Source organism: Brevundimonas lutea, assembly GCF_003704105.1.
Classification (GTDB): Bacteria; Pseudomonadota; Alphaproteobacteria; order Caulobacterales; family Caulobacteraceae; genus Brevundimonas; species Brevundimonas lutea.
Genome location: NZ_QUOQ01000003.1, coordinates 393,556 through 617,650, shown reverse-complemented (window position 1 = coordinate 617,650; position 224,095 = coordinate 393,556). Strand labels below are relative to the sequence as shown.

Sequence of the window (224,095 nt, the reverse complement as noted above, 5' to 3'; positions counted from 1 at the left end):
AAAGCCTGATGGCCACGCCCTCGGCCGTGGCGCCGGTGCTGTCGGCGCTGTTCCGTCATCTGGAGCGGGACTTCGATGGACGGCCGACGCTGCTGATTCTCGACGAGGCCTGGCTGTTCCTCGGCGAGACCGCCTTCGCCGCCAAGATCCGGGAGTGGCTCAAGACCCTGCGCAAGAAGCGGGTGGCCGTGGTCTTCGCCACCCAGAGCCTGGACGATGTGGCTTCATCGCCCATCGCGGCGAGCCTGATCGAAAGCTGCCCGACCCAGGTCTTCCTGCCCAATTCGCGCGCGCTCGAACCGGGCTCCCGTCGTCTCTACGAGGGCTTCGGCCTGAACCGGCGGCAGCTGGAGCTGATCGCCTACGCCACGCCCAAGCGATCCTACTACTGGCGCCAGCCCCGAGGTCGGCGGCTGTTCGACCTGCGTCTCACCGGCGCGGCGCTGGCCCTGTGCGGCTCGGGCGCGCCCGAGGACCAGACCCTCATCGACGACATCCTCGCGCGAACCGGGACGGACCGGTTCGCGCGCGAATTCCTCAAAGCCAAGGGAGTGCATCATGTCGACGCCGTTTTCGACGCCTTCGAGCGCCCGCTCGCCGCGGAATAGGGCCGCGCTCTGCGCCATCGTCCTCTCGGTCGGGCTCGGGGCGGCCGGACCGGTCGCCGCCCAGCTGGTGGTGGTGGACCCGACCAATCACGCCACCAGTCTGCTGCAGACGGCGAGACAGCTCGAGAGCCTCGCCAATGAGGCGCGCGGCCTTGCGGCCTCGCCCTACAGCCATCTGGCGGAGAACAGCGAAGCGCTCCGGGACATGGCGGAGCTCGCCCGCACGGCCCGCGGCATCGCGGCGTCGGCGGACGGGCTCGAGCGCCAGTTCCGGGACCTCTATCCGGAGGACCTGTCCGGGGCGGACCTGGAGCGACTTCTGGCTCAGGGAGGAGCGCGAACCCAGACCGCCCGCCGCACCGCCGAGGACGTCGCCCGGACAGCGGCGGAACTCGAGCGCCTGGGTCGCGGCCGGGAGAGACGGCTGGGGGGCGCGCTCGCGGCCAGCCAGGCCGCGGCCGGCCAGACGGCGGCGGTGCAGTCGACCAACCAGATGCTGGCGGTCCTGGCCGAGGACCTGACCGCTCTGCGCACCATCATGCTCGCCCAGTCCCGGCTCATGGCCGAGGCGACCGCGCGGGAGGCGGCCGACCGGGTGACGGCGGAAGAGGCGCGGCGTCGGCGCTGGTCGGGCTCGGGAGGCGCGCCCTCCGCTCCGATGTTCGATCCCCTTCCGCACGCGGGCGACTGAGGAGGCGGGCCATGTCGGTCGGCGTGCAAACCCCCAATGAGCTGATGGTGGTGTTCTCCAACACCATCTCGGCGGGCTTCGACGCCCTCCAGGGCTCGGTCAACGGCGTGTTCGGCCTGATGATCGCCCTGGTCGTGGCCCTGACCGGCATCCAGTGGGCCCTGTCATCCAACCGGGAGGTCCTGGCCTCGGGTTTCGGCAAGGTGCTGCTGATCGGCGTCTTCGCCTGGCTGGTGAACGACTGGCAGCGGCTGTCCGAGACCCTCTACGCAGGATTCATCGAGCTGGGGCTGACGGCGGGCGGCGGCTCGCTCGACCGCGCCGACTTCCTCAATCCGGGCGCGGTCCTCGCCCAGGGCTGGGAAATCGTGAAGGCGCTCGGCGAGACCCCGGCGCCGGTCGGCAATCCGCTCGATATCGTGGGCAACATGACCGACGCCATGATCCTCGGCCTGGCCATGGTCGGGATCATGCTGGTCTTCGCCGTGCTGGCGCTGCAGATCATCGTGGCCCTGCTGGAGTTCAAGATCGTCACCCTGGCCGGCTTCGTCCTCCTGCCCTTCGGCATCTGGTCGAAGTCCGCCTTTCTGGCCGAACGACCGCTCGGCTATGTGGTCTCCTCGGGGCTGAAGGTCCTGGCCCTGGCCATCGTCGTCTCGGGCGCCCGGACGATCTTCGACCAGCTGCAGCCTTCGGCCAATCCGGACATCTACGAGGCCCTCAGCATCCTGGTGGCCTCGATCCTGCTGGCCATGCTGGCGATCTTCATCCCCAACCTGGCCGCGGCCCTGGTGACGGGCGGTCCGGCCCTCGGCGCGGGTGCGGCGACCACGGGGGGCCTGGCCGTCGGCGGAGCGGCGGCCCTGGGCGCCGCTGCGGTGGCCGGAGCGGGGGCGGTCGGCTCCGGCGCCGCAGCGCGCCTGGCCGGGCCGGCGCGCGCGGCCGCCGGCATGGGGTCATCGAGGCCGGGACCGACAGACCCCTCACCCATGGGCCCGAGACCTGGCGGATCGCCGCCGCCTCGCCCGACCAACGACAATCGATCATTGGCCGTCGCGCGCCCATCGCCGCACGCCGGGACGCGCGGCGGGGTGGCCGAACCCAGCGCGGCGTGGGCGCCGCCCTACACGGCGCCGTCGAGCGGGGGAGACGACCCCGGTTCGGCCATGGGGGCGACCCCGCCGGCCCGGCCGGCGGCCGTCATCGACCGTGAGGCGCGGGCGGCCCGAAGCGACTTCCATCGCGCGGCCGGCGGGGCGGACGCCTCAGGCGCGCGCCAGGGCGGGCGGCCGGCCGCGCTCCAGGCCTTCTTCGTCGCCAACGCCGGACGAGGCCTCATGCCGGCCGCCGAAAGCAGCGGCGTCCTGTCCCCCACGCTCAGGACCGAGGAGCGTTGAGCATGCATCCCTTCTTCAGGCCGCGCCGCGTTAGATCCTCCGCTCCCGAGACCACGCCCTACCAGCGGGCCGGCCAGGTCTGGGACGACCGCATGGGGCTCACCCTGGCGCACGCCCGCGCCTGGCGGCGAATCGCCGTCGCCAATCTCGTCCTCGCCGGCTTCCTGGCCGCGGGGTGGTGGGTCCAGGCCGAGCGTTCCGTCGTCAAACCCTTCGTGGTCGAGGTGTCCGATCTTGGCGAGACACAGAGGATTACGGCTATCGGGGGCCGCTACGAACCCACCGAGGCGCAGGTCGGCCACGCCCTCGCCGGATGGATCCGGGATGTCCGGTCCAAGTCGATCGATCCGATCGTCATCCGTCAGAACTGGCTCCGGGCCTACGACCTTCTCACACCCGGCGCGGCGTCTTTTCTGAACGCCTGGGCGGCGGCCCACGACCCCTTCGCCGAGGTCGGACGCGAGGCGATCAATGTCGAGGTGCTGAACGTCGTCCGACGCTCGGAACGGACCTACGACCTGCAGTGGCGCGAGACCCGGTTCATCAACGGCCAGCAGGCCGGCGCCGAGCGCTGGCGCGCCCTCATCACCACCGGCCGGCAGGCGCCGCGCACGGAGGCCGAATTGATGAAGAACCCCCTTGGACTGAAGATCGAGGATATCTCATGGACCCCCGACGCTTCCTGATGCCGGCGTTGGCCGGACTGCAGCTGGCCGCCTGCGCGACCTTTCGTGGTGAGGAACCGCCCATTGCGGCGATGCCGTCAGATGTCTTCGAGACGGCCTCGGCGCCCGAACTGGCCGGCTCCGCCCCGGTCGTGCTTCCCGCCTTCACGACGGAAGACCGGAGCGTGTCCTATGCGCAGGCCGTGGCCGCGTCTCCGGTCCCGGGCTCCTGGACGCCGCTTATCGAGGTTCCGACGGCGCAGCTGCCCGGAAGCGTCCCTGAAGTTGGCGCCGGATCGGCGTCGGACAAAGATGCGGTCGTGGGCGGGGTGAGGGTTTTCGGCTGGGCGCCAGGCCGGGTCTATCCCGTGCGGACCGCGCCCTTGCGCGTGACGACCCTGACGCTCGGCGCGGGCGAGACCCTGGTTTCGAAGGCGGCCGGCGACACCGTGCGCTGGCAGATCGGCGAGACGACCTCGGGCGCGGGCGGGACGGTCCGGGCCCACGTCCTGATCAAGCCGCTGGAAAGCGGGCTGGAGACCAACCTCGTCCTCACGACCAGCGGCCGGGTCTATCTGGTCGACCTGAGCAGCGGCGGCGTCGACGACTTCGATGCAGCCGTGGCCTGGGATGTGGACGCCCTGAATCCTCGGCCTGTCCCGACGTTCCATCAGCCGATCCCCATGCCGGATCCGGTCGTACGCCCTGAGGGTCCGATCAACGCCCGCTACAGCATCGAGCCTCGGGGGCGACGGGCGCGGTGGACCCCAACGGCCGTGTTCGATGACGGCCGGCGCACCTTCGTGGCCTTCGATCCCGAGGTCCGGCTGGACGAAGCCCCTGCGCTGTTCGTCATCGCCCCGGATGGCGAGGCCCAGATGGTCAATTATCGCCAGGCCGGGGGTGTATTCATCGTCGATCGCCTGTTCGACCGCGCAGAATTGAGGTTGGGCGACCGGCATCAGCAGGTGGTTCGCCTTCGTCGTGTGCCGGGGCGCGGACGGTGACCGGGGCCCCGACGGACATTCGCGCGGAGGCGAAGGAGGCTCCGGCCAAAACGCCGCCGCCGGACCTCTCCTTGCGAGCGCCGCCGCCGCCCGCCACGCGGCTGCGCAAGTCCGTGGTGCGGGTCATTGTGATCGGGGGCGTGGTGCTCCTGTCCGGCTCCCTGGCCTGGGCCTTCGTCGTTCAGCCGGACCTTCGCGCCGCGGCCCGGCTGCGCGCCGCCGAGGCGCATGACGACCCGTCCCGCGGACCTGTCAGGCCTTCCGAGGCTGTGACCGATCAGCCGGCGACCTACGACCGGCTGCCGGAACCGCGCGGACGGCCCGAGAGCGGGACGGGCGACGGATCGGACGCGCCGTCCGCGCCCATGACCCGCGCACCGCCGCTCCATCGTGTCGCGAATCCGGCGCCGTCGTCGCGGCAGCTGGCGGCGCGCTCGGCCCTGTTCTTCGAGGATGACCGGGACGTCGCGGCGCCCGCGGCCTTGAGCGTCGCGCCCGAAAAGCGCGCCGACCTCGCCGATCTCGGCGCCATGTACAGCGGTCACGCCCTGGTGGCGCCGCTCTCGCCCTATGAGGTGAAGGCGGGCGCGATCATCCCCGCTGTCCTGCTGACCGGAGTGGATACCGAGCGGGCGGGACCGGTGGTCGCGACCGTGTCCCAGGATGTGTTCGACACCGTCAGCGGCCGGCATCTCGTTGTTCCCCAGGGGGCGCGCCTGATCGGGCGGCATGAAGGCGAGAGCGCCTATGGTGAGCGTCGTGCGTTTCTCGTCTGGGACCGTCTGATCCTGCCGAACGGCAAGAGCTTGCTGCTGGGCGAAGAGCCGGGTGTGGACGCCCAGGGCGCCGTGGGGGTTCGGGGCCGGGTCGATCGGCGGCTTTTGCCGCTTGTGATCGGGACCGCCTTCGCGGGCGCCATCACCACCCTGGGACAGGTCGCCCGGAATGAGGAGAGGGGCGGGGGCCTGTTGGGTGACGCAGGCGACGCTGCGGCCATAGAGGGGGCGCAGGTCGGCGGACGGCTGGTGGACCGGGAGCTGCAGGTCCGTCCCTCGATCCGCCTGAGGCCGGGGGCCCAGGTGAGGGTGATGATCACGCGGGACCTCATTATGGAGCCGTACCGGTGACGCGCGTCCATAAAGACCGTCGGCGCTGGACCCTGCCGGCCGTCGCGACCGTCGTCCTGACAGGCGTCGGCGCCGCTGCCCAGAGCGCGCCGGATATCGCCCTCGTCAATGAAAGCCCCAGCGTGCCGCGTGGCCTCTATCTCCGGGATCCGGCGGCCGTCGTGCGGCGCGGCGACATGGTCGCCATCCCCCAACCGGCGGACGCACGACCCTATCTCGCCAGCCTCGGACTGCCCGCCGAAATCCGGCTGCTTAAGCGGGCGGCGGGGGTCGCCGGCGACCCGGTCTGCCGGATCGGCGACACCGTCGAAATCGACGGGCGACGGGTCGTCGTCCTGGCCTCGGATCGGCGGGGCGCGGACCTGATCCAGTGGCGCGGGTGTCGGCGCCTCCAACCAGACGAGGTGTTCCTGCTCGGTGACACGCCCGGCAGTTTCGACAGCCGCTATTTCGGACCCGTCCGCGTGTCGGACCTGGACGGGGTGTTTCGGGAGACCCTGACATGGTGAGGACTTTTGCGGCCGCGACGGCGGCCATGATCTGCGTCGGCGCGACATCCGCGTGCGCGCAGACGATCGACTGGGGCGACGCCGGCGGCGATCTGTTCGGCCGTCCGGTCGAGATCGGCCTGGCGGAGGCGAAAGCGGATCCGCCGAGGCTCGCAGCCCTGTCCCAGCCCTATATGGACGCCATCGGCCGGGCCGCGGATCGACATGGGCTGGACGAGAAACTGCTGCATGCCCTGATCGTCGTGGAATCCGCCTATCGGGCCGACGCCATTTCATCGGCCGGCGCCGGCGGCCTGACGCAGCTGATGCCGGCGACGGCGGATGAGCTCGGTGTCGTCGATCGCTTCGACATCGAGCAGAACCTCATGGGCGGCGCCGATTATCTGGCGCGGCAACTGCTGCGGTTCGGCGACCTCAGGCTGGCTCTGGCGGCCTATAATGCGGGTCCCGGGCGTGTCGCCCGACTGGGGCGCATTCCGGAGATCGAGGAGACCCGGACCTACGTCGCCCGTGTCGTCGAATGCTACCTGGCCCTGGCGGCTGGACGCAGCGTTCGCGTCGCCCCGCAGTGCCTGTCGTCGGAGACGGTCCGATGATCCCCGCCGCCGAGATGGCCGGCTTGCCGGGAGACGCCGGGGATGACGATCTGCTGACAAGGAAGGAGGCCTCGGTTTTTCTGACGCAGTTCGGAATCCGTCTGAGACCGGAAACACTGGCGCGGCTGTGGTCGACGGGAGGGAACGGACCACCGTGCCGGCACATCCGGAGCAAGCCCTATTATCCGCGCGGCGTGCTGCGGGACTGGGCGCAGTCGCAGGTTGGAGAGCTTCGCGCGGCCGCGCCAGCCGCCGCCCAGGCGCGTCGTCATGGCTGAGGGGACACCGAAGCCGGGAGAGATGGACGACCGGATCCTGCCGTGGTCCCAGGTGAAGATCATCTCCGGCCTGAGCCGAACCACGGTCTGGCGTCTGCAGAAGACCGGGGACTTTCCGCCTTCGGTTCAGGTGTCCCGCAACCGCGTGGGCTGGTGGCAGAGCGAACTTCTGGAATGGAAACGTAGCCGGACGCCAAGACAGCTGCCGGAGCCGCGCTATGTCCCGCCTCCGCCGCCGACGCCAACGACCTCAATGATGAAGCGGGCGCCTGGCCGTCCGCGCAAAAAGCCAACCGTGGCGATCAAAAAGCGTGCAAGGCGCCAGCCGACCCATCCGCCAGAGCAAGGCGCTTTCGATTTCTGAAGTGGTTCAAGGCGTGACGGCGACTTGACGGTGTCGTCTTCTCGTAACCCGAGGTTCGAGGCACGAAAGCGAGGTCGAGCTTCTGGAGCGTCGGCTAAAGGGCAAAGCCCTGTCAGATATCCAAGCTCCGCTCGAGCGGCCCAGGCGCTATTCCCTTCGGCTCAGTATCCGTCGACTGAGAGACAGGTCGTCGCGCCTTCGAAAGGCGTCATGCCGTTCGGCTTTCCTGGGTCTGATTGGTGCGGCCAAGACAGGCTGAAGCGCCTGAAAGAAGCGAAAAAACGCTTTCAGCGCGTCGCACGGATTTGCACCGAGTTAGATGAGTTCTGCCCCACTACTGCCCCACAAGCCCGATTTGGACAGGCAGAAACCGGCGCGCTCGAAAAGCTGTCGGAATAAGTAGCTGATTCTTTTGAATTAAATGGTGGATGCGACAGGGATTGAACCTGTGACCCCCTCGGTGTGAACGAGGTGCTCTCCCGCTGAGCTACGCATCCATCCGCAAACGGTCGCCGGAAAGGGGCGGGCCGTTGGGAGGCGCGGACATAGCCTGAGCCGTCCGACCGCGCAAGCGGCTCAGACGGTCAGGGCCTGCAGCACCAGACGCGTGGCCTCCGGGATCGGCGTCGGCCGCCGCGTCTCGCGGTCCACATAGACATGGACGAAGTGTCCCAAGGCGGCGGGATCGACGCGGCCAACCTGGAACAGGCCGATCTCGTAGCGGACGCTGGAGGTTCCCAGCGTCGTCACCCGGAGCCCCGCCTCGACCGTCTCCGGAAATGACAGGGACGCCAGGAAGCGGCACCCCGTCTCGACCACCAGGCCGATCACCGGACTCGTCGCCATGTCCAGCACACCGGCCTCGATCAGCTGGGCGTTCACCGCCGTGTCGAACAGGCTATAATAGACGACGTTGTTGACGTGGCCGTAGACGTCGAGATCCTCCAGCCGGGTTGGAATGGGGCGGATCACGGCGAAGTCTTCGCGGTGGGGCAGGGTGTCCGTCACGTCGTCTGTCTCACAGGGCCTGGGCGTAAAGGGTTCTGGCGTCGTCCACGGTCACCTCGCGGGGATTGTTGATCAGCAGGCGTTGGACCTTCAGCGCGTCGGCGGCCATCCGGTCGAGGTCTGTTCCGGCCACCCCGACGTCCGACAGACGCTGAGCCATCGGCATGTCGGCAATGATCGCCGCCATCCTGTCGATAAAGGCCGAGGCTGTCGCGGCGCCGCCCAGCGTCGCCGACAGTTCGGCGTACTGGTCACCGCAGGCCGGAGCGTTGAACCCCATCACTGGCGTCAGCATCAGACTGGTGGTCAGGCCGTGAGGCTGATGGAACAGCCCGCCGATCGGATAGGCCAGGGCGTGGACGGCGGCCACCGGCGCGTTGGCGAAGGCCATGCCGGCCAGCATCGACCCCTGCAACATGGCGCGCCGCGCCTCAAGATCCCTGCCGTCCTGGATCACCGGCCGGATGGCGCGGTCCAGCAGCTTCAGCGCCGCGATCGCCAGGCTGTCCGAAACCGGGTTTTTCAACCTTCGCGACGTGAAGGCCTCGATGGCGTGGATCATGGCGTCGACCCCGGTCATGGCCGTGATCGCCGACGGCAGGCCCAGCGTCAGGGTCGCGTCCAGCACCGCGACATCGGGCAGCAATAGGGGCGAGGACACGCCCGCCTTCTGATGATCGGGGGTGGTCAGGATGGCCACCGGCGTCACCTCCGATCCCGTGCCGGCGGTGGTCGGGATCTGAATCAGCGGGACGCGGGGCCCTTGGGCGAGGCCGACGCCATAGATGGCGGACAGCGGCTGATCCCGCCCCAGCAACAGCGCAGCCAGCTTGGCCACGTCCAGCGACGAACCGCCCCCCAGCCCAATGACGCCGTCGGCGCCGGCCCCGCGCGCGACCTCGACGGCAGCGCGCAAATCGGCCTCGGGCGGATCGGCCCGCACGCCGTCGTGGATCACGGCTGTCAGGCCCCCGGCCACCAGGGCCTCGACCACCGGCGCCACCAGACCGGCAGCGACCAGACCTGCGTCGGTGACGATCAGCGGCCGCCGCACGCCCAGCCCGGCCAGCAAGGGCGCAAGGCGCAGGGCCGCCCCGTCCTCGCTGACGATCCGGGGCGCTGTGGCGAAATCGAAGCCGCTCATCGCGCTATAAGGCCGGGCCGGACGGCGGGGGGCAAGATCACTGTGGCGACGCGGCGATGAATGCGCCCGATAACGGCGGTCTTGCCGAATTGGCGCGGCGGCGCGACAGTCGCCGAGCGTTGGGGATCACGACATGGCGGATAAGCACCAGCGGCAGGCTTTGGCGGGCCCGGCGACCGAGCGGTTGGCGCTGATCGATACCCTGAGGGCGCTCGCGCTGTTCGGGGTCGTGGTCATGAACCTGATGGGCATGGTGATGTTGTTCAAGGCCGATCAGGTCCTCGCCGCCGCCACGCCGTTCGATATGGGTGTGGGGGCGATCGATCTTTTCTTCCTGATGGGCAAGGCGCGCTCGGCCTTCGCCTTCCTGTTCGGCGTGGGCTTCGGGATGATGCTGATGCGCGGGCGGTCGGGGCCGGAGTTCGCACGGTTTCACCTGTGGCGCATGACCCTGCTGCTGGCTATCGGCGTGCTGCACATGGCGTTTTTGTTCTGGGGCGACATCCTAATCCTTTACGCCTTGCTGGGCATGGCGCTGCTGCTGTTCCGGAACGCATCGGACGCCCTGCTGCTGCGCCTTGGTCTTACACTCGTGATCCTGCCGCCCTTGGTCGTCGGCGCGGTCGAGGCCGTGATGGGCGCGCCCGTGCCCAATCTCGCCGGCCTGACTGCCGAACAGGTTTTCGCCCAAATTGAGAGCACGGCGCCTGTCTATGCCGGGGGCGATTACGTCGCCTTCGTGCGTGCCAACGTCGCCTACTATCTCAGCCATGTCCAAATCGATACAGGCTATGTCGCCGTCTATGATCTGAGTGTTTTCGGCCTGTTTCTGATCGGCTTCTGGACAGCGCGAAGAGGCGTTCTACGTGATGTTGAGGCCCACCGGCCCCTGCTTCGGCGGATCGCTTGGGTCGCTTTGCCGGGCGGCCTTCTCCTGGGCGGCGTTTACATGTCGCGGATGATGGGCGTGCCCACCGAAGGCGCTGTCGGCGGACTGGTGACAGCAGCTTATGTCGGGCTGCCGCTCGCGGCCTTAGGCTATATCGCCGCGCTCTCGCTGTGGATCACGCGCGGTGGGCGGTGGCTGACGACTCTGTTCGCGCCGATGGGACGAATGGCCCTGACCGGCTATCTGAGCGCCAGTGCGATCGGCAGTTTCGTCTGGTACGGATGGGGCTTGGGACTAATGACGGGGTCCCCGCTGAGGACGCCGATCGGGATGAACCTGTTCGGGATCGCGGTGTTCGCGGGGCTGTGCGTGTTCAGCGCCCTGTGGCTCAAGCATTTCCGCTTCGGACCGGCTGAATGGCTGTGGCGCAGCCTCGCCTATCGCAAACTCCAGCCCCTGCGACGCTGAGGCAACCGGGGCCGGTGCGCGGCGTTAGCGCAGCAGTGTTCGGTGAGGATGCAATGCGTCGTGTTCTGGCGGGACTGATGATCCTGGCCCTGGCGGGCTGTGAGCGCGAGGCGCCTGCCCCCGCGCCGCCGCCTCCGGAGCCGACGCCCGGGCCGACGCCTACCGGCGGCGCGCCCGTGAGCTATAGCTGCGAAGGCGGGCAGACGGTGATCGCCCGCTATCCCGATGCCAACACCGCCGTGGTGACCTGGGAAGGGCGCGACGCGACCCTGACCATCGCGCCGTCCGCTTCGGGCGCGCGCTATGTCGGGGGCGGCCTTGAGTGGTGGACGGCCAGCCGCGACGGCCAGGAGACGGGCATGCTCGGCCGCAGCACCGGGCCCGAACCGTCCGACGACCCGATCGCCCGCTGCTCGCGACCGGCCGACGCGGTCGCGGCGCCCGCCCCGATCACCCTGCCGGCGGGATCGGCGCCCGCCTGCGCGGCCTCCAACCTGCGCCTGACCCGCGCCGGCGGCGACGCGGGCGCCGGCAACCGGGTGCTGGTGCTTGGTCTGCGCAACGCCGGACCCGCCGCCTGCGCGGTCATCGGCTATCCTGGCGTGCGGCTGCTCGACGCCGAGGGCGAGGTCATCACCACCGTTCGGTCCGAGAATACCCCCTCCAACTATTTCCGCGCCGAGGACCAGCCGGCGGTGGTCACGCTGGCGCCGTCCGGCGAGGGGTCGGAGGCTTTCTTCGACATCGCCTCCACCGCCATTCCCGCCGAGTATCTTGGCGAGACCGAATGCCCCGAGGCGGCGCGGATCGAGGTCCGCCTTGCGGGCGCCGACGCCGCTCTGACCCTGGCCAGCCCGCTGACGCCCTGCGGTCGACGCATCCGCGTGTCGCCGTTCCGTGCGGTGGCCGAGCCGGAGGCGTCGCCGGACCCTGCCTCGTCGGAAACGGCCGCCTAATCCCGCATTTGGTTCGCCATCTCCCAAGCCGGGCGGACCACTCAGCAAAGGCAGCGCCCGTATCGCCGCCTCCCGACAGGAATGCGTCATGATGTCGGAATGGACGATCGCAAACTCAGCCTCCCGCCGGACCCCGCGGTGATCCGGTTGGACTCCGAAAGCACGCGGAGTCCAACCCCGCCGACACCAGCTTGGCCTCCCAATGCACGGAAATCTATGACGAAAGGCCAGCACCCGCCCGGGCGAGTTGGACTCCTGGACTCATTTTTTCTTGGACCGCCGCCGCTTCACCCCTCGCTGAAAACCGCCTATTCCCCCCGCCATGACCCAAGCCTTCCACGACCGCATCCGCGCCGAACTCGCCGAGATCGACAGCCAGGGCCTGACCAAGCCGGAGCGGGTGATCGCCTCGCGCCAGGGGCCGGAGATCGAGGTCGCCGGCAAGCGGGTGCTGAACTTCTGCGCCAACAACTACTTGGGCCTGGCCGGCGACGACCGGGTGGTGCAGGCGGGACTGGCGGCGCAGGAGCGGTGGGGCGCGGGCACGGCCTCAGTGCGCTTTATCTGCGGCACCCTGGAGATCCACAAGGAACTGGAGGCGGCGACGGCCCAATACCTGGGCTTCGAGGACTGCATCCTGTTCGCCGCCGCCTTCGACGCCAACGGCGGGCTGTTCGAGCCGCTGCTGGGCGCTGAGGACGCCATCGTCTCGGACAGCCTGAATCATGCCTCGATCATCGACGGCGTGCGGCTGTGCAAGGCCAAGCGCTATCGCTTCGCCAACTCCGACATGGATGAGCTGGAAAGCCAGCTGAAGGCCGCCCGGGCCGACGGCGCGCGCACCATCGTCATCGCCACCGACGGCGTCTTCTCGATGGACGGCTATATCGCCAAGCTGAAAGACATCCGGGCGCTAGCCGACACATACGACGCCCTGATCATGGTCGACGACTGCCATGCCACGGGCTTTCTGGGGCCGCAGGGACGGGGGTCGTATGCGCACCACGGGGTCGAGATCGACTTCCTGACCGGCACCTATGGCAAGGCCCTGGGCGGGGCGATGGGCGGCTTCATCTGCGCGACCGAGGAGGTCGTGGCCCTGCTGAAGCAACGGGCGCGGCCCTATCTGTTCTCCAATGCCCTGGCGCCGGCCGTCTGCGGCTCTTCCATGGAAGCCATCCGCATCGCCGGGGGCGGGGAGGGCGACGCCCTGCGCAAACAGCTCTTCGCCAACGCCGGCCGCTATCGCGCGGCGATGACCCAGGCGGGCTTCGAACTGCTGCCCGGCGAACACCCGATCATCCCGGTCATGCTGCACGACGCCAAGCTGGCCCAGGATTTCGCCGCCCGCGCGCTGGAGCTCGGCGTCTATGTGATCGGGTTCAGCTTCCCCGTCGTCCCCCGCGGCCAGGCCCGGATCCGCACCCAGATGTCGGCGGCGCATACCTTCGACCAGATCGACCGCGTGGTGGACGCGTTCACCACGGCGGGCAAGGAACTTGGAGTGATCAGATGACCCAAACCATGAAGGCCCTGGCCAAGATGCGGCCCGAAGAGGGGCTGGACCTGATCGAGGCGCCGGTGCCGACGCCGGGTCCGGACGATGTGCTGATCAAGGTCAAGCGCGCCTCGGTCTGCGGCACCGACATCCACATCTGGAACTGGGACGAGTGGTCCCAGAAGAACGTGCCCGTGCCCATGATCACCGGCCACGAGTTCGCCGGCGACATCGTCGAGATCGGCAAGGACGTGGATCGCCGGCTGAAGGTCGGCCAGCGCGTCTCGGTCGAGGGCCATGTCATCGACCTGAACTCCGAGGCCGCCCGCGCCGGGCACTTCCACCTCGATCCGGCGACCATGGGCATCGGCGTCAACCGCCAGGGCGGGTTCGCGGAATATGTCGTGGCCCCGGCCTTCAACGTTATCGAGCTGCCCGAGGACGTGCCCTATCAGATCGGCTCGATCCTCGATCCGTTCGGCAATGCGGTGCACACGGCCCAGCAGTTCGATCTGCTGGGTGAGGATGTGCTGGTCACCGGCGCGGGCCCCATCGGCATGATGGCCGCCGCTGTGGCGCGTCAGGCCGGGGCGCGGACCGTGGTCCTGACCGACATCAACGACTATCGCCTGGAGCTGGCCCAGAAGGTCGCGCCGGGCGTGCGCACGGTGAACACCACCAAGGAAGACCTGCACGACGTCATCCACGAGTTGGGCATGAAGGTCGGTTTCGACGTGGCGCTGGAGATGTCGGGCAGCCCGATCGCCTTCAAACAATGTGTCGACACCCTGATCATGGGCGGCGGTCTGGCGCTCTTGGGCATTCCGTCCAAACCGATGGAAACCGACTGGGGCGCGATCATCCTGAAGGCCCTGACCATCAAGGGCGTCTATGGGCGCGAGATGTTCACCACCTGGAGGAAGATGTTGGGCCTGCTCAAGGCCGGCCTCGACCTCACGCCCCTGATCACCCACGAACTGCCCTACGACCAGTACCGCCAGGGCTTCGAGGCCATGAAGTCGGGTCAGTCGGGCAAGGTGGTGCTGGACTGGGATATCCAGCGGGCGGCGTAACTGACCCTCTCCTCCCTGTCGCGCAGCGATGGGGAGGGGGACCGCGTAGCGGTGGAGGGGCTGCTGACCACGAGCGCCGGCTTCGCCGTCGCGCCCCTCCGTCACGGCTGCGCCCTGCCACCTCCCCATTCCTGCGGAACGGGGAGGAGATTTACGCCAGCGCCTTGATCAGCGCCGCCTCGAACCCCTTGGTTTCGGAGCCGGGCAGGGCCTTGGCGATCTCGCCGCTCTCATAGAGCTCGAACACCCTGGGGTGGACGTAGGACGACCGGCAGACGGCGGGGGTGTTGCCCAGCAGCCCCGCCACCGCCTTCACGCAGACGGTGATCTTCTTCTTGGCGTCGGTCTTCGAGGTCGCCGCCTCCATGTCGCGCAGCGCCCGCGCCGCCGACACGGTGCCGGCCCAGGTGCGGAAGTCCTTGGCGGAATACTGCTCGCCCAGCACGGCGCGGATATAGGCGTTCACGTCGTCCGAGGTCAGCGGACACAGGTCGCCGTCGGCGGTGCGGTATTTGAAGATCTGCTGGCCCGGCAGGTCGCGCAGGCTCTTGATCACCGTGGACAGCCGCCGGTCGCGGACGCTGACCGAGTGGTCCTTGCCGCTCTTGCCCCGAAACTCGAAAGTCAGGCCCGTCCCCTCGACCTCGATGTGGCGCTTGTGGAGAGTGGTGAGGCCATAGCTGCGGTTCTGTTTGGCGTATTCGGCGTTGCCGACCCGGATCAGGGTGATCTCCAGCAGCCGCACCGCCGTGGCCGTGACCTTCTCACGCGTCACGCCGCGCTTGTTCAGATCGGTTTCGACCTGCGTGCGGAGTTTCGGCAGGGCGCGGGCGAAATCGGCCAGCCGGTCGAACTTCGATTCCGAGGCGTGGCGGCTCCAGTCGGCGTGATAGCGGTACTGCTTGCGCCCCTTCACGTCCCGGCCGGTGGCCTGGATGTGGCCGGTGGCGCGGGGGCAGATCCACACATCGGTCCAGGCCGGCGGAATGGCCAGGGCGTCGATTCGGGCGGTGATCTTCTTGTCCTTGATGACCTTGCCGTCGCGGTCGAGGTAGCGGAACCCGGCCGAGGTCATCTTGCGGCCGAAGCCGCGCTGCTCATCCGAACAGTAGGTCAGGCCCTCGGGGACTTGGGGCTTGTCGTCCGCCACGGGGCCCATGTCACGCGCCATCAGACCGGAACTCGGGAGGCGGAGCGGAGGGCGGCGACGACCTGGGCCATTGGGGGCTCGCGATGAAGGGGCGAGCGGCTAACCGTCTGAACCGAGGGAAGTTCCGTCAGCGCGCGCGACGCCAGTCTTCGGGCGCGTCAAAGCCCTGCGCCCAGGCGCCCACGCCGGCCTGTCGCGCGCGGGCCTCGTGCGGGACATAGCGCTGGCTGTAGCGGCGGTAGGCGACGGCGTGCCCGTTCTCGACCATCCAGCCACCCAGATCGCGGCCGTCGATCCGGCAGTGGGCCAGGACGCGGTCGTAACGATCCTGTCCCCGATCATCGCACTCGACCCGGCGGTTGTCGGCCAGCGCCATCAGGGCGCGGGAGGCCTCTCGGCCGCACGGTGAGCCGCCGCAGGTCTGGCGGCCCTCGAAAGCGTCCATGCCGTCCAGCCGGACCCGCACCACGCCCTGCCCGGTTGCGACCTCAAGGGTGTCACCGTCGATCACCCGCGCGATCCCGACCAGCCCCGCGACCGGAGCGGCCTGGCTGGTCTCCGCCGGCTTCATCCACAGCACGGCGATGAACACCGCGACGCCGACGATCAGGGCGATCAGCAGATCAGCCGTGGCGGACGGCTTGCGGAAGCGGAGGAGACGACCCATCGCGGCAGGCTCGCGAGAAATGGTTTCAGATCGGTCGACAGTGTCCGTTTGCCCGGCGAAGGCCTGGGCCCAGGAGGGCTTGCGTGAGATCTCAATGACCGGCCGGCGCGCGCGGCCCTGGGCCCCGGCCTTCGCCGGGGAGACGGCCGTCCGCCTTGACTGAGACCGCACGTCACGCGACGGCAGGCGCATGAATTATCGCCACAGCTTCCACGCCGGGAACTTCGCCGACCTGGTCAAACACGCCCTGCTGCTGGATTCGATGGCGCGGCTCCAGCAGGATCGGCCCCTGACGGTGATCGACACCCATGCCGGACGCGGCCTCTACGACCTGTCGGGCGACGGGGCGCGCTCGCGCGAGGCCGAAGCGGGGATCGCGCGATTGATGTCGGCGGACGCCTTGCCGCCCGAACTGGCCCGGCTCGCCGACGCGGTCCGTACCCGCAACGCCGGCGACACCGTGCGCTGGTATCCGGGTTCGCCCGTGCTCGTCGCTGAACGGCTACGCCCGGGCGACGCCTATCGCGGCTTTGAACTTCGCCCTGAGGAGGCAGAGGCCCTGACCGCCACCCTCGCGCTCTGGCCCGCAGCCGCGGCGTCAGAGGCGGATGGCTACGAGGCGCCGCCGGGCGTGCTGCCGACGGACGGCAGCGTCTTGGTCTTGATCGACCCGCCGTTCGAGCGGCCCGACGACTACCGTCGCGCGGTGGAGGCGGCGCGGGCGACCCGCTCTCGTCGCCCGGACGCCGTGATCGCCATCTGGCTGCCGATCAAGGACGCCGAGACCCTGGACGCCTTTGTGCGCGGTCTGGAGGCGGCGCGTCTCACGGGCCTTATGGCAGAATGCCGCCTGCGCCCCCTGACCAACCCCATGAAGATGAACGGCTGCGCCGTCGCCCTGATCGGCGCGCCCTATGGCGCTGAAACCTCGGCGCGGTCGATCGTGGAATGGGTGGCCACAACCCTGGGCGAACCGGGCGGACGCGGAGAGGTGTGGCGGTTCTGACGCCGCGGCCTACTCCTTCAGCCGCCAGGTCGCGCCCGTCGGGCCGTCCATGACCACGACGTTCAGCTCGGTCAGGCGATCCCGGATGCGGTCGGCCTCAGGCCAATCCTTGGCCTGGCGCGCGGTTTGACGGCGAGCCAGCAGATCCTCGACCTCCGCCTTGAGTACATCGTCCGCGCCGCCTTCGAACCAGGCGTCCGGATCGGCCTGGAGGACACCGAGAAGGTCGGCCGAGGCGATCAGCTGGCCCTTGGCGAGGGCGACCGCTGCGTTGTCTCCCGCCGTCATCGCCCGCTCGATTTCGGCCGACAGGGCGAACAGGGCCGCGACGGCGGCGGGGGTGTTCAGATCGTCCGACAGCGCGTCCATCACAGCCGCAGGCGGCTCCAGCGGCCCGGTCTCAACCGCCGACGCCCGGCGCAGCGCCTGATAAAGCCGGTCCAGATTCTTCCGGCTCTGATCCAGCAATGCCTGGTTCCAGTCCAGAGGTTGGCGATAGTGGGCGCTCAGCAGGGCCCAGCGGACCACCTCGCCCGGCATGGCCTGGACCAGATCGTGCAGCAGCAGGACGTTGCCGATCGACTTGGACATCTTCTCGGCGTCCACGGTCAGGAAGCCGTTATGCATCCAGTAGCGGGCGTACTGCTGATGCGCCTCGGCGTCGTTGGCGTGGCCGTGTGCGCAGACGCCCTGAGCGATCTCGTTCTCGTGGTGCGGAAAGACCAGGTCGATGCCGCCGCCGTGGATGTCGATGGGCAGACCCAGGGTTTCCTCGATCATGGCCGAGCATTCGATGTGCCAGCCCGGACGACCGTCGCCCCAGGGCGAAGGCCAGGACGGCTCTCCCTCTTTGGACGGCTTCCACAGTACGAAGTCGTGGGCGTTCCTTTTATAGGGCGCGACCTCGACCCGGGCGCCGGCGATCATGTCGTCCAGGCTGCGGCCCGACAGCCGGCCATAGTTCGCATACGCCGACACGTCGAACAGCACATGGCCTTCGGCCGCATAGGCGGCGCCCGCCTCCATGATCGCGCCGATCTGGCGCACGATGGCGTCCATGTGGTCGGTGACGTGGGGGGCGATGTCGGGCGCGCGCACGCTCAGCCGCGCCATGTCCTCCAGATAGGCCGCCTCGTAGCGAGCTGTCACATCGCCGATCGGCACGCCTTCCCTGGCCGCCTTCTGATTGATCTTGTCGTCCACGTCGGTGACGTTGCGAGCGAAGATCACCGCCTCGTCGCCATACTGGCGGCGCAGCAGCCGGTTCAGCACGTCGAACACCACCGGCGGTCGCGCATTGCCGATGTGGGCATAGTCATAGACCGTGGGCCCGCAGACATAGAGGGTCACCCGCTCCGGATCGCGCGGTTCGAACACGCGCTTCTCGCGCGACAGGGTGTCGTAAAGTCTGAGGGTCACGGTCGGGCGTTTCTTGCGTGAGGGAGGCGTGGTCCCATATGGGCCACAAGCTGATAGACAGTCACGCCTGACTGTTAAAGCCGCCCTTTCGCTGATCCCGGACGACCGAATGACCGCCGCCCCCGCCAAACCCGTGCTCGTTCCCGCGAATGGTCGGGCGCGCCCCAGCCGCGACCAGGCGATGGAGGCCGTGCGCACCCTGATCGCCTGGACCGGCGACAATCCGGACCGCGAGGGCCTGATCGACACGCCGCGTCGTGTGGTCGATGCCTATGGCGACTGGTTCCAGGGGTACGACGCCGACGTCGCCAAGGAGCTGAGCCGCACCTTCGAGGACGTCCAGGGCTATGACGACATGGTCATGCTGCGCGACATCGAGGTCGAGAGCCACTGCGAGCACCACATGGCCCCCTTCCTGGGCAAGGCCTATGTCGCCTATCTGCCGACCGACAAGGTCGTGGGCATCTCCAAGATCGCGCGGGTGGTGGAGATCTTTTCCAAGCGTCTGCAGACCCAGGAGACCCTGACCCAGGAGATCGCGGCGGCGCTCGAATCGCACCTGACGCCTGCCGGCGTGGCCGTGCTGATCGACGCAGAGCACCAGTGCATGACCACGCGCGGCGTGCATCATCGGCACGTTTCGACCATCACCACGCGCTTCACCGGGGCCTTCAAGGCCGATCCTGCCCTGATGGAGCGGTTTTTGAAGCTGGCCGGACGCGGCTGAGGCGATTTGCGGCGCCCACGCGCTTTACAAGCGTCGCCCGGCCCGCCAAAGACATTGCCGAATTCCTAAGCGTCGCCCGCCCACCGGCGTGGCCTGAACGGAGAGTAGTGAATGGCCGGCAAGCTCGCTGGAGGCCCCGCGCGGGGCAAGGTCAGCACGACCGAGCAGAACTCCGACATCAACGTCACGCCCTTCGTGGACGTGATGCTGGTGCTGCTGATCATCTTCATGGTGGCGGCGCCTCTGGCCACGGCCTCGATTCGACTTGACCTGCCGCCGGCGGTTCCGCCCCCGCCGGGCACGCCGGAGAAGGATCCGGTCTTCATCACCATCCAGGATACGGGTTCGCTGTTCGTGGTCGATCAGCAGAGCTCCATCGAAACCCTCATCGGCGACCTGACCGCCGCGGTCGGCGGCTCGGCTCCGTCTCAGGAGCGCGTCTTCGTCCGCGCCCAGCCCGACGTGCCGTATGAGAGCTTCATGGAGGTCATGAACACCCTCCAGGGCGCCGGCTGGTACAAGGTCGGCCTGCTGAACGAAGACATCGAATAGGCGTCATCGACCGCCCAACGATCAAAGGCCGCTCCGCTCGGGGCGGCCTTTTTCGTTGTGGCCCCAGACTGCGACGAAGGGTAGCGGCCGCGACATTCCGCCCTCGCCAGTGGGGTCTTTGCCGTCTAGAAACCGGATGTGACCCAGACGCCGCTCCTCGACACCGTCCGCCTTCCCGCCGATTTTCGGTCCTTTGACGCAGGCCAGTTGCGCCAGCTGGCCGACGAGGTCCGCGCTGAGACCATCGACGCCGTCTCGACGACCGGCGGTCATCTGGGCGCCGGACTGGGCGTGGTCGAACTGACCGTGGCGCTGCATCACGTCTATGACACGCCGGACGACATCCTGATCTGGGACGTCGGCCATCAGTGCTATCCGCACAAGATCGTCACCGGCCGTCGCGACCGCATCCGCACCCTGCGTCAGGGCGGGGGGCTCAGCGGTTTCACCAAGCGCTCGGAGAGCGAGTACGACCCCTTCGGCGCGGCCCACGCCTCGACCTCGATCTCGGCCGCGCTCGGCTTCGCCGCCGCTCGCGACCACAAGGGCCAGTCCAACAAGGTCGTGGCCGTCATCGGCGACGGCTCCATGTCCGCCGGCATGGCCTATGAAGCGATGAACAACGCGGCCGAGACGACCGGCCAGCTGACCGTCATTCTCAACGACAACGACATGTCCATCGCGCCGCCGGTCGGCGGCATGAGCGCCTATCTGGCCAAGCAGGTGTCGGGCGGGACCTATCAGAACCTTCGCCGCTTCGGAAAGAAGGTCGCCGACCACATGCCGCGCCCGTTCCGCGACGCGGCGCGCAAGGCCGAGGAATACGCCCGGGGCATGGTCACCGGCGGCACCTTCTTCGAGGAGCTGGGCTTCTACTACGTCGGCCCGATCGACGGTCACGACCTGGATAATCTGGTCAAGGTGCTGAAGAACGTTCGCGCCATCGACGACCGGCCGGTGCTGGTCCACGTGGTGACCCAAAAGGGCAAGGGTTACGCTCCGGCGGAATCCAGCGCCGACAAGCTGCATGCGGTGGTCAAGTTCGACGTGGTCTCGGGCAAGCAGTCCAAGGCCAAGTCCAATGCTCCCAGCTACACCAAGGTGTTCGGCACCGAGTTGATCAAGCGGGCCGAGCGCGATCCTTCGATCGTCGCCATCACCGCCGCCATGCCGTCCGGCACCGGCATCGACCTGTTCGGCCAGGCCTTCCCAGAGCGCACCTATGACGTCGGCATCGCCGAGCAGCACGCCGTGACCTTCGCCGCCGGCCTGGCCGCCGACGGCATGAAGCCGTTCGCGGCGATCTATTCGACCTTCCTGCAGCGCGGCTACGACCAGGTGGTCCACGACGTGGCCATCCAGAAGCTGCCGGTGCGCTTCGCCATGGACCGGGCCGGGCTGGTGGGTTCGGACGGGGCCACCCATGCCGGGTCGTTCGACATCGGCTACATGGGCGCGCTGCCGGGCATGATCCTGATGGCCGCGGCCGACGAGGCCGAGCTGGCCGCCATGGTCGCCACCGCCTGCGAGATCGACGACCGACCTTCCGCGTTCAGGTATCCGCGCGGCGACGGCGTCGGCGTGGAAATCCCGGAACTGGCCCGGCCGCTGGAGATCGGCCGAGGCCGCATCGTGCGCGAAGGCACGGCGGTGGCTTTGCTCAGCCTCGGCACCCGGCTGGAGGAGAGCCTCAAGGCCGCCGACCTGCTGGCCGCGCGCGGCATTTCGGCGACGGTGGCCGACGCCCGCTTCGCCAAGCCGCTGGACGCCGACATGATTCTGCGCCTGGCGCGCGAGCACGAGGCGCTGGTGACCGTTGAGGAGGGGGCCATGGGCGGCTTCGGCGCCTTCGTGCTTCAGCTGCTGGCCGAGAAGGGCGCGCTCGACGCGGGCCTGAAGGTCCGGACCATGCACCTGCCCGACGTCTTCCAGGACCAGGACAGCCCCGTCGCCATGTACGACACCGCCGGGCTGAACGCCGAGCATATCGCGGCGCGCGCCATGGCCGCCCTGGGCGTCGAGGCCGGTGTCTCGCGCGTCAGGGCCTGACGCCGGTGACCAATCCCGCGGAGCCGCCGCCACGCCATCCCCGTCGCGTCCTGACCCTGGGCGCCGCCGCCCTGTTCAGCGCCGCTCTGGTGGGCGCGGGAGCCCTTTACGCCGTCCATCGTTTGAGCGCCGACGACTGCGTGACCGTGACCGTCCAGACCGATCAAGGCTCGACCTCGACGCGCACCTGCTCCTGACGGCGCAGCGGCGCGCCCGGCAAGCTGACCGGCAAGTAATCGTTCCGACACAATCAAGCCGTTATTAGCGTAACGACGTCTGTGTCTCGCCGCCCACACAGATCTTGAAGCTTCCGTCCGCCTCTGGAACGGGTTGCGGCGCCTCCCATTTGCACTCCGACCGGCGGTAAGCCGGAAGACACAAGTCTACGTCTCTCACGGAGTATTACGAATTATGAAAGCTCTCTTGATCTCGACCGCCGCCGCCGCCGCTATGCTGGCCGCCCCCGCCGTCGCCCAGACCGTTTCGACGCCGGAATACTATGGCACGCTCGGCTATTCGCAGCTGGACGGGTCGGACGGTGACCTCGGCGCCGTGACCGGCCGCCTGGGCGCCAAGTTCAATCCCTACGTCGGCGTCGAGGGCGAGGCCTCGTTCGGCGTCAAGGACGACGACTTCACCTTTGGGACCGAGACCGGCTCGATCGAGCACGAATACGACCTCGCCGGCTACGTGGTCGGCACCCTGCCGATCAACCCGAACTTCGACGTCTTCGCCCGTCTGGGTTACGGCACCACCGAAGTGAAGGCCGAACTGGCCGGCTTCGAGGCGTCGACCGATGGCGAAAGCGTGAACTACGGCGCCGGCGCCAACTATTTCTTCGACGGCCAGAACGGCGTGCGCGGTGACTGGACCCGTCGCGACTTCCGCGACGACGGCGGTGAAATCGACGTCTACAGCCTGAACTACGTGCGCCGCTTCTAAGCTGCGAACCGCCCCTCGGCGGCGCGCCCGCCTTGAGAGGTCACGAAACGCCGCCGCTGGTCATGGATCGGCGGCGGTTGCTCGTTTAGGACCGGACATCGCCCGCCTCCGCCCGGATGAGAACGCCTGCCCGTGTCCCACGTAATCATCCACAGCGACGGCGCCTGCAAGGGCAACCCAGGCCCCGGGGGCTGGGGCGCGATCCTCCAGACCGGCCAGGGCCATGAGAAGGAGCTGTTCGGCGGCGAGCCTTTGACCACCAACAACCGCATGGAGTTGATGGCCGCCATCATGGCGCTGGAGGCGCTGAACCGCCCCTGCAAGGTCGAGCTCCACACCGATAGCAAATACGTCATGCAGGGCATCACCGAATGGATGCGCGGCTGGAAGTCGCGCGGCTGGCTGACCGCCGACAAGAAGCCGGTCAAGAACGCCGACCTGTGGAAACGGCTGGATGAGGCCCGGGCCCGCCACGACGTGCGCTGGCGATGGGTCAAGGGCCACGCGGGCCATGAGCTGAATGAGCGCGCCGACGCCCTGGCCAACAGGGGCGTCGATTTGGTCCGCGGCGGCTGATGGCGTTTGGCCCAGACGATCTCCTGGCCTGCTACGCCTCGGGCGTCTTTCCGATGGGAGAGGGCAGGGACGATCCCCGCGTCTATCTGGTCGAGCCGGAAATGCGGGGGATCATTCCGCTGGACGGGCTGAGGGTCTCGTCACGATTGGTCCGCACCATCCGGCAGGACCGGCTGGATATCCGCTGCGACACCGCCTTTGACGCCGTGGTCGCGGCCTGCGCCGAAGCGGGGGCGGGCGACCGCGCCGACACCTGGATCAACACCCCGATCCGCCGGCTGTACGGTGACCTGTTCCGGCTGGGCCACGCCCATTCGGTCGAGTGCTGGGACCACGAGCGCCTCGTTGGCGGCCTCTACGGCGTGAGCCTGGGCGGGGCCTTCTTCGGCGAGAGCATGTTCAGCCGCGCCCGAGACGCCTCCAAGATCACCCTGGTGCACCTCGTGGCCCGCCTGAGACGTGGCGGCTGGCGCCTGCTCGACGCCCAGTTCCAGACGGATCACCTGGCCAGCCTGGGCGCGGTGGAGATCAGCCAGGCCGACTACCTCGCGCGTCTCAAGGTCGCGCTCGAGGCGGAAGGGGATGAAACCGTGTTTCGAACCACTCTGTCCGGCGCCGAGGCGGTGGACAGCGTCCGCTAGCCGGCGGTCACCACGTGCCGATCTTCTCGGCTTCCTTGTGGGTGATCGGATCGCCGGCCCTGGCATGATCGACCTCCGCCAGGAAACGGGCGGCTTCCAGCGCGGCCATGCAGCCCATGCCCGCGGCGGTGACGGCCTGGCGATAGACGTCGTCGGTCACGTCGCCGGCGGCATAGACGCCCTCGATCGCGGTCGCCGTCGTGCCCGGCTTGACCACCAGATAGCCGCCCGTCTTGGTCTCCAGCTGGCCGGCGAACAGCTCCGACGACGGGGCGTGGCCGATGGCGATGAACACGCCGTCGGCGGCCAGTTCGCGCGTCTCGCCCGTCTTGACGTTCAGCAGGCGCACGCCGGTGACGTTGGACGATACCCCGTCGACCTGACCCAGCACCTCCTCGATCGCCGAATTCCAGATCACCTCGACCTTGGGATTGGCCATCAGCCGCTCGGACAGGATCTTCTCGGCCCGGAACTCGTCGCGCCGGTGCACCACCGTGACCTTCGAGGCGAAATTGGTCAGGAACAGCGCCTCTTCGACGGCGGTGTTGCCGCCGCCCACGACGATGACTTCCTTGCCGCGATAGAAGAAGCCGTCGCAGGTGGCGCAGGCCGAGACGCCGAAGCCCCGGTACTTCTGCTCCGACTCCAGGCCCAGCCACTTGGCCTGGGCGCCGGTCGAGATGATCACCGTCTCGGCCACGATCTCCGCGCCCGAATCGAGGGTCAGGCGGAACGGCCGGGCCGACAGATCGGCCTTGACCACAATGTCCTCGATCACCTCGGTCCCGACATGCTCGGCCTGGGACCGCATCTGATCCATCAGCCAGGGGCCCTGGATGACCTCGGCAAAGCCCGGGTAATTCTCCACGTCGGTGGTGATGGTCAGCTGGCCGCCGGGCTGGATGCCGGCGATCACGACGGGGTTTAACAGGGCGCGGGCGGCATAGATGGCGGCGGTCCAGCCGGCCGGGCCGGAACCGATGATGGCGACGCGAACTGATCGGGGGGATTGGGCGGTGGACATGGGCCGTTATCTAGGCTCGATTCCGGGCTGTTGCGAGACAGGAGGCCGGCGTGGCTGAGGATAAAAACGGCGGGGACACCGGCCAGTCGGCCATGGGCGTGTGCATCGCCTTGGGCTTGGCGCTCGGCGCGGCGTTCGGCGTGGCCATGGACAGTCTCGCCATCGGCGTCGCCCTGGGACTGGTGCTCGGCATCGCCGCCGGAACCGCGGCGGCCCAACGCGCCAAGCGTCGCTCGCGCGGCGGCGACGCCGGAGCCGCGACAACGACACATCGCGATCCCGACGACGCGGGCTCAGACGGCGGGGGCGACGGCGGCGGCGACGGCGGCGGCGGCGGGGACTGAGCCCTCAGCCCTCGGAGCCTCCCACCATTCGGCGCAGAACCTCGCGCGCCGCGCGATCCGTCTCTGCCAGGGGCCTATAGCGCCAGCTCTCGAGATCGCCATCAAAACGTCGCGCGACGCCCAACTCCCTTAGCCTTGCATGCAGGCGATCGAACTTTCGACCGCCGCCCGGCAGATCGAGGACCTGTACCGGCTTGCCGGTCGAAGCCGCCTCTGTGGCCATGTTGGCGCTGTCCTCGGTGACCAGAATGTGGTCGGCGGCATGCAGGAAGGCGAACAGCGGGTTCGGCCCCTCGCCGTCCCACACCCAACCGGGCAGGGCCGACAGACGCGCGGTCATTACCCTTCGCGCCGCCTCGGGCGTTCGTCGCGAGAAGGTGACCAGCGCCGAGCCGCCCGCCGCCGTCACCGCCTGGACGATCCGGTCGGCCAGCGTCGCTGCATGGGCTTCCGGCAGGTCGAAGGCCTTGGACTTTCCGCCGATCAGCACGGCGACGCGCGGCCGGGGAAGGGGATCGATCCGCTCCGCGAAGGCTGGCCAGGCGTGGGCCAGCCGCTCCGGCGTGATTCGGTGCGGCGATCCGACGATGGACAGCACATTAGGCCCGGCAACCCCGTCATGCTCCGGCGCCACCATCAGGTCGAAGTCGTCCAGCCCCCCACGAGGATCCTGAGTCTGCACCACGAATGTCTGGCCGCCGCTCCAGCGCCTTACCCGGCGAGAGAACGGCAGGCTGGCTCGGCCCGTGGCGATCCACAGGTCGGGCCACGGTGGCGCGATCTGGTCGGACTTCGCGGCCAACAGCGCGCGCGGCGCGATCCTGAGACCGTTGGGCAGGCGCGCGAACGCCGACCGATACTTGAGCCGCTTCACGGTAATTTCCGCCGGCGTCAGCCGCGCCACCGCCTCGGCGAGCCCCAGAGCCTGGTTCTCGATGCCGGCGCGGCCATCGGACACGGCCCAGATGGTCAGCGGTTGATTGCCCGAACGCTCGCTCACGAGCCGGTGCGCGGGCCTGTCGGCGCGCTTGTCACCGCGCTGTCCGCCTCGATCCAGCACATCGCCTCGATCTTGTTGCCGTCAGGGTCCCTCAGAAAGGCGGCGTAATAGCCGGGCGCATACTGCGGTCGTCGTCCCGGCGCGCCGTCGTCCATGCCTCCGCCGGCCAGGCCCGCCGCGTGAAAGGCGGCGACCCGCTCGGGCGAGGTGGCGCGAAAACAGACATGGGCGCCATTGCCGGGCCGCGGGTCGCGCATGTCGTGAGGCAGGGTGGCCCAGAATTCGGGAAAGTCGCGGCCCCAGGCAATGCCGGCGCGATGCTCCATCACCCGGCGCGCGCCGAGCGCAGTCATCACCGCGTCGTAGAAGACACCGGCGCGGGTCAGGTCCGCGACGCCCACGGACACATGCGAGACCAAGGCCTGGCGTGTGTCCGGGGGCTGAGTCATCGGATCAGATCCACTCGACCTTCATGATCTCATAGGCCTTCACGCCGCCGGGCGTGTTGACCTCGACCACGTCGCCGACCTCCTTGGAGATCAGCGACCGCGCGATCGGAGAGGCGATGGAGATTCGGCCGGCCTTCACGTCGGCCTCGTGCTCGCCGACGATCTGATAGCGGCTCTCTTCCTCGGTGTCCTCGTCGACCACGGTGACCGTGGCGCCGAATTTCACCTGGTCGCCGTTCAACTTGGACACGTCGATGACCTGGGCGCGGCTGATCTTGTCCTCGATCTCGGCGATCTGGCCCTCGATCCAGCCCTGACGCTCCTTGGCGGCGTGATACTCGGCGTTTTCGGACAGGTCTCCGTGCTCACGCGCCTCGGAAATGGCGGTGATCACGGCGGGACGCTCCACCGACTTCAACTGCTTCAACTGGTCGTCGAGGGCGCGATAGCCCTCGGCCGTCATCGGCACTTTATCCATGTGGGATTGGTTTCTTTTCGCCCGCAGACTGAGAGAGAGGGGGAACTCACGCAAACAAAAACCGGTCGAGGGCGGTTTCGACCGGGGCAGAGAGACTAGGCCATGTCAGCCGAAAACTCAAGCCATGCGGTCACGTGGCGGCGTTGGCGTGGACCGGCCTGTGCGTCGCTTGATCCAGGTCAGACCCAGCCACGCCACAGCCGCCACGATCAACCCCACGCCCACCACGCCCGCCACCGCTGCGCCCGCGGCGAGGAAGACGAAGCAGGCCACCAGGGCGATGGCCAGCAGGCCGATGACTTGCAGAAGGGTCATGCGCATGGCGACCTCAACGGTCTGGGACGCCTTGGGTTGCTGTGTCGGATTGAGGACGCGGGACCTGTGAGTGGTGAGTCGTGATTCGTGAGTGGCGACGCCCCCGCCGCAGCACGCCGCACCACTCACGACTCACCAATCACGGCTCACGATCACCTGCCCCCCTCTCGCCTCGCCAGAAGGGCCAGCCGTTCGAACAGCATCACATCCTGCTCGTTCTTCAGCAGGGCGCCGTGCAGGGGGGGAATCAGCTTTCCGGGTTGGGCCTCGGCCAGAACCGATGGATCAATGTCCTCGATCAGCAGCAGCTTCAGCCAGTCGAGTAGCTCGGAGGTTGAGGGCTTCTTCTTCAGGCCCGGTGTCTCGCGCACCTCGTAGAAACGCTTGAGCGCGGTGGAGACCAGCCGACCCTGGATGCCCGGGAAGTGCGCCTCGACGATGGCCTTCATCGTCTCGGGTTCGGGAAACCGGATGTAGTGGAAGAAGCACCGACGCAGGAAGGCGTCCGGCAGTTCCTTCTCATTGTTCGAGGTGATGACGACGACCGGGCGGCGCTCGGCGGCGATGGTCTCGCCGGTTTCGTGGACGAAGAACTCCATCCGGTCGAGTTCCTGCAGCAGGTCGTTGGGGAACTCGATGTCGGCCTTGTCGATCTCGTCGATCAGCAGCACGGGCCGCTCGGCCGCCGTAAACGCTTCCCACAGCTTGCCGGGCTTGAGGTAATTGCGGACGTCGTGGACCCGCGCCTCGCCCAGTTGGCTGTCACGCAACCGCGAGACGGCGTCGTATTCGTACAGGCCATGCACCGCCTTGGTGGTCGACTTGATGTGCCACGTGATCAGGGGCGCGCCCAGCGCCTTGGCCAGCTCGTAGGCCAGTACCGTCTTGCCCGTGCCCGGCTCACCCTTAATCAGCAGCGGCCGCTCCAGCGCCACTGCGGCCTCGACCGCGATCCTCAAATCATCGTCGACGATATAGGCCTCTGTGCCGGAAAAGCGGGCGCGGTCATCAGCCATGAAAAAGGGCTCCGTTTCGGATCGAAACGAAGCCCTATCGCAACCCTCCCGCGGCGTGAACCGCGCTCAGGTGATCTTCTTGGCCGCCGGCGGATCGCTGGCCGGGAAGGTCTCGTCGACCGACTCGTCGATCAGATCTTCCTGATGGTCGTCGTCGGCGCCATGGGTCTTGCCCTTGAGCTGGTCGGGCTTGCCGCCCTCGGGCTGGATCTTGCGGGCGTAGGGGGCGTCGATGTCGTCGTCTTCGCGTTGTGCGCTCATTTTTCAGTCTCCTCGTCCGGACCATATCCCAGGCCCTCGATATCGTCGTCCGACAGGCGCTTGGCCTCCCAGTGCGCGGCGGAGGCCTGGGCCCCTTTCACGTTGCGCATCAGGCCGGTGTAGACCAACTCAACCTCATCGGATCCCCGCGCGTCATCGCTCTCGCCGTCGATCTTTGCCAGGCGAGGCGAGTCCAGGCCGTTCAGGTCGTCGGCTGCGGGATCTACCCCGTCGGCCCCCAGAACATCGTCCAGGTCCATCTCCTCCTGGTCTTCGTCGTCGGCGTCGCCCTGGGCCTGGGTGACGTCCATGACGTCCACCTCCTCCAGCGTGACGTCGCCGTCGCCGTCGTCGTCCAGATGGGTCTCGTCGAAGGTTTCCGACTGTTCCTGATCGTCGTTGAATTCGATCTCGGGCACCGGGGCTCTCCTGTCGTTGCCCTCAGACAACGCCGCCCGCGTCTCGCCTGTTCCTCCGCTTAACGCCGATCTTCAGGCGGCCCGGGCGGCTCCGGCCCGCGTCGCTAGAGCCTGGGCTACGCGGCCCATTACCCCGTCCCAGTCGGCGAAGCCGTCGGTGGGGAAGGCGGTGGCCGAGGGATAGCAGGGCCAGCCGTCAGAGCCGAAGCCTGGCCAGTGATCGGGGGTGGCGATCAGCCACACCGGCGCCCCGACCGCGCCGGCCAGGTTCAGGGTGGCGTTGGCTGGGCCGATGACGAGGTCCAGCGCCTTGGTCAGGGCGGCGACCCCATCGAGGTCGTCCTTGAGGTCCAGCTCCGGCGTCCAAAGGTCGAACCCCTGCTCGGCCGCCTCTGCGAGCTCCGGCGCGCAGTCGCCGTACTGGAGGTTCACGAACCGAACGCCAGGCGTCGACAGCACCGGCCGCCACAGCTCGAACGGCGAAAAATAGCGCGCCCGGTGCCCGTCCAGTTTCAGGCTCTTCCACAGCACGCCGACCTTGGGCTCGGGGCCGAGCGCGTCGAGCGTCCGCCGCCAGTGTGCAACCTGCTCGCCGTCCGGCGCCAGGAACGGCGTCCTCGGAAAGTCCTCCAGCGAGCGCCGGAAGCGCCGGAAAAGGCTGCCGATCGGCGCGTGCAACTCGGGCCGCTCCGCCTCGGCCGGCAGCGCCGCCACCCGCGCCAGGCGCCCCGCATGCCGAACCGTCCGGTGCCGCACCACCGTCGCCTCCGGAAAGCTGCGCTGGAACAGGGGAACCAGCCGGTGTTCGACGGCCACCGTGAGCTGACCGCCCGGCCCCACCGCCCGGATCGCGTCCGGTAGCACATTGGCGAACAGCACCTCGTCGCCCAGCCCCTGCTCGCCGAACACCAGCAGACGCCGACCTTCAATGTCCGTCTCCGGCGTCCACCGCGCACTGTCGGTGGCGAAGGCCAGGGCGTCCTTCATCCGAGGATCGAACCGGACCTCATAGGTGTCGAACCCGTCCTCCAGTTCGCCCAGCAGCAACAGGACCAGCGCCCGCGCCATCCGCATGGTCGCGGTCTCGTGAGCGTCGGCGCACAGCGGAATGGCCTGGTCGATGTCGGCCAGGGCCTCGCGCGGCTCGCCCAGCGCCATGCGGGCGTTGGCCCGGTTGTAGAGCGCCTTGTGATCGCCGGGCTGCAGCCTCAGCGCCTCGTCGAAGAAGGTCAGGGACTGGGCCATCTCCCCCTGGTCGGTCAGCACCGTGCCCAGGGTGTTCCAGTACAGCGCGATCTCCGGCGACCGCTCGATACAGGCGGTCAGCAGGGCGACGGCCTCCGGATAGCGCTGCTGGTCGCGCAGCACACAGGCCAGGTTGTTGGACGCCTCGGAATTGTCAGGGCTGAGCTCCAGCGCCTTGAGCAAAAGCTTCTCGGCGATCTCCAGATAGCCGAGCCGTTGCGCCAGCCGGCCAAGGTCCCGCGCGATCGGCCCCTCGTCCACGGCCAGCTTCAACGCCGTCTCATAGGCGGTCAGGGCGGGGGCCAGGTCGCCCGCCTTCTCGCGCGCGATGGCCAGCACATGCCAGGCCAGATGCCACCGTTCGCACAGCTCTAGCGCCTTGAGCGCCTGGCGGGTGCCGAGCGCATAGTCCTGGGTGCGAATCGCCGCCACCGCCGATTTCAACGCCGTCACCGCCGGCTTCGGCGGCGTGACGGCGGCCCGGGCGGGCTTGGCCAAGGCCTGCGACAACAGATTCAGCGCCTGGGGTGAGGCCGCGTCTCCCGCCGAAGCCAGGCGGGCCTTCGGGACGGGCGAGGGCAGGGGGGCGGCGTCGGTCGCGGCGGTCATGGGCCGACCCTCGCCCGCTTTCGACAAGACATGGTTAACCCCGTCTGTTTACCGTTTCGGAAGCCGTCCATCCGCCATATCCGGATTCGGAAGCGTCGGCCGGGGAGGCTCGAGATCCATGCCGCTGAAACTGTCCCTCAAGCCGGGCGAGCGCTTCGTGCTGAACGGCGCGGTGGTGCAGAACGGCGACCGTCGCGGCGTTCTGGTGCTTCAGAACAAGGCCTCGGTCCTGCGCGAAAAGGACATCATGCAGGCCGATGAGGTCACCACGCCCGCGCGCCGCATCTATTTCCCGGTCATGATGATGTACCTGGACGAGGCCAACGCCACCAAGGTCTATGACGAGTTCGCCACCCGCCTGGGCGAGTTCATGAGCGCGACCCGCAATCCGGACATCCTGGCCGAATGCGTCGCGGCGTCGCGCCACGTCATGGCGCGCGAATACTACAAGGCCCTGATGGCGGCCCGTAAGTTGGTTGATTACGAAGAACAAAGGATGGGGAATGTCGCTCAAGGCGTACACCCAGGCGACCGCGCGGGCTGAGAATCCGCGTCAGTCGGAGTATCGCCTGTTCAGCCAGGTCACCCACGCCCTGATCGAGGCGGAGGGCCTGGACACGACCGACATCGGCGGCCGCATGCAGGCCCTCGACTGGAACCGACGTCTATGGTCGACGCTGGCGACGGACTGCGCTGATCCGGGCAATGCCCTGCCGCAACCGCTGCGGGCCCAGATCATCTCGATCAGCCTTTGGGTCAGCCGACACACCTCCCTCGTCATGCAGCGCGAGGAGGACATCGGGCCGCTGGTCGAGATCAATCGTATGGTGATGCAGGGCCTCGCCGGCGCGCCCCAGCCTCAGCCCCAGGCCGCCTGACCCAGCTGGCCTGACCACCTTTCCTTCCCCGGCGTGATCTTGGCGCCGTGCGGGGGCCGGGCTACCACCCTGACACCATCATGCGTCCCTCTGGACGCCCAGGGATCAGGAGACGACCATGGCCGACCTCGCGCAGATCACCGACCACATCCGCACCTCGATCGGTGACAACTCCGGCCTCGGCAAGACGGTCAAGATCGACATGGGCGCGGACGGCGTCATCTATATCGACGGCGCCTCGGTCCCGAACACCGTGACCAACGAGGACAAGCCCGCCGACGGCAACATCAAGGTCAGCCTTGCCGATCTGGAAGCCATCGGGAACGGCCAGCTCGACCCGGTCATGGCCTTCATGCAGGGCAAGCTGAAGGTCGACGACATGATGCTGGCCCAGAAGCTCGCCCCGCTGCTGAAGCGCTGACCGTAAATCTCCCTCCCCCTCGTGGGGGAGGGCCGTCGTCGCGAAGCGGCGACGGGGTGGGGGCGCTCCCTGGACGCCAGGCGCCGGCTCAATCTGCTGGGCGCGCCCCCCCCCCGGTCGCTGCGCGACCACCCTCCCCGGAGGGGGAGGGAGAGGGGTGTGACCATGAACTTTCAGCCCAGCGACCGCGCCGAACAGTGGCGGTCCCGCCTGCTCGACTTTCTCCAGACCCGCGTCTGGCCGGCCGAGGCCGACTACCGCGCCGAGGTCCATGCCGACCCCAGGCGGCAGCCGCCGACCATGGAGCGGCTCAAGGCGGAGGCGCGCGAGGCTGGTCTCTGGAACATGTTCCTGCCCGGCGATCACGGCGCTGGCCTGACCAACCTCGAATACGCCCCCCTGGCCGAGCTGATGGGCCGCCATCTGTGGTCGGCCGAGGTGTTCAACTGCGCCGCGCCCGACACCGGCAATATGGAGGTCCTCCATATGTATGGCGACGCGGCCCAGCAGGACCGCTGGCTGAAGCCGCTGATGGCCGGCGAGATCCGTTCGGCCTTCCTGATGACCGAGCCTGAGGTCGCCTCCTCCGACGCCACCAACATCCAGACCCGGATCGAACGCGACGGCGACCACTACGTCATCAACGGCCGCAAGTGGTGGTCGACCAACATGGCGCATCCGAACGTCGCCATGACCATCGTCATGGGCAAGACCGACCCGGACGCCGCGACCCACCAGCAGCAGAGCCAGATCATCGTCCCGGTCGACGCGCCCGGCTTCCGGATCGAGCGGATGCTGTCCGTCTTCGGCTACGACGAGGCGCCGATCGGCCACGCTGAGGTTGTGCTGGACAATGTCCGCGTCCCCGCCGCCAATCTGATCGCGGGCGAGGGCAGGGGCTTCGAGATTGCGCAAGGCAGGTTGGGCCCGGGTCGAATCCACCACTGCATGCGCACCATCGGCGCGGCGGAGCGGGCGCTGGAGCTGATGGTCGACCGGTTGCTGTCGCGCACGGCCTTTAGGAAGACCATCGCCGAGCATTCGGTGTGGGAGCAGCGGGTCGCCGAGGCCCGCACCAACATCGAGATGTGCCGCCTGCTGACCCTCAAGGCCGCCTGGATGATGGACGAGGTCGGGGCCAAGGGCGCCAAGTCCGAGATCGCCCAGATCAAGGTCGCGGCCCCGAAAATGGCGCTGAAGGTCATCGACGACGCCATCCAGGCCTTCGGCGGCGCCGGCGTTTCGGCCGACACGCCGCTGGCCGAACTCTACGCCGGCATCCGCACCCTCAGGATCGCCGACGGGCCGGACGAGGTTCACAACCGGACGATCGCTCGGCTGGAGTACGCAAAGGCGAGGCCGCGTGATTCGTGATTGGTGACTCGTGATGGGTGAGTAGGGGGCAGCCCCATCACCATTCACGATTCACGAATCACGATCGTCCCTTCCCGGATCCAGGCTGTTGTCGACCTCGGCGTCGATCCCCGACCGGTTGGAATGGAAAGCCAGGGCCATCAGCCCCCAGGCCAGGCCCGCCGTGCCGATCATGCCGATGCCGAGCGCGATCCAGCCGTGCACGGACATCTCGCCGCCGCCCATCGCGGCCCACAGCCAATTCATCAAGCCCACCGCCACGGCGGCCACCAGAACGGCGAAACCCAGCGCGAGGCCGAACCGGACCAGACGCTGGGTCATGGGTGATCTCCGCTCAGATCGGGATTAGCGCTGGACCCACTGGCCCTGGGCGTTCCTGTACCATTCGCCCGAGCTGATGCGGGGCAACAGCTGGCTCTCGAACATCCGCGCTCCGGCCACGGCGGCCGACACCCCCGCCTCGGCGCCGCGGTTGGCATAGGCCTGGCGGCGCGCACTGTTGGTCACAGTGATGGCCTCGCGCGTGTCGGCGTCGGTCGAGGTTCGCACGCCCACGAAGCCGTCGGCCTGTTCTCCGACTTCCCCGCGCGACTTGGCGGAGTCGATCAGGGCCTTCTGGGCGCCGGTCTGGGCCAAGGCGGTTCCGGCCAGGGCGACGCCCATGGCCAGGGCCACGGCGCCGGCGGCGAAGACGGCCTTCAGGCCGCCGCGTCGGCTCAGGTTCTTGATGGTGTCAGTCATGATTTCAGCCCCTCCTTGAGGGTCAGAACAGGTTCGGGTTTTCTTGCAGCAGGGCTCGGAGCTCCTCGTCCAGCCGCACCCGGACGTCAGCGTCCAATTTGGCGTAGATCTGGATCGGATCAACCTGCAGCCGCACCGTCGGGGTGCAGGCCGCGGCCCCCACGGCCATCAGCGCGGCCGACATGGCCAGCGGCGCCGCGAGCCGGCGGGCGATCGATTGGGGCGGCTGGCTCATGGCGCTCTCCTGTGGCGTTTCATATCCAACGCCGACCATACAACGCCCACGGTGCTGAACCGGTTCTGAACGGTCAAGGCTCCACCGGTTCAGCTGTCGGTTCATTCTCACCGCGACGCGCCCGCTGCAGCGCCAGAAAGTCACTCGCCAGCTGATTGGCGTTGATCGTGGTGTCCAGCGTCAGGTCGATCTCGGTGCCGCTGGGCAGGGGCAGCTCGCGATTGAGGAATTCGCGCGAGATCAGTTCGAACACCGACAGACGCAAATCCTGCCTCTGGGGCGGATCGTGCCGCCCCTTGATGGAGAACAGCACGCCCAACCGTCCCTCCGGCAGGCTGTTCACATCCGCCGACATCGTGTCGAACGCCAGATTCTCCATCGCCTGATAGGCCAGGTCCTGCACGGTGTTCTCCGACACCTCGCCGCCGCCGCCGGCCGCGACCTCGCTCAGCGCTTCGCGATTGATCGACAGCCGGCCCGGCTGGACCGCCGCGATCGCGCCGCCCCGGATGCGCACGCCGCCCTCGCGGCTGTAGGTGAAGGGCAGCCGCCCGGACACCACCGCATCCATCGCCACCTTTTCGGCGAAGTCGGACGCCGCCACCACCTCGCCCAGTTGCACCCGGTCCAGCACCAGAACGCCGGACCAGTCGCCCTGGCCATTCAGCGGGTACTCGATGGGTTCGACCCGGACCACACCCCCGGCCACCGCCAGTTCGAAGGCCCCGACATTCAGGCTGTCGGCATCCAGTTCGAAATCCAGCTCCACCTCGGTCAGCGGCGTGAACGCCCCGATGCTGCGCACCGTCAGCCGCTGGCCCGGCGCGGTGATCGGCGGCGTCAGGCTGATCAGCTCGACACGCCCCGCCAGACCCTCGACCGGCCCGGCCGGGCTGACGAAATCCAGGCCGTCCGTCGAGACCACGCCCGAACTGGTCACTCCCGCCGGGGTCCAGTCGAAGCGGCCGGAGAAGGCGGCCTGGCCATTGACCGGCTCGTCGACGAAACCGGCGACCAGCGGCGTCAGGTCGTCGGGCTGCAGTCCGCCCTCGGCGAAGGTCAGCTGGGGCAGGGCGATGGTCACGCCCCCGGCCTCAAGCCGTCCGTCATGCTGGAACTCCGCCCGGCCCAGCGCCGTGCCCAGCCGCGCCAGGTCGAAGCCGCCGGTCCAGCGCTCGTCCGACAGCCGCGCCTGTCCGCTCGCCGCCAGCGGTCGAAACCGCACCGGCTCCGCCAGGTCCAGCAGACCGGCCCGCGCCACGTCGGCGACCAAATCCAGCGTGCCCGGTCCGCCATCGACGGTCACGGCGCCTTCCGCCTCGCGCACCCCGACCTCGAAGCTCGGGATGTCGGCGCTGACTTCGGCCATCCGGCCCTGGGCCCGCCAGGCGCCGTCGCGCACGGTGACGAGCGGCGCGGTCCCGGGGCAGAAGTCGCCCGAGACATCCACCGCGTCGTTCTCGCCCAGTTCCAGCATCGCCGCCGTCACGTCCAGGCACCGCGAAGGCCGATAGGTCAGCACCCCGCCGGCCTGGGTCAGCGTCCCCGCCGTATCGACTGTCAGCCCCCGCGCCAGGCCGAAGTCCAGCGCCGCCGTTCCGGCCAGATCGGCCGTGAAGCCGTTGGCGGTCAGCGACCAGCGAGGGATGTCGAACCGCGCCTGAGGCAGGCCCGCGCCGCGCGTGGCGACCAGCCGCATCGCCCCGCCGCCTGGCGCCGTGCCCGCCTGGGCGTAGATCGGCCCTGGGGCGGTGAGCACGCTCAGCACCCCGCCATTGGTCGGCCTGACCTCGACCGGCCGGGTCAGCCGCACCCGCGCGCCTTCGGCGTCGGCGGTCAGGCGAAAGCCCGGCGCGCTCAGCCGGAAATCGCCCAGCGCCCGCTTCATCGCCGCCAGCTCGGGCACATCCTCCGGACCGACCGGGCCGAACAGCGGCCAGCCCCCGCCCGCCGCCGTCATCGACCCGCTGGCCGACAGGATCGCCGCGCCTTCATTGACCAGATCGAACCCGACCTGACCCCGCACGGTCCTCAGGTTCAGATCGCCGAACGTGAACCGGTCCGCCGCCAGCGACAGCGGCGCCGTCGCCTCCCACGCCGCGCCGCGTCCGCCGATCAGGACGGCATCACTAGCCGCCGTCAGGTCAAAGAACACCGCGTCGTTCAACGCCATCCGCCCGGCCGTCACCCGCGCCGGTCCCTGTCCGCGCCAGGTCACCCCGTCCTCGCCGCGCGATACGGTCAGGGTCAGGCCGTTCAGCGCCGCCCGGGTGTCGCGGCCCTCGGCGAACCCGGCCTCCAGCGCCTCCGCCTCCACCGTTCCGTTGGTCTCGGCGTCCAGGCGGAAGGTCTCGATCCAGCCTCGCAACCGTCCCGAAAGCTCCAGATCGGCCTCGATCCCGGCGAACGTTCCGGCCGGCGTGCGCAATCCGCCGGCGGTCAGATCGATCTCGGCGCTGACCGGCTGGGCCGCCTCCAGGATGCCGCGATCCGGATAGGGAAGGGCGGCGGTCAGGCTCAGCGCCAGATCCTCGCCCACGCTGTTCGCGGTGCTGAACTGCTCCAGCCCGGTCGTCAGCGTCAGCGCCACCACCTGTCGCGCGCGTGGGCCTTCCGAGGTCCGCACCGTCAGGCGGCTGTCGGTCAGCCGGCCTTCGATATCCCCGCTCTTCAGCGCCGCCGCCGGCACGCGCGCGTCCAGCCGCATCAGTCTTCCGTCATCCAGCCGCGCCTCGGCCAGGGCGCGCACCGGGCCGTATTCGGTTTCCAGCCTCGCCTCGCCCTGTTCGATCAGCACGATCGGACCGCGCTGTGTCGGGTCCGGCGGCCGCTGGGTGAACTCCTCGACGATCGGGTCCAGCGAGCCGAAACTCAGCCGCCCCTCGCGCCAGCTGGCCCGCACCATCGGGCGGACCAGACGGATACGGCTGGGCGTCACCCCCAGGCCCACCGACGACCACGGCGCCCCGACCACATAGTCGACCTCGACCCGCTCCACGCGCACATCGGGATTGGCGGGATCGCCGATGACGATGCGGCCGACGAAGCGGTCGAACTCCACCGTCTCGACCTGGATGTCCGCGGCGACCCCACGTTCCTCCAGCCAGCCGACCAGCAATTGCCGCGCCGCCTCGCGCCGGGCCAGCCACAGCACCGTCGTCGCCAGGATGAGGAGAAGCAGGAACGCCAGCAGACCGAGCAGCACACGCCGCATCCACCGCCTCGGCGGCTTCGGCTTGCGCCGTCGGCGATCCCAGGCCGGGGCGCCCGACCCTGCGGGCCGCGACTCGCTGGCGCTGTCGGGCGTGTCTTCAGTCACCGAAATTTCCGCGCGGCCCAGGCTGAGACGAGGTCATAGACCGAAAAGCCGCACCCGGAAAACAGCCCGGATTCCAAGGCTCTCTATAACTTACGTTAACCCTTTGTAACCGAGTGCTTCCCAAACTGGGTTAGTCCGTCTATAGCCGGAACCTTCGGCGCCCGGGGTTATGGCGCGCCGGGGGACAGTAACAGTTTCAGCTTGGCGCCGTGCAGGGCGTCGTCGATAGCCGGGGACCGATGGCCCAGTTCGATCCACGCCGCCAGCCGCGTCGTTTTTCACCGCAGCTTCTGACCCTGACCGCCGCGGTCGGCGTCGCCTTGGTGGCCGGTCGCTTCTACGAACCCGTTCACGCCACGGAAGTTCCGCCCCTGACCGCCGCCGAGACGGCGGCGCTCGAGGCCCAGGCCTTCGCCACCGCCGGCGCGCCTGCCGGCCTCGCCCAACCCGAAGCCATTCCTGTCCAGGTCCGCTCGGGCGAAACCTTTGAGGAAGCCATTCAGCGCGCCGGGGTCGGCGAGGCCGAGGCTCGCGCTGTGGCCCGCACCCTGTCCAACGCCTTCGACGTCTCCAGCGTCCGCGCCGGGCTCAAGTTCGAAACCGCCGTGGCCCGCCCGCGCACCGGTCGCGGCGACGCTCGCCTGATCGGCCTGACCGTTCGCACCAGCCCGGTGTCCCAGCTGACCGTGTCGCGCAGCTTCGACGGCGCCCTGCGCCTGCGCTCGCTGGAAGAGAAGGTGACGCGCGAGACCCACGTCTTCGCCGGACCGATCAACGGTTCGCTCGCCGCCTCGGCCCAGCGTCTGGGCGCGACCTCGCGCCTGACGTCCCAGGCCACCCGTCTGTTCGCCCACAAGATCGACTTCACCCGCGACCTCAAGGCCGGCGACCGCATGATCTTCGTGGCCGATCGCGCCGTGACCGAGAGCGGCCGGACCATCGAGACCGGCGACCTGCTCTATGCCGAGATCAAGGGCCACGTCTTCTATCGCTTCCAACCCGCCGGCGCCCGCGAGGCCCAGTATTTCGACGCCGAGGGCAAGAATATCCGCTCGGGCCTGATGCGCTCGCCGGTCGACGGCGCCCGCCGCTCCTCGAACTACGGCATGCGCCGCCACCCGATCTCCGGCTATCGCAAGATGCATCAGGGCATCGACTTCGCCGCCTCCTCGGGCACGCCGGTCTATGCCGCGTCCGACGGCGTGGTGATCGAGGCGCGTCGCTGGGGCGGTTACGGCAACTGGGTGCGCGTGCGTCACTCCAATGGCCTCGAGACCGGCTACGCCCACCTCTCGCGCTTCGCCCGGGGCCTGCGCGCCGGCCAGCGCGTCGAGCAAGGCCAGGTCATCGCCTATGTCGGCTCGACCGGCGCCTCGACCGGCCCGCACCTCCATTACGAAATCTGGAAGAACGGCCAACGGATCAATCCGGCCGGCGTCAAGATCACCTCGGGCGTGGAACTGACCGGCGCAGACCTGACCGCCTTCAAGGCGGAAAAGGCCCGGATCGACGCCATGGTTGCCCGTCAGCAGACGGTCGCCGAGCCCACCCGCACCGCCGCCGTCGGCGGCCTGCGCACCGGTCGGGTGTGAGCGGACCCAATGTCCGCCTCCCCGGCGAAGGCCGGGGCCCCAATTGTATGACGCAGCCCTGACCGACCACGCTCAGAGGCGCGCCTACCACTGAGTTTGGCGCTCTGAAATCTGGACGCCGGCCTTCGCCGGGGAGGCGGTCGATGCTTCGGGCCGAGCTTAGCCCTTCGCCGCCACGATCGCCTGTTCCAGCGCCGCCGGGTCGTTCGTCTCCGACACCCGTCCATCGACGAAGAAGGTCGGCGTGCCCTGCAGGCCGACCGTGGCGGCCGCGGCCTGCAGTTCCTGCACGTGCCGGCGGGTCGTCTCGGCCTCCATGAAGGCGCGCGCCGCGGCCATGTCCACACCGGCCTGGGCCAGCGCCTGGTCGACCGTCGCCTGATCCAGGCTGTCGGCCGCCATCAGCGCCTGGTGGACCGGCAGATAGCGACCCTGGGCGTCAGCGGCCAACGCCGCCCGCGCGGCGTAGTGCGAGATGCCGTCCTGCGGGCCGTCCAGGATGGGCCACTCCTTGAAGACGAACCGCACATTCGGGTGCCGCTCGATCAGCGCCAGATAGGGCTCGGCCAGCACCTTGCAGTAGGGGCAGCGGTAATCGAAGAACTGATGCACCACCACGCTGGCGCCCTCGGGCCCCACCGCCGGGTCGCGCGGATCGGCGGCCAGCAACTGCGGGTTCGCCGCCACGCCCTCGGTGATGCGCTGGAACAGGTTGGCATATTCGGCTTGCTGGCGCGCCTGCATGACCTCTTCCAGCACGGTCGGATTGGCCATGAGATAGGCTCTGACCCTGCTGTCGAAGCCCATCTGGCTCCAGCCCGCGACGCCCAGTGCCACCGCGGCGACACCGAGGGCGGCCATCGAGAGCAGTCGATCGGAACGCGGCTTTCCAGCAGCGGCGGGCGGGGGGGATTCGGTCATTCCGCCTTTTAGCATCGTGGCGGATCATTTGGGAAAGCCCCGCTCGGCCTCACCCGCCCTGGCGCGCGCCCTGACGTTGATCCAGTTCCTGCAAGTCTTCCGGCGTGGCGCCCGACGCCAGCACGATGTCCACCGCCCGACGCCATTCGTTGGTCCCCGGCTGCAGCATGTCGCGGGCCCTCAGGGCGAACTGCGTCGCCTGCTCCTGTCGGCCCATGGCGTAATAGAACTCGGCCGAAGCCAGCCGCGCCTCGCCTTCCAGGCCCTGGGTTCCATAGGCCTGGGCCAGAAGCCGCCACGCCAGCGGATTGTCGTTCTCATAGGCCAGCGATCGCTTCAGCTCGGTCACCGCCTCGTCCAGCCGGCCCTCGTCGTTGGTTTCGATCAGCGCGTGCGCCAAGTTGATGCGCAGCAGCGGCGCCTCCGGGGCCAGCGCGACCGAGCGTGCATGAAACGGAACCGCATCGGCCGGCCGTCCGCCCTCGAACAGGATCTGCCCCTTCAGCTCCTGAAAGTACGGATTTTCCGGCTGCTCGGCGATCAGGACGTCGACGCCCGCCAAAGCCCGCTCCATCTGCCCGTCCTTGTACCAGGCGATGGTCCGCGCATACCGTGCCGGCAGGCTCTGATCCGCCTCGGTATACGTCCGGTAGGTCTGGGTCGGGGCGTTCATGAAGCCCCTGATCTTGGCCTGCATCAGCGCCAGCTGCTCCACACGCGCCTCGGGGATCGCCGCATCGTGGTTGGCCAGGGCCGCCACTGGCCGCCTCAGGTTCTCGATCCGTTGCGAAGACAGCGGGTGGCTGCGGAAATAGGGGTAGCGCCGCGCGTCCGAGAACACTTCCTGGGCCCGGAACTTCTCGAAGAAGTCGACCAGCCCCTGAGCCGACACGCCGGCCGAATCCAGGGCTCGCGCGCCGGTCAGATCGGCCTCGCCCTCCTGGCTCTGAAGATATTGCAGCGCGCCGATGGTGCCGAAATGCCCGGATGACCCCAACAGCGCCGCGCCCGCGCTGGGGGCTCCGGCCGCCACGGCCAGCGCGCCCAGGGCCATCGACACGATCATCGGCTGCATGCCCGCCTCGCGCGCGCCGTTTCTCAGCACATGGCGATTGCGGATATGCCCGCCCTCGTGGGCGATGACGCCCAGCAGCTCATTGGGCGAATCGGCTTCCAGGATGATGCCGGTGTTCAGCCCCATGGTCTGGTTGACCGTCGCGAAGGCGTTCAGCGACGGGTCGTCGATCAGCAGCATGGTCACGTCGTCGGGCGGCAGGCCCATCGCCGTGAACACCGGATCCGACCATGACCGCAGGATGCCCTCGATCTCGGTGTCCCGGATGACCGACTGGGCCTGGGCCTGAACGGGGGCCAGCGCCACCGTCGCCGCCACGCTCAGGGCTGCGGCCGCCGCGCGCGCGCCACGCCGCCAGGACCGGGGGGAGGGGAGGATGGAAGACACGCGCATTCGCCGCTTTCCGCCTGTTCGACCCCTCCGCCGGTCAGACTAGCGCCGCCTGCTCAGCGACGCCACCATCCTCGCTTGGCCTTTTTCGGGGCCTCGGTGATCTGGTGCGGATCATCCTGGATCAGGGTCGACACATCCAGCTCGGGCTTGCGGGCCGGAGCGTGCTCGACCAGGGCGACCGCCTCGGCGGTGTCCGTCGCCGTCTCGCCCTCAGCTTCGGCCGTTACCGGAGCGGCCTGTGGCGACGTCTGCGGCGCGGGTGCGACCGCCTCCGCGTCCCGCTCAGCTTCGGCCTCGGCGGGCGTCACGTCCAGTTCGACCGCGTCGGCTGTGTCCACCGGCGCCGTTTCGGCCGCGGGCTTGCGACGCACCCGGCGGCGGCGCGGCGCTTCGGCCTCCCCGGTCTCGACGGCGATCGGCCGGTCGGCCGGCAGGGCCTCGGCCGGCATGCCCTCGGCCACGGCACGGGTCTCCACCTTGGTGTCGTGATCCAGCGGGGCCTGGTCGATGTCCTCATCGGTCTGACGATCCCGGCCGCGACCGCGTCCGCGCCGGCGACGACGCGAGCGTCCGCCGCCTTCGCCGCGATCCTCGGCCTGCACGCCGGAAATGGACTCGCCGTCCGCCGGCGCCGCCTCGACCCGGGTCGGGCTCACCGAGCCCTGAGGATCCAGCGGATCGAACCACACATAGGGGTCGTCCAGCGACGGCGTGCGCGCCCGGACCCAGCCATAGGGATCGCGCTCGCGGGCCACATCCTCGCGCACGCGACGGCCGCCGCGACGACCTCGACGGCGACGTCGGCCGCCATCCTCGTCGTCGTCGTCGCGCGCCTCGACATCGTCGGTCGACGCGGCCTCGCTGTCGTCTTCCGCGGCCTCGGAAGTCTTGGTCTCGTCTTCGCGTCCACCGCGCCGGCGCCGCCGACCCCGGCCGCGACGCCCGCCGCGATCCTGGTCCTCGTCCTCGCCTGCCGAACCTTCGCCCTCGGCCTCGACAGCCTCGTCCTCGTCCTCGTCTTCCTCGGCCTCGTCCACGACATCGTCGAAGTCGTCGGCCGGCAGGTCCTGGAAGGCTTCCGGAGCGACGAACTCCTCATCCGTCTCGGTGCGCTCGATGACATGCTCGGCCTGGGCCAGGCTGTCGTCGATCTGGACGATGACCTTCAGACCCTTCCGCGCCTGCAGCCGCTGCAGATAGTCGCGTTTGTGGTTCAGGATGAACATCGCCACCGCCGTCGACACGCGCAGCACGATGCAGCCCGCGCCGTTCTTGCCGGCCTCGATGTCCACGGCCCTCAGGGTGGTCAGGGCGGCGCTCTCGGCCGAGCGGATGCGCCCGGCGCCCTGGCAGTGCTGACAGACCTCGGTCGCGCCCTCGATCACCCCCAGGCGACGCCGCTGGCGGCTGATCTCCATCAGGCCGAACTCGGAGATGCGTCCCATCTGGATGCGGGCCCGGTCGCCGGCCAGCGCGTCCTTCAGCACCTTCTCGACTGCGCGGTTGTTCTTGCCTTCATCCATGTCGATGAAGTCGATGACGATCAGCCCGGCCAGGTCGCGCAGCCTCAGCTGGCGCGCGGCCTCGGCGGCGGCCTCCAGATTGGTCTTCAGCGCGGTCTGCTCGATGCCGCGCTCCTTGGTCGCCCGGCCCGAGTTGACGTCGATGGCGACCAGCGCCTCGGTCTGGTTGATCACCAGATATCCGCCGGACTTCAGCGGCACCACCGGCTGGTGGATCTGGTTCAGCAGCTCCTCGATCTTGTGCGAGGCGAACAGCGGCGTCGCGCCCCGGTACAGATGCACCTTCTTGGCCTGGGACGGCATCAGCACGCGCATGAAGTCGCGCGCCTCTCGCCAGCCCTGCTCGCCGTCCACCTGGATGCCGTCGAAGTCCTTGTCGAACATGTCGCGCACCGCGCGCCGGACCAGATTCTCCTCCTCATAGATCATCGAGGGGGCGTTGGACTTCAGCGTGGTCTCGCGGATCGTCTCCCACAGCCGCAGCAGATAGTCGTAGTCGCGCTTGATCTCGGCCTTGGTGCGCTTGGCGCCCGCGGTGCGGATGATCAGGCCCATGCCGCGCGGCACCTCCAGCGAGGCCGCCGCCGCCTTGAGGCGCTTGCGATCGGTCGCCTGGGTGATCTTGCGCGAGATGCCGCCGCCCTTGCCGGTGTTGGGCATCAGCACGCAGTAGCGGCCGGCCAGGGACAGCCAGGTGGTCAGGGCCGCGCCCTTGGCCCCACGCTCGTCCTTGACGACCTGCACCAGCAGAATCTGGCGGCGCTTGATGACGTCCTGGATCTTGTAGCGCCGCATCAGGCGCCGCTTCAGACGCTCCTCTTCGGCGGGGCCGCCCTCGGCCTCGTCGTCGGCGCTCTCGCGATCGAGGTGCTCGTCGCCGTCATCGTCCGCCTCGGCCATGATGGCTTCGCGGTCGGCGACCGGGATCTGATAATAGTCGGGGTGGATCTCGTTGAAGGCCAGGAAGCCGTGGCGGTTGCCGCCGTACTCCACGAAAGCGGCCTGTAGGCTGGGTTCTACCCGGGTGACCTTGGCGAGATAGATGTTGCCGCGCAGCTGGCGGCGGGCCGTGGATTCAAAGTCGAATTCTTCGATCTGACGGCCGTCCACGATGGCGACGCGCGTCTCTTCCGCGTGCGCCGCATCGATAAGCATGGTCTTGGACATGTAGGCGATCTCCAGGCGCGCCAATCCGCATCCTCTTCCGGAGGAGGGGGCGGCTCGCCGATGTTTGGGAAGGGGCCGTGTCCAGCATCCGGTCGGCCGGCGCGTGCGCGCGGGCGACGGCTCCGCGTCCGGCGCCGGGGGCGCTTTGGACGGAGGCGGAGAGGCTGGGGATGGGGCCCATCGAGTTCGGGTTCGTTCTTTCGGCGCGTCGAACTCCGTCATCGGAGCCCACGCTGCCAGGGACTGGCGAATCGCCGGAAACCCCGGCCGACCCGCGAAATCAGGCGGATGTCATGACCAAGAGGCGCGCCTTGAGCGGCCATCGGTCGCGATCAACATAGTCACGCCGGCGGGGAATGGAAAGCGCTGTGTCCCAGAAGCCCGTCAAGGGGTGACGGCGTCAGCCCTGTCCGCACGCTCCCGCACGCGCCGGTCCAGATCGTCCAGCGCTGAAGCCATCTCACCGGTCGGCCAGATGGCGATCTCGCCGCCAAAGCCCTGCTCGTCCCGGGTGGAGCCCCAGAACCGGTAGCGGGCGCCGTGGACTCGGCGAGCGATCTTGCCGTTGTCGGAGATGATTCCCGGCAGCGAGAATTGGCCGGCGTCGGCTTGGGCGGCACGCGCCAGCAAGTCGGACAGACCTTCGCACTGCTGCATCGGCAGGCGGATGACGGGCGTTTCAGTGCCTTGACGGACCTCCACAGTCCACTTGAAGGATTCCGCTGACCAGCCCGACCCGACCCGTCCATCGTTGTAAAACGCGACCGATCGCTGCCACTCCTGCTCACGGTGGACGTCGTAGCCGATCCGGGGGGCCCGAGACGGATCAGACTGCGGCGTCGTCTCAGGCTGAAGAGCGCCGATGACGAGCAGCAAGGCGCCGAGGCTAGCAGGGCTGACCATTGGGATTCACTTCCTCTTCGGCCTGGGTCGGGCGAGCATCCCCGCTCTCGTAGACGCACGAGCTAAGCAATCAGCCCTGATCGGCACACTCCCGCACGCGAATATCCAGCTCGCGGATCGCGGAAGCCATCTCCCCCGTCGGCCATATGGCGACCTTGCCGCTGAAGCCCTGCTCGTCGCGGGTGGAGCCCCAAAGGCCGTAGCTGAACCCGTCTCTCCTAGACCCGATCCGACCATGATCCGGGACAATTCCCGGCAGGTAGAACTTCCCGAAATCAGCCTGGGCCACCCGTGCCAGCCTTTCGGCAAGACCGGCGCAGTCGCGCATCTCGAACCGCTGCGGTCCTGTATCAACCCGGCGAACCTCGACAAGCCAGTCGTAGGCAGTGGGCGACCAATCGGTGCCCACCAAGCCCCGGTTTATGAAGGCGACCGACCGCTGCCACTCCCGCTCGTGATGCACGTCGTAGCCGATCGCCGGAGCGGGGGTGGCCTGAGGAGCTTCAGGCGTCTGCAACAGACTAGCGAACGCGGCTGCGACAAGAGCGCTAGCAAGGTCGACCATTAGGATTCACTTCCTGCCCGATTTCAGTTGGGGGAGGATCATCTGTATCGCCTGGCGCGTCTTCATACACGTGAATAGTCCCGATCGACCCGTCAGGATTGATTGTAATGACATACATATAGAAAGTTTCATCGGGACGACCCGGTGGGGTATTTCGCGCTCTAGCGTTACTCGCAAGAAAATTGTCCCAGTCTTCGCCACTGGGAAGTGGACTTCCGCCGGGATGGGTGTGGACATCCCCCATATAGTTCGCGTTATTCGCCCCGGTGAGGTCAACCGAAAAGTCAGTCGTCAGATCTGACCAGTCGATCTCCGGTCCTGGAATGATCGTACCAACCTCGATATCCCTGCCAGACGACTTGAGTAGGAACGCGCCCCATTCGCGATTGCGCATGTTCGGCCCCCGCGGACCCACGTCGTTCCCGCCGGCCCTGATCGCCTCGGACATGAAGTCCTGCGCTGCCTTGGCGGCCGCGGCGTCAGCGTTCCATGCCGCCGCCCCCTCCGGCGTGGCGCAGGGATCATAGCCCGGCCCATCCGGCTGAGGGTTCGGGTCGTCGTCGATCTCATATTGATCCGGGGCGCCCGTGCCGCGACCTCCGCCTCCGCCATAGGCGCCGCTGCTGCCGGCCGGTCGTCGCTGGCCGATCACCACGATCTCATCCAACTCTGTAACGTCGTCGTCCTGGGGCATCGCCACCTCCTTGAGTGGAGGAAACGGCTTGGGGGGGGGGGCTTGGGTTGCTGCGCCTGACGCCATCGTGATGCGGCAGCCGTCATCCTTAACCGCTCGCAAACCCTGTTGGGCGCATTTTGCCGCCCGCACCAAGAATCTGGCGTGAGTATTCGTCGAAGTGTTGTCCGTGTTCCAGGCCGTCCGGGGCGCCGAGCCCAGACGCCGGCGCGCCCTGGCCGGGCTCGCCGGCCTGATCGCGTTCGCCGTGGTGCTGGCCGCCGCGACCTCCGGTTTGGCCTGGAACGGCGCGGCCGATGTGCTGCGCCTGCGCTTCGGCGGCGACTCGAACCGCACCCGCATCGTCATTGATCTCGCCGGAGAGGCGCGCGGCACGGTGGTCGAGGCCGGGGCCGGCGGCCAGGTGGTCCTGACCCTGGCCGGTGTCTCGCCCGATCGCGACATGGCGGGGGAGGGTAGGGGCCTGGTCCGCCGCTGGCGCGTGACCGAATCCGGCTCGGCCTCGCGGCTCGAGCTCGACGTCGCCCGCGCTGTGGAGATCGAGCGTCGCTTCCTGCTGCCCCCCGGCGACGGCGTCGACCACTTTCGCTATGTCGTCGATGTGAAAGCCGTCGGCGCCGCTGACGCCACCGCCGCCACGCCCATCACCCCGGTTCGCTCGGTCCGCGAAAGCCGGCCAGAGCGTCGCCGCGAGCGCCCCATCATCGTCATCGACGCCGGCCACGGCGGCCGCGATCCCGGCGCCCTGGGCGCGCATGTCCAGGAAAAGGCCGTCACCCTGGAGGCGGCCAAACAGCTCAAGGCCGAGCTGGAGCGCATGGGCCGCTACCGCGTCATCCTGACCCGCGACACCGACCGCTATGTCGAGCATGGCCGCCGCGTCCAGGTGGCCAGAAACGCCGACGCCGACCTGTTCATCAGCCTGCACGCCGACGCAGGCGGCTCGCCCGAGACCCGGGGCGCCAGCGTCTACACCCTGTCCGAACAGGGCGCCGACCGCGCCGTGCGCGAGGTCACCTCGCGCGGCGACTGGACCTCCGAGATGCGCCTGCCGGGCCACGACGCCTCGGTGAACCGCATCCTGCTGGACATGACCCAGCGCGCCACCCAGAACCGCTCGGCCCAGTTCGCCCGCGTCCTGCTCAGCCATATCGAGGGCTCGGACCACCCCTTGCTGCGCCGCAGCCACCGCGACGCCGGCTTCGCCGTGCTGCTGGCCCCCGACGTCCCGGCGGTGCTGCTGGAGATGGGCTTCATCACCAACGCCGACGACGAGCGCGCCCTCACCGACGACCGCCGCCGCCGCCACCTGATGCGCGCCGTCGCCGAAGGCATCGACCGCTACTTCCGCGAACCCGAGGCGGCCGTGATGGCGGCTGCGGGCGGGGCGGCTGGGGCGCCTTAGTAGACGTCCGCGAAGGTCCAGCCGGTCAGGGCGATCATCTCCAGGCCAAAGCGGTTCACCGCGCCGTCGCGTGGCGACCATCGGTTCTGATAAGTATAGTTGCCGGCGTCGCGGCTCTCGATGATCCACGCCGCTCCATCGAGCCCCAACTCACAATTGATGGCGGACAGCCGGGTGGCATCGTCGAGGCTGGCCTTCAGGGCCGCAAGCTCGGCGGGGGCGAGGGTTCGTCGCGCGGTTCGGTTGATTTCTCCGGCATCATAACCGCCCAGACCGGTGGACTCCTTCGCGACAAGGATGGCTCCCTCAGTCGTCTCCGAAACCTTCACAACGACCGTCGGGTGAAACGAGCGAAGCCAAGTGAACCTCACCTCGAATCGTCCATCCCCGGATTGCGAGGCGCGCCACAAGGACGGCTCATCTAGTGACCGGAGATGGCTCACATACCAGTCACGCTCAAACTCATCGAGGACAGGAATCGGGAAAGGGCGATCCGATCCGGGACACTGCACGTGCGTTTGATACAGGGCCGACGGAAAGTAGCCTCGCCCTTCCGCAACGAAGGCCGCGACGATGGCCGCGAGCGAGCCGGCTACCAGAATCCAACTTGCAGTCACGTCGCGGTTCACGTGAACTAGCTCCATCAGTGAGCGGATTGTCACCGGTTTGCGTGATACGGCAAGCCCCGGTGCTTGAGTGACGCGCTGGTGCCCCACGACCGCTCCTGGCGCAGGCGCGGTGTACGCCGCCCGCATGTACCGCGCCCGCTCCGACGACACCTGGACCGCCGCCCGCTCTGCCTACGAAGCCGGCGAACCGGCCGAGAGCGTCTGCGAGCGCTTCGACCTCGGCCGCTCCAACTTCAATCGCCGCAAGGCCGCGGAGGGCTGGCGACGCGCCGATCAGTCCGATCCCGATCCCATAGACCTGGCCTTCGACGACCACGACGACGACCTGCCGGACATGGACGAGGCCGACTTCGCCGATTTCGCCTTTCGTCGCATGACCGTCGAGGCCCGGCGCGGGCGGTTGCAGGCCGCCCAAGGCTGGTCCCGACTGCGCGACGCGGCGCTCCGGCAGATGATGGCCGCCGAGCGCGAGGCCGATCGCCTGGACGCCGCCCGCTCGCGCCGCGCCCGACGGGACAGCGCCGACCGCCTCGACGACGCCACCCGCGTCTCCCGCTCGATCCAGGCCCACGCCCAGGCTGTCCTCGCCGCCGCACGGACCGACCGCGCCGCGGCTCTTGAGACCACGCCGCCTCCGGCCCCCGAACTGGACAGACTGGACTCTCCCAAACCGCGATCCCGCGCCGACCGCCGCCGCCAGGCCGCCCTCGCGAGAAAACGTGGCCCGCCATGACTCCCCCGTGTCCCCGGCGAAGGCCGGCGCCCAGGAAGGCTTGCGTGAGATGCTTCCGACCGCGGCCCTCGCGCCCCTGGGCCCCGGCCTTGGCTGCTTCGCGCCGCCCTTCGGGTCGCCGAGGAGGCGGGAAAGGCTGGGCGCTACTCACGCGTCACGCCCCCCCCAGTCCCCGCCGTCACCCCGGCAGCCGGATCGTCGCCTTCAGCCCGCCCAGGTCGCTCTGGTCGAGCTCGATGTCTCCACCGTGCCCCCGCGCGACGTCGCGGGCGATGGCCAGGCCCAGGCCCGCGCCCTTGCGGTTCTGGTTGCGGGCCTCGTCCAGGCGGGAGAAGGGCTGCAGCGCCTCGGCGCGCTGATGCTCGGGGATGCCCGGCCCGTCGTCCTCGACCGTCACCTCCAGTCCGCCCGACGCCAGTCGCCGCGCGCCCAGCCGGATGGCCGCGCCGTGATCGGCGGCGTTGCCGGCCAGGTTCATCAGCGCCCGCTTGATCCCCAGCGGCCGCAACTCGGCGCTCAGGGGGCGCTCGGCGGCGACCTCGACCTCCACGCCCAGCCGGCGGGTGTCCTCGGCGACCTCGTCCAGCAGGGCGGCCAGATCGACGCCTTGCGTCTGCTCCCCGGCCTCGCCGCGCGCAAAGGCCAGGTACTCGTCGATCATGTGCTCCATCTCGTCCAGGTCGCGGCGCATGGCCTCGGCGCGCTTGCCGGGCTCTGCCAGGGCCAGTTCGAGCTTGAGCCGGGTCAGCGGGGTGCGCAGATCGTGGCTGACCGAGGCCAGCAGGGCCGTGCGCTGGTCGATGTGGCGCTGGATGCGGCCGCGCATGTCCAGGAAGGCGCGGGCGGCCGAGCGCACCTCGCGCGCGCCGTAGGGTTTGAAACTCGGGCTGTCGATGCCGCGCCCGAAGTCCTCGGCCGCCTCGGCCAGATGCTCGATGGCCCTGACCTGGTTGCGGATGAACAGGATGGCCACCGACATCAGCAGCACCGTCGCCACGGCCAGCCACAGCACGAAGATGTGGGCCTGGGTCGCCACGGCCCTCTCGCGCGGGGCGATGATCTTGAGCACCCCCTGAGGCGTGCCGACCTGCACATCGACATAGGCCGGGTAGCGGGTGGTGTTGAACCAGAAGGGATCGTCCAGCCGGTTCGCCAGCGCCGCCTCCAGCGTCCGGTCCACCACGCCGAACAGCCCCCGGTCCAGTTCGTCGGGCAGGTCACGACCGGGCTGGAGGGCGACCGACAGCTGCATGTTGCGTTCGGCCCGGGCCGCGATCACCGCCAGATTCTGCGGCGTCGGCTCATCCTCATAGCTGGCCACCACCCAGGCGATATCGCCGGCCAGGCCGTCCGACAGCCGCGCCGTCACCGTGCGCCAGTGGGCGTCGAAGAAGATCCAGGTCACCACCACCTGCATCAGGAACACCGGCAGGATGATGATCAGCAGGGAGCGGCCCCACAGACTGGTTGGCAGCCGGCGCTTGACGAACCGCCCCAGCACGCGCGGGCCGACCCATCGCATCTCAGTCGGGCGCCAGCATGTAGCCGACGCCGCGCACGGTCTGGAGATAGCGGGGGTTCTTGGGGTCCGTCTCCAGCTTGCGGCGCAGGCGGGTCACCTGAACGTCCACGGCGCGGCCGGTGATGTCGGCCGTATTCGAGGCCAGGGCCATACGCTCGACCGGGGCGTGAGCGTTGATCGCCAGGGTCCTGAGCAACTGCCCTTCCGCCTCGGTCAGGCGCAGGGGCGCGCCGTCGCGGCTCAGCTCGATGCGCTCCAGGTCAAAGGTGGCCGCACCCAGCCGCACCTCCTTGGCTACCAGCGGCTTGCCGCCCGTACGACGCAGGATGGCTTCGATCCTCAGGGCGAGTTCGCGGGGGTCGAAGGGCTTGGACATATAGTCGTCGGCCCCGCGCGACAGCCCTTCGATCCGGTCGTCCGGATCGCCCTTGGCGGTCAGCAGCAGCACAGGCGTGCGCGAGGTCTCGGCCTTGGCCCGGACCCAGCTGGTCAGGTCAAAGCCGCTCTCACCCGGCATCATGACGTCCAGCACCACCAGGTCGAACTCCAGCAACTCCAGCAGCCGCTTGGCCGCCTCGGCGTGGGCGGCGCCGGTGGTGCGATAGCCCTCGCGGGTCAGATACTCCTTGAGCAGCTCGCGGATGCGATCGTCGTCGTCGACGATCAGCAGATGGCGCGAGGGGCCCGGCGCCGCTACCGGTCCGGACCGGCCCGATGGCCGATGGGACGAACGCATCTCGCTCATGCGCCAACCGCCCCGGCGTTGACGCGAAGGGCCCGCGTCGGTCTAAGCGTCGGGCTTGGCCGTGAGCTAGGGCTGGTGAGAGGCATCAATGGCGTTTGTTCCCTTCGACGACCGCGACGGCTGGATCTGGATGGACGGCGACTTCGTCCCGTGGCGCGAAGCCAAGACTCACGTCCTGACCCACGCCCTTCATTACGGCACTTCGGTCTTCGAAGGCGAGCGTATGTACGGCGGCGAAATCTTCAAGTTGACGGAACACTCCGAACGCCTCCAGCGCTCGGCGAATCTGCTGGATTTCGAGCTGCCCTATACGGTCGCCGAGATCGACGAGGCCTGCAAGGCGACCTGCGAGAAGATGGGACTCTCGGACTGCTACGTCCGGCCGGTCGCCTATCGCGGGCCGGAGCAGGTCAGCGTCTCGGCCGCCAATGGCAAGGTCCATGTCGCCATCGCCGTCTGGGACTGGCCCAGCTATTTCGATCCCGAAACCAAGGCCAAGGGCATCCGCCTGGAGTGGGCGCGCTGGCGCCGCCCCGATCCGATGACAGCGCCGACAGCGGCCAAGGCGGCCGGTCTCTACATGATCTGCACCATGTCCAAGATGGCCGCCGAGCGAAACGGCTTCTCCGACGCCATGATGCTGGACTGGCGCGGCTATGTCGCCGAGGCCACCGGCGCCAATGTCTTCTTCGTTCAGGACGGCGTGCTGCACACCCCCACGGTCGACTCCATCCTCGACGGCATCACCCGGCGCACGATCATCGAGATGGCCCGCGCCAAGGGGATCGAGGTCAAGGTCCGCGACATCCGCCCCGAAGAACTGGCCGGCTTCACCGAATGCTTCCTGACCGGCACGGCCGCCGAGGTCACTCCGGTCAGCGCCATCGGCGAATACGGCTTCACGCCGGCGGACCTGAGCCTGGGTCTGATGGAGGACTACGGCCGTCTGGTGCGTCGGATGAGGTGAGCGCGAAGGCGCTTGCCAATAGCGCCGGGGTCGCCTTCAAGGATCGCTGACCGGCGGATGAGCCGGGCGGGGGCCGCATGCCGAACATCCTGAACCTGCAGAGTCTGCTGGGCCTGGCCGTCATCGTGGGCGCCTGCTGGGCGGTCAGTGAGAACCGGCGCGCGTTTCCTTGGAAGCTGGCGATCGGCGCGGTGCTGGTGCAGGCGGCGCTCGTGTTGCTGGTGTTCGGCGTGCCGGGCAGCGCGGTGGTGCTGAACGCCATTACCGGGGCCGTCGACGGCCTGGCGACGGCGACGCGGCGCGGCACCCAGTTCATCTTCGGCTATCTGGCCGGCGGCGAGCAGCCCTATGTGGTTCAGAACCAGCCGGCCCTGTTCGTCTTCGCCTTTGAGGTGCTGCCGCTGATCCTGGTGATCTCGGCCCTGTCGGCGCTGCTGTGGCACTGGAAGATCCTGAAGTGGATCACGCGCGGCTTCGGCCTGCTGTTCCAGCGGACCATGGGGCTGGGCGGGGCCTCGGCCCTGGCGGTGGCGGCCAATATCTTCCTGGGCATGATCGAGAGCCCGATCGTGATCCGCGCCTATCTCGACAAGCTGACCCGGTCCGAGGTCTTCCTTATGATGGTGGTCGGGCTGGCGACCGTGGCCGGGTCGACCATGGTGGCCTATGCGACCATCCTGGGGCCGGTGCTGCCCAATGCGGCGGGCCATGTGCTGGTCGCCTCGATCGTCTCGGCCCCGGCGGGCATCCTTCTGGCCCGGATCATCATCCCCGAGACGCCCGGGGAGGGCGGGGCGCACGCCGACTACGATTCCGACCTCAAGTACGACTCGGCCATCGACGCCATCGTCAAGGGCACGGCCGACGGCCTGATGGTGGTGCTGAACATCTCGGCGGTGCTGATCGTGTTCGTGGCTCTGGTCGCCCTGGTCAACGTCATGCTGGGCGGCTTCTGGCTGTTCGATGGGCCGGTGACGGTAGAGCGGGTGCTGGGCTGGCTGTTCGCGCCGGTGGCCTGGCTGATCGGTGTCGAGTGGTCCGAGGCGGGGCGGGCCGGCTGGCTTCTGGGCGTCAAGCTGACCCTGACCGAGTTCGTGGCCTTCATCGAGCTTGGAAACATCCCGGCCGGCGAGATGAGCGAGCGCACCCGAATGCTGATGACCTATGCGGTCTGCGGCTTCGCCAATATCGGCTCGGTGGGCATCACCGTGACGGGCCTGTCGGTGCTGATGCCCGAGCGGCGTCAGATGGTGCTCGACATGGTGTGGAAGGCGCTGTTCGCCGGCTTTCTGGCGACCCTGATGAGCGCGGCGGTGGTCGGGGCCTTGCCGGGGGCGGTGTTCGGCACCTAACTGCATAGCCAAAGACAACGGAGACGGTCGATGAAGCTGTACGATTCCGTCCGCGCGCCGAACCCCCGCCGGGTTCGCTGGGTCATGGCCGAGAAGGGTGTCGATGACATCGAGATCGTGCCGATCGACATCATGGCCGGCGACCACCGCACCAAGGCCTATCGCGCCAAGGTCGGCGTGCCGCATGTGCCCGCCCTGGAGCTGGACGACGGCACGGTGATCTCCGAATCGGTGGCCATCGGCCGCTATCTCGAGGCGCTGTATCCCGAGCCGAACCTGTTCGGGATCGATCCCAAGGAGCAGGCCTGGATCGAGATGTGGACCCGCCGCTGCGAGTTCTATCTGGCCAATCCGATCATGCTGAACGTGCGCCATTCCCACCCGGCCCTGGCGGTGCTGGAGGCGCAGCAGCTGCCGGCTCTGGCGGAGTACAACAAGCTGGCGGCCGAGCGCTTCATGGGCACGCTGGACCGGCGGCTGGAGGGACGCGACTTTATCGCCTGCGACCGGATCACCATCGCCGACATCGTGGCCATCGTCGGCATCGACTTCGCCCGACTGGTGAAATACCGGCCGCCGGCCGAGCTGGAAAACCTCAATCGCTGGATGGAGGCGATGCGCGCCCGTCCGGCGGCGAAGGCGGGTCTCTGAGGCCAAGGTCCGCACGCCGGACGCCCCTAGTTTCCTGAGACGCCGACGTCCGACTTGACGGCGCCGCACAGTATGTCGCATACACTGTATGGCACACACTATGTGATGGACAGCAAGTCTTGGCCGAGTTCGATCCCGACCTGTTTGAAAGCCTGAGGCTGGAACTGCGCCGCGGCTCGCTGGTGCTGGCCGTGCTCTCGCGGCTGCGCGAGGAGCGCTACGGCTACACCCTGCGCCAGGCCCTCTCGGACGACGGGCTCGAGATCGAGGAATCGACCCTCTATCCGCTGCTGCGGCGGCTGGAGAGCCAGGGACTGCTGACCAGCGAATGGCGCGAAGAGGAGAAGCGAAGGAAGCGCTTCTACCGCCTGTCGGCGCCGGGGGAGGCGATGCTGGCCGCCCTGACAACCGAGTGGCGCGCCATCGGCGCCTCGCTCGACAAGATGCTGTGAAGGGGCTGACCAAGATGGACCTGATTGATCGTTATCTGAAGGCCGTGGCGGCCCAACTGCCCGCCGAGGAGCGCGACGACATCGTCGCCGAATTGCGCGACCTGATCCTGAGCCGGTTCGAGGCGCGAGAGGAGGCCCTGGGCCGTCCGCTGACCGAGGCCGAGCAGCTGGAAATCCTGCGCGAGGTCGGCCACCCGCTGGTGGTGGCCGCGCGTTACGCCAAGGGACCGGACGCTCTGGTGGGGCCGACGCTCTATCCGTGGTGGCTGTTCGCGGTGAAGGCCGGGCTGATGCTGCTGGCGGCCGTATCGGCCATCGGCGCGGTGGTTCAGGTGGTGCTGGGCGAGGTCAGCGTCGGACGCGCCATCGGCCACTTCTTCCATGACGTGTTCACCGGCGGGATCACGCTGATCGGCCTGGCGACCGTCGCCGGCTTCATCCTGGAGCGTCAGCCGCGCCTGCCCAGCTTCATGGACAGATGGCGGGTCGAGGATCTGGCGCTGTTCGAGGTGACGCGATTCGAGCGCGACGCCTGGGAGCGCGCCGCATCGGCGTCGGGGAAACGCGCGGAGGCCGCGGCTCGGGACTTCCCGTCGCCCGCCGGGGCGGCGATGATCGCGGCGGCCTGGACGCTGATCGTCTTCCTGTGGTGGACGGCCGCCCTGGACATCGGCGGCGTGACACCGCGAGACCTCGGCGCCGTGGTCGGCGGGATCGACTACAGGCCCATCGTCGTCTCCATGGTCGAGGCGCTGTTCTGGCCGATCTTCGCCTATCTGCTGGCGCGGATGGTGTTTCACCTTGCCCGGGTGGGGGCGCGGCCCGGTGATCCTCGCCACGTGCGCGGGGTGGCGGCGGGCGAGTTCGTGTTCGCGGCCGCGCGGCTGGCCATCTTCGCCTGGGTCTGGACCGGTTCGGCCCTGGCGCCCCTGATCCGGTTTGAGGGGATCGACGGACTCGTCATACGGCTGGAAGGCATGGCCCGCGGTGAATTCTGGAACATTCCTGGGATTCTCACGATCATCGCCATCGCGGCGACCGCCGAGGCAGCGGGATCGATGGTGGCGAACGCGGCGCGGATGCTGGTCGGTCGCCGCTGATCCCATCCAGGTCCGAAAACCGCGAGACATGATCACGGAGGCGGCGCATCCTCTGGGCCATGGACGCGTCGCTTCCCCCCTTCGAGACTTGCCTGAGGGCCGTGATCGCGCGCGACCCGCGGTGGGACGGCCGGTTCTTCACCGGGGTGACCTCGACCGGCATCTACTGTCGCCCCATCTGCCCGGCGCGGACGCCCAAGGCCGCCAACATGCGCTTCTTCGCCAGCGCGGCGGGGGCGGAGGAGGCCGGATTTCGCGCCTGTCTGCGCTGCCGGCCGGAGACGGCGCCGGAACTCGGGGCGTGGCGGGGCACGTCGAATACGGTGTCGCGGGCCCTGGCCCTGATCGAGCAGGGCGCGCTGGATGGCGGTGACGTCGGAGCCCTGGCCGGACGGCTGGGGGTCGGGGAGCGGCATCTCAGGCGACTGTTCCGCAAACACCTGGGCGCCGCGCCGGTCAGTGTGGCCCAGACCCGGCGGGTGCTGCTGGCCAAACAACTGATCCACGACAGCGACCTGCCGATGGCCGAAGTGGCGCTGGCTTCCGGTTTCGGCAGCGTGCGACGTTTCAACGAGACCTTCCAGCACTTGTATGGACGACCACCCGCTGCGCTGAGGCGGCGACGGGCCGGCGAGCGGTCGGCGGATGCGCCGATCGTGCTGAGCCTGGCCGTGCGCGAGCCCTACGACTGGCCTGCCATACTGGCGGCGCTGCAAGCGCACGGCGAGCGCGTTGCGGCGGGAGTTTGGCTTCGCTCATTCGACGAGGCGGAGGGAGCGGGGGAGGTGGCGGTGGTCCCTCGTGGTCCGGGCCACCTTGAGGCTCGGTTCCGGATCGACAGGCTGAGCGGACTGCCGGGCGTGCTGGCGCGGGTGCGGCGGGTGCTCGACCTGGCGGCCGACCCCGACGCCATCGCCGCCGATCTGGCGCGCGATCCCGCGCTGGCGCCGCTGGTGGCTGCGCGGCCGGGGCTCAGGGTGGTTGGGGACTGGGATCAGCCGGATGCGCCCGCCTCGGATCGGCTGCCCGACCCGACTGACGACGTCCTGATCGCGCGCGCAGAGAGCTGGCGGCCCTGGCGAGGCTATGCCCTGGCCCATCTTGCCGCCGCCGACATAGATCCCCTGACAATTTTCCCGGAGACCCGCCATGACCGCGCGGCATGATGACACGCCTGAAACCCTGATCCTGACCCGCCTCGACGGGCCGCTGGGGGCCATGTTGCTGGTCACCGACGAGGCCGGCGTGGTTCGCGCCCTGGACTTCGCCGATTTTGAGTCCCGCACGCGGCGGCTGATGCGGCTGCACTACGGCGCGACGCCGCTGGTCGCCGGTGCGCCGCCCGCTGAAATTGTAGTGGTGCTGGAGCGATACTTCGCCGGCGAGGCCGGGGCCTTGTCGACGGTTCACTGGGCCACGGGCGGAACGGACTTCCAGCGGTCCGTCTGGCGCGCCCTCACCGAGATCCGGGTGGGCGAGACCGACAGCTACGCCGGGTTGGCGGCCCGCATCGGCCGGCCGACGGCGGTGCGGGCGGTCGGTCTGGCCAACGGCTCGAACCCCGTAGGCATCATCGTTCCCTGTCACCGGGTCATCGGCAAGTCTGGGGCGCTCACCGGCTATGCCGGCGGAGTCGAACGCAAGCGCTGGCTGCTCGACCACGAGCGCCGATGGGCGGAGCGGCGCGTGGCGGCCTGAACCCTAGCGGCGCGCCTTGCGGGCGGCGTAGCGGGCGTCGCGCTTGGCCTTCTGTTCTTCCTTGGTGAGCTGCTTGCGCTCCTTGCGAGCGGCGCGCTTCTCGGCTTCGATGGCGTCCTGAGCAGCCTGTTGGACAGCCATTTTGGCGGCTTCGGATTCGGCCTTCTCGCGGCGCTGCTCAGCCTTAGCGAGCTCGTGCTGGCGACGGAGCTCTTCCTTTTCAGCCGCGCGCTTTTCAGCAAGTTTGTCGAATTCCGGATCCGTGACCGTTGGCTTCGGCTTGAACTTCGCGAGCAGGGCCTTCTTGGCCTCGGCTTGGGCGGACAGGCGATCAGTGAAGCCGGTTTGCTTGAGGTCTCTCATGGGTCCTTGCTGGCGCAGCGTGCGCCGATGTTTGACGGATGTGCGGAGGCCGCCCGGTGACCGAGGGTCGCCCGAGCGGCCTTGACTTAGGGCTTTCCGAGCTCGCGATCAAGATCGCGGGCTGTTGGGGGTTACTCGCCGCGGGCCTTGCCGACCACCGCGCCGGCCGCGCCGCCGACGGCCGCGCCGACCGGACCACCGACCACGGCGCCACCGAGCGCGCCGGTGGCGGCCCGTTGCTCCATGGTGCGGCCGCAGGCCGAGGCGCCCAGCGCCACGGTGAGGATGGCGACGGCGAAGACCGCGTCACGCTTGTGTTTCGAGACCATGAGACCCTCCTGAACAGTGTGGCTCAGGAACGCCGGCACAGCTTGGCGGTTCCGGCTCATCCCTCCAGCGACACGACCGGCTGGGTGATCCGGGCGATCCGCCCGCGGCGCAGCGCGCGAGACTTGAGCCAGGCCTTGATCCGGTCCTGCATCGGAGCGTCGATCAGGTGGTGATAAGCCCAGGCGAAGGCGAAGGCGGCCAGCACCCCCGCGCCCCAGATGGCCCACTGCACGCTCTCGGACAGGTTCAGCCGGTCGATGGCGATGTTGCCGAAGCCGAACCACCAGATGCGCACCACCTCATTGGTGATGAACATGGAGAAGGACACCAGCGCGGCGCGCTCGACCAGCTTGGACGGTCGCCGCACCGGCACCGCGCCGGCGGCCAGGATGATCAGGCTGATGCAGACCAGCGAAAGCAGAGCGTGCTTGTCGAAGGCCTGGAGCGCGAAGAAGCCCGCCGCCGCGGCGACGCCGACCCAGCCGGCAACACGCGGGTTTATCCAGACCTTCTGAGCGAACCATGCCAGGGTCATGCCCAGCACGAACAGCGGCAGGATGCGGATGAAGCCGTAGTGCATCGGCATCTGCCACACGGGATAGCCGAGGAAGGTCCAGCACAGCTGATTGATGGCGAGATACAACGCGATCATGCCGATCAGGGCGGTCCAGGGACCCAGCTTCGTCACGCCGCGCAGGATGAACGGGAACAGGAGATAGCAGCCGATCAACCCGGAAATCGACCAGGACGGCGCGTTCCAGCCCAATCCTCCATGCACGCCGAACGACTGGACCAGGGCGAGCTGGGCAGGCAGCTGATCCCACTGGAACCACTCGGGATTCCGAGGCGGTTGGCCGGCCAGGGTCGCCGCGCCGACCAGGACGATCAGGCTGAGCCCCATGATCAGGTGGGCCGGCCAGACCCTGAGGGCGCGCTTCAGGAAGAAGTCAAAATGGGACATCCGCCCGGCCCCGACCGAGCGGCCGTAGACCCGCATCAGGACGTAGCCGGAATCGATGATGAAGAAGTTGGTCAGCAGAAAGCCGGAGTGTTCGAACGCCGGGTGCAGACCCTCGGCCAGGGCGATCGGCCCCGCGCCCTGGAAATGATGCAGGATGATCAGCGCCGCGACGATGAAGCGCAGCGCGTCCAGCCATCCGCCGCGCGCGATCGGCGGCGGTTCATTTCGGGTCGTTAGGGCGGTGAAGGCCACGGTTGGCCGCTCCTGAGGCTTTGTTCAAGCGTTCTGAAGCAAGGGCTGGGCCGCCCGGATCGGGACAGTCGCCTCAGCCGAAGTTACAGCTGACCCCGGCCCACATGTGGGCCACGCGGCCATCGTGCAGGACGCCGTGCAGATTTCCGGACTTGAACTGCTTGCCCATGGAGCCGTGGCTGAACTCGGCGACCAGGCTCTCGTCGATCTGGGCGCGGCTGGAGCCGACGCCGATGCCGCCCATGGTGGTCGGGCCTTCGCGGTTCACCGCCCAGCCGACGAAGCGGCCCTCATGGCTCCATAACGTCAGGCCGTCGTCCCAGCTGGCGAAGTTCAGCGGCCCCGCGCCGCAGTCGCTGTTGACCCCGATCTCGGCCGGATCATCGCCCAGCGCGCGGCTGACCAGGGCGACCGTCTGGGCCTCGGGCTGGTCGAAGGCCACCAGGACCGTCGATCCGCTCTCGACATTCACGGCGCGCAGCCCTTCCTGGTCCAGAGCCAGGGCGACCCGCGTGGTCGCGGCCTCGGGAGCGGCGGTTTCGGCGGCCGGGGTCTGATCGGCCGGCCGCGGCGCTTCCGAACAGGCGGAGGCCAGCAGCAGCAGGGCGAGGGGCGCGAAACGCTTCATGCTCCGGACCCTAGAAGGCCCCTGCGTGCGCCGCAACGCGGCATGGCGGCACGGGTGTGTAGGCGAGGGCGAAGAGGCGACATGGAACCGCCAAAGGCGCCGCCGGTTGCACCGGAGCCGACGCGCATTGGGCGCGGGGCGCCAGGATAAACCCCATGACCGACACTCCCCGAGACGCCGAAACCCCCCAATTCGAGACTGATGAGATCAAAACCACCCAAGCCCGCGAACAGGGGCTGGGCTTGGGTGAGCGTGAGCTACAGGCACAGCGTGATCCCGGCGTTGAAGACTTCGATGACGAGATCGACACCGACGAGGGTGTGGAGCGCAACACCGCCGTCCAGGGTCAGCAGCCCGAGACGAACGACCCGCAGATCTGAGCTGGAACAGGCGCGCCGGACCCGGGGTCGGCGCGCCTCGTCTCATCAATCGTCGAAATGGCCCATCAGGGCGAGCGCGCCGACGGCCGTGAGGACGCCGAGCGCGAAGGCGCCGATGATCGAACCGGTGGCCACGGCCGTCGACACCGTCATCGGCCGCGCCTCGTACCACTCGACGATGTCGGCCTCGTCCAGATCGTCGTCGTCGTACAGAGCTTCTTCGGCGCCCATGGCGGTTCCTCGCGATTGCATCGCCTCCTGAAATCCCCGGCAAGCGCGGCGGTTCCGGCCCCGTGGTGACAGGCCGCCGAGGCTGCGCTAGACCCCGCGCCCACCGACACTCCTAGACGTCCGCGGGATTCCATGGCTGGCCATTCCAAGTTCAAGAACATCATGCACCGCAAGGGTCGCGCCGACGCCGCGCGCTCCAAGCTGTTCTCCAAGCTGTCGCGCGACATCACCGTGGCGGCGAAGTCGGGCATGCCCGACCCGGCGATGAACCCGCGCCTGCGCCTGGCGGTCAACAACGCCAAGGCCGAGAGCTTGCCCAAGGACGTCATCCAGCGGGCCATCAATAAGGCGACTTCGGGCGACGCCGATACGATGGAGGAAATCCGCTACGAGGGGCGTGGCCCCGGCGGCGTCGGCATCATCGTCGAGGCCCTGACCGACAACCGCAATCGCGCCGGATCCAACATCCGCGCCGCCTTCTCCAAGAACGGCGGGCAGCTGGGCGAGATGAACTCAGTCGCCTTCATGTGGGACCGTGTCGGCAAGATCATCTATCCCGCCGAAGCGGGCAGCGAGGACGCCATCATGGAGGCCGCCATCGAGGCGGGCGCCCAGGACGTCGAGAGCGATCTGGAAAAACCGGACATCTACGAAGACGCGCCGGGTCACACGATCTGGACCGCCTTCGAGGACCTGAACGAGGTGGCCGAGGCCATGTCCAAGGTTCTGGGCGATCCCAAGTCCACAGCCATCGTGTGGAAGCCGCAGTCGGACGTTCCGGTGACCGGCGACGCCGTCGGCACCCTGTTCAAGCTGCTCGACGCGCTGGACGCCGAAGACGACGTGTCGTCGGTCTACTCCAATGAGGACGTCTCGGACGAGGACGCGGCCAAGTACGCGGGCTGATCGCGCTCAGCAGTCCTCGGCGGTCCAGTCCAGGTCGGGCTCCTCGGCGCGCAACCGCGCCAGGATGGGGATCCTCCCGTCGGCGTCCACCGTCAGGCGATTGAAACCCCGGCCTTGCGGCGGCCGCGCCACGGTGATGGCGAAGGCTGTGTGGTCGCGGCGCTCCACGCGATAGACGGAGGCGGGCTCGGCGCCGCCGTGGCAGGCCACCGGGGTGACACCCGCGCCCTCGGCGCGGAGAGCCTCGACCACATCCAGATTTGCGCCGGACGAACGGACGCGAAGTCGGCCGCGCGGGCTGGCGAGAACATCGATGGACAGATCGCCCAGCATGCCGCTGCGCACCGCATCCTCGGCGCGGGGCGCGTTCCAGTCGATCTGGCTCATCCGCGCCGAGATCGTATTGGGATCGACGCCCGGCGCGTCGCCGCCGCGAAACAACGCCAGCAGGGAGCGAGCGAGAGGGCGGGCCGCCTCGACGTCTGACCATCGGGCGTCGCAAGCCGCGCGAGCGGCGTTCCGGTCGGATTGGGTCGCGGTTTCCAGGCAGCGCGCCGTGAAACCTGCCTGGGGCGTGTCCGGTGAGGCGACGGCGCCAACGGCGGGAGGCGCGGGTTCGGTCGGCGCAGGCGCTCGATCGCAGGCGGTCAGGGCGACCAGGGCGGCGATAGTCAGGCTCAGCGAGTGGATCGGACGCGCCATGCCCGCACTGTGCCTCGTCGCGCGCCGTGCGACAATCGACGCCGGGTGGCGGCCGGAACATCCGCATACGGCCAACCGTTGCCGTGGCGATGACCGGCAATGACCTGAACACCCTGACCCTGCCTGAGCTGTGGCCGATGATCGGCGCCATCATCGCCGGCGGCTTGATCGGCCTGGAGCGGGAATGGCGCGGCCGGGCGGCTGGCTTTCGCACCCACATCCTGGTTTGCCTGGCCTCGGCCCTGTTGATGCAGGCGGCGATGAGTCAGGCGGACTGGGCCTTTCGCGCCCTGCCGGACGAGAACATCGTCACTGATCCGACGCGCATGGCGCACGGTATCCTGACCGGCATCGGCTTCCTGTGCGCCGGCGTGATCTTCCGCACCGGGTTTTCGATCCACGGGCTGACCACGGCGGCGAGCGTCTGGGTGACGTCGTCGCTCGGTATTCTGTTCGGGGCCGGGATGTACGCGCTGGGCGCCTTGGGGACGGTGGTGACGGCCCTGATTCTGGTCGGCCTGCGGCTGATCAGCGTGCGGCTGCCCGCCCGACAGGTGATTGACGCGGAGGCGAGCTGGTCGCGTGAAGGCGACTCGCCCCTGGCCGAGGTTCGTGAGGCTCTATGCGAGCTGGATCCCCATCCGACCGCCACCCGCATGGCCCTGGCCGATGATGGCCGGATCGTCAGCCATACCTGGAAGCTGAAGGTCGCGGGCGACGGCGATCTGCAGCGTCTGGCCGATCGGCTGGCCGCCATCCCCTCGGTCACCGGCTACACCCTGGCGCCGCGCGACGACTGAGCCGGTCATTGTTCGCTAACCCTCTTTGGGGCAGAAGGGAACGGATGGCGAACACTCTGATTCCAAGCGGGGCGAGCCGCATCCTCGGCCTCGACCCCGGCCTGAGGCGCACCGGCTGGGGTGTGATCGCCTGCGAGGGCTCGCGTCTGCGCTGGATCGCGCACGGGGTGGTGGCGCCGGACGAGCGCGCCCCCTTCGCCCAGCGGCTGCTGCATCTGATGGAGGCGCTGGCTGAGATCTGCGTCGCCCATGCCTGCGACGAGGCGGCGGTGGAGGAAGTGTTCGTCAACATGAACCCGTCCTCGACCCTGAAACTGGGCCACGCCCGGGCGGCGGTGATGCTGGCCCCGGCGAAGTGCGGGCTCAGCGTGGCGGAATATGCGCCCAATCTGATCAAGAAGGCCGTGGTCGGGGCCGGTCACGCCGACAAGAGCCAGATCGCCTTCATGGTGCGCAGGCTGCTGCCCCAAGCCGGAGAGGTGACGGCGGACGCCGCTGACGCCCTGGCCGTGGCGATCACCCATGCGAATTTGCGGCGCTCCCGGGGCATGGCGGCATGATCGGGCGGTTGCGCGGGGTGCTGGTCGAGGTGGGGGAGGGCGACTGCCTGATCGACTGCGGCGGCGTCGGCTATGTGGTGGTGTGCGGGGCGCGCACGTTGCAGCGACTGCCGGCGCCGGGCGACGAGGCCACCCTGCATGTCGAGAGCCAGTGGAGCCAGGACAACGGCCCGCGCCTGTACGGCTTCCTGACCCGCGACGAGCGCCGCGCCTTCACCCAGCTTCTGGCCATTCAGGGCGTGGGCCCGAAGGCGGCGCTGAGCGTGCTGGACGTGCTGCCGCCCGGCGAGCTGGCCCAGGCCGTGGCGCGCGAGGACAAGGCGGCGGTCGGCCGCGCCAACGGCGTGGGGCCGAAACTGGCGCTGCGCATCGTCACCGAACTGAAGGACAAGCCCATCGGCGACGGGACGTTCTCGCCGACCGCGCCGGGCGTCCACACCGAGGTCGCGCCCCCGGCGCCCAGCATCACGGGCGAGGCGGTGTCGGCGCTGCTGGGGCTGGGCGTGCCGGAAGCCAATGCTCGCCGGGCGGTGGATCATGCGCTGATGAGGCTCGGCGACGACGCCGACCTCTCGGCCGTGATCCGCGCCGGCTTGCAGGAGCTGGGGCGGTGAGGGCGACGGCATGACCGACGACCGCATCGTCTCCGGCGAATCGGCTCCGGGCGAGACTTATGACCGCGCGTTGAGGCCCCAGACCCTGGCCGATTTCGTCGGCCAGCCGCAGGCCAAGGCCAATCTCAAGGTATTCATCGAGGCCGCGCGCGGGCGGGGCGAGGCGCTGGACCATGTGCTGCTGTTCGGACCGCCGGGACTGGGCAAGACGACCCTGGCCCAGATCGTGGCGCGTGAGCTGGGCGTCGGGTTTCGGGCCACGTCCGGGCCGATCCTGGCCAAGGCCGGCGACCTGGCGGCGATCCTGACCAATCTGGAGCCGCGCGACGTCCTGTTCATCGACGAGATTCACCGGCTGGCCCCGGCGGTGGAGGAGATCCTCTATCCGGCCATGGAGGACCATGTGCTGGACCTGATCATCGGCGAGGGGCCGTCGGCGCGGTCGGTGCGGATCGACCTGGCGCCCTTCACCCTGGTCGGGGCGACGACGCGGGCGGGCCTGTTGGCCACGCCATTGAGGGACCGGTTCGGCATTCCCCTGAGGCTGGAGTTCTATTCGGCCGAGGAGCTGGTGCGGGTCATCACCGGCACGGCGCGCAAGATGGGCGCGGCGATCAATGACGAGGGCGCGACCGAGATCGCCGGGCGCTCGCGGGGAACGCCGCGCGTGGCCGGCCGCCTGCTTCGCCGGGTGCGCGATTTCGCCGACGCGGAAGGCGCGGCCGTGATCGACCGCGTGGTCGCCGCCCGCGCGCTGAGCCGGCTGGAGATCGACGAGGCCGGTCTGGACGCCAACGACCGCCGCTTCCTCAAGGCCCTGATCGAGAACTATGGCGGCGGGCCAGTGGGCATGGACACCCTGGCGGCGGCGATCGCCGAGGCCCGCGACGCCGTCGAGGACGTGATCGAGCCCTATCTGCTGCAACAAGGCTTCATCCAGCGCACCCCGCGCGGCCGCATGGCCTGTGCCCGGGCCTACGAACACCTGGGCCTGACCGCCCCGCCTCAACCGGCGCGAGACGGCGATCTTTTCGCTGGAAAGTAGGGTTTCGCGGATCGGCGAAGCCCGGCATGCTGCCTCGGCGGACATCCGACGAGGGAGCCATGAGCGCGCGACGCATTCGGACCGAGCGGATGATCGCCGTGCTGGGCGCGGCGGTGCTGATGCTGGGCGGGCTGGTGCTTTGGCGGGTCGCCTCGGATGACGCCGTGGGGCCGATAGGCGAGGCGGGTTCGACGCGGGTGCTGCGTCAGGCGCGTGAGCAGCTGGGGCCGCGCGCCGAGGTTCGACTGCTGGAGGCCGGGGCAGGCCGAACCTTGTGCGGCTATGTCGGCGTGAGAGGACAGCGGGAGGCGCAGGGTTTCGTGTCGCGCCCGAACCGCATGCTGTTGGCCAACGACCCTTTGCCGGACGAGTTCAACGCCATGGTGCGCAGCGACTGCCCCAGTTTCCCGGCGCCGCCCAAGAACGCGGCGGGAGCGGCGTCTTGAGCGATCAGCCGACCGCTGGAGGGTTCGACGGCCAGGACCATCTGCTGCCGGTCCGGGTCTATTACGAGGACACCGACTTCACCGGCCTGGTCTATCACGGCAGCTATGTGCGGTTCTTCGAGCGCGGGCGTTCGGATTTCCTGAGGGCCGTCGGTATCGGCCACGCTGAGCTACTGGCCGGCGATCAGCCGATGGCCTTCGTGCTGGCGACGCTGAACCTGACCTATCTGAAGCCCGCCCGGATCGACGACGCCCTGATCGTGCGGACCCGTTATCGCGCCATCAAGGGACCGCGCCTGCTGATCGACCAGGTCATCGAGCGCGGCGGGGAAGCGCTGTGCCGCGCCGAGGTCACCGCCGTCTGCATCCATCTGGACGGCCGTCCGCGACGGCCGACGCGGGCTTTGGTCGCGGCGGTCAAGCCATGGCTGACGGAGACGTGACCGGGCTTGCGGCGAAGCTGGGGCGTGGTTAACCCACCGGCGGCCTCCCCGCCCTACTATCGCCACGGGCGGCCGGTCTCACAGTCCCGCTAGCCCCGCGATTCCCGTTCTCCCTGACGAGGCCCCGATGGTCGAACCCGCCGCCGCCCATTCGCTGCTGAACCCGATCACCCTGTTCATGACGGCCGATATCGTCGTGAAGCTGGTGATGATCGGCCTGGTCATCGCCTCCCTGTGGTCCTGGGCGGTGATCTTGGACAAGTCGGTGCGGTTCTTCGGCTTGAACCGGGAAGCCAACGAGTTCGAACGCGCCATCGGTTCGGGACGGTCGCTGGAGGAGATCGCGGCCCAGGCCGGGCCGGATCCGGCGCACCCCTTGCCGCGCATGCTGGTGCTGGCGCTGTCGGAGTGGAAGGAGACCCGGGCGCGAGGGCCCCTGACCGACACGCAGTCGAACCTGCTGATCTCGCGCATCGATCGCTCGCTGGACGCCCTGATCGCGCGCGAAAGCCAACGCATCGAGAACGGTCTGGGCGTTCTGTCGGTGGTCGCCACCGCCTCGCCCTTCATCGGCCTGTTCGGCACGGTGTGGGGCATCATGAACGCCTTTTCCGCCATCGCCTCGGCCGGCAACACCAATCTGACGACCGTGGCGCCGGCCATCGCCGAGGCCCTGTTCGCCACGGCCATCGGTCTGGCGGCGGCGATCCCGGCCTATATGGCCTACAACAAGTTCTCGATCGACGCGGGCAAGTTCACGGGCCGGCTCGAGAGCTTCGCCGACGACCTTCAATCCGCCGTGGCGCGGCGTCTGGGCAGCCCGAACGCGGCGCCGCCTCCGCCCCCGCCGCCATCCGACTTCCAGCTGAACCGGAGCTACTAGGCCATGGCGCTCGGAGGCGGGGCCGCGGGCGGCGGCCATGTGCGCGGCCGCAGACGTCCCAAGAAGCGGCCGCTCAGCGAGATCAATGTCACGCCGCTGGTCGATGTGATGCTGGTGCTGCTGATCATCTTCATGATCTCGGCGCCGCTGCTGACCGTCGGCGTGCCGGTCGAGCTGCCTCAGACGGACGCGTCCGCCATCGAGACGGACAATGAGCCGATCAGCGTCTCGATCGACCGGATCGGCACCATCTTCGTCGGCGAGAGCGAGACCAGCTACGACGACCTAATCGGCCGTGTTTCGGCCGACGGCGGCGACAACGCCACCGACCGGCCGGTGTTCGTGCGCGCCGACGGGGCCGCGCCCTATCAGGCGGTGGCGCGGGTGATGGCGCGGCTCTCGGCGGCGGGCTTCACCAAGATGAACCTGGTCACCGACACGGCCCCGACGGGCGAAGGCGGTCTGCGCGGAGCGACCGGCTGATCCATGGCGAAGCGGGGCCTGGCCACGGCGGGATCGATCGCGCTGCACGGCGCCCTGATCGGGCTCGCCCTGTTGTCATGGCCGTCGGAAGACGAGCGCCAGGAGCTGAAGATTTCCTCCGTGCCGGTGTCGATCGTCTCGGATGTCGAGATCGCCGCCGCGCCCGCCGACAATCCGGCTGACGAGGTGGTCGAGGCCGAAACCGTGCCCGACCCGGCCCCGACGCCGCCCGAACCCACGCCGCCGGAGCCGACCCCCGCGCCGCGCCCCACGCCCACCCCCGCGCGCAAGACCGCGCCCGCGCCGACACCCACGCCGCGACCGGCCGAGAAGGCGCGTCCGACCCCACCGCGGCCCCAGCCTCGCCCCACGCCGCCTCGCCAGGAGACGCCGCCCCGCAAGGCCGCGCCGCGCGAGGATCCCGGTCTCGACCTCGGCTCCCTCGCCGGGCCGCCCCGCAAGGCCCCGCCGCGCGAGGCGACCGGCGATCGGGGGGCCGGGCAGGCGGCGCGGGCGACGGGGGCGCAGATCACTGCGATCTTCAATCAGGTTTACCCCAACTGGAACATCGGCCCGACCTGTGATGTGCCGGGCGGGAACGAACTTCGGATCGTGATGGATGTGACCCTTTCGCCTACCGGAAGAATCACGTCGGGTCCGACGCTGGTGTCACCGCGATCCGACGGGGTTTACCGCGCTGCCGCCGACGAGGCGATCCGGGCGTTGCGCCGCACGGCGCCCTTCAATGTGCCGTCAGACTTCCCCGGCGGCGCATACCGACCAACTTTCAACACTGAGCGCGCTTGCGCCAATCGTTGACGAAGATTTGACCGCTGCGCTCCGTGCGGATCGGCACATGTGGCATGCCGCCCGGGATCCGCAGCAGTCATCGAGTTCACCCCAAAGTCGCCCCAATGACCCGCAAGGTCTAGGCTGGCCTTCGGGGAGCCGTCTGGCGATAAGACCGTTTCGACCTCGCTTTCCATCGGGAGATATTCATGCGCCTGAACCGACTGCTCGCCGGCGTCGCCGTTGCGTCGCTGACGCCGCTGATCGCTCAGGCTCAGACACCGCCGCCGCCAGCGACCTCAGGGCCGCCAGTCGAGGTCGAGATCTCCGAAGGCGTGCTGCGCCCTTACCAGATCGCCATCGCGCCGTTCTCGGGGCCGAACGGGTCGCAGATCTCCGAGGTGATCTCGGGCAACCTGCGCCGCTCCGGCTTTTTCGAGCCGATCAATCCGGCCAGCTTCATCGAGACCGGCCTGACGGTTCAGAACCAGCCGAACTTCCCCCTGTGGACCAACATCGGCGCCCAGGCAGTGCTTTACGGCTCGGCCGAGCAGGGGCCGGATGGGCGTACGCGGGTGGGGTTCCGCCTCTATGATCCCTATCGCCAGTGCCAGCTGGTCGGCTTCAGCTTCACCGCCACGGGGGAGAACTGGCGCCGGGTCGCGCACAAGATTTCCGATGTCGTCTATCAGCGCCTGACCGGCGAGCCCGGCTATTTCGACACCCGCGTGGTCTTCACCATCGAGGGCGGGGAGGGCGAGGACCGCACCAGCCGCCTGGCGATCATGGATCAGGACGGCTACAGCCCGACGCCGCTGAGCCAGGATTCCAACGAGCTGATCCTGACGCCCCGCTTCTCGTCGAATTCGAACGAGATCACCTATGTGGCGCTGGGACCGGACTATTCGCGCATCTATCTGCTGAACCTGAACACCGGCCGGCGCGAGAGCCTGGGCGAGTTCGAGGGCCAATTGCTGGCGCCGCGCTTCTCGCCCGACGGATCCAAGATCGCCTTTTCCATCATTCGCGGCGGCAACACCGACGTCTATGTGATGGACCTGCGCTCGCGTCAGCTCTCGCGCCTGACCTCGGACCCCGGCATCGACACCTCGCCGTCGTTCAGCCCGGACGGCTCCCAACTGGTCTTCACCTCGGATCGCTCCGGCACGGCGAGGCTCTATGTGATGCGCTCCGACGGCTCGGGCCAGCGGCCGATCTCGCGCGGTGGCGGCAGCTACACCGCCCCGGCCTGGAGCCCCAGCGGCAATCTGATCGCCTTCACCAAGCAGCAGGGCGGCCGTTTCCACATCGGGGTGATGGACTCCGGCGGCGGCGGCGAGCGCATCCTGTCGTCCAGCTATTTCGAGGAGGGTCCGTCGTGGGCCCCTAATGGCCGCTACATCATGTTCGCGCGTCAGGAGCGCGGTGGGGGAACCCGGCTCTGGACCGTGGATGTCACCGGACGCGTCGTAGGCCAGGCGGCGTATGCCGGCTCGGCCGGCGACCCCAGCTGGTCGCCGCTGCTGGACCCGCCCCCGGCCAATCTGGGTCTGGGCCAGAGCCCGGATTCCTGCCCCAGCTGACCTGTGTTCGATCACGGACGGAGCCGAAACGGTCAAGACTGCGTTATCGGGACTGGCGGCCCGCCGGCGGCCTGATATCGAGCATCTACAGCCAAGCTTCCTGACTGGAGAGTCACCAAGATGATCACCCGCTCCAAGATTTTCGCCCTGACCACCGTCGGCGTCGCGGTTCTGGCCATGTCCGCCTGCACCCGCTCCCGTCCCGAGGCCGACGATGGCGTGGTGACGCCGCCGCCGTCGACCCAGCCGACAGGCCCGACGGCGCCCTCCGGCCCCGTGACCGCCGACCCCATGGGTCCCGCGCAACCGGGCTCGGTTCGCGACTTCGTGGCCACCGCCGGCGACCGCATCTATTTCGAGCTGGACAGCTATCAGGTCAGCCCCGAGGCCGGCCAGCGCCTGGCGACCCAGGCCCAGTGGCTGCAGCGCTACCCCAACGTCGCGGTGCGGATAGAGGGCAACGCCGACGAACGCGGCACGCGTGAGTACAACCTCGCCCTGGGCGCCCGCCGCGCCGAGGCCGTGCGCCAGTATCTCGTCGAGCGCGGCGTCGCGCCGAACCGGATCAACACCATCTCCTATGGCAAGGAGCGTCCGATCGCGACGGGCGGCGGCGAGGACGCCTGGGCCCGCAACCGCAACGCCCACACCGCCATCGTGTCCGGCGCGCCTCAGTAAGGTCGACCGAGCCGAAATCAGGGGCCGCGTCTCGCACGCGGCCCCTTTTTCGTGCGCGCGGCCTGTGACATTCGGATTGCGGAACAGCAGCGCTCGGGGGAGTCGGCATGGAGATCGAAGGCGCGGGCGCGGCGGTGACGGCGGGGCTGGCGGCGGGAGCCCTGGAGCGACCGGCAGGCGCGGCGGGCGAGGCCGGTCACGGTCTCTGCAGCGACTGCGGTCATGCGGTCGAGGGCAACTTCTGTTCGAACTGCGGTCAGCCGACCCACGTGCACCGCTCGCTGCTGCATCTGGTCGAGGAGTTGCTGCACGGCGTGATGCATTTCGATGGGCGGGTGTGGCGCACCCTGCCGCTGCTGGTGCTCAACCCCGGACGTCTCACCCGTGAGTGGGTGCACGGAAAGCGGGCCCGCTATGTGTCGCCGTTGGCGATCTTTCTGTTCACCATCTTCCTGATGTTCTTCGGGCTGAGCTTTGCGCCGCCGGTGACCCTGAATCAGGGCGTGTCGGCCGAGGTCGCCGCCGATGTCGAGCGGGAATTCATCGCCGGGATGAAGTCGGCTGGAGAAGCGGAAGGCGCGGCGGCCGTCGCCGTCGGCCCCCGCAAGGACGGTCTGCAACCGGACAGCTGGCAGGCCCAACTGATGGACCAGATGCGCGCCTCGGACACCAGCGGCCATTTCGAGAAGACCGTCGGCTACAAGATGATGAAGAAACTGGGGAATCCGGACCTGGCGATCTACAAACTCCAGCAGACCCTGTACAAGTTCGCCTTTCTGCTGGTGCCCCTTTCGGTGCCGTTTGTGGCGCTGCTGTTCCTGTGGAGACGGGGCTGGACGCTCTACGACCACGGCGTCTTCGTGCTCTACTCCCTGACGTTCATGGCCATGCTGTCGATGGCCGTCTTCATCCTGTGGCGAATCAACGGCTGGCTGGGCGGCACGGCTATGATGGCCAGCTGGTTCATCGCGCCCGCCCACATGTTCGCGCAGTTGAAGGGGGCCTATTCGCTGTCGGTGTTCTCGGCCCTGTGGCGGACGGTGTTCCTGCTGGTCTTCTGCAGCATCGTTCTGGGCCTGTTCATCACCGCCATTCTCTTGTTGGGACTAGGGGTCTGACGCCTTGCGGCGGCCCCGATTCGATGGGAGTTCTGAGACCATGAAGATCGATCCCGCCTCGCTGCTGTCCTCCCGCCGCCGTCGCCGCGCCGCTCTCCTGGCGGCGGTCGGCGTTGCCCTGTCCGCCGGGGCCGTCGTCGCCCAGCAGATGCCGCCGCCGCCCGCCATCGAGTGGACGCCGCGTCGCCTCGATCAGCTGGATCGCAATGTCCGGCGGCTGGAACGCGCGGTGACGCAGAGAAACGCGGCCGGCGATCCCGTGCTGATCCAGACCGATCCCGAAGTGATCACCCTTCAGGCCCGCGTCGACGGCCTGGATCGCCGGCTGCGAGACATCGAGGCGACGATGCAGCGGGTCAACGCCGACAATGAGCGGCTGACCTTCGCCCTGGACGAGTCCCAGCGTGACAACGAGGCGATGCGGGGACTGTTGACGAACGCGGACGAGCGGCTGACCCGTCTCGAAGCCGCGCTCAAGGCCCAGGCCGAGCTGAACGCGCCGATCGAGCCCAACTCGGCCAGCGGCAATGCCGAGGACGACTTTGCCGCGGCCCAGCGGCTGACCGCGTCCGGCGACGCGGCGCGGGCGCTGCGCGCCTGGGAGACCTTCGTCATCACCTGGCCGGAAGAAGATCAGGCGGCTGAGGCCAATTACCGCCTTGGCGACGCCCGCTGGCAGGCCGAGGACGCCGAGGGCGCGGTCCAGGCCTACGCCACCTCGCTGAGAGGCTGGCCGCAGACACGCTGGGCGGCCGATGCGGTGATCAAGCTGGCGACCGCGCTGGAGGCGTCGGACCGGGCGCCGCAGGCCTGTCAGGCCCTGACCGAATTCGGCCGCCGTTACGCCGAGGACGCCACCACCGCCCAGCGCAGCCGCGCCGGCCAGGTGTCCGACCGGGCGGAGTGCGACTAACCGTTGATCCGCTGGCGGCCGGGGTCGCCGCGCGCCTCGACGCCCGCTTGGCGGGGAGCGATCGACCGGTGGCCCTGGCCCTGTCCGGCGGCGGCGATTCCATGGCGCTGCTCCACCTGACGGCCGGCTGGGCCAGAGCACGTGGCCGCCGGATCGTGGCGTTCACCGTCGATCACGGGCTCCATTCCCAAAGCAGCGCCTGGACCGCCTTTGCCGGCGAAGCCGCGTGCCGTCTGGGCCTCGACTGGCGCGCGCTGGAATGGCGGGGTGAAAAGCCCCGCACGGGCATTTCCGCCAAGGCGCGCCACGCCAGGCATGCGCTCCTGGCCGGGGCGGCGCGGGAGGCAGGCGCGACCGTGCTGATGATGGCCCATACCGCCGACGACATCGCCGAGGCGGACTGGATGCGCGCGCGCGGTTCGACCCTGGGCCGTCTTTCGGAATGGTCGCCGGCTCCGGTATGGCCCGAGGGGCGCGACGTGATGCTGTTGCGGCCCTTGCTGGGCATCCGGCGTGAGCGGTTGCGCGGTTGGCTGCGAGACCGCCGGCTTCGCTGGATTGATGACCCGGCCAACGTCGATCCCGCCAGCGCCCGTGCTCGGGCGCGGCTCGACCTGGCGGGACGCGGCGAGGTGGAGGCCGCGCCGGCGCCATCGGGCCCTCGGTCTCTGGCCAGCGAAACTGAAGCCTTTGCGGGAATCGTCCGTTTGCCGCGCCATGTGGGCACCGCCGATCTGGCCGCCGCCGCGGTCTCGGTCGGGGGAGGGGAGAAGACGCCGCGCGGAGATCGATTGGCGGGCATTCTGTCGCAGTTGGGCGCAGGCGGCGGTGTCGTCGCGACCTTGGCCGGAGCCCGCATCGAGGCGACGTCCGAGGGGCTGATCCTCAGCCGGGTGGCCGGTCGCGGCGGCATTGCGACCGCGACCTTGCTCGCCGGAGACCGGGTCGTCTGGGACGGCCGTTACGAGCTTCTCGCCGAGCGATCAGACCTGTCGGTCACGCCGCTCGCCGGCAAGGCGGCCCATCTCTCGGCCCAGGACCGCGCCTGGGTCCGCACGCTGCCGTCTGCCGCGCGTCCCACGTTGCCCGTCCTGATCGGGGACGGGCTCGAGCGTCCGGTTCTTGCAGGACGCCTTGCGCGCGTGCGCTGTTTGGTCCCGGGTCGCTACACAAGGGCCGTGGGCGGAACGTCGCAGGCGAGCGATCTGGAGGCTCCGGCCATTGGCGAAATGGCCCCGGACTCTCTATCTCGCTAAACTGAAACGACCGCGTCGCGCCGATCCTGGCCGCGTCGCCTGACAGAGGACCGCGATGAACCTTCGCAACCTGGCCATCTTCGGCGCCATCCTGATGGCCCTGGCCGCGCTCTACACGGTGATGCCGGGAGCCCAGTCCATGGGCAAGTCCGGGGCGGCCTCTTCCGCGCGGCCCGCCGAAATCTCCTATTCGGAGCTCATGCAGAAGGTGACGGCCGGTGAGGTCGAGTCGGTCAACATTCGCCGTGACAAGATCGAGGGCGCGCTCAGCGACGAGACGACCTTCAAGTCGATCGTGCCGGCGGGCACTACCGATCTGGCCGACCGGCTGAATCAGGCCGGGGTCGAGGTTGAAGCCCAGTCGGCCGACGCGCCGTGGTGGACCGGGCTGTTGTCCACCCTGCTCCTGTTCGCGCTGATCATCGGCTTCTGGCTGTTCATCATGAACCGCATGCAGGGCGGCGCCCGGGGCGCCATGGGCTTCGGCAAGTCCAAGGCCAAGCTGCTGACCGAGCACAAGGGCCGGAAGACCTTCGAGGATGTCGCCGGGGTGGACGAAGCCAAGGAGGAGCTGTCCGAGATCGTCGACTTCCTGAAGGACCCCGGCAAGTTCCAGCGCCTGGGCGGCAAGATTCCGAAGGGCGCGCTGCTGGTGGGCCCGCCGGGGACCGGCAAGACGCTGCTGGCCCGCGCCGTGGCGGGGGAGGCGGGCGTGCCCTTCTTCTCCATCTCGGGCTCGGACTTCGTCGAGATGTTTGTCGGCGTCGGCGCCAGCCGTGTGCGCGACATGTTCGAACAGGCCAAGAAGAACGCGCCCTGCATCATCTTCATCGATGAGATCGACGCCGTCGGCCGCCATCGCGGCGCAGGCCTCGGCGGCGGCAACGACGAACGCGAGCAGACCCTGAACCAGTTGCTGGTCGAGATGGACGGCTTCGAGGCCAATGAGGGTATCATCCTGATCGCCGCCACCAACCGTCCGGACGTGCTGGACCCGGCCCTGCTGCGTCCCGGCCGTTTCGACCGCCAGGTCGTGGTGCCGAACCCCGACGTTTCGGGCCGGGAGAAGATTCTGCGCGTCCACATGAAGGACGTGCCCCTGGCCGCCGACGTCAGTGTGCGCACCATCGCCCGCGGCACGCCCGGCTTCTCGGGCGCCGACCTGGCCAACCTGGTCAATGAGGCGGCCCTGATGGCGGCCCGCAAGGACCGCCGCATGGTCACCCATCGAGACTTCGAGGACGCCAAGGACAAGGTGCTGATGGGCTCGGAGCGGCGCTCCATGGCGATGAACGAGGAAGAAAAGCGCCTGACCGCCTATCATGAGGGCGGACACGCCATCGTCGCCCTGAACGTCAAGATGGCCGACCCGGTGCACAAGGCCACCATCGTGCCGCGCGGCCAGGCTCTGGGCATGGTCATGCAGCTGCCCGAGGGCGATCGCTACTCGATGAAGTACCAGCAGATGGTCGATCGCATCGCCATCATGGCCGGGGGCCGCGTGGCCGAGGAGCTGATCTTCGGCAAGGAGAATATTACCTCGGGCGCCTCATCGGACATCCAGCAGGCGTCCAAGCTGGCCCGCCGCATGGTGACCCAGTGGGGCTTCTCTGATGTCCTGGGCACCGTCGCCTATGGCGAGAATGAGCAGGAGGTGTTCCTGGGCCACTCGGTGGCGCGCAGCCAGAACGTTTCCGAAGAGACCGCCCGGATCATCGACAACGAGGTCAAGCGCCTGGTCACCTCCGGATGGGACGAGGCGCGCAAGATTCTGACCGACAAGGCCGAGGACCTGGAGAAGCTGGCCCAGGCTCTGCTCGAGTACGAGACGCTGTCAGGCGAGGAGATCAAGGACCTGCTGGAGAAGGGCGTGGCGCCGAACCGCGACGAGAACAACTTCCCCAACGCCGGCCCCTCGGTCGCCGTGCCGGTGACCCCGGTGTCGGACGGCGTGACGGTGGAGCAGCCGACCGTTCACTGACGCTCGGCCTCGCCCCTTGGACGCCATGCCGGCCTTCGCGGTAAGAGGTCATTAACCACGTCGCCCCGACCCTATGTGGGTCGGGGCGACTCGCGTTCCGAAAGGACTGTCCATGCAGACCCGCAATCCCTTTCTCGACGAAGTCTCCAAACTGACCACCGGCGCCATGGGTCTGGCACAGGCGGCGGGGGAGGAGGCCAAATCAGCCTGGCGGGCCCAAACCGATCGCATGGCCGCCGAACTGGACCTGATCCGCCGCGACGAGTTCGAGGCGCTGAAGGCTGAGATCGCCGCCTTGCGCGCCGAGATCGCCGAACTGAAATCGGCGAAGACCCCGGTTCGATCGCCCCGCGCGCGAGCGTCCACAATGGACGTTCCCCCTCAGGACGCAGGCGGTTGAGCCGAATCCGCGAACACGCCTACCGTCTCCTCACAGGGCGTGAGTCGCGCCCGGAGAGCGCTTACCGATGAACACCGCCCACGACGAGCTGGATCTGCCGATGGACCCGCTGGAGGTCGTCGAACACGTCCTGACGGCGGAAAACCTACCCTTCGACCGGACCGAGGACGGCGACCTGGCCTTCGCCCTGGCCGGTGACTGGAAGGACTACGAGCTGTGGTTCGCCTGGAGGCCGGAAGGTGACTGCCTGCAGCTGTGCTGCTCGCTGGACCTACAGGCGACGCAGGCATCTCGGCTCGGCGCTTGCGACCTGGCCTCGATGATCAACCAGCGCGTCTGGATGGGGCATTTCGAGGTCTGGGCCGAGGACGGCGAGATTGTCTTCCGCCACGCCCTGGCCCTGCCGCACGGCGAGCGGCCTACCCTGGCCCAGGCGGCCTCCATGATTGATGCGGCGGTGGACGCCGTCGACCGCTTCTATCCCGCCTTCGACTTCATGCTGCGCGGCGCCGCCAGCGCAAGTGACGCCATCGAGGCCTGCCTGTTTGAGACCCGCGGCAACGCCTGAATTTCGCTCGGGGGTGGTCGATCTGACGCGCCGATCGCGTTAGACCCCCGCACATGTTTCCAACAACTCTCCTGATCGGATGCGGACGCCTGGGCGGCGCCTTGGTGCGCGGCTGGCTGTCGAAAGGCATCGATCCCGCCCGCCTCATCGTCGCGGAAAGCCACCCGACGCCCGACGCGGACCGCGCGCGCAAGGCAGGCGCGGAAGTCGTCGACTCCGCCTCGGAAGCCGCAGCGGACACTGTCGTCCTGGCGGTCAAGCCCAAGGTTTGGCGCGAAGCGGTCGAGGCGCTCAGCGGCAAGCCGGCGGGGACGCTGATTTCCCTGATGGCCGGAGTCCGCGCCGCCGATATCGCCAAGGCCCTGCCGGGCTGGCGGATTGTGCGGGTGATGCCGACCACCGGGATCGGCGTGGGTCGCGGCGCCGCCGCCTGGTGGTCGCAGGCCGATGGGGTGGCGGACACGGTCGACGCCGTCCTGGGCTCCGTCTCGTCGCTGGTCCGGCTGGAGGACGAGGCCGACATCGACATCGCCACGGCGATCTCGGGCTCGGGGCAGGGTTATGTGTTCGCCTTCGCCAAGGCGCTGGCCGAAGCTGGCGAGCGCGCCGGCCTGGCCCCGGACATCGCCACCGGTCTGGCGCGCGCCACCCTGATGTCGGGATCGGCCGTCATGGAGGCCGACGACCGCGACCTCGAGACGCTGATCGGGGAGGTCGCCTCGCCGGGCGGAACGACCCAAGCTGGCCTCGACGCCATGGAGCAGGCCGGCATGCCCGGCGCCGTCAACGCCGCGGTCGCGGCGGCGCTGGCCAAGGCGCGGGAACTGGCCGGCGGCTAGAGCCGTCCGTCGGCCAGGCGGCGCGCGAACCCGTCGAAGGCGCGATCGGCGTCGTGCCAGGTCGAGGCCCCGATCACCCACTCGATGCTGGGCGAGAAATAGTCGTACTGGATAGGTTGCACGCTGCCGTCTGCGGCGATCACCTCGCCCTCGATGGCGGCGCCGCCGATCGAGCGGCTCTCGTGGAGGGATAGACCGGGCCGGTCGGTCAGCTGCTGAAACGTCGGTCGATTGGGCTTCAGGTCTGACAGCACCAGCCGGACCGTGGTCCCCTGCAGCGCACCGGTGCGTCCCAGCTGTTCGCGCACGGTCTGGACCAGTTCGACGGCCTGCTGCTCCACCTCCCGGACCCCAAGGTCCTTCTCGGCGCGCTCCGCCAGCCTGGGGGACAGAGTGACCACGACCTCGGGTGGCTGGGCCTGGGCGGCGCCGGCGGCCAGGCTGGACAGGGCGGCGGCGAGGAGGAGAGGGCGCATGGCAAGTCTCACGTCTGGATGATACGGAAAGGCTCCGCCTCCGGACATGAACCTAAGCTGACTGATCGCTTAGGACACTCTGCAAGGCGTCGCGGACCGCCTGCTCGGTGAAGGGCTTCTGCAGCACGGGGCGACCGCGCCACTCATCCGGCAGACCGCCTTCGCCATAGCCCGTCGAAAACACGAAAGGCACGCCTCGCGCGCTCAGCGCCTCGGCGACCGGGAAGACTGGCTTGCCGGCGACGTTCACGTCCAGAAGGGCGGCGTCGAGATCGGGCTCGCCGGTGGCGGCGGCCACACCTTCCTCGACTGTCGAGGCGGGCCCCACCGGAGTGGCGCCCATGTCCTCAAGGATGGTCTCCAGCAACATGGCGACCAGCGACTCATCCTCGACGACGAGAACGCGGCGGCCTTCCAGGGTGTCAGTCATCGGGCGAGCTCCAGATTCGGCGCGTCGTGGTCCTGAGGAAAGGCGATCTCGGCGACGAAGCCCTCCGGCGGATAGCGCAGCCTGGCCTCGCCCGCCAGATCGTGCCGCGCATTGCGCTGGATCAGTCGGCTGCCGAAGCCCAGGCGCTCCGGCTCCTGAACCGCGGGACCGCCAACCTCGCGCCAGGTCAGGGTGATCCGGCCATCGCGCGGATCGAACCGCCAGTCCACATCGACCCGCCCCTCACCGCTGCTGAGGGCGCCGTACTTGACCGAATTCGTCGCCAGTTCGTGCGCGATCATTCCGAGCGACAGCGCCGCGGCGGGTCGAAGTTCGACGTGAGGCCCGTTCAGCGAGACCCTTGACGGCCCATGGGCGCTGGCCTCGTGGTCAAAGACGCTGCGAATGTCGGACCCCTGCCAGTGGCTGCGCGTCAGCAGATTGTGGGTGTGGGACAGGGCGACGATCCGCGCCTGGAAGCTGCGGGCGAACTCGATGGGGTCGGGGTGGCTGCGCGCGGTCTGCACCGCGATCGATTGAACCGTGGCCAGCGTGTTCTTCACCCGGTGATTCAGCTCGTCGATCATCAGCTTCTGATGCCGGGACGCCTCAACGGTCTGAGTCGCGTCGTGGCCCTGCACGAAGATGCCCACGACCTTGCCCGCGGCATCGCGGATCGGCTGATAGACAAAGTTGAGAAACAGGCTCTCGGGCGATCCCTGCGGCGTGTGCTGAAGTTCGACCTTCATCTCGCGGCCCTCGAACGGCTCGCCAGTGACGAACACATTGTCCAGCAACTCGTAGAAGGGTTGGTTCTCCAGCTCCGGCAGGGCGTCGCGGATCGGCAGGCCGACAACGTCGCGGTCGCCGACCAGCCGGCGATAGGCCGGATTGACCATCTCGAAGACATGATCCGGTCCGCCCAGAACGGCCATGAAGCCCGGGGCCTGGGTGAACAGTGAGATCAGTCGCACGCGCTCGTCGGCCAGAGCCTCGGCCTGGGCCTGCACCTTCTTCGCGCGCTCCAGAACCCGTCCGCCCACGATGGCGTCGATGGCCGTCCCGTTGCGGGGGGGCTCGGGCGTGGTTGTGTCACCCAACCGCGCAAGATCTGTGACGTCGCTGGTGTGCTGAAGGATAAAGCGGATCCGGCCGGCGTCGTCTGTGATCGGCGCGTGGGTGGCGCTCCAGAACCGGCGCTCCTGCTCCCCGCCGGGGCCCATCTCGACCCGATACTCAATAAGCGCCAGATGGTCGCGCTCCCCGGTCTCGAGCACCCGCTCCATCGAGGCGCGAAGCTGACGCACGCTCTCGGCCCCGGCATCGCCGCCGCCGCCGTCAAACGCCTCGAACATGTCGCGACCGATCAGGTCGTCGCGATCCCTGCCCGTAACATCCAGATAGGCGCGGTTCATCCCCGCGATCCGAAGATCGGGCGTCAGCACGATATAGGCATTGGGCGAGGCGTCGAAGGCCTGGCCCACGTTCAATTCTTCGCCGAGGTGCCGCACGATTCCCCCTCTGTGACGCCGGACAACGCATATCGGCTGATTCCGCTCCCGGACATTTTTCAGCCAGGCCATTCAGTGTGGCGCCGAGGTCGCGGTGGCGCCCGAGAATGGATGAGGTCAGCGCTGTCAGGCCGTAATTCCGCCGGTTTTCGGCCCCGACCCGCTTGCGACCCGCCGAAAGAGCATGGCATGTAACCGATTACATCGACCCGGACGGACTGGCGACAAGCCGGCCGTGACCGAGCGGTGAGGGAGGTATGGGCCTTGGCGACCACAGTGTCACCACTTCGCCGTCCGGGGGGCGTCCGCTGAAACCGGCGACCATCAGAGATGTGGCGAGCCGCGCGGCCGTGTCGGTCGCCTCGGTGTCGCGCGTGCTGAACGGCGCGGGGCCGGTTGCGCTGGAGACGCGGGATCGCGTCATGGAGGCGGTGCGCGAGCTGTCCTATGTGCCGCACAGCGGGGCGCGCAGCCTGTCCATGCGCCGGACCGACACGGTCGGCGTGATCCTGCCCGACCTGCACGGCGAATTCTTCTCCGAACTGATCCGCGGCCTGGATCGCGCGGCGCGCGAGCGTGGGCTGCATCTGCTGGTGTCCAGCTCCCACGACGACGAGGCCGAGGTCGAAGCGGCGCTCGGCTCCATGCGCGGGCGGGTCGATGGAATCATCATCATGTCGCCGCACCTGGACCCGGCCTCCGTGGCCGGAGGCATGGCGCGCAGCGTCCCGGTGGTGGCGCTCAGCGGCGACGGCGGTCGTGGCGATGTCGCCGGTATCGGGATCGACAACGCCGGCGGCGCCCGCGCCATGACGGCGCATCTGGTCGAGGGGGGCGCCCGCCGGGTGGCCCATATTCGCGGACCCAGCGGTCACAGCGAGGCCGAGGCCCGCATGGCCGGCTATGCGGCGGCCGTCGCCGAGGCCGGCCAGCCGCCGATGGTCGAGACCGGAGACTTCACCCAGGCATCGGGCTATCGCGCCATGCACGCCCTGCTGGAGCGGCGCGCGCGTCCGGACGCGGTGTTCGCAGCCAACGACACCATGGCCATCGGCGCGCTCCTGGCCATCCGCGAGGCGGGTCTGCGCCTGCCAGAGGATATCGCTCTGGGCGGGTTCGACGACGTGCCGATGGCCGCATTGCTGCGCCCCGCCCTGACCACCATGCGGATCAGCATCGCCGAGCTGGGCGAACGGGCCCTGGCCCGCCTGGCCGGCGCCATCCAGTCACGACGCGCGGCGGCCCCGGCCGACCCCGAGGTCGAGATCGTGCGACCCCTGCTGGTCGTGCGGCAATCCACTTTCAATCATCGTCAGGGCGAAGGGCAGAGCCCGGCGTCGTTTTCGCAGGAGAGGCAAGATGCATAGGAACAAGAGCGACGCGAGGCGTCCGGCGTGGGTGGCGGGCGCGTCCGCCCTGGCCATCGCCGTATCCATGATGGCGGCCACCGGCGCGTCGGCGCAGGTGTCCACCTCGACCCTGCGGGGGGCGATCACCGATGGCGGAGCGGCCGAGGCCGGCGCCACCGTTGTGGCGCGCGACGTCAACAGCGGCTTCACCTATCGCGGCACGACCAATGAGACGGGCGCCTATGTGGTCTCGGGTCTCCGTCCCGGCACCTATGAGCTGACCGTCACCACGGCCGACGGGCAGTCGGCCACCGACACCGTCATCGTCGGCGTGGGCCAGGTCGGCTACGTCGATCTGGACGTCAGCACCACGACCGACGTGGCGGCCGTTCCTGGATCGGATGAAGCCACCGAACTGGACGAGATTGTCGTCGTCGGCCGTCGCCTGGCCGAGGTCCGCACCCCGGAAATCGCCACCAACGTCACCCAGCAGCAGATCAACACCCTGCCGCAGATCAACCGCAACTTCCTGAACTTCGCGGCCCTGGCGCCGGGCGTGCGAGTTTCACAGAACGAGTCCGAACAGACGATCACCGCCGGCGGCCAGCGGGCAGAATCGGTCAACGCCTTCATCGACGGCGCCAGTCAGAAGTCGAACATCATCGACGGCGGCATCGCCGGTCAGGACGACAGCCGCGGCAACCCGTTCCCCCAGGCGGCGATCGGCGAGTTCCGCATCGTCACCCAGAACTTCAAGGCCGAATACGAGCAGGCGTCGTCTGCGATCATCACCGCCGTCACCCGCTCGGGCACCAACGATTTCGAGGGCGAAATCTTCGGCGCCTATCGCGACGAGAGCTTTATCGAGCAGGACGTCTTCGCCAAACGGCGCGGCGACGAGCAGGCCCCGTTGGAAGTCAGGCAATATGGCGGCCTGTTGGCCGGGCCGATCATCCCCGACCGCCTGCATTTCCTGGTGACGTATGAGCGCAAGGACGAGGCCCGCGCGGCTACCGTCATTCCGGGCGTCACGGATCCCGACACCCTGGCGCGCTTCGATGAGTTCCTCGGGACGTTCGCCGTACCGTTCGAAGAAGACCTGTATTTCGGAAAGCTGAGCTTCCAGCCGATGGAAGGCCACCTTATGGACCTCAGCGTCACCTATCGCGATGAATTCGACACACGCGGCATTGGCGGAGTTGATACAGTTGAACGCCGCAGCCAGCTGAACCAGACCACCAAGGCGGCGAACTTTCGGTATCAAATTCAGGGTGAAGGCTGGCTCAACGAGTTGGGCGTCGATTGGCGTGAGTACAACTACAATCCCAGCGCCGTGAACTTCTCCGACTTCGGTCAGCTGATCAATGTGTTCGAACAGGACGAGGACGCCGAAGAGCCGGGATTTCAGTTCAACCCGTTCGGCGGTCGCCGTGTCCTGAACATCGGCGGCGCTGACAGTCGCCAGGACATCGTCGATGAAACGATCACGATCCGCAATGACCTGACCTTCAACGACATCGAGTTCAACGGCTATCACACGATCAAGATGGGCGTGAAATTCTCCAAGCAGGACTATCAGGTCATCAAGGAATTCGGACGAAATCCGACGTTCTATTTCGACCTTGATGGCCGGCCTGAGATTACGGGCAGCGCCGATATTCCCTATCGCGTTTCGTTGGGCGAGGCCTTCCCGACGGTCGATCTGACGAACAACGTCTATGGCTTCTACATCCAGGATGACTGGCAGGTCACCGATAAGCTGGAGCTGAACCTCGGTCTGCGGTGGGACTACGAGGACAACGCCAACAACCAGGATTACGTCACGCCGCAGGCGGTGATTGATGGCCTGGACCAATGGATCGCGTCGACCGACGGCGGTAAGGCGGCTGGGTACGTTCCCAGCTGGTTCGATCGCACGGAATACTTCGGCACAGGCGACAATCGCGATCCATTCGCCAACGCATGGCAGCCGCGGATCGGCTTCTCTTACGACGTCTTCGGCGATCGCAGCACGGTGATCTTCGGCGGCGCCGGACGCTACTACGATCGGGTCCAGTTCAACTTTTCGTTCGACGAACTGGTCAAGCCGTTCGACTTCCGCAAGGAAGCCTTTTTCACCACCAATGGGGGCGGCGCTCCCGGTGAGGCGACCGGAGCGGCCGACGATCCGTTCGCGTGGGATCCGTCCTACCTGACGGTCGACGGCCTTGATGCGCTGCTGCAGGCCGTGCCGGCTCGCGGTGAGGTGTTCCTGCTCAAGAACGAATTCGAACCGCCCCGTACCGATCAGTTCAACCTCGGTGTTCGTCAGCGTCTTGGCGAGTGGCAGACCGAGTTCACCCTTGCCTACGGCAAGACAGAGAATGAGTTCACCTGGCAGTACCTGAATCGTTGTCGCGAACCTCAGTTCGGCAACGACGGCGGCGGCTTCGGCGACAGCGGCGGCTTCTGCGGCCCGAGCGGGGCGAACCCCTATCGCTCCTATCTGGTTTCGGACCACAATAAAGAGCGCGAGTTCAAGGCGCTCTACGTCAAGCTCGATAAGCCCTACACGCAGGACTCTGGCTGGGGCGTCAATATCGCCTATACATATTCTGACTCCACGCAGAATGGCGGTAACGATAACTTCTGCTTCGACTGCTTCTCCATTGAAACGTCTCCCGAGCGTCCTTCAGCAAACGATGAGCGTCATCGGATTGTCGCCAACGGCATCGTCGATCTGCCGCTCGATTTCCAGTTGTCGGGCATCCTGACCCTTGGATCTGGCACGCCGTTTGATGTCTTCGATGGAACGGGGAGCCAGTTCTATTTCCGCCCTTATGCTGGCCGTCCGGACCAGTACACGTTCTTGATCCCCGACGCGTGGGCCTATCGTAACCTTGACCTGCGCCTCACCAAGAACTTCGAAGTCTGGGGCGGCTCGGAATTGTCGGTCTACGTGGATGCCATCAACGTGTTCAACTTCGACAACTTCACCGCCTACGACGGCGGCACCGGGTCGGCCGACAATCCGAACCCCCGCTTCGGCATGCCCAACGGCGTGTTGTTCCCGACGCGGCAGTTCCAGATCGGGGCGCGCTACCGCTTCTAGAGTCTCCTGAGCCTGGGCCGCCTCGCGCATTCGTGCGGGGCGGCCCTTTTGTTTTCTTGTTAGGTCAAAGCTCTGCCGGGGAGGGGAGAGTTTCCGGGGCGTTCGCCGCCTCGCCTGTCGTGTCTGCCGAAAGGTCCGGTTTGTTGCAGTTTCATCGTCGTCAGTTCGTTCTCGGGGCTTGGGGCCTCGCGCTTTCCTCGGGTCTCTCGGCCTGCGCCGGCGACATGACCGGCGCGACCTCTCCCAATGCCTCCGCCGCCGTCGATCCCGACGTCGCCGAGCTGCAGCGCCGCACCTTCGACTGGTTCCGCGATGTCACTCCGATCGAGACCGGCCTGACGCCCGATCGCTGGCCGACCGAGAGTTTCTGTTCCGTGGCCGCCGTGGGCTCGGCCCTGACCGTGTGGCCGATCGCGGTCGAGCGCGGCTGGATGGGCCGCGAGGAGGCCCTGACCCGCACGCTCAACACCCTGCGCTTCTTCCACGACGCGCCCCAGGGCGACGCCCAGGCCGGCATGACCGGCCACAAAGGCTTCTTCTATCACTTCCTGGACATGGAGACGGGCCACCGCTTCCGGAACACCGAACTGTCCAGCGTCGACACCAGCCTGTTCCTGGGCGGGGCCCTGTTCGCGGCGCGCTGGTTCGACCGCGAAGATCCGCGCGAGGCCGAGGTCCGCCGGCTGGCCCAGGCCATCTACGACCGGGTCGAATGGCCGTTCATGCAGGTCTATGGCGACTCCTACATCTCCATGGGCTGGCGGCCGGAGAACGGCTTCATCCCGGCCAAGTGGGAAGGCTACAACGAGGCGATGATCGTCATCCTGATGGCGCTCGGCAGCCCGACCCACCCGGTTGGCCCGGAGGCCTGGACCACCTGGACCTCGACCTATGACCGGCTTAGCTGGACCGACCGCTGGGGTCAGCCGCACCTGCATTTCGCCCCCCTTTTCGGTCATCAATACAGCCACATGTGGGTCGATTTCCGGGGCATCATGGACCCCTATATGCGGGCCCGGGGCTTCGACTATTTCGAGAACAGCCGCCGCGCCGCCTTCGCCCAGCAGAAGTACGCCGCCGACAATCCGAACGGGCTGGCCGGCTATTCCAACGAGGTCTGGGGCCTGACCGCCTGCGACGGGCCGGGCGACTTCGTCCAGACCATCGATGGGCGCGAGCGCCAGTTCTTCAGCTATTCCGCGCGCGGGCCGGGTGAGCGCGACGACGGCACCCTGGCGCCCACGGCGGCAATCGGCTCCATGCCCTTCGCGCCCGAGATCGTCATCCCGTGCCTCAAGGCCATGAAGGCCCGATATGGCGAGGCGATCTACACTCGCTACGGCTTCCTGGACTCGTTCAACCCGACCCTCACCGAGACCAGCCGCGACCTGTTGCACGGCGCCATTCAGCCGGGCGTGGGCTGGGTCGCGGACGACTACCTCGGCATCGATCAGGGGCCGATCGTCATCATGACCGAGAACCACCTTACGGGTCTGGTCTGGGAGCGCATGCGCGGCGAGCCCAACCTGCGTCGGGGCCTTGAGCGGGCCGGCTTCACCGGCGGCTGGCTGGATCAGGCCGCCTGATGGACCTGACGCCGCATCGCCGGGGGGCGCTGGGGCTGCTCGCGGGCGGTGCGGCGGCGCTTTCCGGCTGCGGTCGAGGCGAGGCGGGGGTCACCACCCTGCGCTTCTGGGCCATGGGCAACGAAGGGACCAATGTCCCCCAGCTGATCCCCGAGTTCGAGCGGCTCAATCCCGGCATCCGGGTCGAGGTCCAGCCCCTGCCGTGGACGGCGGCGCACGAGAAGCTGCTGACCGCCTACGCCGGCGATTCGCTGCCGGACGTCGGCCAGATCGGCAACACCTGGGTGTCGGAGCTGACCGCCATCGGCGCTCTGTCGCCGACCCCGGCGGCAGCTGCCGACCTGCTGACCAACCAGTTCGACGCCGTGCTGGATACTAACCGGATCGGCGACCGGATCATGGCCACGCCCTGGTATGTCGACACCCGGCTGATCTTCTATCGCACCGACCTGCTGGCCCAGGCGGGCTATGACGCCATGCCGCCGACCTGGGCCGAGTGGAAACAGGCCATGCACGCGGTCAAGCGCGTCGCGCCCGACGGCTCCTACGCCATCCTGATGCCGGTCAATGAGTTCGAGCAGCTGCTGACCTTCGGTCTTCAGACCGAGGAGCCGCTGCTGGCCGAGGACGCCACGCGCGGCAACTTTTCCAACCCCGGCTTCATCGCGGCCCTCGCCTTCTACAAGAGCCTGTTCGACGAGGGCCTGGCTCCGCTGGCGTCCTCGACCCAGATCTCGAACACCTGGACCGAGTTCGCGCGCGGCTGGTTCAGCTTCTATTTCTCGGGCCCCTGGACCATCGGCGACTTCAACACGCGCCTGCCCGAGGATGTGCAGGACGACTGGGCCACCACCGGGGTGCCGGGTCCGACGGGCCTGGGCGCTTCTGCGCCGGGCGGGTCCAGCCTGGCGGTGTTCAACAGCTCGCCGCATCAGGACGCCGCCTGGAGGCTGGTTCGCTATCTGTCCGACCCCCAGGTCCAGGTCCGGTTCCAGGAGATCACCGGCAGCCTGCCGGCGCGGGTCAGCGCCTGGGACGTGCCCGCCCTGGCCGACGACCCCTATGTCCAGCCCTTCGCCGGCCAGCTGGAGCGCGCCCGCGCCGTGCCCAAGGCGCCGGAGTGGGAGCGGATCGTCACCGAGATGCAGATCGTCGCCGAGCGCATGCTGCGGGGCGAATACACCCCCGAGACCGCCGCCGCCGAGATCGACCGCCGCGCCGACCGCCTGCTGGAGAAGCGCCGCTGGATGATGGAGCGGGGGAGGGCGGTATGACAATGTTTCGTGACCCTTCGCCCCTCGGGGGAGAAGGTGGCATGCGCAGCATGACGGTTGAGGGGGATGCGTCCGCGCGCTCCATGCATCCGTTTGTCCTGTCGCCGGCAGCCCCCTCATCCGAGGCGCTTCGCGCCCCACCTTCTCCCCCGAGGGGAGAAGGATCATGACCATGGTCGCCCAGACGCCGCCGGATCCGGTGCATTCGGAGCGCCTGCCCGCCAAGACGCCCACAAAGCGGCGCGGCGGCATCGGGCGGCGTGAGCGGGCGGCATGGGGTTTCCTGGCGCCGGCCCTGATCGCCATCGCCATCTTCTTCGTCATTCCCGTGGTCTCGGCCCTGCTGCTGAGCCTGACCGATTTCGACATCTACGCCCTGGCCGACCTCGCCAATCTGCGCTTCGTCGGTTTGCAGAACTACGAGCGGCTGCTGTCCAATCCGCTGTTCTGGACGGCGATGCGCAACACCGCCTGGTTCGCCGTGCTGGGCGTGCCGCTGACCATCGCGGCGGCGCTCGGCGCGGCGGTGATCCTAAACGCCCGCACGGTGAAATGGCGGCCGATCTGGCGGGTGATGCTGTTCGCCCCCTACGTCACCACCCTGGTCGCCACCGCCGTGGTGTGGCGATACCTGCTGCACACCCGCTATGGCGTGATCAACTGGGGCCTGGACAGCATCGGCCTGCCCGCCGTCGACTGGCTGGGCCAGCCCGAGAGCTCCATCCCCGCCATCCTGATGTTCGTGGTGTGGAAGACCTTCGGCTACAACATGCTGATCTTCCTGGCCGTGCTCCAGACCGTGCCTGACGAGCTCTATGAGGCCGCGCGGATCGACGGGGCCGGGCGCTGGAAGCAGTTCCGGCACGTCACCCTGCCAGCCATCGCCCCGACCGTGCTGCTGGTCTCGATCATCACCGTGGCGGCCTTCTTCCAGCTGTTCGCCGAGCCCTATGTGATGACCCAGGGCGGGCCGGCGCAGTCGACCGTGACCGTGCTCTACTTCATGTACGAAGAGGGCTTCAAATGGTGGAACCTCGGCTCCGCCTCGGCCGTGGCCTTCATCCTGTTCCTCTGCATCCTGGCCGTGACCCTGGTCCAGCTGTGGGTGTCGCGTCGCCTGGCGGGGAGCGAGACATGACCCGCCTCAAGCCGTCCACCGTCCTCCTGAACCTCGGCGTCGCGCTGATCAGCCTGCTGGTGCTGTTTCCGCTGGCCTGGATGGTGTCGGTCAGCCTGATGCAGACCGGCGAGGCCGCCGTGTTTCCGCCGCCGCTGCTGCCGTCGTCGCCGACGCTGGAGCACTACCGCGACCTGTTCGCCAATCAGGGCATGGGACGCTATCTGTGGAACAGCGTGCTGTTGGCCAGCCTGGCGACGATCCTGGCGCTCAGCTTTTCGGTTCCGGCCGGCTACGCCTTCGCCAAATTGCGATTTAAGGGGCGGGACCGGCTGTTCCAGGCCCTTGTCGGCATACTGGTGATCCCGGCGCAGATCGGCACCCTGCCGCTGTTCCTGCTTCTGAAACAGATGGGGCTGGTCAACACCTACGCCGGGGCGCTGGTGCCGTGGCTGGCGTCGATCTTCGGCATCTTCCTGGTGCGCCAGTACTGCCTGTCGATCCCCGACGAGATGCTGGAAGCCGCCCGCGTCGACGGCGCCACCGAGGGCCAGATCTTCCGCCGCGTTGTCCTGCCGGCGCTGCAGCCGATTATCGTCACCCTGGGCCTGTTCATCTTCCTGGGCAGCTGGAACGACTTCCTGTGGCCGCTGATCATCCTGACCGATCAGTCGAACTACACCCTGCCGGTGGCGCTGGCGGCCCTGTCGCGCGAGCACGTCCAGGACATCGAGATGATGATGGCCGGCGCCGTCATCACCGTGGCGCCGGTGCTGATCCTCTTCCTCGCCCTGCAACGCTACTACATCCGCGGCATGCTCGCGGGCAGCGTGAAGGGGTGATCCGACGTCTGCGTGAGATGCCCATGTTGCGTGCCCTCCTGATCGCCCTGTTCGCCCTGATCGCCGCGCCGGCTTTCGCCCAGACCACGGTGCTTGACGATTTCGACGCGCCGCTGGCCTGGGAGGCGGACGCCTCGACCGATGTGACCTCACGGGCCGGCCAGGTGGCGGGGCGGGAGGGCGGGCAGGCCATGCGCATGGATTACGACTTCAACGGTCGATCCGGCTACGCCTTCGTCGCGCGCGCCATCGACCTCGACGTTCCCGAGAATTTCGAGATCAGCTTCTGGGTGCGCGGCGACACCGATCCGAACACACTGGAAATCAAGTTCGCCGACGCCTCGGGCGACAATGTCCATTGGCGTCAGATCCGACGGTGGACGGCGCCGGACGGCTGGACCCAGGTGACGATCAAGCGGCGGCAGATCATCTGGGCCTGGGGACCGGACCCGGATCGCACCTTCCGTGGCGCGGCCCGGATGGAGTTCGTCATCACCGCCGGCGAGGGCGGTCGCGGCCATATCGAAGTGGACGACCTTGTCCTGCGCGAACTGCCGCCTGAGCCGGACGTGCCGCCCCTGCCGGTGATCACGGCCAGCAGCAGCGACGGGCTGAACACGGTCGATCGCCTGGTCGATGGCGACCGCGCCACGGTCTGGCGGTCCGAAGGCGCGGGCGAGCAAAGCCTGACCCTGGACCTGGGTTATGAGCGCGAGTTCGGGGGCCTGACCCTGCGGTGGGCCGAGCGGCTGGCGGCGACGCGCTATCGGATCAGCGCCTCATCGGATGGCCAGGACTGGCGTGAACTGGCGCTGGTCGAGAACGCCAATGGCGGCGTGGACTGGGTGCGATTGCCCGAGAGCTCGGCGCGCTGGCTGCGGCTGGACCTGCTGGCGCCGGAGCCGCCGCCCGCCGTGGTCGGTCAGGTGGGCGCGGGGCAACGACTTAACGCTCCGGCCGAGACCGCCTATGGCCTGACCGAACTGGAGATCGAACCCTTGTCGTTCGGCGAGACGGCCACGACCTTCGTCAGCGCGGTGGCCGAAGAGACGCGCCGTGGTCTGTATCCGCGAGGCTTCCACGGTGAGCAGCCGTACTGGACGCTGGTCGGGGTCGACGGCGGCGGCGAAAGCGGCCTGATCGGCGAGGACGGCGCGGTCGAGCTGCGGCGCGGCGGGCCGTCAATCGAGCCCTTCGTGGTGGACAACGGGACCCTGGTCACCTGGGCCGATGTCGAAATCAGCCAGGGTCTGGTCGAGGACTATCTGCCGATCCCCTGGGTCGAGTGGCGACATGAGGAATGGACTCTTCGCACCACGGCCCTGGCCGAGGGCGAGCCGGAGGCCGCGCGCCTGTGGACCCGCTATCAGCTTATCAACACCTCGCCGCGCGCGCAGACCCTGACGCTGGCGCTGGCCGCACGGCCGTATCAGGTGAACGGGCCGGTGCAGTTCCTGACCGTACCGGGCGGCGTCGGCCCGATCGAACAGATCGACTGGACCGGCGGCGAGCTGGTGCTGAGCGACACCATCCGCGTTCGGCCCCTGGTTGCGCCCGACGCCGTGGCCATGGCGACCTTCGACGAAGGCGCCGATCCCGACAGCCTGCTTATGGCCGGCCGGCGACTGGACCCGGCGACCCGGCACGTCACTTCGGACCGCACCGACCTGCCGGCGGGCGCCCTGATTCATGACGTGACCCTGGCGCCCGGCGAGACGCGCACCGTTGTTCTGGTCACGCCCCTGTCCGGCGCCGCGCCGGCCCTGCCGGTAACCGGATCGGTCGAGGCGGCGTGGGACCAGGTCGAGCAGCGCTTGACCGCCGACTGGAAGGCCAAGCTGGACCGCGTCGATCTGATCACCCCGCCAGAGGGCCAGCGCATCGACGACACGGTGCGCTCGTCCCTGGCCCACATGCTGATGTCGCGGCAGGGGCCTATCCTGCAGCCGGGCACGCGCAGCTATAACCGCGCCTGGATTCGTGACGGGGCGATGATGGCGGAAGGGCTGAACCGCCTGGGCTGGGTTAGCCTGTCCGCCGACTTTCTGGAGTGGTTCACGCCCTTCCTGTTCGACGACGGCAAGGTGCCGTGCTGCGCCGACGACCGGGGTTCGGACCCGGTGCCGGAGAACGACAGCCACGGCGAATACATCTTCCTGGCGGCCGAGACCTACCGTTTTGACGGCGACGTCGAGCGCCTGCGCTCGGTTTGGCCGGGGGTGCTGGGCGCCATCCGCTACATGGACCAGCTGCGGGCCTCGGAGCGGACGCCCGAGAACCAGACGCCGGAGCGCCGCCACCTGTACGGCCTGTTGCCGCCGACCATCAGTCACGAGGGCTATTCGGATCGTCCGGCCTATTCCTACTGGGACGATTTCTGGGGGCTGCTGGGCTACAAGGATGCGGTCTTCATCGCCGAGACCCTGGGCGAGACCCAGGCCGCGGCCGAGATCGCGGCGGCGCGGGACCAGTTCGCGGCCGACATCTTCGCCTCAATCCGGGCGACGGCCGAGCACCATGACATCGACTGGATCGCCGGTGCGGCGGATCGGGGCGACTTCGACGCCACCTCCACCACCATCGCCCTGTCGCCCGTCGGCGAACTGGAGCGGCTGCCGCCCGACCTGCTGGCCGGCACCTTTGAACGCTACTGGGACAATTTCACCGCCCGACAGGAGCGGCGGCAGGGGTGGCGCGACTATACCCCCTATGAGCTGCGCAACGTCGGCGCCTTGATCCGGCTGGGTCAGCGCGAGCGGGCCATGCGGGCGCTGGACTTCTTCTTCGCCGACCGGCGACCCGAGGCCTGGAACGGATGGGCCGAGGTGGTCGGGCGCGACCCGCGCGAGCCGCGCTTCATCGGCGACATGCCCCACGCTTGGATCAGTTCGGACTATATCCGCTCGGCGCTCGACCTGTTCGCCTATGACCGGCAGGGCGCGTTGATCCTGGCCGCCGGTCTGCCGCTGGACTGGATGACGTCGGACGAGGGCGTGGGCGTCACCGGCCTCTACACCCCCTACGGCCGACTTTCCTATCACCTGCGCCGGGAAGGGGAGGGGATGGTCCTGACCTTCGACGGCGAGGCGCGTCCGCCCAATGGCTATGTGCTGGAATGGCCCGCCGACGCGACGCCGCCCCGCGCCACGGCAGGCGGCCGCGCCTTGGGCTGGGACGGGGCCCGACTGGTGATCCCGGCCGACGTCCGGCGGGTCGTGCTGCGATGAACGTCGTCTGACCGCAGAGGTCCGGACGGCTTCAGACTCGGGTCGCTAGGGTCGTCTCCATCGACACTCGTCGAACAAAGGAGATGACCATGTCGAACCGCACTTTCCGCTCCAGGGCCGCCCTCGCCGTGGCCATGAGCGCCGCTCTCGCCGCCGTGGCCGTGCCCGCCTCGGCCCAGTCGTACCAGCCGCGTGGCGGCCTGGGGAACGGCATCATCAGCTGCGACGCCCCCGGCGGTCGCCAGCAGGTCGGCGCTATCGGCGGGGCCATCCTCGGCGGCCTTCTGGGCAGCCGCATCTCGCGTCACGAACGCGAGGCCGGCGCCATCGGCGGCGCGGCCCTGGGCGCCGCTGCCGGTTCCTATGTCGGCTGCCGCCAGCAGCGTCAGCGCGCGGCCCAGCAGGCGGCCTATTACGGCGAGCCCGCCTATGGCCAGGCCGCCTCGAACAGCTACCGCGCCACGACCACCCTGCGCGTTCGCTCTGGCCCCGGGACCAACTATGGTCAGGTCGGCAGCCTCTACGCCGGCCAGAGCGTCCAGGCGGTGAGTTCGCAAGGCGACTGGGTGCAGCTGTCGAACGGCGGCTGGGTCAACGCCAACTACCTCAGCTACTGATCGCGACCTGATCGCGACGGGGCCGCTCTCCGAACGGGGGCGGCCCTTTCGCTATTGGGACACCCACAGCACCCGCGACATCCAGTCGATGTCGCGCCGCGCCAGGACGCGCGGCGGGTGATCGGGGTTCAGCGAGTTCAGATGCGCCCGCGCCGAGCCGCCGCCCGCATACTCCTTGACCATGACCTCGCCGTCGGTCGTCTGAACGACCACGCGGTCGCCCTTGCGCACATCCGTGACGGCTCGGTCCACCACCACCCGGTCGCCCTCGCGATACAGCGGCGACATGGAGTCGCCGGTAACCCGGATCGAGATCATGGTCGGGGTGGCGACCGGCAGATCGGTCCGGTCGGTTTCGGTCCCATACCCTTGCGGATCGAAGGCGCCGCCGGCCCCGGCCCGCGCCATGCCGAGAAGGGGGATGCTGTTGTCGGGCGTCGGCGCATCTCCGGCCAGGCCGGCGAACTCGCCCAGCGACAGGCCGGTCGCCTGCAGCACCCGCATCAGGCTTTCGGTCGAGGGCCACCGAGGACGGCCTTCATTGCCGCGTTTGGAGGGATTGAAGCTGGTCGCATCCAGCCCCGCAGCCTTGGCCAGTCCCGACGCCGACAGGCCCCGCCGCTCCGCGAGGGCGTCCAGGGCAGTCCAGATCTCGGTGTGGCTCAGCGGCATGATTCGCTGAGACTAACGGCAACGGATAGGAATATCGACCTAACTATGCACTTTACATACCGGATGGGATTCGGTATCAAGATGCATGACCGCCGCTCTTTCCGATCCGATCTTCCACGACGCCGACAAGGCCCGCGCTCACTTTGAGAAGCTGCGTTGGCCCGATGGTCGGGTGTGCCCGCATTGCGGCGTGGTCGGTGACGGTGCGTCCACCCTGCTAAAGGGCAAGTCGCACCGCCCCGGTCTCTACAAGTGCAAGGCTTGTGAGAAGCCGTTCACCGCGACCATCGGCACCGTCTATGAGGACAGCAAGGTTCCCCTGAACAAGTGGCTGCTGGCCACCCATCTGATGTGTGCCAGCAAGAAGGGTATCAGCGCCCTCCAGCTCCAGCGCGAACTCGGCCTCGGCTCCTACCGCACCGCTTGGTTCATGGCGCACCGTATCCGTGAAGCCATGATCGACACCGACAACGCCCCGCTAGGCGGCGAGGGTAAGGTGGTGGAAGCTGACGAGACCTACTACGGCAAGCCCGCTGTCTCCCCGACCCTTCGCACGTCGGGTCAGCCCTTCCTCAAGGGCAATCCCAAGCGTCGCAACAGCCGCCCCGTGGTCGCCCTGGTCGAGCGCGGTGGCCGCGCCAAGGTCTTTCACGTCGCCGTGGCGGACAAGGCCACTGTCTCGCGCCTCGTCTTAGAGAACGTGGACGCCGCCTCGCGCCTCCACACCGACGAAAGCCGCCTCTATGTCGGCGCGGCCGATGTGTTCGCCGCCCATGAAACCGTCCGTCACACCGCTGGCGAATACGCCCGGGGCGACGTGAACACGAACAGCGCGGAAGGCTTCTTCGGCGTGTTCAAGAAGGGGATGCGCGGCGTCTATCAGCACTGCGCCGAGAAGCACCTGAACCGCTATGTCACCGAGTTCGGCTTCCGCCACAACACCCGCGCCAAGCTGGGCTTCTCAGACGCCATGCGCACCGGCCCTCGTCGGCACGGTCGGGAAGCGCCTGACATATCGGCGGACTAACGAAGCCTTCGTTTAAGTTCGCCGCTGCGAGGCTCGCGCGAAAGCGCAAGAAACAAGGGTTTCCGAAAGGTTGAGAATCGCCCTAGAAGGGCAAAGCCCGGCAGCGTGCAACCGCTGACCGGGCTTCTTCGCAACCGCTGTAGGGCAGCGGCCGCAGTCGTCAAAGACAACTCCCTTATGCTCGGAGTGACGGATTCGGTCAACGCCTTACGGCCTTCCATAAGGAACGCCTTATATGTCCATCTTCGTCGTTGCCTACCGGATCGACTACGATACCGACGCCCGATATGACCGCTGCTACGCAGACCTCACTGCCGCTATCGTGGCGCAGTCGAAGTCGAAATACTGGAGCGAAGCGACATCGCTCTATCTGATCGAGTCAGACAGCACGTCCTCCGATATCGCGGCCGCGATCGTATCGGCCACGCCCGACTTCGATGCCACGCAAGACCTCTTGCTGGTCGTCAACATCTCAACGAAGCGCGGTCACGCCGTGAAAGGAAAGCTGAGAGACGGCGATTTCAGCTTTTTGATGGGTCGTCGGACCACCTAGACCTCAAATCTACAGGGGTCCGGCAAATCCGATATGCGAACCACAGAGCGAGGCGCGCACGGAACCGAGCCATCACTTCACCTTCAGCGCGGGCTTCGGCTCGCGCCCTTTCTCGTCTTTCGCCTTCTTCGGCTTTGGCGAGGTGGCGAGCATCCGCTTCACCACCTCGTCGCGGCGCTCGGCTGTGGGATCATCGACCATGAGCGATCTCCGAATGCGCGGACCCATTCTGAAAATAGAACGGGCCGACCATCACATCGACAAGCTTGAAGAGGCTTTTGCAGCTTACATCCGGGCGAACCTCAAAGCCATGCGGGGTGAATTCGACCCAAAGACGGGGAAGTTCAGGCAGTCCCGCTTGGGGCTGCCTCTCCCGGAACGCACAGCGCTCATACTCGGTGATGCGGTTCACAATCTCCGCGTCTCTCTGGACCACGCCTATTGGGTGATGGTCCAGGACAACAACGGGTCGTGGTCGGATCGGATTAAGTTCCCCTTCTTCAGGGATCGGCCATCGGCGGAAGGCTCCGTCAACGGACAGCCCGAATGCAACCGACCCAACCGGAAGGTGCTCGATTATATCTTCGGTGAATTGGAGCCCTTTCCCGGCGGGAAACTCGCCCTCTACGACCTTCACCGACTTGATATTACGGATAAGCACCAGTTGCTTCTTCCGACCAGGATAAGTGTCTCGCTGACGAACGAGCGAACCATTGTTTTCAGAGACATCCGAGGGGGCGGGAATCGTGTAATCTCCGGCCCGGAACAGGGCGTTGCCCGTTTCGTCATCACGAATAAAACGACATTCCTGAGCAGCGAGCTCGGGCCACTGATATACACAGGCGATCTCAAGGATGGCCTGACGGTATTGTTCGGTGAAGGCCCCCTTGGGGACACTGGGGTATTGGAAACGCTTAAATCGCTTCGCACGAACTGCGCTTTCGCGATTCAGGAACTTTCCAAATTTCTGAGATGATTGTGCCGGCCTGTCGGCCATATTCCTATCTCCCGCACTTGGTATGTCAAGTGCATAGTTAGGAATATCGACCTATTTCATCTCGAGAGCGCGGCGTTCCTGCCACGCCCAGAACGTTCCGACCGCCAGAGAGATCAGGACGCCGTAAGCGGCGATATTGACCACGGTGATGTAAGACCAGGCCGGCAGTCGTCGATCAATCAGCGGCACAAGGTAGCTCATCAGGCCTATCAGCTGAAAACCCGCCGCCCAGATCGGCCAGGTCTTGCGGGACTTCCAGCCGAGGCCGACGAAAACGCCGAGGACAACCAGATCCAGGATAAGGAGGAGCGGCTGCCAGTCGTTAAGCTGGACATCGTCCTGGAGGACCAGACTGAGCATCCAGGCTAGCAGGTATGCCCCCGCACCCACCCGCTCGGGTTGATCGCCCTGCCATAGGGCGAAGACGCAGACGCCGACCATGAGCAGGCCGCCGATCTGCGAGTACAGGGTGTCGAACATGAAGCGCCCCCGAGTCTCGAGACCCGGGGGCGATCATGCACGATTTTGCTTCGGACCGGAATGACCGGCCCGGAACCTTACGCCGAATTAAGCCGCGACGGTCAGGAAGCCCGTCTGCTTGCCGCCGCTGCCGGCGCGTCCGTCTTCGTAATCGGGCTTGTCCAGCGGACCGGCAGCGTAGACGCCCCAGCCCATGCGGCGGTGGTCGCGGGCAAGCTCCTGGTGAGCGCCGATCATGGCTTCACGAGCCTGACCGAGCGCCGCGAGGGATTCCAGCATCTTGGCCTGCGACCGCGAACCGGCCACGGCCGAAGCGTTCAGCGGCGCGCGCGAGGCGACGAGCGCCTGAACCAGGGTGGTCGCCTGAGCGATGGCGGCGTCGATCGCGGCCTCGCTGGCATATAGCTCGGTAGCGACCCCAGCGATGATTTCAGCCTTGTCCATCAGATACCCTCCAGTAAATGGTGAACAAGGAATTAACACAAGCTAAGCAGGATTCATAGTCTGTTTATCATGCACTGTTCTTGAATGGGACAGGTGACTCGGCCGAGGCGGCGTATCGTCCTCCGGCTTGTCCAGCGGACCGGCGGCCAGAGCGTCGAGACCTCGCATCCTGGCGAGAGCCGCCAGCGAGCGATGGGTAGCCACCAGTCGCGCTCGGGCCTCGGTGAGGGCCGACACGCATCCGGCGACACCATCAAAGGCCGCCTGGCCCGTGGTGGCCGCGATATAGGCGGCAGAGCGTGCTTGAGGCAGCATCGCCGCAAGTCCAGCCGCTTCGGTCAGCGCTAAATCCAGGGCGGCTTCGGCGGCGAACAGTTTAACGGCGACGGCTTCTGCGGCGGATGTGGTCACTGAAAGTCTCCCTGATGACTCGACACAGGAAGATGAGCGCTAAAGCGCGAAAGCGTCAAACAAATACTATTTAAACGGGTAGTAAAAAATGCGCCGTCAGGGCGGCGATCGGCGCGGCGCGATCATCCTGCCAGGCCTCGACCAGGACATTGGCGACCCGACGTCCCGCGCGGCTGATCCGGGCATGAGCGTAGGTGTCGCGGTCACGCGCCGACCTCAGATAGGCGACCGTGAGATTGATCGGCTTGGGAATGTCCGCTTGCTCCAGATCCCGAGCCAGGCGCTCGACGGCCGCCAGTTCCATCATCGCCGCCGTGGCTCCGCCGTGGAGCGCGGGCAGCATCGGGTTTCCTATCAGGGACGGCTGATACGGCATGACGATCACGGCCTCGCCGTCGACCGTCTCCGCGCGGAGCCCCAGGAAGCGGGCATACGGGATGTGGTCGAGAACGCTCATGCGCCGACCTTTTCACGCTCGGGCCGGGCGGCGGTCAGGATGTAGGCGGCCTGCATGGTGGCCACGGGGTCATCGGCATCCCCGTCGTGGGCCAGACCCCGCACGAAGGCTATCGAACGGGTCAGTCGGTAGCACCGCGCCTGGCCGATCAGATCACGCGGCGGTTCGGCGGCGCGCATGTAATCGACGCGCATGTCCAGGGTAGCGATCGGCGCATAGCCCTTGAGCGCGGTCCAGACCGACAGGCCGCCGACATGATCGAGGAGGGCGGTGACATAGCCGCCGGCGAGCACGCCGGTTCGCGGATCGCCGATGAACGCCTCGCTGTAGGGTCCTTTCAGCACCACCGTGCCGTCGTCGGCCAGACGTTCGTAGACGAGGCCCAGGGCCGCCGTATGGGGTGCGGCGGTGGCCAGTTGCGGCAACAGGGTCTCGATCATGCTCGCCGCCTAGACCATCACGACTGAGCGTGAAAGATCAGGCGACCTTCGTGACCTGGGTCTCGACGCCCGGTTCGCTTGCGACGAGGGCCGTGTTCATGGCCAGCCGAAGCCGCTCGGGCTTGATGGGCTTCTCCACCACGGCCGCCATGCCGACCTCCAGGTAGCGACGCGCGTCGTCAGGGTCGGCGTTGGCGGTCAGCGCGATAATGGGGGTCTGACCGGCCGGCGCGGCGAGGGCGCGAATGGCCGCGGTGGCCTCGACACCGTCCATGCGCGGCATCTTGATGTCCATCAGAACAACGTCGAAATGGCGCGACCGCACGGCCTCGAGCGCCTGCAGCCCGTCCTCGGCCGTCTCGCAGGTGCAGCCGAACATCTCGCACAGCGCCTGGGCCACGACGCGATTGGTGGCGTTGTCGTCGACGATCAGGACGTGCGGCGACGCGGCCAGCTCGACCTCGGGCAGGCTGGCGACATTGCCGGTGGTTTCGGCATCCACGATCACCGCTCGCGGGGCCTTGAGAGCAAAGCCGAACGTCGCGCCGCGGCCGCGGTTTCTGCTGACCTTCAGGACCCCACCCAAGGCGTCCACGATCCGGCGGCAGATGGCCAGCCCGAGTCCGGCCTCGTCGGGGGCGGTCTCGAAGGCCAGGTCTGTGCGATCCGTCTCGCCGCCGTCGTCGCGGACCTGAATTTTCAGCGTCACGGTGTCCTGCCGACAGGCGGCGCTGAGACTGGCTTCGACCAGGCCATGACGAGCGTGGTCGACGGCGTTGACGATGAGGGCGCGCAGCACCTGTTTCAGCCGCTCGCCGTCGATGCGGGCCGCAAGTTCGGTGTCCCCCTCGTAGCTGAGCATCAGAGACACGTCCGCAGCGCGGGCTTTTCCAACGAGTTCAGCTTGAAGGTCATCGACCAGAGGCCGGAGAGCGCAGGGCTCGGCCGTGATGGGCAGGTCTCCGGCCTCGGCGCGCGCCAGGTCGATGGCGTCCTGAAGGATGCGCAAGGTGGCGTCGGCGGACTCGATTATCGTCTGCACATGGGCCTGGGCGCTGTCCCCGATGGGCTGACGGCTCAGCATCTCGGCCACCGCGCCGACGCCGTTCAGGGGCGTGCGCAGACCGCGACCCAGGCGCTGGAGGAAGTCGGATTTCGCCTCGGCGGCGGCGCGCCGGATTTCGCAGTCGTCGGTGACGCGCGCCAGCTCGGCCTTGGCGGCCACGACATCGACCCTCAGTCGCGCGTTGTTCGCCCGAACCAGACCGAGACCGGTCCCAACGCCCACATATCGGCCGCCGCGGGTCACGATAAAGGCCGCCTGCAGGGCGTCGGCCGAACCTTCGAGGATCGAGGCAGGCAAGCTTTCGAGGGTCAGCCCGGCGTCGAATATGGGCGCCTCAGAATCCATCAGGTCCACCGCGCGCCGCGCCCGGCAAAGGCTGTGACCAAAGGGACCCGCCAGCGTCATCAGAAAGGCGTCGCGGGTGATCAGACCCAGCGGCCGATCCTGATCCACGACGGGGATGGCCAGTAGCGAGGGGTCAGCCTTGAAGCGCGCCAGCAGTTGCGCGCCCTCGACATCCGGCGCGACCGGCTCAACCTTCTCGACGCAGCACTCAATGGTCGGCATTTCAGCCACACTCTTACCCACCCACTTATGCTCACCTAGAGGCCAGGGCTTGAGGATCGGTTAAGCCCTGATTAGGCGCCCGGGTCCGCTTGGTGTATGAGCCCGCACCTTAAGTGAACCTGTCCAGTCCTTCCGCATGCGCGCGGCCATCCGGCCGACCGCAGGGTCGTCATGAGCCACGTCGAACCGAACCCATCCGAAACCGCCGCCCTGGTCCTGTTCTCCGGGGGCCAGGACAGCGCCACCTGCCTGGCCTGGGCGCTGGAGCGGTTCGCGCGGGTCGAGACGGTCGGCTTCGACTACGGCCAGCGCCACGCGGTGGAGATGCAGGCCCGACTGGCGGTGCGGGACGGCATGGCGCGGGCCCTGCCGCACTGGGCGGACCGCCTGGGTTCGGACCATGTGGTCGATCTGACCGGCTATGGCCGCATCGCCGACAGCGCCCTGACCGCCGACCGGGCCATCGAGATGGACGCGCGGGGGCTGCCGACCACCTTCGTGCCCGGGCGCAACCTGATCTTCCTGACGGCGGCGGCGGCGCTGGGCGACCGGCGGGGGATCACCACCCTGGTCGGCGGCATGTGCGAGACCGACTACTCCGGCTATCCCGACTGCCGCGCCGAGACCATCGAGGCGATGCAGCGGGCCCTGGCCCTGGGGTTGGACCGGCCGATCGTGGTCGAGACCCCCCTGATGCGGTTGACCAAGGCCGAGACCTGGGCCCTGGCCGAGCGGATCGGCGGCGAGGCGCTGGTGCGGCTGATCGTCGACGAAAGCCACACCTGCTACCTCGGCGACCGCACGGCTCACTCGTGGGGCGCCGGATGCGGAACCTGTCCAGCCTGCGAACTGCGGGCGGCGGGTTACGAGCAATGGGCGGCCGGGCGATGAGCTATGCCGTCAAGGAAATCTTCCTGACCGTTCAGGGCGAAGGCGGCCAGGCGGGCCGGCCGGCCGTGTTCCTGCGCTTTTCCGGCTGCAACCTGTGGAGCGGCCGCGAGCAGGACCGGGCCACGGCGGTCTGCGACTTCTGCGACACGGATTTCGTCGGGTTTGGGCCGGACGGCGGTCGGTTCGCCGATGCGGACAGTCTGGCCGAACGGGTCGCCGGCCTGTGGCGGGGCGGGGAGGGGAGCCCGCGTTTGGTGGTCTGCACCGGCGGCGAGCCCCTGCTGCAACTGGACGCCGCTCTGATCACGGCCTTGAAGGCGCGCGGTTTCGAGATCGCGGTGGAGACCAACGGCACGATCGCAGCGCCCGACGGCATCGACTGGATCTGCGTCAGTCCCAAGGCCGATGCGCCCGTGGTCCAGACCCGGGGCCAGGAGCTGAAGCTGGTCTATCCGCAGACCAAGGCCATGCCCGAGCGGTTCGAACAGCTCGATTTCGAGCGCTTCTGGCTGCAGCCGATGGACGGCCCGGACATCGCCGCCAACACCGCCGCCGCGCTCGACTATTGCCTCGCTCATCCGCGCTGGCGGCTGAGCATCCAGACCCACAAGCTGATCGGCGTCCGCTGACGCCCCAAATGACCATGACCGCACCTGTGTTCGAGATCACCAAGGCCGCCACCTTCGACGCGGCGCACCACTTTCCCGACGAGCCCGACGGCAGCCCCTATCGCCGCATGCACGGCCATTCCTTCCAGGTGGAGGTGTCGGTCCGGGGCGAGCGGCTGGACGCCAACGGCTGGGTCGCGGACCTGGGCCGGCTGGACCGCGAGCTGCGGGCTGCGGCGGCCGAGCTGGACCACGGCCTGCTGAACGATCATCCGGGGCTGGAGCTGCCGACGCTGGAGAACCTGTGCCTGTGGTTCGTCGAACGGCTGAAGGGCGACTGGCCGGGCCTGTCGCGCGTCGTCGTCTCCCGCCCGACCATCCACGAGCGGTGCACCCTGACCCTCTGACCCTGCCGCCGGGCCGAAAAAAAGCCCGGCGCGACGGCCGGGCTGAGAATCAGTTGGTGATGGTGGGTGTCCTCGAAGAAGACAGCCTGTGAGTGCCCGATCATGGTTAACGAGTGGTGAAGAGAGCGGTCGTGCCCATCATTCCCGTCACCGATCCGGCCGATCCACGCATCGCCGACTATCTGGATATCCGCGAGCGTGACCTGGTCGGGCGGCGCGGGCGGGTGGTGATCGAGGGGCGGGTGGTGCTGGAGACGCTGCTGTCGCCGGCGTCCCGCGCCCGGCCGCTGTCGGCCCTGATCGCCGCGCACCGGATCGAGGCCTTGGGCGACGTGCTGGCGCGGATGCCGGACGCCGCGCCGGTGTTCGCGGCCGAGCAGGCGGTGATGGACGCCGTGGTCGGCTTCCCCATCCATCGCGGCATCCTGGCCATGGCCGACAGGCCCGCCGACCTGGCGCCCGGAGACTTGCTGGCCGGGGCGGGCGAGGACGCGGTGGTGGTGGTCGCGGCGGGGGTGTCGAACCACGACAACCTGGGCGGCATCCTGCGCAACGCCGCCGCCTTCGGAGCGCATGGCGTCCTGCTGGACAACCTCTGCTCGGACCCCTTCTATCGCAAGGCGGTCAGGGTCTCGGTCGGGGCCGCGCTCAGGCTGCCGCTGTCGACCGGCAGGCCGATCAACGAAATTCTGGACGCGCTGGAGGCCGCCCGGTTCGAGCTATTGGCGCTCAGCCCCGGCGGCGAGACGCCCATCCACGCGCTGCGGCCCGGCGGCCGCCGCGCCCTGATCCTGGGCGCCGAGGGGCCGGGCCTGTCGGCCGAGGTGCTGGCCCGCTGCCGCACCGTCGCCATCCCCATGCACGGCGGCTTCGACAGCCTCAACGTCGCCACCGCCGGCGCCGTGGCCCTCAGCCGGCTGCGGGCGGGGTAGCAGCGCCGGCTGCGCCGTCGCGCCCCTCCGTCACGGCTGCGCCGCGCCACCTCCCCATCCGCTTAGCGCACGGGGAGGAGGGTTACTGTTCCTTGGCCGCGCCCTCGACCAGGGGGACGAAGCGGACCTCGATCAGGCTCTCGCGGCGGAAGCTGCCGTCCTCTTCCGCCGTGTAGCGGTTCAGCATCTGGACCGAGGTCTTGCCGACCGGGGCGACCAGAACGCCACCGGGCTTGAGCTGGCGCAACAGGTCGGTGGGCTCGCCGGGGGCGGCGGCGGTGACCATGATGCGGTCGAAGGGCGCCTGTTCCGGCCAGCCCAGGCCGCCGTCCCCATGTCTCGTGATGACATTGTCGATCCTGAGCGTCTTCAGCTTGCCCTCGGCCTCCTTGAGCAGGCTCTTGTAGCGCTCGACCGAATAGACGTAGCGGGCCAGGCGGCTCAGCACCGCGCACTGGTAGCCCGAGCCGGTGCCGATCTCGAGCACCCGGTGGCGAGGCTTTACATCCAGGGCCTGGGTCATCAGGCCGACGATATAGGGCTGGCTGATGGTCTGGGCGCAGTCGATGGGCAGGGCCTGGTCCTCCCAGGCCTGGTCCAGGAACCGCTCGTGCACGAACACCGCCCGGTCGATCGACTCCATCGCCTTGAGCACGCGCGGATCGGTCACCCCCTGCTGGCGCAGGGAGAGGATCAGCCGGGCCTGACGATCGGCGTTGGTCACCGGCGGCTCACAGCTCCTTGGGCGGGGCGCCGCCCAGGACGCGCTTCAGGTCGTTGACGCTGGGCATGTGGGTCAGGTCGATGTGCAGCGGGGTGACCGAGATGCGGCCCTGCTCGATGGCGCGCAGGTCGGTGCCCTCGGCATGCTCCTGGGCCTTGCCGCGAAAGCTCATCCAGTAATAGGGCCGGCCGCGCAGATCGTCGCGGCGCACGGCGTGCAGCTCGCCCACGTCGCGGAAGCCCTGACGCGTCACCTCGACCTGATCCACGGCCTCCGGCGGACGGTTGGGGAAGTTGATGTTCATCACCACGCCGGGGGCCCATTTCTGCTCCAGCAGGCGCGAGATGATCGGCGGGCCGAACTGTTCGGACGTCTCCCAGTGGGCGACCACCTCGTCGTGGAACCGCTCCAGGCTCTGGCTCAGCGCGATGGAGCGGATGCCGAAGGCCATGCCCTGAAGCGCACCGGCCACCGTTCCGGAATAGCTGACGTCCTCGCCGACGTTGTGGCCGCGATTGACGCCCGACAGCACCAGATCGGGCCTGTGGTCGGCCATGATGTCGTTGACCGCCAGGATGACGCAGTCGGTCGGCGTGCCGGTGACGGCGAACCGCTTGTCGTCCAGCTGATTGATGCGCAGCGGCTCGGTCAGGGTCAGGCCCCGGCCCTTGCCCGACTGCTCGACCTGAGGCGCGCAGATCCAGACGTCGTCCGACAGGGTGCGGGCTATGCGTTCGAGCGACGCCAGACCCTCGGCCTCGACGCCGTCGTCGTTGGTGAGGAGGATGCGCATCAGGCGTCCTTCTCCCCTCGGGGGAGAAGGTGGCTGGCGAAGCCAGACGGATGAGGGGGCTGGCGGAGGCAGGGTCGGTCGAGGGCGATGTGCGCGGATAGAGCCCCCTCATCCGAGGCGCTCCGCGCCCCACCTTCTCCCCCGAGGGGAGAAGGGTTCGATGCTTCAACCCACATGCGTCAGGCCCCCCATGTACGGCTTCAGCGCCTCGGGTACGGCGATCAGCCCGCCCTCGTCCTGATAGTTTTCCATGATGGCCACCAGCGTCCGTCCGACGGCGAGGCCGGAGCCGTTCAGGGTGTGGACGTATTCGGTCTTCTTCTCGCCCGCGCGCTTGAAGCGCGCGTCCATGCGGCGGGCCTGGAAGTCGCCGCAGTTGGAGCAGGAGCTGATCTCGCGGAAGGTGCCCTGGCTGGGCAGCCAGACCTCCAGGTCGAAGGTCTTTCGCGCCGAAAAGCCCATGTCGCCCTTGCACAGGAGCATGCGGCGGAACGGCAGGTCCAGCGCCTTCAGCACCGCCTCGGCGCAGCCGGTCATGCGTTCGTGCTCGGCTTCGGAATCTTCGGGCCGGGTGATGGAGACCAGCTCGACCTTGGAGAACTGGTGCTGGCGGATCAGGCCGCGCGTATCCCGCCCCGCCGACCCGGCCTCGGCCCGAAAACAGGGGGTCAGGGCGGTGTAGCGGATCGGCTGGGCGAGGTCGTCGTCCGACAGGATGGTCTCGCGCACGAGGTTGGTCAGGGAGACCTCGGCGGTGGGGATGAGATAGCGAGAGCTCGCTTTGACAAGCGCCTCATTGTTGCGGAGCGTTTCGAATGCCTCTTCAAAGCGTCTGCGCACAAAGATCGCGGCCTGCCCCTTCGTCTGGATGGCCGTCTCATAGTCGGGATGCCAATCACCGCAGACTGCGTCGAACACGGCGTCCGAGCCGACGAGTGTGTCCCAGATCCAGCGATCGATTTCGGAGGTCTTGAACAAATCCTCCTCAAACTTCGGCAATTGCCCCGTGCCGAACATCGCCTCGTCGCGGACCAGATAGGGCGGGGCCACTTCCTGATAGCCGTGCTCGGCGGTCTGCATGTCCAGCATGAACTGGCCGATGGCGCGTTCCAGCCGGGCCAGGCCGCCCTTGAGCACGGCGAAACGGGCGCCGGACATCTTGGCCGCCGCCTCGAAGTCGAGCAGGCCCAGGGCCTCGCCCAGGTCGGCGTGATCCTTGGCCGGGCCCGTCTTGCGGGGTTCGCCCCAGGCCGAGACCTCGACATTGCCGTCTTCGTCCGCGCCGTCCGGCACGTCGTCGGCGGCCAGGTTCTTGAGACCGGCCAGCAGGTCGCGCAGCTCGCGCCCCTTGGCCTCCTCCTCGGCCGAGGCGGCGTCGATCACGGCCTTCAGCTCGGCGACCTCGGCCTTCAGCCGGTCGGCCTCGGCCATGTCCTTCCTGCTCATGGCGGCGCCGATGGCCTTGGAGGCGGCGTTGCGGGCCGCCAGCGCCTCCTGCCCCCGCGTCTGGGCGGCGCGGAGGGCCTGGTCCAGCTCCAGGATACGGTCGACGGTCGCCCGGGCGTCCTCCACCCCACGCGCGGACCAGCCGGCGACATAGGCGTCGGGATTGTCGCGGATGGCCTTGATGTCATGCATGGGAAACGAGTCGGTCGGCGGGGGAGGGAAGGGCTTGGCCTTAACCCCGTCCGGCGCGGGGGGGAAGGGCGCCCGCCGGCCGTCGCGGCGATCCCGCCGGTTTCAGGCGACCGCGGGCCGTCGCAACGCCTCGCGCACCCGATGGCGGCTGATGGCGGCCCTGGCCACCGGCTCGCGGCCGACCATCCAGGCGCGGGTCATCACCACCAGGAACAGGCTCCACGGCAGGCTCTGGTGCCGCATCACCACGCTCTCGGACAGGCTCAGGATGATGAACACCATCAGGATGGCCAGCCCATAGGCGCCCTCGGCCCGGCCGCGCCCGAACAGGCCCAGAACGGCGCTGACCGTCACAACCGCCACGATCAGCCCGACGAAGATGGTCGCCGGCCAGCCGACCTGGACCAGCAGGTCCAGCCAGCCGTTGTGGGCCGACGGCACCGGCCAGCCGGTCTGCAGCCGGATGAAGTCCGCGGGCTTGGAATCCACCTCCCAGAAGGCGCTGTAGCCGTAGCCCGTCCACGGTCGCTGGGAGACGTAGGACATCACCGCGTCCCAGATGTCGGTGCGGCCGGTCAGGCTGGGGTCCTTGCCCAGCGCGGTCAGGATCGCCGCCGGTTCCTGGGTCAGGATGATCAGCAGCAAAGCCGAGGACACCACGGCGATCCAGATCGCCGCCACCCCCACCGCCGCGCCGCCCCGCGTCATGACCCAGACGCCCCCGACCACGCCCAGGCCGGCCACCAGGCACAGCAGCGAGGTCTTGGACTGGGTCGCGACCACCAGCAGGGTGCACAGCGCCAGGGTGATCCACGCCCGGCGTCGTCGCTCGGGCCAGCTGGCCAGCACCGCCGCCGCCGCCACGGCGCCCGAGACCATGACCAGGCCCATCTGGTTCTTCTCGTACCAGATGCCGCGCCACAGCCCGTCATTGACCCCGTGGTGCACCCCCATGGTGGGATAGGCGAAGACGGCGATCAGGCTGCACACCGCCATCACCAGACTGGCGTCCATCAGAATGCCGGGCAGGCGTCGGCCCGGATAGCCGATGGCCAGATAGATGGCGAACAGCGACGACAGGGCGAAGGCGATGACCCGCCGCTGGGTCACCTCCGGATCGATCGACCACCATTTCGAGGCGAAGGCGATCAGGATCATGATCCCGATGGCCAACAGCGCGGGCCAGGCCCGGGGCAGACGCCGGATGCGCCACAGCAGCAGACCCAGCGTCATCGCATAGACCGGCAACCAGAACAGCCGCAGCATCGGCGTCTCGTCCGGCGGATCGGGCGCGAACAGCGGCCCGATCAGGGCGCCCGACAGCATGAACAGGATGAAGACGGTCGCCGCCTGCTCCCACCACGCGGGGGCATCGCCGTCTGTGATCGAGCTGTGATGCGCCAAGCCGGCCTCCTTCCCGCGGGAATGCAAGGAAGGGGCCGGTGGCGATGTCAGGCTGAGGCTCAGGCCTTGGCCGTCGCGGGGGCCGCGACAGACGCGGGCTTGTCGGCCCCGGCGGGGGTGGGCTTGTCGGCGGGTTTGTCGGCGACCGGCTGGGGCTGATAGCGCTCGACCGGTGCGGTCTTGGCCTTGGAACAGCGGCCCTGGAACCAGGCGCCCTGATCGATCTGCAGGGTTTCCTGGGTGATGTCGCCGTCGACGTGGGCGCTGGCGTACAGCTTGACCGTCTTGCCGGCGACCGAGCCTGACACACGGCCGCGCACCTCGACCGTTTCGGCGGACACAGAGCCCTCGACCGCGCCGGTCTCGCCGATAATCAGGCGGTTGACCTTCACGTCGCCCTTGAGATTGCCGTCGATCTGCAGATCGCCGCCGCCGGTTATGTTGCCTTCATAGTTCACGCCGCCCGACAGGGTGGACAGGTTGGTCGAGCGCGGCGCCTGGCGCTGGGGCTCGGGGCGCGGGTCCGGGCGGGCGTCGGCGCGGGGCTCGGGCCGATCCTCGGGGGCCGGCGGGATGCCCAGACCACCGGACGGGCCGGTCGAGGGCCGCGGGTCGCCGTAGCCGTCGGGCTTCTTGTTGAACATGGTCAGGCCTTTCGTCTGTCACGGCGTTTGCCGTTTGCCGTCTTTCGCCCCCGCCCCCAGGCAGTGCGGCGATCAGTTAGGCCCGGCGTGGCCGATCACGCAAGCGCCGGCTGCGACCGGGAGTCCGCGAGCGCGGGGTCACAGGCCTCGCGCCGCCTCCAGCACCTCGGCGGCATGCCCCTTGACCTTCACCCCGCGCCAGACGCGCCGGACCACGCCCGCGCCGTCGATCAGGAAGGTGGCGCGCGCCACGCCCATGTAGGTCCGGCCATAGAGTTTCTTCTCGATCCAGGTCCCATAGGCCTCGCACACCTGGCCGTCCTCGTCGGAGGCCAGGATGACCGTCAGGTCGTGCTTGGCCTTGAACCGGTCCAGCTTTTTGACCGCATCGCGCGACACCCCGACCAGCACCGCGCCCGCCCTGGCGAAATCGTCCGCCAGAGCGGTGAAGTCCTGGTTCTCGGTGGTGCAGCCCGGCGTGTCGGCCTTGGGATAGAAGAACAGCACCACCGCCTTGCCGGCGAGATCGGCCAGCGACACGCGCCCCCCGCCGTCGGTGGGCAGGTCGAAGGGCGGGGCAGGGTGATTTTCGGTCGGCTGGGTCATGTCGTTTCCTGTCACCCCACCTGCCCCCGGTGTCTCAGCATCGCGTCGGCCAGGACGCAGGCGGCCATGGCCTCGACCACCGGCACGGCGCGCAGGGCGACGCAGGGGTCGTGGCGGCCCTTTGTGAGGATCTCCATCTCCTCGCCGTCGCGGGTGATCGTCCGGCGAGGGGTCAGGATGGAAGAGGTGGGCTTGAAGGCGACGCGGGCGGTGACCGGTTGGCCCGTCGAAATGCCGCCCAGCACGCCGCCGGCGTGGTTCGACAGGAAGACGGGCTGGCCATCCTCGCCCAGCCGCATCTCGTCGGCGTTGGCCTCGCCCGACAGCTCGGCCGCGTCGAAGCCGGCGCCGATCTCCACCCCCTTGGCGGCGTTGATCGACATCAGGGCGGCGGCCAGCTCGGCATCCAGCTTGCCATAGACCGGCGCGCCCCAGCCGACGGGGACGCCGGTGACCTCCAGCGCCACCACGGCCCCGATGGACGATCCGGCCTTCCTGACCGCGTCCAGATAGGCCTCCCATGCGGGCACGACATCGGCCGAGGCGGCGAACAGGGCGTTGTCGTCCACGACGTCGAAATCCAAGGCGTCCGGCGCGATCCGGTGCGGCCCGATCTGGACGATCCCGGCCCGAATGCGCACCGCCTCGCCCAGCACCTTGCGCGCCACCGCGCCTGCCGCGACGCGACAGGCGGTCTCGCGCGCCGACGAGCGGCCGCCGCCGCGGTGATCCCTGACCCCGTACTTGGCTTGATAGACATAGTCGGCGTGGCCTGGCCGGTAGGCGCGCGCGATCTCGCCATAGTCCTTGGATCGCGCGTCCTCGTTCTGAATCTCCAGCGCGATGGGCGTGCCCGTCGTCACCGGTCCGGCCCCATCGTCGAACACGCCGGACAGGATGCGCACGGTGTCGCTCTCGCGCCTCTGGGTGACGAAGCGGCTGCCGCCGGGTTTCCTGCGATCGAGCCACGGCTGGATGTCAGCCTCGGTCAGGGCGATCCCCGGCGGACAGCCGTCGACCACGCAGCCGATCGCCGGCCCGTGGCTCTCGCCCCAGGTCGTCACGCGAAACAGATGGCCGAAGCTGTTGTGCGACATCGCCCCTCTAGTGGCCGACGATGGTCCGGCTGGCTAGGGGGTCACGCCGCCAGGGGCGCGGCCCAGTCGGCCTCGAACCGGTCCAGCATGGCTTCGGCGGGGGTGGGTTCGGCGGCCGAGGGGATCAGGCGGATCACCAGCCGGCCGGCCGGCCGCCCGTTCAGCGACGGCAGGCCGAGGTCGGTCAGCACGTAGCGCAGCGGGGCCGGCCTGATCCGCGCCAGCCACAGGTCGCGCGGCCCGGCGTGGGTCTCGACGGTGAAGCGACCGCCCTCGGCCAGCTTGCGCGGATGGATCGGGACGTCCTGACAGAGATCGGCCCCCTCGACCCTCAGGGCCTCGGCCGTCGCGAGGTGGACCGTGGCCAGCACGACTTCGCCGCCCTTCAGCATCAGCCTCAACCGATCTCCCTCGCGCACCCCGGCCGGAACCCGGGCCTGGCGCGCCCGACCGCCGACACTCAGCGCGGCCAGACCGCCGCGCACGGCGGTGAGGGGGTCGATCTCGATCCTGGCGCGCAAAACGCCGGTGGTCATCGGCGCCGGGCGTCGGATTGGAGCCGCCGGGGCCTTCGGAGTTTCATGCGGTATCTCACCGGCCACCGCCACCGTCTTCAGCAGGCGATAGGCCTCGACGACGGCGCGAAAGCGCTCGGCGTCGCCGCTCGGTCGGTCGGGATGCGCCGCCAGGGCGGCCCTGCGAAAGGCGCCGGTCAGTCCTTCGACATCGACGGGCGCGCCGACGGCTAGCCCCAGGCAGGCGCGGGCGGTGTCGATCGGACCGAGGCGGGGGCGGGGGGCGAACATCGTCGCCACTGTGACGCCTGACATGGTCAAGAGCCGGTTAAGCCTAACGGAGCCCGGCCGAAAAAGACCGCGCCCGCGTCGCGGTTGTTTCCGCGAGACCGGCGCCGTAAGCACCATCTTCCTCCTTCGGGGAGTAGCCGCCGTCCGGCGTTCGGGCGGGCCACGGTCAACATGCTCGCGAGGCGTCTCGACGCCGGACGTGGCCGTGGCGGACACCGCGAAGTCTCTTGCACGGGATGGGGCGGCGTCAGGCGAGACCGACGGACGATGCGCCTCGCTGATCGGCCCGGGGCGCGGAGTCCGTCCGTTCGTCACCGGCCCCGAGCAACCGCTTCCATGACCCCCATCGCCCTGCTGGCCCTCGCGGCCGGACTGTCCGTCGACGCCTTCGCCGCCGCCACCGCCAAGGGCGCGCGCCTGCGTCGCATCACCCTGACCTCGGCCATCGGCATAGGCCTGATGTTCGGGGCGATGGAGGCCCTGACCCCAGTGATCGGCTGGGCGCTGGGCCGTGTGCTTCAGGGTCTCGTTGTCGAGGTCGATCACTGGATCGCCTTCGGTCTGCTGGTCGCGGTCGGCGGTCATATGGCCATCCGCGCCATTCGCGAGCTGCGCGCCCCGCCCGCACCGGAAGCCGACACCGCCGAGCCGGTGGTGAGGCGCGGCTGGGGCGGCATGGCCCTGACGGCCCTGGCCACCAGTATTGACGCGGCGGCTGTCGGGGTCAGCCTGGCCTTCGTGGACGTCAACATCGTGCTGGCGGCGGTGATGATTGGCCTGGTCACGGCGATCATGGCGACGCTCGGGGTGCTGATCGGCAAGACGGCCGGCGAGCGCCTGGGCAGCCGGGCCGAGCTGGCCGGCGGCCTGGTGCTGATCGCCATCGGCGCGATCATCCTGCACAGCCACCTGACGGCGGGACCGCCGCTGCTTTAAGGGTTAGCCATGCGCTCCGACCTGATCCCGCCCAGTCCCACCGCCGAGGACTACGCCGCCCAGCTGGCCGCCAACGCCGATGAGAGCCTCTTTCAGGCGACCGATCCCATCGCCGTCTTCGGCGACTGGCTGGCCGAGGCCCGCGCTTCGGAGCCCAACGACTCCAACGCCATGGCGCTGGCCACGGTGGACAGGGAGGGGATGCCCGATTGCCGCATGGTGCTGCTCAAGGACGTCGGCCCGGACGGCTTCACCTTCTATTCGAACCGCGAGAGCGCCAAGGGTCGTCAGCTGGAGGCCCAGCCCCGGGCCGCCCTGCTGTTCCACTGGAAATCCCTGCGTCGCCAGGTGCGGGTGCGCGGCCGGATCGAGCCGGTCACCGCCGCCGAGGCCGACGCCTATTTCGCCAGTCGGGCCCGCGAAAGCCGCATCGGCGCCTGGGCCTCGGACCAGTCTCGGCCCATCGACAGCCGGGCGGCGCTGCAGGCGCGCGTCGCCGAGGCTGAACAGAGGTTCGACGGGCAGGAGAACCCGCCCCGCCCGGAACGCTGGACCGGCTGGCGCCTGGTCCCCGAGGCGATCGAGTTCTGGCGCGATCGTCCGTTTCGCCTGCACGACCGGCTGAGATTCACCCGCGAGGGCGAAGGCTGGCGTCGTGAGCGGCTCCAGCCCTGATCCGTCTTTCCCGATCCGGCTTCACATGCCCTCCGAAGCCCCGGATGATGGCGGAATGAGCCGATCCCTGATCATCGATTGCGATCCCGGCGTCGACGACGCCGTGGCCCTGTTCCTGGCGCTCGGCGCTCCCGAGCTTGATGTGCTGGCGGTCACCACGGTGGCCGGCAACGTCGGCCTGGACCTGACCACGAGGAACGCCCGGCTGATCGTCGAGCGGGCGGGCAGGGGCGACATCCCCGTCCACGCCGGCTGCGACCGGCCCTTGGTCCGCGCGCCCGTGGAAGCCGGCGAGTTCCACGGCGCGTCGGGCCTGGGCGACTGGGCGGTCGCCGAGCCGGCGAGGCCGCCCGCGCCCGGCCACGCGGTCCAGGCCCTGATCGATCTGGTCATGGCCCGGCCGGAAGGGTCGGTCGATCTCGCCATCCTCGGGCCCATGACCAATGTCGCCCTGGCCATGCGGCTGGAGCCGCGTCTGGCGGGGCGCCTGGGCCGGATCGCGGTCATGGGCGGGGCGCGCTCGGCAGGCGGCAACATCACCGCCTCGGCCGAGTACAACATCTTCGCCGACCCCCACGCCGCCGCCGTGGTGCTGGGGTCGGGGGCCGAGGTGATCGTCTTCGGTCTGGACGTGACTCACGCCGTCCTGGCCACGCCGGAGCGGATCGAGATGATTCGCGCCACCTCGGGCGACGCGGCCGCGGCCACGGCCGATCTGCTCGACTTCTCGGCCCGGATCGAGCGCGCCGCCGTCGGCCGGGCCGGGGCGCCGATGCACGACCCCTGTCCCATCGCCTGGCTGATTCGTCCTGAGTTGTTCGAGCTCCGGCCCGCCCGCATCGCCGTGGAGACGACGTCGCCCCTGACGCTTGGCGCCACGGCCGTCGAGTTCCGGCTGGGGCAGGGCGAGGCGCCGTCGACCCGCTGGGCCGTCGCGGCGGACGCCCAGCGCGTGTTCGACCTTCTGGCGACGTCTCTGGAGCGCCTGCCGTGACCGCGCCGCGCATCACGGTCGTCGGCTCTGTCAATCTCGATTTCGTGGCCAGCGGGCGCATCCTGCCCTCACCGGGCGAAACCGTGACCGGCGCGACCCTGGCCCGCCACCCCGGCGGCAAGGGCGCCAATCAGGCCCTGGCGGCGCGACGGTTGGGGGCGGAGGTGTCTCTGATCGGTCGGGTTGGTGGGGACAGCATGGCCGACGAGGCGCTGGCGCTGCTCCGCGGAGACGGGGTCGATCTCGCGTCATGCCGGGCCGACGGGGGGCATCCGACCGGCGTCGCCCTGATCGCTGTCTCGGCGGAGGGCGAGAACCAGATCGTCGTCTGCCCCGGCGCCAACATGGCCGTCACCCCCGCCGACCTCCCTCCGCGCATCGACGGCGCCCTGATCGCCCAGCTGGAGCTGCCGATCGACACGGTCGCCGCCGGCGCCCAGCGTACCCATGGCCTCGTCGTCCTCAATCTCGCCCCCGCCGCCGAGGTCCCGCAAAGCCTGCTGGACCGTGCCGACGTCATCGTCGTCAATGAGACTGAGGCGGCCTTCTACGGCGAGGCGCTGCGCCGGTCAGGCGGGCTGGTCGCCCTCACGCTGGGCGCGCGCGGCGCGGAGCTGTGGCGGGCCGGCGAGCGGATCGCCGTTGCGACCCCGCCTCGCGTTCAGGTCGTCGACACCACCGGCGCCGGCGACGCCTTTGTCGGCGCCCTGGCCGTGGCCCTGCTGGAGGACCAGCCGCACGATCGGGCCCTCGCCTTCGCCTGCGCCGCCGGCGCGCTGGCCGCGTCGCGCGCCGGCGCCCAGCCTTCGTTGCCCACGCGCGCAGAGCTCGAGGCCGTTCTGACGCGCTCGTGACCTGACCCGGCGAAATGTAAGCGGTTACGGCTCGCCATCCCGGCGTCGCCGCGATATCACCCCCGCTTCCCCGGAATTGGCGCGCGTGATTGGAGTAGCGGATGGGTCATGATCCCCGGATCGAGGATCTGATCGCCCGGATGACGGTCGAGGAGAAGGTCGGACAGCTGGGCGTCTTCGCCGACGCCGTGCGCCCCTTTGCGCCCGATGTGAACCCCGAGGCCGTGGCCCGCGACGCCGCAGCCACCATGGAAGAGGTGCGAGCCGGCCGGGTCGGCGCCCTGTTCAACGGCGTCGGCGCCGCCCTGGCGCGCGAGACCCAGCGGGTGGCCGTGGAGGAGAGCCGCCTCGGCATCCCGCTGCTGTTCGGCGCCGATGTGATCCACGGCATGCGGACGGTGTTCCCGATCCCGCTGGGCGAGGCCGCGAGCTTCGAGCCTGACCTGGCCGAGCGCACCGCGCGCGCCACGGCCATCGAGGCCACCGCCGCCGGGATACACTGGACCTACGCCCCCATGGTCGACATCGCCCGGGACCAGCGCTGGGGCCGGGTGGCCGAGACTTCGGGCGAGGACACTGTGCTGGCCTCCGCCTTCGCCGCCGCGCGGGTGCGGGGGTTCCAGGGCGACGCCGGTCTGACCGCGCCCGACTCGCTGTTGGCGACACCCAAGCATTTCGCGGCCTACGGCGCCGTTCTGGGCGGCATGGACTACAACAGCGTCGATATTTCCGAGGCGGCGCTGCGCGACATTCACCTGCCGCCGTTCAAGGCCGCCTTCGACGCCGGCGCGATCACGGTGATGAGCGCCTTCAACGACATCAGCGGCGTGCCGGCCTCGGCCAACCGCTGGCTGCTGACCGACCTGCTGCGCGGCGAGTGGAATTTCGACGGTCTGGTGGTGTCGGACTACACCGCTGACATGGAGCTGATGGCTCACGGCTATGCCGAGGATGAGGTCGACGCCGCGCGTCGGTCCCTGACCGCCGGCCTCGACATGAGCATGCAGTCCGACGTCTACGCCCGGGGCCTGCCCGTCGCCATCGAGGACGGCTCGGTCCCGATGGCGGTGCTGGACGAGGCGGTGCGCCGCGTGCTGTCGGTCAAGGCGCGGATCGGCCTGTTCGACGATCCCTATCGCTGCCTGGACGGCGCGCGCGACGAGGACCGCTCCTGGCTGGAGGCCCACACCGCCCTGGCCCGCGACGCCGCCCGCCGCTCGATCGTCATGCTCAGGAATGAACACGAGCTGCTGCCGCTGACCCGGTCCCAGAAGATCGCCCTCATCGGCCCCTTCGCCTCGGACCGCGACAATCTGGAAGGCTGCTGGAACCTGTTTGGCGAACGTGATCGCGCCGTGACGCTCGAGGAGGGCTTGCGCGCCGCCCTCCGCGACGCCGGGTCGCTTGCGGTGGTCGAGGGTTGCGGGTTCGAGGACGCCATCGACGGCGGTGTCGAGGCGGCCGTCGCGGCTGCCAGGACGGCCGATGTCGTTCTCCTCGCTATCGGCGAGCCCGAGCGCTTCTCCGGCGAGGCCCAGTCGCGCACCCAGATCGTCGTCCCGCCGGCCCAACAGACCCTGGCTGAGGCGGTGGCGGCGACCGGCACGCCCGTGGTGGTGCTGCTACGCAATGGTCGCGCCCTGGCCCTGCAAGGCGCGGTGGCCGAGGCCGAGGCCATCCTGGTCACCTGGTTTCTTGGGGCCGAAACCGGACACGCCGTGGCCGACGTTCTGTTCGGCGACGCCAGCCCATCGGGCCGTCTGCCGGTCAGCTTCCCCCGCGATTCTGGCCAGCAGCCCCTGTTCTACAACCATATGCGCACCGGCCGCCCCGAGCTTCCCGGCAAGCCGTGGGAGTTCAAGGCGCGCTGGCGAGAGCATCCCCAGTCGGCCCTCTATCCCTTCGGCTTCGGCCTGACCTATTCGACGCTCGATTACGCCTCGCCACAGCTGTCCGCCCTTCGTCTCGGCTGGAACGACACCCTGATCGTCACCTGCGCGGTGACCAACACCGGGGACCGCGATGTCGAGGAGGTGGTCCAGCTGTACGTCCACGACCGCGTCGCCTCCCGCGTCCGGCCGGTGCGCGAGCTGAAGCGGTTCCAGAAAATCGCCATCAAGGCCGGCGAAACGATCGAGGCGCGATTCACCCTGACCCGCGCCGATCTCGCCTTCACCACCGCAGACGGCGGCCACGCCGCCGAGCCCGGCCGTTTCGACATTTGGATCGCCCCGCATTCGATGGCGGGCGAGCCGGTGACATTCGAGCTTCTTGCCGCGTGACCTAGATCGTCGCCCGGCTCTGATACCGGCCGTCGTCCAGACGGTGGATGCGGCTGTAACGGTGCAGCGTTCCCAACACCACGCCGACCCGGCTCTCGATCTGCCGACTGCGCCTGAACCGTCGTGAGACAGCGATGGCGTCCAGCGGCGTCTCCGCCGCACGGATGACCGCCTCGATCGCCAGGGGCTGTTCGATGGGTGACGTCGGAAACGGGATCAGGACGCCAGACCGTGACGATCCGTGACCTGGGGTGAGTTCGGGCTGCGCAGAAACCGGGCGCCCGCGAGACGCCGCTGTCTGGATCGCCGGCCGCCGCCAGCGGATGAGGCCGCGCCGTTCCTCGTCCACCCGCTCGGCGTTCAGCGCCGCCAGCGCCGCGATGACCGCCGTCGCGTCCATGGCGGGGCTCCAGCCATAGGCCTCTGCCGTGGCCCGATCGATCTCGTCGTGCAGGTCCGCCAGCAGGGTGATCTGGATCGCGTCACGCAGCGCGCGCTCCTCCAGGCTGAGGGGACGCCCGGCGCGCCCGGCCTCCAGAAGATTGTAGGCGGTGGTGAGCGTGATGTCCGGCCGCTCGGCGGCGATCCGGCGTCTCCAGCTGTCCAGCGCCTCGCCCGCCGCGCGCAACCTCAGCGCCGTCGTCTCGGAGAGGGCGGGGAAGGGGAAGGTGTCGAAACACCGGCTCTTGGTGTAGCGCGGGTCGTTCCCCTTTCCCATCCGACCGCCCGAGGCCAGCGCCCACGCCGCATGATGGCGGCTGGACAGGACGGCGAAGGTGGCCGCGTCGTCGTCGGCGATCACGATGACGCTGTTGTCCGGCAAGATGTCGCCGTTCAGCAGGTGGAACAGCCGATGCCGGCTTGTCTCCGGTGTGGCGATGTAGCGGGGCAGCCCCTCGAGAGCGCGGCGCAGGCGATCCCTGGGCTTGCCGAACAGCCACCAGGCCGTCGCATAGGCCTGGGCGTCGGGTGTGGGCGAGCTGTCGGCCTGTCGCCGGCGTTCGTCCCGCACGGTCTCGGCCAGGTGCTGGTAGACCTCGGGATAGCGGTCGCGCACGTCGGCGTGGTCCAGCCCACCCATGTCCAGCGCCAGGAGCCCGCGCGACCGACCGTTCAGGTCGCGGCCGTTGCGGTAGGTTCGAATGCGTCGGTCCAGTCTATGCCGCCGTCCCACGCCCAGATCACCGATGCGTGCGCGCTCAACCAGGAATCCCTCGCCATGCAGCTTGACGCCCGGCGAGCACACCGCGCGGTTCGCGGCCAGGGTCATGCATCGGGTGAGGTCAACACCGATGGTGAGGTCGGCGTTGATCTGGCCCGTGCGCAGTCTCTTCAACACTTCCGGCTGCCGATCATCACCGGGCTCAACGGCTTGGAGGACGCCGGCGTGGCGGCCGGCCGCGACGACGGTCATGGCGATGCGCACTGCGGCGCTGTCGGTCTCTCCCGTCACCCAGGCGTGGTCCGGCACGGCGTGCAGGATGCTGACCGGAGGCGATCCGCTCAGCCAGTGGTTCACGACCCCGCGCTGGAACGGCTGCACGATCGAGTTGGTGGTGACGAAGCCGAACCGCCTCACTCGGCTTCCCGGCCGGGCCGTCAGCTCGGCCGCCCGCGCCCAGAAATACATGGCGACGTCCGCACTCCGCCCGATCTCGGGCCATGTATCCGCCAGCTGCGAAACATAGGCGGCGCCCAGCCTGCGACGCAGATCCTTGCCGCCCGTGAACGGAGGATTGCCGATGATGAATTCAGCGTCTGGCCAGTCAGGTCTTCGGCCCGGCCTGTCCGCATCGACAATGGCGTCGTTTTCCTGGATCGAGGTCAGCCTCTGAAGGATCGGCTCGCGGGGACGCCCCGACCGCGTACGAAAGTGGTTCTGATAGAAGCCGATCCACAGAACCATCTGGGCGATAACGACGGCCCGCGGATTGATTTCCAGCCCGAGGAAATTCGCGGGATGGACGCCATCCAGCAACAGATCGCCGGGTTCCCCCAGGTTCTGCAGCACGTCCAGAACCTCCGCTTCCAGTCGCTGCATCCGATCCATGGCGACATAAAGAAAATTTCCGGTGCCACAGGCGGGGTCCAGAACGCGGACGGCGGCCAGCTCGGCGCGGAACGCCTTGGCCAGTTTCACGGCGGCCGGGACGTTGTCATCCTCGCGCGCCTGCTCGATTCCCGCCATGACCTCGTTCCACCGGGCCCGCAACGGCTCCATGATCGTCAGTTCGACCAGGCGTTCGACATAGACGCGGGGCGTATAGTGAGCGCCCAGCCGCCGGCGTTCGGCGGGCTCCAGGGCATGCTCCAGCAAGGCGCCGAAGATCGCCGGATCGACCTTCCGCCAGTCGCGCGCCGAGGCTTCGATCAGTAACCGGATATCGTCGGCCGAAAGGGGAAAGGCCCGGTTCTCCGAAAAGAGCCCCCCGTTCACATAGGGCAGCGGCTCATCGAAGTGGGCGTTGAACCGATCTGCGAGCGACGGGGCGTCGAGCCGCCGCCAGAAATCTTCGATCTGCGGCACGAACTTTCGTGGATGGTCGTGGCAGTCCTGCAGCAGCGCGATCAGCCCGGCCTTGGGAAACAGACCGATATCACCACAGAAGGCGGTGAAGCAGCAGCGCATCAGGAAATGCGCGACGTCCTCGGCGGCATAGCCGCGTTGCTCCAGCCGACGGGAAATTCCCGCCAGATCGTCCATGATGTTTCGCGTGACTGCTGCGGCCTTCGCGGCGGGATTCAGCGAAGCCGGGTCGGTCCAGATCGCTCGCAATCGCGTCTGAATGTCGGGATCCGACAGGTCTTCATGGGCGATCCGATAGGTCGCGCGGTCAGGAAAGGGGTCGTAGCCGCGTCCGGTCCCCGTGAAGTCCGCCCAAACCTCGAAAACGTTCGCCACATCGCACAACAGGATGAACGGCGGTGTCCGACGATCGGGCGACAGAGCCTGGACATATCCGAGCGCCTGGGTGCGGGCGCTCTGCATCAGGTTGTCCCAACCGGCTCGGCGGCTTCGTGACGGACAGGCGAGAGCTTCCCTATCTTCGCGAGACAGCGGCCCGTCGCGGACGATGCGTGACTGCTTGGCTTCCAGCACGAAGCATCCGTCCTTGTAGAGATCGATGAAGCCTCCCGGGCCGGGCCGATCGGACAAGCGTCGCGGCACAGATCGCTCGAAACGGTAGTCGGCATCCGAGGACGGTTCGGGTGGCGGCAGGCCCAGTGCGTCCATCATCTCCCGGAGGTACATCGCCGCATTGCCGCGCTCGGACCCATTGTCGCAGCGTCGCCATCGTTCGATGAAGGCTTCGACATCCATGACGCGTTCTCCCCCACTACGTACAACCATGACAAGTGTCTTCGGGTTGTGCAAGTTCGGCGTGTGCGACGCGCTGGTCGCGTTGCGGCGCTTGCTCGCGGACCGCTAAGCGGCGATGAGTTGGAAATGCCGCGTCATCTCCTCGCCACCTCCGCCATCCTCCTCGCCCTGTCGGCGGCTCCGGCTTTGGCTCAGGAAGCCGGACCGCAGGCGCCATCTGACCAGTCGGTGCTCGGGCCGCCGGTGGATCTTCGCTCTCTGGAGCCCGTGCCGCCCCGACCGCTGATCGACGACACCGCGCCGGAGGAGGAAGCCGAGGCGTCAGCCCGGCTCGCCGAGGCCGAACCGACCGAACCCTACGACCCGCGCCCGGCTCCCCGAGATGCTCAGGGCCGCTCGGTCTACGGCTTGTTCCTGGCCGGCAAGGTGGCCAGCGCCATCGGTGATCCCGGGGTGGGTGCCGAATATCTGGCCGACGCCTACGAACTCAGTCCCGAACAGGGGCGCCTCCGCGACCGGGCCTTTATTTCGTCCCTTCTGGTCGGCGATCTCGACCTGGCGGCGCGGATTCCGCCGGAGGCCGACGGCAGTCCGGTGACGGTCGAGGCGGCGCATTTGGTCCGGGCGGTGCGGGGCGCCTTTGGCGGCGACGCCCGCCGCGCCAACGCCGCGCTCAAGGCCCGCCCGATCGCCCAGCCGCACGCCTACGCCGGTCGCATTATCGCACCCTGGGTGGCGGCGGCCGCCGGCGACTGGACCACCGCCCTGCAACCCGTGGGCACCGAAGGCGACGCCGCGTCGGTCGCCTTCGGTCGCTATTTCCGCGCCCGCCTGCTGGAACTGCGCGGGCGTCCTGACGAAGCGCTGGAGGAATTGCGCGCCGTGTCGCTGGACGGCGCCGGCGGCCGCGTGTTCCGCGTTGCGGTCGGCGAACTGCTTGAGCGTGACGGACGCCGAGACGAGGCCCTGGCCCTCTACAACGAACTGATCGCCGCCGACCCCAACAACTTCCGCGCCATTGCCGGCAAGGCGCGGATCGAGGCCGGAGAGCGCCCGCCGCCGGCGCCGACCCTGCGCGAGAATGCGGCCGAGGCTCTCGCTTCCGCCGCCGCCCTGGCCGCGCGCGAACGGCTGAACGAGTTCGCGGTGCTGTATCTGCGCCTGTCCTTGGGCGTGTCGCCATCCGACGAGACGCGCCTGGTTCTGGCCCAGGCGCTTCAGGCGGCGCGTCTGGAAGAGGCGGCCCGCGCCGAATATGCGCGCGTGTCGACGGAAAACCCCCAGATGTACGCCGAGGCGCGCCAGCGTCTGGCCGCCAGCTATCAGGAGGCCGACCGCCCCGACCAGGCGCTGGCCGAGGCGAGACGGGCGTTCGAGGTCGACCCCACCAATGCGGCGGCGGCCTATAATCTGGCGGCGGTCTTCACCGAGCAGGAGCGTTACGCCGAGGCGCTGGAGATCCTCGACGGCCCGACCCTGAACACCGCCCGCCAGCCCTGGCCGGTGCGGTTCCAGCGCGGGGCGGTCTATGAATCGATGGGCCGCAACGATCAGGCCGAGGCCGAGCTGTGGGCCGCGCTTCAGTCCGAGCCCAACGATCCGCAGATCCTCAACTACCTCGGCTATATGTGGGTCGACCACGGCACGCGCGTCGATCAGGGCGCCGAGATGATCGCCCGGGCGGTCGATGCCGAACCGACCTCGGGCCACTATCAGGACTCGCTGGGCTGGGCCCGCTATCGCCAGAGCCGATTCGAGGAGGCGGTGCCGATCCTGGAGCTGGCCGTGTCTCTGGAACCGGCCAACGCCGAGATCAACGACCATCTGGGCGACGCCTACTGGCAGGTCGGCCGCGAGCGCGAGGCTCGGTTCCAGTGGGAGCGGGTGCTGGCCCTCGACCCCGATGACGACCGCCGCGCCGAGGTCGAACGCAAGTTGTCCGAAGGCCTGGACCCCGCCGCGCCGACAACCGTGGCGGCAGCGACCCCGCCCGTCACCTGACGCTCTGATGCGCGCCGCCACCACCTTCGCCCCGGCCAAGGTCAATCTGTATCTGCACGTCGGCCCGGTCGACGCGGAGGGCTATCATCCCATCGCCAGTCTCGGCGTGTTCGCCGACGTCGGCGATCGGGTGACGGTGAGCCCGGCGGATCGCCTGGGCCTGCAAGTCACCGGACCGTTCGCGGCGGCGTTGTCAGACGCTGAGGACAATCTGGTCCTCCGGGCGCTCAGGCGGCTCGGCGCTCGCGCCGGGATCGGCGAGCCGCGCCTCGACGTGCGTCTCGACAAGCAACTGCCGGTCGCCTCAGGCTTGGGCGGCGGCTCATCAGACGCCGGCGCGGCGCTCCGGGCCGGGCGCGACGCCCTGTCGCTGGACATCAGCGACGCCGAACTTGAGGCCATCGCCTTCGAAATCGGCGCAGACGGGCCGCTGTGCCTGTGGGGCCGCGCCGCCGTGGCCGAGGGCAGGGGAGAGCGGCTGTCGCCCGCGCCGGCGCTGCCGCCGCTGCCGGCGGTGCTTCTCAACCCCGGCGTCCCGTCGCCGACCGGAGCCGTCTATCGGGCTTACGACGACGGACCGGTCGCCGAAGCCGATCGCGCCATGCCGCCCGGGCCACTCGACGACGTGCGCTCGGCCGTGGCCTGGCTGGCCGGGCAGCGCAATGATCTGGAGGCGCCCGCCGCCCGCCTGGTCGGCGCCATACCCGAAGCCTTGGCTCTTATGTCCGACGCCGGGGCGCGGTTGACCCGGCTATCGGGATCGGGCGCCACGGTCTTTGGTCTGTTCGAGACCCCCGACGCCGCCGCGATCGCGGCGGGGAGCCTGTCCGCGCAACGTCCGGACTGGTGGTCTCGCGCCACGACACTGGCCTGACGGCCGTCACCGGGGTCGCCCCGAAATGGCCCCGAAATGGTCAAGCCTGACCCCTGTCGTCGCCTCATCTGTTGCTTAGATGGAACACAAGCCGAAATTCGCGGCTTTACACGAACATTCTATTCCCGATCACGAAGTCCGGAGCCGCCTCCCCTTCGCTCCCGGACAGTACAGGAGGGCTACCCAGATGTTCCGCACCAAACTGCTGACCGCCACCGCCGTCGCCGCCATCATGGCCGCGCCGGCCGCCTTCGCCCAGGACATGACCGCCGACACGGCCCAGCCGCCGGTCGCCGACGAGACCACCCAGGACATGCCGGCGACCGCCGATCCTGCGCCGGTCACACCGCCCGCCGAGGCCACGGCGCCCGCCGTTCCGCAGGAGCCGGCCGCCCAGATGGCCGAGGCGACCCCCAGCGCCGACGGCAGCATTATCTCGGTGCTGCGCGACAACGGCGAGTTCACCACCCTGCTGGCCGTGCTTGACGCGGCCCAGTTGACCCAGGTGATCGAGCAGGATCCCGACATCACCATCTTCGCCCCGACCGACGCGGCCTTTGCCGCCCTGCCGGCCGAGGAGCTGACCCGTCTGCAGGATCCGGCCAACGCCCAGGAACTGCGTCAGCTGCTGCTCTATCACGTCATCAACGCCGACGTTCGTTCCGAGCAGATCGAGGGCGCACGCGGCGGCGTGCCGACCGCCTCGGGCGCCGAGGTGCTGCTCGACGGCTCGGAAGGCTCGATCAAGGCGGACGCCGCCACGGTCACCCAGGCCGATCTGCGCGGCTCGAACGGCGCGGTGTTCGTCATCGACCAGGTGCTGAGCCCCTCCAACTCCATGGCTTCCATGGGCGATTCCGAGGGCCTGGCCGCCGATCAGGCCGCCCAGCCCACCACGCCGCCGGCCGATGACGACGCGGATGCGACGGACGTTCCGGACACCAATACCGAGGCGACCACCACGGCGCCCGACGGCTCGACTCCGGCGGCGGTGACCACCACCTCCAGCCAGCCGGTGCCGAACCCCGCCGACACTCCGGCCGACCAGCAGCCGACGATGGACAACGCTGCGCCGGCGCCGACCACGGGTGAGGTGACCTCGCCCGACACCATGGGCACGCAACCGGTCAGCCCGACGACGGGCGCCGTGCCTCCGGGCGCGCCGGGCGCTCCCGAAAGCACGGCTCCGACCGACGCCCCGGTGGCGCCGTCGACGACCACGCCGACCACCGCCGCGCCGCCGGCTGGTGATCCGATGACCAGCGACCCGGCCGCCAGCGGTGATCCCGCCGACGTCCCGGCTGTCACCACGCCCCCGACCGACGACGACACCGATGCGTCGGACGAGGACGAGGATCCGATGGCGCCGGACACCCCGACCGTCTGATCGGGTCATCCGCTTGAGTTGAGGGACGGCGGGCCGTAAGGGTCCGCCGTCCTTTTTTTGCGCGCGCGAACGGGTTTCCGTGACCTCCGACCCTCAGAAATCGCCCCTGTCCTTCCAGGATCTGATCCTGACGCTCCAGCGCTACTGGGGCGACCAGGGGTGCGCGCTGCTGCAGCCCTATGACATTGAGGTCGGGGCTGGCACCCTGCATCCCGCCACCGTGCTGCGCGCCCTGGGTCCGCGTCCGTGGAAGGCCGCCTACGTCCAGCCCAGCCGCCGTCCCGGCGACGGCCGCTATGGCGAGAACCCCAACCGTCTCCAGCACTATTATCAGTTTCAGGTGATCCTGAAGCCGAACCCGGACGACCTCCAGGCCCTGTATCTCGGCTCGCTCGAGGCCATCGGCATCGACCCCAAGCTGCACGACATCCGCTTCGTCGAGGACGACTGGGAGAACCCCACCGTGGGCGCCTGGGGCCTGGGCTGGGAGGTCTGGTGCGACGGCATGGAGGTGACCCAGTTCACCTATTTCCAGGGCGTCGGCGGCATCGAGGTCGACGTCGTCTCGGGCGAGCTGACCTATGGCCTCGAGCGGCTGGCCATGTACGTCCAGGGCGTCGACAACGTCTATGACCTGCGTTTCAACAACGACGGCCTGACCTATGGCGAGGTCTTCCTGGAAAACGAGCGCCAGCAGTCCGAGGCCAATTTCCACGGCTATGACGTCGACGGCCTGAAGCGCCGGTTCGAGGACATGGTGGCTGAGGTGTCGCGCCTCTTGGCCATGACCGGGCCGCAGGGTCAGGCCCTGGTGCTGCCGGCCTATGACCAGGTGCTGAAAGCCTCGCACCTGTTCAACCTGATGGACGCCCGCGGCGCCATCGCCGTCGCCGAACGCCAGAGCTACATCGGCCGCATCAGGGACCTCTGCAAAGCCTGCGCCCTGGCCTACGTCGAGCAAGAGCGGAACGCCGCGTGAGCACCGACGACCACCACATCGCCCCCTTCCCCCTGGAGGGGGGAAGGGCTGGGGATGGGGGTGGAAGCCCGTCCGCGCCCTCGCCGCGTCCCCGCATCGCGCCCGGCGGCATCCAGCGCGCCCGTCGCCTGCGGCGTGAACAGAGCATTGCCGAGAAAATGCTCTGGGACGCCCTGCGCCCGCTGAAGATGAATTTCCGCCGCCAGGCCCCGATCGGTCACTACGTCGCCGACTTCGCCCATTTCGCCTCCAGTCTGATCATCGAGGTGGACGGCCCGCATCAAGACCGGCCCGACCGCCAATTGCGCGACGCCGAGCGCACGGCCTGGTTCGAGGCCAACGGCTTTCGCCTGATCCGCTTTCCGGAGAAGGTGGTGCGGGACGACCTGTACTCCGTCGTTGACCAGATCGTCGCGGCCACGGCGCCACCCCCATCCCCAGCCCTTCCCCCCTCCAGGGGGAAGGGAGTCCCTCGGTACGACATCCGCTGATGCCCCAACTCCTTCTCGAAATTCTGTCCGAGGAAATCCCCGCGCGGATGCAGGCTCAAGGCGCCCGCGATCTGGAGCGCATGGTCGGCGAGCGACTGAAGGCGGCCGGCCTGACCTGGGACGCCATGACCGCCTATGCCGGGCCCCGGCGCCTGACCCTGGTGGTCGAGGGCCTGCCCGCCGCCACGCCCGATCGCGACGAGGAGCTGAAGGGCCCCAAGACCTCGGCGCCCGACCAGGCGGTCGAGGGTTTCCTGCGCAAGACCGGCCTGACCCGCGACGCGCTGGAAGAGCGCGACGGCGTGCTGTTCGCCCGTATCAGTCAGAAGGGCCGCGAGACGCCGCAGGTCGTGGCCGAGACCGTCGACGCCGTGATCCGCGCCTTCCCCTGGCCCAAGTCGATGCGCTGGGGCTCTGGAACCCTGCGCTGGGTACGGCCGATCAAGCGCATCCTCGCCCTGTTCGACGGCCGGGTCGTGCCGTTCGCGGTGGACGGGATCGCCTCCGCCGCAAGTAGCGAAGCGGTAAGCGGACTAAAAAGCGGGGATGTCACCGAGGGCCACCGTTTCCTGGGCTCCGTCGCGCCGTTCACGGTCCGGGATTTCGCCGACTATCGCCAGAAACTCGAACGCGAGTTCGTGCTGATCGACGCCGCCGACCGGCGGCTGCGCATCCTCGAGGCGGCCAAGGCGGCCTGCGCGGCCAAGGGCTTGGCTCTGGTCGATGACGACGGCCTGTTGGACGAGGTGGCGGGGCTTGCGGAATGGCCGACGCCGATCCTGGGCGACATGGACCCCCAGTTCCTCGACCTGCCGCCCGAGGTGGTGCGTCTGTCGATGAAGGTGCACCAGAAGTATTTCGCCGTGCGCGACCCGGCCACCCATGCGCTCGCGCCCCATTTCGTGGTGGTCGCCAATGTCGAGGCCTCGGACGGCGGCAAGGCCCTGGCCGCCGGCAACTCGCGCGTCCTGTCGGCCCGGCTGAACGACGCCCGCTTCTTCTGGGACGAGGACCGCAAAGCCGGCAATTTCGACGCCTGGCTGAAGAAGCTGCAGGGCGTCACCTTCCACGCCAAACTCGGCACGATGCACGACCGCGTCGAGCGCATCGCCGCCCTGGCCCGCGAGATCGCCCCTCTGGTGGGCGCCGACCCCGACGAAGCCTACGAGGCCGCCCGCCTGGCCAAGGCCGACCTGGCGTCGGGCATGGTCGGCGAGTTCCCCGAGCTCCAGGGCGTGATGGGCGGGTATTACGCCAGGGAACCCTTCCCCCTGGAGGGGGGAAGGGCAGGGTTGGGGGTGGAAGCCTCGACCACGAGCGCGGCGCCTGATGTATCGAACACCGAACGCGGCTCCCCCGCCGCCACCCCCATCCCCGACCCTTCCCCCCTCCAGGGGGAAGGGAGAGACCGCATGGCCGACGCCATCCGCGACCACTACAAGCCCCAGGGCCCGGCCGACACCGTGCCGACCGCGCCCCTGACCGTGGCGGTGGCTCTGGCTGACAAGCTGGACACCCTGGTCGGCTTCTTCGCCATCGACGAAAAGCCCACGGGCTCGAAAGACCCCTTCGCCCTGCGGCGGGCGGCTCTGGGGGTCATCCGGCTGGTGCTGGAGAATGACGTTCGAGCCCGCTTGCGCGATTTAACTGCTACTCAAGCTGACCAGTACCCCCGCCGACTGGGCGACGGGGATGCGGCTGGTGCAGCTGAAGATATCGAGCTGCTTCTCTTCTTCGCCGACCGCCTGAAGGTTCTCCTCCGTGACCAGGGCCAGCGCCACGACCTCGTCGATGCGGTGTTCGCCCTCGGCGACGACGACCTGGTCCGCATCGTGCGGCGGGTGGAGGCTCTGGGCGCCTTCCTGGCCACCGACGACGGGGCCAATTTGCTGGCGGGCTACAAGCGCGCCTCCAACATCCTGCGCGCCGAGGCCAGGAAGGGCGACATCCCCGAGGGCATGGTCGAGACCGGCCTGCCGGGCCAGCCCGAGGCCGAGACCACCCTGGCCTTCGCCGTCGCCGCCGCCCGCACGGCGGTGGACGAGGCCCTGGCCCGCGAGGACTTCGCCGCCGCCATGACGGCCCTGGCCCGCCTCCGCGCGCCGGTCGACGCCTTCTTCGAGGAGGTGCTGGTCAACTCCGACGTCCCCGCCGAGCGCGACAACCGCCTGAAACTGCTGGGCCAGGTCCGCGCCGTGATGGGTCAGGTCGCCGACTTCGGCCAGATCGCGGGCTAGACCGAAATCGGTTCAGTTGGACGCAGTCCAACTGGGCTCAGATTTCGGTCCAGCATAATCCTGGAGCCTGATTCACGGCGTCGGCGGAATCGCGTAGCGATTCCACCTCAACCGATCAGGCTCTAGGGCAGGGGCGCTGTTCCCCCATCGGCGCGGCCCCAACCGCCGCGCGGCGGGGACTGGCTCGGCGCCAGCGACTAAATCTCCGACCCCCCGGCCGGATGCGTCATGATCCCACCATGGCCGATCCCTGCCCGCCGTTCACCGCCCCGACGCCACCGATTGGACTCTCGCTACCGCGGGAGTCCAGCCTGACCTGCATGCGCAAGTCATTGGCGAAGAACCATAATCCCGTCGCCGCGCGCCCGAACCTGGACTCCTGGACTCATTTTTGTTTCGCGAGACGCCCCTCGACCATCTGGCGGAGCCGGCAGACCCCCTCCCGTGTCCCCGGCGAAGGCCGGGGCCCAGATTGTAGGACGACAGCGGATCCGATTGGGCACGGCTTACTTCCGAGCCTCCACCCAAGCGTCAGCGCGTGGAGCTCTGGGCCCCGGCCTTCGCCGGGGAGGCGGGTAGATGCGGACCGAAGGATTGGACTCCTGAGCGGCCACACAACCGATCGGAGTCCAACGGCTCGGCGCGTCCTTGGCCGCCGCAAGTATCTGGAGAAGCTTGCAATTCTGTCGGTTTGTCATCCCAACCTGGACTCATGGACTCATTTTTCCAGCCGTCGACCGGGCTTCTCCCGCCCACCTCTGGAAGGCTAAGAAGGCCCATGACCTCTTCCGAAGCCCTGTCCTGGCGGTCGGTCGCCGATCTGGTCGGCGATCATGCCGACGCCCCCGTCGCCGTGATCGGCTGTCCGCTGAACGAGCGCTCCCTGACGCCGGGCCGCTGCGACCTCGGGCCCAGGGCCTTTCGCGCCGCCCTGCCGCGCTTTTCGACCTATGACGTCGAGACCGGCCGCGCGCTGACCACGCCCATCCACGACGCCGGTGACGTGGCCCTCAAGGCCGTCAGCCCCGCTGACGCGCTGTATCCCCTCCAGACCGCCGTCCGGGCCCAGGCGAACCGCGACCTGATCGTGCTGATCGGGGGCAACAACGCCGTCACGCGGCCGGGCGTGCACGGCCTCGGGCTCGAGGGAACGGCGCTGCTGACGCTCGACGCCCATTTCGACCTGCGCGACACCGACCAGGGCCTGACCAACGGCAATCCGGTCCAGGCCCTGCTGGACGACGGTCTGGACGGCCGCCGGATCAGCCAGATCGGCCTGGCCCCCTTCGCCAACACCCGCCGCGCCCATGACAAGGCCTTGGCCGCCGGCATCTCGGTGCGCACCGCCGCCGAGTGCCGCCGCATCGGCTTCGCCGCCGTGGTCGCCGAGGAGCTGGAGCGCCTCTCCGGCCTCGCCGACCGCATCTATGTCGATGTCGACATAGACGTGCTGGACCGCAGCCAGTGGCCCGCCTCGCCCGGCGCGCGGCCCGGCGGCTGTTCGGTCCACGACCTGTTCGAGGCGACGCGACTGATCGGCGCCCACCCCAAGGTCGCGGCCGTCGACCTGACCGAATACGACCCGTCCCTGGAGATCGGCGACCTCGGATCGCTGACGGTCGGGCGCTGGTTCTGCGAACTGCTGGCGGGGTTCGAGGCGCGATGAGAACGCACAATCATCCTTCTCCCCTCGGGGGAGAAGGTGGGCCGCGCAGCGGCTCGGATGAGGGGGCTGCCCGCGGCGCCTCGATCCGTGGCGGGGAGCGCGCGGACGCAACCCCCTCAACCGTCAGGCTTCGCCTGCCACCTTCTCCCCCCAGGGGAGAAGGATGACGCGCGCCGACCTGCTCCTCACCGACTGCCGCCTGGCGACGATGGCCGGTCCCGAGCCCTACGGCGCCATCCACGACGGCGCGATCCTGATCGCCGACGGTCGCATCGCCTGGGTCGGGCCGCGCGCCGACCTCCCGGAGCACCGGACCGCCGAAACCCATCGCCTCGACGGGCGCTGGGTCACGCCCGGCCTGATCGACTGTCACACCCACCTGGTGTTCGGCGGCGACCGTTCGGGCGAGTTCGAACAGCGGCTCGAAGGCGCGACCTATGAGGAGATCGCCCGCGCCGGCGGCGGCATCGTCTCGTCGGTGCGCGCCACCCGCGAGGCCTCGGAGGACCGGCTGTTCGCCTCGGCCATGCGTCGGCTGGAGGGGTTGAAGGCCACGGGCGTCACCACGGTCGAGATCAAGTCCGGATACGGCCTCGACCGCGACACCGAGCTGAAGATGCTGCGCGTCGCCCGCCGTATCGGCCGCGAGGGCGGGGTGCGGGTGCGCACCAGCTATCTGGGCCTGCACGCCGTGCCGCCGGAACATCGCCAGGACCGGGCCGCCTATGTCGATCTGGCCATCGACGACATCCTGCCGGCCGCCCACGCCGAGGGGCTGGTCGACGCGGTCGACGCCTATTGCGAGCCCATCGCCTTTTCCGAAGCCGAGGTGGCGCGGCTGTTCGACAAGGCGAGGGCGCTAGGCCTGCCGGTCAAGCTGCACGCCGATCAGCTGTCCGACGGCGGCGGTGCGGCCCTGGCGGCGCGCTACGGCGCTTTGTCGGCCGACCACATCGAGCATTCGACCGAGGCCGGGATCCGCGCCATGGCCGAGGCCGGGGTGGTCGCGGTGCTGTTGCCCGGCGCCTTCCTGATGCTGCGCGAGACCAAGCTCCCGCCCATCGACCTGCTGCGGAGCCATCGGGTCGCCATGGCCGTCGCCACCGACTGCAACCCCGGCACCTCGCCGGTCGCCTCCATGACGGCGGCGATCACCCTGGCCTGCGTGCAGTTCCGCCTGACGCCCGAGGAGGCGCTGCGTGGCGCCACGGTCAACGCCGCCAAGGGGTTGGGGCTGTCCGACAGGATCGGAACGCTCGAGCCCGGCAAGGCCGCCGACCTCGTCGTCTGGGACATCGAACGCCCGGCCGAGCTGGCCTACTGGCTGGGCGCGCCCCTGCTGTGGCGGCGCTATGTGGGAGGGCTGGAGGCTTAGGCTGTCAGGGCCCGGGGCAGTTTGAACGTCACGGTCTCGCGCTCGCCGGCGTCGTCGACCTGGGTCACGTCGAACCGCTCCGACAGGGCGTCGATCACGCCCTGAACCAGGGGCTCGGGGGCCGAGGCGCCGGCGGTGATCCCCACCGTCCGGACGCCCTCGAACCAGCTCCAGTCAAGGCCGGAGGCGTCGTCCAGCAGCCGGGCGTCGGCCACTCCGGCCCGCAGCGCCACCTCGACCAGCCGCACGGAGTTCGAGCTGTTCTTCGACCCCACCACCAGCACCAGGTCCGAGCCCTCGGCCAGCCGCTTGACCGCCTCCTGGCGATTGGTGGTGGCGTAGCAGATGTCTTCCTTGTGGGGGTCGGGCAGCTCGGGGAAGCGGCGCTTCAGCGCCCCCAGGATCTCGGCCGTATCGTCCAGCGACAGGGTGGTCTGGGTGGCGTAGGCGAGAGCGGCGCCCGGCGGCGGCACGAAGGTCTCGGCGTCCTCGACCGTCTCGATCAGCACCACGGCCCCGGGTGGCAGCTGGCCCATGGTGCCGACCACCTCGGGGTGGCCGGCGTGACCGATCAGCAGGATCAGCCGGCCCGCGGCATGGTGACGCTCGGCCTCGACATGCACCTTGGAGACCAGCGGGCAGGTGGCGTCGAGGAAGAACATCTGGCGCTGGCGCGCGGCGTCCGGCACGGCCTTGGGCACGCCGTGGGCCGAGAACACCACCGGCCGGTCGTCTGGGCACTCGTCCAGCTCCTTGACGAAGACCGCGCCCATGTCGCGCAGCCGCTCGACCACATGGCGGTTGTGAACGATCTCGTGGCGGACATAGACGGGCGCGCCGTACTTCTCGAGCGCCCGCTCGACGATCTGGATGGCCCGGTCGACGCCCGCGCAGAAGCCGCGCGGCGTGGCCAGGCGCACGGTCAAGGGGCGGCGGAGCGGCTGGGCGAGGTCCATGGCTGGAACCTAGGGCTTCCCGTGCCCGGACGCTACCGCCGCGGGCGCGCCCGTTCGTTGCGACGCCTCGCTTTAGCCGCTATCACCCGCGAGCGTCGCCGGATCGGCGTCGATCCGCCGTCCCGCTTCCCGTTCGATCGGAATTCCGCCCGCATGAGCCGTGTCCTTACCGCCGTCGTCGCCCTGAGCCTCGGCGCGCTCGTCCTGCCCGACCTCGCCGTGGCCCAGCAGCAGCGTCCGCAGCAGCAGCAACAGCAGCAGCAGAGCCAGGGCCGGCAACAGGACGACGGTTGGAGCATCCGTCGCCTCCGTCTGCCGGGTCAGGTCAACGCCGGCCCGTGCCCCTATGTGAAAATCCTCTACGACGCCGCCCGCTACGTCGAGCTGACCGGTCAGGCGGCCTCGGCCAACGTCGGCTACACCGGCGAGATCGAGGGCCTCGCGTCCGACTGCCGCTACCGCGAGGACGACCCGATCACGGTCGACATGAACATCCTGTTCCGTCTCGGCAAGGGTCCTCAGGCCGGCGCCGACCAGCGCACCTACCGCTACTGGATCGCGGTGACGGAGCGGAATAACGCCATCCTCGACAAGCAGTATTTCGACTTCGCCGTCGATTTCGCCGGCACGGACCGCGCCGAGCACACCGAGGAAATCCGTGGCCTGACCATTCCCCGCGCCGGTCAGGAGGTTTCGGGGTCGAACTTCGAAATCCTCATCGGCTTCGACGTCACGCCCGAGATGGCCGAGTTCAACCGCTCGGGCAGCCGTTTCCGGATCCAGGCCGGCCAATAAGCCATGACCGATCTCAGGACGACCCTCGGCGAAGCGGTCGCGACCGCCTTCGTCGAGGCGGGCGTTGAGGGCGCGCGCGCGCTTGTGTCGCCCTCCGACCGCCCCGATCTGGCCGACTTCCAGTCCAATGGCGCCCTGGCCGCCGCCAAGGCGATGAAGGCCAATCCGCGCGAGCTTGCGACCAAGGTGGCCGAGCGTCTGGCCGGCGATGCGCGGTTTCAGTCCGTTGAGGTGGCTGGGCCGGGCTTCATCAATCTCCGCCTGTCGGACACGGCGCTGGCGGAGCGCGCCCAGGCCGTGGCGGACGACGTCGAACGGGCCGGGGCTGAGCCGGTCGGCGAACCGCGCAAAGTGGTCATCGATTACGCCGGGCCAAACGTGGCCAAGCCGATGCATGTCGGCCATCTGCGCAGCTCGATCATCGGCGAGAGCCTGAAGCGACTGTTCCGCTTCCGGGGCGACATCGTCTGGGGCGACGCCCACTTCGGCGACTGGGGCTTCCAGATGGGGCTGCTGATCGTCGCCGTGGGCGATGAGGGCCGCGCCGATGCGTTCATGGCTGAAGGCGAGGGGCCGTTTCCGGCTCAGAGCCCGGTGTCGCTGGACGACCTTGAGCGGCTGTATCCGCAGGCGGCGGCGAAGGCCAAGGAAGATCCGGCCTATCGCGATCGCGCCCGCAAGGCGACGGCGGAACTACAGGCCGGACGGCCGGGCTACCGCGCACTGTGGTCGCATTTCGTGGCGGTCAGCCGCACGGCGCTGGAGCGCGAGTTCGGGGCGCTGGGCGTCACCTTCGACCTGTGGAACGGCGAATCGGACGCCGATCCGGTGATGGCCCAGATGCTGGCTGAGCTGGCGGCCAAGGGCCTGCTGGTCGAGGATGACGGCGCCCGCGTGGTCCATGTCGCCCGACCCGGCGAGACCCGCAAGAGGAAGCTGCCGGACGGCTCGACGGTCGAGGCGCCCAGCCCGCCGCCGCTGCTGGTGGTCTCGTCCGAGGGCTCGGCCATGTACGGGACGACCGACCTCGCGACCATCCTCGACCGCAAGCAGGCGATCGGGCCCGACCTGATCCTTTACGTCGTCGACGAGCGCCAGGCCGAGCATTTCGAACAGGTGTTCCGCGCCGCCTATCTGGCCGGCTATGCGCCCGCAGGCTCGCTGGAGCATCTGGGCTTCGGCACCATGAACGGGCCGGATGGCAAGCCCTTCAAGACCCGCGCGGGCGGGGTGCTGAAGCTGCACGACCTGATTTCCATGACGGTGGCCAAGGCCCGCGAGCGGCTGCGCGAGGCGCATCTGGGCGAGGGCGTGCCGGCTGAGGAATTCGAGGCCATCGCCCACACCGTGGCCGTGGCGGCGCTGAAGTTCGCCGACCTGTCGAACAGCCGCACCACCAGCTACGTCTTCGACCTGGACCGCTTCACCGGCTTCGAGGGCAAGACAGGCCCGTATCTGCTTTACCAGGCCGTTCGCATCAAATCCCTGCTGCGCAAGGCCGAGGGGCAGGGCGCTGCGCCGGGGGCGATTCGCATCGCCGAGCCGGCCGAACGCGATCTGGCCCTGACGCTGGACGCCTTCGCCGGCGCGGTGGCCGACGCCTATGACCGGCGCAGCCCGCATCTGATCGCCGAGCACGTCTATCGTCTGGCGCAGAGCTTCTCGAAATTCTACGCCGCCTGCCCGGTGCTGGCGGCCGAGGATGAGGCCGTGCGAGGCTCGCGCCTGGCTCTGGCGGCCACGGTGCTGCGCCAGCTGGAGACGGCGCTGGAGCTGCTGGGCATCGACACGCCCGCGCGGATGTAGCGGATTTCGTTTGACGGCCCCGGGAGGTGGCCCTAGAGCGCGCGCCTCCTCGATCCGAGACACCTGAATGCCCGCTCTCGCCCGCACCATTGCCGCGTCGGCCATCGAGGCCGAGACGCCGTTCGACGCCCCGGCGATCGAAGCGGTGGTGATGCGCGCCTTCGGTCCCGGCCGCTACGCCAAGACGGCAGAGCGGCTGCGCGAGGGCCGGACCCCGGCCGTGGGCTTCGTGGCGCGCGATGGCGGCGCCGTCGTTGGCTCAGTGCGGCTTTGGAACATTACGATCGGCGGGGCGCCGGCCCTGTTCCTGGGGCCGATCGCGGTGGAGCGGGCCAGCCGCTCAGACGGAGTGGGCGCGCGTCTGGTCGAGGCGGCCGTTGAAGCGGCGCGCGCGAGCGGCGCGTCGGGAGTGCTGCTGGTCGGGGACCAGGGGTTTTTCGGCCGGTTGGGGTTCGCGTGTATCGACGGTCCGGTGATGCCGGGGCCGGTCGATCCGGCGCGACTGTTCTGGATGGGGTTCGGTGGCGAGGCGCCGGCGGGGCCGGTTCTTCCCGCCTGAGCCTTTCATCCGCCCGCAAGGCTCCTTAACCTCCCGGGCATGACGTCCGAAGCACAGATCAAGAGCGGCCTCGCGGGGGTGGCCCAGGCCGCCGGGGGAGGGCGGGGGCTGCCGCCCGTCCATCTGTGGCATCCTGAGCATTGCGGCGAGATCGATATCGTCATCCGGCGCGATGGCGTGTGGCTGCACGAGGGATCCCCGATCGGCCGGCCGGAGATGGTGCGGCTATTCTCCACCGTGCTGAGGAAGGACCCGGACGGCTATCACCTGGTCACGCCGGTCGAGAAGCTGAAGATCACGGTCGAGGACGCGCCGTTTCGGGCCGTCGCGGTGGCGCGGCGCGGCGACGACCTGCTTTTCACAACCGATGTCGGGGACGAGACCGTGGCCGGCGCCGACAACCCGCTGCGGGTCGAGGTCGACGCCGCGACCGGCGAGCCGGCCCCCTATGTCCATGTGCGGCGCGGGCTGGAGGCGCGGATCGAGCGCGCGGTCTTCTACGAGCTGGTCGAGATGGCCGAGACCGAGGATGAGCAGCTGTGGGTCCGGTCCGGCGGAGAGCGGTTCAGTCTGGGCCGTCTGGACGGGAAAGCATGAGCCGGCTGAAGGCGCGGCTGGCGGCCGCTCTCGAACCGGTCGAGGCCTGGCGTGCGGATGCGGCGCCGGGCCTGGGCGATCATGACCTCAATCCGGGCTATGTCCCTGCGGATCAACCGTTGCGGCCGGCGGCGGTGCTGATCCCGGTGGTGGATCGGGCGGAGGGACCGACCCTGCTCCTGACCCGGCGCTCCGACAGTCTGGCCAGTCACACCGGCCAGATCGCCTTTCCGGGCGGTCGCCTCGAGCCGGGCGAAACGGCGGTTGAGGCGGCCCTGCGCGAGGCCTTCGAGGAGGTCGGCCTGCCGCTGGGCGATGTCGAGCCTCTGGGCCTGTCGGACAGCTACAGGACCGTGACCGGCTTCGTGGTCACACCTGTCGTCGCTTGGGTGCGGCCGGGGTTCACGCCCGTGCTCGATCCCGGTGAGGTGGCCGACGTGTTCGAGGCGCCGTTCGACTGGCTGATGGATTCGGCCAACCATCGTCGCGACGTCCAGACGTTCGACGGCCACGAGCGGACCTATTGGGCCATGCCCTGGGGCGAGCGTTACATCTGGGGCGCGACGGCGGGGATGCTGCGGGCTCTGTCGCTGCGGCTTCATCCAGAGCGCAGGGAGGACGCGGCGTGAGCGACGGCGAGACGGGGGTGAGCCTCGGCCGGCCCTGGTGGCTGGACCGGGCCGAGACACAGGCGGTGATGGCGGCGCTGGAAGCCGAGGGCGGTGCGGACTGCGCCCGCTTCGTCGGCGGCTGTGTGCGAAACGCCGTCATGGGGCTGACCCCCAGTCAGGCCGATCTGGCTTCCGACCTGGAGATCGACGGCGACGATCGCGATCCGGAGACGGTGTGGCCCGAGGGGCTCGACATCGACATCGCCACTTGGCTGACGCCCGATCGGGTGGTCGAGGCGCTGAAGGCGGCGGGTCTGAAGTCGGTCCCGACCGGCCTCAGCCACGGCACGGTCACGGCCATCGCCAACCGGCGGCCGTTCGAGGTCACCACTTTGCGCCGCGACGTGGCCACCGACGGCCGTCACGCCGAGGTCGAGTTCACAGACGACTGGGCCGAGGACGCCGCGCGTCGCGACTTCCACATGAACGCCCTGTACGCCGATGGCGAGGGCCGGGTGTTCGACCCGACCGGTCAGGGCCTGGCCGACGCCAAGGCGGGGCGCGTGGCCTTCGTCGGCGACGCCCGCCAGCGGATCCGGGAGGATTATCTGCGCATCCTGCGCTTCTTCCGCTTCTATGCCTGGTACGGGCGGGGCGAGCCGGACGCTGTGGGCCTGGCGGCCTGTTCAGCCCTGAAGGCGGGCATTGCGGGCCTGTCGGCCGAACGGGTGCAGGCCGAACTGCTGAAGTTGCTGGCCGCGCCCCAGCCGCGCCCGGCCGTCAACCGCATGGAGAAATCGGGCGTCCTGTCTCAGGTGCTGCCCGAGGCGACCGAGACCAAAACTTTCCACCGGCTGGCCGAGCTGTCGCACGACCCGGTGCAACTGCTGTCGGCGCTGCTGCCCGATGACGGCGAGGTGGTGCGCTCGGCCGCCAACCGTCTGCGGCTGTCGAACGCCATCAAGGATCGGCTGGTGCGCACCACCGCCGACAGCCCGCCGGCTCGGCCGTCGATCAGCCTGGACATGGACGAGCGCGAGGCGCGGGCGGTGATCTATCGCCTGGGCTGGCAGACCTTTCACGACCGGCTGATGCGCGCCTGGGCCGCCGAGCCGTGGCGCGAGGAGGATGCGGATCGGCTGATGGCGCTGGAAGACTGGGAGGTTCCGGCGCTGCCGGTCGGGGGCAAGCAGATCGCGGCGATGGGTGTCGAGCCGGGTCCACGCACGGGGCGGATCCTCGCGGCATTCGAGGATCAGTGGGTCGAGGCGGACTTTCCCGAAGACGGCCATGACGCGCGGCTGAAGACCGTGGTGGAGGCGGGGTCGTGAAACCCATCGCCATCCTTGAGACCGGGCAGCCGCCCGAGGCGCTCCGAGAGAGGTTCGATGACTATCCGGCGGCGTTCAGAAAGCTGCTGGGCCTGGGCGGCGAGACCCAGGTCTTCGATGTGGAGCGCGCCCTGCCGGCCGATCCGACCGCGTTTCAGGGCGTGATCGTCACCGGGTCGCCGGCCGGGGCCTATGAGGATCGGGCGTGGATCCCGCCGCTGGAAGACTGGCTGCGGGCGGCGCGGGGGCGGACGCGGCTGGTCGGCATCTGTTTTGGCCATCAGATCATGGCCCAGGCCTTCGGCGGCCGGGTCGAGAAATCCGACAAGGGCTGGGGGGTCGGCCTGCACCGCTATGACATCGTCGCGACCGAGCCGTGGATGGTCCCGAGCGCCGACCACATCGCCATCCCGGTGTCGCATCAGGATCAGGTGGTCGATCCGGGACCGGAGGCGCGGATCATCGCCCGCAGCGACTTCACGCCGTTCGGAGGACTGGCGTGGGGCGAGGACGCCATCAGCCTGCAGTGTCATCCGGAGTTCCAACCCGCCTATGCCGCCGCCCTGGTCGAGGCGCGGCGCGGGAGGATTCCGGACGCGGTGGTCGACACCGCGCTGGCGAGCCTGACCCAGCCCGACGATCGCGCCCTGGTCGGCGGCTGGCTGCGGCGCTTCCTCGGTCTGGACTGACCGGTCAGCCGCTCGGCAGCAGGCCGTTGGCGAAGGTCCGATAGCGGCCGACGCGCACGCCCGCGGTAGCGCGGGCGATGTCCGGAGCGAAATAGTGGTCCGAGGCGTAGGGGGCGGCCGCCTCCCGAACGATGCTGAACACGCGTTCGAGGTCGGCCGAGCTTTTCAGGGGGCGGTGGAACTCCAGCCCTTGCGCGGCGGCCAGGAGCTCGATCCCGACCACCGTCGCCGTGTTCTCGGCCATGTCCAGCAGGCGGCGGGCGCCGTGGGTGGCCATGGAGACGTGGTCTTCCTGATTGGCGCTGGTCGGGACGGTGTCGATCACGCAGGGGTGGGCGACCATACGGTTCTCGGCGACCAGGGCGGCGGCCGTCACCTGGGCGATCATGAAGCCGGAGTTCAGGCCGGATTCGCGAACCAGGAAGGCGGGCAGGTCGCTCATCTTGGGGTCGACCAGGATCGAGGTCCGGCGCTCGGAGATATTGCCGATCTCGCAAAGGGCCATGGCGATCTGGTCGGCGGCGTAGGCCACCGGCTCGGCATGGAAATTGCCGCCCGAGACGACCTCGCCGTCTTCCAGGAAGACCAGCGGGTTGTCGGTGACGGCGTTGGCCTCGCGCTCCAGCATGGCGGCGGCATTGCGCAGGATGTCGAGGGTCGCGCCCATGACCTGGGGCTGGCAGCGCAGGGAGTAGGGGTCCTGAACCTTGGCGCAGTCGTCGCGGTGGCTGTCGCGGATGGCGGATCCGGCCATCAGGGCGCGCAGGCGGGCGGCCACGTCGACCTGGCCCGGCTGGCCGCGCAGGGCATGAATGCGGGCGTCGAACGGCGCGTCGGAGCCCTTGAGCGCATCCACCGACAAAGCCCCGGCGGCGATGGCGGCGGCGAAGGCATTCTCGGCCGCGAACAGGCCGGCGAGCGCCAGGGCGGTCGAGCACTGGGTGCCGTTGAGGAGGGCCAGGCCTTCCTTGGGGCCAAGGGTGAGAGGCTTGAGATCGACGCGGGCGAGCGCGGCCTCGGCGTCCATGACGCGATCACCCTGACGGGCCTCGCCGACGCCGATCAGGACGCAGGACAGATGGGCCAGCGGCGCCAGATCGCCCGAGGCGCCGACCGAACCCTTGGACGGAATGGCCGGCAGGATGTCGGCGTTGACCAGGGCGATCAGGGTCTGGAGCGTCTCGCGCCGGATGCCGGACGCGCCCTTGGACAGGGACGCGATCTTGAGCACCATCAACAGGCGCGTCACCTCCGGCGACAGCAGGGGGCCGACGCCGCAGGCGTGGCTGAGCACCAGGTTTTTCTGCAGGGTTTCAAGGTCTTGGGGCGCGATTGAGGTGTTGGCCAGCAGGCCGAAGCCGGTGTTGATGCCGTAGACGGTGCGTCCCTGCGCCACGATGTCGGCGACGATGGCCGCGCCCTGGTCGACATCGGCCCAGGCGGCCTCGGTCAGGGCGACGGCGCAGGGGCCGTCGAGCACCGCGCGAAGCTGGGCGAGGGTGAGGGGCGACTGGCCGATGGTGAGGGTCATTGGGATTTCCGCGAAGAATGCGCCAAGTCAGCCGGCGCGCGTCTGGCGATCCAGAGACCGAACAGGGCCGCGATGGGGAACATCAGCACGCCGTAGATGGCGGCGGGAAGGGACATATCCGGTCGTCCCAGAACGCCCTGGGCGATGACGATGGCCAGGGTAGCGTTGTGGATGCCGACCTCGAAGGCGCTGGCGATGGCCTGGGGCTTCTCGATGCGTGCGAAGCGCGGGACGATGTAGCCGACGGTCAGACTAACGATGCAGAAGGCCGTGGTGATGCCGCCCAGCAGCAGGAAGTTGGACGCGAACAGGTCAAAGCTGCTGGCCAATGAGCCAACGATCACCAGTACCAGAATGAGCACCGAGGCGATGCGGACGGGCTTGTCCATGGCGCGGGCGAAGTCGGGTTTCCACGCGCGAACGGTCATGCCGAGGGCGACCGGGACGAGGACGATCAGGAAGACCTCCAGCGTCTTGGCGAACTGCAGGCCGACGCTGAGGTCGCCCGGCTGGAAATATGCGATGGCCAGGTTGGTGATGATCGGAAGGGTGATGACGGCGATGACCGAATTGATCGCCGTCAGCGAGATGTTCAGGGCCACGTCGCCGCGGAACAGATGGCTGTAGAGATTGGCCGTGGTGCCGCCCGGCGAGGCCGCCAGCAGCATCATCCCGACCGCCAGGATCGGCGGGAGATCGAAGAGCAGCACCAGGCCGAAGCATACGGCCGGCAGCACCAGCAGCTGGCAGGCGAGGGCGACGGCCGCCGCCTTGGGCTGCTTGCCCACGCGCACGAAGTCCGCGGGCGTCAGGTCCAGCCCGAGGCCGTACATGATGATCCCGAGTGCGAGCGGCAGGGCGACGGCGGCGAATTCCATGCGCGGTCAGGCCAGGCTGGGAAGGTTGAGGCCGTTTTCGCGCGCCGCGTCCCGCGCGATGTCGTAGCCGGCGTCGGCGTGGCGCATGACGCCGGTGGCGGGGTCGTTCCAGAGGACGCGCTTCAGCCGGTTGGCGGCCTCCGGCGTGCCGTCGGCGACGATGACGACGCCGGAGTGCTGGCTGTACCCCATGCCGACCCCGCCGCCGTGGTGCAGGGACACCCAGCTGGCGCCCGACGCGGTGTTCAACAGGGCGTTCAGCAGCGGCCAGTCCGACACGGCGTCCGAGCCATCCATCATGGCCTCGGTCTCGCGATTGGGGCTGGCGACCGAGCCAGAATCCAGATGGTCGCGGCCAATGACGATCGGCACCTTGAGCTCGCCCGAGGCCACCATGTCGTTCAACATCAGGCCGGCGCGGTGCCGGTCGCCCAGGCCGATCCAGCAGATGCGGGCGGGCAGACCCTGGAAGGCGATGCGCTCGCCGGCCATGTCGAGCCAGCGATGCAAGCCCTCGTTCTCGGGGAACAGCCGTTTCATCGCCGCGTCGGTTTTGGCGATGTCGTCCGGGTCGCCCGACAGGGCCGCCCAGCGGAACGGCCCGATGCCGCGACAGAACAGCGGGCGGATATAGGCGGGCACGAAGCCGGGGAAGTCGAAGGCGTTCCGGACGCCATTATCCAGCGCGACCTGGCGGATGTTGTTGCCATAGTCGGTGGTCGGCACGCCCATCGCCTGGAAGGCCAGCATGGCCTCGACGTGATCGACGATGGAGGCGGCCGCCGCCGACTTCACCGCCTCGGGGTCGGTGCGACGTCTGTCTTCCCATTCGGCGACGGTCCAGCTCTTGGGCAGATAGCCGTTGACCAGGTCGTGGGCGCTGGTCTGATCCGTCACCAGATCGGGGCGCACGTCGCGCCTGACCAGTTCGGGCAGCACCTCGGCGGCGTTGCCCAGCAGGCCCACGGAGACGGCCCGACCCTCGGCCCTGGCGCGCTCCAGAATGTCGAGCGCCTCGTCGAGACTATCGGCGCGTTCATCCAGATAGCGGGTGCGCAGGCGCATCTCGATCCGGCTGGCCTGGCATTCGACAGCCAGGCACGACGCGCCCGCCATGGTCGCGGCCAGAGGCTGGGCCCCGCCCATGCCGCCCAAACCCGCCGTCAGGATCCATCGCCCGGACCAGTCGCCGCCGTAATGCTGGCGACCCGCCTCCATGAAGGTCTCATAGGTGCCCTGAACGATGCCCTGGGTGCCGATGTAGATCCACGAGCCGGCCGTCATCTGGCCGTACATCATCAGGCCCTTCCGATCGAGCTCGGCAAAATGCTCCCAGGTCGCCCATCTGGGCACCAGGTTGGAGTTGGCGATCAGCACGCGCGGGGCGTCCGTGTGGGTGCGGAAGACGCCGACCGGCTTGCCCGATTGGACCAGCAGGGTCTGGTCCGGCTCCAGAGCCCGCAGTTCCTCGACGATCCGGTCGAAACTGGCCCAGTCGCGCGCCGCCTTGCCGATGCCGCCGTAGACGACCAGGTCCTCGGGTCGCTCGGCCACCTCGGGATCGAGATTGTTCATCAGCATGCGCAGGGCGGCCTCGGCCTGCCAGGTCTTGGCGGTCATTTCCGGGCCGCGCGGGCTGCGAATGACGCGAGTGTTCGACTGGGCTTTCGGATTCGTCATGGCCGGGGTTCTAGCGCCTTCCCGAGGCCGGAGAGAAGGCTAGGGTGCGGTGATGGCCCCCGCATCCGACTCACCGACGCCGCGTCTTCCGCTGGAGGCTTGGGGGCGACGGCTGCTGGCGGCGGCACAGGCGCGGGCGGATCGCAGCCAGGTCGGGCGCTGGGCCTTCGAGTTCCTGATGTTCGGGATCAAACAGGCCTGGGCCTGTCTGTTCGGCGGGCTGATGCTGGCGCTGCTGCTCGGCACCTTCCTGTTCTATCCGGATGGGTCACCGCTGGCCCGATACGATTTCTTGGTGATCGGCGCGGTGGCGATCCAGGCCGCAATGCTGCTGCTGAAGCTGGAGACCTGGGAGGAGGCGCGCGTCATCCTGGTCTTCCACATCGTCGGCACCATCATGGAACTGTTCAAGACGGCAGCCGGCAGCTGGATCTATCCCGAGCCCAGCCTCTTGAGGATCGGCGAGGTGCCGCTGTTCTCGGGCTTCATGTACGCGGCGGTGGGCAGCTACATCGCCCGGATTTGGCGGATTTTCGACATCCGCTTTTCACACTATCCGCCTGCTTGGATGACGGTTGTGCTGGCGACCGCCATCTATGTGAACTTCTTCGCCCACCACTGGATCTGGGATTTCCGCTGGCTGCTGTTCGCGGCGACGGCGCTGTTGTTCTGGCGGGCGCGGTTCCACTTCACCCCGGATCGCGAGCGGCGGTGGATGCCGGTGCTGCTGGGATTCCTGCTGGTGGCGCTGTTCATCTGGTTCGCCGAGAACCTGGGCACATTGTCGCGGGCGTGGATCTATCCGGACCAGGCCGATGGATGGTCGCCCGTGCCCCTGGCCAAGCTGGGGAGCTGGTTCCTGCTGATGATCATCAGCGTGGTTCTGGTGTCGCTGGTGCATCGTCCCGAGCCTGAGATGACGCCGAAGTAATCCGTCTGGCGCCGGTTTTCGTGGACCCGGGGCGATGCGTGGCTAGAATGTGGCCATGTTCGGGGAGGTAGGTTTCATGGGTTTCGTGGGTATCGCGCTGGTCGTCCTGGCCATCGTCGTCCTGTTTTCAACGATCAAGATCGTGCCGCAAGGCCGTGAATTCACAGTGGAACGGTTCGGGAAATACACCCGCACCCTGTCGCCCGGGATCAGCTTCCTGACGCCGTTCGTCGAGGGGGTGGGCAAGCGGATGAACATGATGGAGCAGGTCCTGGACGTGCCCCAGCAGGAGGTCATCACCAAGGACAACGCCATGGTGAAGGTCGACGCCATCGTCTTCATCCAGGTGATGAACGCCGCCGCGGCCGCCTATCGGGTGGACGAGCTAAACTACGCCATCACCCAGCTGTGCTCGACCAACCTGCGGACCGTGGTCGGTTCGATGGACCTGGATGAGGTGCTGTTCCAGCGCGACAACATCAATTCGCGCCTGTTGACGGTGATCGACGCCGCCACCGAGCCGTGGGGCGTCAAGGTCAACCGGATCGAGATCAAGGACCTGACCCCGCCGACGGACATCACCAACGCCATGGCCCGCCAGATGAAGGCCGAGCGCGAGCGTCGCGCGGTGATCACCGAGGCCGAGGGCGAGAAACAGGCCGCCATCGCCCGCGCCGAGGGCGCCAAACAGTCGGCGATCCTGGAGGCCGAAGGCCGCAAGGAAGCCGCCTTCCGCGACGCGGAGGCCCGCGAACGCGAGGCCGAGGCCGAGGCCCGCGCCACCGCCATGGTGTCCGAGGCGATCGCCCGCGGCGACGTCAACGCGATCAACTATTTCGTGGCGCAGAAGTACGTCGAGGCCTTCGCCGAACTGGCCCGCAACCCAACCCAGAAGACCGTCATCGTACCCGCCGAGCTGGGCGGACTGGTTGGCACCCTGGCCGGGTTGGGCGAACTGGTGGGTCTGGCCAAGGACCAGCAGATCGAACGCCGCGACAGCCGCTCCTCGCCGCCGGCGCCGTCCCGTCCCGTCCCGCCGCGCCGCCCGGCCGGCGGCGTCCCGCCCACGGAGTAGTCCCATGGAATGGGTCACCGATCTCTATGCTGCCCAGCCCTTCTGGATCTGGCTGGCCATCGCCGCTCTGATCCTGGCCGTCGAGGCGGCGATCGGCAGCGAGTGGCTGCTGTGGCCGGCCGTGGCGGCCGGGATCGTGGCGGTGCTGACCGCCATCGGCCTGCCGCTCGGGCTGGTCGGCGAACTGATCGTCTTCGCCATCCTGACCATCATCGGCACGGTGTTCGCCAGGCGGTTGGTCAAGCGGATCAACCCGACCGAGAGCGACATCAACGCCCGCGACAGCCGCCTGGTTGGCCAAAGGGCGACGGTGGTCCAGGCCTTCGTCGGCGGACAGGGACGCATCTTCATCTCGGGCGCGGAATGGGCGGCCGAATTGATGGACGGCGCCTCGGCCTCGCCCCTCGCTGGCGACGCCGTGGTCGTCGAGGACGCCTCGGGCACACGGCTGAAGGTGCGGCCGGTCTAGCGGCCTTCGTTTCGCGTCCGGGCGACGCTCTCGGCCAGGCCGATCAGGTCGAGGTTGAAGCCCGCGTCGGTCAGCTGTTGCTGCGCCTCAAGCGGATCCAGGTCGCGGACGCGGGCCTCGCGCTTGGCGCCCGTGTCGTTGGTTTCGTGGGTCAGGGCGACGAAGGCGTCCGCCTTGCCGTCGGTGATCGTCGGCACCCGCTCGTGATGCCGCAGGTGATAGTCTGAGACGCCGAAAAGGGTACGTGGCTTGCGGTCCTTGCGCGAGATGTGCGCGAGGCCCACCGCGATGTTGGGGCGGACGACAGGCTTGAGACCGTACAGGTCCGCCCCGTCCCCGACATCCAGTTGCCAGCCTTTGCAGAGCGACACCGAGTGACCGTTGAAGGGCGTGGTCACATAGCGCCGCACCCGGGCGATGTAGTCGATCGACACAGCATCGTCGTCGTCCAGACGAAACGTGGCGAAGGCGCTTTCCGTCGTCAGCAGGTCCAGGACCAGGGGATCGGCATCCGTCGTTCGGAAATCCGCTTCGTGGTGATAGCTGATCTGTAGCCAGGGACGCCGCTCCGCCAGGCCCCCAAGCCGCTGACGCCATGGAGCTTCCAGCCTTTCGGGAGCAAGCACCAGCACGGCGAAATCGGGATCCGTTTGAGCGTCCAGCGAGGGCAGGGTGACGTGTTGGAACAGCCGAAGTCGCTGGTCCAGTCGACGCGGATCAAGCACGCGACGCGCGAAGTCTTCGAATGACCGATCCTTGGCCAGAGCAAAGGGATTGCGCGCCGTCGACAGCACCGAAAAGCGGACAACTCCAACGATCGCAACCACGGCGCACCTGTCAGTTCGTCTTCGCTGTTCACCTCACCCCAAACGCGCGGCGAATCAACAGGAACACAGATGTCCCTCGGCTAGGTCATTGGGAGGCGGCGCCGGGACCTCCTTCAGGGTCGCCGGCGGCGGGTGTCGAGGTGGGACCACGCATCAATCCAGGAAGGTCGACCGTGAAACCCACACGATCCAGCGTCGCCTGGGCTTCGGCTGGACTGACGGCGAACTCAGACTTCAGGACGCGCTGACTGCCGGTGTCGTTGGTCGAGTGCGTCAGGGCGAGGTAGGCCGGGCTACGAGCGTCCGTGACCACCGGGGTTCGGTGATGCATTTTGACGTGACCGATGGTGACATCATAGAAGATGCGAGGCCTGCGCCGCCGAGCAACGTACGAAAGACCGACCGCAAGATTTGGATAGATCTTGTGTTTCAGTCGCACGTCTCGAGAGGCGTCGCCAATATCCAGAAGATATCCGTTGCATAGCGAGACGCCGAAGAATTCGAACTCCGGCTTCGTGAATCGACGAATCCGCTCGATGAAGTTGCGCGACACTGCGTCGTCGTCGTCGATGCGGAAGGTCGTGAAGGCATCCTTGGATGTGACCAGCTCATTGACGATGAGGGGCCGCAGCCCCTTCATCTTGAAGTCGGTCTCGTCAGCATAGACCAGGTGCAGATACGAACGGCTGGCCGCCAGTGCGTCAAGCCGGTCGCGGTAGGTCTGTGGCAGCAGTCGGGGCGCGACCAGAAGGATGGTGAAATCGCCTTGGGTTTGTGCGTCGAGCGAGGGGAGAGTGATATGCTCGAACAGCCGGAAACGGACGTCGAGGCGGGCGGGGTCGAGCACCTCGGCCGCCAGATCATCAAAGGATTTCCTCTGAGCGATCACAAAGGGGTTCTCGGTCGTTGAGAGGACCGAAAAACGCATGATGCCGACGATATCCGTCATAGGACCTTCCTCAGGCGGCCTGCACAGGGCGGGCTCGACTGATTGTGTGAGTTGTGGGGGGCCAGTCCGCGAACCGGCGCGCTTCCCGGCCATTGTCGGTCAAGCGCTGGACGGTTGACAAGGGAGCTCATGAAATCTCGACGACCCGTCACTAGCACGGTCTCATTGGGCAACCTCTTTCTGCGCTTTCTCGGCTTTGGGTGTCTGGCCTTCGGCGGACCCGTGGCGCAGATCGCCATGGTCCGGCGCGAATTGGTCGACCGTGAAGGCTGGATCTCTTCCGAGCGGTTCAACCGGCTGCTGGGCGTCATGCAGGTTCTGCCCGGGCCGGAGGCGCATGAGCTGTGCGTGCATCTGGGCGTGACGGCGCGCGGGCGGATCGGGGGATTGCTGGCGGGGCTGGGCTTCATGCTGCCGGGCTTCATCCTGATGATGGCGATGGCCTGGGCCTATGTGCGGTTCGATATCGCGGGATCGGCGGCGGCGCCGGCGCTGTGGGCCGTCCAGGCGGCGGCGCTGGCTCTGGTGGCCAAGGGGCTGTGGGGCATTGGCCGGCATGCGGTGCTGAGCCGGTTCGATCTGGGCCTGGCGGTCGTGGCGGCCGGGGCGACGGCCCTTGGCGCGCCGTTCTGGCTGGTGCTGCCGCTGGGCGGCGCGGCGGCGGCCTTGCGGCGCGGAAGCCGACCGGGCCTTGGATGGGTGGGACTGGCGGCCGTGGCGGCGTCGGCGCTCTGGGGTCTGGCTCCGGTGGGGCAGGGTGGCGGGTGGCTGCCGGGCTTCGGCGCAGCCGATCCCTGGGTGCTGTTGCTGGCAGGACTGAAGGCCGGCCTGCTCACCTTTGGGGGAGCCTACGCGGCGATCCCGTTTCTGCGGGATGACGCTGTTTCGGCGGGATGGATGCCGGAGGCGCGGTTCCTGGACGGCGTCGCCTTGGCCAGCATCCTGCCCGCGCCGCTGATCATTTTCGCGACCTTCGTGGGTTATGTGGCGGGGGGCTTCTGGGGCGGGGTGGCGATGACGGTCGGCGTCTTCCTGCCGGCCTTCGCTTTCTCGATGGTTCTGTACGATCGGCTGGAGGCCATCGTCGACCGGCCTGGCCTGCATGCTTTTCTCGAAGGCGTGACGGTGGCGGTGGTCGGGCTGATCGCGGTGACGCTGGTCGACCTGGCTCAGGCGGTTCTGGCGCCGTCGCGCCCGGTGCTGTTGCTGACCGCGATCACCATCGGCGCGCTTGGGGCCGTGTTGGCGCTGAAGGGGAAGTGGGCGCCGCCTGTGGTGATGGCGACCGCGGGGCTGATCGGCTGGGCGGCATCGGTGCTGTAGGCGTTGCGGCTTGCGTTCTCGGGGGGATTCGCCTATGTGCCGGCCCGCAATCACGCACGCAGGCGTGGCGCGGTCGGGGAGACATCCCGGTCGCTCCGTTCCGAGGGCTCCATCCACTTCCGGGTTGGGCCTTTTTCGTCTGCGGTGGCCTATCGGAAAAAGGACAAACGCAGATGGCCCTGCCTGAATTCTCCATGCGCACGCTGCTCGAAGCCGGCGCGCACTTCGGTCACCAGACCCACCGCTGGAACCCGAAGATGGACCGCTACATCTTCGGTTCGCGCTCGAACATCCACATCATCGACCTGTCGCAGACCCTGCCGCTGCTGCACCAGGCGCTGGTCGCCGTGCGCGACGTCGCCGCCAAGGGCGGTCGTGTCCTGTTCGTCGGCACCAAGCGTCAGGCGTCCGATCCGGTGGCCGAGGCCGCCCAGCGCTGCGCCCAGTACTACATGAACAACCGCTGGCTGGGCGGCACCCTGACCAACTGGCGCACCGTGTCCGGCTCGATCCAGCGCCTGCGCGAGCTGGAAGGCATCCTCGAGACCGGCGGCGAAGGCCGCAACAAGAAGGAACTGCTGACCCTGCAGCGCGAGAAGGACCGTCTGGAACTGTCCCTCGGCGGCATCAAGAGCATGGGCGGCATCCCCGACATCATGTTCGTGATCGACACCAACAAGGAAGCGATCGCGATCCAGGAAGCCCGGAAGCTGAACATTCCGATCGTGGCCATCCTGGACACCAACTCGGATCCGGACGGCATCACCTATCCGGTGCCGGGCAACGACGACGCCGCGCGCGCCATCCAGACCTACTGCGACCTGGTCGCCGACGCGGTGCTGGACGGTCTGGCCGCCGGCCAGTCGGCCTCGGGCGTCGACCTGGGCGCGTCGGAGAACCCGACCGAGCCCGCGCTGCGTGAAGCGACCCCGGCCGCCGAAGAAGCCGCTCCCGCCGGCACGGAAGGCGCCGCCGAGGAGCTGATGGCCAAGGAAGAGGCCCCCAAGAAGAAGGCCGCCGCCAAGGCTGAGAAGGCCGAGACGACCGAGGCCGCCGCTGAAGAGCAGCCTGCCGAGGAAGCTCCGGCCGCCGAGCCGGCGACCGCCGACGCCGAGGCCAAGGAAGCCACTTCCGAAGCCAACGATGCCGTCGAAACCGAGAAGGCCGCGGTCTAAGCCCGACCGGGCTTTCATCGCCGGCGAAATCGAATGCGGCCGGGCTGATCGCAGCCCGGCCGCACCCGCATAAGAGACGTTAGGAGACTACACATGGCCGAGATCACCGCCGCCCTCGTTAAGGAACTGCGCGAGCGTTCGGGCGTGGGCATGATGGACTGCAAGAAGGCCCTGCAAGAGACCAATGGCGACATCGACGCGGCCATTGACTGGCTGCGCGCCAAGGGCCTGTCCAAGGCCGCCAAGAAGGCCGACCGTGTCGCCGCCGAAGGCCTGGTCGCCGTGGCGTCGAAGGAAGTCGGCGCCGGCGAAGTCGGCGCGGCGATCGAGTTCAACGCCGAAACCGACTTCGTGGCGCGGAACGAGCTGTTCCAGACCGCCGCCAAGAAATTCGCCCAGCTGGGTCTGGAGCACGCCTCGGTCGAGGCGCTGCACGGCGCAGAGCTGGAATCCGGCAAGACCGTTCAGGACGAAGTGACCCAGCTGATCGCCACCGTCGGCGAGAACATGCAACTGCGCCGCGCCGCCCGTCTGTCGGTCGATGAAGGCGTGGTCGCCAGCTACGTTCACAACGCGGTGTCGCCGGGCGTCGGCCGCATCGGCGTGCTGGTCGCCCTGCACGGCGCCGGAGACAAGGCCAAGCTGCGCGAGCTGGGCCGCAAGATCGCCATGCACGTCGCCGCGACCTCGCCGCTGTCGCTGAACACCGACGACCTGGACCCGGCCGCCATCGAGAAGGAACGTCAGGTCCTGACCGAGAAGGCCAAGGAAGACGGCCGGCCCGAGAACATGATCGCCAAGATCGTCGACGGTCAGATCGCCAAGTTCCAGAAGGACGTGGTGCTGACCAAGCAGCCGTTCGTCATGAACCCGGACCAGACCATCGAGCAGCTGGTCGCCGACGAAGGCAAGGCCCTGGGCAACCCCGGCCTGCACATCGGTGGCTTCGTGCGTCTGGCTCTGGGTGAAGGCGTCGAGAAGGTTGAGGGCCCGGACCTGGCCAGTGAAGTCGCGGCCATGACGGCCGGTCAGTAAGCGTGATCCGGTCTCCCTCCCCCTCGGGGGAGGGAATGTCGCCGCGTCTAGCGGCGACGGGGTGGGGAGGGCCGATGATACGGCTCTGGCCTTTGATATTAGCGGGGCGCCCCCACCCGGTCGCTTCGCGACCGCCCTCCCCCAAGGGGGGGGAGATTCAGTCAGGCGCTCCGGCTTTGGCGGCCGGGGCGCCTTTGTTTATAAGGAGCGGCCGAATCCGCGCCGCCTGACCGGGAAGCCCCACGCATGACCGACGCCGCTCCTCAGTTCCGCTATCGGCGGGTGCTGCTCAAGGTCTCCGGCGAGGTGCTGATGGGCGATCAGGCCTACGGCATCGACATGAAGACCGTCGACGTCGTGGCCGCGGCGGTCGCCCAGGTGGCGCGCGAGGGCATAGAGATTTGCCTGGTCATCGGCGGGGGCAATATCTTCCGCGGGGTATCCAAGGCCGCCGGAGACATGGACCGCGCCTCGGCCGACTACATGGGCATGCTGGCCACCATCATGAACGCCCTGGCCATGCAGGCGGCGCTGGAGAAGATCGGCGTGGACACCCGGGTGCAGAGCGCCATTCCCATGGCCGCCATCGCCGAGCCCTATATCCGTCGGCGCGCGCTGCGCCATCTGGAGAAGGGCCGCGTGGTGATCTTCGCCGCCGGGGTGGGCGCGCCCTTCTTCACCACCGATTCCGGGGCCGCCCTGCGCGCCGCCGAGATGGGTTGCGACGCCCTGCTCAAGGGCACCAGCGTGGACGGGGTCTATTCGGCCGATCCCAAGAAGGATCCGGACGCTACCCGGTATGAGACCCTCAGCTATCGCGACGTGCTGGCCAACGACCTGAAGGTGATGGACGCCTCGGCGATCGCCCTGATGCGCGATTCCAAGATCCCGATCGTGGTGTTCTCGATCCGCGCCGAGGACTCGCTGCGGCGAACCTTGACGGGCGAAGGCACGTTCACCGTCATTCGCTGACTAAACTCCAAGAAGACGACCCGAAGGAAACGACCATGGCCAAGCCCGACCTCAAGAGCTTTCGCGACCGGATGGACAAGTCCGTCGGCGCCCTGAAGGACGAGTTCGGCGGCCTGCGAACGGGCCGGGCCAATGCGGGTCTTCTCGATCCCGTTCAGGTCGAGGCCTATGGCTCGACATCGCCGCTGAACGCCGTGGCGGCGATCAGCGTGCCCGAGCCGCGCATGATCTCGGTCAATGTCTGGGACAAGGGCATGGTGGTCTCGGTCGAGAAGGCGATCCGCGCCGCCGGCCTGGGCCTGAACCCCATCGTCGACGGCCAGATGCTGCGCATTCCAATCCCGCCCCTGACCGAGGAGCGGCGCAAGGACTTGGTGAAGCTGGCCGGCAAATACGCCGAACAGCAGAAGATCGCCGTGCGCAACGTCCGTCGCGACGCCAACGAAGAGCTGAAAAAGGCCGAGAAGGCCGGCGACATCAGCCAGGACGAACAGAAGAAGATGGAGGCCGAGGTCCAGAAGGACACCGACGCCGCCATCAAGCGTATCGACGAGATGCTGAAGACCAAGGAAGCGGAAATCATGCAGGTTTGAGGCGTTTCGCGCTAAGGAACGCTCCATGCCTGTCCAGACCCGCCCCGCGCCGGACGCGCCGTCCACGGACGGACCAGCCGCCCTCGGTCCCGCTCATGTCGCCATCATCATGGACGGCAACGGGCGCTGGGCGACCAAGCGCGGCCTGCCGCGCGCCGCCGGTCACCGCGCCGGGGTCGAGGCCCTGAAACGGACGGTGAAGGCCGCGCCGGAAGTCGGGGTGCGCTGCCTGACGGTGTTCGGCTTCTCGACCGAGAATTGGCGTCGCTCCGCCGAGGAGGTCTCGGACCTGATGGGCATGGTCCGCGCCTTCGTCGATTCCGACCTCCAGCGGCTGCACCGCGAGGGGGTCAAGGTCTGTGTTCTGGGCCGTCGCACCGGCGTACCGGCCGACATCGCCGCCATGATCGAGCGGGCCGAGCGTTTGACCGAGGGCAATACGCGCTTTCGATTGCAGGTCGCCTTCAACTATGGCGGCCGCGCCGATCTGGTCGACGCCGCGCGTCGCCACGCCGAGCGGGTTCTGGCGGGCGAAGCCGGTCCCGAGATCGACGAGGCGGGGTTTGGCGACCTGCTGTCCACCCAAGGCTCGCCACCGCTGGATCTGGTGGTGCGCACCTCGGGCGAGATGCGGCTGTCGAACTTCCTGTTGTGGGAAGCGGCCTACGCCGAACTGGTGTTTCAGGACATCCTCTGGCCCGACTATGGCCGCGAGGCCCTGGCCGAGGCGGTGGCCCGCTATCGTGACCGGGAGCGGCGCTTCGGCGGACGGCCGCCGGCGGCGGCCGTCGCGGCGCCCGCATGACGGCGTTGCTGGCTGGCAATATCGGGGTGCGCACGGCCTCGGCGGTGGTGCTGGCGCCCGCCGCCGTGGCCGCCGCGTGGCTGGGCGGGATGTGGTTCTTCGCCGTCATGGTGGCGGCGGTCATCCTGCTGTCGATCGAATGGGCGCTGATGAGCGCGCCGCGCCACTATCGCGCCGTGGCCTGGGCCGTGGGCGCGGCTCTGATAGCGACAATCCTGGTGGTGCAGTTCGGGAGGCTGTCCACCGCCTTGGTGGTCATGGTCGTGGCCGCCGGAGCCGCGGCCCTGTTCGCGCGCCGTCAGGGCCAGTCCGGCACCGACGCTTCCTATGGCGTGCTCTATATCGGCTGGCCGGCGCTGCTGGTCATCTGGCTGCGGGAGATGCCGGACGGCCTAGGCTGGACGGTGTTCCTGTTCGCGGTGGCCTGGTCGGCCGACGTTATGGCCTTCGTGACGGGCAGCCTGCTGAAAGGCCCCAAGCTGTGGCCGCGCTTTTCGCCCAACAAGACCTGGGCCGGTTTCGTCGGCGGTCTGATCGCGGGCACGGCAGCGGGCGCCCTGTCGGCGGTGTGGCTTGAGCTGAGCGGCCTGACGCCGGCCTGGGGCGCGGCGGTAGGCTTCCTCGCGGCCCTGGCCACCATGGGCGGCGACCTGTGGGAATCGGCGCTGAAACGACGGTTCGGAGTGAAGGATTCGGGGGCTCTGATCCCCGGTCATGGCGGCCTGCTGGACCGGGTCGACGGGCTGATGTTCGCCATCGTGGTGCTGGCCGCCGCGCGGGCCGTGCTGTTCTATTCGGGCGTGGGCTGATGTTGCGCCGCCGCGTGTCCGTGCTGGGATCGACGGGGTCGGTCGGGGTCTCGACTCTCGATCTGATGGATCAGGCTGAGCGCGCCGGGTCGGGCGCCTTCACGGTCGAGGCGTTGACGGGCGCCGGCAATGTGACCCGGCTGGCTGAACAGGCGCGGCGCTGGCGGCCCGCGCTGGTGGTCACGGCCGACCCGGACAGGCTGAATGAGCTCCGGGACGCCGTTGTGGATCTCGATTGCGAGGTCGCGGCGGGGCCCGAGGCGGTGATCGAGGCCGCGACGCGTCCGGCGGACTGGATCATGGCGTCAATCGTCGGCTCGGCCGGCCTGGCCTCGGCCTGGGCGGCGGCGGGCACGGGCGCGACCCTGGCCTTGGCCAACAAGGAGAGCCTGGTGTGCTGCGGTCCGGGCCTGATCGAGCGGGTGCGGGCCGCCGGCGGCCGTTTGATCCCAGTCGATTCCGAGCATTCGGCGATCTTCCAGGTGTTTCCGCATGATCGGCCCGAAGGCGTGGCGCGCGTCGTCCTCACCGCGTCTGGCGGGCCGTTCAGAACCCTGCCGCGCGAGCATATGGCGGCGATCACGCCCGAGCAGGCCGTGGCCCATCCCAACTGGTCGATGGGGGCCAAGATCTCGGTCGACAGCGCCACCCTGGCGAACAAGGGTCTGGAGCTGATCGAGGCGGCCTATCTCTTCGGGCTGAACGCCGAGCAGGTCGATGTCGTGGTCCATCCCGAATCGATCATCCACAGCCTGGTTGAGATGGTTGACGGTTCCAGCCTGGCCCAGATGGGGCCGCCTGACATGAAGACGCCGATCGCCTGCGCCCTCAGCTGGCCCGAGCGTCTGGCCTGGCCGGCGCCGCGCCTTGACCTTGCCGCCATTGGCCGGCTGACCTTCGAAGCGCCCGATCTAGAGCGCTTTCCGGCGCTGGGCCTGGCCCGCGCGGCGCTGGCGGCGGGGCAGGGGGCCACCACCGTCTTCAACGCCGCCAATGAGGTCGCGGTGCTGGCCTTCCTTGACCGGCGCCTGGGCTTTCTCAATATTGCCGCAGTCGTCGCCGAAACCCTCGACAGGCTCGCGGCGTCTCCGATGTCGGGCGAGGGGAGGGACGCCTGCGTCCAGGCCCTCTCGCTGGATGCGGAGGCGCGGCGCGTCTCGGGGGAAGTCGTGCGTCGCCTGGCGCTTGCGGCCTGACCCCCGCGGCCTTGATTTAGGGAGGGCTCGGGTTCGGCATGCTTAACGCGATTGGCGGCGTCCTGCTGTACATCCTGCCCTTCACCCTGGTGCTGACCCTGGTCATCACCATCCATGAGCTCGGCCACTACTGGGCGGCGCGGGCCTTTCGGACCCGGATCGACGCTTTCGCGCTCGGTTTCGGCAAGTCCATCCTGAAGCGTACAGACCGCCACGGGACGGAATGGCGCGTCGGCTGGCTGCCCCTGGGCGGCTACGTCAAGTTCGCCGGCGATCTGGACGCTTCGAGCGTGCCGGACCAGGCGGGCCTGGACGAGCTCAAGGGCCGCATCGTCGCCGCTGAAGGACCGGCGGCCTTGGGCGACTATTTCCATTTCAAGCCGATCTGGCAGCGGGCGATCATCGTCGCCGCCGGACCGATCGCGAACTTCATCCTGGCGGTGGCGCTGTTCACGGCCCTGTTCAGCGTCGTTGGAGTCTATATCCAGCCGCCGCGCGTCGCCGAGGTGACCGCCGGCAGTCCCGCGGCCCAGGCCGGCCTCCAGATCGGCGACCGGATCGTCAGCGTCGACGGCCGCGAGGTCGAGGGGCCGCAGGATGTGATCCGAGAGGTGCGTCTGAACGCCGGCTCGCCGCTGCGCCTGGCGATCGACCGGGCCGGAGAGCCTCTGCTGCTGACGGTGACGCCAACGCGCGCGGTGATCGACGATCCGCTGGCGGGTCGAGCCCGGGTCGGCACGATCGGCGCGGCCCTGGGTGTCGTGCGCGCGGAAGTCACCCATGTCCGCTACAACCCCGTTGAGGCCGTGGCCAAGGGCACAGATCAGGTGGTGGTGATCCTCGACACCACCCTGACCTATCTTGGGCGGATCGTGACCGGCCGGGAGTCGGGCGATCAGCTGTCCGGGCCGATCGGAATCGCCAAGGCTTCGGGCGACGTGGCGCGCCAGGCGGCGGCCCAGACCGAAGTCCCCAGCCTGCAGGCCGCCAACGTCGCGCTGAACCTGCTTCAGCTCGCCGCCATACTTTCGGTCGGAATCGGCTTTCTAAACCTGTTGCCCATCCCCGTGCTCGATGGCGGTCACCTGCTGTTCTACGGCTACGAAGCCGTGGCGAGAAAGCCAGTGGCGGCCCGCGTTCAGGAGATGAGCTACCGTGTCGGTCTTGCTTTGCTGGTGTGTTTGATGTTGTTCGCGACCTGGAACGACCTGCAAAAGCTCAGCCTGTTCCAATTCCTCGGCGGGCTCGCCTGATGAGCCGACGCCAGCCCGCGATGGTTTCCCGTATGATCCTGTCTTCCCAGCGCCTGTCCTTCCGCCCGCGCGGCCGCCTGGCGGCGCCGAGCGCGCTCGCGCTGATCGTGGCCGCCAGCCTGGCCGGACCCACATGGGCCCAGACCCAGCCGCTGCCGACCGTGCCCTCCACGCCGCAGCCGCCGTACGAAACGCAGCCGGAGCAGACGGCCCCCGCGCCCGCGCCAGCGACCCCCGTGCCCGCTCAGGACTCCCAGCCCGACGCCGAGTCGGCGCTGCCGTCGCCGGCGACCGAGACCCTGGGTGATCCGCCTCTGCCGGACATCGCGCCCGCCCCGATGGGGCAGACTGCGGCGCCGGGCTCGCAAACTCCCGCCGCCCCGGTCACAGGTCAGGCTGTCGCGCCCGCGCCCAACACCGGCACGGTCACCCGCATTCTGGTGCGCGGCAACCAGCGCGTCGATCAAACCACCATCCTGTCCTATCTGCCCATCCAGCCGGGCGACACGGTCGATCCGGTGACCCTGGACGTGGCGGTCCGCACCCTGCAGCGCACCCAGCTGTTCTCCAACGTCCAGATCGGCCTCCAGAACGGCGACCTGATCGTCGAGGTGGCCGAGAACCCGGTGATCAACCAGGTGGTGTTCGAGGGCAACTCGGCGCTCAACGAGGAGCGTCTGCGCGAGGAAGTCACAATCCGGCCGCGCGGCATCTTCACACGCGCTCGCGTCCAGGAAGACGTGCAGGCGATCGTCGAGGCCTATCGCCTGACCGGCCGCATCTCCGCCACCGTGACGCCCAAGCTGGTCGAGCTGGATCAGAACCGCGTGGATCTGGTGTTCGAGATCGACGAGGGCCCGCAGACGGGCGTCCGCGCCATCAGCTTCCTCGGCAACGAGGGGTTTTCCGATTCCGAACTGCGCGAAGTGATGGTCACCAAGCAGTCGCGCTGGTGGCGTCTGTTCAGCTCGAATGACAACTATGACCCGAACCGGGTGGAGTATGATCGCGAGCAACTCCGGACTTTCTACACTAACCGCGGCTATTACGACTTCCGCATCGTCTCGGCGGTGGCCGAGCTCTCGCCGTCGCTGGAGGACTTCCTGATCTCGGTGACGGTCGACGAAGGCGAGCGCTACAACTTCGGCGACATCACCGTGGTCACCGAAAACGATCGTCTGAACGCCGACTTCCTGCGCCGGCTACTGCCGATCCAGGAGGGCCAACTTTATGAATCGGACAAGATCGAAGGCGCGGTCGACGCCCTGACCTTCGCGGCCGGTTCGGCCGGATATGCCTTCGTTGACATCCGCCCGACCTATCAGGCGAACCCTGAGACCCGCACGGTCGATGTGACCTTCAACGTCACCGAGGGCCAGCGCGTCTATGTCGAGCGCATCGACATCGTCGGCAACACCGCCACCATCGATCCGGTCATTCGCCGCGAGATGATGCTGGTCGAGGGCGATGCCTTCAACCGCACCCTGCTGGAGCGCTCGCGCAACAATCTGCGGGCGCTTGGGTTCTTCTCCGATGTCACCGTCACCGAGACCCAGGGCAGCGCGCCGGACCGTTCGGTGGTTCAGGTTCAGGTGGCCGAACAGCCGACTGGTGAACTGTCCGTCGGCGCCGGCTTCTCCTCGGTCGATTCCTTCGTCGTGAACCTCGGCGTCAGCCAGTCGAACTTCCGCGGTCGTGGCCAGAGCGTGGTGGCGCGGGTCGAGTGGGGTTCGATCCGACAGAATATCGACTTCCGCTTTACAGAACCCCGCTTCCTAGGCCGCGACCTTCGCGCGGGCTTCGACTTGTTTCACTCGCGCTTCAACTTCCGCGAGGTGTCGAACTTCGACTATCGCACCACCGGCGCGGGTTTGCGTCTGCAGTTCCCCATCAACGGCTACACCGCCCTGGCGACCCGCTACACCCTGCGCAACGACGAGGTGGTGGTCCCGACCGGCTATTGCTCCGGTCAGGGCTCGCTGGCGCTTTGCGAGCAACTGGGCGAGGCCATCAGCTCGGTTGCGGGCTACACCCTGCTGATCGATCGTCGGAACGACCCGATCCGCCCGACCCGCGGCTTTACCGGCAACCTGCGCCAGGATTTCTCCGGTATTGGCGGCGACGTGAAGTACGTTAAGACCGAGCTGGACGGCACCTTCTACTACGGCCTGACGCCTGACTGGATCGTCAGCGTTCAGGGGCAGTTCGGCTATGTCGCCGGCTGGGGCGGCAACCCCGTTCGCATCAACGACCGCTTCTTCAAGGGCGGCAACAGCTTCCGCGGCTTCGAAAACGCCGGCATCGGTCCTCGTGACCTGCTGACGAACGATGCTCTCGGCGGCAACTTCTACGCCATCGGCACCGTCGAACTGACCGTGCCGAATGGCCTTCCCGAGGAATACGGCATCCGCACATCGCTGTTTGCCGATGTGGGGACGCTCGGCTATCTGGACGATCGGTTCAAACTGAACCCCAACGGAACGGTGGACCTGAACATCGTCGATGATCTGGGTCTGCGCGCCTCGGCGGGCCTCAGCGTCCACTGGCGCTCGCCCATGGGCCCGATCCGCTTCGACTTCGCCGGCGTCTTGGCGTCGGAAGAATACGACGAGACGGAGAGCTTCCGCTTCTCGACCTCAACCCAGTTCTAAAGGCTGTTTCGACTATGAAGACCGCAATTTTCGGGGCCGTGGCCCTTGCCGCCCTTGGCGCCCAGGCCGCTCAGGCGCAAACCCAGGTCAACCACGGCGCGCCGCTCACCGGTGTGTGCGTGTACCACAACGAGCGTCTGCTCGGAGAGTCGGCCGCCGGTCAGTCGCTGAACACCGGCATGCAGCGCCTGCTGCAAGAGGTTCAGGCCGAGCTGCAACCCTACGGCGCCACCATTCAGAGCGAGGCGCAACGTATTCAGCAGGCCGGTGAAGCCGGTGATCCGGATGGGTCGCAACGCCAGGCGCTGCAGCAGCGCGTGCAGGAAGCCCAACAGCTGGAGCAGACCCGCGAGGTCGAGCTTCGCTACACGCGCGCCCAACAGCTGAACGCCATCGCCACGGCGGTTGATCCGATCATCGTGCAGATCTACCAGGAGCGCGGCTGCTCGATCCTGCTGGATCGTGAGAGCGTCTATGTGTTCAACCCGGCGATGGACATCACCCAGACCGCCATCGAGCGCCTGAACGCCGCCCTGCCGTCGCTCAGCTTCTCGCGCCAGTCCCCGCCGGCCCAGGCCGCCGCGGGTGGCCAGCCGGGCACTGTGCCGAACCCCTGAGGTTGAGAGGAGGGCGTCCATGCCCGACGCCCGCTTCTTCGATTCCCTGCCGTCCCTGACGGTCGCCGACCTCGCCGCCCGCACGGGCTGCGAGGTCGTTCGCGATTCGGAGGTGCTTATCGCGGGTGTGGCGCCGCTCGGCTCGGCCGGGCCCGATGCCGTGGCGTTCCTGGGTGATCGCAAGCATGTGGCGGCTCTGGCTGATACCGGCGCGGGGGCGGTGATCCTGCATCCCGACATGGCCGAGCGGGCGCCGCAGGACGCGGCGGTGCTGACCTCACGCGAGCCGCAGGCGGCCTGGGCGCGCGCGTCGCTGTTGTTGCACAGGGCCCGTGAGCTGGACTCAACATCCGGTGTTCATCCCGAGGCGCGGCTGGAGCCGGACGTCATGGTGGCCGCCGGCGCGGTCATCGGGGCGGGCGCGGAGATCGGACGCGGGACGCGAATCGGCGCCAACACCGTGATCGGACCCGGAGTGGCCATCGGCCGAGACTGCCGGATCGGCGCCAACGTCACGATCGGCTTCGCCCTGATCGGCGACCGGGTGACGCTGATGGCCGGGGTGCGGATCGGCGAGCCCGGCTTCGGCGCAACGGTATCCAGTCAGGGACCGATCGACATCCCTCAGCTGGGGCGGGTGATCCTGCAGGACAATGTCACGGTCGGCGCCAACAGCTGCATCGACCGGGGCGCCTATGACGACACCGTCATCGGCGAGAACACCAAGATCGATAACCTGGTGATGGTGGGGCATAACTGCCGGATCGGCCGGAACAATCTGATGGCCGCCAACACCGGGATTTCTGGCTCGGTCACCAGCGGCGACAATGTCATCTTCGGCGGCAAGGCCGGGATCGCCGACCACCTTGCTATCGGGGAGGGCGCGCGGGTCGCGGCCGGAGCGGGCGTGCTCCAGAACATCCCGGCGGGCGAGACCTGGTCCGGCTACCCGGCGCGGCCGCTGCGCCAGTTCTTGCGCGAGACGATCTGGGTGTCCAAACAGGCCTCTCGCAAGGGAGCGAAGGACGCATGAGCGACGAGACCCAGGCCGCGATCGACTATGCCGAGGTGATGCGGCGGTTGCCGCACCGCTATCCGTTCCTGCTGGTCGACAAGGCCGAGGACTTCGTGCCCGCGACCTCGATCGTGGGCATCAAGAACGTCAGCCACAACGAGCCCTTCTTTCCCGGTCACTTCCCGATTGATCCCGTGATGCCGGGCGTTCTGATCGTCGAGGCGATGGCCCAGACGGGCGCGCTGTTGATGTCAAAGACACTTGAGGTCGCGGTGGCCGACAAGGTCATCATGTTCATGTCGATCGACGGCGTGCGGTTCAGGAAACCTGCGAGGCCGGGCGATCAGCTGAAGATGCATGTCCACGTCACCCGAGCCCGTGGCGACGCCTACAAGTTCCGGGGCGAGACCTTCATCGACGGCAAGCTGGCGGCCGAGGCTGAGTTCATGGCCATGGTGGTGACCGTCGATCAGCCGGCGGCCTGATCATGGCCATCCATGCCACAGCCCAGGTTGATCCGTCGGCCGAACTCGGTGACGGGGTCGAGGTCGGCGCCTGGTCGATCGTGGGGCCGGGCGTGGTTCTGGAGGCCGGCGTTCGGCTGGCCAGCCATGTCCTGATCGTTCAGGACACCACGCTGGGGCTGGACACGACGGTTCATCCCTTCGCGGTGGTCGGCGGCGATCCGCAGCACTCGGGCTACAAGGGCGAGACGACGCGGCTGGAGGTCGGCGCCCGGTGCCTGATCCGCGAGCATGCGACCCTGAATCGGGGTACGCCGGGCGGAGGCGGGGTCACCCGCGTCGGCGACGACTGCATGCTGATGACCGGGGCGCATGTGGGGCATGACGCGCGGGTGGGGAATACCGTCACCTTCGCCAACAACGCCACCCTGGGCGGGCACGCTGAGATCGGCGACCGGGTGTTTCTGGGCGGGCTTTGCGCCGTTCACCAGTTCGGTCGGGTGGGGGCGGGGGCCATGATCGGCGGGCTGGCGGCGGTGACGCGAGACGTCATTCCCTACGGCTCGGCCTGGGGCAACCACGCGCGGCTGCACGGGCTGAACCTGGTCGGACTGAAGCGCAAGGGTTACGGCAAGGACGCCATTCGCCGGCTGCTGGCGGCTTATCGCGAGTTGTTCGAGGGGGCGGGCGTCTTCTCCGACCGGATCGACCGGGTTGAGAGCGATTACGCCGATTTGCCTGAAATCATGGAGATCGTCGCCTTCATCCGGGCGGGAGACCGGCGGCCGCTGTGCCTGCCGGCCGAGGGATGAGCCGGGCCGTAAAGCCAGGCCCGCATCTGGGCCTGATCGCGGGCGGTGGGGCGCTGCCGCTGGCCGTGGCCGCGCGCTGCGAGGCCGAGGGGCGGTCTCTGACGGTGATCCGTCTGGCGGGATTCGCCGATCCGGCCCTGAACCGCTGGCCGGGCGTCGAGACCGGCATGGCCGAGATCGGCCGCATCCTGAAGGTGCTGAAACAGTCGGGCGCCAAAACCGTGTGCCTGGCGGGGACGGTGTCCCGACCGGATTTCCGGACGCTGAAGCCCGACCTGAAGGGCGCGTCCGTCCTGCCCGGCATCATCGCCGCCGCCGCGCGGGGCGACGACGCCCTGCTGAGGAAGATTCTGTCGGTGTTCGAGGCCGAGGGGTTCGCCGTCGAGGGCGCCGACGACATCCTGGGCGGCGAGACCTTGCCGGCCGGGGCGCTGGGCTCGGTGCGGCCGACGGCGGTGCAATTGAGCGATGTCCACAAGGCCCTGCACGTCGCGGACAAGTCGGGCGAACTGGACATCGGCCAAGGCGCGGTCGTCGTCGACGGCCTGGTGCTGGCGGTGGAGGCCCAAGAGGGAACCGACGCCATGCTGGAGAGGGTGGCGGGTCTGCCTCAGGCCCTGCGCGGCCGTCCGGGGCTGGGCAAGGGGGCGCTGGCCAAGTCGCCCAAGCCGATTCAGGACCTGCGCGTCGATATGCCGGTGATCGGGCCGCGCACCGTGACCCTGGCCGCCGAGGCCGGGCTGGCTGGGATCGCCGGGCGCGAGGGGCGGCTGATCGTCATCGATCGGCGCGGCGTGATCGAGACGGCCGACCGCCTGGGCCTGTTCGTCTGGGGCGAGCCGGGATGACGGCGACGGCGTCCGAGGGCCGGCCGCTGACGATCATGCTGGTCGCGGCCGAAGCCTCGGGCGACGCGCTGGGGGCCGGGCTGGCGCGGGCGCTGAAGGACCGGCTGGGCGACGGCGTGCGGTTCGTCGGCGTCGGCGGGTCGAAGATGGCGGCCGAGGGGATCGACAGTCCCTTCGACATCACCGAGCTGTCGATCCTGGGGTGGATCGAAGGGATCAGGGCCTACGGCCGGGTCAAGCGGAGGGTGGCGGAGACCGCCGCCCTGGCCGCGCGCGAGCGGCCGGACGCGGTGGTGCTGATCGACAGCTGGGGCTTCACCATCCGGGTGGCCAAGGCGATCCGCGCGGCGCGGCCGGACATTCCACTGATCAAATACGTCGGGCCGCAGGTCTGGGCCTCGCGGCCGGGCCGGGCAAAGACCCTGGCCGCCAGCGTCGATCACCTGCTGGCCCTCTACGCCTTCGACGCGCCGTGGTTCGAGCGGGAGGGGCTGGCCACGACGGTGGTCGGGTCGGCCGCTGTCCATACGGACTTCTCGGGCGCGGACCCGGCTGGGTTTCGGGCGCGGCATGGTCTGGCGCCGGATCAGGCGCTGCTCCTGGTTCTGCCCGGCAGCCGGCCCAGCGAGATCGCGCGCATGACGCCCGTCTATGAGCAGGCCGTGGCGCGGATCCGCGCGACGCGGCCGGGGCTGGCTGTGGCGGTGATCGCGGCCGGAAGCATCGCCCACGATCTGCGCGCGCGTCTGGCGACCTGGGCGTCCGACACGATCGTCGTCGGCGAGGACGAAAAACACGACGCCATGAGGGCCGCGACCGTGGCGCTGGCCACCTCCGGCACGGTCTCGACGGAACTGGCGCTGGCCGGGGCGCCGATGGTGATCGCCTACAAGATCGACGGGCTCAGTTACGCCCTGATGAAGCGGCTGGTGACCGCGAAGCACGTCACCCTGTTCAATGTCGCGGCGGATCAGCGGATCGCGCCGGAGTTCATCCAGCAGGACGCTACGCCCGAGCGGCTGGCCGAGGCCGTTGCGGCGCTACTGGACGATCCGGTCAAGGCGCGGGATCAGACGGTGCGCCAGACGGCGGCGCTGGACCTGATGGGCCGCGGCGGAGCGGACCCATCGGGGTTGGCGGCCGACGCGGTGCTGCGTGTGGTCGACGAGGCGCGGCGCGGAGTCGGCGCTCGACATCCCGTCTAACGACGATATTGTCCTCGCGGAACGGGGGACTGTCGGCATGCGCGTGCTCATCGGACTGGCCTGCGCCTTGGCGCTGACGGCTACGGCGACGCCGACCCTGGCTCAGCTTCCCGCCATGCGCGACCGGCCGCTCAGCGCCGCCGAGCGTGGACGACTGACGGAGCTGGAGGGTCAGCTGCAGCGCATCTCGGCGCAGAGAAACACCTCCGCCGCCGCGGTCCGGTCCATCGCCCGGAAGCTGGGGGCGCGCCTGACCACCAGTTCGACCGATGAAATCCTCAAGCTGGTCGATGAGAAGGCCGGTGAGCTTTCCGCCGCCAAAAGTCGAATCGCGGAGCTGGAAGGCGAACTCGACAGCCTGGATTCCATGCGGCTGGCTCGGGCGGTTCAGCCTCTGCTCCAGGCGGCACAGACGGCGATCGAGGAGGGCGAGCTGGAGATCGCCGAGGCCAAGCTGGCCGAAGCCGCGAGCCAGTTCGGCACGGCCAGGGAAACGCTTCAGGGCCGTGTCGCCGACCTGTCCAAGCGCGAGGCCGAGATTTTGGGGCAGCAGGCTCAGGTGCGGCGCGCGGGGTTCGATTATCTGGGGGCCGCCGACCTTTACGGAAAGGCGGCTGAGCTGGAGACCGGCGACGCCAATACGCGGCTGTATTTCTACATTCACCAGGCGGAGAATCTCTCGTTCCACGGTGTTCACGCCGTCGATCTGACGGCCCTCGACCGGGCGCTGGCGGTGGTGCGCGATCAGGCCATACCCCTGACCACCACGGCCGATATGGCGCGATACCGGGGCGCTCGAGAATTTTACGGAACCATTATGGGCAATCGGCTCATGCTGGACCCCAGCCGGCAGCGCCATCAGGAGTTGATCGAACTGCGCCGGGAAATTCTTGCGTCGGTCGATCGCGCCACCGAACCTGAAGAATGGGCGCGGCAGCGGGCCCTGGTCGCCAATGCCGAAGGCCAGTTGGGTCAGGAGATGGCGGATCGGTCCGCGGTTGTCAGAGCTATCCAAGGTTATGCGGAGGCGGAGCCGCTGATGACCGACCCCCAAGCGCGGCTGAGGATGATGCACGCCTGGGCCAACGCCCTGAAACATCTGGGCTCCACCTATGGAGAGCACGACCAGACCCTGGGCGCGATCGATCTGTTCAAACGCGCGGTGGCGGAGGCGCCGCAAGAGGACACCTTCGTCCGGGCCTATTTGCTGGACGGGCTTGCGGCGGCTGAAACCGGCGCGGCCATGCATGCCGGCGACGCCGAGATGATGGATCAGGCCGCCGAGCACTCCCGGGAGTCCCTCGCCTTGGTGACGCGCGAGGAATCGGCGATGTCACGGGCCGGTTTCAGCCTGACCCTGGCGCGCGCGCTGGGATATTCCGCCCGCCTGAAAGGTGAGGCCGGGGCGCCGCACCTCGTGGAGGCCAGGGCGGCCCTGGCGGAGGCGGGGGAGGTGTTCAATCGCGATCAGGCGCCCGTGGACTGGATCTGGGTCGAGCTCGAGCAGGCGTCGCTCGATATGACGGAGGCGAGGATCGGCGGCGACCCGGCGGCGGCCGAAGCGGCCGAGGCGCGCTATCGGGCCATCCAGGCGGGCGGGGCCCGAGAGCTGATGCCGGCGACCTGGGTCGATGCGAAGGTGGGCGAAGCCTATGCGCTGCAGTTTCAGGCCGAGCAGGCGCAGGGCGAGCGGCGCCACGAGCTGCTGACGCGCGCCCAGGCCGCATGGGCCGAAGCCATCGCGGTGGCGGGTGAGCTGGGCACCACGACCGACACCTATGCCGCCGACGCAGCCGTGACCGCGCGGATGCTGGCCGAGAGCTAGACTTCGGGCTCGGCGCCGAGCCACCCGGCCAGCGCGGCATAGTCGTTGATCCGATGATGGGCGCCGGCCGCCATCAGGCGCTCGGGGTGGCCGGGGCGGATGTGGCCTCCGGCGCAGACGGCGACCACGGTCATGCCCGCCGCGACACCGGCCTGAACGCCGGCGGTGCTGTCTTCGAGCACCAGAGTGCGGGCGGGGTCGGCGCCCATCTCGCGGGCGGCGTGCAGGAACAGGTCGGGGTGCGGCTTGCCGCGCTCGACATGGACAGCGGCGCTGTAGAGGCGGTCGCCGAAGGCCTCGGCCAGGCCGAACCGCTGAAGCCCCAGGGCCAGCCAGTCGGGCGGACTGGAGGAGGCGACGCAGATGGGGCCGTCGCAGGCGGCGACGAAGTCCTGAACGCCTGCGACGGGTTGGAGCGTGGTTTCGGCGGCGGCCTCGCATCGCGCGGTCCAGTCCACCAGCATCTCGTCGGGCAGATCGCGCCCCAGCTTCTCCCGGATCACCGGCGCGCAGTCGCGCCATCGCTTGCCCATGTAGGCCTCGAGCGCCTCGTCCACCGTGGTCGGCAGGCCGTGGGCGGTCAGCATCTCGGACAGGGCCTGATTGTTCAGGATCTCGCTGTCGGCGATGACGCCGTCATAGTCGAAGATGATGAGGTCGAAAGGCGGAGAGCCGCTCATGTCGCCGTCTTGTCGATGGCCTTGGCGGCGTTCCACAGGGCGTCCATTTCGGCAAGGTCGGACTGGTCCGGGGTGCGGCCGTCCCTGGCCAGTTCGGCCTCGATGTGGTGGAAGCGGCGGATGAACTTGGCGTTGGCGGCCGAGAGGGCGTCCTCGGGCTCGACGCCCAGTTTGCGGGCCAGGTTGGCGAGGACGAACAGCAGGTCGCCGACCTCCTCGCGCACCGTTTCGAGGTCGCCCGAGGCGATCTCGACCTTCAGCTCGGCGGCCTCCTCCTCCAGCTTGTCGAACACCTCGTCGGTCGAGGGCCAGTCGAAGCCGACGCGGGCGGCGCGCTTGGTCAGTTTGGCGGCGCGGGCGAGGGCGGGCAGGGCCACAGGGACGTCGTCGAGCACGCCGTGCTGGGCGCGCTCCTTCCGCTCGGCGGCCTTGATGTCCTCCCAGCGGGCCTTCTGGGACACGGCGTCGGCGTGGGGCGTCTCGTCGCCGAAAACGTGAGGATGGCGGCGAACCAGCTTGTCGGCCATGGCGGCGGCCACGTCGTCGAAGGCGAACAGGCCCTGCTCTTCGGCCATGCGGGCATGGAAGACCACCTGGAACAGCAGGTCGCCCAGTTCGGACTTGAGGTCCGCCATGTCGCCGCGCTGGATGGCGTCGGCGACCTCATAGGCCTCTTCCAAAGTATAGGGGGCGATGGTCTGGAAGCTCTGCTCCAGATCCCAGGGGCAGCCGGTCTCGGGGTCGCGCAGCCGCGCCATGATGGCGTTCAGCCGGTCGAGCGGGGCGTCGGGCAGGGTCATGCGATCAGGCGGGCTCGGTCTGGGCGGCGCGGGCGTCGAGGGCGCGGCGGATGTCGTCGTGGCGGGCGGGGGTCAGGGGATAGTTCCTCAGCGCCAGGGCGGCCAGGGCAATCAGCACGGCGGGCGCGACCACGAACATGATCTGCAGCGTCAGAAGGGCCGTCGGGCTGTTGCCGCCCTGGGGCGCCACCGCCTCGAACCCGACCCAGCCTAGGACGGCGTAGGGGATCAGGGCGAAGACGTGGCCCAGCTTGGTCGTGGCCGAGAGGATGGAGAACATCAGCCCGGTCCGCTCGACGCCGGTCTCAAGCCGCACCTCGTCGCCCGCGTCGGCCATCATGGCGCGCAGCAGAAACAGGCCCGCCGCATAGGGCAGTCCGGCGATGAACATGGCGACGGCGGTGAGGGCGAAATTGCCGCCGGGCAACAGGGTCGCGCCGAAATACAGGCCGGCGAAGATCAGGCTGGCGACGATCAGCGCCGGCGCCTTGCCGATCCGGTTGGCCAGCCGCGCCCAGATCGGCGCGCCGACCAGGCCACCGATGAAATAGAGCAGCATGAAGATCGAGGCCTCGGCCCGGTCGTAGCCCTTGATCTGATCGAAGAAGAAGAACAGCAGCGAGCCGGTGATGCCCGGCGCGATGCCGAGCAGGAGGTCGGCGGCCAGCAGGCGCGACACGGTCGGTCGCTTCAGCAAATCGATATAGGCGCGGAAGCCGCCGTGGGCGCCGTCCGTGACGGTGACCGGCTCGGGCACCTTGAGAACCGCCAGGCCGATGGTCAGGGGCAGCAGGGCGATGATCACCCACCCCATGATGTGGACGCCCGCCACATAGTCGCCGACGCCCAGCTGAACCACGGCGGCCGGCAGGATCAGGATGCCGATGACGCCGATGATGTTGAACGCCTGCCACCAGGCATAGACGCGGCTGCGCTGGTCGTATTCGGGCGCCAGCACGCTGGCCCAGCCCAGCTGGCTCAGGGTGCCGACCGAAAAGCCGAGGTAGAGCACCAGCAGCCAGAGGAAGAGATAGCCGGGGCCGGCCCCCGGCCGGACCAGCACGAACATCATCAGGGCGGCCAGCATCAGCACCGGCGCCGAGGCGATCATCCAGGGCCGATAGCGGCCCAGGCGCGTGCGGGTCCGGTCCATGGCCGCGCCGATGAAGGGGTCGGCGACGATGTCGATGGCCCGCACGGCCATGAACATGTAGCCGACCATGGCGATGTCGATGCCGACATGGCTGGCGTAGAATTCCGGCAGGGTGACGGGCAGGGCCACCCCGAACGCCGCCAATGGCAGGCAAACGAGGGAGAAGGTCGCCAGGGTGAGGTTGGAGCGGCGCTGGGTCAGCGGGGCGGCGGTCATCGGGTGCTCGGTCGATCCCTGCAGCGGCGAGTCGCCGTCGTCGCCACCATGCCGCGTCGCGCTCGCTCGCGCGAGCGTGTCCGCAACAGCTCTTGCGGGGAAGGGCCGGGCGACGGCACCCTCCGGCGATGAAAGCATGGATGACTCGCGGGATCGCCGTCGCTGTAGGTTTGCTGAGCCTGGCCCTGGCGGGTCAGGTCGCGGCCCAGTCGCGCGTGGCCGACGGCGCCGAGGTCTGTCATCTCGACGATGGGGCCTGGGACGCCGTGGCCCTGGTCAACGCCCAGTCGATCGACCGGCTGGAGTGGGCGCCGTTCGGGACGCCGGAGTGGGGCTGGGACACCTACCTGCCGCTGATGCAGCGCGAGCTGGGGACGCGGTGCGCGGCGCAGTCGGCTGTGTTCGCCCAGCGGCTGGCGGGATGGCAGATGCGCTATGGTCTGCCGGCCACGGGCGTTTTCGGCGAGGCCGAGTTCCAGGTGCTGCGCGGTGTCCTGCAGGAGCGCAGGCCGTTCCTGATGGCCCGGGTGCGCGGCGAATGCCCGGAGCCGCCGCCGATCAGCGAGCTGGCTTATCTGACGGTCCAGGAGGAGGCGGCCGACCGGCTGACCCGCCTGCTCAGGCGCGACACTCTGGACGCCTGGCGCCGCATGGTCGCCGCGGCGCGGGCCGAGGTTCCGGCGCTGGCGGGCAATACCGAGTTTCTCCAGATCGTCTCCGGCTGGCGCGACCCGGTCGAGGACGCGGCGCGGTGTGCGCAGGACGGCAACTGCGACGGCCTCAGACGCGCGGAGTGTTCGGCGCACCGGACGGGGGCGGCGATCGACCTCTATGTCGGGCATCTGACCGGCATGGGCGTGGTCTCGACCGAGCCGGCCAGCCGCCATTTCATGTCGCATAGCCCGGCCTATCTGTGGCTGGTGAGCAATGCGCACCGGTTCGGCTTCGTGCCCTATGTCTTTGAGCCCTGGCATTGGGAATACGTCGCGGAACCGGCCGGGTGAGGGTGCGCGGCCTGACGTCGGGCGAACGGGCGCTGGCCGCCGAGAGTTTCGGGCCTGCCCTGGCTCTGGACCAGGTGCGGTTGCTGGCGGCGCCCTGGCCGGTGGTCAGGGCCTTCGTGCCGGGGCGATGGTTCGGCCGCGACTGGATCGTTTGGCCGGAGCGGAGCCTGCCGGCGGATTTCACGGCCGCGCCCCTAAGACAGCAGGCCGTGCTGATCCATGAACTGGTCCACGTCTGGCAGGCCCAGCAGGGCGTCAATCTGCTGACCGGCAAGCTCAGGGCCGGGGATCGTCCGGCCTCCTATGCCTACCCGTTGGACGACAGCTGCCTGTGGGAGGGGCTGAACATCGAGCAACAGGCCATGGTGGTCGAGCACCGCTTCCTGCTGTCGCGCGGCGGCCGTGTCCCGGCGACCCAGGCCTTCTACGATCGGGTCTGCCCGCTGGCGCGGCGGATGGAAATCTGAGGGGAGACCATGAGAGAGATCATCAGGGGCCTAACGTTGATCGGCCGGTTTACGGGCCGGGACAGCAGGGGCCAGTTCTGGCCCTATGCGCTGAGCGTTTTCGCCGTCTTCACGATCGGTTTGTTCGTAACGATGCCGTTGGCCATGTCGTCGATGTTCGGCGAGATGAACGCCTTCGCCCAGGCCCACCCCGATCAGGCGACCGTCACGGTCGGATCCGGCGGCTATTCGGTTCAGCTGCATGAAGGCGCCGAGCCGCTACCGGACTTCGACATGACGCCGATGTTCGTGGCGATGGCTGTCTGGGTGGCGGCGATCGCCGTCATGACGGCGGCGGCCGTGACGCGGCGGCTTCACGACAGAGGGCTGACGGGGTGGATCGCTATCTTGCCGCTAGCCCTGCTGGTACTGGGGTTGGCACTGTTTCCCCGGATGATGAACAGCTTCACGAGCGACACGCCGGACATGGGGCTTTTCGGGCTCGTGATGCTGACCAACGTGGCCTATCTGATCAGCCTTGGGGGCCTAGTGGTGTTGCTGGCGCTGCCCGGTCAGCCGCGCCCCAACCGACACGGACCGGCGCCGGAAGACCGCCTAATCGGCTGAAGCAGAGACCGCCGGCGCCGCAGAGCGTCTCGATTCGAGCGCCGTGATCGACGCCTGGTGTTCGGCCAGTTGGGTCTCGGCGATCTCGCGAAGCGCCGGGTCCGTCGTGCTGTCGCGCAAACGTTCCGACGCCTCGGCGGCTCGCCGGGTTTCGGCGATAAGCACATCAAGGGCCGCCTCCTCGGCGTCTGACGTCACGGGGGGCGCAACCTTGGTCGAGGGCTGGTCGTAGCCCTGATAGGCCGCCGCTTGCCGTTCGGCGGACGCGTCGCGGAGAGCCTGTTGCACGGGGTCGCCGCCGCCTTCGCAGGCGGCGAGGGCGACGCAGGCCGCGATCAGCAGGGTGGCGCGCATCAGCCTTCGATCCACGTCGGCAGCCAGGCTTCGTGCATCTCGCGCAGGTGGGCGAGAGGGATGCGGAACAGTTCGCCCTTGTCGCCGGCCGAGGCGAAGTCCTGGCCCCGGGCGTGACCGACGACCGAGGCGTGCAGACCGGCCTTCTGGGCCGCCGCGATCAGGGCGGTGGGATCGGGAACGGCGGCCAGATAGCGGGCCTGGTCCTCGCCGAAGAGCAGGATGTGGGCGTGGGTCTCGCTGGTGGCGTCCAGCTCGACGCCGCAGTCGCTGGCCAGAGCCATATCGGCGGCGGCGCCGATCAGGCCGCCGTCTGACAAGTCGTGGACGCAGGTCAGGTCGCCGGCTTCGATCATGCCACGCACGAAGTCGCCGGTCTTGCGTTCCAGCGCCAGATCGACCGGCGGCGGCGCGCCGTCCTCGCGGCCAAGCACCTCGCGCAGATAGATCGAGGCGCCCAGCTCGCCGACCGTTTCCCCGATCAGCACCAGGGCGTCGCCCTCAACCATGGTCGAGAAGCCGGCCACGACGTCGTAGTTGGGCAGCAGGCCCACCGCGCCCACGGTCGGGGTCGGCGGAATGGCGACGCCATTGGTCTCGTTATAGAGCGAGACGTTGCCGCTCACGACCGGGAAGTCGAGCGCGCGGCAGGCCTCGGCCATGCCGTCGGTGGCGCGCACGATCTGGCCCATGATCTCGGGGCGTTGCGGATTGCCGAAGTTGAGGTTGTCGGTGATGGCGATGGGGCGCGAGCCGACGGCGGTCAGATTGCGCCACGCCTCGGCCACGGCCTGTTTGCCGCCCTCGTAGGGGTCGTTCTGGACATAGCGGGGCGTGCAGTCCGAGGTGACGGCCAGACCCTTGTCCGTGCCGTGGACGCGGACCACGCCGGCGTCGGCGCCAGTGGCCGAGTCCTGCAGGGTGTCGGCCATGACGTGGCGGTCGTACTGCTCCCAGATCCACCGCTTGGAGGCCATGTCCGGGCAGGTCAGCACCGACAGCACGGCGTCGGGCCAGCTGTCGGGGGCGGGAACCTCGGCGGGGGCCAGGCGGGGGTGCAGCTCGGGCTGGACCCAAGGTCGGTCATACAGCGGCGCGTCGTCGAACAGCGGGGCCAGAGGCACGTCGCAGACGGTCTCACCGTGATGCTTCAGGACCAGATGGCCGGTGTCGGTGGTCTTGCCGATAACGGCGAAGTCCAGGCCCCACTTCTGGAAGATGCGATGGCCATCGGCCTCGCGGCCGGGCTTCAGCACCGCCAGCATCCGCTCCTGGCTTTCCGACAGCATCATCTCGTAGGCGGTCATGCCGGTTTCTCGCTGGGGCACCTTGTTCAGGTCCAGTTCGACGCCGACGCCGCCCTTGCCCGCCATCTCGACGGAGGAGGAGGTCAGGCCCGCCGCGCCCATGTCCTGAATGGCGGCCACGGCGCCCGAAGCCATCAGCTCCAGCGTGGCCTCGATCAGCAGCTTCTCGGCGAACGGATCGCCGACCTGCACCGTGGGGCGTTTCGATTCGGATTCGTCGTCGAACTCGGTCGAGGACATGGTCGCGCCGTGGATGCCGTCCCGGCCGGTCTTGGAGCCGAAATAGACCACGTCATGGCCTGCTTCCGGCGCGGCCGAATAATAGATCTCATCGGCCCGCGCGATGCCGACGCACATGGCGTTGACCAGGATGTTGCCGTTGTAGCCCTTGTGGAAGTTCGTCTCTCCGGCGACGGTCGGCACGCCGACGCAGTTGCCGTAGCCGCCGATGCCCGCGACCACGCCCTTGACCAGACGCCTCGACTTCTCGTGGCCGGGATCGCCGAAACGCAGGGCGTTCAGCAAGGCGACCGGGCGCGCGCCCATGGTGAAGACGTCGCGCATGATGCCGCCCACGCCCGTCGCCGCGCCCTGATAGGGCTCGATGTAGGAGGGGTGGTTGTGCGACTCCATCTTGAAGATGCAGGCGTCGCCGTCGTCGATATCGATCACGCCGGCATTCTCGCCCGGCCCGCAGATGACGCGCTCGCCCGTCGTTGGGAACTTCATCAGCTGGGTCTTGGACGACTTGTAGGAGCAGTGCTCGGACCACATGACCGAGAAGACGCCCAGCTCGACCTGATTGGGCTCGCGGCCCAGCCGGTCCAGCAGGACCTCATATTCGTTCGGGGCCAGGCCGTATTCGGCGGCCAGTTCGGCCATGGACTTGTCGGGAGCGCTCATGGGAGGCGCTTCTAGCGACCGGCGGGGCGATAGGCTACCGTCCCGAGCTCATGTCCTGTCTCCGTCTGCTTGTCCCGCTCGCTCTGGCGGCCTGCGCCGCGTCGTCGGTCCGTGCTGAGCCGACCGTCTACGCCGACGTCACCGCCACCCACCTGCCGGCGGCGCCCGAGCTGCATGCGCTGGATGGCGTGTTCGTGGACGTCGATGGGGACGGTGATCTGGATTTGGCGCTGGCCGTCGAGGGCGAGGTCAACCGGCTATACCGCAACGAGGGCGACGGTCGCTTCGTCTGGGTCGAAGGCGCCTTCGGGACCACGCCCCACGATACCGAGCATGTGAGGACGGCGGATTTCGACGGCGACGGCCACGCCGATCTGGTCTTCGTCGCCGAGGACGACCAGACGCACCAGCTGTTCCTCGGGCGCGGCGACGGAACCTTCCAGGACGCCTCGGACCGGCTACCGGGACGCAGCGAAGGCAACGGCCTGGCGGTCGGCGACGTCGACGGCGACGGCCGCCCGGACATCGTCGTCGGCTCCTCGACCGGCGGGGAGGGGGGCGGCCAGGAGTTGCTGTGGCTGAACGACCCGGAGCGTCCGGGCTGGTTCATCGACGCGACCCGCACCCATCTGCCACAGGCCGAGGACGCGACCCAGGATGTGCTGCTGGCCGATCTCGACGGCGACGGCGATCTGGACATGGTGGTGGCCAACGAGGCCGGGCCGCCGCGCCTGCTGATCAACGATGGCGAGGGGCGGTTTTCCGACGCCGCGGATCGCCTCCAGCCCGCCGTGGCCCTGCACAGCCGCGAGGTCCACGCCCTGGACGCCAACGGCGACGGCCGCCTCGACCTCGTCTTCTTCAACCTGACCAGCAACAATCAGGGCTGGGAGTTCGATCCCCAGACCCGGCTGCTGATCCAGGGCGAGGATGGTCGGTTCGTGGATGAGACGGCCGAACGACTGCCAGCCCATCGCTTCTCCAGTTGGGGCGGTCAGGTGGTTGACTTCGACGCTGACGGCCATCCTGACCTGGTGGTCAGCGCCATCGCGGTGCCGGGCTTTGAGCCCCAGCAGGTGCGCGCCTGGCGCAATGATGGTCAGGGCCGCTTCACAGACGTGACCGCGACGGTCATTCCCGCCGAGACCGTCGGGCGCGGCTGGAGCATGGACGCGGCCGATCTGAACGGCGACGGCGTGCCGGACGTCTTCGTCGGCGGCTGGGGAACCCAGGCCCGGCTGCTGATGTCGGGGGGCCCGACCGAGTGACGCTGGCCTCCGGCGGTCGTGGCCGCTAAGCCCGGCCCGTCGCTCGGCTGTCACGCGCGGGCGCCAAGGACCCCCTTTGCCAGACCGCCTTCGAGAGCCTGCCCGTGTCCAAATCCCTGCTGATCGCCGCCGCCTCTGGCCTGGCTCTGCTCGCCCTCCCGGCCATCGCCCAAGAGCCGACGCCGACGGCGCCGGCTCAGGCCGAGACGCCGGGCCAGCGCCCGGCCCTGGTGGTTATGATCGTCATCGATCAGTTCAGCGCCAATCTGATGAACCAGTACCGCAGCCGCTTCACCGGCGGACTGAAGCGGCTGATCGACGGCGGCGTGGTTTATCCAAACGGCTATCAGGCCCAGGGTCTGACCGAGACGTGCCCGGGTCACGCGACCCTCTTCACGGCGGCCTTTCCGACCCACGCCGGCATCCCGGCCAACGACTGGTACGACACGGCGACGGGCGAGAGGACCTATTGCCTGGCCGCGCCGGACAACGCCCTGGCCGACGGTGACCTGAGCGACAATGGCCGGGTGGGGCCCGAGCGGCTGAAACTCGACGCCCTGGGTGACTGGCTGAAGGCGGCCAGCCCCGACAGCCGCGTCTATGCGGTGTCCGGCAAGGATCGGGGGGCGATCACCCTGAACAGCCATACCGGCGACGGCGCCTACTGGTACGTGCCGGAGTTTGGGTTCACCACCTTCGCCCGGCCGGGCGAGGACATGGCCGCCAGGATGGCCCCGATCGCCGAGCTGAACAGCCAGGTCGCCGAGGGTTTCCGGGTCGCGCCGGCTGCGTGGGCGTACGCCAGCGAGGCCTGCCGCGCGCTGGAAGGTCGCTGGACCATCAACGACCGCGAGTTCGTTTCGACCGTGCCGCCGGCCAATTTCGCCATCGATTCCTCGCCCCTGCTGGACGAGCTGACGCTGCAGGCGGCCGAGCATCTGATCGACGGCCAGCAGCTGGGTCAGCGCGGCGTCACCGATGTGCTGGGCGTCAGCCTGTCGGCCACCGACCGCATCGGCCATGGCTACGGCTCGCAGGGCCCGGAGATGTGCGAGCAGATGCACCGCCTGGACCTGGCGTTGGGCGAGTTCCTGGAGCGCCTGGACCAGCTGCCCGGGCCGGTGTTGATCGCCCTGACCGCCGACCACGGCGGCGCCGACTTTCCCGAGCGTACCGCCCTGCGCGGCCATCCCGAGGCGCGACGGGGCGACCGGGAACTGCTCAACCGCACCAACGCCGCTCTGCGCGAGCGTTTCGACCTGGACGCCGATCCCCTGATCTCGGACGGGATGCTCTACGTCGTGGACGGCGAGCGCCGGGCGCTGCCGGAGCCGCTGAAGAGCCAGGTGGCCGCCGCAACGGTCGAACTGATCCGCGCCGAGCCCACGGTGGCCGGGGCCTGGACCCGCGCCGAGGTTCTGGCCGAGCCCATGCCGCCGCAGAACGCCGATCCCGAGGAACTGACCCTGATCCAGCGCTTCCGCTTGAGCGCCGATGCCGAGCGCGGCGGCGACATCATGATGGCGCTTCACCCCTGGATCACCCCGGGTCAGGGCCGCGTCGGCGGCTCCGTCGCGGGGCACGGCACGCCGTGGGACCACGACCGCCGGGTGCCGATACTGTTCTGGTGGTCGGGCGCGGCGGCCCAGGAACGCTATTCCCCGATCCGCACCGTCGATATCGCCCCGACCCTGGCCAACGCCATCGGCGTCGCCGTGCCGGAGGGGCGCGACGGTCGCTGCCTGGCTCTCGGCGACGTGGCGCCGACCTGTCCGGACTAGAGACGCGGGGCTCTCCAACCCCTATTTGTCGGCGGACATGAGCGATCTGTTCGAAGCCTCCGGCATCCACCCGCCCCACGCGCCCCTGGCCGACCGGCTGCGGCCGCGCGCGCTGGAGGAGGTGGTGGGACAGGACCACCTGTTGGGGGCCGAGGGGCCGATCCGGCGGATGGTCGAGGCCGGACGCCTGGGATCGATGATCCTGTGGGGCCCGCCGGGCACGGGCAAGACCACCATCGCCCGGCTGCTGGCCCAGGCGGCGGGCTATCAGTACCAGCAGATTTCGGCGGTCTTCTCCGGCGTCGCGGATCTGAAGAAGGCGTTCGAACAGGCGCGGGTGCGGCGTGCGGCGGGGCAGTCGACGCTGCTGTTCGTCGATGAGATCCACCGCTTCAACCGGGCCCAGCAGGACGGCTTCCTCCCTTTCGTGGAGGAGGGGGTGGTCACCCTGGTCGGCGCCACGACCGAGAATCCGTCGTTCGAGCTGAACGGCGCCCTGCTGTCGCGATCGCAGGTGTTCGTGCTGAAGAGGCTGGACGACGCGGCGCTTGGTCAACTGCTCGACCGGGCCGAGGCGCATGAGGGCAAAGCATTGCCGCTGACCGCAGAGGCGCGGCAGGCCCTGCTGGCGCTGGCCGACGGCGACGGGCGCTATCTGCTGACCATGTCCGAGACGCTGTTCGCCCTGCCGGAGACGGTGGGGACGCTGGATGTGCAGGGGCTGGCCGGGACGCTGCAACGGCGCGCGCCGGCCTACGACAAGAGCCGCGAGGAGCACTACAACCTCATCTCCGCCCTGCATAAGTCGGTGCGCGGGTCGGACCCGGACGCGGCGCTGTACTGGCTGGCGCGGATGCTGAACGGGGGCGAGGACCCGCTGTATCTGGCGCGACGGATCGTGCGGATGGCGGTGGAGGACATCGGCGAGGCCGACCCCCTGTCGATCCTGGTCGCTAATGCGGCGAAGGACACTTACGACTTCCTGGGGTCGCCGGAGGGCGAGTTGGCCCTGGCCCAGGCGGTGGTGCATCTGGCCACCGCGCCCAAGTCGGTCGGCGTCTATGAGGCCTACAAGGCCGCGGCCCGCGCCGCCCGCGAGACGGGAAGCTTGATGCCCCCGGCCCATATCCGCAACGCCCCGACCAAGCTGATGAAGTCGCTGGGCTACGGCAAGGGGTACCAGTATGACCCGGACACGCCCGAGGGCTTTTCGGGCGCCAACTATTTTCCCGACGAGATGGAGCGCCGGGTGTTCTACAAGCCCAAGGGCGAGGGCCACGAGGCCAAGATTCGCGAGCGGCTGGACCGCTGGGCCGCGCTGCGCGCCGGCATAAGCAACGACCACGACACCGACACGGGGGACGATCAGGCGTGATTTCGAGTTTGGGGGCAGGTCGCGAACGCTGGCTGCCGGCCATCGCGGGCGCGCTGGCGCTTATCGGCGTCGGGCTGTTGGCGCTGGCGTGGACGACGCCTTGGCACAGCGATGGCCCGGCCTATTTCGCGGCTCTGGACGGGATCCGAGAGGGGCTCGGATCGTCACCTGGCCCGGCCGACTATCAGGCCGCGACCGTGCGGTTCGACCAGCTGCAGGATCAATATCGCACGTCGAAATGGCGCTATGCCGACCTCGGTTACGCCGCCCTGGCCTGGGCGGTGCTGCTGGGCGTGGTCTTCCTGTTGAGACGCCGGTTCGGGGCGACCGGCTGGACCACGCGGCGGGCGCTGGTCACCACCCTGCCGACCGTGGCCGGGCTGGGTCTGCTGCTGCTGGGCGTATTGGCCTCGGCCTGGCATCCGATCCGCCGTCACCAGGTTCCGGACTGGCTAGATACCTTCGCGACGGCCCAGTTCGGCGCCTTCGCCCTGATCGCCGTCATTGGCCCGATCGTACTGGCGCTGGCGCTGCTGCCCATCTTCTTCACCAAGCGCGAGCCCGGGCCGCCGTGGACGCTGCGCGGGCGAGGCTGGGGGGCCTCGGCGCTGTTCAGCCTGATCTATCTGCCGGCGCTGCTGGGCGCCGGGATCGTGCTGCTTTCGGCGATCCAGCCGGGCGGCTGGGCCGCCTCGACCGGGGCCGGGGTGATCCTGTGGTCGATGCTCAACGGCCGCGCCATCTGGCTGGGGCGCGCGCCGGCGGCTGATTGAGCCCGAACGTCCATCGCGTGGCGCAGGGTTCTGATTGCGTTGGTTCAGCACGACGATCACAGCGGAAGACACGACGAACACAGCGGGATCGGCGCCAAGGCCACCCCGGCATTTCCTAGGTGGGAGGGGGCTGATTAGACCGGGGCGGCGAACGCCGCCGATGCGAACGACGGCGCAAAAATCGAGCTGAACAGCCACCGTCTCCCCGGTGCCCGTTGTGATTTCTCTGTGGTCGCTGTGATGAACCCCACGACACCCCTGGTCGAGAAGCCTACTCCAGCGCGTCTGCATCCTCGGGCATGTCCGGCGCCGGGGCGCGGGCCGCCTCCAGCGCCGCAACCTGTTCGGCCAGCTTGCGGCGCATCAGGGTCGGACGTCGCCAGGGGCGCAGGCTGTCGCCGCCGGCGATAGGGTCGCCCAGATGGTGTTTGGCGATGAAGCCGGCCAGGGCGCCCAGAGCCTGAGACTTCAGCGGCCGTAGCCGGCGCGTGGTCGCTTCCAGCCCCCGCACGCCGCCGATAAGCCCTTGGGCGTCTACCGCCTTGGCCACAACCGTCTCCTCGACGCCCAGCCAGTGCGCGATCAGCCGTTGGCGGAACACGGCCACGCAGGCCTCGCCGTCGCCCTCAGCCTCGCCGGCGTCGATGATCAGGTCGCACTCGGTGTCGAAGCCTTCCGACCGGTTGTTCATGTTGCTGGATCCCAGTCGGACATAGCGGTCATCGACGATCATCAGCTTGGCGTGGACAATGATGGTTTCGCCGCCTTCGGTCACCGGGGCGCAGGCGAACAGGCGCCCGTGGCGGTCGGACTCCTCCAGTCGCTTGAGGAAGTTCGACCGGGTCTTGTCCATGGTCATCTGGTCGAACCAGCTGGGCGAGTGCTGGGTGGAGACCAGCATGATCTCGGGGCCGTCGGCCTCTTCCAGGCGCTGGGCCAAAGCCTCGGCCACGATGGGCGAGGCGAAATACTGGTTCTCGAGATAAAGGGTGCGCTTCGCCGCCGCGATGCCGGCCAGGGTGGCCGCCTCGCCCTCGCGGATCTCGGGCTGATCGCGCCACGGCGCCTGGGTGCGGGCGATCGCCACCGGCGCGCCGATCAGGTCGGGCTTCACATGGTCCGGCCAGGGTGTTGTCGCCTCGTCGGGCGGGGAGGGCAGGGTTTGTTCGGTCGCCCGTTCCCAGCGATCGCGGAACAGCTGGCCCAGGCCTCGCGCCGCCTCGCCGTCGACCATGGTCATGATCTCGTGGCGACAGTCATAGCAGCGCTTGCCGCCGCCGGGCGGCAGGCGGCGTGGATCGGGGAACTTGTGGTCCGGCGTGTCCCAGCGATCCGGGCCGATGTCGCAGCTGCCGCAGAAGGCCAGGGCGTCGTCGATCACCACCACCTTCTGGTGGTGGGCCGCGCCGATCGGCGCCGTCTTGTCCAAACGGAAGTCGACGCGCGAGTCCTTGAAGAAGCGCCGGCTGCGCCAGGGAAAAAACCGCTGCACGCCCGCCACCGGCAGGGGTGCGTCCCAGCACAGGATGCGGATGTCCAGGTCCGGCTGTTCCGCCGCCAGCCGCTTGAGGAAGGCGCCCATGCGCTCGGCCTCGCCGTTCGGTCCCTCGGGCGTCAGGGGCGTGTCCGGGTCGAAGGCCCAGTTCAAGAACCAGATCGACCGTCGCGCCTGCCGCATCGCCGCCTCGGCCGCCGTCAGATACGGGTCCATGTCGACCAGCAGCGCCACCCGATCGGCCCGCTCCACGCGCCAGGCGGTCGTTCCAGCTTCCAGCATCGCAGTCTTTCCCAGCCGTCCGAAGCGTTCCTTATCGGCCACGGGGGATGAACCCAAGGTGTCGGCGCTTCACGCCGGCCGAAGACCATACGCCCGGCCGATTGGACGGCGCGGCGGGGACTCCCGATCTTTCGCGGCGGCAAGCGCTCGAATTCTGTTGTTTTTTCGAAGATTGAGCGCAACGTGGGGTAGGGAGACACGCGATGAAACCTATAGCGATCAGCTGCCTAGCCGTTTTGGCGATGGCTACGGCCGCGCCTGTTTGGGCGCAGTTGCCGGCCATGAGGGATCGACCGCTGAGCGCGGCGGAGCGGACGCGGCTAGCTTCGCTCGAAGGTGACATCACGCGCATCGCGGCCCAGAGGAACACCTCGGCGGCGGCCGTGCGGGCCATCGCGCGCAAACTGGGCACGCGGCTAACCACCGCCGATCCGGGTCAGATCATCAAGGCGATCGACGACCGGGCGATCGAGCTGGCCGGGGCCAGGACCCGGATCGGAGAGTTGGAGAAGGAGCTCGAGACCCTGGACTCGGCCCGGCTGATGCGGGCCGTACAGCCGCTGCTGGAAGCCGCGACCAAGGCGATCGACGAGGGAGAGCTGGATGTGGCGGAGGCGAAGCTCGCCGAAGCCGGCGATCAGTTCGGCCAGGCGCGGACCACCCTGTCGGCCCGCGTCGACGATCTGGCCGCGCGGGAAGCCGACATCGTGAACCAGCGCGGCGCGGTCCGGAACGCGGGCTTTGACTACGCCGGAGCCGCCGCCCTGTTCGAGCAGGCGGCGATGCTGGCTCCCGCGGCGAACGCCGAAAAGCGCTGGCAATATCGACTGAACCAGGCTCAGTCGCTCTATCTCCAGGGCTCGGACCTAGCCGATCCGCAGGCGCTCGCGGCGTCGGCCACGGTGCTGCGCGATCACGCCCTGCCCCTCGTTCCGCGCGCCAGCAGCCCCGAGGCCTGGGCCGAGACCCAGGTCCGGCTGGGATCCGTGCTGACATTTCAGGCGTCGAGCCAGGGCGACCCGGCTCTGCGAGCCGAGGCCGCGGCCGCCTTCAGAAGCGCGGTCGATGCGTCCTCCGATCTGACGTCGCCGGCGGATCTGGCCGTGCGCCAGAGCAGCCTGGGCGCGGCGCTTGTGGCTCAGTCGGCCGGCGACCCCACCGCGCTCCCGGAAGCGATCGCCATGCTAGAGCAGGCGGCGCAGTTCGACGGCCCGCGCCGGCCGGCCGCGCTGGGCAACCTCGCCAACGCCTATGCCGCGGTGGCCCAACGATCGCGTCAGGCCGCCGACTATGACCGCGCCATCGCCGCCTACGATCGGATGATCGAGACCTTCACCCCGACGACCTCCCGCTACAACCGGGCCAACGCCTATGCCAACCGCGTGCTGGTCGTGGGCCAACGCGCGGACGCCGTCGGGGGCGATGAGGCGCGGCAAGCGACCCTCCAGGCGGTGCGGCAGGCGGATGAAAATGTCTCGCGCGACGAGACGCCCGCCCTGTGGGGCACGCTCAGGGACGTCGAGGGCACGACGCTTCGTCGACTGGCGGAGGCCGAGCCCGATCAGGCCAAGGCGCAGGCCCTGCTCGGCCAGGCCATGGCCGTCTACGACGCAGCCTTGCCGATCATGACCCGGGAGCGGTCACCGACACACTGGGCCAATCTGACGCGCGGCAGGGCCGAGGTTTTGGTGGTCGTGGGGCGACGGGCCGGCGACACGAGCATGCTGCGTTCGGCTTACGACGGCTTCGGCGCCTATCAGGAGGTCTTCACTCGCGAAAGGGCGCCCATGGCGTGGGCGACGACACGCGGCTCGCAGGCCGCTCTGCTGCTTGAAATGGCCGGTCTTGGCCCGGACAGCGAAAAGGCCGCCTTGCACGGTCAGGCGCGTCAGGCGTTTCTGGACGTCGCCGAGGCCGCCCGAACCCAATCCGGGGGTGAGGCTCTGGCCAGCCGCGCGGAAGCGGCCGCCGCTCAGATCAGCGGCTCAACGTCGAGGCGTTGAGCCGATAGCAGACACCGCCCTCGAACCATGACAAACGCGCCCGATCCAAACCTCGGAGACGCGACGTGGCCTATACCCTCTACGGCATTCCCAACTGCGACACGGTGAAGAAGGCGCGGACCTGGCTGGGCGAGCGCGGGGCCGATCACGCCTTCCACGACTACAAGAAGGCCGGGGCGGACCGCGGCTTCCTCGAGGCGCGCGTGGCCGAGCATGGCTGGGAGACGGTGCTGAACCGGGCCGGAACGACGTTCCGCAAACTGCCTGATGAGGCCAAGGCTGGCCTGGACGCCGACCAGGCGGTGGCGCTGATGCTGGAGCAGCCGTCGATGATCAAGCGCCCTATCCTGGACCTGGGGGACGGCCGGACGCTGGTGGGATTCAAGCCCGAGGCCTGGGAGAAGGCGCTGAGCTAGGCCAGAATTTTCCGCCTCCCCGGCGAAGGCCGGGGTCCACGGCCGCGAACGCAGGTCCGTCGTCGGCATCTCACGCAAGACCTTCTGGGCCCCGGCCTTCGCCGGTGAGGCGGCGGGATCAGGAAACCAGACTGACCCGCTCCTGCGCCGTCAGCGCTCGCCATCTCCCTTCAGGCAGGCCATTCAGGGTCAGGGGGCCGACGCGGATGCGGAGGAGGTCCGTAACCTCCAGTTCGACCAGCTCGCACATGCGCCGGATCTGGCGGTTTCGGCCTTCGGTCAGGATGAAGCGCAGCGGGCCTTCGGGCGTGCGGGTCACGCGGGCGGGGCGCAGCTGACGGCCGTCCAACTCCAGGCCGTGGCGCAGCAGGGTCAGCTTCCGCTCGGTGACCTCGCCACCGACCGTGACCAGATACTCCTTCTCCAGCTCCGAAGCCGGGCCGATGACGGCCTTGGCCACCACGCCGTCCTCCGACAGGATCAGCAGGCCGCGCGAATCCATGTCCAGCCGACCGATGGGCGCCAGGCTGGTGTTGGCGTCGGGGATCGTTGGGCTCTCGCCCACGAGGGCGCGACGGGTCAACAGGCGGACGGCCGGAACCTGGCCCGGCTCGGGCTGGGCCGAGACGATCCCCACCGGCTTGTGCAGCAGCACAGTCAGGGCCGAACCCAGCTGCGCCTCGGCGCGGTCCGACAGGGTCAGCGTCTGACCCTTCTCGATCTTGCGGCCGGGGTCGGAGACGCGCTCGCCGTCGATGCTGACCAGGCCCTGGGCGATCAGGCCCTCCGCTTCGCGCCGCGAACAGACTCCGCTCTGGCCCAGCCAGCGGTTCACCCGCTGGGGCTCGTCGAGGTCATAGGTGCGGGTCCAGGCCATGAGCGCGGTCTAGACCGGGGCTCAGCGCACCGCCAGCCGGGCCATGACGCCGAAGTGGTCGGACGGATAGACGCCCGCGGCGTCGGCCTCGGTGGCGAACAGCCGGGCGTCGTGCACGGTAAAGCAGTCTTTCTCCACCAGCACATGGTCGATGCGCACGGCGCTCTGATGCAGGCCGGGAACCAGGGTCGTCGGCTCCCTGGCGGTCGGGTTGCGGAGCCGCCAGGCGTCGTCATAGCGGGCCAGCAGGGGCTGGAACTCGGGCCAGGCGATGACCGCGTTCATGTCACCGAGAACTAGCGACGACGCGTCGTCGGAGCGGCTGTCGATGAAGTTCAGGAGATCGGCGATCTGCTGGGCGCGGATGGCCCCGCCCTCCTGCCGCCAGTGCAGGTGGGTGTTGAAGATGTCGACGGGGCTTCCGTCTAGATCGACCCGGACGTGGGCGGCGGTGCGCGAGTCGTCGAGCGGCCGCAGCTTCATCTCATCGCGCGCCAGCACCGGAAGTCGGCTGAGGACGGCGTTGCCATAGCGGCGGGCCTGGCCGGGCGGGTCGATCGAGACGAAGTGGACATCATAGCCGCCAAGAGCTTGAGCGATGTCCTCGGCCTGATTGGGCAGGCCCTCGTCCTGCAGCACCTCCTGCAGGCCGATGATGTCGGCGTCCAGCGCGGCGAGGTCGCGAATCACCATAGGCCTGCGGGTCGGCCAGTCGCCCATGTCGTGCCAGATGTTGAAGGTGGCCACGGTAAGGGACCGTCTGGCGCTTGTCCCCGTGGTTGCGCAGGCGGCAAGCGGCATCGCGGCGATCCCGGCCCCGGCGACCAGCAGGCGGCGGCGGTTCAGCATTGGCGATCTCCTCACGCGAAAAGGGGGACACCCTAACGCCTGGCCGACCTTACGAAGATTTCACGTCCTGTTTCGCATCCGTGGACGCTCGTCCCCGCCTCTTGTGATCAGAAGGCCGCGGCATGACGCTCCGGTCCAACGAACGTCTCTCTGAGAAGGAAGCCCGAGATGGAAATTCTTGTCGCCCTGGCCGCCGTCACGGCGCCGTTCCTCATGGTCGTGGCCATCGTGGTCTGGCCCAAGATCATCAGGGCCCGCGAGCAGGCCGAGATGCAGGCCACCGTCCGGGCAGCGCTGGAAAAGGGCCAGCCGCTGCCACCCGAGCTGATTGAGGCCATGACGCGTAATGTGCCCGAGGCCCCGCCCAAGCGGCCCAGCTCTCGCGCCCGCGACATCCGTCAGGGCATCATCTGGCTGGCGGTCGGCGTCGGCATCGCCCTGTTCTCCATCGTCAGCGACTTCGGCTGGAACGACGGCTGGGTCGGTGCGAACCAGAGCCTGCTCGGCATCGCCACCATCCCCGCGACCATCGGCGCCGCCTTCCTGGTGCTGGGCCTGCTCAACAAGAACCGCGACTGATCGTCGGTCACGGGGAGGAACCGTCGGATCATGGCCAAGCGCCCGATCGACATGCACGACGTGGAGCTGGCCGCCCTGGCGGCGGCCGGCGGCCGGGCCGAGTTCGGCGAGCTGGTTCGCCGCCACGGCTCGGCGGTCCGCGCCCTGCTGAGGCGGATGGGCGCCCAGCCGTCCCTGGCCGACGACGTGGCCCAGGACGCCTTTCTGACCGCCTTCCAGAAGGTTGGCGAGTTCAGGGGGCAGGGCACCTTCGGCGCCTGGGTCAAGCGAATCGCCGCGCGGCTGTACCTGCGGCGGCGCTCCAAAGAGGCGCGCTATGTCGCCGAGCTCGAGGGTGAACCGGAGCCTTCCGGCGGCGTCCAGGCGGGGGAGCTGGTCGACCTGGACGAGGCGCTGCAGGCGCTCAGCGAGGTCGAGCGGTTGTGTGTCTCACTGTGTCACGGCGCTGGCTTCTCCCATCCGGAGATCGCCCAGTCGCTGGACCTTCCCCTTGGAACGGTGAAGTCCCATGTCAAACGTGGTCTCGATAAACTCCGCGCCCGGCTTGCGCCGGTCGTGGACCAGCACGGGAGGCCGGCCGATGTCCGGGCCTGACGAATTCGATCCCTTCATCGAGCGACTGTACGCCCGTGCGCCGCAGATGGCGGACGCCGACCTGTTCGCCGCCGGCGTGGCGCGGCGGCTGGAGCGCGGCTCCCGTTTTCGCGGCGTCTTCCTGGGCGCGGCGGGCCTGATCGGAGGGGTGGTGGCGGTGCGCGAAACCCTGGCCACCAATTTCGTGTTCCGCGCCGGAGAGGCGGCCGAGGGGTCGGCTCGGGCGGTCGACACCTCCCTGACCTCGGTCGGCGTGCAGGGACAGCAGGCGATGATGAACGGTCTGGATCAGCTCGGCCTGGGGTCGTTCATCGATCTCGGCGCCCTGGGCGGCATGACCCTGTTCTGGGGACTGGCGGCGGCTCTGGTGGCGGCCGCCACCCTGGGCGCGCTCAAGCTGACGGGCCAGACCTGACGTCCGCGGGGCTCGCGCCGTTTTCCGGCCACGGTCCCCCCCTAGGCCAGCAATCAGCGACCCGCCGTCGCCCGGGCGCAGGATTGCGCCCTCTGCGTCTGTTGCGGGGGCCGGAACGACCCAGTAGGGTCGCGCCGCAATTTCCGAGGGGCCCCGTACGTGGTCGATGTCTTTGAAGCGGTCGAGGAAGATCTTCGATCGGAGCGTTACAAGCGCCTGGCCCGCCGCTGGCTGCCGATCGTCGGCGGCCTGCTGCTGCTGGCGCTGATCGCCGCCCTGGCGTGGTGGGGCTACGACAGCTGGCGCACCCGGCAAGCCGATGAGGCCTCGGTCCAGTACCAGGCCGGTTTGGAAGCCTTGCAGGAAGGCGACGCCGAGAGCGCCGAGCAGGCCTTCGTCGCGGTTCAGGAATTTGGGGGGGCTTACGGCGCCCTGGCTCTGCACCAGCGGGCCAATCTGGCGCTCGTCGATGGCGACGCCGCCCAGGCCCTGGCGCTGCTCGATGAAGCCGCCGACGCCACGCGCGATCCGCTGCTGAAGGACGCCGCCGCGCTGAAGGCCGCCTATCTGGCCATGGATACCGACGCGTCGCTCGCCGACATGGAGGCGCGCCTCAATCCGCTGGTCGAGGAAGGCCGCCCGTTCCGCCCCTTCGCCCAGGAGGCGCTGGCCTTCTCGCGGCTCAAGGCGGGTCAGGCCCAGCCGGCGCGTGAGGCGCTCAGCCTGCTGACGATCGGCCAGGACGTGCCGGAAAACGTCCGCCAGCGCGCCCAAGCCGCGATTGACAGCATCGACAGCGGCCTCGCGCCCGCCCTCGCGGCGACGCTTCAGGCCATGCCGGCGGATGGAGCCGGCGCTCCGGCCGCCGCCGCTCCCGCCGCTCCGGCCGCCGCGCCTGCGTCGGTTCCGGCCGCCGAGGCTCCGGCCCCGGCTGCCGCCCAGTAACGTGTCGCTCAGGATCGAACACCGCATGACCGCCACCGCTTTCAGGCTCGCCGTGATCGGGCTGGTGTCCGTGGGCCTCGCTTCCTGCTCCACGGCCCGCAGGCTCTGGCCGTTTGGCGGGGACGGCCAGCCGGAGGCGGTCGCCGCGGCCGGGGAGCGCGTCTCGATCATCGAGTTTGAGCAGCAGCTGACTCCCTCGTCTGACCTTGCCGGTCGCGACTTCTTCCTCCCTGGACCGACACCCGTGTCTTCCTGGGCGGTGCCGGGCGGCAACCTCGAGCAGTCGGTCGAGCATGTGAATGCGGCCCCGGCCTTCCAGGTCGGCTGGCGGCGCGATATCGGCGCGGGCACCGGCGGTCGCCTTCAGGTCACGTCGCCGCCGGTCGCCGACAATGGACGACTGTTCGCCATCGACGGTGAGGCCGACGTGGTGGCCGTCGACGCCGCGACCGGCGCCATCGCCTGGCGCACCAACATCAAGCCGACCGACGAGCGTGAGCCCGGGGCCGGCCTGTTCGGCACGGGCATCGGTTTCCGCGGCTCCGCCGGCGAGGTCACGGGCGGTTTCGGCGGGGGCGTGGCTGCGGCGGGCGGCCGCCTGTTCGTCGTCTCGGGCTACCGTCAGGTCCTGGCGCTGGACGCCGCGACCGGCGCGATCCAGTGGCGCCAATCGGTCGAGTCGCCGATCCACGGCGCGCCGACGGTGGCCGGAAATCGGCTGTACGCCATCGACGTCGACAACCAGCTGCTGGCCTTTGATGTCGCCACGGGCGAGCAGGCCTGGTCCTATCAGGCGATCGCCGAGCCGGCTCGCTTCCTGCGCGCCTCCAGCCCGGCGGTGACCGGCGACACGATCATCGCGCCGTTCTCGTCGGGCGAGGTCATTGCGGTGCGCGCCGCCAATGGCCAGCCGCTGTGGCAGCAGGTGCTGTCGCAGGCCAGCCGCACCAACGCCCTATCGGAAATCCGCGATATCGCGGGCCGTCCGGTGATCAACCGCCAGACTGTCTACGCCGTCAGCCACTCGGGCGTGATGAGCGCGCTGGACCTGCGCACCGGTCAGCCCAAATGGAGCCTGCCGGTCGCGGGCGTGAATGCGCCTCTGGCCGCCGGCGACGCCGTCTATATCGTCTCCAAGTCGGGCGAGCTGACGGTGGCGAACCGCGAGAACGGCGGCGTCTACTGGACCCGTGATCTGAACGAGGGCCGGGTGCGTCAGGAAGGCGGCTTCCTCGGCTTCTTCGACCGCACCGTGCGGCCGATCTGGTCGGGGCCGATCCTGGCGTCGAACCGACTGATCCTGGTCAACTCCGACGGCGTCGCCGTGGCGCTGGATCCCAAGACCGGGGCGCAGCAGTCGGAAATTCGTCTGGGGGCGCCCGCCTATATCGCGCCGATGGCCTATAATGGCGTTCTCTACGTCCTGCTCGACAACGGGCAGCTCGTCTCCATTCAATAGGGCCGGAAAGGGCCGCGTGAGATGGCCCTGAAGGTCGCCATCGTCGGACGCCCCAATGTGGGCAAGTCGACCCTGTTCAACCGGCTGGTGGGCAAGCGCCTGGCGCTGGTCGATGACCGGCCGGGGGTGACCCGCGACCGGCGCTACGCCGACGGGAACATCGGCGACATCGACCTGACGCTGATCGACACCGCCGGCTATGAGGATGTCACCGACGAAAGCCTCGAGAGCCGCATGCGCGAGCAGACCGAGGCGGCGATCGAGGACGCCGAGCTGATCCTGTTCATGGTCGACGCGCGCGAGGGCGTGACGGCCCTGGACCGCATCTTCGCCGATCGGCTGAGGAAGCAGGACAGGCCCGTGGTTCTCCTGGCCAACAAGTCCGAGAGCCGGGAATCCGGCGGCGGGGTCGGCGAGGCGCACGGGCTGGGCTTTGGGGAACCCGTGGCTATTTCGGCCGAGCACGGCGAGGGCATGGCCGACCTCTACGCCGCCGTCGCCATGGCCTCGGCCGACATCGAGGTTTCGGAAGACGAGGAAACCGACAAGCCCATTCGCGTCGCCGTCATCGGCCGGCCGAACGCCGGCAAGTCGACCCTGATCAACCGTCTGATCGGCGAGGACCGGCTGCTGACCGGGCCGGAAGCCGGGATCACCCGCGACTCCATCTCGGTGGACTTCGAGCACGAGGGACAGCGCTTCCGCCTGGTCGATACCGCCGGCATGCGTCGCAAGGCCCGGGTTCAGGAGAAGCTGGAGAAGCTGTCGGTCGCCGACACCATCCGGGCCATCACCTTCGCCGAAGTCGTGGTCCTGGTCATGGACAAGGACGACGCCTTCGACACCCAGGACCTGCAGCTGGCTGATCTGGTCGAGCGCGAGGGGCGGGCGCTGGTCTATGTCGCCGCCAAGTGGGATCTGGAGGAGGAGCCCCAGGCGCGGATGGCCGAGCTGAAGGTTCTGGCCGAAAACAAGCTGCCGCAGTTGAAGGGCAGCCCGTTTGTGGCCCTGTCGTCGTTCTCGGGGCGCGGGGTCGAGCGGCTGATGCCGGCGATCACCGAGGCGCATGCGACCTGGTCGGTGAAGGTCAAGACGCGCGATCTCAACGATTGGCTGGCCATGGCGACCCAGCGCCATCCGCCGCCCGCCGTCGACGGCAAGCGGGTCAAGCCCAAATACATGGCCCAGACCAAGGCGCGACCGCCCACCTTCGTGCTGTTCGCCAGCCGCGCGTCGGCCATGCCCGACCACTACAGACGCTATCTGGTCAACAGTCTGCGCGAGAGCTTCGACCTGCACGGCACGCCCGTGCGGCTGACGGTCAAGGCCGGCAGCGCCAATCCCTACGCCGAGGGCGGCGCCAAGTCCGGACCCGAGCGGTTCAAGGGGACGGCGAAGACCGCGCCGCGCAAGATCCGTAAGGCCGAGGCGCTGTCGAGCCTGCCCGGCAAGCGTATCGAGCAGCAGAAGGCCGCCAAGCCCAAGGTGAAGGCACTGTCCGGGCTGAAGTCGGGATCCGGCAAGAAGGCCGGAAGTTCTGTGCCGGTGGGCAAGGGCGCGCGCGGCGGGGCTCGGCAGGTTTCGCGCTCGGGCCGCGTGCGTACCGGCCACAAGAGCGGTCCGCGCCGCTGACCCGCGCCCACGGCGCGACAACCGAGATTAGGGAGAGCCTGATGAGCTGGCGACTGATGACGGCGGCGGCGATCGGACTGCTGGCGGCTTGCGACACGGCCGAGGCCCCGGCTCCCGCGCCCGCGCTGGCCCCTTCGGTGGCGGCGCCAGCCACAGCCGCGCCGACGGAGGTCGCCTATCCCGAGACCTATGACTGGTCGTGGCGACCCCACGGCGGATCGGCCAATCTGGACTTCGGCGACGGGGACTGGGCCGAGGGCGTCAGCCTGTTCGGCCTGTCGTGCCTGCCGGCCTCCGTCGAGGTCGAGATGACATGGCCGGGTGACGAACCGCCGCCAGCGCGCCTGACGTCCGGCGGCGAGAGCGAGGTCTTCGCCTGGGCGTCGACCGCCCCGCTGGACCATCCGGTCATCGCCGCGCTGTCGCGCTCGGGCGCTTTGGACGTCACCACCGGCGACCTGATCACTGGCCCGGCGCAAGTGACCCGATTGAACGCCAAGGCCGAGGGCCTGACGGCGGTGCGGGCCTTCTTCGGCTACTGCGAGACCGGGGCCACCGATCCCTATGGCCTCACGACGCAGAACGGCTCGTCCGCCACTCCGGGAAGCTAACCCTCAGCGGCGGGACGGCGTCGGGGCGAACGAGGTCGAGGATCAGGGGCGCGATCTCCGAGGGCGGCGACAGGTCGGCCGGGTCCTCGCCCGGATAGGCCTGGGCGCGCATCTGGGTGCGCAGGCGGCCTGGGTCGAGGATGGCGACGCGGATGGGCGTGTTCTCAATCTCGTCGGCCCAGGCGGCCATCAGCGCCTCGGCTCCGGCCTTGGTGGCCGCATAGGCGCCCCAGAAGGCCTTGGGGGCGCGGGCCACGCTGGTGGTCAGATGCACCACCCGCCCGGCGTCGGATTGGCGCAGCAGGGGCTCCAGAGAGCGGATCAGGCGGTAGACGCCGGTGAAGTTGGTGCGCTCGATCTTGGCGAAGCCGCGCGGCTCGGCGTGGCTGACCGGCGTCAGCCCGGCGGCGCCCAGGGTGGCGGCCGTGTGGACCCAGATGTCGAGGCGGCCGAAGCGCTCATGCAGAGCCCCGCCGAGGCGGTCGATGCCGCCGCCGTCGACGATGTCGAAGGGCACGAGGGCGGCGTGGCGGCCGGTGGCGGCGAAGACGGCGTCGTCGAGCTCTTCCAGGCCCCCCTGGGTGCGCGCGGCGGCCACCACCTGAGCGCCGGCCCTGGCCAGGGCCAGGGCGGCCTCATAGCCGATGCCGCGCGAGGCGCCCGTGACCAGGGCGATTCGGCCGGCGAGTGGGAGGTCGGGGGAGGGGGTGTCCGTCATGGCGCGGCTGATAGCGCGCCCGAGCCGTCAGACATAGCCCGGGGCGGGCTGCCACAGGCTGAAGCTGACACCCTGGTCGTCCTGAACCACGACATGTTTGCCGCTGTCGCTCTCGGAAGGCACGGCCGCCTTGCCGCCGAGCTCCTCGATCCGGGCGCAGGTCGCGTCGATGTCGGCGACGCGGAAGTAGAGGGCGGTGAAGTCGCGGCGCTCGCCCTTGGCGATGCCGAAGGCGGGCTCGCCCTGTTCGCCCGACCCGGTGACATGGGCGTAGGTCGGCCGGGACGAGTCGTCATTGAAGCCCCAGCCGAACAGGGCGCCGTAGAAGGCTCGGGCCTTGTCGATGTCGGGGGTCTCGAGGGTGAAGTAGCCGAGGCGATTTTCCATGCCGATCAAGCGCTCACCAGCAGCGAAAGTTGCTTGTGAGCCACCTCCGCGCCACCCGTCTCGACCTCGCGGTCCAAGAGGCGGGTGGGGTAGTCGCCGGTGAAATAGTGGTCGGTGTACTGGGGCTGTTCGGCGTTGCGGGGGCCGGCGCCGACCGCGCCGTAGAGCCCGTCGACGGACAGGAAACCGAGACTGTCGACCTCCAGGAGGGCCCGCATCTCGGCCAGGGAGTGATTGGCGGCCAGGAGCTGTTCCCGCTCCGGCATGTCGATGCCGTAGAAGTCGGGATAGAGGATCGGCGGCGAGGCGGAGCGCAGGTGGACCTCGGCGGCCCCCGCGGCCCGCACCGAGCGGACCAGCTTCAGCGAGGTGGTGCCGCGCACGATCGAGTCGTCGATCAGCACCACCCGCTTGCCGGCCAGCGCGGCGCGGTTGGGGCTGTGCTTCATCTTCACGCCCTTCTGACGGGCGCCCTGGCTGGGCTGGATGAAGGTGCGGCCCAGATAGTGGCTGCGGATGATGCCCATCTCGAACGGCAGGCCGCTCTCCTGGGCATAGCCGAGGGCGGCGGGCACGCCGGAGTCGGGCACCGGCACCACGATGTCGGCCTCGACCCCGTGCTCGCGGGCCAGGGCGCGGCCCATGGCCTTCCTGACCTCATAGACCGACTTGCCGTTAACCACGCTGTCGGGGCGGGAGAAATAGACATACTCGAACAGGCAGGGCCGGGCGGCGCGGGCGGGGAAGGGGCGCATCGAACGCAGGCCCTCTTCGTCGATGACCACCACCTCGCCGTGCTCGACGTCGCGGATGAAGGTCGCGCCGATGGTGTCCAGCGCGCAGCTCTCCGACGCCAGCACCCAGGCCTCGCCGAGGCGACCGAGGACCAGGGGGCGGATGCCCAGCGGGTCACGGGCGCCGATCATCTTCTTGGGCGTCTGGGCGACCAGGGCGTAGCCGCCCTCGATGCGGCTGAGGGCGTCGACGAAGCGGTCGACGATGCGGCTGCGGCGCGAGCGGGCGATCAGATGGAGGATGACCTCGGAGTCGGAGGTCGACTGGAAGATCGAGCCCTCGGCCACCAGCTCGTTCCGGAGCGCCCGGAAGTTGGTCAGGTTGCCGTTGTGGGCGATGGCGATGCCGCCAGTGTCGAGGTCGGCGAACATCGGCTGGATGTTACGCAGGAAGCTGCCGCCGGAGGTCGAGTAGCGGGTGTGGCCCACGGCCGCGTCGCCGGGCAGGCGGTCGACCAGGTCGGCCCCGCCGAAGGCCTCGCCCACGAGGCCCTGGTGTCGCTCGGTATGGAAGCGGTCGCCGGACACCGAGGCGATGCCGCAGGCCTCCTGGCCGCGATGCTGAAGGGCGTGGAGGCCCAGGGCCACGGCCGCGGAGGCGTCGCCCTCGGCGCCCCAGACGCCGCAGACGCCGCATTCCAGGCGGGGGCGGTCATCGTCGGCGTCGCGGTGGTGCGCGCGATGGACCACCGGATCGGCGATACGGTGCGAAGGGCTCATCGTCGGACTCCGAGGACGGGCGTCAGCTGGTTGGGACGTCCGGGGAGGTAGTCTCCGATTGCGGCTGGGGCAAGGCTTCATCCGCCTGCGGATCGTCCGACAGGCCCCGGCGGACCGAGTCCTCGACCACGGGCGTCAGCCGATCCATGCCCCGGCCGATGTCGGGCAGCACGGCCTGGATGGTGCGCGCCGAGGCGGCCCCCACGGGCTGGACCACCGCGCCGGTGAACCAGCCGGGCAGGCGCTCGGCCGGGGTGGCGGCGACCACCACCAGATGGACGACGCCCAGCAGGACCACGGCCCGGAGCGTTCCGATGGCCACCCCGGCGATGCGATCGACCACGCCCAGTCCGCCCGCGCCGCGCAGGCTCTTGGACGCCAACGCGCCCACGCTGCGGATGACGAAATAGATGATCAGGAAGACGACCACGACCGCCGCGATCGAGCCCGCCCAGGCCGGCTCGATCAGGCCGCGCGCCAGGGGGCCGGTCACCGGCAGGGCGATCAGGGCCAGAATGGCGGCCAGGACGAAGGAGAACAGGGTGACGATCTCGCGCACGCCGCCCCTGAGCCAGCCGGATCCGGCCGACAGCAGCACCACGATCAGGGCGAAAACGTCATAGCCGGTCATGCAGGGACGAGGGTGGCGTGATTCGAGGCGGGGCGGGGGGACAGTATCGTCGGCGGGGGCGGGGCGGGGAAGGTGGGTGGTGGCTCTGATTGCGTTGGGTTCATCACAACGAGCACGACGGGGTCACGGACGGCACGACGGGATCGCCGGGTCGATCGACGTCGAAGCCATGCGGTGGAGAGCGGAGACGATTCTGGACCGGCGCCGAGGCGCCGGTCGATCAGAACGAAGGTGCGCGACCTCACAAGGCCGGGGGTTGAGGCGGTTCGCCATTCCGTCGTGCTCGTCGTGACGCTTCGTTGTGTCCGTCGTGATGAACCGAGCGACGCTCCGCTGGACGGCGGCTCGTGGCCGAAAGCCCCTCCACCACTCCGTAGTCCCCCTTCCCATCGCTACGCGACGGGGAGGAGAGGGGTCATGGACCGCCCGCCCGTCTGTGGGCCTGCTCTCTGAGGAAGGGGGAGAGGGCGGACATAGCCCGGACCGCGTCGGCCAGGTCTTGGTGGGCGGCCAGGTCTGCCGCCGAGAAAAACGAGTCCAGGGAGTCCAGCTCGTCGCAGAGTGCTTCGGATTGTCGAAGGCGATCAGCGGGTTGAGCGGACGATTCGGCCCGATAGGCGTTGGACTCCGGGCTGGGCGGGGAGTCCAGGTCGGGGTCGGGGTCCAGCGTGCGGTCGTCGTCAGCGGTGAGGTCGGGCGGGCCGGCCTCGGCGGCCTCGCGGCGGCGCCAGGCGGCTTCGCGAGCCTCGTCCTCGGCCCGGTTCGCGTCGGGGGCGTGTCGGACGCGGACACAGCGTTCGCGGCGGGCGAAGTCGGTGAGCTGATCGACCATCTTCATCCAGCGCAGGGCGCCCAGGGCGTCGCCGGCGATGACGGCCCGGCGCAGATGGGCGCGGGCGCGAATGACCAGCAGGTCGGCGTCGAACGGCTCGTCGTCAGGTGGAGGCGGCCGCGTGGCCGAAGCGTCCGGCTGGTCGCAGTGACGCCAGCCCTCGCGTCTGGCGCGGGCGCGGAAGGTGGACAGGGGCACGCCGTAGCTCTCGCACAGCACGCGGGCGGGGCTTCCGGCCAGATAGTCCTCGCGCAACACCTTCCAGGGCGTGTCGTCGGGGGCGGGGCCGTCCTGGGTTTCGACAGTTTCCATCCGCCGATGATGGGGCATCCCGGGCCGGGGTCGGGGATAGGGACGCTGGTGGGCCGGAAAGGGCCGGGGTGTGGGGGTTCGGGCGGAAAGAATGGGGGAATAGGGGGACCCTCTCCCATCGGGAGAGGGATCAGAGGTGGGGCGTCACCTTCCTTTGCAGCAAGGCGACCAGTTCGGGCTGCATGAAGGCGTAGTCGTCGGGGATGTCGAGGCAGATGACGCGGGCGCGCTTCAGCTGGGGGCGGAAGCGGCGCTGGAGTTTGGCGCGGTGGGCGCGCTCCATGACGAAGATGATGTCCGCCCATTCCACCAGCTCGGCCGAGCAGGGCTCCTCGGCGTCGGGCGCCAGGCCGGCGGAGGCGGTCTCCACGCCGGGCCAGGCGGCGAACACCTGCTCGGCCGTGGGGGAGCGGAGGCGGTTGCGGGAGCAGAGGAAGAGGAGGTTGAAATCTACGCGGACCGGTTTTCTTTCGGAGCGAGCTCTTCTAGCAACTTTCTTTTGCTCGTGAATCTCAAAGCCTCTTCGACAAGTGCATGATGGTATCGAGTGAGATCGTCTACACGGCCGGGTATCCATTCGTTGAGCAAACTAGGATTCTGACCACACAAATCGATCCCCTCGGCTTTGATGTTTTTCAGCGCGGCGCGGGCGGCCGAAAAAGCATCAATCGACCGAGCGGTGGGGAGTTCTGCTAATCTGATTTCGAGCATGGTGACCCTCATCTCATCAAGTACGTCAATCTTAATCAGGCGATTAAAAACTACTTCGGGTGCTTGAGAGAGTTTCTTCCCCAAATCCCACTGTTGATTGATCGTTTTGACAACGACGGCAATGGGCTGGATTGCGGCCACAATTAGCGCTGCTTTCGCGGCACGCCGATCTCGCGAGTCGCGAGTGGCGAGTGAAACGGCGACCAGCAGCGTAGCTACCGTGCCAATTGTTTCTATTGCATTCCAGTCGAACCATTGCGTCAGATTGGCGATAGGAATGGCCCAAGTTGGCGGGGTCTCGAACATCCGTGTGGCCTATCGCTAGAGCGGAATATTATCGTGCTTCTTCCACGGGTTTTCCATCGTCTTGCCCTTCAGCGTCCGTAGCGCGCGGATCAGCCTCCGCCGTGTCCCGTGCGGCATGATGACATCGTCGATGTAGCCGAGCTTGGCGGCGACGAAGGGGTTGGCGAAGCGGTCCTTGTATTCGGCTTCGCGCGCCGCCAACGCCTCCGGGTCGCCGGCCTCCTTGCGGAAGATGATCTCGACCGCGCCCTTGGCGCCCATGACGGCGATCTCGGCGGTGGGCCAGGCGTAGTTGACGTCGCCGCGCAGGTGTTTGGAGCTCATCACGTCATAGGCGCCGCCATAGGCCTTGCGGGTGATGACGGTCAGCTTGGGCACGGTGGCCTCGGCATAGGCGAACAGGAGCTTGGCGCCGTGACGGATCAGGCCGCCGTATTCCTGTCGCGTGCCGGGCATGAAGCCGGGGACGTCGACGAAGGTCAGGATGGGGATGGAAAAGGCGTCGCAGAAGCGCACGAAACGAGCGGCCTTGCGGCTGGAATCGATGTCGAGCACCCCGGCCAGGACCTGGGGCTGGTTGGCGACGATGCCGACCGGCTGGCCGTCCAGGCGGCCGAAGCCGCAGATGATGTTTTTCGCATAGTCGGCTGAAATCTCGAAGAAGTCGGCCTCGTCGACCGTCTTCAGGATCAGCTCGTGCATGTCATAGGGCTGGTTCGGATTGGCCGGGACCAGGGTGTCGAGCGAGGCCTCGTCGCGGTCGGGGTCGTCGTAGCTGTCGCGGACCGGGGGCTTTTCGCGGTTGGACAGGGGCAGAAAGCCGATCAGGCGACGGACCTCGCTGAGCGCCTCCAGGTCGTTCTCGAAGGCGCCGTCGGCGACACCGGACTTGCCGGCATGGACGCGGGCCCCGCCCAGATCCTCGTGGCTGACCACCTCGTTGGTGACGGTTTTGACGACATCCGGCCCCGTTACATACATATAGGATGTGTCCTTCACCATGAAGATGAAGTCGGTGATGGCCGGGGAATAGACATCGCCGCCGGCGCAGGGGCCCATGATGACGCTGATCTGGGGGATGACGCCCGAGGCGAGCGTGTTCTGCAGGAAGATGTCGGCATAGCCGGCCAGGCTCTCGACGCCCTCCTGGATGCGGGCCCCGCCGGCGTCGAACAGGCCGATGATCGGGGCGCCGTTGGTCATGGCCATGGTCTGGATCTTGACGATCTTGGCCGCGTGCGCGCCGCTAAGAGAGCCGCCGAAGACGGTGAAATCCTTGGAGAAGACATAGACCAGACGGCCGCCGATGGTGCCGCGGCCCGTGACCACCCCGTCGCCGGGAATGCGCTGCTTGTCCATGCCGAAGTCGTGGGCGCGGTGCTCCACGAACATGTCGGTCTCCTCGAACGAGCCCTCGTCCAGCAGCACCTCGATACGCTCGCGGGCGGTCAGCTTGCCCTTTTCGTGCTGTTTGGCGATGCGCGCCTCGCCGCCGCCGAGTTTGGCCTGGTCGCGGCGCTGCTGAAGCTGGTCGAGGATGGTCTGCATTCGGCGTCTCCCTATCCGGCTGGGATAGGGAGACGCGCGGAGGGTGGCAAGTCGGAGGGGCTCAGGCCTGGGCGGGGACCAGGGCGGCCAGGCGGGTCAGCTCGGCGACGTGGGCGGCGAAGGCCTTGCGGCCGGCGGCGGTCAGCGAGACCCAGGTGCGCTGGCGGCCGTCGATGGGGGCCTTGCGCGGGGCGATATAGCCGGCGTCCTCCAGCTGTTTCAGGTGTTTCGACAGGACCGAGTCGGACACTTTGATCGCCTCGCGGATCATGGCGAACTCGGCCTCGTCGACGCTGGACAGGATGGCGCAGATCTGGAGCCGGCCGGGGGCGTGGATCACGGGGTCGAAGGTGGGAGCGGCGATCATCGGCCGGTCTCCGCCAGCTCCCTGCGCCACACTGCCATCCAGACGCGGCCGCCGATGATGGCGGTGACGAAGCCGAGGGCGCCGGTGACCAGGAACAGCCAGTCGGGGCCGACATATCGTCCATAGAGACTGCCCCCCATCAGGGCGATGAAGACGACGACCATGCCGATCGCGACCCATCGGGCGCGGCGCGGGGAATAGCCGTTTATCCAGTAGCCCATGCGGTCGCGCCACATCCGCACCATTAGGGCGAGGCCGGCGAGCGAAATCACAAGGACCAGCAGGGACCAGGGTTGGGGCAAGCCCTGGCACGCGACCAGCAGGCCACAGATCACCCCGTAGATCAGGTCATAGCTGATCGGGTAGGTCGCCGGGGGCAGCAGGGTGTCGCGGGCCTGGCGGATTGAGGCCAGGGCCTCGGCGGGATTAGGGTCTTGGGACATGGATGAACCTCACTTTCCGATGTGGAAAGCGTAGGCGAGAGTTTCCATCTTGGCAAGTGACAAGTTTCCGGGATGGAAAGTTATCTGAACTTGCGCAGCCCCCTCGGTCCTTGGCGGCCGGCAGAGGCGCGTTTGGCCAGCCAGTCGCGCCAGTCGGGCCAGTTGCGGCGACGGCCGCCGCCGTCGACCCAATCGGGGCCGGCCTCGGCGGAGAAGACGGTGACGTCGGCGGTTCCGCCCTGTTTGTAGGACTGAAGCTTGACGCCCTTGCCGCGCGCCATCTCGGGCAGTTCGGCGAGGGGGTAGATCAGGGTCTTGATGTTGTCGCCGATGACCGCGACGTGGTCGCCCGTGGCCGGTAGCGCGGCCAGCATCTCGCCGTTTAGCACCTGTTTGCCGCCGCGCTTCTGGGCGATCAGCTCGTCCTCGGGCGCGACGAAGCCGTAGCCGGCGCGCGACGCGATCAGGAGCTTGCCGCCCGGACGGTGGGCGAGCAGGCCGACGATCTCGGCGCCCTCGTCCAGATCGATCATCAGCCGCAGCGGTTCGCCGTGGCCGCGCCCGGAGGCCAGCTTGTCGGCGCCGACGGTGAAGATGCGGCCGTCCGACGCCGCCACCAGCAGCTTGTCGGTGGTGAAGGCCGGGACCAGGAAGGCCAGTTTGTCGCCCTCCTTGAACTTGAGCTCGGAGGGATCGTCGACCTTGCCGCGGGCGGCGCGGATCCAGCCGCGATCGGACAGGATGACGGTGATGGCCTCGCGCGGGATGAAGGCCTCGGGGGCGGCGAAGGCGGAGCTGTCGACGGCCTCGGCGATGGTGGTGCGGCGCGGCGAGACCATCTGTTTGCGCACATCGGTCAGGCCGATCTTGAGCAGGGCGTTCTGCTTGGCCGGGGAGGCGATCATGGCCTTGAGGCCGGCCAGTTCGTCGGACAGTTCCTTGTATTCCGTCTCGATCGCCATCTCCTCGATCCGCGCCAGCTGGCGCAGGCGGGTGTCGAGGACATAGTCGGCCTGGAGCTCGGTCAGGCCGAAGCGGGCGATGAGGACGGCCTTGGGCTGGTCCTCCTCGCGCACGATGCGGATGACCTCGTCGAGATTGAGGAAGACGATCCGCAGGCCTTCCAGGAGGTGCAGCCGCTTCTCGACCTTGGCGATGCGCCAGTTGGCGCGGCGGATCAGCACTTCGCGGCGGTGGTCGAGGAAAGCCTGGAGGCAGGGCTTGAGGCCGAGCACGCCCGGCGTGCCGGTGGCGTCCAGCACGTTCATGTTGATCGGAAAGCGGATCTCGAGGTCTGAGAGTTTGAACAGGCTCTCCATCAGCACCTCGGGCTCGACCGTACGGCTCTTGGGTTCGAGCACCAGGCGAATGTCCTCGGCCGACTCGTCGCGGACATCGGCCAGGAGGGGGGCCTTCTTATGCTCGATCAGGTCGGCCAGGGCCTCGATCAGTTTCGACTTCTGCACTTGATAGGGCATCTCGGTGACGACGATGCGCCACACGCCGCGACCCAGGTCCTCGGTCTCCCAGCGGGCCCTCAGACGAACGCCGCCACGGCCGGTCTCATAGGCGTCCAGCAGGGCCGCGTGACCCTCGACCGCCACGCCGCCGGTGGGGAAATCGGGGCCGGGGACCAGCGTGACCAGTTCCTCGGTCGTGGCCTCGGGCCGCTCCAGGAGCAATTGGCAGGCGTCGATCAGCTCGCCGACATTGTGCGGCGGAATGGAGGTGGCCATGCCCACGGCGATGCCGGACGAGCCGTTGGCCAACAGGTTGGGGAAGCCGCCCGGCAGGACGACCGGCTCTTCGTCCTGGTCATCATAGGTGGCGCGGAAGTCGACGGCGTCCTGATCGATGCCGTCGAGCAGCAGCATGGCGGCGGGCGTCAGCTTGCACTCGGTGTAGCGCATGGCCGCGGCGTTATCGCCGTCGATGTTGCCGAAATTGCCCTGGCCGTCGACGAGGGGATAGCGCTGGGCGAAGTCCTGGGCGAGGCGCACCAGGGCGTCGTAGATCGAGGCGTCGCCGTGCGGGTGATAGCCGCCCATCACCTCGCCGACGACCTTGGCGCATTTGCGGGCCGCCGCCTGCGGGTTCAGCCGCATCTGGTGCATGGCGTAGAGGATGCGGCGGTGCACCGGCTTGAAGCCGTCGCGCACGTCCGGCAGCGCCCGGTTGGTGATGGTCGACAGGGCGTAAGCGAGGTAGCGGCGGCTGAGCGCCTGCTCCAGCGGTTCGTCGACGATGCGACCGCCTTCCGGCGGCGGAGTGTGGATGGTCATGCGGCTTCGAATCGCTGGAAGTGACGGCCGAGTCTAGCAGCGCCGCTCTCGCCCTTCTCCCCTTGCGGGAGAAGGTGGCCGCCGAAGGCTGACGGATGAGAGGTCGCGCCGGCCTGACCGGCTGGCGTCGGCGCCTGCTGCGACCTCAGCCCGCTGAATTCATCCGCCCGAGCGACCCCTCATCCGACCTCGCTGCGCTCGGCCACCTTCTCGAACAAGGGGAGAAGGAAGGTGGCCAATTTGTCCTCTCACCCCAGCGCCTGTTCGATGCCTTCCAGCAGGCTGGCGGCGGTGATGGGTTTGGGGACGTGGAGGTCGGCGCCGGCGGCGAGGGCGTCGTCGCGGTGTTCGGCCATGGCGTTGGCGCTAAGCATGATCAGGGGGGTTGGCGCGCGGCCCGAGGTGCGTTCGTGCTCGCGGATGGCGCGGGTGGCGGCGAGGCCATCCATCACCGGCATCTGCATGTCCATCAGGACGAGGTCGAATGTGTCGGTCTGGAAGGCCTCCAGAGCCTGGGCGCCGTCGGCCACGGTGACCACCTCGACGCCCTGGCTGGCGAGGATAAGCTGGACCACGCGCTGATTGGTGGGGTGGTCCTCGGCCAGGAGCACGCGCAGGGCGCGGGGTTCGGCGGCGGGGGCGTCCGGACGGCGGGTGTCGCGGGCGTCATAGGCGTCCAGGTCCTCGGCGCGGGGCAGGGGCAGGACAACGGTGAAGCGGCTGCCAGCGCCCGGCATGGAGGCGGCCCAGATCTCGCCCCCCATCATCTCGGTCAGGGAGCGGCAGATGGACAGGCCCAGGCCGGTGCCGCCGAAGCGACGGGTGATGGTGCCGTCGGCCTGGCTGAAGCGATCGAACAGGCGTTCGGCGTCGCCGGCCTTGAACCCCACGCCGGTGTCCTGGATCTCCAGGCGGAGGGTCGGCGGCTCGTCGCCGATCTCGACCAGACCGATGCGGACGGTGACGCCGCCGGTCTCGGTGAACTTGACCGCGTTGGACAGCAGGTTGCCGACGACCTGGCGGATGCGGGTGCTGTCGCCCTGGAACAGGCCCCGCGCGTCGGGGTCGCGTTCGACGCGGAAGCGCAGCCCCTTGTCCTCGGCCCGGGCGCGCATGAGGTCGACGACGGGGCCGAGCGCGGCGTCCAGGTCGAAGGGACGGATCTCGAGCGCAAGTTCGCCGGCCTCGATCTTGGAGACGTCGAGGATGTCGGAGACCAGCCGTTCAAGGGTGACGCCGGAATCGCGGATCAGCCCGACCATCTCGGCCTGCTCGGGGCTGAGCGCCGTGCGCGCCAGAGCGTCGACGATGCCGATGACGCCGTTCAGGGGCGTGCGGATCTCGTGGCTCATATTGGCCAGGAAGTCCGACTTGGCGCGGCTCGCGGCCTCGGCGTCGGCCTTGGCCTGGATCAGGGCCCGCTCTGCGGCGACCCGGTCAGTGACGTCGCGGGCCACGGCGTAGATGCGGTCGCCATGCCGATGCGCGCGCCATTCCAGTGTGCGGTAGGAGCCGTCCTTGTGGCGATAGCGGTTGATGTAGCCGAGCACGGGGTCGTCCGGGCGGCGGTTCTCGACCTCGACGCGGCTCCTGAGGGTGCCCGGCATGTCGTCGGGATGGACCAGACGCAGCAGGGGGCGGCCGACCAGTTCCTCGGGCGCGTAGCCCATCACCGTCGTCCACGACCGGCTGACCTTGGCCACGCGGCCGTCCAGTTCGCGGATGATCAGCAGGTCCAGCGACACCTCGAAGAAGGTGTCGAGGTCGACCGCGGCGTCGGTGTCGGCGAACGGAAGCACCGTCGCGTCCGGATCGGAGTCGAGAAAGGCGTGGGTCATGAAGGCCTGAACAGAAGCGTACGCCGCCGGACGCTACAGGATTCGGGAGTGCGGTGCGCGAGCGTTAGAGTCGCGCCGCGTCGCGTAGCTTGTCGATCAACCAGACGCGGGCGGCGGGCAGGGGCCTGTCCTGGGGGTGGAAGACATTTCGCTCAAGGAAATGGCCGGTCAGGTCCAGGCCTCGGCCGACGTCGCCCTCGGTCAGACCCGCCTGGGCGCCGAGCATGAACGGGGGAAGGGCCAGCAGCTTGTCCGCATAGGGGGCCCCGGCGCCCGCCGAGACGGCGCGGCCGGTGCGGGGGCTGACCCAGGTGAGATCGTCGGTGTCGCCCGAGACGGCGCAGCGGCTGAGGTCCAGGCCGAAGCCCAGGTCCTCGAGCAGGCCCGCCTCGAAGCGGACGAAGACCGCCGGCCAGATGGCGGGGATGGAGAAGGCGCCCATCAGGGCCTCGAAGGCCAGGTAGGCGCCGGCGTGGGCCTCTCGTTCGGGGAGGGCGCCTTGCGCCACGGCGGCGGCGGCGGCCAGGCCGGTGAGGGCCAGGGGGTCGTCGAACAGGGCGCTGGGGCCCTCGCCCATCGGCTCCAGCCGGGCCGAGCCGAGGTGATCGGTGGTGCGGGCGCGGACCTGGGCCGTGACCTGGGCGCCGGGCTGGAGGAAGGGCTTCATGCGCCGAGACGCCCCGCCGGCGACATAGGCAGTGCGGCGGCCGTGCGCCTGGGTCAGCAGCTCGACGATGACGCCGGTGTCGCCATGGCCGCGCGCGCCCAGCACGAAGGCTTCGTCCTCGAACTCCATCTAGGCGGCGGTCGCGGCTGGCGGCGTCATGCGGCCAGACCTATCCTAGGCGCGGGGCGGATCAAAGGGAGAACGTCATGATCACCGTGACCGGCATCGACCATGTGGTGCTGAGGGTCCGCGACGCCGAGGCCTCGATCGCCTTCTACAATGGTGTCCTGGGTTGCCCGGTCGAGCGGCGGAACGAGGCCATCGGGCTGATCCATCTGAGGGCCGGCGACAGCCTGATCGATCTGGTGACCCTTGACGGCAAGCTGGGCGCGAGAGGCGGGGCCGGGCCGGGCGAGGAGGGGCGCAACCTGGATCATGTCTGCCTCAGGCTGGCCGACTATGACCCGGAGCGGGTGATGGCGCATCTGGACGCCCATGGCGTGGCCTATGATCCGCCCGACAGCCGATATGGCGCGGGGGGCGAGGCGGCGACCATCACGCTGCGCGACCCCGACGGCAACGGGATCGAGTTGCGCGGCTGAGATTGCGCCTTTGTCATTGGCGTGACGGCGGCGGTCGCGCGATAGTGAGGGCATGGAGGGCCGCATCGGCCCGGGGCTGGAGGTTTCGATGATTACCCTGATCGTCATCGGCGTCATCGTCGTCGTGCTGCTGTTCATCATCGTCGGGGCCTACAACCGGCTGGTGGCGCTGTCGCAGAAGGCGGATCAGTCGTTCGCCGACATCGACGTGCAGCTGACCCAGCGGCGCGACCTGATCCCCAATCTGGTAGAGACGGTGAAGGGCTATGCGGGCCATGAGCGCCAGACGCTGGATTCCGTGACCCAGGCGCGGGCCGCCGCCGCCGGCGCCACCTCGGTGCAGGACAAGGTGCATTCCGAGAACATGCTGACGGCGGCGCTGGGCCGGCTGTTCGCCGTGGCCGAGGCCTATCCGGACCTGAAGGCCAACACCAACTTCCTGGAGCTGCAGCGCGAGATCTCGGACATCGAGAACAAGCTGGCCGCCGCGCGCCGCTTCTTCAACAACGCCATCGCCGAGTTCAACGCCGCGCGTCAGCAATTCCCGACCGTGGCGGTCGCCGGTCTGTTCGGCTTCGGCTCGAACCGCGAGTTCTTCGACGTAGGCGAGGGCGATCGCGCCGCCATGAACGCCGCGCCGCCGTCGGTGAAGTTCTGATCGGCCGGTTCGGGCGCGAGGGAGGCTGAGCCGTGCGCGCCGTCGGCCTTTCGACCCACATCTGGGCCAACAACACCCGGTCGATCCTGCTGCTGGCCGGGTTTCCCGTGCTGCTGGTCGCGATGCTGTATGGCGTCCAGCTGATCCTGCTGGGCCTGGGCTGGTACGAAGGAACGGGCCAGGGCCTGGGCGCCGACATGGCGCTGGCGGCGTCGTGGCTGGGATACACCGCGCCGCTGGCGGCGGTGATCGCGGCCGTCTGGTTCGTGATCGCCTATCTGGGCCACCAGGCGATGATCGACGCCTTCACCGGCGCGCGGAAGGTGGATCGAAAGAGCGAGCCCGAGCTCTACAACATGCTGGAGAACCTCTCGATCTCGCGCGGCCTGACCACGCCGACGCTGAGGATCATCGAGACGGACGGGCTGAACGCCTATGCCTCGGGCCTGCATGCGGGGCGTTACAGCGTCAGCGTGACGCGGGGCTTGCTCAACACCCTGACGCCCGACGAGATCGAGGCGGTGCTGGCTCACGAGCTGACCCACGTCATCAACAAGGACGTGCGCACCATGGTGATCGCGGCGATCTTCGCCGGCATCATCAGCGTGATCGCCGAGCTGGTGTTTCGCGGGCTGTTCTATGCGGGGCGGGGGCGGGGCTCGAAGAACACCAACGCCGGGCCGCTGATCCTGATCGGCATCGCCTTTGCGGTGATCGGGTTCGCCCTGGCCATCGTCATCCGCATGATGCTGTCGCGGACGCGCGAGTATGTGGCCGACGCCGGGGCGGTCGAGTTGACCAAGAACCCGGATTCGATGATCTCGGCGCTGAGGAAGATCGAGGGTCGGTCGTCGGTGCGGGCGCCGGACGAACTGCAGGCCATGTTCCTGGACAACCAGCCGGACGGGCGGGGGCTGGAAGGCCTGTTCGCCACCCACCCGTCGATCGAGAAGCGGGTCAAGGCGTTGGTCGAATTCGGCGGCGGCCGCGATCCGGGAAAGTGGACGCCGCCGTCGGCTGCCGTCGAGCCGGCCTATGAGACGGCGGTGCCGACGAGCTGACATCGTCGTCGGTTCCGGCGAGGGGGTTCATCACAACGAACACAGCGAAGTCACGACGGACACGACGCTCACCGAGAAGCCGTGGCGGGTTCGGGGTTGTCTGTGACGTCCTGGATTGAGGCCAAAGGCCTCGAAAGGGTGGATTCAACTCCAGCCTTGGTCACCGGCGGTCCCGTTGTGTCCGCTGTGATCCCGTTGTGTTCGTTGTGGTGAACGCATGGCCCAGCCACATTCCCGAGCCTGGAAGCCGTCAGACCACCGGCCCGAACACCTCGATGAAGCTGGCCTTCAGGGCCGCGTCGGCCTCGTCCAGGGTGGCGAGGACGCCGAGGTCGACCAGGCTGGTGACGCCGTGCTCGCGGATGCCGCAAGGGACGATGCCGCCGAAGTGGTCGAGGTCCGGTTCGACGTTCAGGCTGATGCCGTGGAAGGTGGTCCAGCGGCGCACCTTAACGCCGATGGCGGCGATCTTGTCCTCGCGCGACCAGCCGGGGCCTTTGCGTTCGACCCAGACGCCGACGCGGCCGTCGCGGACATCGGCCTCGACGCCGAAGCGGCCCAGGGCGCCGATGATCCACTGTTCCAGGCCCCGGACATAGGCGCGGACGTCGCGGCCCCGGCGGTTGAGGTCCAGCATGACATAGGCCACCCGCTGGCCGGGGCCGTGATAGGTGAACTGGCCGCCGCGCCCGGTCTGGAACACGGGAAAGCGGTCCGGCGCGATCAGGTCGGTCGGACGCGCCGAGACGCCGGCCGTGTAGAGCGGCGGGTGCTCGATCAGCCAGACCCGCTCGCCGGCCTCGCCCGCCGCGATGGCGGCGACGCGCGCCTCCATCTCGGCGACAGCCTCGGGATAGGGCACGGGGGCGGGGGCCGTAACCCACTCGACCGGGCGGCCGTCGTCGGGGATCAAACGGCTAAGGTTTAACGGCTCGGCAAGCATGACGGCCGCAATGTGGGCCTCAGGGGCGTCTCGGGGAAGACGGCCCATGCCGATTGGGTTGTTGAGTGTCTCAGGTCGAATCCGTCGAAGTCGAGATTTCCGTGGTGCTGGGCCGCTCGGTCCTGCCCATGCAGCAGCTGTTGCGCATGGGCCGGGGAGCGGTGATCCCGCTGGATGCCCACGAAAACGACGAGGTCTGGATCCTGGCCAACAACCACCCGGTGGCGCGCGGCGAGATCGAGATCCGCGAGGACCGTATCGCCATCACCGTCACCGGCAAGGCGAACATCTACGACTATATGGCCGGCCAGGCGTAGAAGGCCGGGCGGCCTCCCACGCCAATCACCGTCACGGCTGCGAAGTCGCGCTCTGGATCAGGGCGTCAGCCTGCTGGATAGCCGTGGCCTGTTCCAAGTCGCCGGACTGAATTTCGTCGGCCCAGGTCATCAGGCGTTCGCTGACGACGGAGCCGTAATTGGCCTCTTCCTCGATGCGGACGCCGTTTCCGCGCTCGATGGCGGCGTCCCAGGCGGCCCGCACGGCGGCCCAGTAGTCGGCGGTGGCGGCCCAGTAGGCGTCGCCGGGAGCGGGATCGTAGCCGTCGAAACGGGCGTAGGTGTTGACCACGTCCTCGTGGACCACGACGACGGGCTCGCCCTCGGAGCCCTCGGCGGCGGCCATCTTCATATTGTCCTGCAGGTGGACCCAGCCGGCCGGGGTCAGGGCGTGGCGGTTGGTGCCGAGATAGCGGTCATAGATCGGGTTGCGGGTGGCGTCGCGGCGGGCGAGGGGGCGCCAGGTGGCGTCGGACACCCATTCGGTCACGCCATTGTCGTAGGTCCAGCGGCCGACGCCGCCGTAGCGGGGCGAGTCGTCGGTCTGCCAGACGGTCTGGGACCAGGCGCCCGTGCGATCGGCCTCGGACACCGGGGTCAGGACCCATTCGTCCGGGCCGGCGTAGGTCAGGACCGTTTCGGGCTGATAGACCCAGTCCTGGCGCCAATGCTTGATCACATGGGTCTGGCCGCCGTGCTCCATGACCAGGATGTGCTGCAGGACGATGCGGTCGGGCGTGTCCTCAATGACGCGCACGATCTCGTGGCCGCCCGAGGTCTTGGGCTCCAGCGGCTCATAGCCGTCGCGGAAGCTGGTGGTCTCGCGCATGTCGAAACGGACGCGGTAGTCGCCGGCTTGGGCCAGGATGGCGGTGCGATCCCGCTCACGAGCGGTCTGAGGCGCCTCGGCCGAGGTCGGCTGGGTGGCTCGAGCCGAGGCGGCGGGGGCGACGCCGAGCGTGACGGCGGCGGCGAGCAGGGCGGCGAGCGAGGTCGCGGGGCGCATGATGGATTCCCTCCAGTCAGTCATTCTCATTCTCATCAATTGGGTCAGTAGCGCAAGCTCAGGGAGACCGAGACGTTGCGGCCGGGCTGGGTGAAGGCGTCGGTGATGGCGGAGGTCGCGGAGACGCCGGCGATGTCGCTCCACCAGCTGTAGGTCTCGTCGGTGAGGTTGAAGACGCCGACGCGGGCGGTGACCAGATCGGTGACGTTCCAGTAGGCGGTGACGTCCAGCAGGGTGAAGGCCTCGCCGGTAAAGCAGGTGGTCCCGCAGCCCAGGGCGCGCAGATCGCCGTCCTTTTCGTCCGACCAGGTGACGATGGCCTGACCGCCGAAGCGCCCGGCGGGGTCGTCATAGGCCAGGCCGCCGACCAGCTTGATCGGATCGACGCTGGGCAGGTCGGCGGTCAACTCGGGGCGGCTCTGACGCCCCTTGGCGTATGAGGCGGAAAAGTCGGCGCTGAAGCCATTGTCCCACAGCAGGCGGCCGCGGGCCTCGATGCCGTGAGTCTCGACCTCGGCCAGATTGACGAACTGATAGACAGCCGGGTCCTGGGGCGTGAACGAACCCGACACGACCTCCTGGCTGATGAAGTCCTCATAGTCGGCCTTGAAGGCCGCGACCTGAAGGCTGAACAGGCCGCCGAGGATGTCGAGGTCCCGGAAACGCATGCCGATCTCGGCGCTGACGCTGGTCTCGGGGCCGAGGTCGGGATTGGGCAGGGAGGTGTAGCCGAAGGCCGGGTTGGAGAAGAAGTTGTTCACCTGGGACGGGGTGGGGGCCTTGAAGCCGGCGCCGACATTGCCGAACAGACCGAAATGGTCGTCGGCCCAAAAGACCGCGCCCAGCTTGGGCGAGACGCGCTCGTCGCTCTGACCGGCGACATTGCTGTCCGGATAGAGGGGGTCGACCTCGGGCGTCAGTTCATAGGCGTCGAGGCGCAGGGCCGGGATGAGGCTGAGAGCGCCGTCCATCAGGCGGATGTCGTCCTGGATGAACAAGCCGGACAGGCGATAGTCCGTGTTGGGGAAGGCGCGGATCGGGAAGGTCTCGTTGGTGGGAGGCACCGTGCCGTCGCGCAGGCCCTCCTGGCGCGTCTCGGACCAGTCGCCGCCGAAGGTGACGCGGTGATCGACGCCGCCGAAGGCGAACGTCTTCAAGGCGTCGGCGGCGACACCCCAGACCCGGTTGTCGAAGGTGTTCAGCCGGGTGCGGTCGACCGCCGGGTCGCGGTCCTCGAAGGTGAACTGGCGGGTCGTGGCGTCCTGCCAGTAGACCGTGGCCTGTCCGCGATCGAGGCCGAACGCGTCGTCGACGCGCCAGTCCAGCGAGACCCGGTCGCGCTCGGTCTCGTCGGTGGCCAGCAGCTCCAGCACGGCGTTGGGCGAGAAGGGCGGGGCGGCGGGGACGCGACCGGACAGGACGTCGGCATCCACCGTCATGTCGTAGTGGTCATAGGTCAGGCGCAGGCGGTGTTGGGGCGCGACCTGCCATACCAGCTTGCCGAGGATGGCGTTGGAGACGAGGTCCTGAGGGTTGGCCTCGGTGCGGGACGAACCCTCGCCGCCGACGGTCCCTTGCGTTTCGGTCTCCTGAGCGTCGCGGCGGGTGTAGGACAGCAGACCCGAGAGTGAGCCGGCGCGGCCGGCGACGGCAAGGCTCTCGGCCCAGCTCTGGTCCGCCGAGCCGTAGGCGACACGGGCTCGGGCGCCGATGTCGCGATCGGGGCGGATCAGGCCCTCGGGATCGCGGGTGGTGAAGCTGACCGCGCCGGCGACGCCGTCCGAGCCGTAGAGGGCTGAAGCGGGGCCGCGCAGGATCTCGACCCGCTCCATCAGGTCGAGATCGGAATAGCCGCCGCGGCCGACGCTCTGGGCGCCGAACACATAACCGTCGGGGACGCGGACGCCATCGACGACCATCAGGACACGATCGCCGCCGAGGCCCCGGATGGTGAAGCCGGCGTTGCCCGCCCGGCCGGTTGTGCCCAAGGCCGCGCCGAAGCGGGCCGGCTGGCTGACCACGCTGACACCCGGCTCGAACCGAATCAGATCCTTGATGTCCGTGGCCAGCAGCGCCTCGATGCTTTCGGCGGTGAAGACGGTGACGGTAGCGGGGGCCTGATCGACGCGGATGGGCTCGCGGGTCGCGACCACGGTGATCTCGTCCAGGCGAGTCGGCTGGTCGTTGTCCTCGGCGGCCATCGCCGGGACGGCGAGGGTCAGGGCGAGGAGGGATGTGGTGGCGAACAGGCGCATGGCGGACCCCAAAACTGGAAACGGCCACGCTGTTATTGCGAACTAGACGCAGAATCAACCGCAATGGCGGCAGGGTTTCTCGCAACCCGTCGGTTCGCCGGTCGTTAGGGGACCATGCCTGACAGAATGACCCTGATCGCATCGACCCTGATCATCTCCCTGGCGGCGTGCGGGGAGAATGCGAACGTCAACCCGCCGACCGAGCCGGCCGAGCCGGTGGCGGCGCCCGCCAGCGGCGGGGCGGCGTCGGCTGTCGATGCGCAGAACCGGGCGAGCTTCACGGGGCGCTGGGCCGCCGATGCGGCTTGGTGCGCCAACACCTCGGCGACGACCGATCAGGTGCCGATCGAGATCACCACCACCGAATTCCGCGGCTATGAGAACCGTTGCGCCATCGGCGAGGTCACCGAGACCGACGCCGGCTGGGAGGCGCAACTGACGTGCGAGTCCGAAGGGACGACGACGAACGAGCGGGCGCGTTTCGCCGTGGCCGGCGAGGCGATGACCGTCAGCTGGCTGGATCGCGACAGCTCGCCCACTACCCTGGTGCGCTGCCCGGTGATTGGTGCGGACGTTCCCGCCGGCTAAGCGACCCTAGTTGAACAGGAAGTGAAGTACGTCGCCGTCCTTGACGACGTAGCTCTTGCCCTCGGCGCGAAGCTTGCCGGCGTCGCGCGCGCCTGACTCGCCCTTGAGCGCCACATAGTCGGGATAGGCCACCGTCTCGGCGCGGATGAAGCCCTTTTCGAAATCGGTGTGAATCACCCCGGCCGCCTGGGGCGCCGTGGCGCCGATCGGAATGGTCCAGGCGCGGGCTTCCTTGGGACCGACGGTGAAATAGGTCTGCAGACCCAGCAGGGCGTAGGCCTCGCGGATCAGGCGGTTGAGGCCCGGCTCCTCAAGGCCGAGGGTCTCGAGGAATTCAGCCTGTTCGGCGTCGTCCAGGACGGCGATCTCGGATTCGATCTGGGCGGAGATGACCACGGTGTTGGCGCCATCGGCGCGGGCGCGCTCGGCGACCTTTTCGGACAGGTCGTTGCCCTTGTCGGCCGAGGCCTCATCGACATTGGCGACATAGAGGGCGGGGAGCGCCGTCAGCAGCTGGAGCATGTCCCAGGCCTTGCGATCCTCCTTGGACACCTCGGCGGTGCGGGCGGGCTTGCCGGCGTTCAATTGGGTCAGGGCCAGATCGACCAGCTTGAGGCTCTGCTGGCTCTCCTTGTCGCCGCCCTTGGCGCGCTTCTCCATCTGGACGCGGCGGCGCTCCAGGCTCTCCAGATCGGCCAGCATCAGTTCGGTCTCGATGATCTCAAGATCGGAGACGGGGTCGATGCGGTTTTCGACGTGCGTGATGTCGTCGTCCTCGAAGCACCGGGCCACGAAGGCCACGGCGTCGCAATCGCGGATGTTGGCCAGGAACTGGTTGCCCAGGCCCTCGCCCTTGGACGCGCCGCGCACCAGGCCGGCGACATCGACGAAGGTGATGCGGGCGGGGATGATCTCCTTGGAGCCGGCGATCTCGGCCAGGATCGGCAGGCGCGCTTCGGGCACGGCCACGTCGCCGGTGTTCGGCTCGATGGTGCAGAAGGGATAGTTGGCCGCCTGGGCCGCCGCCGTCTTGGTCAGGGCGTTGAACAGGGTCGACTTGCCGACGTTGGGCAGGCCGACGATCGCGACTTTCAGGGCCATGGGATCTTTGCGCTGGATCGGAGAGGGGCGCGACCTAGCACGGGTGGGCGGCGGCAGAAAGCCGCGCGGGCCGTCGGACTAGCGCAGGCTTGAGCCGCGACGGGTCGCGGGGTCGTTGTCGTCGTCGCTCCAGTCGACGCGGAGGCTGGCGCCGACGCTGGTGCGCTCGCCGGCCGGGGCGAGATCGGGGCGAACGCCGATCGGACCGGCGTAGGGCAGGTAGCCGTAGCCATAGCCATATGATGGGATGCCGCCCTCGCTCTTGGAATAGCTGAGGCCGACGGTGACGTTGTCGCCGAGCGGGGCGATCATCGACAGGTGATAGCCCTGATAACCGTTCGACCCGAAGGAGTAGCCGGCGTCGATGTAGGTGCGGCGGTCGTAGGAGGGCAGGGCGTCGAGGTCGGCGTCGGCGTAACGGTCGGGATCGCGCGGGTCCTGATCTGCGGCGCGGCCGGCGGCGAGATAGGCGTCAATCTGTTCCTGGGTGGACAGGCCATGCGGCGTGGGCTCGGCTGGAGCGTCGGGATCGGGCAGAGGCGCCTGGGCGACATAGGTCACACCGGCCGGGGCCGTGACGACGACGCCCTCGGCCGGGTCGTCCGATGCGAGGGCGGCGAGGGCGATCAAGGCGAACACGGACATGGCTGCAGCCTCCCCCTAGATTGCGGCCGACGCAAGGCCGTCGCCGCGATCCAGCGGATCGGGCAGGGCCTCGCCCTCGGGCGTGAAGGTCAGGGCGACGGAGTTGATGCAGTAGCGTTCGCCGCTGGGGGGCGGGCCGTCGGGGAAGACGTGGCCCTGATGGCTGTCGCAGCGGGCGCAGCGGGTCTCGACTCGGACCATGCCGTAGGAGGTGTCGCGCACCAGCTTCAGGTGATCGGGATCATAGGGCGCCGTGAAGCTGGGCCAGCCGGTGCCGCTCTCGAACTTCTCGACACTCTTGAACAGTGGCAGACCGCACAGGCGGCAGCAGAAGGCGCCGGCGCGCTTTTCCTCCAGCAAGGTGCCGCAGAAAGGGGCCTCGGTGCCGTGGTTAAGGAGGACGCGCTTCTCCTCGTCGGTCAGCCCGTGCTCCAGCGTGGCCAGCTGGGTCGGAGACGGCGGGGTGAGGTCGAAGCCGGAGGCGGAGCGATCGGTCATGCCCAGACAAATGGGCGCCGCGGCCCGCCGTTCCAGAGGTGCGTCACCAGCGACGGCGACGACGGGTCAGGGCGTCCACAGACCACGGGCCCGGGCCGGCGAAGACGATGTAGAGGAAGACGAAGCAGAGCATGACCGCCAGTTCGCCGCCATTGACCAGGGGATAGAGGCTTTGGGGCGCGTGAAACTGGAAATAGGCGACGGCCATCATGCCCGAGAGGATGAAGGCGACCGGGCGGCTGAACAGGCCGATGGCCAGCAGCAGGCCGCCGACCAGCTCCAGAACCCCGCCGACACCCATCTGGCTTATCAGCTCGAACGGCGCGCGGGCGGGCGCGGGAAAGCCGATGATCTTCTGCAGGCCGTGCTGCATCAGGATCAGGGCGCTGATGATGCGCAGCAGGCTGAGCACCTTGCCCGAATGCGGGGTGAGACTGTCGCCAGAAAACATGCCGGGGATTCCCTGACCGTCAGGCCGCCTGGGCCTGGGTCTCCACCATCTGCTGGATGGCCACATAGTCGGTCTTGCCCGTGCCCAGCACCGGCAGTTCGGACACCTTGACGATCTTGCGCGGCACCGCAAGCTCCGGCGCGCCGTGGGCGCGGGCCCATTCGCCGAGGCGGCCCAGCTCGGCGCCGGAGTTGTCGGTGACCAGAACCAGTCGCTCGCCCTTGCGGGCGTCGGGCAGACTGACCACGGCGTGGCGGTTCTCGGGCCACACGGCGCTGGCCAGGCCCTCGACGGCGGCCAGGCTGACCATCTCGCCGCCGATCTTGGCGAAGCGCTTGGCGCGGCCGAGAATCTCGACGTAGCGCTCATCGTCCAGCTCGACGATGTCCCCGGTGTCGTGCCAGCCGCCGACCAGCGGTTCGATCTGGCCGGGGTCGTCGGCGGACAGATAGCCGGCCATGATATTGGGGCCGCGCACGAACAGGCGGCCGCCGCGGTCGATGCCCTCGACCGGTTCGATTCGTCCCTCCACGCCGGGCAGCAGCTGGCCGACCGAGCCCGGGCGATTGCGGTCGGGGTGGTTGACGGCGGCGACAGGGGAGGCCTCGGTCACGCCGTAGCCCTCCAGCAGCGTGACGCCGCCGAAGCGGGTGTTGAACAGGTGGCGGGTCTCGTCCTTCACCTTCTCCGCGCCGGCGACCACGAAGGCCAGGCTGGCGAAATCGTCAGGACCGGCCACACGGGCGTACTGGTTCAGGAAGGTGTCGGTGGTCATCAGCACCGAGGCCTTCACCTCGGGCAGCAGGGCCATGATCTGCTTGGCGTGCAGCGGCGAGGGGTATTCGAAGGCCTTCAGCCCCTCCAGCAACGGCAGGATGACGCCGCCGGTCAGGCCGAAGCAATGGAAGGTCGGCAGGGGGTTGAAGAACACCCAGTCCTTGTCCAGCGCGATGTGGGCGGCGACCTGGCGGGCGTTGGCGACCAGATTGGCCTGGGTCAGCATGACGCCCTTGGGGGCGCCGAAACTGCCGGACGTGAACAGGATGACGCCGGGATCGCTGGGCTCGGCGGGGGCGGCGAAGCGGCGGGGCATCAAGCCGGCCAGCAGGCCGAACAGCTTGTCGCCGAGACCGATGGTGGCGCGGATGTCGTCCAGCCAGACCATCTCGACCTGGCTCTCCATGGCGGCGACCAGATCCTCCAGCTTGGCCTGCTGGATGAAGCGGCGGGCGGTGAGCACCCGCGTGACGCCGGCGGCCTCGCAGGCGGCTTTCACATTGCGCTCGCCGGCGGTGAAGTTGAGCATCACCGGGGTGCGACCGAAGGCGTGCAGGCCGAAGAAGGTGACGACGACGCCGGCCGAGGACGGCAGCAGGATGCCGACCCGCTCCTTTTCCTCGGTCAGGGCGGCGAGCTTGCGGCCCAGAACGAACAGGGCCCGGATCAGGCCGGTATAGGTGAGGGGCTTGCGATCCTGGTCCTCCAGGATCTCCTTGTCGCCATAGCGGTCCCGAGCCGTGATCAGGCTCTCGATCAGGGTTTCAGGCTGAAACTGAACGCTGGAACTCACCTGGCCGTCCCCGTGGGCGAGGGTCTTAAAGCCCTCTAGAGGCGGCGCACCCTAGAGCGGGGTCACGGTGATGAAAAGATGGCTTACGCGGCGTGAGCGTTCAGCGCGCGGCGTAGACCCGGACCTGGGTTTCCAGTTCCTCGGCCAGGGCCCGGCCAACCGGGTGATCCTCGGTCTGGATCTTGTCGCGGACCACGGCGCGGATGGCGTTGATGTGGGCTTCCAGCAGGGACTTGGGCGCCGTCAGACGCTTTTCCGGCTCGTCCATTAGGCGACACAGGGAGGCGGCCAGGCGCGTGACCAGCGGATACTGGTAGGTGCCGCCCAGGCCTTTGAGGTCGTGGGCGCGGAAATAGAGGCCTTCGGCGGTCTCGGCGGTCAGGCCCTGGGCCTGGATGGCGGCCCAGGCGGCGTCCATCTTGTCGATCTCGTCCTGCAGCCACTGGCCGAACTGGTCGGACATGGCCCTGAGGGCTTCCTCGGCCTTGGCGATAGCCGCGGCGTCGATGCCGCCGAACCCGCCGCCCACTTTGAGACGCAGGCCGTTGGGCGGCTGGATCACCTTGGCGGAAGAATTGGACACGATGGCACCCCCGGAACTTCGAGTGCTCAATTGTGGCCAATGAGTCTTTAAGAACCGATGACCGGCGGGACGCGCGCGCCCCGCCGGCCTGTCGTGATCAGCCCAGACGCTCGGCGATGCCTTCCAGCGTCGCCTTCAGGCCGGTCATGCGCTTGGCCGTGGGGTCGAGACCTTCGGAGGCCTGAACCTGGTCGGCGAGGGCGCGGACCTGGCCGGCTACGGAGGCGTCGGTCGAGCCGGCCTCGATCAGGGGCTGGGCCTGATCCATCACCTGGGTGATCTGCATCCGCATGGCCTCGGGCATGGCGTTGTCGCGGGCCAGCTGGTCCAGATAGGCCTTGGCCACGACGGGGTGGGCGGGCCAGGTGACCGGGAACTGCTGCTGCGGGTTCACCGTGCCCCCCTCGTCGGCCAGCTGGGCGGCGGCGATCTCATTGGCGGTCAGATGCTCGCTGGGGGTCAGCTCCAGCACGTCCAGGCCGCGGGCGATCTCGGTGCCGTAGATGCGGCCGTTGTACCAGTAGACCGACCAGTAGCCGCCCATGACGAAGCGCTCGTCATTGACCGCGCCGCGATCGAAATAGGCGATCTCACGAGGATTGGCCGAGTCGGTGAAGTCGCTGATCGACAGGCCGCCCTGGTACCAGGCCTGGACGAACAGGTCGCGGCCGGGGACTGGGATCAGCGAGCCGTTGTGGGCGACGCAGTTCTCGTTGTCGCCCTGGGCCGCCGGCAGCTTGTAGTAGCTGCGGAAGACCATTTCGCCGTCGACGATGTCGTAGATGGCGTTGGCGCCCCAGGTCTTGGGATCCTGGACCCGGCAGCGCGGACGGGCGCCGCCGCCCCATTCGTCGGTGAAGACGACCTTGGTGCCGTCGTTGTTGAAGGTGGCCGAGTGCCAGTAGGCGAAGCCCTCGTCGACAACGGCGTCGATGCGCGACGGCGCGCGGGGGTTGGAGATGTCGAACAGGATGCCGTTGCCCGAGCAGGCGCCGCCGGCGATGTTCTTGGACGGGAACAGGGTGATGTCGTGGCAGTGGTCGGTGCGGTTGGTCGACTGGGTGCCCTCGCCATGGTCGCCGCCCTGCCACAGACCGGCGATCTCGCCCGTCTCCTGATTGGCGAAGACCGTCGGGCTGTCGATGATCCGGGCCTGGGACGGATCGGCCAGGGGGATTTCGATCACATCGACGCTGAACAGGGCGGTTCGCGGATCGCCGGGCGCCCCGGTGACGCAGCCGGCCAGCTCTTCCTCGTCACGGACGCTGGAGATGCCGGAGTTGTAGACGATCAGCCGCTGGTCGTCCTGGGCCACCACGGAGTGGGTGTGCGAGCCGCGGCAGGTCTGGACCTGGCCGACCTGGACCGGGCGGCTGATGTCGGAGATGTCGAAGATGCGCACGCCGCGGAAACGCTCGGGCGAGGGGCCGTCCGGCACGCCCTGACGGCCGCAGTCGACGCGCGAGGAGGTCGATTCGACCGACATCAGCATCAGGTCGCCGACGATGGAGACGTCGCCCTGACCGCCCGGGCAGACGAGCGAGGTGATCAGCTGGGGCTCTGGGCCCTCGCCGATGCGGTAGAGGTTGATGCCGTGATAGTTGCCGGTGGCGAGGATGTCGCCGGAGAAGGCCATGTCGGTGTTGGCGAAGCTGAGGAAGGGCGAGCGGCGGCCGAACTGGGCGGCGTCACCGTCTTCCTCGTCGCCATCGGCGTCCTCGGACGGGATCCGGGGCGGATTGCCCTCGGGATTGTTGGGGTCGAAGAAGCCCGTCGGCTTGGGCAGGCTGGCGACGAGGGTCATGTTGCTGATGGCCTGTTCGGCGTCGCGGAAGCCGCCGACGAGGGTGGTGCGCGGATCGCCGGCGCGTTCGCGCAGCAGTCCGGTCATGCGGCCGATCTCGGCCTGCTGCTCGTTGGTCACGTCATTGGCGAAACGGAACAGCACGGGGTCGTAGGCCGAGCCCGGACGGCTGAACAGGTCGGAGACCATCTCCAGAGCGCCCTCGTGGTGGGCGATCATCAGCTCCAGGAACATGCGGTCGAACTCGGCGCCGCTGGCCGCGGCCAGGGCCGCCATCTGCTCAGGCGTGGCCATGCCGGCCATCATGTGCCCCTGGGCGGCGCCGTGGGCCGAATGATCCATCCCGGCATGGGCCGAGTGATCCATGCCGGCCGGCATGGCGTGACCGGCGGCCGGATCGGGCGCCGTCTCGCCGCGCTCGGTCAGCCAGCCTCGCATGAACTCGATCTCGTCGGCCTGGGACGCGTTGATGCGACCGGCGATGTCGATGATTTCCTGGGTGTTGGTGCGATCGGCGACCAGATTGGCCATCTCGACGGCCTGGGCGTGGTGCAGGATCATGTCCTGCATGAACTTCACGTCGTCGGCCGAGTAGCGGTTGTCGGCGATGCGCGCGGCCTCGTCGGCGTTCAGGGCCCGCGACTGCTGGCCCGGCGCGCCCGGCTGGACGATCGGCGCCTGCTGGGCGGCGGCGCCCGAGGCGAGCATCAGGACACCGGCGGCGGCGGAACAGCCGAGCAGCTTACGGACGGACAGGCGAGACACGATCGACAACGGTATTCACTCCCCAGATTTTATAGCGTCGCGGTGGGGTAGCATGGGGATCGCCGGACGATAAGCCGCCGATTGGCCGCATTTGGTCATGCTCAGACATCAAAACGCCGGGGCCCGTCGGGCCCCGGCGTCGGCAAGTTCAGATGGATGGTATCGCTCAGCCGCGCTGGCTGATCGGGACGTAGTCGCGTTCGGTGGGGCCGGTGTAGAGCTGGCGGGGGCGGCCGATCTTCTGCGACGGATCCTCCATCATCTCCTGCCACTGGGCGATCCAGCCGACCGTGCGGGCCAGGGAGAACAGCACGGTGAACATGGTGGTCGGGAAGCCCATGGCCGACAGGGTGATGCCCGAATAGAAGTCGACGTTGGGGAACAGCTTGCGCTCGATGAAATACTCGTCGTTCAGCGCGACCTTCTCCAGTTCCATCGCCACCTGCAGCAGCGGATCGTTGGGGTCGCCGACGGCCTTGAGCACCTCGTGGGCGCTCTCCTGCATCACCTTGGCGCGCGGATCGTAGTTCTTGTAGACCCGGTGGCCGAAGCCCATCAGCTTGTATTTCTTGTCCTTCACGCCCTGGATGAACTCGGGGATCTTGTCGGGCGTGCCGATCTCCTTGAGCATGTTCAGCGCCTCCTCGTTGGCGCCGCCGTGCGACGGGCCCCACAGGCAGGCGATGCCGGCGGCGATACAGGCGAACGGATTGGCGCCCGACGAACCGGCCAGGCGGACGGTCGAGGTCGAGGCGTTCTGCTCGTGGTCGGCGTGCAGGATGAAGATGCGGTCCATGGCCTTGGCCAGGACGGGGTTCACTTCATACTCCTCGGCCGGGACGGCGAAGCACATGCGCAGGAAGTTCTCGGAGTAGCTGAGGTCGTTCCTCGGCGACACGAACGGCTGGCCGATGTGGTATTTGTAGGCTCGGGCCGCGATGGTCGGCATCTTGGCGATCAGGCGGATGGCCGAGATGTTGCGCTGGACCGGATCATGGATGTCCAGGCTGTCGTGATAGAAGGCCGACAGGGCGCCGACCGTGCCGACCATGATCGCCATCGGGTGGGCGTCGCGGCGGAAACCCTCGAAGAAGCGATCGAACTGCGAATGCAGCATGGTGTGCATCGTGACGTCGCGCTCGAACTGCTCGTACTGGGCGGCGGTCGGGAGCTCGCCGCGCAGAAGAAGGTGGCAGACCTCGACGAAGTTGGATTTCGACGCCAGCTGGTCGATCGGATAGCCGCGGTGCAGCAGCACACCCTCGTCGCCATCGATATAGGTCAGGGCGCTTTCGCACGACGCCGTCGAGGTGAAGCCCGGATCATAGGTGAAGGCGCCCGTGCCGGCGTAGAGCTTGCGGATGTCCAGCACGTCCGGGCCGGTGGAGCCCTTGAGCACGGGCAGATCGACGCTCTTGTCGCCGTAGGTCAGGCTGGCGGCGCCAGCGGTCTTCACGTCATCGGCCATACGCGGGCCCCCTTTTAGGCTGTGGGCGACACCCGCGCCCCTCGCGCGGTTCCGCCGTGTTGTCGGCGTTCACTTAGTGTGTTGCAGCGCATCATCCAAGCGCCCGAGGCTTTGTTCACGACCGAGTGACACCAGGATGCGCGCGATATCCGGGGAGGGCAGGCCCCCGGTCAGGGCCGCACGGACCGGCGGGCCGATCTTGCCAAAGCCCACGCCCTCGGCCTCGGCGAAGGCCTTGAGATCGGCCTCCAGCGCCTCGACGGTCCAGGTTTCGAAAGCGGCCAGGCGGTCGCGAAGACGGGCGATGCGTTCGCCGGCCTCGCCCGTAATTTGGGCCCGCGCCTTGTCGTCGAGGGTGAGCGGGCGGGGGGCTAGGGCGAAGGCGGCCTGGGCCTTGAGCTCGACCAGCGTCTTCGCCCGGTCCTTGATCAGGCCGATGACCCGCATCAGCGCCTCGCGCTCGCTGCCTGTCGGGGGCGTGTCCGAGATCAGGTCCGCCAGGCGGCCGTCGTCGGCCAGCCGCAGCCAGTGGGCGTTGACGTGGGCAAGTTTGTCAAAGTCCAGGCGCGAGGCGGCCTTGCCCAGGCCCTCGAGATCGAACCACTGGATGGCCTGGGCGTCGTCGAACAGCTCGGCGTCGCCGTGGCTCCAGCCCAGCCGGGCGAGGTAGTTGCGCATGGCCTCGGGCAGATAGCCGAGGTCTGCGTATTCGTGGACAGCCTGGGCTCCATGCCTTTTGGACAGCTTGGCGCCGTCGGGGCCGTGGATCAGGGGCACGTGGGCGAAGGTCGGGCGAGGCCAGTCGAGCGCATCATAAATCAATGATTGACGCGCGGCGTTGTTGAGGTGGTCGTCGCCGCGGATGACGTGGGTCACGCCCATGTCGTGGTCGTCGGCGACCACGGCGAGATTGTAGGTCGGGGCGCCGCCCTCAGACTCCTTGGCGGTGCGGAGCAGCACCAGGTCGTCGAGATCGGCCACGTTCCAGGTGACCCGGCCCTGAACCGCGTCATCGACCACGACCTCGCCCTCGGCCGGGCGGCGGAAGCGGACGACGTGAGGCTGGGCGGGATCGCCTTCGGCCGGATCGCGGTCGCGCCAGGGGGAGACAAAGGCGCGGCGCTGGGCCTTGGCCTCGTCGCGCAGACGGCCGGTGTCCTCGGCGGAGGTGTAGTCGCGATAGGCCGCGCCCCGGGCGAGCAGGTCGTCCACCACCTCGCGGTGGCGATCGGCGCGGGCGAACTGAAACACCGGAGGCTCGTCAGTGGCGAGGCCCAGCCAGTCCAGACCCTCGAAGATGGCGTCGACGGCGGCCTGGGTGGAGCGTTCCCGGTCGGTGTCCTCGACCCGGATCAGGAAGCGGCCGCCGTGACGGCGCGCGAACAAGAAGTTGAAAAGCGCCGTTCTTGCACCCCCTATGTGCAGATAGCCGGTCGGGGATGGGGCGAAGCGGGTGACGACGGGAGCGGAAACAGCAGACATGGGGGCCTCGAATTCGGGCGTCCTTATAGCCGCTGCGCCGCGCGAGCCCATAGCCGGACGCGTCAAGGCCTGGCTCCGGGACCAGGTCCTAGCCCAGCACGACCGCTGGCGGCTGTGGGCGCCGGTCGCCTATGGCGGCGGGGCGGCGCTGTATTTCGCCCTGCTGGAGGAGCCGCCGTTGTGGCCGCTGGCGCTGATGGCGGCGGTCGCGGTGGGGGTCTGGATCACGACGCGGCGGCTGGGGTTCGGGCGAGGGGTGACCGTGCCGCTGATGATCCTGGCCTGTTTCGCCCTGGGGCTGGCGGCGGCCAAGCATCGAACGATCCGGGTCGCCGAACCGATCGCTCCGGCCCTGATCGAGCCGACGATGGTCGAGGGCTGGGTCGTGGACGTCGATTCCGCCGGAGCCAATGGCGCGCGGGTGGTACTGGCGCCGGTCCGTATCCGCGGGCTGGAGCCCGAGCAGACGCCGATCCGCCTGCGGGCCACGGTGCGGGGCGAGCCGCCCGCGCCGGGGTCGGCCGTCCGCCTGTTCGCCATTCTGAACCCGCCGCCGCCGCCGGCCGCGCCGGGTGGCTATGACTTCGGTCGAAACGCCTTCTTTCTAGGGCTGGGCGGGACGGCGTTCGGACTAGGGCCGACGCGTGAGGCCACTCTGCCGGAGCCGCCGCGCGAACTGCGCTGGCGCATGGCGCTGAACGCCATGCGCTATGACCTCGCGTCCCGGATTGTCGAGAGACTGGGCCCGGAGAGCGGCGGCATCACCGCCGCCATGACCACGGGGCACGAGACCTGGATCAGCGAAGAGCAAAACCAGGTGATGCGGGACTCAGGGCTGTATCACATCATCTCGATCTCGGGCCTGCACATGGCGATCGTCGGCGGCTTCGTCTTCTTCGCGACGCGGCTGCTGGTGGCCGGCTGGCCGTGGCTGGCGTTGCGAGTGTCGTCGAAGAAGGTGGCGGCCTGGGCGGGGCTGGCGGCGGTGGGCGGCTATCTGTTGATCTCGGGCGGGCCGCCCCCGGCGGAGCGGGCCGCGATCACGGCGTCGGTGGCCTTCATCGCCATCCTGCTGGACCGGCGGGCGATCAGCATGAACGCCCTGGCCGTCGCGGCCCTGATCGTGCTGACGCTGAGGCCGGAGTCCATCGTCCAGCCGGGGTTCCAGATGTCGTTCGCCGCCACCGCCGCCCTAGTGGCCCTGGCCGAGGCCTGGCCGCGTCAGATGAAGCCCATGAAGCTACCGTTCGCGCTGGCCGCCATCCAGAAAATCTGGGGCTGGTTGCTGGCGGCCGGAGCGGCCAGCCTGGTGGCCGGACTGGCGACCGGTCCCTTCGCCATGCAGCATTTCAATCGGACGGCCGTCTATGGGCTGATCGCCAATGTGGCGGTGTCGCCGATCTCCAGTTTCGTGATGATGCCGGCCCTGGCGCTGGGGGCGGCGCTGACGCCGTTCGGCCTGGGCGGGCCGTTCCTGGATCTGGCCGGTCGGTGCGTCGATCTGATGCTGGCCATCGGGACCTGGACCTCCAGCCTGCCCGGCGCGGTGCGCAATATCCCCTCGGCGCCGGCGGTGGCGCTGCCGATCGCCTTTCTGGGCCTACTGACGATCTGTCTGTGGCGGGGGCGGCTGCGCTGGCTGGCCCTGCCGATGGCGACGGCGGTGCTGTGGTGGCCGCGCGAGCCGACGCCCGACATCTGGATCGGCGACGGCGGGACCAATGGCGCGTGGACGCAGGCCGGCCAGGCCACGGCGGTGCGCCCCACGGTGCGCGAGTTCGCGCTGGACCTGTGGTCGCGGCGACGCGGGCAGCAGCTGCAGGCGCCGCCGGAGGGCGAGCTCGACTGCGGCCGGTTTTCCTGCGCGCCGACCGAGACGGGGCCGCTCGCCATCTGGTGGGGGCGGCGGGCTCCAGACGCGGAGCAGCTGTCGGGCCTGTGCGCCACGGCCGAGGTGGTGTCGGTCAGAGGGCAGGTGGTCGAACTGCCCGCCGCCTGCGACGGGCGTCTGGTGCTGGACGGCGTCGATTACGCGCGGGGCGGATCGATCGAGCTTTGGCGTGACGGAGATGATTGGCGCGCGGTCTGGGCGGCGGATGATCGGGGCGATCGGCCGTGGTCCCGGCCCACCGGCGCCTAGCCCGCGAACTGCTCGGTCAGGACGCGCTCGTGGTAGGTGCGGTTGGCGTCGAACAGCATGGTCAGGGCGATGTCGCGGCGCTCGCGAACCTCGACGCGGGCGACGCGACGGACCTCGGTCGAGTCGGCGGTGGCGCTGACCGGCCGCTTGTCGGCTTCCAGCACATCGAAGGCGACCTCGGCGCCGTGGCTGAGTAGGGCCCCGCGCCAGCGACGGGGCCGAAAGGCGCTGATCGGGGTCAGAGCCAGCATCCGGGCGTCCAGCGGTATGATCGGGCCGTGGGCCGACAGGTTGTAGGCGGTGGAGCCCGCCGGGGTGGCGACCAGGGCGCCGTCGCAGATCAGCTCGTCCATGCGGACGCGGCCGTCCACGCTGACACGCAGTTTGGCCGACTGGCGCGTCTGGCGCAGCAGGGAGACCTCGTTGAAGGCGAGCCCGCCAGTGCGGTCTCCGGCGACGGTGACGGCGTCCATCTGCAGGGGGTGGATCACGGCCTCGTCGGCGGCGGCCACCCGAGCCGGCAGGTCATCCTCGCCGAAGTCGTTCATGAGAAAGCCGACCGAGCCCCGGTTCATGCCGAACACCGGGACCATGGCGTCAAGATTGGCGTGCAAGGTTTCCAGCATGAAGCCGTCGCCGCCCAGGGCCACCACGACCTCGGCCTGATCCAGCGGGTGCTCGCCGTAGCGCTGGACCAGCCGCTCGCGTGCGGTCTGGGCCTCGGGACGATCACTGGCGAGAAAGGCGAGGCGCTGGGTCACGCGTGACAGCAAGCCCACGGGGCGGCCGCTGTCAAACCGCAAGGAGCGTCAGGCGGCCGCGGAAGG

226 protein-coding genes, 1 tRNA gene and 2 pseudogenes (2 of these 229 running past the window's edge) are annotated in these 224,095 nt (G+C 68.7%); 133 read left to right on the top strand and 96 right to left on the bottom strand.

Annotation, left to right across the window (positions count from 1 at the left end; all coding sequences use genetic code 11):
• The 10 genes in view from trbE to EES48_RS06965 are tightly spaced (at most 11 nt apart) and all read left to right on the top strand, a layout consistent with a single transcriptional unit that may run on beyond the window.
• Positions 1-608 carry the 3' portion of a conjugal transfer protein TrbE gene (trbE, locus tag EES48_RS07010; RefSeq protein WP_122465635.1) on the top strand. 1,816 nt of this gene lie to the left of the window's left edge, so only the last 608 of its 2,424 coding nucleotides appear in the window; the start codon falls outside the window, past its left edge; its stop codon occupies positions 606-608.
• The gene (locus tag EES48_RS07005; protein ID WP_122465634.1) at positions 559-1,299 is read left to right on the top strand and encodes a TrbJ/VirB5 family protein; all 741 of its coding nucleotides are present in this window, start codon (positions 559-561) and stop codon (positions 1,297-1,299) included. Before trbE ends, EES48_RS07005 begins: the two co-directional genes overlap by 50 nt.
• An 11-nt stretch (positions 1,300-1,310) precedes the next feature.
• On the top strand, positions 1,311-2,696 hold the full coding sequence (trbL, locus tag EES48_RS07000; protein WP_122465633.1) for a P-type conjugative transfer protein TrbL: 1,386 nt from the start codon (positions 1,311-1,313) through the stop codon (positions 2,694-2,696).
• A gap of 2 nt (positions 2,697-2,698) precedes the next feature.
• Entirely contained in the window at positions 2,699-3,382 is a 684-nt protein-coding gene (trbF, locus tag EES48_RS06995) for a conjugal transfer protein TrbF (protein WP_122465632.1), read from the top strand.
• Complete coding sequence (locus EES48_RS06990; RefSeq protein WP_240623252.1) at positions 3,361-4,368, top strand: TrbG/VirB9 family P-type conjugative transfer protein; 1,008 nt, start codon at positions 3,361-3,363, stop codon at positions 4,366-4,368. Before trbF ends, EES48_RS06990 begins: the two co-directional genes overlap by 22 nt.
• The gene (locus EES48_RS06985) at positions 4,365-5,495 is read left to right on the top strand and encodes a TrbI/VirB10 family protein (RefSeq protein ID WP_162998062.1); all 1,131 of its coding nucleotides are present in this window, start codon (positions 4,365-4,367) and stop codon (positions 5,493-5,495) included. The genes EES48_RS06990 and EES48_RS06985 overlap by 4 nt, the downstream gene beginning before the upstream one ends.
• Entirely contained in the window at positions 5,492-6,004 is a 513-nt protein-coding gene (locus tag EES48_RS06980; protein WP_122465630.1) for a S26 family signal peptidase, read from the top strand. The genes EES48_RS06985 and EES48_RS06980 overlap by 4 nt, the downstream gene beginning before the upstream one ends.
• The gene (locus EES48_RS06975; protein ID WP_122465629.1) at positions 5,998-6,600 is read left to right on the top strand and encodes a lytic transglycosylase domain-containing protein; all 603 of its coding nucleotides are present in this window, start codon (positions 5,998-6,000) and stop codon (positions 6,598-6,600) included. The genes EES48_RS06980 and EES48_RS06975 overlap by 7 nt, the downstream gene beginning before the upstream one ends.
• On the top strand, positions 6,597-6,878 hold the full coding sequence (locus tag EES48_RS06970; protein WP_122465628.1) for a hypothetical protein: 282 nt from the start codon (positions 6,597-6,599) through the stop codon (positions 6,876-6,878). Before EES48_RS06975 ends, EES48_RS06970 begins: the two co-directional genes overlap by 4 nt.
• Entirely contained in the window at positions 6,871-7,242 is a 372-nt protein-coding gene (locus tag EES48_RS06965; RefSeq protein WP_205679380.1) for a helix-turn-helix transcriptional regulator, read from the top strand. The genes EES48_RS06970 and EES48_RS06965 overlap by 8 nt, the downstream gene beginning before the upstream one ends.
• 422 nt (positions 7,243-7,664) lie before the next feature.
• Here the strand turns inward: EES48_RS06965 and EES48_RS06960 are convergent.
• From EES48_RS06960 to EES48_RS06950, 3 genes are all read right to left on the bottom strand, one after another.
• Positions 7,665-7,739 (bottom strand) — tRNA-Val (locus EES48_RS06960).
• Positions 7,740-7,818: 79 nt separating this feature from the next.
• Positions 7,819-8,250, bottom strand: coding sequence for an acyl-CoA thioesterase (locus tag EES48_RS06955; RefSeq protein ID WP_122465626.1), 432 nt, complete (start codon positions 8,248-8,250; stop codon positions 7,819-7,821).
• Positions 8,251-8,260: 10 nt separating this feature from the next.
• Complete coding sequence (locus tag EES48_RS06950) at positions 8,261-9,394, bottom strand: iron-containing alcohol dehydrogenase (protein ID WP_122465625.1); 1,134 nt, start codon at positions 9,392-9,394, stop codon at positions 8,261-8,263.
• A 133-nt stretch (positions 9,395-9,527) separates the two neighbouring features.
• On the opposite strand from EES48_RS06950, the gene EES48_RS06945 reads away from it, so the two are divergent.
• The 4 genes from EES48_RS06945 (at position 9,528) to tdh (ending at position 14,278) form a co-directional block, all read left to right on the top strand.
• A complete protein-coding gene (locus tag EES48_RS06945) occupies positions 9,528-10,751 on the top strand; it encodes a DUF418 domain-containing protein (protein ID WP_122465624.1) in 1,224 nt (407 codons plus the stop codon).
• A gap of 53 nt (positions 10,752-10,804) precedes the next feature.
• Positions 10,805-11,707 (top strand): DUF4232 domain-containing protein, encoded by a 903-nt coding sequence (locus EES48_RS06940; protein WP_162998061.1) that lies wholly within the window; start codon positions 10,805-10,807, stop codon positions 11,705-11,707.
• A gap of 322 nt (positions 11,708-12,029) precedes the next feature.
• A complete protein-coding gene (locus tag EES48_RS06935) occupies positions 12,030-13,223 on the top strand; it encodes a glycine C-acetyltransferase (RefSeq protein WP_122465623.1) in 1,194 nt (397 codons plus the stop codon).
• Positions 13,220-14,278, top strand: a complete 1,059-nt coding sequence (gene tdh, locus EES48_RS06930; RefSeq protein WP_122465622.1) for an L-threonine 3-dehydrogenase — start codon at positions 13,220-13,222, stop codon at positions 14,276-14,278. Before EES48_RS06935 ends, tdh begins: the two co-directional genes overlap by 4 nt.
• Before the next feature lie 151 nt (positions 14,279-14,429).
• On the opposite strand, the gene EES48_RS06925 is transcribed toward tdh, so the two are convergent.
• Positions 14,430-15,449, bottom strand: a complete 1,020-nt coding sequence (locus tag EES48_RS06925; protein WP_240623251.1) for a DNA topoisomerase IB — start codon at positions 15,447-15,449, stop codon at positions 14,430-14,432.
• Between the two features lie 106 nt (positions 15,450-15,555).
• Entirely contained in the window at positions 15,556-16,095 is a 540-nt protein-coding gene (locus EES48_RS06920; RefSeq protein WP_205679379.1) for a thermonuclease family protein, read from the bottom strand.
• A 190-nt stretch (positions 16,096-16,285) separates the two neighbouring features.
• On the opposite strand from EES48_RS06920, the gene rlmJ reads away from it, so the two are divergent.
• Positions 16,286-17,101: a 23S rRNA (adenine(2030)-N(6))-methyltransferase RlmJ gene (rlmJ, locus tag EES48_RS06915; RefSeq protein ID WP_122465620.1), complete on the top strand. Its 816-nt coding sequence runs from the start codon at positions 16,286-16,288 to the stop codon at positions 17,099-17,101.
• Positions 17,102-17,110: 9 nt separating this feature from the next.
• On the opposite strand, the gene cysS is transcribed toward rlmJ, so the two are convergent.
• A complete protein-coding gene (gene cysS / locus EES48_RS06910; protein WP_122465619.1) occupies positions 17,111-18,520 on the bottom strand; it encodes a cysteine--tRNA ligase in 1,410 nt (469 codons plus the stop codon).
• 109 nt (positions 18,521-18,629) lie between these two features.
• Here cysS and folE point away from each other — a divergent pair, with 109 nt between their 5' ends.
• From folE to aat, 7 genes are all read left to right on the top strand, one after another.
• Positions 18,630-19,247 (top strand): GTP cyclohydrolase I FolE, encoded by a 618-nt coding sequence (folE, locus tag EES48_RS06905; RefSeq protein ID WP_122465618.1) that lies wholly within the window; start codon positions 18,630-18,632, stop codon positions 19,245-19,247.
• 111 nt (positions 19,248-19,358) lie between these two features.
• Positions 19,359-19,799, top strand: a complete 441-nt coding sequence (locus tag EES48_RS06900; protein ID WP_122465617.1) for a biopolymer transporter ExbD — start codon at positions 19,359-19,361, stop codon at positions 19,797-19,799.
• Positions 19,800-19,937: 138 nt separating this feature from the next.
• A complete protein-coding gene (gene dxs / locus EES48_RS06895; RefSeq protein ID WP_122465616.1) occupies positions 19,938-21,848 on the top strand; it encodes a 1-deoxy-D-xylulose-5-phosphate synthase in 1,911 nt (636 codons plus the stop codon).
• Between the two features lie 5 nt (positions 21,849-21,853).
• Positions 21,854-22,045 carry a hypothetical protein gene (locus EES48_RS06890; protein ID WP_122465615.1) on the top strand — a complete coding sequence of 64 codons (192 nt, stop codon included), beginning with the start codon at positions 21,854-21,856 and terminating at the stop codon, positions 22,043-22,045.
• 214 nt (positions 22,046-22,259) lie between these two features.
• Positions 22,260-22,790 carry a porin family protein gene (locus tag EES48_RS06885; protein WP_122465614.1) on the top strand — a complete coding sequence of 177 codons (531 nt, stop codon included), beginning with the start codon at positions 22,260-22,262 and terminating at the stop codon, positions 22,788-22,790.
• Positions 22,791-22,922: 132 nt separating this feature from the next.
• Entirely contained in the window at positions 22,923-23,366 is a 444-nt protein-coding gene (gene rnhA, locus EES48_RS06880; protein WP_122465613.1) for a ribonuclease HI, read from the top strand.
• Complete coding sequence (gene aat, locus EES48_RS06875) at positions 23,366-24,007, top strand: leucyl/phenylalanyl-tRNA--protein transferase (RefSeq protein ID WP_122465612.1); 642 nt, start codon at positions 23,366-23,368, stop codon at positions 24,005-24,007. Before rnhA ends, aat begins: the two co-directional genes overlap by 1 nt.
• A gap of 7 nt (positions 24,008-24,014) precedes the next feature.
• Here the strand turns inward: aat and trxB are convergent, their stop codons facing one another.
• On the bottom strand, positions 24,015-25,031 hold the full coding sequence (gene trxB, locus EES48_RS06870) for a thioredoxin-disulfide reductase (RefSeq protein WP_122465611.1): 1,017 nt from the start codon (positions 25,029-25,031) through the stop codon (positions 24,015-24,017).
• Positions 25,032-25,081: 50 nt separating this feature from the next.
• On the opposite strand from trxB, the gene EES48_RS06865 reads away from it, so the two are divergent.
• On the top strand, positions 25,082-25,375 hold the full coding sequence (locus tag EES48_RS06865; RefSeq protein ID WP_240623250.1) for a glycine zipper domain-containing protein: 294 nt from the start codon (positions 25,082-25,084) through the stop codon (positions 25,373-25,375).
• A gap of 4 nt (positions 25,376-25,379) precedes the next feature.
• On the opposite strand, the gene EES48_RS06860 is transcribed toward EES48_RS06865, so the two are convergent.
• The 8 genes from EES48_RS06860 to EES48_RS06825 all read right to left on the bottom strand — a co-directional run bounded on the left by EES48_RS06860 (position 25,380) and on the right by EES48_RS06825 (position 31,167).
• Positions 25,380-26,375 carry a mitochondrial fission ELM1 family protein gene (locus EES48_RS06860; protein WP_122465610.1) on the bottom strand — a complete coding sequence of 332 codons (996 nt, stop codon included), beginning with the start codon at positions 26,373-26,375 and terminating at the stop codon, positions 25,380-25,382.
• Positions 26,372-26,824: a VOC family protein gene (locus EES48_RS06855; protein ID WP_162998060.1), complete on the bottom strand. Its 453-nt coding sequence runs from the start codon at positions 26,822-26,824 to the stop codon at positions 26,372-26,374. Before EES48_RS06855 ends, EES48_RS06860 begins: the two co-directional genes overlap by 4 nt.
• A 4-nt stretch (positions 26,825-26,828) precedes the next feature.
• Positions 26,829-27,302, bottom strand: a complete 474-nt coding sequence (gene greA / locus EES48_RS06850) for a transcription elongation factor GreA (protein ID WP_122465609.1) — start codon at positions 27,300-27,302, stop codon at positions 26,829-26,831.
• A gap of 117 nt (positions 27,303-27,419) precedes the next feature.
• The gene (locus tag EES48_RS06845; protein ID WP_122465608.1) at positions 27,420-27,623 is read right to left on the bottom strand and encodes a hypothetical protein; all 204 of its coding nucleotides are present in this window, start codon (positions 27,621-27,623) and stop codon (positions 27,420-27,422) included.
• A gap of 146 nt (positions 27,624-27,769) precedes the next feature.
• Positions 27,770-28,633, bottom strand: a complete 864-nt coding sequence (locus tag EES48_RS06840; protein ID WP_122465607.1) for an AAA family ATPase — start codon at positions 28,631-28,633, stop codon at positions 27,770-27,772.
• 66 nt (positions 28,634-28,699) lie between these two features.
• The gene (locus EES48_RS06835; protein ID WP_122465606.1) at positions 28,700-28,894 is read right to left on the bottom strand and encodes a hypothetical protein; all 195 of its coding nucleotides are present in this window, start codon (positions 28,892-28,894) and stop codon (positions 28,700-28,702) included.
• Complete coding sequence (locus EES48_RS06830; RefSeq protein ID WP_122465605.1) at positions 28,891-29,313, bottom strand: hypothetical protein; 423 nt, start codon at positions 29,311-29,313, stop codon at positions 28,891-28,893. The genes EES48_RS06835 and EES48_RS06830 overlap by 4 nt, the downstream gene beginning before the upstream one ends.
• 72 nt (positions 29,314-29,385) lie before the next feature.
• A complete protein-coding gene (locus EES48_RS06825) occupies positions 29,386-31,167 on the bottom strand; it encodes a tetratricopeptide repeat protein (RefSeq protein ID WP_122465604.1) in 1,782 nt (593 codons plus the stop codon).
• A gap of 118 nt (positions 31,168-31,285) precedes the next feature.
• On the opposite strand from EES48_RS06825, the gene flbT reads away from it, so the two are divergent.
• The 4 genes from flbT (at position 31,286) to EES48_RS06805 (ending at position 33,840) form a co-directional block, all read left to right on the top strand.
• Complete coding sequence (gene flbT, locus EES48_RS06820) at positions 31,286-31,711, top strand: flagellar biosynthesis repressor FlbT (protein WP_122465603.1); 426 nt, start codon at positions 31,286-31,288, stop codon at positions 31,709-31,711.
• Positions 31,671-32,045 (top strand): flagellar biosynthesis regulator FlaF, encoded by a 375-nt coding sequence (flaF, locus tag EES48_RS06815; RefSeq protein WP_122465602.1) that lies wholly within the window; start codon positions 31,671-31,673, stop codon positions 32,043-32,045. Before flbT ends, flaF begins: the two co-directional genes overlap by 41 nt.
• A gap of 118 nt (positions 32,046-32,163) precedes the next feature.
• Positions 32,164-32,466, top strand: a complete 303-nt coding sequence (locus tag EES48_RS06810) for an SCP2 sterol-binding domain-containing protein (RefSeq protein ID WP_122465601.1) — start codon at positions 32,164-32,166, stop codon at positions 32,464-32,466.
• A 165-nt stretch (positions 32,467-32,631) separates the two neighbouring features.
• On the top strand, positions 32,632-33,840 hold the full coding sequence (locus EES48_RS06805; RefSeq protein ID WP_122465600.1) for an acyl-CoA dehydrogenase family protein: 1,209 nt from the start codon (positions 32,632-32,634) through the stop codon (positions 33,838-33,840).
• Positions 33,841-33,891: 51 nt separating this feature from the next.
• Here the strand turns inward: EES48_RS06805 and EES48_RS06800 are convergent, their stop codons facing one another.
• From EES48_RS06800 to EES48_RS06785, 4 genes are all read right to left on the bottom strand, one after another.
• Positions 33,892-34,161: a hypothetical protein gene (locus tag EES48_RS06800; RefSeq protein WP_122465599.1), complete on the bottom strand. Its 270-nt coding sequence runs from the start codon at positions 34,159-34,161 to the stop codon at positions 33,892-33,894.
• A gap of 24 nt (positions 34,162-34,185) precedes the next feature.
• Positions 34,186-34,581, bottom strand: a complete 396-nt coding sequence (locus EES48_RS06795) for a DUF1318 domain-containing protein (RefSeq protein ID WP_122465598.1) — start codon at positions 34,579-34,581, stop codon at positions 34,186-34,188.
• A 22-nt stretch (positions 34,582-34,603) separates the two neighbouring features.
• Complete coding sequence (locus EES48_RS06790; RefSeq protein ID WP_122465737.1) at positions 34,604-34,765, bottom strand: YnbE family lipoprotein; 162 nt, start codon at positions 34,763-34,765, stop codon at positions 34,604-34,606.
• 124 nt (positions 34,766-34,889) lie between these two features.
• A complete protein-coding gene (locus EES48_RS06785) occupies positions 34,890-38,030 on the bottom strand; it encodes an intermembrane phospholipid transport protein YdbH family protein (protein ID WP_122465597.1) in 3,141 nt (1,046 codons plus the stop codon).
• Positions 38,031-38,374: 344 nt separating this feature from the next.
• Here EES48_RS06785 and EES48_RS06780 point away from each other — a divergent pair, with 344 nt between their 5' ends.
• Positions 38,375-39,727 carry a M23 family metallopeptidase gene (locus EES48_RS06780; RefSeq protein WP_122465596.1) on the top strand — a complete coding sequence of 451 codons (1,353 nt, stop codon included), beginning with the start codon at positions 38,375-38,377 and terminating at the stop codon, positions 39,725-39,727.
• Positions 39,728-39,886: 159 nt separating this feature from the next.
• Here EES48_RS06780 and EES48_RS06775 read toward each other — a convergent pair whose 3' ends face one another.
• From EES48_RS06775 to EES48_RS14820, 6 genes are all read right to left on the bottom strand, one after another.
• Positions 39,887-40,648, bottom strand: coding sequence for a DsbA family protein (locus EES48_RS06775; protein ID WP_162998059.1), 762 nt, complete (start codon positions 40,646-40,648; stop codon positions 39,887-39,889).
• A gap of 49 nt (positions 40,649-40,697) precedes the next feature.
• Entirely contained in the window at positions 40,698-42,116 is a 1,419-nt protein-coding gene (locus EES48_RS06770) for a M48 family metalloprotease (RefSeq protein WP_122465594.1), read from the bottom strand.
• Positions 42,117-42,169: 53 nt separating this feature from the next.
• On the bottom strand, positions 42,170-44,806 hold the full coding sequence (locus tag EES48_RS06765; RefSeq protein WP_122465736.1) for an Rne/Rng family ribonuclease: 2,637 nt from the start codon (positions 44,804-44,806) through the stop codon (positions 42,170-42,172).
• Positions 44,807-45,190: 384 nt separating this feature from the next.
• Positions 45,191-45,682 carry a hypothetical protein gene (locus tag EES48_RS06760; protein WP_162998058.1) on the bottom strand — a complete coding sequence of 164 codons (492 nt, stop codon included), beginning with the start codon at positions 45,680-45,682 and terminating at the stop codon, positions 45,191-45,193.
• Between the two features lie 97 nt (positions 45,683-45,779).
• The gene (locus EES48_RS06755) at positions 45,780-46,226 is read right to left on the bottom strand and encodes a hypothetical protein (RefSeq protein WP_162998057.1); all 447 of its coding nucleotides are present in this window, start codon (positions 46,224-46,226) and stop codon (positions 45,780-45,782) included.
• A 31-nt stretch (positions 46,227-46,257) separates the two neighbouring features.
• On the bottom strand, positions 46,258-46,968 hold the full coding sequence (locus EES48_RS14820) for an MPN domain-containing protein (RefSeq protein WP_162998056.1): 711 nt from the start codon (positions 46,966-46,968) through the stop codon (positions 46,258-46,260).
• Between the two features lie 169 nt (positions 46,969-47,137).
• Here EES48_RS14820 and EES48_RS06750 point away from each other — a divergent pair, with 169 nt between their 5' ends.
• Positions 47,138-48,373: an N-acetylmuramoyl-L-alanine amidase family protein gene (locus tag EES48_RS06750; protein ID WP_240623249.1), complete on the top strand. Its 1,236-nt coding sequence runs from the start codon at positions 47,138-47,140 to the stop codon at positions 48,371-48,373.
• Here EES48_RS06750 and EES48_RS14815 read toward each other — a convergent pair.
• Entirely contained in the window at positions 48,370-49,002 is a 633-nt protein-coding gene (locus EES48_RS14815) for a hypothetical protein (RefSeq protein WP_162998055.1), read from the bottom strand. The two genes, EES48_RS06750 and EES48_RS14815, sit on opposite strands and share 4 nt — an antisense overlap.
• 109 nt (positions 49,003-49,111) lie before the next feature.
• Between EES48_RS14815 and EES48_RS06740 the strand changes: the two genes are divergently transcribed.
• A complete protein-coding gene (locus EES48_RS06740) occupies positions 49,112-49,735 on the top strand; it encodes a hypothetical protein (protein ID WP_162998054.1) in 624 nt (207 codons plus the stop codon).
• A gap of 178 nt (positions 49,736-49,913) precedes the next feature.
• Here the strand turns inward: EES48_RS06740 and EES48_RS06735 are convergent, their stop codons facing one another.
• Together EES48_RS06735 and EES48_RS06730 are read right to left on the bottom strand one after the other, a co-directional pair.
• Positions 49,914-51,257 (bottom strand): ATP-binding protein, encoded by a 1,344-nt coding sequence (locus tag EES48_RS06735; protein WP_122465589.1) that lies wholly within the window; start codon positions 51,255-51,257, stop codon positions 49,914-49,916.
• Between the two features lies 1 nt (position 51,258).
• Positions 51,259-51,993: a response regulator gene (locus EES48_RS06730; protein WP_122465734.1), complete on the bottom strand. Its 735-nt coding sequence runs from the start codon at positions 51,991-51,993 to the stop codon at positions 51,259-51,261.
• Between the two features lie 97 nt (positions 51,994-52,090).
• On the opposite strand from EES48_RS06730, the gene EES48_RS06725 reads away from it, so the two are divergent.
• The 7 genes from EES48_RS06725 (at position 52,091) to EES48_RS06695 (ending at position 58,222) form a co-directional block, all read left to right on the top strand.
• Entirely contained in the window at positions 52,091-52,969 is an 879-nt protein-coding gene (locus EES48_RS06725) for a branched-chain amino acid aminotransferase (protein ID WP_122465588.1), read from the top strand.
• A gap of 77 nt (positions 52,970-53,046) precedes the next feature.
• On the top strand, positions 53,047-54,321 hold the full coding sequence (locus EES48_RS06720) for a NupC/NupG family nucleoside CNT transporter (RefSeq protein WP_122465587.1): 1,275 nt from the start codon (positions 53,047-53,049) through the stop codon (positions 54,319-54,321).
• A 30-nt stretch (positions 54,322-54,351) separates the two neighbouring features.
• Positions 54,352-54,972 carry a glutathione S-transferase family protein gene (locus EES48_RS06715; RefSeq protein ID WP_122465586.1) on the top strand — a complete coding sequence of 207 codons (621 nt, stop codon included), beginning with the start codon at positions 54,352-54,354 and terminating at the stop codon, positions 54,970-54,972.
• Between the two features lie 119 nt (positions 54,973-55,091).
• Positions 55,092-55,424: a PadR family transcriptional regulator gene (locus tag EES48_RS06710; protein WP_122465585.1), complete on the top strand. Its 333-nt coding sequence runs from the start codon at positions 55,092-55,094 to the stop codon at positions 55,422-55,424.
• A gap of 14 nt (positions 55,425-55,438) precedes the next feature.
• Positions 55,439-56,524 (top strand): HAAS signaling domain-containing protein, encoded by a 1,086-nt coding sequence (locus EES48_RS06705; RefSeq protein WP_162998053.1) that lies wholly within the window; start codon positions 55,439-55,441, stop codon positions 56,522-56,524.
• A 101-nt stretch (positions 56,525-56,625) separates the two neighbouring features.
• Positions 56,626-57,690: a bifunctional transcriptional activator/DNA repair enzyme AdaA gene (locus tag EES48_RS06700; protein ID WP_240623248.1), complete on the top strand. Its 1,065-nt coding sequence runs from the start codon at positions 56,626-56,628 to the stop codon at positions 57,688-57,690.
• Positions 57,674-58,222: a methylated-DNA--[protein]-cysteine S-methyltransferase gene (locus tag EES48_RS06695; RefSeq protein WP_122465582.1), complete on the top strand. Its 549-nt coding sequence runs from the start codon at positions 57,674-57,676 to the stop codon at positions 58,220-58,222. Before EES48_RS06700 ends, EES48_RS06695 begins: the two co-directional genes overlap by 17 nt.
• Before the next feature lie 3 nt (positions 58,223-58,225).
• Here the strand turns inward: EES48_RS06695 and EES48_RS06690 are convergent, their stop codons facing one another.
• The 4 genes from EES48_RS06690 to EES48_RS06675 all read right to left on the bottom strand — a co-directional run bounded on the left by EES48_RS06690 (position 58,226) and on the right by EES48_RS06675 (position 60,756).
• Entirely contained in the window at positions 58,226-58,585 is a 360-nt protein-coding gene (locus EES48_RS06690; protein WP_122465581.1) for a DUF6481 family protein, read from the bottom strand.
• A 131-nt stretch (positions 58,586-58,716) separates the two neighbouring features.
• Positions 58,717-58,914 (bottom strand): hypothetical protein, encoded by a 198-nt coding sequence (locus EES48_RS06685; RefSeq protein ID WP_122465733.1) that lies wholly within the window; start codon positions 58,912-58,914, stop codon positions 58,717-58,719.
• 56 nt (positions 58,915-58,970) lie between these two features.
• A complete protein-coding gene (locus EES48_RS06680; RefSeq protein ID WP_122465580.1) occupies positions 58,971-60,128 on the bottom strand; it encodes an acyltransferase family protein in 1,158 nt (385 codons plus the stop codon).
• Between the two features lie 73 nt (positions 60,129-60,201).
• Positions 60,202-60,756, bottom strand: coding sequence for a hypothetical protein (locus EES48_RS06675; protein WP_122465579.1), 555 nt, complete (start codon positions 60,754-60,756; stop codon positions 60,202-60,204).
• 155 nt (positions 60,757-60,911) lie between these two features.
• Between EES48_RS06675 and EES48_RS06670 the strand changes: the two genes are divergently transcribed.
• Positions 60,912-61,136, top strand: a complete 225-nt coding sequence (locus tag EES48_RS06670; RefSeq protein WP_122465578.1) for a hypothetical protein — start codon at positions 60,912-60,914, stop codon at positions 61,134-61,136.
• Positions 61,137-61,181: 45 nt separating this feature from the next.
• Here EES48_RS06670 and EES48_RS06665 read toward each other — a convergent pair whose 3' ends face one another.
• Positions 61,182-61,388, bottom strand: a complete 207-nt coding sequence (locus EES48_RS06665) for a hypothetical protein (RefSeq protein WP_240623247.1) — start codon at positions 61,386-61,388, stop codon at positions 61,182-61,184.
• A gap of 111 nt (positions 61,389-61,499) precedes the next feature.
• Between EES48_RS06665 and EES48_RS06660 the strand changes: the two genes are divergently transcribed.
• Positions 61,500-62,273 carry a YebC/PmpR family DNA-binding transcriptional regulator gene (locus EES48_RS06660; RefSeq protein ID WP_122465576.1) on the top strand — a complete coding sequence of 258 codons (774 nt, stop codon included), beginning with the start codon at positions 61,500-61,502 and terminating at the stop codon, positions 62,271-62,273.
• A gap of 6 nt (positions 62,274-62,279) precedes the next feature.
• Here the strand turns inward: EES48_RS06660 and EES48_RS06655 are convergent, their stop codons facing one another.
• A complete protein-coding gene (locus tag EES48_RS06655; protein WP_122465575.1) occupies positions 62,280-62,975 on the bottom strand; it encodes a hypothetical protein in 696 nt (231 codons plus the stop codon).
• Between the two features lie 89 nt (positions 62,976-63,064).
• On the opposite strand from EES48_RS06655, the gene EES48_RS06650 reads away from it, so the two are divergent.
• The 18 genes from EES48_RS06650 to proC all read left to right on the top strand — a co-directional run bounded on the left by EES48_RS06650 (position 63,065) and on the right by proC (position 78,374).
• Positions 63,065-63,775 carry an MgtC/SapB family protein gene (locus tag EES48_RS06650; protein ID WP_122465574.1) on the top strand — a complete coding sequence of 237 codons (711 nt, stop codon included), beginning with the start codon at positions 63,065-63,067 and terminating at the stop codon, positions 63,773-63,775.
• Between the two features lie 44 nt (positions 63,776-63,819).
• The gene (gene ruvC / locus EES48_RS06645) at positions 63,820-64,335 is read left to right on the top strand and encodes a crossover junction endodeoxyribonuclease RuvC (protein ID WP_122465573.1); all 516 of its coding nucleotides are present in this window, start codon (positions 63,820-63,822) and stop codon (positions 64,333-64,335) included.
• On the top strand, positions 64,332-64,949 hold the full coding sequence (ruvA, locus tag EES48_RS06640; RefSeq protein ID WP_122465572.1) for a Holliday junction branch migration protein RuvA: 618 nt from the start codon (positions 64,332-64,334) through the stop codon (positions 64,947-64,949). Before ruvC ends, ruvA begins: the two co-directional genes overlap by 4 nt.
• 10 nt (positions 64,950-64,959) lie before the next feature.
• Positions 64,960-65,994 (top strand): Holliday junction branch migration DNA helicase RuvB, encoded by a 1,035-nt coding sequence (gene ruvB, locus EES48_RS06635; RefSeq protein WP_122465571.1) that lies wholly within the window; start codon positions 64,960-64,962, stop codon positions 65,992-65,994.
• A gap of 59 nt (positions 65,995-66,053) precedes the next feature.
• Positions 66,054-66,440 carry a hypothetical protein gene (locus EES48_RS06630; RefSeq protein WP_122465732.1) on the top strand — a complete coding sequence of 129 codons (387 nt, stop codon included), beginning with the start codon at positions 66,054-66,056 and terminating at the stop codon, positions 66,438-66,440.
• The gene (locus EES48_RS06625) at positions 66,437-66,883 is read left to right on the top strand and encodes a YbgC/FadM family acyl-CoA thioesterase (protein WP_122465570.1); all 447 of its coding nucleotides are present in this window, start codon (positions 66,437-66,439) and stop codon (positions 66,881-66,883) included. The genes EES48_RS06630 and EES48_RS06625 overlap by 4 nt, the downstream gene beginning before the upstream one ends.
• A gap of 127 nt (positions 66,884-67,010) precedes the next feature.
• The gene (gene tolQ, locus EES48_RS06620; protein WP_122465569.1) at positions 67,011-67,766 is read left to right on the top strand and encodes a protein TolQ; all 756 of its coding nucleotides are present in this window, start codon (positions 67,011-67,013) and stop codon (positions 67,764-67,766) included.
• A gap of 3 nt (positions 67,767-67,769) precedes the next feature.
• The gene (locus EES48_RS06615) at positions 67,770-68,249 is read left to right on the top strand and encodes an ExbD/TolR family protein (RefSeq protein ID WP_122465568.1); all 480 of its coding nucleotides are present in this window, start codon (positions 67,770-67,772) and stop codon (positions 68,247-68,249) included.
• 3 nt (positions 68,250-68,252) lie between these two features.
• Complete coding sequence (locus tag EES48_RS14810) at positions 68,253-69,068, top strand: hypothetical protein (protein WP_162998052.1); 816 nt, start codon at positions 68,253-68,255, stop codon at positions 69,066-69,068.
• Between the two features lie 179 nt (positions 69,069-69,247).
• Positions 69,248-70,621 carry a Tol-Pal system beta propeller repeat protein TolB gene (tolB, locus tag EES48_RS06605; RefSeq protein WP_122465567.1) on the top strand — a complete coding sequence of 458 codons (1,374 nt, stop codon included), beginning with the start codon at positions 69,248-69,250 and terminating at the stop codon, positions 70,619-70,621.
• Between the two features lie 123 nt (positions 70,622-70,744).
• Complete coding sequence (gene pal, locus EES48_RS06600; RefSeq protein WP_122465731.1) at positions 70,745-71,299, top strand: peptidoglycan-associated lipoprotein Pal; 555 nt, start codon at positions 70,745-70,747, stop codon at positions 71,297-71,299.
• 107 nt (positions 71,300-71,406) lie between these two features.
• Positions 71,407-72,417 carry a DUF3667 domain-containing protein gene (locus EES48_RS06595; protein WP_122465566.1) on the top strand — a complete coding sequence of 337 codons (1,011 nt, stop codon included), beginning with the start codon at positions 71,407-71,409 and terminating at the stop codon, positions 72,415-72,417.
• Positions 72,418-72,457: 40 nt separating this feature from the next.
• Positions 72,458-73,330 carry a tol-pal system YbgF family protein gene (locus EES48_RS06590; protein ID WP_122465565.1) on the top strand — a complete coding sequence of 291 codons (873 nt, stop codon included), beginning with the start codon at positions 72,458-72,460 and terminating at the stop codon, positions 73,328-73,330.
• Positions 73,321-74,586, top strand: a complete 1,266-nt coding sequence (tilS, locus tag EES48_RS06585; protein WP_122465564.1) for a tRNA lysidine(34) synthetase TilS — start codon at positions 73,321-73,323, stop codon at positions 74,584-74,586. Before EES48_RS06590 ends, tilS begins: the two co-directional genes overlap by 10 nt.
• 55 nt (positions 74,587-74,641) lie before the next feature.
• Positions 74,642-76,567, top strand: a complete 1,926-nt coding sequence (ftsH, locus tag EES48_RS06580; protein ID WP_122465563.1) for an ATP-dependent zinc metalloprotease FtsH — start codon at positions 74,642-74,644, stop codon at positions 76,565-76,567.
• A 112-nt stretch (positions 76,568-76,679) separates the two neighbouring features.
• Entirely contained in the window at positions 76,680-76,967 is a 288-nt protein-coding gene (locus tag EES48_RS06575; RefSeq protein WP_122465562.1) for an accessory factor UbiK family protein, read from the top strand.
• Positions 76,968-77,034: 67 nt separating this feature from the next.
• Positions 77,035-77,535, top strand: a complete 501-nt coding sequence (locus tag EES48_RS06570) for a type III secretion system chaperone family protein (RefSeq protein WP_122465561.1) — start codon at positions 77,035-77,037, stop codon at positions 77,533-77,535.
• A gap of 53 nt (positions 77,536-77,588) precedes the next feature.
• Positions 77,589-78,374, top strand: a complete 786-nt coding sequence (proC, locus tag EES48_RS06565) for a pyrroline-5-carboxylate reductase (protein ID WP_122465560.1) — start codon at positions 77,589-77,591, stop codon at positions 78,372-78,374.
• Here the strand turns inward: proC and EES48_RS06560 are convergent.
• The 3 genes from EES48_RS06560 to EES48_RS06550 are packed head-to-tail and all read right to left on the bottom strand — an operon-like array spanning position 78,371 to position 80,791.
• On the bottom strand, positions 78,371-78,850 hold the full coding sequence (locus tag EES48_RS06560; RefSeq protein ID WP_122465559.1) for a hypothetical protein: 480 nt from the start codon (positions 78,848-78,850) through the stop codon (positions 78,371-78,373). The two genes, proC and EES48_RS06560, sit on opposite strands and share 4 nt — an antisense overlap.
• A 52-nt stretch (positions 78,851-78,902) precedes the next feature.
• Positions 78,903-79,280, bottom strand: a complete 378-nt coding sequence (locus tag EES48_RS06555; RefSeq protein WP_122465558.1) for a response regulator — start codon at positions 79,278-79,280, stop codon at positions 78,903-78,905.
• Positions 79,277-80,791, bottom strand: coding sequence for a sensor histidine kinase (locus EES48_RS06550; protein WP_240623246.1), 1,515 nt, complete (start codon positions 80,789-80,791; stop codon positions 79,277-79,279). The genes EES48_RS06555 and EES48_RS06550 overlap by 4 nt, the downstream gene beginning before the upstream one ends.
• Before the next feature lie 332 nt (positions 80,792-81,123).
• Between EES48_RS06550 and EES48_RS06545 the strand changes: the two genes are divergently transcribed.
• The 8 genes from EES48_RS06545 (at position 81,124) to EES48_RS06510 (ending at position 93,894) form a co-directional block, all read left to right on the top strand.
• On the top strand, positions 81,124-82,158 hold the full coding sequence (locus EES48_RS06545) for a LacI family DNA-binding transcriptional regulator (RefSeq protein ID WP_240623245.1): 1,035 nt from the start codon (positions 81,124-81,126) through the stop codon (positions 82,156-82,158).
• Between the two features lie 67 nt (positions 82,159-82,225).
• Complete coding sequence (locus tag EES48_RS06540) at positions 82,226-85,231, top strand: TonB-dependent receptor (RefSeq protein WP_240623244.1); 3,006 nt, start codon at positions 82,226-82,228, stop codon at positions 85,229-85,231.
• 224 nt (positions 85,232-85,455) lie between these two features.
• Positions 85,456-86,817, top strand: coding sequence for a glucoamylase family protein (locus tag EES48_RS06535; RefSeq protein ID WP_122465729.1), 1,362 nt, complete (start codon positions 85,456-85,458; stop codon positions 86,815-86,817).
• A complete protein-coding gene (locus tag EES48_RS06530; RefSeq protein ID WP_122465555.1) occupies positions 86,817-88,091 on the top strand; it encodes a sugar ABC transporter substrate-binding protein in 1,275 nt (424 codons plus the stop codon). The genes EES48_RS06535 and EES48_RS06530 overlap by 1 nt, the downstream gene beginning before the upstream one ends.
• A gap of 166 nt (positions 88,092-88,257) precedes the next feature.
• Positions 88,258-89,229 carry a carbohydrate ABC transporter permease gene (locus tag EES48_RS06525; RefSeq protein WP_240623243.1) on the top strand — a complete coding sequence of 324 codons (972 nt, stop codon included), beginning with the start codon at positions 88,258-88,260 and terminating at the stop codon, positions 89,227-89,229.
• Positions 89,226-90,050, top strand: a complete 825-nt coding sequence (locus tag EES48_RS06520; RefSeq protein WP_122465554.1) for a carbohydrate ABC transporter permease — start codon at positions 89,226-89,228, stop codon at positions 90,048-90,050. Before EES48_RS06525 ends, EES48_RS06520 begins: the two co-directional genes overlap by 4 nt.
• 23 nt (positions 90,051-90,073) lie before the next feature.
• Complete coding sequence (locus EES48_RS06515) at positions 90,074-93,277, top strand: discoidin domain-containing protein (protein WP_240623242.1); 3,204 nt, start codon at positions 90,074-90,076, stop codon at positions 93,275-93,277.
• A gap of 89 nt (positions 93,278-93,366) precedes the next feature.
• Positions 93,367-93,894 carry an SH3 domain-containing protein gene (locus EES48_RS06510; protein WP_122465726.1) on the top strand — a complete coding sequence of 176 codons (528 nt, stop codon included), beginning with the start codon at positions 93,367-93,369 and terminating at the stop codon, positions 93,892-93,894.
• Between the two features lie 51 nt (positions 93,895-93,945).
• Here the strand turns inward: EES48_RS06510 and EES48_RS06505 are convergent, their stop codons facing one another.
• A complete protein-coding gene (locus EES48_RS06505; RefSeq protein WP_122465553.1) occupies positions 93,946-94,566 on the bottom strand; it encodes a S24 family peptidase in 621 nt (206 codons plus the stop codon).
• 85 nt (positions 94,567-94,651) lie between these two features.
• On the opposite strand from EES48_RS06505, the pseudogene EES48_RS06500 reads away from it, so the two are divergent.
• Both EES48_RS06500 and EES48_RS06495 read left to right on the top strand, forming a co-directional pair.
• Positions 94,652-95,609, top strand: a pseudogene (locus EES48_RS06500) (IS1595 family transposase).
• Positions 95,610-95,828: 219 nt separating this feature from the next.
• Entirely contained in the window at positions 95,829-96,146 is a 318-nt protein-coding gene (locus EES48_RS06495; protein WP_122465552.1) for a hypothetical protein, read from the top strand.
• A gap of 72 nt (positions 96,147-96,218) precedes the next feature.
• Here EES48_RS06495 and EES48_RS15255 read toward each other — a convergent pair whose 3' ends face one another.
• The 8 genes from EES48_RS15255 to EES48_RS06465 form a co-directional block, all read right to left on the bottom strand.
• The gene (locus tag EES48_RS15255; protein ID WP_276309598.1) at positions 96,219-96,347 is read right to left on the bottom strand and encodes a hypothetical protein; all 129 of its coding nucleotides are present in this window, start codon (positions 96,345-96,347) and stop codon (positions 96,219-96,221) included.
• A complete protein-coding gene (locus EES48_RS14805) occupies positions 96,337-97,143 on the bottom strand; it encodes a hypothetical protein (protein ID WP_162998050.1) in 807 nt (268 codons plus the stop codon). The genes EES48_RS15255 and EES48_RS14805 overlap by 11 nt, the downstream gene beginning before the upstream one ends.
• Before the next feature lie 51 nt (positions 97,144-97,194).
• Positions 97,195-97,623 (bottom strand): hypothetical protein, encoded by a 429-nt coding sequence (locus EES48_RS06485; RefSeq protein WP_122465550.1) that lies wholly within the window; start codon positions 97,621-97,623, stop codon positions 97,195-97,197.
• Positions 97,624-97,710: 87 nt separating this feature from the next.
• Entirely contained in the window at positions 97,711-98,067 is a 357-nt protein-coding gene (locus EES48_RS06480; protein WP_122465549.1) for a hypothetical protein, read from the bottom strand.
• 42 nt (positions 98,068-98,109) lie between these two features.
• Entirely contained in the window at positions 98,110-98,478 is a 369-nt protein-coding gene (locus EES48_RS14800; protein WP_162998049.1) for a hypothetical protein, read from the bottom strand.
• 70 nt (positions 98,479-98,548) lie between these two features.
• The gene (locus EES48_RS06475; RefSeq protein ID WP_122465548.1) at positions 98,549-98,935 is read right to left on the bottom strand and encodes a PaaI family thioesterase; all 387 of its coding nucleotides are present in this window, start codon (positions 98,933-98,935) and stop codon (positions 98,549-98,551) included.
• On the bottom strand, positions 98,932-99,375 hold the full coding sequence (locus EES48_RS06470) for a PaaI family thioesterase (RefSeq protein WP_122465547.1): 444 nt from the start codon (positions 99,373-99,375) through the stop codon (positions 98,932-98,934). Before EES48_RS06470 ends, EES48_RS06475 begins: the two co-directional genes overlap by 4 nt.
• Before the next feature lie 37 nt (positions 99,376-99,412).
• Positions 99,413-101,008: a response regulator gene (locus EES48_RS06465; RefSeq protein ID WP_122465546.1), complete on the bottom strand. Its 1,596-nt coding sequence runs from the start codon at positions 101,006-101,008 to the stop codon at positions 99,413-99,415.
• A 171-nt stretch (positions 101,009-101,179) separates the two neighbouring features.
• Here EES48_RS06465 and queC point away from each other — a divergent pair, with 171 nt between their 5' ends.
• From queC to EES48_RS06445, 4 genes are all read left to right on the top strand, one after another.
• Complete coding sequence (queC, locus tag EES48_RS06460) at positions 101,180-101,899, top strand: 7-cyano-7-deazaguanine synthase QueC (protein WP_122465545.1); 720 nt, start codon at positions 101,180-101,182, stop codon at positions 101,897-101,899.
• Positions 101,896-102,528 (top strand): 7-carboxy-7-deazaguanine synthase, encoded by a 633-nt coding sequence (gene queE / locus EES48_RS06455; RefSeq protein ID WP_122465725.1) that lies wholly within the window; start codon positions 101,896-101,898, stop codon positions 102,526-102,528. Before queC ends, queE begins: the two co-directional genes overlap by 4 nt.
• A gap of 14 nt (positions 102,529-102,542) precedes the next feature.
• On the top strand, positions 102,543-102,914 hold the full coding sequence (locus EES48_RS06450) for a 6-pyruvoyl trahydropterin synthase family protein (RefSeq protein WP_122465724.1): 372 nt from the start codon (positions 102,543-102,545) through the stop codon (positions 102,912-102,914).
• 131 nt (positions 102,915-103,045) lie between these two features.
• On the top strand, positions 103,046-103,846 hold the full coding sequence (locus tag EES48_RS06445) for a TrmH family RNA methyltransferase (protein ID WP_122465544.1): 801 nt from the start codon (positions 103,046-103,048) through the stop codon (positions 103,844-103,846).
• 82 nt (positions 103,847-103,928) lie between these two features.
• On the opposite strand, the gene EES48_RS06440 is transcribed toward EES48_RS06445, so the two are convergent.
• From EES48_RS06440 to EES48_RS06405, 8 genes are all read right to left on the bottom strand, one after another.
• Entirely contained in the window at positions 103,929-104,570 is a 642-nt protein-coding gene (locus tag EES48_RS06440) for a protein-L-isoaspartate(D-aspartate) O-methyltransferase (protein WP_122465543.1), read from the bottom strand.
• A gap of 7 nt (positions 104,571-104,577) precedes the next feature.
• A complete protein-coding gene (gene surE, locus EES48_RS06435) occupies positions 104,578-105,363 on the bottom strand; it encodes a 5'/3'-nucleotidase SurE (RefSeq protein WP_122465542.1) in 786 nt (261 codons plus the stop codon).
• Between the two features lie 165 nt (positions 105,364-105,528).
• Complete coding sequence (gene serS / locus EES48_RS06430) at positions 105,529-107,001, bottom strand: serine--tRNA ligase (protein WP_122465541.1); 1,473 nt, start codon at positions 106,999-107,001, stop codon at positions 105,529-105,531.
• A 102-nt stretch (positions 107,002-107,103) separates the two neighbouring features.
• Complete coding sequence (locus EES48_RS06425; protein ID WP_240623241.1) at positions 107,104-108,405, bottom strand: O-antigen ligase family protein; 1,302 nt, start codon at positions 108,403-108,405, stop codon at positions 107,104-107,106.
• 59 nt (positions 108,406-108,464) lie between these two features.
• The gene (locus tag EES48_RS06420; protein WP_122465540.1) at positions 108,465-109,049 is read right to left on the bottom strand and encodes a bactofilin family protein; all 585 of its coding nucleotides are present in this window, start codon (positions 109,047-109,049) and stop codon (positions 108,465-108,467) included.
• 138 nt (positions 109,050-109,187) lie between these two features.
• Positions 109,188-109,655, bottom strand: coding sequence for a peroxiredoxin (locus EES48_RS06415; protein WP_122465539.1), 468 nt, complete (start codon positions 109,653-109,655; stop codon positions 109,188-109,190).
• Positions 109,656-109,666: 11 nt separating this feature from the next.
• Positions 109,667-110,752, bottom strand: coding sequence for a chorismate synthase (gene aroC, locus EES48_RS06410; RefSeq protein ID WP_122465538.1), 1,086 nt, complete (start codon positions 110,750-110,752; stop codon positions 109,667-109,669).
• A gap of 41 nt (positions 110,753-110,793) precedes the next feature.
• A complete protein-coding gene (locus tag EES48_RS06405) occupies positions 110,794-111,558 on the bottom strand; it encodes a J domain-containing protein (RefSeq protein WP_122465537.1) in 765 nt (254 codons plus the stop codon).
• Between the two features lie 336 nt (positions 111,559-111,894).
• Between EES48_RS06405 and EES48_RS06400 the strand changes: the two genes are divergently transcribed.
• The 5 genes from EES48_RS06400 to bglX all read left to right on the top strand — a co-directional run bounded on the left by EES48_RS06400 (position 111,895) and on the right by bglX (position 117,299).
• Positions 111,895-112,494: a manganese efflux pump MntP gene (locus tag EES48_RS06400; protein ID WP_122465536.1), complete on the top strand. Its 600-nt coding sequence runs from the start codon at positions 111,895-111,897 to the stop codon at positions 112,492-112,494.
• A gap of 9 nt (positions 112,495-112,503) precedes the next feature.
• Positions 112,504-113,169, top strand: coding sequence for a pyridoxamine 5'-phosphate oxidase (gene pdxH, locus EES48_RS06395; RefSeq protein WP_122465535.1), 666 nt, complete (start codon positions 112,504-112,506; stop codon positions 113,167-113,169).
• Between the two features lie 55 nt (positions 113,170-113,224).
• On the top strand, positions 113,225-114,163 hold the full coding sequence (locus EES48_RS06390) for a nucleoside hydrolase (protein ID WP_122465534.1): 939 nt from the start codon (positions 113,225-113,227) through the stop codon (positions 114,161-114,163).
• Entirely contained in the window at positions 114,160-115,017 is an 858-nt protein-coding gene (locus tag EES48_RS06385) for a ribokinase (RefSeq protein ID WP_122465533.1), read from the top strand. Before EES48_RS06390 ends, EES48_RS06385 begins: the two co-directional genes overlap by 4 nt.
• Positions 115,018-115,118: 101 nt before the next feature.
• Positions 115,119-117,299, top strand: a complete 2,181-nt coding sequence (gene bglX / locus EES48_RS06380; protein WP_122465532.1) for a beta-glucosidase BglX — start codon at positions 115,119-115,121, stop codon at positions 117,297-117,299.
• A gap of 1 nt (position 117,300) precedes the next feature.
• Here bglX and EES48_RS06375 read toward each other — a convergent pair whose 3' ends face one another.
• Positions 117,301-120,621: a class I SAM-dependent DNA methyltransferase gene (locus EES48_RS06375; protein ID WP_122465531.1), complete on the bottom strand. Its 3,321-nt coding sequence runs from the start codon at positions 120,619-120,621 to the stop codon at positions 117,301-117,303.
• Positions 120,622-120,747: 126 nt separating this feature from the next.
• Here EES48_RS06375 and EES48_RS06370 point away from each other — a divergent pair, with 126 nt between their 5' ends.
• The 8 genes from EES48_RS06370 to hutI all read left to right on the top strand — a co-directional run bounded on the left by EES48_RS06370 (position 120,748) and on the right by hutI (position 131,631).
• Positions 120,748-122,622: a tetratricopeptide repeat protein gene (locus EES48_RS06370; RefSeq protein WP_122465530.1), complete on the top strand. Its 1,875-nt coding sequence runs from the start codon at positions 120,748-120,750 to the stop codon at positions 122,620-122,622.
• A gap of 7 nt (positions 122,623-122,629) precedes the next feature.
• On the top strand, positions 122,630-123,496 hold the full coding sequence (locus tag EES48_RS06365) for a 4-(cytidine 5'-diphospho)-2-C-methyl-D-erythritol kinase (protein ID WP_122465529.1): 867 nt from the start codon (positions 122,630-122,632) through the stop codon (positions 123,494-123,496).
• Between the two features lie 187 nt (positions 123,497-123,683).
• Positions 123,684-124,883, top strand: a complete 1,200-nt coding sequence (locus EES48_RS06360; RefSeq protein WP_122465528.1) for a fasciclin domain-containing protein — start codon at positions 123,684-123,686, stop codon at positions 124,881-124,883.
• 79 nt (positions 124,884-124,962) lie between these two features.
• Positions 124,963-125,862, top strand: a complete 900-nt coding sequence (locus EES48_RS06355; RefSeq protein WP_122465527.1) for a glycine--tRNA ligase subunit alpha — start codon at positions 124,963-124,965, stop codon at positions 125,860-125,862.
• The gene (locus EES48_RS06350) at positions 125,859-126,353 is read left to right on the top strand and encodes an endonuclease domain-containing protein (RefSeq protein ID WP_162998048.1); all 495 of its coding nucleotides are present in this window, start codon (positions 125,859-125,861) and stop codon (positions 126,351-126,353) included. Before EES48_RS06355 ends, EES48_RS06350 begins: the two co-directional genes overlap by 4 nt.
• Positions 126,353-128,590 (top strand): glycine--tRNA ligase subunit beta, encoded by a 2,238-nt coding sequence (gene glyS / locus EES48_RS06345; RefSeq protein WP_122465525.1) that lies wholly within the window; start codon positions 126,353-126,355, stop codon positions 128,588-128,590. The genes EES48_RS06350 and glyS overlap by 1 nt, the downstream gene beginning before the upstream one ends.
• A gap of 778 nt (positions 128,591-129,368) precedes the next feature.
• The gene (locus EES48_RS06340) at positions 129,369-130,256 is read left to right on the top strand and encodes an arginase family protein (protein ID WP_122465524.1); all 888 of its coding nucleotides are present in this window, start codon (positions 129,369-129,371) and stop codon (positions 130,254-130,256) included.
• Between the two features lie 163 nt (positions 130,257-130,419).
• Positions 130,420-131,631, top strand: a complete 1,212-nt coding sequence (gene hutI, locus EES48_RS06335) for an imidazolonepropionase (RefSeq protein ID WP_122465523.1) — start codon at positions 130,420-130,422, stop codon at positions 131,629-131,631.
• On the opposite strand, the gene ispH is transcribed toward hutI, so the two are convergent.
• Positions 131,628-132,587: a 4-hydroxy-3-methylbut-2-enyl diphosphate reductase gene (ispH, locus tag EES48_RS06330; RefSeq protein ID WP_122465522.1), complete on the bottom strand. Its 960-nt coding sequence runs from the start codon at positions 132,585-132,587 to the stop codon at positions 131,628-131,630. The two genes, hutI and ispH, sit on opposite strands and share 4 nt — an antisense overlap.
• A gap of 153 nt (positions 132,588-132,740) precedes the next feature.
• Here ispH and EES48_RS06325 point away from each other — a divergent pair, with 153 nt between their 5' ends.
• The 7 genes from EES48_RS06325 (at position 132,741) to EES48_RS06295 (ending at position 138,975) form a co-directional block, all read left to right on the top strand.
• Positions 132,741-133,382, top strand: a complete 642-nt coding sequence (locus tag EES48_RS06325) for a Tat pathway signal sequence domain protein (protein WP_122465521.1) — start codon at positions 132,741-132,743, stop codon at positions 133,380-133,382.
• Positions 133,383-133,385: 3 nt separating this feature from the next.
• A complete protein-coding gene (gene argS, locus EES48_RS06320) occupies positions 133,386-135,188 on the top strand; it encodes an arginine--tRNA ligase (protein WP_122465520.1) in 1,803 nt (600 codons plus the stop codon).
• A 67-nt stretch (positions 135,189-135,255) separates the two neighbouring features.
• Positions 135,256-135,747 (top strand): GNAT family N-acetyltransferase, encoded by a 492-nt coding sequence (locus tag EES48_RS06315; protein ID WP_122465519.1) that lies wholly within the window; start codon positions 135,256-135,258, stop codon positions 135,745-135,747.
• Positions 135,748-135,786: 39 nt separating this feature from the next.
• Entirely contained in the window at positions 135,787-136,344 is a 558-nt protein-coding gene (locus EES48_RS06310) for a DUF1285 domain-containing protein (RefSeq protein WP_122465518.1), read from the top strand.
• Positions 136,341-136,973 (top strand): NUDIX hydrolase, encoded by a 633-nt coding sequence (locus EES48_RS06305; protein ID WP_122465517.1) that lies wholly within the window; start codon positions 136,341-136,343, stop codon positions 136,971-136,973. The genes EES48_RS06310 and EES48_RS06305 overlap by 4 nt, the downstream gene beginning before the upstream one ends.
• Entirely contained in the window at positions 136,970-138,286 is a 1,317-nt protein-coding gene (locus tag EES48_RS06300; protein WP_420807943.1) for a CCA tRNA nucleotidyltransferase, read from the top strand. The genes EES48_RS06305 and EES48_RS06300 overlap by 4 nt, the downstream gene beginning before the upstream one ends.
• Positions 138,283-138,975 (top strand): type 1 glutamine amidotransferase, encoded by a 693-nt coding sequence (locus tag EES48_RS06295; protein WP_122465516.1) that lies wholly within the window; start codon positions 138,283-138,285, stop codon positions 138,973-138,975. Before EES48_RS06300 ends, EES48_RS06295 begins: the two co-directional genes overlap by 4 nt.
• A 4-nt stretch (positions 138,976-138,979) precedes the next feature.
• On the opposite strand, the gene hutH is transcribed toward EES48_RS06295, so the two are convergent.
• From hutH to hutU, 3 genes are read right to left on the bottom strand one after another with little or no spacing between them, the layout of a single operon-like run.
• Complete coding sequence (hutH, locus tag EES48_RS06290; protein ID WP_122465515.1) at positions 138,980-140,506, bottom strand: histidine ammonia-lyase; 1,527 nt, start codon at positions 140,504-140,506, stop codon at positions 138,980-138,982.
• Positions 140,503-141,384 (bottom strand): bile acid:sodium symporter family protein, encoded by an 882-nt coding sequence (locus EES48_RS06285; protein ID WP_122465514.1) that lies wholly within the window; start codon positions 141,382-141,384, stop codon positions 140,503-140,505. Before EES48_RS06285 ends, hutH begins: the two co-directional genes overlap by 4 nt.
• A gap of 6 nt (positions 141,385-141,390) precedes the next feature.
• Positions 141,391-143,064: a urocanate hydratase gene (hutU, locus tag EES48_RS06280; RefSeq protein WP_122465513.1), complete on the bottom strand. Its 1,674-nt coding sequence runs from the start codon at positions 143,062-143,064 to the stop codon at positions 141,391-141,393.
• Positions 143,065-143,116: 52 nt separating this feature from the next.
• On the opposite strand from hutU, the gene EES48_RS06275 reads away from it, so the two are divergent.
• The 3 genes from EES48_RS06275 (at position 143,117) to EES48_RS06265 (ending at position 145,539) form a co-directional block, all read left to right on the top strand.
• The gene (locus EES48_RS06275) at positions 143,117-143,995 is read left to right on the top strand and encodes a DUF817 domain-containing protein (protein WP_122465512.1); all 879 of its coding nucleotides are present in this window, start codon (positions 143,117-143,119) and stop codon (positions 143,993-143,995) included.
• 76 nt (positions 143,996-144,071) lie between these two features.
• The gene (locus EES48_RS06270; RefSeq protein ID WP_122465721.1) at positions 144,072-145,070 is read left to right on the top strand and encodes an SPFH domain-containing protein; all 999 of its coding nucleotides are present in this window, start codon (positions 144,072-144,074) and stop codon (positions 145,068-145,070) included.
• A 4-nt stretch (positions 145,071-145,074) separates the two neighbouring features.
• Entirely contained in the window at positions 145,075-145,539 is a 465-nt protein-coding gene (locus EES48_RS06265; RefSeq protein WP_122465511.1) for an NfeD family protein, read from the top strand.
• On the opposite strand, the gene EES48_RS06260 is transcribed toward EES48_RS06265, so the two are convergent.
• Together EES48_RS06260 and EES48_RS06255 are read right to left on the bottom strand one after the other, a co-directional pair.
• Positions 145,536-146,366 carry a glycosyltransferase gene (locus EES48_RS06260; protein WP_122465510.1) on the bottom strand — a complete coding sequence of 277 codons (831 nt, stop codon included), beginning with the start codon at positions 146,364-146,366 and terminating at the stop codon, positions 145,536-145,538. The genes EES48_RS06265 and EES48_RS06260 overlap by 4 nt on opposite strands.
• An 85-nt stretch (positions 146,367-146,451) precedes the next feature.
• Positions 146,452-147,315 carry a glycosyltransferase gene (locus tag EES48_RS06255; protein ID WP_162998047.1) on the bottom strand — a complete coding sequence of 288 codons (864 nt, stop codon included), beginning with the start codon at positions 147,313-147,315 and terminating at the stop codon, positions 146,452-146,454.
• Positions 147,316-147,444: 129 nt separating this feature from the next.
• On the opposite strand from EES48_RS06255, the gene chrA reads away from it, so the two are divergent.
• The 17 genes and pseudogenes from chrA (at position 147,445) to EES48_RS06170 (ending at position 165,913) form a co-directional block, all read left to right on the top strand.
• Positions 147,445-148,638, top strand: coding sequence for a chromate efflux transporter (chrA, locus tag EES48_RS06250; protein ID WP_122465508.1), 1,194 nt, complete (start codon positions 147,445-147,447; stop codon positions 148,636-148,638).
• A 173-nt stretch (positions 148,639-148,811) separates the two neighbouring features.
• Positions 148,812-149,606: pseudogene (rpsB, locus tag EES48_RS06245) on the top strand (30S ribosomal protein S2); the annotation flags it as partial.
• A gap of 300 nt (positions 149,607-149,906) precedes the next feature.
• Complete coding sequence (gene tsf, locus EES48_RS06240) at positions 149,907-150,848, top strand: translation elongation factor Ts (RefSeq protein ID WP_122465506.1); 942 nt, start codon at positions 149,907-149,909, stop codon at positions 150,846-150,848.
• A 246-nt stretch (positions 150,849-151,094) separates the two neighbouring features.
• Positions 151,095-151,820 (top strand): UMP kinase, encoded by a 726-nt coding sequence (pyrH, locus tag EES48_RS06235; RefSeq protein ID WP_122465505.1) that lies wholly within the window; start codon positions 151,095-151,097, stop codon positions 151,818-151,820.
• Between the two features lie 35 nt (positions 151,821-151,855).
• Positions 151,856-152,413 carry a ribosome recycling factor gene (frr, locus tag EES48_RS06230; RefSeq protein ID WP_122465504.1) on the top strand — a complete coding sequence of 186 codons (558 nt, stop codon included), beginning with the start codon at positions 151,856-151,858 and terminating at the stop codon, positions 152,411-152,413.
• 25 nt (positions 152,414-152,438) lie between these two features.
• Complete coding sequence (uppS, locus tag EES48_RS06225; protein WP_122465503.1) at positions 152,439-153,218, top strand: polyprenyl diphosphate synthase; 780 nt, start codon at positions 152,439-152,441, stop codon at positions 153,216-153,218.
• Complete coding sequence (locus EES48_RS06220) at positions 153,215-154,027, top strand: phosphatidate cytidylyltransferase (protein ID WP_122465502.1); 813 nt, start codon at positions 153,215-153,217, stop codon at positions 154,025-154,027. The genes uppS and EES48_RS06220 overlap by 4 nt, the downstream gene beginning before the upstream one ends.
• The gene (gene dxr / locus EES48_RS06215) at positions 154,027-155,223 is read left to right on the top strand and encodes a 1-deoxy-D-xylulose-5-phosphate reductoisomerase (RefSeq protein WP_122465501.1); all 1,197 of its coding nucleotides are present in this window, start codon (positions 154,027-154,029) and stop codon (positions 155,221-155,223) included. Before EES48_RS06220 ends, dxr begins: the two co-directional genes overlap by 1 nt.
• A gap of 38 nt (positions 155,224-155,261) precedes the next feature.
• A complete protein-coding gene (gene rseP / locus EES48_RS06210) occupies positions 155,262-156,476 on the top strand; it encodes an RIP metalloprotease RseP (RefSeq protein ID WP_122465500.1) in 1,215 nt (404 codons plus the stop codon).
• A gap of 338 nt (positions 156,477-156,814) precedes the next feature.
• Complete coding sequence (gene bamA / locus EES48_RS06205; RefSeq protein WP_122465720.1) at positions 156,815-159,127, top strand: outer membrane protein assembly factor BamA; 2,313 nt, start codon at positions 156,815-156,817, stop codon at positions 159,125-159,127.
• A 14-nt stretch (positions 159,128-159,141) separates the two neighbouring features.
• On the top strand, positions 159,142-159,744 hold the full coding sequence (locus EES48_RS06200) for an OmpH/Skp family outer membrane protein (protein WP_122465499.1): 603 nt from the start codon (positions 159,142-159,144) through the stop codon (positions 159,742-159,744).
• A 19-nt stretch (positions 159,745-159,763) separates the two neighbouring features.
• Positions 159,764-160,777, top strand: coding sequence for a UDP-3-O-(3-hydroxymyristoyl)glucosamine N-acyltransferase (gene lpxD, locus EES48_RS06195; RefSeq protein WP_122465498.1), 1,014 nt, complete (start codon positions 159,764-159,766; stop codon positions 160,775-160,777).
• The gene (fabZ, locus tag EES48_RS06190; protein ID WP_122465497.1) at positions 160,774-161,244 is read left to right on the top strand and encodes a 3-hydroxyacyl-ACP dehydratase FabZ; all 471 of its coding nucleotides are present in this window, start codon (positions 160,774-160,776) and stop codon (positions 161,242-161,244) included. Before lpxD ends, fabZ begins: the two co-directional genes overlap by 4 nt.
• 2 nt (positions 161,245-161,246) lie before the next feature.
• Positions 161,247-162,035, top strand: a complete 789-nt coding sequence (lpxA, locus tag EES48_RS06185; protein WP_122465496.1) for an acyl-ACP--UDP-N-acetylglucosamine O-acyltransferase — start codon at positions 161,247-161,249, stop codon at positions 162,033-162,035.
• Positions 162,032-162,883 carry a UDP-2,3-diacylglucosamine diphosphatase gene (gene lpxI / locus EES48_RS06180; protein WP_122465495.1) on the top strand — a complete coding sequence of 284 codons (852 nt, stop codon included), beginning with the start codon at positions 162,032-162,034 and terminating at the stop codon, positions 162,881-162,883. The genes lpxA and lpxI overlap by 4 nt, the downstream gene beginning before the upstream one ends.
• Entirely contained in the window at positions 162,880-164,088 is a 1,209-nt protein-coding gene (lpxB, locus tag EES48_RS06175) for a lipid-A-disaccharide synthase (protein WP_122465494.1), read from the top strand. The genes lpxI and lpxB overlap by 4 nt, the downstream gene beginning before the upstream one ends.
• A 37-nt stretch (positions 164,089-164,125) precedes the next feature.
• Positions 164,126-165,913, top strand: coding sequence for a hypothetical protein (locus tag EES48_RS06170; protein WP_122465493.1), 1,788 nt, complete (start codon positions 164,126-164,128; stop codon positions 165,911-165,913).
• On the opposite strand, the gene EES48_RS06165 is transcribed toward EES48_RS06170, so the two are convergent.
• From EES48_RS06165 to EES48_RS06155, 3 genes are read right to left on the bottom strand one after another with little or no spacing between them, the layout of a single operon-like run.
• Complete coding sequence (locus EES48_RS06165) at positions 165,910-166,593, bottom strand: HAD family hydrolase (RefSeq protein ID WP_122465492.1); 684 nt, start codon at positions 166,591-166,593, stop codon at positions 165,910-165,912. The two genes, EES48_RS06170 and EES48_RS06165, sit on opposite strands and share 4 nt — an antisense overlap.
• Entirely contained in the window at positions 166,590-167,393 is an 804-nt protein-coding gene (gene mazG / locus EES48_RS06160) for a nucleoside triphosphate pyrophosphohydrolase (protein WP_122465491.1), read from the bottom strand. Before mazG ends, EES48_RS06165 begins: the two co-directional genes overlap by 4 nt.
• Before the next feature lie 4 nt (positions 167,394-167,397).
• The gene (locus EES48_RS06155; protein WP_122465490.1) at positions 167,398-168,762 is read right to left on the bottom strand and encodes an MFS transporter; all 1,365 of its coding nucleotides are present in this window, start codon (positions 168,760-168,762) and stop codon (positions 167,398-167,400) included.
• A 140-nt stretch (positions 168,763-168,902) separates the two neighbouring features.
• Here EES48_RS06155 and EES48_RS06150 point away from each other — a divergent pair, with 140 nt between their 5' ends.
• Genes EES48_RS06150 through EES48_RS06140 form a run of 3 tightly spaced genes read left to right on the top strand, consistent with a single transcriptional unit; the run spans position 168,903 to position 170,839 of the window.
• Positions 168,903-169,766: a D-alanyl-D-alanine carboxypeptidase family protein gene (locus EES48_RS06150; protein WP_122465489.1), complete on the top strand. Its 864-nt coding sequence runs from the start codon at positions 168,903-168,905 to the stop codon at positions 169,764-169,766.
• Complete coding sequence (locus EES48_RS06145) at positions 169,763-170,233, top strand: hypothetical protein (protein ID WP_122465488.1); 471 nt, start codon at positions 169,763-169,765, stop codon at positions 170,231-170,233. Before EES48_RS06150 ends, EES48_RS06145 begins: the two co-directional genes overlap by 4 nt.
• 9 nt (positions 170,234-170,242) lie before the next feature.
• Complete coding sequence (locus EES48_RS06140) at positions 170,243-170,839, top strand: DUF805 domain-containing protein (protein ID WP_122465487.1); 597 nt, start codon at positions 170,243-170,245, stop codon at positions 170,837-170,839.
• Here EES48_RS06140 and EES48_RS15015 read toward each other — a convergent pair.
• Complete coding sequence (locus tag EES48_RS15015) at positions 170,828-171,193, bottom strand: hypothetical protein (RefSeq protein ID WP_205679378.1); 366 nt, start codon at positions 171,191-171,193, stop codon at positions 170,828-170,830. The two genes, EES48_RS06140 and EES48_RS15015, sit on opposite strands and share 12 nt — an antisense overlap.
• Positions 171,193-173,403, bottom strand: coding sequence for a phosphoribosylformylglycinamidine synthase subunit PurL (gene purL, locus EES48_RS06130; protein ID WP_122465486.1), 2,211 nt, complete (start codon positions 173,401-173,403; stop codon positions 171,193-171,195). The genes EES48_RS15015 and purL overlap by 1 nt, the downstream gene beginning before the upstream one ends.
• 50 nt (positions 173,404-173,453) lie before the next feature.
• Here purL and EES48_RS06125 point away from each other — a divergent pair, with 50 nt between their 5' ends.
• From EES48_RS06125 to EES48_RS06110, 4 genes are all read left to right on the top strand, one after another.
• Positions 173,454-174,671, top strand: coding sequence for an FG-GAP repeat domain-containing protein (locus EES48_RS06125; RefSeq protein ID WP_122465485.1), 1,218 nt, complete (start codon positions 173,454-173,456; stop codon positions 174,669-174,671).
• A gap of 104 nt (positions 174,672-174,775) precedes the next feature.
• The gene (locus tag EES48_RS06120) at positions 174,776-176,452 is read left to right on the top strand and encodes an alkaline phosphatase family protein (RefSeq protein WP_240623239.1); all 1,677 of its coding nucleotides are present in this window, start codon (positions 174,776-174,778) and stop codon (positions 176,450-176,452) included.
• Between the two features lie 37 nt (positions 176,453-176,489).
• Positions 176,490-177,827, top strand: coding sequence for a replication-associated recombination protein A (locus tag EES48_RS06115; RefSeq protein ID WP_122465483.1), 1,338 nt, complete (start codon positions 176,490-176,492; stop codon positions 177,825-177,827).
• Positions 177,824-178,600: a hypothetical protein gene (locus tag EES48_RS06110; protein ID WP_162998046.1), complete on the top strand. Its 777-nt coding sequence runs from the start codon at positions 177,824-177,826 to the stop codon at positions 178,598-178,600. Before EES48_RS06115 ends, EES48_RS06110 begins: the two co-directional genes overlap by 4 nt.
• A 271-nt stretch (positions 178,601-178,871) precedes the next feature.
• Here EES48_RS06110 and EES48_RS06105 read toward each other — a convergent pair whose 3' ends face one another.
• On the bottom strand, positions 178,872-180,419 hold the full coding sequence (locus tag EES48_RS06105) for a phospholipase D-like domain-containing protein (RefSeq protein WP_162998045.1): 1,548 nt from the start codon (positions 180,417-180,419) through the stop codon (positions 178,872-178,874).
• Positions 180,420-180,658: 239 nt separating this feature from the next.
• Between EES48_RS06105 and EES48_RS06100 the strand changes: the two genes are divergently transcribed.
• Both EES48_RS06100 and EES48_RS06095 read left to right on the top strand, forming a co-directional pair.
• Positions 180,659-182,380 carry a coiled-coil domain-containing protein gene (locus EES48_RS06100; RefSeq protein ID WP_122465480.1) on the top strand — a complete coding sequence of 574 codons (1,722 nt, stop codon included), beginning with the start codon at positions 180,659-180,661 and terminating at the stop codon, positions 182,378-182,380.
• 65 nt (positions 182,381-182,445) lie between these two features.
• On the top strand, positions 182,446-182,796 hold the full coding sequence (locus tag EES48_RS06095) for an ArsC family reductase (RefSeq protein ID WP_122465479.1): 351 nt from the start codon (positions 182,446-182,448) through the stop codon (positions 182,794-182,796).
• Positions 182,797-182,914: 118 nt separating this feature from the next.
• Here EES48_RS06095 and EES48_RS06090 read toward each other — a convergent pair whose 3' ends face one another.
• The gene (locus tag EES48_RS06090) at positions 182,915-183,673 is read right to left on the bottom strand and encodes a pseudouridine synthase (RefSeq protein WP_122465478.1); all 759 of its coding nucleotides are present in this window, start codon (positions 183,671-183,673) and stop codon (positions 182,915-182,917) included.
• A 21-nt stretch (positions 183,674-183,694) separates the two neighbouring features.
• The gene (locus EES48_RS06085; RefSeq protein ID WP_122465477.1) at positions 183,695-184,522 is read right to left on the bottom strand and encodes an endonuclease/exonuclease/phosphatase family protein; all 828 of its coding nucleotides are present in this window, start codon (positions 184,520-184,522) and stop codon (positions 183,695-183,697) included.
• A gap of 168 nt (positions 184,523-184,690) precedes the next feature.
• On the opposite strand from EES48_RS06085, the gene EES48_RS06080 reads away from it, so the two are divergent.
• The 7 genes from EES48_RS06080 (at position 184,691) to EES48_RS15010 (ending at position 190,757) form a co-directional block, all read left to right on the top strand.
• On the top strand, positions 184,691-185,101 hold the full coding sequence (locus tag EES48_RS06080; RefSeq protein ID WP_122465476.1) for a DUF6249 domain-containing protein: 411 nt from the start codon (positions 184,691-184,693) through the stop codon (positions 185,099-185,101).
• Between the two features lie 30 nt (positions 185,102-185,131).
• Positions 185,132-185,695 carry an RNA polymerase sigma factor gene (locus tag EES48_RS06075; protein ID WP_122465475.1) on the top strand — a complete coding sequence of 188 codons (564 nt, stop codon included), beginning with the start codon at positions 185,132-185,134 and terminating at the stop codon, positions 185,693-185,695.
• On the top strand, positions 185,682-186,110 hold the full coding sequence (locus EES48_RS06070) for a hypothetical protein (RefSeq protein WP_122465474.1): 429 nt from the start codon (positions 185,682-185,684) through the stop codon (positions 186,108-186,110). Before EES48_RS06075 ends, EES48_RS06070 begins: the two co-directional genes overlap by 14 nt.
• 159 nt (positions 186,111-186,269) lie before the next feature.
• Positions 186,270-187,055 (top strand): tetratricopeptide repeat protein, encoded by a 786-nt coding sequence (locus EES48_RS06065; protein WP_122465473.1) that lies wholly within the window; start codon positions 186,270-186,272, stop codon positions 187,053-187,055.
• Between the two features lie 25 nt (positions 187,056-187,080).
• A complete protein-coding gene (locus tag EES48_RS06060; protein WP_122465719.1) occupies positions 187,081-188,514 on the top strand; it encodes a PQQ-like beta-propeller repeat protein in 1,434 nt (477 codons plus the stop codon).
• A gap of 21 nt (positions 188,515-188,535) precedes the next feature.
• A complete protein-coding gene (der, locus tag EES48_RS06055) occupies positions 188,536-190,146 on the top strand; it encodes a ribosome biogenesis GTPase Der (RefSeq protein ID WP_122465472.1) in 1,611 nt (536 codons plus the stop codon).
• Positions 190,147-190,187: 41 nt separating this feature from the next.
• Positions 190,188-190,757, top strand: coding sequence for a hypothetical protein (locus tag EES48_RS15010; protein WP_205679377.1), 570 nt, complete (start codon positions 190,188-190,190; stop codon positions 190,755-190,757).
• Here the strand turns inward: EES48_RS15010 and EES48_RS06045 are convergent.
• From EES48_RS06045 to recO, 13 genes are all read right to left on the bottom strand, one after another.
• The gene (locus EES48_RS06045; protein WP_122465471.1) at positions 190,717-191,475 is read right to left on the bottom strand and encodes an SDR family NAD(P)-dependent oxidoreductase; all 759 of its coding nucleotides are present in this window, start codon (positions 191,473-191,475) and stop codon (positions 190,717-190,719) included. The two genes, EES48_RS15010 and EES48_RS06045, sit on opposite strands and share 41 nt — an antisense overlap.
• 27 nt (positions 191,476-191,502) lie before the next feature.
• Complete coding sequence (locus tag EES48_RS06040; RefSeq protein ID WP_122465470.1) at positions 191,503-191,862, bottom strand: VOC family protein; 360 nt, start codon at positions 191,860-191,862, stop codon at positions 191,503-191,505.
• 5 nt (positions 191,863-191,867) lie between these two features.
• Positions 191,868-193,376 carry an amidophosphoribosyltransferase gene (purF, locus tag EES48_RS06035; protein ID WP_122465469.1) on the bottom strand — a complete coding sequence of 503 codons (1,509 nt, stop codon included), beginning with the start codon at positions 193,374-193,376 and terminating at the stop codon, positions 191,868-191,870.
• Between the two features lie 22 nt (positions 193,377-193,398).
• The gene (locus tag EES48_RS06030) at positions 193,399-194,007 is read right to left on the bottom strand and encodes a CvpA family protein (RefSeq protein ID WP_122465468.1); all 609 of its coding nucleotides are present in this window, start codon (positions 194,005-194,007) and stop codon (positions 193,399-193,401) included.
• Positions 194,008-194,422: 415 nt separating this feature from the next.
• On the bottom strand, positions 194,423-195,151 hold the full coding sequence (locus EES48_RS06025) for a hypothetical protein (RefSeq protein WP_122465467.1): 729 nt from the start codon (positions 195,149-195,151) through the stop codon (positions 194,423-194,425).
• 130 nt (positions 195,152-195,281) lie between these two features.
• A complete protein-coding gene (locus EES48_RS06020; RefSeq protein ID WP_205679376.1) occupies positions 195,282-195,542 on the bottom strand; it encodes a low molecular weight protein tyrosine phosphatase family protein in 261 nt (86 codons plus the stop codon).
• Between the two features lie 59 nt (positions 195,543-195,601).
• Complete coding sequence (locus EES48_RS14795) at positions 195,602-196,168, bottom strand: hypothetical protein (protein WP_162998008.1); 567 nt, start codon at positions 196,166-196,168, stop codon at positions 195,602-195,604.
• Positions 196,169-196,183: 15 nt separating this feature from the next.
• On the bottom strand, positions 196,184-197,716 hold the full coding sequence (locus EES48_RS06015) for an acyl-CoA carboxylase subunit beta (protein ID WP_122465466.1): 1,533 nt from the start codon (positions 197,714-197,716) through the stop codon (positions 196,184-196,186).
• Positions 197,717-197,777: 61 nt separating this feature from the next.
• Positions 197,778-198,083 carry a winged helix-turn-helix domain-containing protein gene (locus EES48_RS06010; protein WP_122465465.1) on the bottom strand — a complete coding sequence of 102 codons (306 nt, stop codon included), beginning with the start codon at positions 198,081-198,083 and terminating at the stop codon, positions 197,778-197,780.
• A complete protein-coding gene (locus EES48_RS06005; protein ID WP_122465464.1) occupies positions 198,080-198,526 on the bottom strand; it encodes a hypothetical protein in 447 nt (148 codons plus the stop codon). Before EES48_RS06005 ends, EES48_RS06010 begins: the two co-directional genes overlap by 4 nt.
• An 80-nt stretch (positions 198,527-198,606) precedes the next feature.
• Positions 198,607-200,808: a DNA topoisomerase IV subunit A gene (parC, locus tag EES48_RS06000; protein WP_122465463.1), complete on the bottom strand. Its 2,202-nt coding sequence runs from the start codon at positions 200,806-200,808 to the stop codon at positions 198,607-198,609.
• A 248-nt stretch (positions 200,809-201,056) separates the two neighbouring features.
• Positions 201,057-202,646 carry a PAS domain-containing hybrid sensor histidine kinase/response regulator gene (locus tag EES48_RS05995; RefSeq protein WP_122465462.1) on the bottom strand — a complete coding sequence of 530 codons (1,590 nt, stop codon included), beginning with the start codon at positions 202,644-202,646 and terminating at the stop codon, positions 201,057-201,059.
• A gap of 64 nt (positions 202,647-202,710) precedes the next feature.
• Positions 202,711-203,442, bottom strand: a complete 732-nt coding sequence (recO, locus tag EES48_RS05990; protein WP_122465461.1) for a DNA repair protein RecO — start codon at positions 203,440-203,442, stop codon at positions 202,711-202,713.
• Between the two features lie 77 nt (positions 203,443-203,519).
• Between recO and EES48_RS05985 the strand changes: the two genes are divergently transcribed.
• The 3 genes from EES48_RS05985 to EES48_RS05975 are packed head-to-tail and all read left to right on the top strand — an operon-like array spanning position 203,520 to position 205,634.
• Positions 203,520-203,915: a VOC family protein gene (locus EES48_RS05985; protein ID WP_122465460.1), complete on the top strand. Its 396-nt coding sequence runs from the start codon at positions 203,520-203,522 to the stop codon at positions 203,913-203,915.
• A 52-nt stretch (positions 203,916-203,967) separates the two neighbouring features.
• Positions 203,968-204,573, top strand: a complete 606-nt coding sequence (locus tag EES48_RS05980) for a LemA family protein (protein WP_240623238.1) — start codon at positions 203,968-203,970, stop codon at positions 204,571-204,573.
• Between the two features lie 32 nt (positions 204,574-204,605).
• The gene (locus EES48_RS05975) at positions 204,606-205,634 is read left to right on the top strand and encodes a M48 family metallopeptidase (protein WP_240623237.1); all 1,029 of its coding nucleotides are present in this window, start codon (positions 204,606-204,608) and stop codon (positions 205,632-205,634) included.
• Between the two features lie 250 nt (positions 205,635-205,884).
• On the opposite strand, the gene lipB is transcribed toward EES48_RS05975, so the two are convergent.
• Positions 205,885-206,577 carry a lipoyl(octanoyl) transferase LipB gene (gene lipB, locus EES48_RS05970; RefSeq protein ID WP_122465459.1) on the bottom strand — a complete coding sequence of 231 codons (693 nt, stop codon included), beginning with the start codon at positions 206,575-206,577 and terminating at the stop codon, positions 205,885-205,887.
• Between the two features lie 65 nt (positions 206,578-206,642).
• Between lipB and EES48_RS05965 the strand changes: the two genes are divergently transcribed.
• On the top strand, positions 206,643-206,894 hold the full coding sequence (locus EES48_RS05965; RefSeq protein WP_122465458.1) for a FliM/FliN family flagellar motor switch protein: 252 nt from the start codon (positions 206,643-206,645) through the stop codon (positions 206,892-206,894).
• Positions 206,895-206,925: 31 nt separating this feature from the next.
• Here the strand turns inward: EES48_RS05965 and EES48_RS05960 are convergent, their stop codons facing one another.
• Both EES48_RS05960 and EES48_RS05955 read right to left on the bottom strand, forming a co-directional pair.
• On the bottom strand, positions 206,926-207,942 hold the full coding sequence (locus EES48_RS05960) for a DUF6607 family protein (protein ID WP_162998044.1): 1,017 nt from the start codon (positions 207,940-207,942) through the stop codon (positions 206,926-206,928).
• Positions 207,943-207,962: 20 nt separating this feature from the next.
• Complete coding sequence (locus tag EES48_RS05955; RefSeq protein WP_122465456.1) at positions 207,963-210,173, bottom strand: TonB-dependent hemoglobin/transferrin/lactoferrin family receptor; 2,211 nt, start codon at positions 210,171-210,173, stop codon at positions 207,963-207,965.
• Positions 210,174-210,299: 126 nt separating this feature from the next.
• On the opposite strand from EES48_RS05955, the gene EES48_RS05950 reads away from it, so the two are divergent.
• A complete protein-coding gene (locus EES48_RS05950) occupies positions 210,300-210,761 on the top strand; it encodes a hypothetical protein (RefSeq protein WP_122465455.1) in 462 nt (153 codons plus the stop codon).
• Positions 210,762-210,767: 6 nt separating this feature from the next.
• Here EES48_RS05950 and ychF read toward each other — a convergent pair whose 3' ends face one another.
• The 9 genes from ychF to gltX all read right to left on the bottom strand — a co-directional run bounded on the left by ychF (position 210,768) and on the right by gltX (position 221,128).
• A complete protein-coding gene (gene ychF, locus EES48_RS05945; protein ID WP_122465454.1) occupies positions 210,768-211,862 on the bottom strand; it encodes a redox-regulated ATPase YchF in 1,095 nt (364 codons plus the stop codon).
• 78 nt (positions 211,863-211,940) lie between these two features.
• Positions 211,941-212,507 (bottom strand): hypothetical protein, encoded by a 567-nt coding sequence (locus tag EES48_RS05940; protein WP_122465453.1) that lies wholly within the window; start codon positions 212,505-212,507, stop codon positions 211,941-211,943.
• Between the two features lie 15 nt (positions 212,508-212,522).
• Positions 212,523-213,005 (bottom strand): peptide-methionine (R)-S-oxide reductase MsrB, encoded by a 483-nt coding sequence (gene msrB, locus EES48_RS05935; protein WP_122465452.1) that lies wholly within the window; start codon positions 213,003-213,005, stop codon positions 212,523-212,525.
• 43 nt (positions 213,006-213,048) lie between these two features.
• Complete coding sequence (locus EES48_RS05930) at positions 213,049-213,456, bottom strand: DoxX family protein (RefSeq protein WP_122465451.1); 408 nt, start codon at positions 213,454-213,456, stop codon at positions 213,049-213,051.
• Between the two features lie 19 nt (positions 213,457-213,475).
• A complete protein-coding gene (locus tag EES48_RS05925) occupies positions 213,476-215,026 on the bottom strand; it encodes an AMP-binding protein (RefSeq protein ID WP_122465450.1) in 1,551 nt (516 codons plus the stop codon).
• Between the two features lie 100 nt (positions 215,027-215,126).
• Positions 215,127-215,612, bottom strand: a complete 486-nt coding sequence (locus EES48_RS05920) for an Hpt domain-containing protein (RefSeq protein WP_122465715.1) — start codon at positions 215,610-215,612, stop codon at positions 215,127-215,129.
• A gap of 94 nt (positions 215,613-215,706) precedes the next feature.
• Positions 215,707-218,178, bottom strand: coding sequence for a DUF305 domain-containing protein (locus tag EES48_RS05915; RefSeq protein WP_205679375.1), 2,472 nt, complete (start codon positions 218,176-218,178; stop codon positions 215,707-215,709).
• Positions 218,179-218,344: 166 nt separating this feature from the next.
• On the bottom strand, positions 218,345-219,646 hold the full coding sequence (gltA, locus tag EES48_RS05910; RefSeq protein WP_122465449.1) for a citrate synthase: 1,302 nt from the start codon (positions 219,644-219,646) through the stop codon (positions 218,345-218,347).
• Positions 219,647-219,715: 69 nt separating this feature from the next.
• Positions 219,716-221,128: a glutamate--tRNA ligase gene (gene gltX, locus EES48_RS05905; protein ID WP_122465448.1), complete on the bottom strand. Its 1,413-nt coding sequence runs from the start codon at positions 221,126-221,128 to the stop codon at positions 219,716-219,718.
• On the opposite strand from gltX, the gene EES48_RS05900 reads away from it, so the two are divergent.
• Entirely contained in the window at positions 221,127-223,268 is a 2,142-nt protein-coding gene (locus tag EES48_RS05900; RefSeq protein ID WP_122465447.1) for a ComEC/Rec2 family competence protein, read from the top strand. The genes gltX and EES48_RS05900 overlap by 2 nt on opposite strands.
• Here EES48_RS05900 and EES48_RS05895 read toward each other — a convergent pair.
• Together EES48_RS05895 and EES48_RS05890 are read right to left on the bottom strand one after the other, a co-directional pair.
• Positions 223,265-224,029, bottom strand: coding sequence for an NAD kinase (locus EES48_RS05895; RefSeq protein WP_205679374.1), 765 nt, complete (start codon positions 224,027-224,029; stop codon positions 223,265-223,267). The two genes, EES48_RS05900 and EES48_RS05895, sit on opposite strands and share 4 nt — an antisense overlap.
• Before the next feature lie 48 nt (positions 224,030-224,077).
• Positions 224,078-224,095 carry the final stretch of a DUF2336 domain-containing protein gene (locus EES48_RS05890; protein WP_240623236.1) on the bottom strand. It continues 1,074 nt past the right edge of the window, so the window shows 18 of its 1,092 coding nt (coding positions 1,075-1,092); its start codon lies off the right edge, out of view; its stop codon occupies positions 224,078-224,080.

What these genes read in the sequence shown, in the direction of transcription:
- queC (WP_122465545.1), top strand. Translation starts at nt 101,180, where the DNA reads ATGAGCCACGTCGAACCGAACCCATCCGAAACCGCCGCCCTGGTCCTG.
- trxB (WP_122465611.1), bottom strand. Translation starts at nt 25,031, where the DNA reads ATGTCCACCGCCCAATCCCCCCGATCAGTTCGCGTCGCCATCATCGGT.
- EES48_RS06525 (WP_240623243.1), top strand. Translation starts at nt 88,258, where the DNA reads ATGACCATGGTCGCCCAGACGCCGCCGGATCCGGTGCATTCGGAGCGC.
- EES48_RS06650 (WP_122465574.1), top strand. Translation starts at nt 63,065, where the DNA reads ATGACCGGCAATGACCTGAACACCCTGACCCTGCCTGAGCTGTGGCCG.
- EES48_RS05955 (WP_122465456.1), bottom strand. Translation starts at nt 210,173, where the DNA reads ATGCGCCTGTTCGCCACCACATCCCTCCTCGCCCTGACCCTCGCCGTC.
- lpxB (WP_122465494.1), top strand. Translation starts at nt 162,880, where the DNA reads ATGACGGCGACGGCGTCCGAGGGCCGGCCGCTGACGATCATGCTGGTC.
- pyrH (WP_122465505.1), top strand. Translation starts at nt 151,095, where the DNA reads ATGACCGACGCCGCTCCTCAGTTCCGCTATCGGCGGGTGCTGCTCAAG.
- EES48_RS14805 (WP_162998050.1), bottom strand. Translation starts at nt 97,143, where the DNA reads ATGGCCGACAGGCCGGCACAATCATCTCAGAAATTTGGAAAGTTCCTG.
- EES48_RS06670 (WP_122465578.1), top strand. Translation starts at nt 60,912, where the DNA reads ATGACCGACACTCCCCGAGACGCCGAAACCCCCCAATTCGAGACTGAT.
- EES48_RS06675 (WP_122465579.1), bottom strand. Translation starts at nt 60,756, where the DNA reads ATGAAGCGTTTCGCGCCCCTCGCCCTGCTGCTGCTGGCCTCCGCCTGT.
- EES48_RS06475 (WP_122465548.1), bottom strand. Translation starts at nt 98,935, where the DNA reads ATGAGCGTTCTCGACCACATCCCGTATGCCCGCTTCCTGGGGCTCCGC.
- EES48_RS06780 (WP_122465596.1), top strand. Translation starts at nt 38,375, where the DNA reads ATGGCCCAGTTCGATCCACGCCGCCAGCCGCGTCGTTTTTCACCGCAG.
- argS (WP_122465520.1), top strand. Translation starts at nt 133,386, where the DNA reads ATGACCGATCTCAGGACGACCCTCGGCGAAGCGGTCGCGACCGCCTTC.
- EES48_RS06405 (WP_122465537.1), bottom strand. Translation starts at nt 111,558, where the DNA reads ATGTTCGCCCCCCGCCCCCGCCTCGGTCCGATCGACACCGCCCGCGCC.
- EES48_RS06770 (WP_122465594.1), bottom strand. Translation starts at nt 42,116, where the DNA reads ATGCGCGTGTCTTCCATCCTCCCCTCCCCCCGGTCCTGGCGGCGTGGC.
- EES48_RS06155 (WP_122465490.1), bottom strand. Translation starts at nt 168,762, where the DNA reads ATGACCGCCGCCCCGCTGACCCAGCGCCGCTCCAACCTCACCCTGGCG.
- glyS (WP_122465525.1), top strand. Translation starts at nt 126,353, where the DNA reads ATGCCCCAACTCCTTCTCGAAATTCTGTCCGAGGAAATCCCCGCGCGG.
- EES48_RS14795 (WP_162998008.1), bottom strand. Translation starts at nt 196,168, where the DNA reads ATGTTCGAGACCCCGCCAACTTGGGCCATTCCTATCGCCAATCTGACG.
- EES48_RS06530 (WP_122465555.1), top strand. Translation starts at nt 86,817, where the DNA reads ATGGACCTGACGCCGCATCGCCGGGGGGCGCTGGGGCTGCTCGCGGGC.
- EES48_RS06535 (WP_122465729.1), top strand. Translation starts at nt 85,456, where the DNA reads ATGACCGGCGCGACCTCTCCCAATGCCTCCGCCGCCGTCGATCCCGAC.
- EES48_RS06375 (WP_122465531.1), bottom strand. Translation starts at nt 120,621, where the DNA reads ATGGATGTCGAAGCCTTCATCGAACGATGGCGACGCTGCGACAATGGG.
- queE (WP_122465725.1), top strand. Translation starts at nt 101,896, where the DNA reads ATGAGCTATGCCGTCAAGGAAATCTTCCTGACCGTTCAGGGCGAAGGC.
- fabZ (WP_122465497.1), top strand. Translation starts at nt 160,774, where the DNA reads ATGAGCGACGAGACCCAGGCCGCGATCGACTATGCCGAGGTGATGCGG.
- der (WP_122465472.1), top strand. Translation starts at nt 188,536, where the DNA reads ATGGCCCTGAAGGTCGCCATCGTCGGACGCCCCAATGTGGGCAAGTCG.
- EES48_RS15255 (WP_276309598.1), bottom strand. Translation starts at nt 96,347, where the DNA reads ATGGTCGATGATCCCACAGCCGAGCGCCGCGACGAGGTGGTGAAGCGG.
- EES48_RS06030 (WP_122465468.1), bottom strand. Translation starts at nt 194,007, where the DNA reads ATGACCGGCTATGACGTTTTCGCCCTGATCGTGGTGCTGCTGTCGGCC.
- EES48_RS06420 (WP_122465540.1), bottom strand. Translation starts at nt 109,049, where the DNA reads ATGTTCAACAAGAAGCCCGACGGCTACGGCGACCCGCGGCCCTCGACC.
- EES48_RS06515 (WP_240623242.1), top strand. Translation starts at nt 90,074, where the DNA reads ATGTTGCGTGCCCTCCTGATCGCCCTGTTCGCCCTGATCGCCGCGCCG.
- EES48_RS06900 (WP_122465617.1), top strand. Translation starts at nt 19,359, where the DNA reads ATGGCCGGCAAGCTCGCTGGAGGCCCCGCGCGGGGCAAGGTCAGCACG.
- EES48_RS06080 (WP_122465476.1), top strand. Translation starts at nt 184,691, where the DNA reads ATGGAAATTCTTGTCGCCCTGGCCGCCGTCACGGCGCCGTTCCTCATG.
- EES48_RS06275 (WP_122465512.1), top strand. Translation starts at nt 143,117, where the DNA reads ATGGCCCCCGCATCCGACTCACCGACGCCGCGTCTTCCGCTGGAGGCT.
- EES48_RS05980 (WP_240623238.1), top strand. Translation starts at nt 203,968, where the DNA reads ATGGAGGGCCGCATCGGCCCGGGGCTGGAGGTTTCGATGATTACCCTG.
- EES48_RS06800 (WP_122465599.1), bottom strand. Translation starts at nt 34,161, where the DNA reads ATGACCCAGCGTCTGGTCCGGTTCGGCCTCGCGCTGGGTTTCGCCGTT.
- EES48_RS05985 (WP_122465460.1), top strand. Translation starts at nt 203,520, where the DNA reads ATGATCACCGTGACCGGCATCGACCATGTGGTGCTGAGGGTCCGCGAC.
- EES48_RS06935 (WP_122465623.1), top strand. Translation starts at nt 12,030, where the DNA reads ATGACCCAAGCCTTCCACGACCGCATCCGCGCCGAACTCGCCGAGATC.
- ruvA (WP_122465572.1), top strand. Translation starts at nt 64,332, where the DNA reads ATGATCGGGCGGTTGCGCGGGGTGCTGGTCGAGGTGGGGGAGGGCGAC.
- purF (WP_122465469.1), bottom strand. Translation starts at nt 193,376, where the DNA reads ATGAGCCCTTCGCACCGTATCGCCGATCCGGTGGTCCATCGCGCGCAC.
- EES48_RS14820 (WP_162998056.1), bottom strand. Translation starts at nt 46,968, where the DNA reads ATGCCCCAGGACGACGACGTTACAGAGTTGGATGAGATCGTGGTGATC.
- EES48_RS06970 (WP_122465628.1), top strand. Translation starts at nt 6,597, where the DNA reads ATGATCCCCGCCGCCGAGATGGCCGGCTTGCCGGGAGACGCCGGGGAT.
- EES48_RS06990 (WP_240623252.1), top strand. Translation starts at nt 3,361, where the DNA reads ATGGACCCCCGACGCTTCCTGATGCCGGCGTTGGCCGGACTGCAGCTG.
- tolB (WP_122465567.1), top strand. Translation starts at nt 69,248, where the DNA reads ATGCGCCTGAACCGACTGCTCGCCGGCGTCGCCGTTGCGTCGCTGACG.
- EES48_RS06400 (WP_122465536.1), top strand. Translation starts at nt 111,895, where the DNA reads ATGACCCCCATCGCCCTGCTGGCCCTCGCGGCCGGACTGTCCGTCGAC.
- serS (WP_122465541.1), bottom strand. Translation starts at nt 107,001, where the DNA reads ATGCATGACATCAAGGCCATCCGCGACAATCCCGACGCCTATGTCGCC.
- chrA (WP_122465508.1), top strand. Translation starts at nt 147,445, where the DNA reads ATGAAATCTCGACGACCCGTCACTAGCACGGTCTCATTGGGCAACCTC.
- greA (WP_122465609.1), bottom strand. Translation starts at nt 27,302, where the DNA reads ATGGATAAAGTGCCGATGACGGCCGAGGGCTATCGCGCCCTCGACGAC.
- EES48_RS06690 (WP_122465581.1), bottom strand. Translation starts at nt 58,585, where the DNA reads ATGAGAGACCTCAAGCAAACCGGCTTCACTGATCGCCTGTCCGCCCAA.
- rlmJ (WP_122465620.1), top strand. Translation starts at nt 16,286, where the DNA reads ATGAATTATCGCCACAGCTTCCACGCCGGGAACTTCGCCGACCTGGTC.
- EES48_RS06390 (WP_122465534.1), top strand. Translation starts at nt 113,225, where the DNA reads ATGAGCCGATCCCTGATCATCGATTGCGATCCCGGCGTCGACGACGCC.
- EES48_RS06100 (WP_122465480.1), top strand. Translation starts at nt 180,659, where the DNA reads ATGAGGGATCGACCGCTGAGCGCGGCGGAGCGGACGCGGCTAGCTTCG.
- EES48_RS06265 (WP_122465511.1), top strand. Translation starts at nt 145,075, where the DNA reads ATGGAATGGGTCACCGATCTCTATGCTGCCCAGCCCTTCTGGATCTGG.
- EES48_RS05940 (WP_122465453.1), bottom strand. Translation starts at nt 212,507, where the DNA reads ATGTCCGTGTTCGCCTTGATCGCCCTCGCCGCCCTCGCATCGGACGAC.
- EES48_RS06965 (WP_205679380.1), top strand. Translation starts at nt 6,871, where the DNA reads ATGGCTGAGGGGACACCGAAGCCGGGAGAGATGGACGACCGGATCCTG.
- flaF (WP_122465602.1), top strand. Translation starts at nt 31,671, where the DNA reads ATGTCGCTCAAGGCGTACACCCAGGCGACCGCGCGGGCTGAGAATCCG.
- EES48_RS06220 (WP_122465502.1), top strand. Translation starts at nt 153,215, where the DNA reads ATGACGGCGTTGCTGGCTGGCAATATCGGGGTGCGCACGGCCTCGGCG.
- EES48_RS06485 (WP_122465550.1), bottom strand. Translation starts at nt 97,623, where the DNA reads ATGTTCGACACCCTGTACTCGCAGATCGGCGGCCTGCTCATGGTCGGC.
- EES48_RS06085 (WP_122465477.1), bottom strand. Translation starts at nt 184,522, where the DNA reads ATGCTGAACCGCCGCCGCCTGCTGGTCGCCGGGGCCGGGATCGCCGCG.
- EES48_RS06665 (WP_240623247.1), bottom strand. Translation starts at nt 61,388, where the DNA reads ATGCAATCGCGAGGAACCGCCATGGGCGCCGAAGAAGCTCTGTACGAC.
- EES48_RS06450 (WP_122465724.1), top strand. Translation starts at nt 102,543, where the DNA reads ATGACCGCACCTGTGTTCGAGATCACCAAGGCCGCCACCTTCGACGCG.
- hutI (WP_122465523.1), top strand. Translation starts at nt 130,420, where the DNA reads ATGACGCGCGCCGACCTGCTCCTCACCGACTGCCGCCTGGCGACGATG.
- EES48_RS06060 (WP_122465719.1), top strand. Translation starts at nt 187,081, where the DNA reads ATGACCGCCACCGCTTTCAGGCTCGCCGTGATCGGGCTGGTGTCCGTG.
- tolQ (WP_122465569.1), top strand. Translation starts at nt 67,011, where the DNA reads ATGGTCGAACCCGCCGCCGCCCATTCGCTGCTGAACCCGATCACCCTG.
- mazG (WP_122465491.1), bottom strand. Translation starts at nt 167,393, where the DNA reads ATGACCCTGCCCGACGCCCCGCTCGACCGGCTGAACGCCATCATGGCG.
- EES48_RS06465 (WP_122465546.1), bottom strand. Translation starts at nt 101,008, where the DNA reads ATGCCGACCATTGAGTGCTGCGTCGAGAAGGTTGAGCCGGTCGCGCCG.
- EES48_RS05930 (WP_122465451.1), bottom strand. Translation starts at nt 213,456, where the DNA reads ATGTTTTCTGGCGACAGTCTCACCCCGCATTCGGGCAAGGTGCTCAGC.
- EES48_RS06520 (WP_122465554.1), top strand. Translation starts at nt 89,226, where the DNA reads ATGACCCGCCTCAAGCCGTCCACCGTCCTCCTGAACCTCGGCGTCGCG.
- EES48_RS06790 (WP_122465737.1), bottom strand. Translation starts at nt 34,765, where the DNA reads ATGTCGGCCGCGCTGATGGCCGTGGGGGCCGCGGCCTGCACCCCGACG.
- EES48_RS05900 (WP_122465447.1), top strand. Translation starts at nt 221,127, where the DNA reads ATGGGGGCCTCGAATTCGGGCGTCCTTATAGCCGCTGCGCCGCGCGAG.
- ychF (WP_122465454.1), bottom strand. Translation starts at nt 211,862, where the DNA reads ATGGCCCTGAAAGTCGCGATCGTCGGCCTGCCCAACGTCGGCAAGTCG.
- EES48_RS06150 (WP_122465489.1), top strand. Translation starts at nt 168,903, where the DNA reads ATGACTCGCGGGATCGCCGTCGCTGTAGGTTTGCTGAGCCTGGCCCTG.
- EES48_RS06615 (WP_122465568.1), top strand. Translation starts at nt 67,770, where the DNA reads ATGGCGCTCGGAGGCGGGGCCGCGGGCGGCGGCCATGTGCGCGGCCGC.
- aroC (WP_122465538.1), bottom strand. Translation starts at nt 110,752, where the DNA reads ATGTCGCACAACAGCTTCGGCCATCTGTTTCGCGTGACGACCTGGGGC.
- EES48_RS06170 (WP_122465493.1), top strand. Translation starts at nt 164,126, where the DNA reads ATGCGCGTGCTCATCGGACTGGCCTGCGCCTTGGCGCTGACGGCTACG.
- gltA (WP_122465449.1), bottom strand. Translation starts at nt 219,646, where the DNA reads ATGGCCGATGACGTGAAGACCGCTGGCGCCGCCAGCCTGACCTACGGC.
- EES48_RS06925 (WP_240623251.1), bottom strand. Translation starts at nt 15,449, where the DNA reads ATGGCGCGTGACATGGGCCCCGTGGCGGACGACAAGCCCCAAGTCCCC.
- EES48_RS06920 (WP_205679379.1), bottom strand. Translation starts at nt 16,095, where the DNA reads ATGGGTCGTCTCCTCCGCTTCCGCAAGCCGTCCGCCACGGCTGATCTG.
- EES48_RS05995 (WP_122465462.1), bottom strand. Translation starts at nt 202,646, where the DNA reads ATGACCCACGCCTTTCTCGACTCCGATCCGGACGCGACGGTGCTTCCG.
- EES48_RS06855 (WP_162998060.1), bottom strand. Translation starts at nt 26,824, where the DNA reads ATGACTCAGCCCCCGGACACACGCCAGGCCTTGGTCTCGCATGTGTCC.
- EES48_RS06010 (WP_122465465.1), bottom strand. Translation starts at nt 198,083, where the DNA reads ATGATCGCCGCTCCCACCTTCGACCCCGTGATCCACGCCCCCGGCCGG.
- surE (WP_122465542.1), bottom strand. Translation starts at nt 105,363, where the DNA reads ATGCGCATCCTCCTCACCAACGACGACGGCGTCGAGGCCGAGGGTCTG.
- EES48_RS06270 (WP_122465721.1), top strand. Translation starts at nt 144,072, where the DNA reads ATGGGTTTCGTGGGTATCGCGCTGGTCGTCCTGGCCATCGTCGTCCTG.
- tsf (WP_122465506.1), top strand. Translation starts at nt 149,907, where the DNA reads ATGGCCGAGATCACCGCCGCCCTCGTTAAGGAACTGCGCGAGCGTTCG.
- EES48_RS06285 (WP_122465514.1), bottom strand. Translation starts at nt 141,384, where the DNA reads ATGGAATTCGCCGCCGTCGCCCTGCCGCTCGCACTCGGGATCATCATG.
- EES48_RS06705 (WP_162998053.1), top strand. Translation starts at nt 55,439, where the DNA reads ATGGACCTGATTGATCGTTATCTGAAGGCCGTGGCGGCCCAACTGCCC.
- frr (WP_122465504.1), top strand. Translation starts at nt 151,856, where the DNA reads ATGGCCAAGCCCGACCTCAAGAGCTTTCGCGACCGGATGGACAAGTCC.
- EES48_RS06090 (WP_122465478.1), bottom strand. Translation starts at nt 183,673, where the DNA reads ATGGCCTGGACCCGCACCTATGACCTCGACGAGCCCCAGCGGGTGAAC.
- EES48_RS06140 (WP_122465487.1), top strand. Translation starts at nt 170,243, where the DNA reads ATGAGAGAGATCATCAGGGGCCTAACGTTGATCGGCCGGTTTACGGGC.
- lpxD (WP_122465498.1), top strand. Translation starts at nt 159,764, where the DNA reads ATGCCCGACGCCCGCTTCTTCGATTCCCTGCCGTCCCTGACGGTCGCC.
- EES48_RS06165 (WP_122465492.1), bottom strand. Translation starts at nt 166,593, where the DNA reads ATGAGCGGCTCTCCGCCTTTCGACCTCATCATCTTCGACTATGACGGC.
- EES48_RS06785 (WP_122465597.1), bottom strand. Translation starts at nt 38,030, where the DNA reads ATGCGGCGTGTGCTGCTCGGTCTGCTGGCGTTCCTGCTTCTCCTCATC.
- EES48_RS06685 (WP_122465733.1), bottom strand. Translation starts at nt 58,914, where the DNA reads ATGGTCTCGAAACACAAGCGTGACGCGGTCTTCGCCGTCGCCATCCTC.
- EES48_RS15015 (WP_205679378.1), bottom strand. Translation starts at nt 171,193, where the DNA reads ATGCGCGCCACCCTGCTGATCGCGGCCTGCGTCGCCCTCGCCGCCTGC.
- EES48_RS06540 (WP_240623244.1), top strand. Translation starts at nt 82,226, where the DNA reads ATGATGGCGGCCACCGGCGCGTCGGCGCAGGTGTCCACCTCGACCCTG.
- EES48_RS06315 (WP_122465519.1), top strand. Translation starts at nt 135,256, where the DNA reads ATGCCCGCTCTCGCCCGCACCATTGCCGCGTCGGCCATCGAGGCCGAG.
- EES48_RS06310 (WP_122465518.1), top strand. Translation starts at nt 135,787, where the DNA reads ATGACGTCCGAAGCACAGATCAAGAGCGGCCTCGCGGGGGTGGCCCAG.
- EES48_RS06595 (WP_122465566.1), top strand. Translation starts at nt 71,407, where the DNA reads ATGGAGATCGAAGGCGCGGGCGCGGCGGTGACGGCGGGGCTGGCGGCG.
- dxr (WP_122465501.1), top strand. Translation starts at nt 154,027, where the DNA reads ATGTTGCGCCGCCGCGTGTCCGTGCTGGGATCGACGGGGTCGGTCGGG.
- EES48_RS06720 (WP_122465587.1), top strand. Translation starts at nt 53,047, where the DNA reads ATGCCGAACATCCTGAACCTGCAGAGTCTGCTGGGCCTGGCCGTCATC.
- EES48_RS05960 (WP_162998044.1), bottom strand. Translation starts at nt 207,942, where the DNA reads ATGACTGACTGGAGGGAATCCATCATGCGCCCCGCGACCTCGCTCGCC.
- EES48_RS06040 (WP_122465470.1), bottom strand. Translation starts at nt 191,862, where the DNA reads ATGGAAAATCGCCTCGGCTACTTCACCCTCGAGACCCCCGACATCGAC.
- EES48_RS06325 (WP_122465521.1), top strand. Translation starts at nt 132,741, where the DNA reads ATGAGCCGTGTCCTTACCGCCGTCGTCGCCCTGAGCCTCGGCGCGCTC.
- hutH (WP_122465515.1), bottom strand. Translation starts at nt 140,506, where the DNA reads ATGACCCTCACCATCGGCCAGTCGCCCCTCACCCTCGCCCAGCTTCGC.
- EES48_RS06660 (WP_122465576.1), top strand. Translation starts at nt 61,500, where the DNA reads ATGGCTGGCCATTCCAAGTTCAAGAACATCATGCACCGCAAGGGTCGC.
- pdxH (WP_122465535.1), top strand. Translation starts at nt 112,504, where the DNA reads ATGCGCTCCGACCTGATCCCGCCCAGTCCCACCGCCGAGGACTACGCC.
- folE (WP_122465618.1), top strand. Translation starts at nt 18,630, where the DNA reads ATGACCGCCGCCCCCGCCAAACCCGTGCTCGTTCCCGCGAATGGTCGG.
- EES48_RS06730 (WP_122465734.1), bottom strand. Translation starts at nt 51,993, where the DNA reads ATGCGTTCGTCCCATCGGCCATCGGGCCGGTCCGGACCGGTAGCGGCG.
- EES48_RS06945 (WP_122465624.1), top strand. Translation starts at nt 9,528, where the DNA reads ATGGCGGATAAGCACCAGCGGCAGGCTTTGGCGGGCCCGGCGACCGAG.
- EES48_RS06975 (WP_122465629.1), top strand. Translation starts at nt 5,998, where the DNA reads ATGGTGAGGACTTTTGCGGCCGCGACGGCGGCCATGATCTGCGTCGGC.
- EES48_RS06340 (WP_122465524.1), top strand. Translation starts at nt 129,369, where the DNA reads ATGACCTCTTCCGAAGCCCTGTCCTGGCGGTCGGTCGCCGATCTGGTC.
- EES48_RS06735 (WP_122465589.1), bottom strand. Translation starts at nt 51,257, where the DNA reads ATGCGATGGGTCGGCCCGCGCGTGCTGGGGCGGTTCGTCAAGCGCCGG.
- EES48_RS06470 (WP_122465547.1), bottom strand. Translation starts at nt 99,375, where the DNA reads ATGATCGAGACCCTGTTGCCGCAACTGGCCACCGCCGCACCCCATACG.
- EES48_RS06360 (WP_122465528.1), top strand. Translation starts at nt 123,684, where the DNA reads ATGTTCCGCACCAAACTGCTGACCGCCACCGCCGTCGCCGCCATCATG.
- EES48_RS06480 (WP_122465549.1), bottom strand. Translation starts at nt 98,067, where the DNA reads ATGGACAAGGCTGAAATCATCGCTGGGGTCGCTACCGAGCTATATGCC.
- EES48_RS06775 (WP_162998059.1), bottom strand. Translation starts at nt 40,648, where the DNA reads ATGACCGAATCCCCCCCGCCCGCCGCTGCTGGAAAGCCGCGTTCCGAT.
- EES48_RS06510 (WP_122465726.1), top strand. Translation starts at nt 93,367, where the DNA reads ATGTCGAACCGCACTTTCCGCTCCAGGGCCGCCCTCGCCGTGGCCATG.
- EES48_RS06765 (WP_122465736.1), bottom strand. Translation starts at nt 44,806, where the DNA reads ATGTCCAAGACCATGCTTATCGATGCGGCGCACGCGGAAGAGACGCGC.
- EES48_RS06495 (WP_122465552.1), top strand. Translation starts at nt 95,829, where the DNA reads ATGTCCATCTTCGTCGTTGCCTACCGGATCGACTACGATACCGACGCC.
- aat (WP_122465612.1), top strand. Translation starts at nt 23,366, where the DNA reads ATGGCGTTTGGCCCAGACGATCTCCTGGCCTGCTACGCCTCGGGCGTC.
- EES48_RS06845 (WP_122465608.1), bottom strand. Translation starts at nt 27,623, where the DNA reads ATGCGCATGACCCTTCTGCAAGTCATCGGCCTGCTGGCCATCGCCCTG.
- EES48_RS06075 (WP_122465475.1), top strand. Translation starts at nt 185,132, where the DNA reads ATGGCCAAGCGCCCGATCGACATGCACGACGTGGAGCTGGCCGCCCTG.
- parC (WP_122465463.1), bottom strand. Translation starts at nt 200,808, where the DNA reads ATGACCATCCACACTCCGCCGCCGGAAGGCGGTCGCATCGTCGACGAA.
- EES48_RS06725 (WP_122465588.1), top strand. Translation starts at nt 52,091, where the DNA reads ATGGCGTTTGTTCCCTTCGACGACCGCGACGGCTGGATCTGGATGGAC.
- ispH (WP_122465522.1), bottom strand. Translation starts at nt 132,587, where the DNA reads ATGGACCTCGCCCAGCCGCTCCGCCGCCCCTTGACCGTGCGCCTGGCC.
- EES48_RS06365 (WP_122465529.1), top strand. Translation starts at nt 122,630, where the DNA reads ATGCGCGCCGCCACCACCTTCGCCCCGGCCAAGGTCAATCTGTATCTG.
- EES48_RS06570 (WP_122465561.1), top strand. Translation starts at nt 77,035, where the DNA reads ATGAACACCGCCCACGACGAGCTGGATCTGCCGATGGACCCGCTGGAG.
- EES48_RS06045 (WP_122465471.1), bottom strand. Translation starts at nt 191,475, where the DNA reads ATGACGGACACCCCCTCCCCCGACCTCCCACTCGCCGGCCGAATCGCC.
- trbL (WP_122465633.1), top strand. Translation starts at nt 1,311, where the DNA reads ATGTCGGTCGGCGTGCAAACCCCCAATGAGCTGATGGTGGTGTTCTCC.
- EES48_RS06805 (WP_122465600.1), top strand. Translation starts at nt 32,632, where the DNA reads ATGAACTTTCAGCCCAGCGACCGCGCCGAACAGTGGCGGTCCCGCCTG.
- ruvB (WP_122465571.1), top strand. Translation starts at nt 64,960, where the DNA reads ATGACCGACGACCGCATCGTCTCCGGCGAATCGGCTCCGGGCGAGACT.
- uppS (WP_122465503.1), top strand. Translation starts at nt 152,439, where the DNA reads ATGCCTGTCCAGACCCGCCCCGCGCCGGACGCGCCGTCCACGGACGGA.
- EES48_RS07005 (WP_122465634.1), top strand. Translation starts at nt 559, where the DNA reads ATGTCGACGCCGTTTTCGACGCCTTCGAGCGCCCGCTCGCCGCGGAAT.
- lipB (WP_122465459.1), bottom strand. Translation starts at nt 206,577, where the DNA reads ATGCTTGCCGAGCCGTTAAACCTTAGCCGTTTGATCCCCGACGACGGC.
- lpxI (WP_122465495.1), top strand. Translation starts at nt 162,032, where the DNA reads ATGAGCCGGGCCGTAAAGCCAGGCCCGCATCTGGGCCTGATCGCGGGC.
- EES48_RS06835 (WP_122465606.1), bottom strand. Translation starts at nt 28,894, where the DNA reads ATGAGCGCACAACGCGAAGACGACGACATCGACGCCCCCTACGCCCGC.
- EES48_RS06695 (WP_122465582.1), top strand. Translation starts at nt 57,674, where the DNA reads ATGACCGCGCGGCATGATGACACGCCTGAAACCCTGATCCTGACCCGC.
- EES48_RS14810 (WP_162998052.1), top strand. Translation starts at nt 68,253, where the DNA reads ATGGCGAAGCGGGGCCTGGCCACGGCGGGATCGATCGCGCTGCACGGC.
- gltX (WP_122465448.1), bottom strand. Translation starts at nt 221,128, where the DNA reads ATGTCTGCTGTTTCCGCTCCCGTCGTCACCCGCTTCGCCCCATCCCCG.
- EES48_RS06950 (WP_122465625.1), bottom strand. Translation starts at nt 9,394, where the DNA reads ATGAGCGGCTTCGATTTCGCCACAGCGCCCCGGATCGTCAGCGAGGAC.
- purL (WP_122465486.1), bottom strand. Translation starts at nt 173,403, where the DNA reads ATGAGCGCTCCCGACAAGTCCATGGCCGAACTGGCCGCCGAATACGGC.
- hutU (WP_122465513.1), bottom strand. Translation starts at nt 143,064, where the DNA reads ATGACGAATCCGAAAGCCCAGTCGAACACTCGCGTCATTCGCAGCCCG.
- ruvC (WP_122465573.1), top strand. Translation starts at nt 63,820, where the DNA reads ATGGCGAACACTCTGATTCCAAGCGGGGCGAGCCGCATCCTCGGCCTC.
- EES48_RS06115 (WP_122465483.1), top strand. Translation starts at nt 176,490, where the DNA reads ATGAGCGATCTGTTCGAAGCCTCCGGCATCCACCCGCCCCACGCGCCC.
- EES48_RS05950 (WP_122465455.1), top strand. Translation starts at nt 210,300, where the DNA reads ATGACCCTGATCGCATCGACCCTGATCATCTCCCTGGCGGCGTGCGGG.
- EES48_RS06795 (WP_122465598.1), bottom strand. Translation starts at nt 34,581, where the DNA reads ATGACTGACACCATCAAGAACCTGAGCCGACGCGGCGGCCTGAAGGCC.
- EES48_RS06810 (WP_122465601.1), top strand. Translation starts at nt 32,164, where the DNA reads ATGGCCGACCTCGCGCAGATCACCGACCACATCCGCACCTCGATCGGT.
- trbF (WP_122465632.1), top strand. Translation starts at nt 2,699, where the DNA reads ATGCATCCCTTCTTCAGGCCGCGCCGCGTTAGATCCTCCGCTCCCGAG.
- EES48_RS06715 (WP_122465586.1), top strand. Translation starts at nt 54,352, where the DNA reads ATGAAGCTGTACGATTCCGTCCGCGCGCCGAACCCCCGCCGGGTTCGC.
- EES48_RS06505 (WP_122465553.1), bottom strand. Translation starts at nt 94,566, where the DNA reads ATGCCGCTGAGCCACACCGAGATCTGGACTGCCCTGGACGCCCTCGCG.
- tdh (WP_122465622.1), top strand. Translation starts at nt 13,220, where the DNA reads ATGACCCAAACCATGAAGGCCCTGGCCAAGATGCGGCCCGAAGAGGGG.
- EES48_RS06015 (WP_122465466.1), bottom strand. Translation starts at nt 197,716, where the DNA reads ATGCAGACCATCCTCGACCAGCTTCAGCAGCGCCGCGACCAGGCCAAA.
- proC (WP_122465560.1), top strand. Translation starts at nt 77,589, where the DNA reads ATGTTTCCAACAACTCTCCTGATCGGATGCGGACGCCTGGGCGGCGCC.
- EES48_RS06840 (WP_122465607.1), bottom strand. Translation starts at nt 28,633, where the DNA reads ATGGCTGATGACCGCGCCCGCTTTTCCGGCACAGAGGCCTATATCGTC.
- ftsH (WP_122465563.1), top strand. Translation starts at nt 74,642, where the DNA reads ATGAACCTTCGCAACCTGGCCATCTTCGGCGCCATCCTGATGGCCCTG.
- EES48_RS06070 (WP_122465474.1), top strand. Translation starts at nt 185,682, where the DNA reads ATGTCCGGGCCTGACGAATTCGATCCCTTCATCGAGCGACTGTACGCC.
- recO (WP_122465461.1), bottom strand. Translation starts at nt 203,442, where the DNA reads ATGGAGTTCGAGGACGAAGCCTTCGTGCTGGGCGCGCGCGGCCATGGC.
- flbT (WP_122465603.1), top strand. Translation starts at nt 31,286, where the DNA reads ATGCCGCTGAAACTGTCCCTCAAGCCGGGCGAGCGCTTCGTGCTGAAC.
- EES48_RS06630 (WP_122465732.1), top strand. Translation starts at nt 66,054, where the DNA reads ATGAGCGCGCGACGCATTCGGACCGAGCGGATGATCGCCGTGCTGGGC.
- EES48_RS06560 (WP_122465559.1), bottom strand. Translation starts at nt 78,850, where the DNA reads ATGCGCCCTCTCCTCCTCGCCGCCGCCCTGTCCAGCCTGGCCGCCGGC.
- rseP (WP_122465500.1), top strand. Translation starts at nt 155,262, where the DNA reads ATGCTTAACGCGATTGGCGGCGTCCTGCTGTACATCCTGCCCTTCACC.
- EES48_RS06940 (WP_162998061.1), top strand. Translation starts at nt 10,805, where the DNA reads ATGCGTCGTGTTCTGGCGGGACTGATGATCCTGGCCCTGGCGGGCTGT.
- EES48_RS06125 (WP_122465485.1), top strand. Translation starts at nt 173,454, where the DNA reads ATGTCCTGTCTCCGTCTGCTTGTCCCGCTCGCTCTGGCGGCCTGCGCC.
- EES48_RS06590 (WP_122465565.1), top strand. Translation starts at nt 72,458, where the DNA reads ATGAAGATCGATCCCGCCTCGCTGCTGTCCTCCCGCCGCCGTCGCCGC.
- lpxA (WP_122465496.1), top strand. Translation starts at nt 161,247, where the DNA reads ATGGCCATCCATGCCACAGCCCAGGTTGATCCGTCGGCCGAACTCGGT.
- EES48_RS06655 (WP_122465575.1), bottom strand. Translation starts at nt 62,975, where the DNA reads ATGGCGCGTCCGATCCACTCGCTGAGCCTGACTATCGCCGCCCTGGTC.
- EES48_RS06025 (WP_122465467.1), bottom strand. Translation starts at nt 195,151, where the DNA reads ATGGAAACTGTCGAAACCCAGGACGGCCCCGCCCCCGACGACACGCCC.
- EES48_RS06370 (WP_122465530.1), top strand. Translation starts at nt 120,748, where the DNA reads ATGCCGCGTCATCTCCTCGCCACCTCCGCCATCCTCCTCGCCCTGTCG.
- bglX (WP_122465532.1), top strand. Translation starts at nt 115,119, where the DNA reads ATGGGTCATGATCCCCGGATCGAGGATCTGATCGCCCGGATGACGGTC.
- EES48_RS06255 (WP_162998047.1), bottom strand. Translation starts at nt 147,315, where the DNA reads ATGACGGATATCGTCGGCATCATGCGTTTTTCGGTCCTCTCAACGACC.
- bamA (WP_122465720.1), top strand. Translation starts at nt 156,815, where the DNA reads ATGGGGCAGACTGCGGCGCCGGGCTCGCAAACTCCCGCCGCCCCGGTC.
- EES48_RS06885 (WP_122465614.1), top strand. Translation starts at nt 22,260, where the DNA reads ATGAAAGCTCTCTTGATCTCGACCGCCGCCGCCGCCGCTATGCTGGCC.
- EES48_RS06200 (WP_122465499.1), top strand. Translation starts at nt 159,142, where the DNA reads ATGAAGACCGCAATTTTCGGGGCCGTGGCCCTTGCCGCCCTTGGCGCC.
- EES48_RS15010 (WP_205679377.1), top strand. Translation starts at nt 190,188, where the DNA reads ATGAGCTGGCGACTGATGACGGCGGCGGCGATCGGACTGCTGGCGGCT.
- msrB (WP_122465452.1), bottom strand. Translation starts at nt 213,005, where the DNA reads ATGACCGATCGCTCCGCCTCCGGCTTCGACCTCACCCCGCCGTCTCCG.
- EES48_RS06555 (WP_122465558.1), bottom strand. Translation starts at nt 79,280, where the DNA reads ATGACTGACACCCTGGAAGGCCGCCGCGTTCTCGTCGTCGAGGATGAG.
- EES48_RS06005 (WP_122465464.1), bottom strand. Translation starts at nt 198,526, where the DNA reads ATGTCCCAAGACCCTAATCCCGCCGAGGCCCTGGCCTCAATCCGCCAG.
- EES48_RS06575 (WP_122465562.1), top strand. Translation starts at nt 76,680, where the DNA reads ATGCAGACCCGCAATCCCTTTCTCGACGAAGTCTCCAAACTGACCACC.
- EES48_RS06305 (WP_122465517.1), top strand. Translation starts at nt 136,341, where the DNA reads ATGAGCCGGCTGAAGGCGCGGCTGGCGGCCGCTCTCGAACCGGTCGAG.
- EES48_RS06415 (WP_122465539.1), bottom strand. Translation starts at nt 109,655, where the DNA reads ATGACCCAGCCGACCGAAAATCACCCTGCCCCGCCCTTCGACCTGCCC.
- EES48_RS06825 (WP_122465604.1), bottom strand. Translation starts at nt 31,167, where the DNA reads ATGACCGCCGCGACCGACGCCGCCCCCCTGCCCTCGCCCGTCCCGAAG.